The organism is Roseateles sp. 22389, from assembly GCF_052044995.1.
Lineage (GTDB): Bacteria > Pseudomonadota > Gammaproteobacteria > Burkholderiales > Burkholderiaceae_C > Roseateles.
This window is the reverse complement of the sequence record NZ_JBQEOF010000001.1, coordinates 319,720-536,323: the sequence shown is the minus strand read 5'-3', so window position 1 is coordinate 536,323 and position 216,604 is coordinate 319,720. Positions and strand designations below refer to the sequence as shown.

The following is a 216,604-nucleotide window of genomic DNA, read 5'->3' as shown; positions in this document are numbered from 1 at the left end:
CTTATCCACAGCCCGCGCTAGCCTGATTAGCGCTTGACTTGGAACACAGTTGCTCTCCCCGCGCAGCGGGGAGAGGGAGTTCATCGGGGCGGGGAGGGCTGGGCTTGTGGGCGACGCTGGCGGGCGGGTCAGAAGTCCGTCGGTCCGGACTGACCGGCGCTCAGGCGGAAGGTGCCGACCACGTCGGCCAGCTTCTGGGCCTGGTCCTTGAGGCTCTCGGCGGCGGCGGCCGATTCCTCGACCAGCGACGCGTTCTGCTGCGTGACCTGGTCGAGCTGCGCGACCGCCACGTTGACCTGCCCGATGCCGTGGCTCTGCTCCTGCGCGGTGTGGCTGATCTCGCCGATCATCTGCGCCACGCGCTGCACGCTGCCCACCACCTCGTTCATCGTCTCGCCGGCGGTCGAGACCTGCCGCGTGCCGGTCTCGACACGCTCGACGCTGGCGGTGATCAGTGACTTGATCTCCTTGGCCGCGCCGGCCGAGCGCTGCGCCAGCGCCCGCACCTCGCCCGCCACCACCGCGAAGCCGCGGCCCTGCTCGCCGGCGCGCGCCGCCTCCACCGCCGCGTTCAGCGCCAGGATGTTGGTCTGGAACGCGATGCCGTCGATGACGCCGATGATGTCGCCGATCTGGCGCGAGCTCGTGCTGATCTCCTGCATCGTCGAGACCACCTGCCCCATCGCCTCGCCGCCCTGGCGCGCGACGCGGCTGGCGGTGTCGGCCAACTGGCGCGCCTGGTCGGCATTGGCGGCGCTGTTGGCGACGGTGCTGTTGAGCTCCTCCATGGAGCTGGCCGTCTCCTGCAGGTTGCTGGCCGTCTCCTCGGTGCGCTGGCTCAGGTCGTGGTTGCCGGCGGCGATCTGGCGCGAGGCGACCGCGATCGACTGGCTGGTCTCGCGCACCTGCAGCATCACCTGCTCGATCTTGTGGACGAACTGGTTGAAGCCACGGGAGATGTCGGCGATCTCGTCCTCGCCGCGCACCTGCAGGCGCTGGCTGAGGTCGCCCTCGCCGGCGCCGATGTCGTTCATCGCGCGCTTGATGCCGGCCAGGCCGCTCAGCAGCGCGCCGACGGCCGCGGCCGCCACCAGCGCCGCCACCGCCGTCACCACCAGCATCGTCAGGCCCGCGTTGCGCAGCACGTCCGACAGCGCCGCCAGCGCCTCGTTGCGCTCGGCCGCGGCCACCAGCACCCAGTCGGTGCCCGGCACATCCACGGCCTTCAGGAAGAAGCGATGCGCCCCCACCTCGGCCAGCGTCGGTTCGTCGCCGTGCGCGGTCGTCAGCAGCGCGCCGTCGATCGCCGCCGACAGGTCCTTCACCGGCTTGAGCGTCAGGGCCGCGTCCGGGTGGGCGATCACGGTGCCCTGCTTGTCCAGCAGCATCGCGAAGCCGCTGGCGGTCGGCTTGATCGACTTCATCGTCGCGACGATGTCGTCCAGCGCCACGTCGGTGCCGGTCACCGCCTTGAGCTCGCCGCCCGCGCGCACCGCGCTGGCGAAGGTCACGACCAGCTTCTTGCTGGAGGCCGCCACGTAGGGCGCGGTGATCACCGGCTGGTCGGTCGCGGACGCCAGCTTGTACCAGCCGCGGCCGGTCGGGTCGTAGTCGGCGGGGCGCTGGCGGTCGGGGATGGAGATCATCCGCTTGTCGGCGCCGCCGACATAGGCCAGGTCCAGCCGCCCGGACTGCAGCGCCTGGGTCAGCACCGGACGGGGGTCCTCGAGCTGCGCGGCCGGCGCCATCGCGGCGACCACGTCCTTCTGCGTCTTCACCCACGCGGCGACGCCGTTGGCGTTGGCGGTGGCGAGATCGGTCAACTGGGCCTGCACCTGGCGACGGGCGTGATCGCGTACGGCCCAGTAGCTGGCGAAGGTGGCGAGCGCGACGGCGGCGACGACGATCAGGATGCTGATCGCGATCAGGCGCGACTTGATGGTCTTCATCACGGCGGGGGTGTCCTGGGGGGATGGGGCGCCCCTCCACGGAGGGAAAGGGCAATTGAGGTTCCGGCCGCGCCGTCCATGACCAAGATCAAACGCGTGATGGCTTCTGGCGCGCGGCGGCCGGGATTGTGCGGTGAGCGCCAGTGATAACCAAGGGTTTCCACCAAGAAGACGGCCGACGCCGTGACGCTCGTCACGACGCCGGCCCAAGCGGGAGACGACGCTCCCACGGCTCAGCCATCGAGGGCGCGGGCCCTCAGTTCGATTCCTTGATGAGGCGGCCGGACTGCGCCTGCAGCGGCCGCGCGTTCATCGGGTACAGGTGCGAGAACACCGAGATCTGCTGGGTCGACAGCTGCACCGGCTGGCGCAGCACCAGCCACAGCACGCCCTCGGTGCAGGGCGGTGTCGTCAGCGAGCCCATGTAGGAGAAGTAGCCCCGCTCCGCGGGCAGCAGCTGGTTGAGGTCGATCGGCACTGGCGCGTTGTAGGTGTCGCCGCGCTCCAGCGGCAGATGGTTCCAGACCGTCTGGATCAGCGCCTGATCCTGGCCGCGCTCCAGCAGCACCGCCAGGATGGCGAGCCGGCCCTCGGCATCCTTGTGGACGAGGTGGGCCACCATGTCGTACTGGCGGCCGTTGATGCGCTCCTCGCTGGGGCGATGGAAATGGAACTGCTGCAGCTCGTAGCGCCGGCCCATGAGCTGCAGCGAGTTGCCCGGCGCCACGTTCACCTGGACCGTGTGGCCGTTGTCCACCACCGAGAAGGCGCTGGACTTGTAGTCGAAGCGGATGCGCTCCTGGTCGACCTTGATGGTGTCGCGCAGGTCGATGGGGCTCTGCCGGGTGCCGATCGCGCATTGGCGGAATTCGGGCTCGAGCTGGCCCCAGCGGTCGGGCGCCCCCTCGCCGGTGTAGGCCCAGGGGGTGGTCGACCGGGCGGCCGAGGCCGCCGCCGCCGGCTTGGCCGCCGCGCGGCGCGCGCGCTGGTCGACCGGGTTGTTCGTGCGGACGTCGGTCGGCGCCTTCTTCGCGTTCAGCTTGAGGGTGGCCGCGTCGTCCTTGAGGCGCTCCGCGAGGCGGTCGCGCAGGGGCTCACCCGCATCGCTGGCGGGGGGCGCCTTGGGCGCGGACGCGGGCGCGTCGGCGGCCAGGGCCGGGCCGCCGGACAGCAGGGACAGACACAGGACGGCCGGCAACCAGGTGCCGAGGCCGGGACGGTGGGACATGGATCGCTCCGCAGGACTTCGGTGTGCCCGCCGTCGGCGGGATGCGCGACGGCGTCCGGACGTGGGTCCGGCGCACCTTCCCTATTTCGGAGGATGGCCGGCCTTCTTGAGGGTGACCGGCGGGTGGACGTCACGCCGCGGGCGTGGACACCTCGCGCTTGACCCAGGTCCAGGCGACCAGGCCGATGCACATCATCCCGGCCGAGGCGAGGGCCAGGGTCAGCATGGAATGCATCACCAGCGGCACCAGCACGCCGGCGACCAGCCCGTTGGCGGCGCTGCCGATGCAGGCCTGCAGGGAAGACGCCATGCCGCGGCGCTCGGGCGCCTGGTCCAGCACCAGCAGCGTCACCACCGGCACCATCAGCGCCCAGCCGAAGGCGAAGCTGCTGATCAGCGGGAAGGCCCAGAACACGCTGTGCGGCAGCGTCAGGTTGCAGACGATGTTGGCGATGGACGTGAAGCCCATGATGAAGAAGCCGCGCCGGATCTGCTTGCGCGGCGCGATCCGGCCGGCCAGGCGGCCGCTGAGCCAGGCGCCACCCATGATCCCGCCGATGCTGAACAGGAAGAACCAGAAGAACTGCGTGGGCGCCAGGCCCAGGTGCTCGCCCAGGAACACCGGCGCGGCCAGCACGTACAGGAACATGCCGTTGAACGGGATGCCGCTGGCCAGCGCCAGCAGCAGGAAGCGGCGGCTGCCCACCAGCGAGCGGTAGCCGCGCAGCAGCGAGCCGACGTGGAAGGGTTGGCGGTGGTCGCGGTGCAGCGTCTCGGGCATCAGGCGCCAGGTGACGGCGAACAGCAGCGCGCCGACGAAGACCAGGAACCAGAAGATCGCGTGCCAGTCGGCGTGGACGTAGAGGAAGCCGCCGATCATCGGCGCGATCGCGGGCGCCAGGCCGAAGAAGATCGTCACCTGGGACATCACCCGCTGGGCCTCGGAGGGCGGGAACATGTCGCGGATGATGGCGCGCGAGACCACCACGCCGGCGCCCGCGGACAGGCCCTGCACGGTGCGCCAGAACACCAGCTGGCCGATGCTGCCCGCGAGCGCGCAGCCCATCGACGACAGCGCGAACACCGCCATGCCCCATAGCACCACCGGGCGCCGGCCGAAGCTGTCGGACAGCGCGCCGTGGAACAGGTTCATCACCGCGAAGCCCAGCAGGTAGCCGGACAGGGTCTGCTGCATCTCGACCGGCGTGGCGTCGAGTGCCTTGGCGATGCCGGCGAAGGCCGGGATGTAGGTGTCGATCGAGAAGGGCCCCACCGTGGCCAGCGCGGCCAGCAGGATGGCGAGGGCCCAGCGTGGCGCGCGCCACAGTTGGCTGGCTTCGGGATTCATGCGTGGGGCGATGCGAGCGTGCGAGAAGCCGCCGACGATACCCCCGCCCGGGCTGTCGCACCGGCCGTCATGCCGCCCGGGCACACCGCTTGCGGGACGGGCGTGCGCGAGTCGCCCGGGTCCGCCGGGCGGCGGCCCGCGCTGTGGCGGCCCCCCTACACTGCGGGGCTTTTGCGGAACTTCGGGCGGAGACGGCGGTGCCAGGCGTGTTGAGCATTGGGGTGGTGGGACTGGGCGTGATGGGCCAGCGGATGCTGGCGCGGCTGGCCGGGCATGCGCGACTGCGCGTCACCCAGGTCTGGGACGAGAACCCGGTGGTGCTGGCGCAGGTGCTGGCGAACGACCCGATGCTGCGCGCCGCCAGCAGCGCCGAGGCGCTGATCCGCGAGCCCGGCCTGCATGGCCTGTACATCGCCACGCCGCCGGGGCCGCACATCGCGCTGTCCGAGCGCGCCTTCGACGCCGGGCTGCCGGTGCTGTGCGAGAAGCCGCTCACCACCGACTTCGCCGCCGCTCGCGCCTGCATCGAGCGCATCGAGCAGGAGCGGCGCCGGGCCGCGGTCAACTATTCGCTCGCGTCGTCGACCGGCCTGGCGCAGCTGCAGCTGGCCTTCGGCGCGGCGTCGCGGCGGCCGCTGGGGGCGCTGCGGGATGTGCGCATCGACCTGCGCTTCGCCGCCTGGCCGCGGCCCTGGCAGGCCGGCGCGGGCGCCTGGCTGTCGCAGCGCGCCGAGGGCGGCTTCACGCGCGAGGTGCTGTCGCATTTCATCTTCGTGCTGCAGCGGGTGCTGGGCCCGGCGCGCGTCGTGCGCAGCGAGGTCGTGTATCCCGCGGACGGCATCGGCTCGGAGCTGTCCGTCGAGGCGGAGCTGAGCGCGGCGGGCGTGCCGGTCATGATCAGCGCGGGCATCGGCGGCGAGCGCGCGGACGACAACCGCATGCTGTGGCGCGCCAGCGAAGGCGAGATCGAGTTGCGGGACTGGTTCGGCGTGACGCAGCAGCGCCAGGGCGAGCGTGTGCAGAGCCTGGGCGATGCCGAGACCCTGCGCATGAACGGCATGACCGACCAGCTCGGTCACTGGGCCGCGATGCTGGAAGGCCGCTCGCACAGCCTGCCGGGCTTCGCCGAAGCGCTCGCGGTCCAGCAAACCATCGAAGCGATCCTTGCAGGCAAGCCCTGACACCCAACGCACCGCGTGGCCGAAGCGGTTTCGCTTTGGGATGCCCCGCTAGGCGCGAACCGGAGCCATAGCTCAGCTATGGTGAGGATTCGCAACGACGCGGGGCGCCCAAAGCGAAGCCGAGGCGGCCACGCGGTTAAACTCTCGCCCCGTGAAGCAAGCCAGACCGCCGCTGGTGCGATCGTGGAAACACGGCACTGGAGGAAGGTCCGGACTGCATAGAGCGGCGTAGCAGCTAACGGCTGCCCGGCGAAAGCCGAGGATCAGAGCAACAGAGACGAGTCGGGACCGGTGCAAGCCGGTTTCGGGTGAAACGGGCAATCTCTACGCGCAGCAACACCAAGTAGGCCAGCGTTGATGCGGCTCGCAGAGCTGGCGGGTAGGTGGCACCGAGCCAGGCAGTGATGCCCGGCCCAGATGAATGGCGGTCACGTGGCGAATCGCAAGAGGAGCCGCGCACAGAATCCGGCCTATCGGCTTGCTTCACCTTTATGACGATTTGCAAGCGAACGTTGGCTTGCAAAGGCTTTCAGGGATTTCCCGCGCGCTGGGCACATCGGTTGCTACCGTGCAGGCATGCAGATCGAACCCCTGGACCCCCACAGCCCCGCCGCGATGTCCCTGCTGGCGCAGTCGGACGCGTACATGGCGGCCCTCTACCCCGGCGAAAGCAACCACCTCCTGGATCCCCAGGCGCTGGCCCAGCCGCAGGTGCGCTTCATTGGCGTCTGGCTTGCGGAATGGCTGGCCGGCTGCGCGGCGGTGAAGGTCGTCGACGACGCCGACGGTCCGTACGGCGAGATCAAGCGGGTGTTCGTCCAGCCGCATTTCCGGGGACGCGGCATTTCCAAGGTGCTGATGGAAGAGCTCGAGTCCCATCTCAGGGCACGAGGCATCGGACTGGCGCGCCTGGAAACCGGCGTGCACCAGCCGGAGGCGCTCAAGCTCTACGAGCGCCTGGGTTATGACCGCCGCGCCCCCTTCGGCGACTACACCGACGACCCGCTGTCCGTCTTCATGGAAAAGCGCCTGTCGGCCTGAGGCCGCCCGCCCCCCTAGAACCTAGTCCCCTCGACGAGTTCCCCCGCCCTGGGGGACGGACGACGGCCACGCGGGCCGGCCTCGACATACCGTGCGGTCTGCCCTGGTTTTCCCGCAGCAGCGCCGCCCGATGGCCCCGACCGACCGCCACGCCCCCAAGCTCGCCTCCATCGAGGCCGCCCGCGCGATCGCCGCACTGGCGGTGGTGCTGATGCACGCGACCCATCTGATGCGGGTGCCGCAGTTCTCGGGCCACGTCGGGCTCGGAGGCCTGTTCGACTTCGGGTATGCCGGCGTCGACTTCTTCTTCGTCCTGAGCGGCTTCATCATCACCTTCGTCCACCACGCGGAGCTCGGCGGCGGCGCGGCGCGCTGCGCGGGCTACCTGTGGAAGCGCTTCGTGCGCGTGTTCCCGATCTACTGGATGGTGCTGGCGATGACCGCCGGCCCGTCGATCCTGGCCCGCCTGGCGACCGGACGCACGCCGGTCTCGGAACTGGGCGCCGAGGACCTCCCCGGCACGCTGCTGCTGTGGATCGGCGGCGGCACGCCGGAATACGTCGGTGTGGCCTGGTCGCTGCAGTACGAGGTGCTCTTCTACCTGAGCTTCTGCGTGCTGCTGCTGCACCTGCGCGGCGGCCTGGCGCTGTACGCGCTGTGGGCCACGCTGGTGATCGCGCAGGCCTTCGGCCAGTTGCCGGCCGCCCTGCCCTGGAAGCTCGGCGATCCGCACTGCCTGCAGTTCCTGATGGGCGTCGCCACCGGGCTGATGGCGCGCCGCGCGACGCTGCCGCTGGTGCGCGGGCAATGGCTGCTGGCGGCCGCGGCCTTCGTCGCCGCGGTGCTGTATGAACGGCTCGGGCCGCAGGGGCCGCACGCCTTCGGTGGTCGCGTGGCGCTGGGGCTGGCCTCGGCGCTGGTGCTCGCGACGCTGGTCGCGATGGAGCGCCGCCGGTCGGTGCGCGTGCCGGCGCTGCTCGTCCAGCTGGGCGCGGCCTCGTACTCGCTGTACCTGGCGCACTGCCTGCTGATCAACATCGTGCTCGCGTCGATGGCCAAGGTCGGCGTCTATCACGCGCTGCCCGAGGCGCTCATCTTCTCGATCGCGGTCCTGGCGGCCGTCACCGGCGGCTGGCTGATCGGGCGCTGCCTCGAATTGCCGGTGGTCGCGTGGCTGCGGCGGCGGCGCTCGCCACCGGCCGCGCCCGCGCCCGCGATCGCGGCCTGAGCGACGCCGCTCGTCACTCCTCGTTGTCGCCGCTGCCGCCCGTCTGGTCGTTGCGCTTCTCCGCCTGCTTCAGCAGCGGGGCCTCGAGGCGCGCCATGCCGTCGATGAAGCTGTCCACCGGCTGCGGCGTGGCGACGCGCAAGGCCGGCGGCGGCAGGGTGGCCATGTAGTTGGGACCGAGCCAGTACTGCTGCTCGGTACGCCGGCCGACGGTCAGCACCAGGCCGACGACGCACATCGCGCCGATGCCCACCGCCAGACGCCGCGACGCCCGCGGCCACACCACCGTCGCATGCCACCACAGCAGCAGCGCGGCGCCGACCGACATCACCAGCGTCTCCAGGGCCAGCAGGCGCGGCAGGTTGAACATGTAGGCCAGCAGCGGCAGCAGCAGGTCGAAGAGCTGCATCGCCACCGTCGCCACCAGCGCCCGCCACAGGTGGGCGCCAAACGCGAACCAGTGCCGGAAGAGCTGCGTCACCAGCGCCCACAGCGCGGCCCAGATCAGCGCCACGCCCACCGGCGCCAGCAGCGCGCTGACGGTGTCGACCCAGGTCGCGCTGCCGTCGTTGGCGGCCCAGTTCGAGCCCCACAGCAGCAGCGCCCAGACCGCCAGCAGCGTCGGCAGCGCCCACGACGGCCGGGCGTCGCGCCGCACCGGCTCGTCGGCGCGGTTCATCGGCTTTTCCGCCGGCAGCGGATCCAGCGAGGTGCGCAGCCGCAGCCGGGTCGTGCCCAGTTGCAGCAGCGCCGACGACGGCCAGGCCGCGCGGCTGCCGGCGGCGATCCGGTGGCCGTCGAGCCAGCCGCCGTTGTGACTGGGCAGCAGCTCCAGCACCGGGCCCGAGGCGGCCGGCGCCGCGTCCGTCCCGGCGTCGTCCCAGTGCAGCAGCGCATGGGCGCCGGCCAGGTGCGGATCGGCCAGCACCAGGTCGCAGTCGGGCGAGCGCCCGATGCGCAGCGGCCAGGCCCGCACCTTGTGGGTTTCCCGGCAATGACCGTCCCGGTCGACGATCTCGATCACCGCGTCCATGCGAATCCTTGCAGGTAATGACGCGTCAGCTGGGTGGCATTCGCGAAGCTGACGCCGCGGGCGTCGAAGCGGCCCAGCGCGCCCTCGGTGGCGGCGTCGACGTTGGTGACCAGCACCGTCAGGTCGAACAGCCCGTCGAGCTTGCGGTAGGCGCGCAGGCAGGCGACCGCGCGCAGCGGCGGGCCGTCCTTCTGCTGGACGAAGTCCTCGCGGCAGTACGGCGCGGTGCGGTCGCGGTCGGGACCGCCCAGGCGCTCGTTGCGGAAGCTGGCCGAATAGATCGTCGAGAAGCGGACAGGGCCCAGCTTGCTGCCGTCGTAGACCTCCTCGGTCACGCCGAAGTAGCCGGTCTGCAGGGACTCGCTGATGAACAGCGCGTGCTCCATCCGGCATTGCGTGCGCTGCATCTGCAGGCCCTGCGCGTCCGCGGAGGTGCCGCTGCCCCAGCAGCGCATGTACTGCTCCTGCGGAATCGGGAAGCGGTAGCGCGGGTGCGTCAGCGTGCGCCAGGGCTGGGCCAGGAAGTTGCGCGACAGCTCCTCCTGGTAGGCCATCAGCTGCTCGCGCAGCTTGGGCCAGGCCGCGCCCTTCATCGGCGCGGCGTCGCGGCTGCGCGCCAGCAGCGCGGCGGCGTGCTGCGCCGGCACCAGGAAGCTCATCTGCTGCGCGAAGATCATCGTCGACACGTTGATGCCGACGATCTCGCCGTCCTCGTCCAGCACCGGGCCGCCACTCATGCCGGGGTTGATGGAGCCGGAGTAGTAGATCAGCGGATCGAAGCTGCGCTCGACCAGGCCGTTGTAGGTGCCCTCGACCACGGCGAACGCGACGTCGTGCGGGTTGCCCATCGAGTAGATGCGCTCGCCCTTGGCCAGCGGCTGGTCGGCCTTGCGGAAGGCCAGCGGCGTGGCCGTCATGCGCGCGACGACGCCCTTGGGATCGGCCTTGGCATCGCCGCCCTTGGCGACGATGCGCAGCAGTGCCAGGTCGCGACGGGCGTCGAAGTCGAGCAGGACGATGTCGCCGCCGTCGCCTTCCGGGGTCTGGTATTGCAGCCGGTAGCGCTCGGGCTCGAGCGCATGCTGGCTGATCACGTGGTAATTCGTGATGACGTGGCCCTGCGCGCTGACGACGAAGCCGGACCCCACCGAGGCCTGGCTGCCGTTGAAGAGCGTGCGGACCTGCAGCAGCTGGGCGCGGCTGCGGTCATAGAGCCGGCGGGCGCTGGCGGAGACCGGGGCCGAGGCCATCGCCTGGCTGGCCGCGGCCGTGCTGGGCAGCGGGGCGCTGGCGGGCGGCGCGACGACGGACGGCGCCACGACGGGCGGTGCGGACAAGGGCGGCCGCTGCGGCGAGGGCGCCGGCTGGGCCTCCGGCGCGGGGCGCGTCTGCGCCGCGGCGGGCAGGCCGAGCGCCACCGCGACCAGCAGCGTGGCCGCCCGGGCGAGGGCCCGCCCAAGGGTGAGAGGATTTCGCGACAACGCAGCAGACTCCAGGAATGAGCGAACGCCGCATGCTAGCGGCTTTGCGTCGCCTCAGGGCTGCTGCGGGCGCTCGCCGGCCGGCGGTTCCTCCGGTGTGGCGGACTGCCGCGGGCGCCGGTCGCCGGGCCAGGGGCCGAACAGCGGTTGCGGCATGCGCACCGGCGTGACGTCCAGGTACAGGTTGACCACGGTGTAGTCCTCGGGGCCGAGCTCGTCGGTGCTCCAGCCGATGCTGCCGGGGCCCTTGTAGAGGCGGAAGAGGAAACCGAGGTCGGCCAGCGCATCCCCCGCCTTCGGCGCCGCCTCGAAGCTCAGGCCGCGGAACTCGGGCTGCACGCTGTCGATGAGGATGGACATCGCGGTCGAGATGGTCGAGTCGCCCAGCATGTCCGTGTAGAACTGCGGCAGCGTGTAGTAGGGCTTGTAGTCCGGCGCGCCGGGCTCCAGCTTCTGGCCGCGCAGCTTCAGCGCCGACGGCGTCACGCCGCGCGTGCGCAGGTTCATGCGGTCGCCGTGATCGAGGTAGGTGAGCCTGGCGTTCTTCAGGTTGAAGACGCCGAGCGCGCGGTCCGAGCTCGCCTCGCTGAGGTCGACCAGCAAGGCCCCCTTGTGGCCGAGGATCTCGACCTCGTCGCCGCGGATCACGGCGGCGGAGTTCTCGTCCACGCCCAGGCCCAGTTGGTAGCCCTTGGCCAGCATCAGCGGCACCATGCGGCCGAAGCGGCCACGCTTGAGGAAGTGCTGGTCGACGAACAGCCCCGGCCCGACGAAGCCCAGTCCGCGGTCGATCTGCTTGCCCTCCTCCCACTGGCCCTTGAGGATGCTGATCACGCTGGGCGCGTCCCGGAACATCACCGTGCTCATGATCGCGGCGCCCGCCGAGGTGCCGGCCACGACGCCGCCCTTGCGGTAGACGTCCCAGATGGCATCGAGCATCGGCGTCGAGTGGCCGCCCGGGAAGAGCACGTCGACGATGCGCTCCTGCGAGCCGCCGGTGAAGAAGATGCCCTTGGCGTTGCGCACCTTGGCGATCAGCGCGGCGTCGCGCACCACCTTGTTCAGGTCGACCCACGAGAACTTCGGCGCGACCGGCAGCGCCTCGGCCACCGCGCCGCGGCGCTGCAGTTGCTCGACCACCTGCTTGGCGCTGGCCTCCGGGTCCTCGGCGGCCGTGCCGAAGACGACGAACCGCGCGCCGCGCCCGCCCGCCAGCGCGATCAGCCGGTTCCAGACCTCGTCGTTGTCCGCCTTCAGGGCGCCGCCGATCGCCATCGCGTGGCCTTTAATGGGGACATCGGCGCCGGGGCCAGGCGTTGCCTGGGGAACGGACGCCGCGGGCACCGCGGACGCTGCAAGCGCGGGGGCGACGACGGCGGGCTTGGTCCCCGCCGGTCTGGTGGGCGTCGGCGCGCCGGGGGCGGTGGGAGCGGCCGCCCGGGCCGGCATTGCGGCCAGGACCAGCACCAGGCCGAAGGCGCCGGCAACGCGGCGCAGGGAACAGCGATCGAACATCGTCAAGGCCTCACACCGCGCACCGGCGGCATCACGTAACCGGAGGAAGCCGCCCCAATGACGGGGCGGATCGGACGAAGGGGGAGCGCAGGAGGGGACGATAGCGTCGCGTCCCCACCGGCGGGTGACTGTTGGTCACACCGCAGTTGCTTCGTCGCGACTGTCGCGGGAGATCACCCTTGCCGGTGCCGGGCCGGTCCCTAGACTGGTCCGTCAGAGCCATCCTCCAACGGCCTCAGGGAGCCCGCCATGACCGTCCCTTCCCCCCGTGTCGCGAAACGTCCGCCGTGCCCGCCGTACCTGCCGCGATCCTGCGCGGTCGCCGCGCTGGGCGCGCTCTGCGGCCTCGCGCAGGCGCAGGTCGCCGCGCCCGAGACGGCCGCCTCCGCCCCGCCGCAACAGCTGCAGCGGGTGCAGATCACCGGTTCCGCGATCAAGCGCATCGCCGACGAGGGGGCGCTGCCGGTGCAGGTGCTGACCCGCAACGACATCGTCAAGGCCGGCGTCACCACCGCGGCCGAGCTGATGGCGACGGTCTCCTCGCTCAGCAACAACCTCACCGACGGCGTCAGCATCAGCACCGGCGGCTTCCGCGACCAGATGGGCTTCAATTCGGCCAACCTGCGCGGCCTGGGCACCTCGTCGACGCTGGTGCTGCTGAATGGCCGGCGCATGGCCAACTTCGCCTCGCCGGGCGACGACAACGGCGTCGACCTCAACAACATCCCGGCCGCGGCGATCGAGCGCGTGGAGGTGCTGCTCGATGGCGCGTCCGCGATCTACGGCACCGATGCGATCGGCGGCGTCATCAACTTCATCACCCGCAAGGACTACCAGGGCGTGCAGCTGGACGTCTACGCGGGAAAGTCCGGCGAGGGCGGCGCGGGCAAGCGCACCGCGTCGATCGCCGCCGGCCATGGCGACCTGGCGCGCGACGGCTTCAACCTGATGGGGGTGCTGGACCTGCAGAAGACCAGCGCGCTGCGCACCTCGCAGCGCGACTTCATCTCCGACCTCCGCATCCCGGAGCGACTGCCGCATCTGCTGTCCTCGGCCAGCTTCCCCGGCAACATCCGCCTGGGCGGCGACCAGCTCGACTACCTCGAGTCGCAGGGCTTCGCGATCAATGGCAGGCCCATCACCACGCGCACGATCAACCTGAGCGCGCCGACCTGCCAGCCGCCGCACTCGCTCTACCTGCCCGACGGCATTGGCGGCGTCGACGGCTGCACTTACGACTACATGCGCGACCTGGAGCTCTATCCGAAGACGGACAAGGGCAGCTTCCTGGGCCGCGGCGTGCTCAAGCTGGGCGACCGGCACGAGGCCTTCATCGAGGCGGCCTACACCCGCAGCAAGAGCTGGTACGTCGGCACCAGCAACCGGATCGACGCGGACCTGGATGTCTCGATGATCCCGGCGCTGGCGGCGACCGGCCTGGGCGACGCGCTGCCGGACGACCGGCTCATCACCGTGCGCACCCGCATGCTGGAGGCCGGCCCGCGCGCGAGCGAACTGACCAGTACCGGCAGCCGGGTCGTCGTCGGCATGACGGGCACGCTCGGCGCCTGGGACTACGACTGGGGCTACAACCACAGCGTCAACCGCGTGTCCGACCGCGACGTGCGCGGCTACCTGCCCTACACCGAGACGATGCAGGCCTTCGCGGACGGCCTGCTCAATCCCTTCGGTCCGTCGAGCGAGGCCGGGCTGGCCTTCCTGCGGGACAACAACATCAACCAGGAAGTGCGCCGCGCCCGCGGCTCGATGGACAGCCTCGATGCCAAGTTCACCCGCAGCCTGGCCAAGCTGGGCGGCGGCGACCTCGCGATCGCGCTGGGCGGCGAGCTGCGGCGCGAGAAGTCCTCGTCGGCGGCGAGCGACCTGCTGATCTCGGATGAGATCGTCGGCGACCCGACGCCGGGCGACGCGCAATTCACCAGCAATTCCCGCAAGGTGTGGGCGGCGTATGGCGAGCTGCTCGCACCGATCACCAAGGCGTGGGAGTTGCAATTCGCGCTGCGCCACGACCATTACCAGAAGGTCGGCGCCACCACCAATCCGAAGGTCAGCCTGCGTTATGCACCGCTGGACAACCTGACCTTCCGCGCCTCGGCCGGGACCGGTTTCCGTGCGCCGTCGATGAACGACCTCTACCGCTCGGTGAAGACCGGCGAGACGGCGACGCTGCCCGATCCGGTGTGCATGCGCGAGAACGACAACGACCTGGGCTTCTGCGCCAACAACTGGGAGACGCGGACCTATTCGAATGCCAACCTGAAGCCGGAGAAGTCGCGGCAGTTCTCGATCGGCATGCTCGCGGATCCGACGCCGGAATGGAGCTTCGGCCTGGACTACTGGCGCATCGAGAAACGCGACCTGATCAGCACGCTGGGCGACGACGTGATCCTCGCCAACCTCGACAAGTACGAGCCGCTGGTGCACCGCTACAACGAGGACGAAGGCATTGCGGGCTGCGACTACGACCCCGACGACTCCGAGATCTGCTTCATCGAGTTGCGCAAGGAGAACCGCGGCAAGCAGAAGGCGTCCGGCCTGGACATCACGCTGCAGTACCGCTCGCCGGCGACCGCGATGGGGCGCTTCGGCGTCAAGCTGGTGGGGACGTTGACGCTGAGCTCGAAGAAGCAGACCGGCGACGGCGATCCCTACATCAGCAACCTCGGGCGCTTCGTCACCGATGGCGTGGTGCAGCGGTGGCGGCATCGGGTCAACTTCGACTGGTCGCGCGGTCCGTGGAGCGTCAACCTCGCGAACTCGTTCTACAGCGGCTACGACGACCAGAACTCGGCGATCGATACCAACACGGGGCTGGTGGTGGGGAAGAACAAGGTCAAGGCGTACTCGCTGTGGGACCTGTCGGGCGGCTGGGAAGCGACCGCCGCCCTCACGCTCAGGGCGGGGGTGAAGAACCTGTTCAACACGGCACCGCCGTTCTCGAACCAGGCTTACTTCTTCATTTCGGGCTATGACCCGAGCTATACGGATCCGCGGGGGAGGTTCTTTTACCTGGCGGCGTCGTATCAGTTCAGGTGAGCGTTGAACGCCTATGCTCGCTCCGTTGCCAATTCCCGTGCTGATTGATGAATGGCTCGCAGGGGCCGCATGGAAACTCTTCATCGATCGAGTCGAAGTAGAAGCGAGTTCGGATCATGCTGCCCACCTTATCCACCGCTAAGCCCGCGATCATCGCGGTGCTCATCTGGACGGCCGCCCCGGGGTGGGCGGAGACGTGCAGCCCGTCCCGACCGGAGGAATTCAACGCGTTCTTCGCTCGGTTCTCAACCGATCAAGCGTTCTCGGTGGAGCGGACCCAATTTCCACTTCCAACCGCTCACTGGGAGTACGGACGCGACGATGCGGGTGTTGATGGCAGTGCGCCTGTTTGGAAGCGGATCTCCAAGGACGACTTCCTTCAGTGGAAAACGATAGCAACGTATCAACGTCAGGAAGGTCTGAACGTCCGCACGACGATGCCCTCCACCGACACCATGCAGGTGACTGTGTTTCGGGAAGGCTCCGACATGGAGATGAGGTACAAGTTCTCCGGGCGCGCGGGCTGCTGGCGCTTTGTTGAATTCGTGGATAGGTCGTTGTGAGCGGCGCATGTCCGCATCTGGCCGGGGGCCACGGCGACATGTCCAAGCAGCTAGAGTCGCTGCTCGCCAGAGAATGGCAACACAAGGCCGCACGACGAAAGCCGCCTAAGGGCGGTGACTGCAGAGGCGTCGTCAAGCCGCATCGCGGAGCAGTTTGGCCTCGGGGTGGGTCGCCATGTAATGGGCCGCCTGCTCAGGCGTAATGCCCACCAGAATGGTTGCAGCGCTGTCCCAGCAGACCAACTCGAACAGTGCGCCTTCCAGTTGCGGCGTCAAGGCATCGGCATCCCGCCAGAATCGCGTATTTCCGTCCGCAGCCGGAGGCCGTAGCACCTCAACACGCTTGCCGCGCGGGAAAGCGTTGAAGACGCCCCAAATGAACTGCAGGTTGGAATACATGAGGCATCGAGCCAGCTCTGGGCCTGTCACCCAGCCGTCGGTCTGGGGAAGGCCATCAAAGAGGACATTCGTTTCGGTGTCACTCACGTACCAGTCAAACTCGGATGCGTCGACGCCGAGGGCGCGCAAAGTGCCACCGACGTCCGTGAAGTACGGGACTGCATTCGTTGATTCGAGCAGGAGGTTCATGACCGTCTGAAATGAAATGCTGGAGCGAGGAGCGACCTTACCGCGGATAGGCTTGCAACGGACATAAGGCAGCAGATTGAAGCCCATCGAGCTAATGATCGTTCTCGCGTGGCTGATCGCGCCGTTCCTGATCGTCGCTGCGGCGATCTTCGTCGTCTGCCAGCGCACGGAACTTCGTGCCTCGTAAATGTTGTCGAGACCCCGAAAACGGACCGTTGGAGGAGTTCTCACACAGCCCTCAGCTTGAAGCGGCTTCGCGACGCGCTCAGAAGTCGCGGTCGTCGCCGCCCGCGATAGCATCCGCCACCATGGATACAAAGCTCCGTCATCAGGTCTTGGAACTCAAGGTCGAGAATCGATACGCTGAGGCCATAGAGCTGGTTCGCCCATGGGCGGCTTCGGGTGTGGTGGCGGCTCGCGCGATGCTGGCTCGCATGGCCGACGAAGCAGGGATCGACGACGACGAGGCGGCCGCAATCGTCGACGCGGCGCATATCGAGGTCGAGCCGCTCGACATCCTCGGTCACCTGGAACTCCACAGCGCCTACGAGATGCGACTCGGAAACGCGGACTACGAGGTGCAGGCAGCCAGAAGCTTCGAGCACCTGTCAGCTGCGGCAGTCGCGGGAGCGGACGATGTGTATTCGTTTCAGGTGGCCATCCGCTATCACTACGGCGCCATTGCGGTGCCGGTCGATTTGGCGCAGGCGCGCAAGTGGTATCGGACCTCGATCCAACAAGGGTATTCGGATGCGCAGTTAATGCTGGACTCGCTCGAGAGCCGGGACGGTGTCCACTGAGCGGCGCTGAAGACTACTGGTCATTGACGTTGATGACGTCATGATCTCGGCGCATGTCGTTCCAGCCGTGCGATAGGCTGCTTTCAGCCTGGAGCTTCGGACCGTTCTGCAGCGATTTCGGCCCTTTAACCCGTAGTGGTAGGGTGGCAGAACTCGGCTACGAGCAGCCGTTGACCAACGACCGTTTCCTAGAAGTATGCTTGGCCCTATGAACCGGCCAATGTCGGTTATCAGCATGGCCATACCAACTCGGAAGTAGTCAGTGACGTCCAACCATCCATTGCAATCGACCTGCGCCAGCTTCGCTGGCCGACCGACTGAACTCAAGCGTCATGCGGCGTGAATAGCCAGCAGTCCTCACCATTGAAGTTCCGCAGGAGTGGGATCGCATTCGTCGTGGGTGCCATGGCGCTCCTTCTTATCTTCGTTCTGTCGGTGATAGCGGAGCCATATCTCATTGCTTTTGCCGACGGCGCGCCTTACGCAGATCCCCGGTCGAGCGCACGTGCGTGGGCCGATAGCAACCTTTGGCTTGCAGCCACAAGCGCCTGCTGCTTGTCCGTGTTTTCGGTCGGATACGTCGCAACGCGCATAAGCCCCGCCCACTCACACTTTGCGGCGACAGCCCTATTCGTGCTTGTGGTCCTGTATGTCTTCCTTGCGCAATTCCCAGCCACCGCGTCACTGACCCGCATTGCACTCTGGTCCATTGCGTTGCCAGCCAGTTTTGCCCTTGGTGCGTGGCTGCCGTCACGGGCTCGGAATGCCGCATAGCTCCCTGGTCGGGAGGACTTGCGCCAACTGCGCTGTCTCGGCCGCCTACCTTGAACGTTGAGCGACAGGTGTCGGGCAAGCCACCCAAGATTGGCGACCGGGATGAGTGGCTTCAGGAAAAGCTGAATCGGTCGACCGACTAGCAGTTCCTAGCCGACGTGATGCCGGAAGGTCCAAGCCAATGGCAGGGAACCCGGCCCCGCTCTGGCGTAGCGAAAGCGACGGCGGTCAGTGACTCCAAGGCGTCCCAACTCGCCCACGCTTCGAGCAGAATGACTGTCAGCGTCGCAGCGAAACTTCTATGCCTGATCTTGCTTGGAACCCCGTTGATTTTCTGGACGTGCTGGAAGTTGCACCACTGGAAGGCGAGTACGGCACGTCCTACATCTACCAACTTGAGCGAAATGGGGCAACCATCGAACTCGGTATTTATCCGCTTGATGGAGATGTCTCGCTCAAGCTCTTCCACCGTCAGCAGTCTGAGCCTGTGCTCGATCTCCAACTGCTGGGCTGCCCGGCCGCGCGCGTTGTCCGGGACAAGCGGGGAGTCTGCATCGAGTTCGCGGCAGCCAATGCGTTCATGGGGCGCTTCGACGAAACGACAGCCGCCGCTTACGGATTTCGTCTCCAAATCAAGCCGTTTGTGCAGGTCAAACCCTACTCCTACCCCTGCTGACCGCTACCAAATCCGAAGCAGCAGCGGATACGCAGCGAGAGTGGACATTCGATGAGTAGGGTCCTTCCTGAGCCGCCATCGTTATGTACCCCTCTAGCCTGCTTGGGCTGACTGGATCAACCGCGACATTTCAACCTATGCCCAAGACGATCTATTGTTGGCGCTGCCGCATGGACATTCCCATGCTCACGGAGGAGGAGTGGGATTTGGTGGCGCCTCACCTCGCCAACGGGGTCGCCCAAATCAAAGCGTATCGGGAGGCCCATGGGTGCTCTCTTGCCGAAGCGACGCGAGAGGGCTTTGGGCGGGAGGCGCTGGTGCAGTACGAGCGCATCACTGGGTTCAAGGAAGGCAACCCGAACGCGCTGTTCCATCATCGACTGAGCCTGTACGGCCCCGCTTGCTCACATTGCGGTAAGCCGCTTAGGACCCCGCAGGCGCGCTTCTGCGCGATGTGCAGCACGCCGAGCGGCTCCATTGCTGGTGATGGTCAACATTCAAACTGAAGCGCCTAACACACTTCGGCGAAGTGCCATGCATCGTGCCGCGAACTCGAGACCGGTTTCGCCACTACGGTCGTCGCTTATCACTTGATCGCGGTGCGCCAACGGACTTGGCAAGCGCGAAAAGCCACCAGCCCAGTGGCACGATCCACAGCAAGTTGGCGAGAGCAACGACGTGCCCAGACACTCCAACCACCATTGCAATCCAAGCTCCCACTAGCGAAGAGATGTAGGCGCCAATGTATGAACTTCGGCGCCACACATAGAGCACCATGAACAGTGTCGCGACCTGAATGACGAAAAACAGAAAGAACATAGAAACGGAACTGGCGCCATGCGTCTTTAATTCATGAGCATGGCACTCCCAGTCTATCTTTGCAATCGACTAATCGGGGCACCGCGTAGGCGAGTCGACGCGGATGCGATGGACTGAAATACCAACGGGACAGACCGCATGTCCGAATCGAGCTCCGCGATGAAGCGCCTGCCCCTTCGCAGCCGAGGCTAGTCGACGCTCCATGGCGGCAGTGGCCCTGTCCACTCCCCGCGCCGATGCCATTCGGAAGATTCCGCCTAAGGACCGCATCGATACGGGAATATCTGGAAGTCCGATGCGAGCCTGATCACGCATCATTCCGCGCCCGGCGCTCGTTTCCTGAATGGGTTCCACGCGTCGCGAGAAACCGACTCCACGATCTCTTCCCCATGACCATCCGATTTCTGGCTGAGGCTCCTCGCTCCGCCATCGCCTTCGCCGCTATACGCCTGCTGGTGCCCGTTGCCTGTTGGACGGCCTTCGCCGTGTGGAGCAACTACTCAGCGGTGCTCATCGCCGGCGTTGCCGTCTCGTTCTCCGCCCTGTCTCTCTGGGCAATCGCATCGCGTGGCCGGTGGCGGGAGGTCGAGCTTGGCGCCGATGAGATAGCCCTCACGGACAGCAAGTCGACGGTGCGGGTTCAGCGCAGGGACATCGTCGCGCTTACCGTGCGTGACGCTGGCATTGCCATCAAGTGGACCTCGCCGCTGAAGCCTCGCGTCGCCATACTCGCCAAAGAGCGCTTCAGTCCCGACGCCTGGGCCCAATTGAAGACGGCGCTTCAACCATGGGCCACCCGGCCCTGATCGCCATCCAACCACCCATGAGCGCGAACCCGTACGCATCTCCAGACTTCCAAGTCGCAGACCTTCCTTCCCGACAGGCGTCCTCGGAGCCCCCGTTCTTTGCCGTCTCGCTGTCCAAGCTCGTCGTCATGAGCGTCTGCACGCTCGGCCTGTATGAGATCTACTGGTTCTATCGCAACTGGAGATGCATCAGGCACCGGGAGCAAAGCAACATCGCACCGGCGCTGAGAGCGCTGGTCGCGCTCTTCTATTGCTACCAGTGCTTTGCCCGGATTCGCGCTTACGACATCGAGAAAAATGGCAGCTCGCCCCTCGCCGCCGGGAGCTTGGCCGTCGGTTGGATCGTCGCCACCTTGCTCTGGAAGCTTCCAGATCCGTACTGGTGGCTCTCGCTGCTCGCTTTCGCATTCCTCCTTCCCGTGCAGGCGTGCGCGAACAGGTTGAATGCGCAGGTGAGCCCACTCCACAAGCGCAATGCGTCCGTACGCGGCTGGGACTGGCTGGCCGTGATTCCCGGGGGCGCACTTCTGCTGCTCGCGTTCCTTGGAACACTACTGGCCCCTTGACCGGAGTGAGCGTACCGAGGACTCGGTCCAGGCCTTTCATCGAGTGGAAGCCCCGCCGCTTCGCGCCGGTCAAGCCGCCGGTCGTCCACGTGGCCCGCTCGCGGCGGCGCCCTACCCCCTCAACCTCTCCACCGCCAGGTCAATGAACGCCCTCACCTTGCGCGACGCTCGCTTCCCCTGATGCTGCAGCGCCTGCACCGGCACGGCGGGTGGCGCGCACTTCGGGAGCACCTCCACGAGCGCGCCTGAAGCGATCTGCTCCTCGACCATGTACGACAGCACTCGCGTGACGCCAAACCCATCGCACGCCGCCGCAATGGCGTGGTCATTGCTGTTGGTGGCGAGTCGAGCGCGGATCGGCACCGAGACGATCGGCGCGTCCACGCCCGCGCCCTCACGGAACTTCCACTCCGATCCCGGCTCCAGCCCAAGCGCCGCGATCACCGAGTGCTTCGCGAGATCCTTCAGCTGCTTCGGCGTCCCGTGCTGCTTCAGGTACGCGGGCGACGCGCACAGGATGCGCCGCACCGAGGCCAGTGGCGTCGCGTGGAAGGAAGCATCCGGCAGGTCGCCGATGCGGATCGCCACGTCCACGTCCTCGCTCAGCAGGTTGACATTGCGATCCAGGAAACGGCACTCGACCTCGGTCTCCGGATAACGCGCCAGGTAGGCCAGCACCACCTCGTTCAACTTGAGCCGCCCGTACATCACCGAGGCGCTGACGACGAGCTTGCCACGCACCGCGCCGTGCGAGCCAGTCGCCGCCTGCTCGATCTCCTCCAGTTCGCCGAGCACGCGCCGGCAGTCCTGCGCATAGCGCTCGCCGACCTCGGTGACCTTGACCACGCGCGTGGTGCGCAGCAGCAGGCGCACGTTCATCGCCGCCTCGAGCTCGCTCACCGCGCGCGTGACCACCGGCGCGGACACGCCGAGCCGCCGCGCCGCCGCGGAGAACCCGCCCTCCTGAACGACGGCCACGAAGATGGCCATGGCATCGAGCTTGTCCATATCTTTTCTGATCCAGAAAGAGTCATTTCCCAGCCGCGCCGATTCTCTCCGCGGAGCGCGAGGGCCACCATCCGCTCACCCTCAACCCACCGGAGAACCGCCATGAGCCGCATCCACGTCGTCGAACCCGCCACCGCCACGCCCGAGCAGAAAGCCCTGCTCGACGCGATCCAGGGCCAGCTCGGCATGGTCCCCAACTTCCTGAAGGTCTTCGCCAACTCGACCACCGCACTGCAGGCCTTCCTCGGCCTGTACGGCATCGCCAACGGCGGCAGCCTGGACCCGCTGGACCGCGAACGCATCGCCCTGGCGCTGGCGCAGCAGAACGGCTGCCAGTACTGCGTCTCCGCGCACACGGCGATCGGGCGCAAGACCGGCCTGTCGGCCGAGGAGATCGCCGCGGCCCGTGCCGGCACCAGCGACGACGACAGCTCCGCCGCGATCCTGAAATTCGCGCGCAGCCTGATGGACAAGCGCGGCGAGGTGTCCGCGCTGGAGCTGACCGAGCTGCGCGCCGCCGGCGTCGACGAGGCGCAGATCGTCGAAATCATCACCCACGTCGGCATGAACTTCCTGACCAACATCCTGGGCAAGGCCAGCCTGGTCGAGATCGATTTCCCGAGCGTCAAGCTCGAACTGCCGACCGCGGCCTGAAGGTCCGCATCCTCACCGGGAGCTCATCATGGGACGCGCCTATTCGGACATCACCTTCACCCCGACGGTCCGCGAGGTCCAGGCGGAGAAAGGCAGCCGCGAGCAGTACGCCTTCCTCGACACGATGAGCGACCGCGGCGAGGCGCTGACGCCCCGCGAGGCGCAGTTCCTCGCCGAGGCCGACCACTTCTTCCAGGCCACGGTCAGCGAAACCGGCTGGCCCTACGTGCAGCACCGCGGCGGGCCGAAGGGTTTCCTCAAGGTGCTGGATTCGCGGACCATCGGCTTCGCGGACTTCCGCGGCAATGTGCAGTACCTGAGCGTCGGCAACCTGCGCAAGGACGACCGCCTCTCGATGATCGTCGTGGACTATCCGAATCGGCGCCGGCTGAAGCTGCTCGGACGCGTGGAGCTGGTCGAGGCCGGCGTCAGCGCGCAGGGCGACGCGGCCATCGCCGCGGTGAGCGATCCGTCCTACGGCGCGACGGTCGAGCGCGCCTTCCTGATCCGCATCGAGGGTTGGGACTGGAACTGTCCGCAGCACATCACGCCGCGTTTCACCGAGGCCGAGGTCGCGTCGCTCACCGCCCCGCTGCGCGCGCAGGTGCAGAAGCTGAAGGCGCAACTGAGCGACGCCAAGGCGGCGCTGGCCGCTTCGCAGGCGCCGTCGGCGTCAATGCCGCCGCCATCACTGGGCGACGGGCCGCTCGCGCTGACGATCTCCGGCGTGCGCCAGCTCACGCCATCGGTGCGGGCCTTCGAGTTGAGGACCGCCGACGGATCGCCGCTGCCGGCGGTGGTCGCCGGCGCCCACCTCGACCTGCCCGTGCGCCTGGCTGATGGCACCGACTCGACCCGGAGCTACTCGATCGCCTCGAGCCCGCATCGCACCGATGCCTACGAGATCGCCGTGCAGCGCGAGTCCGAGGGACGCGGCGGCTCCCTGGCCGTGCACGAGGACTTCCGGCTCGGGCTGCGGCTCAACGCCTCGATGCCGCGGGCGCTCTTCTCGCTCGCCGAGACAGCGCATCGAGCGGTGCTGGTCGCCGGCGGCATCGGCATCACGCCGATCAAGGCGATGGCGCATGCGCTCGTCGCGCGGGGAGCGGCCTTCGAGCTGCACTACGCGGTGCGCTCTCGGGCGCAGGCGCCGTTCCTGGGTGAGCTGGTCGACGCCTTCGGCGACCGCTTGAAGGTCCACGCGAAGGACGAAGGGCAGCGCCTCGACGTCGAGGCGCTGATGCTCGGCCTGGGCGAGGCCGATCATGTCTACGTCTGCGGGCCCTCGCGCCTGATCGACGCGGTGTCGGCGGCCGCGCGGGGGGCTGCCGTGAGCGCCGCGCGCGTTCACGCCGAGAAGTTCAGCGCCGATCGCGCCAAGCCCGGCGACCGCGAGTTCGTCGTCCACCTGGTCCGCAGCGGCAAGGACCTGCTCGTGCCGAAGGACCGCTCCATCCTCGAGGTCGCCGAAGCGCAGGGCGTGCGGGTGCCGGCCTCATGCCGCATCGGCAACTGCGGCACCTGCGCCACGCGCGTGGTCGCCGGCACGCCCGCGCATCGCGACGACGTGCTCACCGACGCGCAGAAGTCAGATCAGCAGTTGATGTGCGTCTGCGTCTCGAGAGCGGACGGCGATGAACTGACGCTCGAGCTCTGAGCGATGTTCACGGCTACAGTGCGCTCGTCCCATGACCTCGCCGGCCGCCGCGCGCGCAGGAGCACCCCGATGAACGCATCCCGATGGGCGGTCCCCGCCTCCTACTTCAGCATGGTGCTGGGCCTGACCGGCCTGGGCAACGGCTGGCGCGTGGCCTCGCGTCTGTGGGGCTTCCCCGCCTGGATCGGCGAGTCGGTCATGACGGTCGCGGTGACGGTGTGGGCGGTGCTGCTGGTCCGATTCGCGATCAAGTGGATCGCCGCGCGCGAGGAGGCCCTGGCCGAGGCCGCCCATCCCATCCTCTGCTGCTTCATCGCGCTCGTGCCGGTGGCGACCATGCTCGCCGGCATCGGCGTGCTGCCGCATGCGCACGGCGTGGGGACGGCGCTGATCCTGCTCGGCGCGGCGGCCTCGCTGCTCTTCGGCCTGTGGCGCCACGGCGGCCAGTGGCGCGGCGGACGCGACCCGAAGACGACGACGCCCGTGCTCTACCTGCCCACGGTCGGCGCCAACCTGGTGTCCGCGATCGCGCTGTCGGCGCTCGGCTGGCCGAGTTGGGGGCAGCTGTTCTTCGGCGCCGGCGTGCTGGCCTGGATCGTCCAGGAGTCCATCATCCTGGGCCGCCTGCTGACCGTCGATCCCTTGCCGCCGGCGCTGCGCCCGACGGTGGGCATCCAGATGGCGCCGCCGGCGGTCGCGCTGCTGGCCTACGCGGCCGTCACCGTCGGCTCGCCGGACCTCATCGCCCGCATGCTGCTGGGCTACGCGATCGTGCAGGCGCTGATGGTGCTGCGGCTGATGCCGTGGATCCGCCAGCCGTTCACGCTGTCCTACTGGGGGTTCACCTTCGGCGCGACCGCGATCTCCACCGGCACCATGCGCTTCGCCGAGCGCGGCTACGACCCGGTCTTCACCACGCTCGCGCCGGTGCTCTTCACCATGAGCAACCTGGTCATCGCCGGGCTGTCGATCGCTTCGGTGCTGTGGGTGCTGCGCCCGAAGCCGGCGGCCGCGCCCGCGCCGGTGGCGCCGGCGGCCAGTTGATTCGGGGTGAGCCAGCAACGCGCCGCNCACGACGCCGCGGTGGACCGCGGCGCCGCGCTCAGTCGAGCTTCCAGTGCAGCGCCTCGCCGCCACGCAGCGGCTTGAGCTGCGCGGCTTCGCCGAAGGGGACGGACTCGGGCAGCGTCCATTCGATCTTGCGCAGCGTGACCTGCGTCGTGTTGCGCGGCAGGCCGTAGAAGTCGGCGCCGTGGAAGCTGGCGAAGGCCTCGAGCTTGTCGAGCGCGCCCGCGGCCTCGAAGGCCTCGGCGTAGAGCTCGAGCGCGGACAGCGCGGTGAAGCAGCCGGCGCCGCACACCGAGTTCTCCTTCATCACCGACGCATGCGGGGCGCTGTCGGTGCCGAGGAAGAACTTCGGGCTGCCGGAAGTCGCGGCCTGGATCAGCGCCAGGCGATGCTCCTCGCGCTTGAGCACCGGCAGGCAGTAGTAATGCGGCCGCAGCCCGCCCATGAAGATCGCGTTGCGGTTGTAGAGCAGGTGCTGCGGCGTCACCGTCGCGCCGGTGAAGCGGTCCGCCGCGGTCACGTACTGCGCGGCTTCCTTGGTCGTGATGTGCTCGAAGACCACCTTCAGCTCGGGGAAGTCCTTGCGCAGCGGCGTCATCACGCGGTCGATGAAGAAGGCCTCGCGGTCGAAGACATCGACGTCGCCATCGGTGACCTCGCCATGCACCAGCAGCAGCAGGCCCGCCTTCTGCATCGCCTCGAGCGTGGCGTAGGTCTTGCGGATGTCGGTGACGCCGGCATCGCTGTTGGTCGTGGCGCCAGCCGGATAGAGCTTGAGCGCGACCACGCCGGCCGCCTTCGCGGCGGCGATCTCCTCGGGGCGCGTGCGGTCGGTCAGGTAGAGCGTCATCAGCGGCTCGAAGTCCACGCCGGCCGGCACGGCGGCGAGAATGCGCTCGCGGTAGGCCTGCGCCTGCTCGGCCGTCGTGATCGGCGGCTTCAGGTTGGGCATCGCGATCGCGCGCGCGAACTGGCGCGCGGTGTACGGAACGACGCTCTGCAGCGCGGCACCGTCGCGCAGGTGCACGTGCCAGTCGTCGGGGCGGGTCAGGACAAGGGTTTCGCTCATGGGGCGGGATTGTCGCACCCCACCTCACGGCGCACTGGCCGGCGTCATCGGCGCAGGCACGGTGTACATCGCGAGAGCCTTCTGCGCCGGGGCTGCGGCGGACATGGCCCGGATCACGGGATGGAGCTGCAGGGCCCCCATGCCCGCCAGCAAGGCAAGGACGCCCATGATGACGTTGATCGAGGTCTTGATCCCTCCGATCTCTCCCTTCAGCCCCTTGATCTCGCCTTTCAGCTCACCGACCTCCGCCCGCATTTCGCTGCGCACGGCGCAGATCTCCACCGTCAGCGCCGAGAAGCGGCTTTCCATCTGCACGCGCATCGCGGAAAGCTCCGTGCGCATCTCGCTGCGCATGCCGGCGATGTCGGCACGGATCGTCTGAAGCAATGCATCGTTCTTCGCGTCGTACTCCACGCGCCGGACGTACTCCTCCTTCGGCCAGCGCTGAGCCCTCTTCGCCTGCGAGCCCGGCGATGAATGGCTGAAATGGCTGCGATGCTGTGCGCCCATCCGGTGACCTCCTGGCGACTCGTGGATCGATGCACGGCCTGACCCCACGGGCGGATTCCCGCACGGATCACCTCGCGCCTCGTGCGACTCGCCACACACGGGCCGAATCGCGATGGGACCGATTGTTCGCAGCCCCTCGCCGGCCGTCACTGACCTCGACCAGGAGTCTTTTGGACATCCATGCCGTGGACGAGTGAGCACCGCGCGGGCGTCGTGGGCAGCCGGAATGAAGAAGGCCCGCACCTTGCGGAGCGGGCCTTCGAGCCGATGCGGGGGACGCCCTCGGGCGCCCGCGATCAGTGCTGCAGGATCTTCGCCAGGAAGTCCTTGGCGCGCGGCGAGCGCTGGTCCGGGTTGCCGAAGAACTCGTCGCGGGTGCAGTCCTCGACGATCTTGCCGGCATCCATGAAGATCACCCGGTGGCTGACCTTCTTGGCGAAGCCCATCTCGTGCGTCACGCACATCATGGTCATGCCCTCGTTGGCCAGCTGGACCATCACGTCCAGCACCTCGCCCACCATCTCGGGGTCCAGCGCCGAGGTCGGCTCGTCGAACAGCATCACGATCGGGTCCATCGACAGCGCCCGGGCGATCGCCACGCGCTGCTGCTGGCCGCCCGAGAGCTGGCCCGGGAACTTGTCCTTGTGCGCCATCAGGCCCACGCGCTCCAGCATCTTCAGGCCGCGGGTCTTGGCGTCGGCCATGTTGCGGCCCAGCACCTTCACCTGCGCCAGCGTCAGGTTCTCCGTCACCGACAGGTGGGGGAACAGCTCGAAGTGCTGGAACACCATGCCCACGCGCGAACGCAGCTTGGGCAGGTTGGTCTTGGGCGCCGTCAGGCTGGTGCCGTCGACGACGATGTCGCCCGCCTGGATCGGCTCCAGCGCGTTGACCGTCTTGATCAGCGTGGACTTGCCCGACCCCGACGGGCCGCACACCACCACCACTTCCCCCTTCTGGATGGTCGTGGAGCAATCGGTCAGCACCTGGAACGGGCCGTACCACTTGGAGACGTTCTTGATTTCAATCATGGGGCGGACCTCAGCGGATGATGGCGATCTTCTTCTGCAGCCGGCGGACCAGCATGGACAGGCTGAAGCAGATCACGAAGTAGACGACGGCCGCGACCAGGTAGGTCTCCATCGGCCGGTTGAAGTTCTTGCCGGCGACCTCGAAGCCCTTGAGCAGATCGTAGGCACCGATCGCGTAGACCAGCGACGTGTCCTGGAACAGCACGATGGTCTGCGTCAGCAGCACCGGGAGCATGTTGCGGAAGGCCTGCGGCAGCACCACCAGGCCCATGGTCTGCTTGTAGTTCATGCCCAGCGCGTAACCCGCGAAGACCTGGCCCTTGGGCACCGACTGGATGCCCGCGCGCATGATCTCGGAGTAGTAGGTCGCCTCGAACAGCGTGAAGGTGATCAGCGCCGTCTTCTCCGCGCCCAGCGGCCCCGCGATGTAGGGGATCAGCAGGAAGAACCACAGGATCACCATCACCAGCGGGATCGAGCGCAGCGTGTCGACGTAGATCGCCGCCGGACGCTCCAGCCACCATTTGCCCGAGAGCCGCATCAGCGCCAGGATCGTGCCCAGCACGATGCCGCCGATCATGGCCGAGAAGGTCAGCTGGATCGAGAACCACAGCCCCTTGGCGACGAAGGAGGACAGGACCTCCCAGGTCAGGAACGAAAAGTCGAGTTGCGTCATGTCACTTCGCCCCCAGGATGCCGGGCACGCGCACGTACCACTCGATCACCTTGGCCAGGCGGTTGATCGCATAGGCCGAGATGAAGTACAGCAGCGTCACGGGCAGGAAGATCTGCACGAAGCTCGACTGCTCGGAGGCCTGCAGCGCGAACTGCGCCAGGTCGGGGATGCTCACCGCGAAGGCCACCGCCGAATTCTTGACGATGTTCATGCTCTCGCTGGTCAGCGGCGGAATGACGATGCGGAAGGCCATCGGCAGCAGCACATGGCGATAGGTCTGCGGCAGCGTCAGGCCCAGCGCCTGGCCGGCGTAGCGCTGGCCCTTGGGCAGCGTCAGGATGCCGGCCTTGACCTGCTCCGAGATCCGCGCCGAGGTGAACAGGCCGATCGCGACCACGACGAGCACGCTGGGCGGCAGGTCCAGGATCGGGAACAGGCGCGGGATCACGTGATACCAGATGAAGAGCTGGACGATCAGCGGGATGTTCCGGAACAGCTCCGTCCATGCCTCGCCGAACATCGCCAGCTTCCTGTTGGGCACCGTGCGCAGGATGCCGATCAGCGATCCGGCCACCAGCGCGACCAGCAGGCCCAGGACCGAGACGAACATCGTCCAGCCCCAGCCGTGGATCATCGCGTCCAGGTAAGTCTCATAACCGGGGGCGCCGAAACACTTCGGCGCGACCTCCTCGGTCACCATGTCTGTGCAGTACAACTGCCAATCCCAGCTCGCCATGGCGTGCTCCATCCATCAATGCGAAGGGCCGCCCGCATGCGCTGCCGCGGCCCTTCCAGTCTCCGGCCGCCCCCCTTGCGACAAGGCGCCCCGCGGGGCGCCTTGCGCTCAGGGAACCGTGCTTACTTCTTGGCGTATTCCTCGACCGGCTTGTCGTTCGGGTTCGCCCAGGCGTCCTTGGTCGCCGCCGTCGCCGGCAGGCCCACCTTGGTGTTGGTCGGGGGAATCGGCTGCATGAACCACTTGTCGTACAGCTTGGCGATCTCGCCGGACTTCATCAGGCCCTTGATGCTGTCGTCCACCGCCTTCTTGAAGGCCGGATCGTCCTTGCGGATCATGATCGCGATCGGCTCGACCGACAGCACTTCGCCGACGATCTTGAAGGCCGCCGGATTGCGCGACTTGGCGATGTTGCCGGCCAGGATCTGGCCGTCCATCACGAAGGCGTCGGCGCGGCCCGACTCCAGCAGCAGGAAGCTGTCGGCGTGGTCCTTGCCCAGCACTTCCTTGAAGTCCACGCCGTTGGCGCGCTCATGCTTGCGCAGCAGCTGGACGGAGGTGGTGCCGGTGGTGGTCGCCACGGTCTTGCCGTTGAGCTGCGCGATCGAGGTGATGCCCGAATCGGCCTTCACTGCGATGCGCACTTCCTCGACGTAGGTCGTGACGGCGAAGGCCACGTCCTTGGCGCGGGTCATGTTGTTGGTGGTGGAGCCGCACTCGATGTCCACGGTGCCGTTCTGCACCAGCGGCACGCGGTTCTGCGAGGTCACCGGCAGGTACTTGATGTCCAGCTTGGACAGGCCCAGGTGCTTCTGCACGTCGGCCAGCACGCGCTGGCAGACCTCGACGTGGTAGCCCACGTACTTGCCGTCGCCGAGCGTGTACGACAGCGCGCCCGAGGACTCGCGCACGCCCATGGTCACGCTGCCTGTGTCCTTGATCTTCTTCAGCGTGTCGGCTTGCGCCACGCCGACCAACGCCGCGCCAAGGGCCAGGACTAGCAATGCCTTCTTCATAGTTGCTCCTGCTTGTTCGGATTCAAAAGCGGATTCGAGGGAGGCTCGACCGGTGAGCCGCCCAACCGGCAGAGCAGACCATGAGCGGCTGCTTTGCTGGGTAGGGAGTATCACGCATCTCGAGGTGTTGCACGGCTTACATATGCAGGTTTCATGCCTGCCCGGCGGCGGCGTGCGTCAGGAAATTCCAGAGCGCCTGCGCGACCGGTTTCACGCGGCGCGCCGAGCCCTGGCGCTCGCGGTACATCCGCAGTTCCATGTTCAGTTCGTACTGGCCCGGCTCGGCCGCGCGCACCAGGCGGCGCGCCTTCACTTCCTTCTTCACCGAGCTCGCCGGGAGGAAGGCCAGGCCGTGGCCCTCCAGCGCCATGGCCTTGAGGCTCTCGGCCATGTCGGTCTCGAAGACCGATTCCAGGTTGAGCGGCTGCGCGGCGTCCTTGACGATCAGCTCCACCAATCGCCCGAGGTAGGCGCCGGACGCGTAGCTGAGGAAGGGGATCTTCTGGCCCGGGTGTCCGGAAATCCGGAACATCGGCGCGCCGCCTGTGTCAGCTTTCGCATAGGCGGCCAGGGTCTCGTGGCCGAGCGAGACCGATTCGTAGCGCTCGGGATCGAGCTGCAGCGGCTGGCTGGGGTGGTGGTAGACGACCAGCAGGTCGCAGTTGCCTTCGCTCAGCTGCAGCGTCGCGTCGTGGACGTTGAGCGCGTTGAGCCGGCATTTCACCTCGCCGAAGCGCTGGCGCAGCTCCATCAGCCAGTGCGGGAAGAAGCTGAAGGACAGCGAGTGCGGCACGGCGAACTCGATCATGTCCTGCCCCGCCGACTGGTGGCTGCGCAGCATGTTGCGCGTGGCCTGCAGGTTGCCGAGCAGGTCCACGGCCTGGCCCAGCAGGGTTTCGCCGGCCGCGGTCAGTCGGGTCGGATAGGACGAACGGTCGACCAGATCGACGCCCGCCCACGCCTCCAGCGCCTGGATGCGGCGCGAGAACGCCGGCTGCGTGACATGCCGCAGCTGGGCCGAGCGGGAGAAGCTGCGCGTCTCCGCCAGGCTCACGAAGTCTTCAAGCCATTTGGTTTCCACGGCGCGGGAGTTTAGCCGTGAGGGGCCGCCGACGCCGACACCGCGTCCTGCCCATCCTGCTGCAGGGCCCACATCTGCGCGTAGCGGCCGCGCCGCGCCAGCAGCGCCGCATGGGTGCCGCGCTCGACGATGGCGCCCTGCTCCATCACCAGGATCTCGTGGGCATCGACCACCGTCGAGAGCCGGTGCGCGATGACCAGCACCGTCTTGTCGCGCGCGGCGGCCTCGAGCTCGGCCTGGATGGCGCGCTCGTTGCGCGAGTCCAGCGCCGAGGTCGCCTCGTCGAAGATCAGGATCGGCGGATCCTTGAGCAGCGTGCGCGCGATGGCCACGCGCTGCTTCTCGCCGCCGGACAGCTTGAGCCCGCGCTCGCCCACCATGGTCTGGTAGCCCTGCGGCAGCGCCTGGATGAACGCGTGGATGTGCGCGGCCTTGGCCGCGGCCTCGATCTCTTCGGTCGTCGCCTCGGGGCGGCCGTAGGCGATGTTGTAGGCGATGGTGTCGTTGAACAGCACCGTGTCCTGCGGCACGATGCCGATCGCCCGGCGCAGGCTGTGCTGCGTGACCTCGGCGATCGACTGGCCGTCGATCGCGATGCGGCCGGACTGCGCGTCGTAGAAGCGGTAGAGCAGCCGCGCCAGGGTGCTCTTGCCCGAGCCGCTCGGGCCGACCACGGCGACCTTCTTCCCCGCCGGGATCTCCAGGCTGACGCCCTTGAGGATGGGCCGCTGCGGCTCGTAGGCGAAGTGCACGTCGTCGAAGCGCACCGACGCGCCGGCCACCCGCAGCGGCTGGGCGCCGGGGGCGTCCGCGACCTCGCGCTCCCGGGCCAGCAGGCCGAACATCTTGTCCAGGTCGGTCAGGCTCTGCTTGATCTCGCGGTAGATCACGCCCAGGAAGTTCAGCGGGATGTAGAGCTGGATCATGAACGCGTTGATCATGACCAGGTCGCCCAGGCTCATCTGCCCGGCGACAACGCCCTGCGTCGCGCGCCACAGCATCGCCACCAGCGCCACCGCGATGATCACCTGCTGGCCGCTGTTGAGCAGCGACAGCGTCGTCTGCGACTTCAGTTGCGCGCGGCGCAGCCGCTCCAGGCTTTGGTCGTAGCGGGCGGCCTCGAAGTCCTCGTTGTTGAAGTACTTCACCGTCTCGTAGTTCAGCAGCGAGTCGATCGCCTTGCTGTGCGCGTGCGAGTCGAGTTCGTTGAGCTGGCGGCGGAACTTGGTGCGCCACTCGGTGACCACGATGGTGAAGCCGATGTAGAACACCAGCGCCGCGCCGGTGATCCAGGCGAAGAGCACGTCGAACTTCAGCGCCAGCAGGCTGAGCACCAGCACCACCTCGACCAGCGTCGGGAAGATGCTGTAGAGCGAATACGAGATCAGCGCATGCACGGCGCGCGTGCCGCGCTCGATGTCGCGGGTCATGCCGCCGGTCTGGCGCTCGAGGTGGAAGCGCAGGCTCAGGTCGTGCAGATGGCGGAAGACCTGCAGCGAGATGCTGCGCGAGGCGCCCTCGGTCGCCTTGGCGAAGATCAGCTCGCGCGCCTCGGTGAACAGCGAGGTGCACAGGCGCAGCATCCCGTAGGCCAGCAGCAGTCCCACCGGCACGACCATCAGCGCCTGCGCGCTGCCGGGCCGCAGGTCGAGGCTGTCCACCAGTTGCTTGAGCAGCACCGGCACGCCGACATTGGCCAGCTTGGCGCCGATCATGAAGGCCAGCGCGAGGCCGACGCGCCAGCGGTAGCGCCAGAAATACGGCAGCAGGCGGCCGATGGTGTGCCAGTCGCCCCGGGACTCGGGCGCGGTGGAGGACGAAGGGACGGGGGTCGGCGCGGAGGTGCCGGCGAGCGTGGAGCGGCGCATGGACGAAGGGGCTGGACTGTCGTGGGGTCGGGCCTCGGGTCCGGCGCCTGCGCTGGCGGGGCCGGACATGCTGGACGACAATGCCGGCCATTGTCACCGTTTGCCGATCATGAGCGACTCCACCGCCCCCAATGCCCCCGCGGCGCCGACCGCGCCCGCCTCGACCTCCAGCCTGCTCTCCCCGGAGACGATCGGCCCCCGCGAACTGGTGATGCGCGTGATGCCGATGCCTGCCGATGCCAATGGCAACGGCGACATCTTCGGCGGCTGGATCATGGCGCAGGTCGACCTGGCCGGGTCGGTGCTGCCGGCGCGCATCTCTCGCGGCCGGATCGCGACGGTGGCGGTCAACGAGTTCATCTTCAAGCAGCCGGTGTCGGTGGGCGATCTGCTGAGCTTCTATGCGCAGGTCACCCGCATCGGCCGTACCTCGATCACGGTGCATGTCGAGGTCTTCGCCGAGCGCAACCCCGCCAATCCGCATGTGGTCAAGGTGACCGAGGCCAACCTGACCTACGTCGCGATCGATCGCGAAGGCAAGTCGCGGGTCATCGGCGAGGCCTAGGCGGCCGCGGCGAGCCTGCCCGCGAGGGCCTGTGCGGCCTGTGCGAATGGGCGTCCAGCCACCAGGGTTTGTACGTAGATTCCGCAGCCGGCTCCGGGATGCGGGTGGGATACTGCGCCGCCTGGGTGCCGAGCCACGCCGGTGACGGCGCCAGCGGCGCCTTCAACCGGAGCCGTCCCCATGCTGTCCCCTTCCGCCTCCGCCACGCCGGTCGTCTCCGTGCCGTGGTACCGCCATCTCTACCTGCAGGTCGTCGTGGCGATCGTGATCGGCATCCTGCTCGGTCATTTCGAGCCGAAGTTCGCCGTCACCCTGCAGCCGCTGGGCGATGCCTTCATCAAGCTGGTGAAGATGATCATCGCGCCGGTGATCTTCCTGACCATCGTGACCGGCATCGCGGGCATGACGCAGCTCAGCCGCGTCGGCCGGGTGTTCGGCAAGGCGATGGCCTACTTCCTGTTCTTCTCGACGCTGGCGCTGATCGTCGGCCTGGTGGTGGCGAACGTGGTGCAGCCGGGCCACGGCATGAACGTCAACGTCGCGGACCTGGACCAGAAGGAAGTGCATCGCTACGTCGAGAAGACGCATGACCTGACGCTGGTCAGCTTCCTGATGGACGTGATCCCGAAGTCGCTGGTGGGCGCGCTGGCGGACGGCAACATCCTGCAAACGCTGTTCGTGGCGGTGCTGTTCGGCATCGCGCTGGCGCTGGTGGGCGATCGCGGCAAGCCGGTGCTGAATTTCTTCGAGGCGCTGACCGCGCCGGTGTTCCGCATGGTGCACATCCTGATGAAGGCGGCGCCGATCGGCGCGCTGGGCGCGATGGCGTTCACCATCGGCAAGTACGGGCTGGCCTCGCTGCTCAACCTGGGCATGCTGGTGGGCAGCTTCTACGTGACGGCGCTGCTGTTCGTGCTGGTGATCCTGGGCATCGTCGCGCGGCTGTGCGGTTTCTCGATCATCAAGCTGATCCGCTACCTGAAGGCGGAGCTGCTGCTGGTGCTGGGCACCTCGTCGTCGGAGTCGGCACTGCCCTCGCTGATGGAGAAGATGGAGAAGGCCGGCTGCGAGAAGACGGTGGTGGGCCTGGTCGTCCCGACGGGCTACTCGTTCAACCTGGACGGCACCAACATCTACATGACGCTGGCGGCGCTGTTCATCGCGCAGGCGACCAACACCGAGCTGACGCTGGGTCACCAGATCACGCTGCTGTTGGTGGCGATGCTGAGCTCCAAGGGCGCGGCGGGCGTGACCGGCGCGGGCTTCATCACGCTGGCGGCGACGCTGTCGGTGGTGCCGGAGGTGCCGGTGGCGGGCATGGCGCTGATCCTGGGCGTGGACCGCTTCATGTCGGAATGCCGCTCGCTGACCAACTTCATCGGCAATGCGGTGGCGACGATCGTGGTCTCGAAGTGGGAACGCGCGCTGGACCACGACGCGCTGGACCTGGCGCTGTCGGGCAAGACCATCGACCCGGACGACCTGCCGATCCGCGTGGCCGGACCGGCCGAGACGGCGTGAGCGGACTCGGTGCATGAACGACAACGGGCGCCGCGGCGCCCGTTGTGTCGTCTGGAGCGGCCTGGCGGCCGCTCTCGATCAGAACTTCGAGAAGTCCGGCTGGCGCTTCTGGAAGAAGGCCTGGAAGGCTTCCATCGCCTCGGGGCTGCGCAGGCGGGCACCGAAGATCTCGGCCTCGGCCTGGATGGTTTCCAGCAGCTGCTCCTTGGTCGCGCGGCGCATCAGCTGCTTGCTCTCGCGCACGGCGCTCGGCGGCAGCTTGTTGAAGCGCTCGGCCACGCGGCGCGCCTGCGCGACCACTTCGCCGGCCGGCAGCACCGCGTTCGCGATGCCGCATTCCACCGCCTGCTCGCCGGTGAACGGGTCGCCCAGCAGGATCTTCTCGGCCGCGCGGCGCGGGCCCATCAGCTTGGGCACGAGCAGGCTGGAACCGAATTCGGGCACCAGGCCCAGGCTCACAAAGGGCATCGCCAGGCGCGCGTCGTCGGCCACGTAGACGAAGTCGCAATGCAGCAGCAGCGTCGTGCCGATGCCGATCGCCGCGCCGTTCACCGCGGCCACGATGGGCTTGTCACAGCCGATCATCGCGCGCATGAACTGGAACACCGGCGCGTCCTCGTCCCGCGGCGGGCTGCCCATGAAGTCCTCGATGTCGTTGCCCGACGTGAAGATCTGCGGCTGGCCCTGGATCAGCACCGCGCGCACGCTGTTCTCGGCGTTGGCCGCGACCAGCGCGTCGGCCATCTCCTGGTACATCGCGCGGGTCAGCGCGTTCTTCTTCTCGGGACGTGCGATCTCGATGGTCTGCACGCCGTTGACGATGGCGGTCTTGATGCTCATGGAGCACTCTCCTCGTTCAATGAATGGCCGCGATCATGCCAGCCAGCCGCTGACCTGCGGCCACAGGCTGCGCTCGAATCGATCGCGGAAGAAACCGAAATGGCCGATGCGGCGCTCGCCGATGTCCTTGGGCGCGATGCGGCGCAGCTCGGGATGCGCGCCGGCGTAGAAGCCGTGCAGCGACTCGGTGTTGCGGCGGGACATGAATTCGTCGTCGGTGAACGCGAGCGAGAGCATCGGCACCGACAGCGAGGCGTACTGCGCGCGCAGCGCGTCGCCGCCCTCGCCCATCATGTACTCGCGGTCCAGGCACCAGCGGCGCCACTGCGCCATCACGCCGCGAGGGAGGTCACCGACCTTGCGCAGCTTGCGGCCGGGGAAGTAGCCGAAGAGGGGCAGCGCGAGCGGGACGATGACGTACCAGAGCCACCAGACGTAGCGGCGCAGGCCGATCGAGTTCTCGCGCCAGTAGCCGCTGCCGCAGCCCACGGTCACCGCGCGGGAAACGCGCGAGCGGTTGGGGAGCAGGCCCAGGATCTGGCCGCCCAGGCTGTGGCCGAGCCAGTGGATCTCGCGGTCGTCGCCCAGCAGCTTGTTGAGATGCGAGAGCGCCGCGGCGGCGTCATGCTCGGCCCAGGTGCGGATGTCGGCGTCGAGCCCGCGCAGCGAGCGCTTCATCGACTCGGGACGCGAGGCGCCCATGCCGCGGTAATCGAAGCTCAGCACCAGCCAGCCCTGCGACGCCATCCAGCGCGCGAAGGCGGCGTAGTAGCGCTGTTCGACGCCCATGGCGGGGGCGATCAGCAAGCCCGCCTTGGCCGTCGCAGGGTCACCGTAGAGATGGCCTTGGAGCTCGAATCCGTCGTCCGCTTGGAAACTGATCATCACGATCTCCCCAGCCCGAAGACCCTCACCCCTGCCCTCTCCCGCAAGCGGGAGAGGGAGTAGGAAGGGCTCGGCACTTCATCGGCTGCTGGCCCTCACCGCTGCCCTCTCCCGCAAGCGGGAGAGGGGGTAAGAAGAGCGAGCGCTGCCACCGGTATTACTCCCTCTCCCGCTTGCGGGAGAGGGTGGGGGTGAGGGCCAGCGCCCGTCGCAGTAGCGCTTACAGACGCTCGATGATGCCCGCCGCGCCTTGGCCGGCGCCAACGCACATGGTCACCATGCCGTACTTCGCACCGGTGCGCCGCAGGCCGTGGATCACCGACGCCGCGCGGATCGCGCCGGTCGCGCCCAGCGGGTGGCCCAGGGCGATCGCGCCGCCGTTGGGGTTCACCTTGGTGCGGTCCAGCACGATGCCCTTGGCGTCCAAGTCATTCAGCACCGCCAGCGACTGCGCCGCGAAAGCCTCGTTCAGCTCGACCCAGCCCAGGTCCTCGGCCTTGATGCCGGCCAGCTTCAGCGCGGCCGGGATCGCCTCGATCGGGCCGATGCCCATGATCTCCGGCGGCACGCCGCGCACCGCGAAGGACACGAAGCGCGCCAGCGGCGTCAGGCCGAAGCGCTTGACCGCCGCCTCCGACGCCACGATCAGCGCGCCCGCGCCGTCCGAGGTCTGCGAGCTGTTGCCCGCCGTGACGCTGCCCTTGGCGGCGAACACCGGCTTGAGCTTGGCCAGGCCCTCCATCGACGTGTCCTTGCGCGGACCTTCATCGATGTCGACCGTGCGCGACTTGACGATCACGCCATCGCCATTCAGGTCGGGCTGGCGGTCCTTGATCTCGAATGGGGTGATCTCGTCCTTGAAGAAGCCCCCTTCGATCGCGGCCAGCGCGCGGCGATGCGATTCGAGCGCGAACTCGTCCTGCGCCTGGCGGCTCACCTTCCACTTGTCGGCGACCTTCTCGGCCGTCAGGCCCATGCCGTAGGCCAGGCCGATGTTCTCGTCGCGCTCGAAGATCGCGGGCGGGAACGAGGGCTTGTTGCCGCCCATCGGCACCATCGACATCGACTCCACGCCGCCGGCGATCATCACTTCGCTCTCGCCGACGCGGATGCGGTCCGCCGCCATCGCCAGCGCGGTGATGCCCGACGCGCAGTAGCGGTTCACCGTCACGCCGCCGACCGTGTTCGGCAGGCCCGACAGCACCGCCGCCACGCGGGCGATGTTCATGCCCTGCTCCCCTTCCGGGAAGGAGCAGCCGATGATCGCGTCCTCGATGACCGACGGGTCCAGGCCCGGGACCTGGGCCATCGCGGCCTGGATCACGCGGGACAGCATCTCGTCCGGACGGGTGTTCTTGAAGTAGCCCCGGCCCGACTTGCCGATCGGCAGGCGGGTGGCGGCGCAGATGTAGGCGTCTTGAACTTGCTTGCTCATGATGTGTTCCTTGTGGGCTGCGCTGCTCAGTTACGGACCGGCTTGCCGGTCTGGAGCATGCCCATGATGCGTTCCTGCGTCTTGGGGTGCTCGAGCAGGCTGCAGAAGTGCTTGCGCTCCAGCGACATCAGGTATTCCTCGGTCACCAGCGAGCCGGCTTCGACTTCACCGCCGCAGACCACGTCCGCGATCAGCGAGGCCAGGTGGAAGTCGTGCGCGCTGATGAAGCCGCCGTCACGCATGTTGGCCAGCGAAGACTTCACGGTGGCGATGCCGGAACGGCCCGCGACCGGGAACTTGGCCTTGAGCGGCGCGCGGTAGCCGGAGTCCGCCATCGCCTTGGCCTGCGCCGTGGCGACGAACAGCAGCTCGTCCTTGTTGGGGACGATCACGTCGCTGTCCAGCAGGTAACCCAGCTTCTGCGCTTCCAGCGCGGAGGTCGCCACCTTGGCCATCGCGGCGTTGGTGAAGCCATCCTTCAGGAAGGCGAAGATGTCCGCGTTGGCATTGCCGGCCGAGGCCATTTCCGCCGCACGGCGCGCGATGTAGGTCAGGCCGCCGCCGCCCGGGATCAGGCCGACGCCCACTTCCACCAGGCCGACATACGACTCCATGTGCGCGACGCGGCGGGCGCAGTGGACCGCCAGCTCGCAGCCGCCGCCCAGCGCCAGGCCGCGCATCGCGGCCACGACCGGCACGTTGGCGTAGCGCACGCGCAGCATCATGTCCTGCAGCTTCTTCTCTTCCGGCGCGATGCCCTTGGCGCCCTTGGCCATGAAGACCGGCATCAGCGCTTCCAGGTTGGCACCGGCGGAGAACACGTCGTCCGGCGACCAAATGACCAGGCCCTTGTACTTGGCCTCGGCGATCTCGACCGCCTTGAGCAGGCCCTCGGTGACGGTCGGGCTGATCAGGTGCAGCTTGCAGTTGATCGAGGCGATCAGCACTTCGCCGTCCAGCGACCAGACGCGGACCTCGTCGTTCTTGAACTCCTCGGTGCCCGCCTTCAGCGGCTCCACCGCGCCCTCGCCGACCAGCGATTCGGGGAAGGCCTGGCGCTCATAGACCGGCAGCTTGGCGCGCGGCTTGAACTTGCCTTCCTTGGCGCTCCACGAGCCGTCCTTCGAATGCACGCCGCCGTTCTCGGCGACCGGGCCTTCGAAGACCCACTTGGGCAGCGGCGCGCTCGACAGCGTCTTGCCGGCGTCGATGTCGGCCTGCACCCACTCGGCCACCTGCTTCCAGCCGGCGGCCTGCCAGAGCTCGAACGGGCCCTGCTGCGAGCCGAAGCCCCAGCGCATCGCGAAGTCGATCTCGCGCGCGGTGTCGGCGACGGTGTCCAGGTGCACGGCCACGTACTGGAACGAGTCGCGCAGGATGGACCACAGGAACTGCGCCTGCGGGTTGCTCGATTCCTTCAGCAGCTTGATGCGGTCGGCGGGCTGCTTCTTCAGCATGCGCGCGACGATCTCGTCGGCCTTGCCGCCGCCGGCGACGTATTCCCCCGTGGCGAAGTCCAGGCGCTGGATGTCCTTGCCGACCTTCTTGTAGAAGCCCGCGCCGGCCTTCTGGCCCAGCGCGCCCTTCTCGATCAGGCCCGCCAGCACCTTCGGCGTGGCGTAGGTCGAGTAGAAGGGGTCGTCCTTCAGGTTGTCCTGCATCGTCTTGACGACGTGCGCCATCGTGTCCAGGCCGACCACGTCCGCGGTGCGGAAAGTGCCCGACGAGGCGCGACCCAGCTTCTTGCCGGTCAGGTCGTCGACCACGTCCACGGACAGGCCGAACTTCTCGGCCTCGATCATCGTGGCCATCATGCCGGCGATGCCGACGCGGTTGGCGACGAAGTTGGGCGTATCGTTGGCGCGCACGACGCCCTTGCCCACGGCCGTGGTGACGAAGCTCTCGAGCTGGTCGATGACTTCAGGGTTCGTCGTCGGCGTATTGATCAGCTCGACCAGGTACATGTACCGGGGCGGGTTGAAGAAGTGGATGCCGCAGAAGCGCGGCTTGATCGATTCCGGCAGGACTTCCGACAGCTTGGTGATCGACAGGCCCGAGGTGTTGGACGCGACGATCGCGTGCGGCGCGACGAACGGAGCGATCTTCGTGTAGAGATCCAGCTTCCAGTCCATGCGCTCGGCGATGGCCTCGATGATCAGGTCGCAGTCCTTGAGCAGCTCCAGGTGCTCCTCGTAGTTGGCCTGCTGGATCAGCGCGGCGTTCTCGGGCACGCCCAGCGGCGCCGGCTTGAGCTTCTTCAGGCCCTCGACGGCCTTGGTGACGATGCCGTTCTTCGGGCCTTCCTTGGCAGGCAGGTCGAACAGCACGACCGGCACCTTCACGTTGACCAGATGGGCGGCGATCTGCGCGCCCATCACGCCGGCGCCGAGCACGGCGACCTTGCGAACTTGGAATCGACTCATGGTTTCTCCAATGGACATCACTGGGATGTAGGGATGGGGTTCTGGCGTCGCTTACTCGACGCGGATCCAGGTCTGGGTGCGGCCCAGCAGCGGCATGCCGACGAAGCCGCGGACCTCGAGCTTCTTGCCGCCGTCGATCGGACGCAGGCGGACGCGATAGACCTTGCCGTTGCCCGGATCGAGGATGTCGCCGCCGTCCCAGAGCTCGGCGTCGTTGCCGTTCTTCTTGACGTTGCGCAGGATGGTCAGGCCCAGGATGGGCTGGCCCTTGCGCTCGTCGGCGCATTCGTCGCACTTGGCGGTCTGCTTGGTGGGATCGGTGATCTTCTCGATCTTGCCGGTGAGCACGCCGCCGACCTCGCTGATGCGCACGGTGGAGCGCTCCTGCTTGGTCTCGTCGTCGATCGTCTTCCACACGCCCACCGGCGTGGTCGCGGCCTGGGCCAGCGCCAGGTTGGCGGACAGTCCGAGGCCCAGGGCGACGGCAGTGGCGAACAGCGGTTTCATCGTGTCTCTCTCCGTTTCTTCTGTACAGCCGCGCCCTGTGCCGGACGCGTCGATGCGCGATGTTGCGGGCCCGGGTCGCGGCGCGTCAATCGCGCCGGGCGGAACCCGGTCCGCCGTAGNCCGCTCGAGGAGGCGCCCGCGACGCTGTCGTTCAGAACAGCGCCTCGTCCATTTCCATCAGCGGGTTCAGGCCGGCGCGGGCGGTGCGGATCAGGCTCGCGGTTTCCGGCAGCAGCTTGGCGAAGTAGAAGCGCGCCGTCGCCAGCTTGGCGGTGTAGAACGGATCGCCCGAGTCCTTCTTCTCCAGCGCCAGCTTGGCCATGCGCGCCCACATGTAGGCGAAGCACAGGTGGCCGACGACACGCAGGTAGTCCACCGCGGCGGCACCGACTTCATCGGGGTTCTGGAAGGCCTTCATGCCGATCTCGGTGGTCAGCTTGGTGACCTTGTCGCCGATGTCGGCCAGCGGGTTGATGAACTCCTGCATCGCCTCGCTGGTGCCCTCTTCCTCGACGAACTCGGCGATCTTCTTGCCGAACTTCTTCAGCGTCGCGCCGTTGTTGCCCAGGATCTTGCGACCCAGCAGGTCCAGCGACTGCACCGTGTTCGTGCCCTCGTAGATCATGTTGATGCGGGCGTCGCGGACGAACTGTTCCATGCCCCACTCGTGGATGTAGCCGTGGCCGCCGAAGACCTGCATGCAGTGCGAGGTGGCGATCCAGCCGTTGTCCGTGATGAAGGCCTTGATGATCGGCGTCAGCAGCGCGACCTCGTCCTCGCAGGCCTTGGCCTCGTCGGCGTCGTCGCTGGACAGCGCCTTGTCCAGCTGCAGCGCCACGTAGGCCGACAGCGCGCGGCCGCCTTCGGCGTAGGCGCGGGCGGTCAGCAGCATCTTGCGCACGTCGGGGTGGACGATGATCGGATCGGCCGGCTTGTCCGGCGCCTTCGGGCCCGACAGCGCGCGCATCTGGATGCGGTCCTTGGCATAGGCGACGGCGTTCTGGTACGCGACCTCGGTCAGGCCCAGCGACTGGTTGCCCACGCCCAGGCGGGCGGCGTTCATCATCACGAACATCGCCTGCAGGCCCTTGTTGGGCTGGCCCACCAGCGTGCCGACGGCGCCGTCCAGCACGATCTGCGCGGTGGCGTTGCCGTGGATGCCCATCTTGTGCTCCAGGCCGCCGCAGTACACCGGGTTGCGCTCGCCCAGCGAGCCGTCGGCGTTCACCTTGAACTTGGGCACGATGAACAGCGAGATGCCCTTGGAGCCGGCCGGCGCGTCCGGCAGGCGCGCCAGCACCAGGTGGACGATGTTCTCGGCCAGGTCGTGCTCGCCGGCGGAGATGAAGATCTTCTGGCCGGTGATCTTGTAGGTGCCGTCGCCCTGCGGCTCGGCCTTGGAGCGCAGCAGGCCCAGGTCGGTGCCGCAGTGCGGCTCGGTCAGGCACATCGTGCCGGTCCACACGCCCGAGGTCAGCTTGGGCAGGTAGGTGGACTTCTGCTCGTCGGTGCCGTGCGCATGCAGCGCCTCGTAGGCGCCGTGGCTCAGGCCCGGGTACATCGTCCAGGCCTGGTTGGCCGAGTTCATCATCTCGTACATGCACTGGTTCAGCAGCACCGGCAGGCCCTGGCCGCCGTAGGCCGGGTCGCACGACAGCGCGGGCCAGCCGCCCTCCACATACTGTGCGTAGGCTTCCTTGAAGCCCTTGGGCGCCTTCACCTCATGGGTGGACTTGTCCAGCGTGCAGCCTTCCTGGTCGCCCGACAGGTTGATCGGGGTCAGGACTTCCGCGGCGAACTTGCCGCCCTCTTCCAGCACCGCGTTGATCGTGTCCTCGTCGACCTCGGCATGCGCGGGCAGCAGCTTCAGCTCGTCGACCGCGTGCAGCAGCTCGTGCAGCACGAACTTCATGTCGCGCAGGGGCGGGTTGTACTGAGGCATGAGGGCTCTCCTGAATGGTTCTGTGAAGGGATCGAAAGGGACTCGCCCCGCTCAGGCGCGCTTGCGGCTCGGGGCCGGGCTCGCGGAGGCGGAGTGAGGAGGCGTCTGCCGCGTCTGGGCATCGGCCTTGCGGCCGGCCGGCGTGGCGAAGCTGTCGAGGATGCGCTCCAGGCCCGTGCGGGCGCGGGCGAGCGCGCCGGGGCTGCGCAGGAAACGCGCGTCGTGATGCAGCGACAGGATCAGGCCGTGCATCTCGAAAAGCACCTGGTCCGGATCGGCCTCCGGCACCAGGTGGCCGACCTCCTGCGCCAGCAGGATGGCCTTGCGGATCGCGGCGTGCCAGTCGCGCACCATGCCGACCAGCGCGTCGCGCACCGGGCCGGGCCGGTCGTCGAATTCCACCGCGCCGCTGATGTAGATGCAGCCCGAGTCGACTTCCACCGAGGTGCGATGCACCCAGCGCTCGAACAGTGCGCGCAGGCGCGGCAGGCCGCGCGGCTGGCGGATCGCGGTGTAGAAGACTTCTTCCTCGAACTTGGCGTGGTACTCGCGCACCACCGCGATCTGCAGTTCCTCGCGCGAGCCGAAATGCGCGAAGACGCCGGACTTGCTCATCTTCGTCACATCGGCCAGCGCGCCGATGGACAGGCCTTCCAGCCCCATGTGCGAGGCCAGCCCGAGCGCCGCGTCCAGGATCGCGGCGCGCGTCTGCTGGCCTTTCTGGAGCGAACGGGCGCCACGGCGCGCGACGGCGGCGGCGGGCTTGGCGGCGGTGACGGGGGAGGTGGACACGATGCCCGGAATAATAAAACGAACGATCGTTCTATTTTGAGCAGTTCCGGGTCGGAAAGGCAATCCTTGCCCACCCCTTTTTAGTGGTGCAGACCTAAAAAAGCCAGGCTGCTGACCCGAGTCGGCAGGCTGAGGTCGGGCGACGCTCGAGGGTTTACCCGAACTCGAGGCGTGGACTTCTCTGCGACGCTGGGTGACTCGCGGGCGCGCCGGCCAGTGACCTTCGGCAACGCCTGTCCGCCCGACGCCGGCATAGACTGGCGCAAACAGGGAGCCAGAAGAATGCACAAGCCATTGAATGGCATGTTCCGGGTTCTGGTGTGCCGGGTGCAATCCCGGCTGTGTGGCCTGCCGCTGGATGCCGTCGAGGAGACCCTGCGGCCGCAGCCACTGCGGCCGCTGAAGTCGCCGGCCGTTCACGTCCAGGGGCTCGCGCGCATCCGCGGCGACTGGCTGCCGGTCGTCGACCTGGCCGGCCTGCTGGGCCTGACCGAGGCCGGCGCGGCGCCCGCCACGGCGGTGACGCCCCCGGCGTCCTCGGCGCTCCCGGCGCCATTGCCGGCCGCGCCGGCCGACGCCGCGGCGGTGCGCCGCTATGTCGTCGTCCGCGCCGGCGACCGCCGGGTGGCGCTGGCGGTCGCCGAGGTGCTGGGCCTGCAGACCTTCGCGGCGGAGCAACTCCGCGCCCTGCCCCCGCTGCTGCGCGACCGCGACCATGGTGCCGTCAGCGCGCTGGCCGAGCGCGACGATGAACTGATCGCCGTGCTCGACCAGGCCCGGCTGCTTCCGGATGAGCTGCCGCCGACCGCGGCCCTCTCGCCAGCGGACAGCGGCGACGCCATCGGCCACCAGGAGGCGGCCTCATGACGCGGCCGTCGCCGTCCGATGCCGCCCTGATCTCGCTGCTGCCGCGCCTGCGGACGCTGCTCTCCGCCCGCCTGGGCCTGCAGTTCGACGACCGCCAGGACGACCGGCTCGCCGCCGCGCTGGCGCGGGTGGCCGGGCCGGGCGGTCCGGCGCGCTTCCTGGACCAGATGGAGCAGGCGCCGACGCGCGCCCGGCTCGATGCGCTCGCCGCCGAGCTGACGGTCGGCGAAACCTTCTTCTTCCGCCACCCGGAGCAGTTCGACGCGCTGCGCGTGGACTTGCTGCCGTCGATGGTGCGCCGCGCGACGTCCACCGGCCTGCGGGCGCTCTCGGCCGGCTGCGCGAGCGGCGAGGAGGCCTACACCCTGGCCATCACGCTGCATCGCGCCGGCCTGACGGCGCTGGGGGTCGACTGGCAGGTGCTGGCCGTCGACGTGAACCCGGCGGCGCTGGCGCGCGCGGCCGCCGCCCGCTACGGCGAATGGAGCCTGCGCGCGACGCCGCCGGAGCTGCGCGACCTGTGGTTCCGCGCCGTCGAGCCCGGCGTCTGGACGCCGCTGCCCGCGATCCGCGAGCGGGTCCGCTTCGAGCCCCGCCAGCTGGGGCAGCCCGACGCCGCCTTCTGGACACCGGACCGCTTCGACATCATCTTCTGTCGCAACGTGCTGATGTACCTGGCGCCCACGGCGCTGCGCCAGGCGATCCAGCACCTGGTCGGCGCGCTGGCACCGGGGGGCGTGCTGTTCCTGGGCCATGCGGAGACGCTGCGCGGCCAGTCCGAGGCGCAGGCCGCGGGGCTGACGCTGCGCCAGGCGCATGGCTGCTTCTTCTATCGCCGCGAAGGCGCGGACGTGGCGCCCGCCTGGCCCTTTCCCTGGCCGGCCCCCGTGCCGGAGCCGGCGACGGCCCCGCTGGCGCACGCGCCGGCATTCGAGGCCAGGCCCGCCGACCACGCCGACCAGGCCCTGCTCGACGAGGCGCTGCTGCTGGTCGAGGCCGGCCAGATCGAGGACGGCCTGCGCGCCTGCGCCCGGCTGATCGCGCCGCAGACACCGGCCGCGCTGCAGGCCGAGGTGCTGTTCCTGCAAGGGCTGGCGATGGAGGAGCGCGGCCAGCTCCCCGCGGCGGAATGGCATCACCAGCGCGCCGCCGCCAAGGACGCCGCCTTCGCCCTGCCCCACCTGCGCCTGGGCCTGCTGGCCCGGCGTCGCGGCGAGATCGTCGCCGCGCGGCGCGAACTGGGCCGGGCGCTGGCGCTGCTGGACGACGAATCGCCCGAGCGGCTGCGGCGTTTCGGCGGCGGCTTCGAACGCGACGACCTGCGGCGCCTGTGCCGCGACGAGATCCAGGAGGCCCGCGCATGACGCCCGACCGCTCCGACCGCTCCGACCCGCTGGAGGGCCAGCTCGACGAATGGCGGGCGGCCTTCGACCGCTCCTTCGCCGAGCCGCGACGGCTGGGCGATGACGACGCCGTCCTGGACGTGCTGGGCATCCGGATTGCCGGCGACCCGTTTGCCCTGAACTTGGCCGACCTGGCCGGACTGCAGCCCGCCATGCCCGCCGCGCCCTACCCCGCCACCGCACCCGGGCTGCTCGGGCTCGCCGGGCACCAGGGGCAGGTCTTGCCGCTCTACGACCTGCGCGCGCTGATCGGCCGCGGGGCCGCGACGGCGGTGCGCTGGTGGGCCATCGCGCGCGCCGCGCCGCTGGCGCTCGCCTTCGAGGGCTTCGACGGCCAATGGCGCCTGACGCCTGGCGATCGCCTGCAGCAGAGCGACGCGGCCGGCACCGGCTGGGCGGTCCGCTGCGGCGGCGCGCTGCGCCCGCTGATCGAGCTGGAAGGCCTGATCGCCGCCGTCGCCGGCAGCCAGCTCGGCGAGCCGTCGGCGGGATCCTTCACCACAACGACAAGCGCCGGCGCCGCCGGCCGATGACAGGGAGCACCGTGCCATGTGGACCTTCGGAAGAAAGCTGTCGATGGGTTTCGCGCTGTCCTTCGCGCTGCTGCTGCTCATCGGGACCCTGGCCTATCGCGGCGTCGACCTGCTGACGCAGACCAGCTACCAGGTCACCCGCACCCATGCGGCGCTGACCCACGTCGAATCGCTGATGAGCCTGATGAAGGACGCCGAGACCAGCCAGCGCGGCTACCTGCTCAGCGGCGAGGATCCCTACCTGGACCCCTATCGCCACGCCGTCGCCAACCTGCCGCGCCAGCTGGCCGAGCTCAGGCCGCTGATCCGCGACAACCCCGGGCAGCAGGCCCGGCTGAACCAGGCCACGGCCATGATCGAGGGCCTGATGCAGCTGCACAAGGAGCGCATCGAGTCGCGCCGCACGTCCACCATCGAGGCGGCCATGCGCGTCCAGGGCCTGGGCGAGGGCAAGCGCCGCATGGATGAACTGCGCGCGGTGATCTCCCAGATGGAGGAGGAGGAGAACGACCTGCTGCGCCAGCGCGCGCAGGAGGTCGAGTCCGCCGCCACCGGCGTGCGCATGGCCATCGTCTGGGGCACCGTCGCCGGCGCGCTGCTGGTGCTGGCGGCGGCGCTGACGCTCAACCGCGCGCTCAGCGGCCAGGTGGGCACGGCGGTCAAGCATGTGCAGCGTTCCTCGGCGGAGCTGCAGGCGGCCGCGAACCAGCAGGCCGCCGGCGCCCGCGAGACGGCCACCTCGATGACGGAGATCTCCACCACCATCTCCGAGCTGCTGGCCACCTCGCGCCAGATCGCCGACAGCGCGCAGCGCGTCGTGGTCATCGCCGAGCAGACGGCCGGACTGGCCCGCGGCGGCGACGGCACCCTGCAGGCGGCGCGCGAGACCATCGCCGCGATGCGCCGGCAGATCGACCTGGTGGTCGACCACATGCTGGACCTGGGCCGCAAGTCGCAGCAGATCGGGGTGGTGATGGACCTGGTCGGCGAGCTGGCCGAGCAGACCAACATCCTGGCGATCAACGCCACCATCGAGGCCACCGTGGCCGGCGACGCGGGCCGGCGCTTCAGCGTCGTCGCGGACGAGATCCGCAAGCTGGCCGACCGCATGACCGCGTCGACCAAGGAGATCCGCCTGCAGATCGACGACGTGCGCGGCGCGGTCAACACCACGGTGATGGCGACGGAGACCGGCTCCAAGGCGGTCGATGCCGGCGCGCGCCAGTTCGACGACGTGGCCGCCACCTTCGCCAAGATCGCCGGCCAGGTCGTGACCACGACCGACGCGGCGCGCGAGATCGAGCTGTCCACCAAGCAGCAGGCCACCGCGGTCGAGCAGCTCAATGTCGCGCTGTCCAACACCGCGCAGGCCTCGCGGGAGACCGAGGCCAGCTCCGGGCAGACCTCGCAGACGGCCACCGAGCTGGCGGAGATGTCCCGCGACCTGCTGCGCCTGGTGCAGGCCCAGCCGACCTGAGCCCGACCCCTTCAAGAACCGGACACCCCGCGCGCCGTGGCCAAGGACCCCTACCGCTTCTTCCGCATCGAAGCCCGCGATCTGCTGCGGCAGATGAGCGAGGCCGTGCTCGCCGCCGAGCAGGCGCCGGCGCCCGACCTGCCGCCGCGTTTGCTGCGCCTGGCCCACACGCTCAAGGGCGCCGCCAGCGTGGTGCGACAGCCCGGCATCGCGGCGCAGGCGCACGCGATCGAGGACCTGCTGACGCCGCTGCGTGACCGTGCCGAGGCCCCTGGCCGCGCCGACCTCGACGCGCTGCTGGCGCTGATCGACGTCGCCGGCGACGCGATCACCGCGCTGGACGCCCCGGCGGCGGCCGGGGCGCCGACGCCGCCCCGGGCCGAGAGCACTGGCACCAGCACGGGTTCGGGTTCGGGTTCGGCGGCCGCGGCGTATGAGCGCGTCCCCGACCCCGCCGGCGCGAGCGCCGTCAACGCCGGCCTCACGGGCCTCACGGGCCTCGTGGGCCTTCCCGCCGACGCGGGCACCGCCGAGCCGGACGACGCCGGGGACCCGGATCCGATCGGCGCCATCCTGACCATTCCCCAGTTGATGCCGGAGGAGCTGGACGGCCTGCTCGCCGACATCGCGCGCACGCAGGGGCACCTCGCGCCGATCGAGCGCGCCGCAGCGCTGCTGCGCGAGCTGCGCGCCGGCCTGCAGGGCCAGCAGGAGGCCCTGGCCGGCCCGCTGGCGCGGATCGAGGACCAGATCGAGCGCGGCGCGCGCCAGCTCGCGCGCGAGCTGGTCGCGCTGCGCGATGGCGCCGAGCAGCTGCGGCTGCTGCCCGCCGCGCAGCTCTTCGCGCCGCTGCAGCGGACCGCGCGCGACGCCGCGCGCTCCCAGGACAAGCAGGCCCGGCTCACCGGCCACGGCGGCGACGTCAAGCTGGAAGCGGCGCTGCTGAACGCCGTCTCCGGCGCGCTGGTGCAGATGGTGCGCAACGCCGTCGCGCACGGCATCGAGCTGCCGCCCGAGCGCATCGCCGCCGGCAAGCCGCCGCAGGGCCGGATCGAGTTGCGGATCGAGCGCCGCGGCCGCGAGGTGCTGTTCTGCTGCGCCGACGACGGGGCCGGGCTCGACCTCGAGGCGGTGCGGCGCACCGCCATCGACAAGGGCATCCCCGGCGCGGCGCGGCTCGATGACGACGCGCTGATCGAGCGCCTGCTGCGCGGCGGGCTCAGCACCGCGCGACGCGTGGACGCGCTGGCCGGCCGCGGCGTCGGCATGGACCTGGTGCGCGACACGGCCGACCGCCTCGGCGGACGCCTGACCCTGAGCAGCCGGCGCGGCGAAGGCACGACCGTCGAGCTCTGCGTGCCGCTGCAACTGGCCGCGCTGCGCGCGATCCGCGTCAGCGCCGGCGCGGTCGCCGCCTGGGTGCCGCTGGACGCGGTCGAGTGCGTGCTGCAGCGGCCGGTGCTCAATGGCGCGCACCTGATCGTCGGCGACGAACTGCTGCCCCACCTCCCGCTGGCCGACGCCCTGCAGCCGGGCCAGACCACCGCGGCGGCGCCGCGCTCGGCGCTGGTGCTGCGCGCCGGTGGACAGCGCGCGGCGCTGGGCGTGGACGCGCTGGACGGCGTCACCAGCGTCGTGCTGCGGCCGCCACCAGCGCTGCTGCCGCCGTCGCCCCTGATCGCGGGCCTGGCGCTGGACGCGGCACAGCAGCCGGTGCCGGTGCTGGCCGCCGAGGGCCTGATCGCCGCGGCGCGCCAGGCGCGGCCACGGCCGGTGCCGGCGCCGCCGCGCACCGGCACCATCCTGGTCATCGACGACTCGCTGACCACCCGCATGCTCGAGCAGAGCATCCTCGAGGCCGCCGGCTACCGCGTGCACATGGCCGCGTCCGCCGAGGACGGCCTGGAGGCGGCGCAGCGCGAGCGCTACGCGCTCATCCTGGTGGACGTGGAGATGCCGGGCATGGACGGCTTCGAGTTCGTCGCCCGCATCCGCGGCGACGCGGCGCTGCGCCACATCCCGGCGGTGCTGGTGACCTCGCGCAACGCGCCCGAGGACCTGGCCCGCGGCAAGGCGGTCGGCGCCGACGGCTACATCGTCAAGGGCGAGTTCGCGCAGAACGAGTTCCTGGCGCAGGTCGCGCAGCTGATGGCGCGCTCGGCCGGCACGGTCGACGACGACGCGGCCGTCGAGGAGCCCGCCGCATGAGCGCGTCCTCAGGCATGGGTGGCGGCATCGGTGGCATCGGTGGACTGGGCGGCGCGGTGCCCCCGGCCGGTGCCGGACCGGCCCGGCCGCTGCGGGTGCTGGTCGTGGAGGACTCGATCACGGTGCTGGCGCACATCCGCGAGGTGCTCGCCGCGCACGGCGACATCGAGGTCGTCGGCGAGGCCCACGACGGCGCGCAGGCCGTGGCGCTGTGCCAGCGGCTGCGACCGGACGTCGTGTCGATGGACATGATGCTGCCCGGCATGGACGGCCAGGCGGCGACCGAGGCCATCATGGCCCACTGCCCGACGCCCATCCTCATCGTCTCGTCGTCGACCAATCGCGGCGAGCTGCTGCGCACCTACGAGGCGCTGGCCGCCGGCGCCGTCGAAGTGCTGGAGAAGCCGGACGCGAACGCGCCCGCGGGCGAGTGGGAGCGCCGCTACGTGACGCTGCTGCGGCTGGTGGCGCGGATCCGCGTCATTACCCATGTGCGGGCCCGCCTGGGCGGGCGCCCCGTCGCCGGGCCGGCGGCCCCCGCGCCGGCGCCCGCGCGCGCCCTGCTCGCGCTGGGGGCGTCGACCGGCGGCCCGGGCGCGCTGATGAAGGTGCTGCAGTCGATGCCGGCGCCGGCGCCGCTGCCGGTGCTGATCGTGATGCACATCAACGCGGTGTTCAGCCGCGGCTTCGCCGAATGGCTGGACGCGCAGACGCCGCATCGCGTGCGCTACGCCCAGGGCGGCGAGCGCCTGCGCGACCTGGCCGGCCAGGTGGTGCTGGCGCCGCCCGACGTCCACCTGGTGCTGCGCGCCGGCGTGCTCGAACTCAGCCACGCGCCGCCGCGCCACTCGTGCCGGCCGTCGGTGGACGTGCTGTTCGAATCGCTGGCCGCCGAGAACGGCCCGGGCACCGCCGCCGCGCTGCTGACCGGCATGGGCCGCGACGGCGCGCAAGGCCTGCTCGAGATCCGCCGCGCGGGGGGCGCGACGCTGGCGCAGGACGAAGCCAGTTCCATGGTCTACGGCATGCCGCGCGAAGCCGCCCAGTTGGGCGCCGCCGAGCGCATCCTGCCGCTGTCCGACATCGGCCCCGCCCTGATGGGATTGAGCGGCATGGCCTGGGGAGGAGCCCACAAATGAACAAGAGAACCTTCATCGTCGAGGACAGCCTCACGGTGCGGATGGACCTGCGCGAGGCGCTCGAGGACGCCGGCTTCGACTGCGTCGAGTGCGCCACGCTGGCCCAGGCCCGCGCCGCGCTGGCCCAGGGCGTGCCCGCGCTGGTGCTGCTGGACAACCTGCTGCCCGACGGCGACGGCGCCGCCTGGCTGCCCGAGCTGCGCGCCGCGCCGCAGGGCGGCGACTGCGTCGTGCTGATCCTGTCCAACGCCTCGCAGGCCAGCGACCGGCTGCGCGGCCTGGCCCATGGCGCCGACGAATACGTCGGCAAGCCCTATGACCGCCTCTACGTCATCGACCGGGCGCGCGAGCTGGTCCGCCAGCGCCAGGCCCGCCAGGCGACGCCCATGCCGCAACCGGCCTCGGTGCTGCTGATCGACGACAGCGAGACCTTCCGCGAGGCGCTGCGCGACGCGCTGGAGCCGCACGGCTACGACATCCACACCGCCGCCCACGGCGAGGAAGGCCTGCGCCAGGCCGCCGCGCTGCGGCCCAACGCGGTGATCGTCGACCAGCACATGCCCGGCATCGACGGCGCGGCCGTGATCCGCCGGCTGCGCCTGGATCCGGCGCTGCGCCACACGCCCTGCCTGCTGCTGACCGCCGACGAGGGGCCCGAGGCCGAGCTGCGCGCGCTGGAGGCCGGCGCCGACGCCTTCGCCCGCAAGCAGGACGACGTCGACCTCATCCTGGCGCGCGTGGCCGCGATGCTGCGCAGCGCCAAGGCCAGCCTGCCCGAGCAGGGCGCCAGCCTGCTGGGCCCCAAGCGCCTGCTGCTGGTGGACGACAGCGCCAACGTGCTGGCCGAGCTCGGCGCGCTGCTGCGCGACGACGGCTACGACGTCATCGCCGCGGCCAGCGGCGAGCAGGCGCTGGAGCTGCTCGCCGTGCAGGCGGTGGACGCGGTGCTGCTGGACGTGCAGATGCCGGGCATCGGCGGGCTGGAGACCTGCCGGCGCATCAAGTCGGCGCCGTCGCTGCGCGACATCCCGGTGCTGCTGCTCACCGCCTTCGAGGGCCGCGCGTCGATGCTGGCCGGCCTGGAGGCCGGCGCCGACGATTACGTCGTCAAGGCCAACGGCGAGGTCGAGCTGCTCAAGGCCCGGCTGCGCGCGCAGCTGCGCCGCAAGCAGTTCGAGGACGAGGCCCGGCGCGTCCATGCCGAGCTGCACAACAGCGCGATGGAAGCGGCCGAGGCGCGCGCCGCGCGCGAGCTGGCCGACAGCCGCGCCGAGCTGCTGGCCGCACTGCAGCAGCGCAACGACGCGCTGGAGCAGCTCAATGCCGAGCTCAGCCGCGCCAGCAGCGCCAAGACCGCCTTCCTGTCGACGATGTCGCACGAGCTGCGCACGCCACTGAACGCGGTGATCGGTTTCGCCCAGCTGATGCGCGACGGCGCGGCCGGCCCGGTCAGCGATCGCCAGGCCGAGTTCTGCGGCCACATCCACAACGCCGGGCAGCACCTGCTCTCGCTGGTCAACGACCTGCTGGACATGGCCAAGATCGAGGCCGGCCGCGTCGACCTGGACATCGAGCCGGTCGAGCTCGACGAGCTGCTGCGCGACGCGCTCGCGATCGTCCAGGAACGGGCCCGGCTCAACCGCATCGAGATGAGCTTCTTCGGCGTCGGCGGCCACCAGCGGCTGTGCGTGGACCGCCGCCGGCTGCGGCAGATCATCTACAACCTGCTGTCCAACGCGGCCAAGTTCACGCCCAAGGGCGGCAGCATCCGGCTCGAGGCGCGGCGGGTTTCCCGGGCGCGGGCGCGCGAGGCACTGCCGGGCTTCCCCAACGGCCGGCGCTCGGAGCTGCCCGACAGCGAGCACGCCGAGTTCGTCCAGATCAGCGTCACCGACAACGGCATCGGCATCCCGCCGGACGGCCTGGACAAGCTGTTCCAGCCCTTCAACCAGATCCGCAACGTGCTGACCCACAAGGTGGAGGGCACCGGCCTGGGCCTGGCGACGGTGGCGCGCCTGGTGCAGCTGCACGACGGCGCGGTGGCGGTGAGCAGCCAGCCCGACAAGGGCAGCTGCTTCACCTGCTGGCTGCCGTGGCGCGAGCCGGTGATCCCCGACGTCATCCTGCCCGACGAGACCGGCGAGCGTCCGCTGGCGCTGGTGATCGAGCACAACGAGCAGGCCGCGGCGCTGATGCAGACGCAGCTCAAGGCGGCGGGCTTCCGGGTGCGGCACGTCGCCTCGGCCGAGGCGGCGCTGGAGCTCGCCCCGCACCTGCGGCCCGAGCTGATCACGCTGGAGGTGAACCTGCCGGGGCTGGACGGCTGGGAGCTGCTGTCGCGGCTGAAGAACCTGCCGGGGTGGGCACACATCCCGGTGGTCGTCGTGTCGGTGGACGCGGGGCAGGAGGTGGCGCTGTCGCTGGGCGCCTCCGCGGTGCTGCACAAGCCGGTGTCGCGCAAGGCGCTGAGCAAGGAGCTGGAGATGCTCGGCTTCAAGCCGACCGCGACGCGCAAGTTCCTGGTGCTGGCGATCAGCGACGCGCCCGGCGACCTGCAGTCGCTGAGCGCCCACCTGTCGCAGCCCGGCTTCTCGGTGCTGCGCGCCACCGGCGGCAAGGAAGGCATCGAGCTGGCCCGGCGCCACGTGCCCGACCTGATCGTGCTGGACCTGCTGATGGCGGAGGTCGACGGCATCGGCGTCGTCGAGGCGCTGCAGCGCGATCCGCTGACCGCGGCGATCCCGGTGATCGTGGTGGCGGCGTCGCAGCTCACGCCGCGCGACCGCGAGCTGCTCAACCGCCATGTGCAGCGCGCCACCGTCAACCGCGAGACGGCCGCCGCAGCCGCCGCCAACGGCGCGCCGGTGCCGGCGCCGCCGGGCGCGCGCACGCCGGCCGGGCCGCGAGGCCATTTCATGGACGAGGTGAAACGCGCGATCAGCCGCACCAGCTGGGGCGACCTCGACCCCCTGGACGATTGACACCATCCTGACGAGGAAGACTCGACAGCACGATGCAAGCGAATGCGACACCATTGACCGTGGTCCTCGTCGAGGACTCCTTCACCATCCGCCGGCAGTTGCTGCAGCGGCTCGACACGGTGCCCGGGCTGCGCGTCGTCGGCGAGGCGGCCGACGAGGCGACCGCGCTGACGCTGATCGGCTACCTGCAGCCGGACGCGGTGCTGCTGGACCTGTCGCTCGCGCAGGGCGGCTCGGGCATCGCGGTGCTCAAGGCGCTGCGCAAGCAGGGCTACCGCGGCCAGGTGCATGTGCTGTCCCACCAGACCGAGGCCTATCGCGCCGCGGTGCTGGCCGCCGGCGCCGACGGCTTCTTCGACAAGGCGGAGGAACTCGAGCTCATGCTGCGGCAGCTGACCGGACAGCCGGAGGTGCCGCCGCCGCGCCCCGTCGACGCGGCGGCCCTGCACGAGCGCCTCGACCAGATGGTGCGGCTGGCGGTGCGGGATGGCTCCGACCTCGTCGTGCATGTGCTCGCCGGCAGCGCCGAGGCGCTGCAACCGCTGGCGGCGCGCTTGATCACCGGCCTGGACGGCGGCGACCTGGTGGGCTGGCTCGGCACCTCGGACGGCGGCCGGCTCTGCATCGCCCAGATCGACGGCGAGGACGCCCCACCGCTGGCCGACCGCGCCGAGCTCCAGGGATCGGCGCTGCGCCTGGGCCGCGCGCAGCTGCCCGACGACGCGCTGTCGGCGGGGGGACTGGTCACGCTCGCGGAGCTGCGCGCGCTCGGCCGCCTGCCGTGAGGACGCTGCGCACCGTTTGACCACGGTGCGACGTGGCGCCTGGCCCGGACGAGCCCCTCGATCGAGGTCGGTCGGCGCCTTGAACCTCGGCAATCGGGCGCCTATGTTGGGCGAACAGCCTGAATATCGTTCCTGGCGGCGCTTCCCTGCGCGTCCGGCACTTGAGTTGCCCCCTGCGACTGGATTACCCTTTGTCGCTGGAGGTCAACGACCGTGGACGTTCTGCAGCTGGACATCTCGGGCCGCCCGCAGGCCTGGATCTCGACGAAGGAAGCAGCGGTGCTTTATGCCAGCGACGCGATCGCGTGGACGCTGGGCGAGCCCTTCCACGTGCTGCGCGGCGGCTACCAGCGGCTGTCCGGCCTGCAATCCCGCATCGAACTGCACCCGATCGTGGCCGTGCGCGGCGCCATTCCCAGCCGCGCCTGGCGCCAGGCGCCGGCGCTGTCCAATTTCAAGCTGTTCGCGCGTGACCGGCATGTCTGCGCCTACTGCGGCCACCGCTTCCACGCCGACCTGCTGACGCGCGAGCACATCCAGCCGGTCTCGCGCAACGGGCGGGATTCGTGGATGAACTGCATCACCGCCTGCCGCGCCTGCAATGGCCGCAAGGGCAACCGCACGCCCGAGGAGGCGCGCATGGCGCTGCTCTACCTGCCCTACGTGCCCAGCCTGCACGAGGACATGATCCTGCGCGGCCGGCGCATCCTGGCGGACCAGATGGAGTTCCTGCTGGCGAGCGTGCCCAGGTCGTCGCGGCTGTACGCGTCGTGACGGGGGCAGGGGCGGTGATCGATGGCGATCGACAGTGTTCAGCGGTCTTCGGCAAAGACCAGTTGTGAGCGGCGGCGTGGCTTTCCCGCGCTGACGATGCTGGTGTTATGCCGCGCTTAAGAGCCTTCAAAGGCGGCACCGGTAGAGTGGACTCACGCGCCATTGCTGCGCGGGAAGCCCGAGGGCGCCGAGGTAAAGACTTGTTGCGCGGTCAACGGAATGTCACCGGTCGTCGTTGGCCGGCACATCGATTTGGAGAGACGAGATGAAGAAGCTGCTGATTGCCACCCTGGTGGCCGCCCTGGCCGCCTGTTCGACGACGAACCCGGACGTGATCCAGCGCGGTGACGCGCAGCGCCTGTCGCAGGTGCAGGATGCGACGGTGCTGTCGGTGCGGCCGGTGACGGTGGACGGCTCGCAGAGCGGGGCCGGCGCGGTGACGGGCGCGGTCGTCGGCGGTGTGGCCGGCGGCAGCGTCGGCGGTAGCCGCGAGGGCGTGATCGTCGGCGTGCTCGGCGCGGTGGCCGGCGCGGCGCTCGGCAACGCGGTCGAGCGCGGCGTGACCAAGGAACAGGCGGTCGAGATCCTGCTGCAGCTGCGCAACGGCGAGCGCCGCGCGATCGTCCAGGCGCAGGGCAACGAGAACTGGGTCTCCGGCGAGCCGGTGATCATCGTCACCACCGGCGGCAAGGCCCGCGTGGTGCGCGCGCCGGCGGCGACCCGCACGTACTGAGCGCGCTGCGCTCGTCAGCGACCAGGGGCCCTCGTGGCCCCTTTCTCATGGCGAATCCGCCCTGTCCGCCGCTGCAACTGCGGCCGCCCGCACGGCAGGCAGCTTCGCCAGGAGTTCAGGGACCCAGATCTTCACCGTCCGCCGCACGACATCATGATTGATGTCGAAACTCACATTCATACCGGACGCGCTTCAGCAAGCACCTCACGACGGAACTTCGATGAGAGGTCCCCCGGTGTGAGCAGATGCACGGGAACTCCAAGCAAGTCCTCCAGCTCCAGATGAAGACCGCTGAGGTCGATCAAGGTGGCGCTCGGCAAGGCGTCGACGAGCAGGTCCAGGTCGCTGCCCTCGCGATCCCGCCCATGCAGCGCGGATCCGAAGACACGCAAGTTCGTTGTGGGATAACGCGCCACGATCGAGCCGATCAGGTCACGTTTCAGGGCGAGCGCCAGCGAGGGTTTCATCGATCTTCCTTTCGTGTCGGTGTGCCGCGACACGATCAGGATAAGGCCGCTGCGCAGCGCTCGAAACGAGCGGCGGTCGCCTCACTTCACCCGCTGCTTCTCCAGCTTTCTCGCCAGCGTGCGCCGGTGCATGCCCAGCCGTCGCGCGGTCTCCGAGATGTTGAAGTCCGTCGCCGCCAGCGTCTCGTGGATGTGCTCCCACTCCAGCGTCTTGATGGAGGTGGTCGCGCGCTCGGTGACCTCGACCTCGGCATCGCCCTGGGCGCGCGCGAAGGCGGCCTCGATGTCATCGGTGTTCGCCGGCTTGGCCAGGTAGTGCCGCGCGCCCAGCTTGATCGCCTCCACCGCCGTGGCGATGCTCGCGTAGCCGGTCAGCACCACGATCACCATCTCGGCATCGTGCTCGTGCAGCGTCTGCACGCAGGCCAGCCCGGAGCCGCCCCCGGCGAGCTTCAGGTCGACGACCGCGTACTCCGGCGCCTCCTCGGGACCGCGCTCGGCCAGCAGCTTCTGCACCTGCTCCACCGTCGTCGCCCGCAGCACCTGGTAGCCGCGGCGCTCGAACGAACGCGACAGCGTGCGCGCGAAGGCATCGTCGTCCTCGACGATCAACAGCAGGCGGTCGGTATCGGCGGCAAGGTCATCCGGCGTCATGAGCGGCATTGTCAGGCAGTCCTAGAGGCTCGAGCGCGGACAGGGGCATGCGGATCTCGACCTCCGCGCCGCCGCCCTCCTCCGCCAGCCGGTTGCGCGCCTGCAGGCGACCGCCCAGCGAGCGCACGACGTTCAGCGCCAGGAACAGCCCCAGCCCGCCGCCCGCCCGGCCCTTGCTCGATTGATACGGCTTGCCGAAACGCTCCAGCATCTCCGGCAGGAAACCGGTGCCGCGATCGGTGACGCGCAGCACCAGCTGACCGTCCTCGACCAGCGCGCGCAGCGACACCGGCTGGCCCGGCGCGGCCTCGAGCGCGTTGTCGAGCACGTTGTCGATCATCTGCTTGAGGCCGACGTCCGACACGATGCGCACCTTCGGCAGGCCGGCGTCCGGCAGGTAGTCCAGGCCGTGGTGCGGCCGCGTCGCGCGCCAGTGCGTCACCAGGTCGTCGAGGAAGGCCTGCAGCGTCGTCACCACCGGCGCCTCGCCGCGCAGCTCGCCCGCCGACATCAGGATCCCGCTGACGATCGCCTTGCAGCGCCGCAACTGGACCTGCATCTCCTCGATCTCCTCGCGCAGCTCGGGATCGCCGGCGAAGGGCGCCATCCGCGACCAGTCCCCGAGGATCACCGACAGCGTCGCCAGCGGCGTGCCCAGCTCATGCGCGGCGCCCGAGGCCAGCAGGCCCATGCGCACGATGTGCTCCTCCTCGGCCGCGCGCTGGCGCAGGTCGGCCAGGCGCGCGTCGCGCAGGCGCAGGTTGCGCCCGATGCGCTGGATGAAGATCACCAGCAGCGAGGCGTTGATCGCGAAGCAGATCAGCAGGCCGCCGATGTAGTGCGTCGGCAGCGACAGCCCTTCCATGTCGGGCACCAGCAGCGGCAGGCGCCACTGCGTCAGCGCGACGAAGCAGCCTCCCGTCACCGCGACGGTGAACCAGATGTAGCGCGACGGCAGCAGCACCGCGCCCACCGCGATCTGCAGCAGGAACAGGAAGATGAAGGGGTTGGTGACGCCGCCGCTGTAATAGAGCTGGCCGCTCAGCACCGCGATGTCGACGAGCAGGCCGGCGAAGAGCTCGGCGTTGCGCACGCTGGGCACCCAGCGGGTGCGCAGCCAGCAGGCCAGGTTGAAGAGCACCAGCACCGCCAGCAGCGTCAGCATCTCCGGCATCGGCAGCCGGATGTGCAAGGCGTAGTGGACCGAGAGCACGGTGCCGAACTGCCCCGCCGCCGCCAGCCAGCGCAGCTGCACCAGCTGCTGCAGGTTGTTGCGGCCGGCCTGCAGCGCACGACCCTCGCCGGAGGATTCCTCGATGCCCAGCGCCCCGGCGGCGCCGTCCAGGTAGCGACTGTCGTCGGGGTGGTCGTCGTCCGGATCGGGACGGCTCAGCGGCATGGTCGCGGCCTCAGTCCGCGGCCGCGTCCAGGCCGAGCGCGCGGCGGCGCTCGACCCGCCACAGCCAGACGCCGATGCCGGCGGTCATCGCCGCCATCGCGAACCAGGTCAGCGCGTACTGCAGGTGATGGTTGTTGAAGCGCACCACCGTCAGCCCGCCGCGCGGCCAGCGCGTGCGGTCGTCCGCCGCGGCGGCGTCGACGAAGTACGGCGCCACGGGCCCCTCGACGATCCGGCGCGCCTGGGCGATCGCCTCGACGTCGCGCGAGTACCAGCGCTCCTGCGCCGGGTCGTTCTTGCGCAGCAGGCTGCCGCCGGGCTCGCTCAGCCGCAGCAGCCCGACGACGCGGTCCTCGCCCTGCGTCTCCGACGCGGTGCGCGACGCGCGCGTCTTGAATTCCGGCGGCACGAAGCCGCGGTTGACCAGCACCCAGTCGCCGCGCACGGTGCGCAGCGGCGTCAGCACCCAGTAGCCGGTGCCCAGCTCGGTGCTCGCGCCGACCAGGGTCTCGCGCGAATGGTCGAAGGTGCCGTTGAGCACGACCTTGCGGTACTCGTCCCCGACCTTCGTGATCGTGTCCCAGCGGTCGGCGCCGGGCGCGCGTTCCGGCTCGGCGGCCAGGCGCTTGTCCAGCCGCGCGATCAGGTCCTCCTTCCACGCCAGCCGCTGCAGCTGCCACGCGCCCAGCGCGAGGAAGGCCGCAAACAAAAGGGCCGCGCCCAGCAGCAGCGCCCAGAAGGCGGTGCTGCGGCGCGGCCGCGGCGGTTCCGGATGAACGGCGGTCATCAGGGCATGTTGCGCATGTCGTGGACCGGCATCATGTTGCTGTTCAGGTGGAACATCACCCAGATCGAGCCGGCCAGCATGATCACCACGACGGCAATCGTGAAGATCAGCGACAGCATCGACCAGCCGCCCTCGACCTTCGAGTTCATGTGCAGGAAATAGACCATGTGCACGACGATCTGCACCGCCGCGAAGATCAGCAGCACGATGCCCATCGCCTGCGACGAGGCGATCGACTTGGTCATCACCAGGAAGAAGGGGATGGCCGTCAGGATCACCGACAGCAGGAAGCCGATCAGGTAGCCCTTGACGGTGGCGTGGTAGCCGACGTCGTCGTGGTCATGGTCGTGACCGCCGTGGCCCTGGTCGTGGCCATGCGAATCATGCTTGTGGTTGTGGTCGGCGCTCACGGCAGCACTCCCATCAGGTAAACGAAGGTGAAGACACCGATCCAGATCACGTCCAGGAAGTGCCAGAACATCGACAGGCAGATCAGGCGGCGCTTGTTCTCCTTGGTCAGGCCGAACCTGGACACCTGGACCATCAGCGTCACCAGCCAGATGCAGCCGAAGGTGACGTGCAGGCCGTGGGTGCCCACCAGCGTGAAGAACGAGGACAGGAACGCGCTGCGCTGCGGACCCGCGCCTTCATGGATCAGATGCGCGAACTCATAGAGCTCCACCGCCAGGAAGCACAGGCCCAGCACGCCGGTGATCGCCAGCCAGGCCAGCGTGCCCGACTTCTTGTTGCCCAGCATCTTGATCATGGCGAAGCCATAGGTGATCGAAGAGAGCAGCAGGAAGCCGGTGTTGAGCGCCACCAGCGGCAGGTCGAAGAGGTCGGCGCCCGACGGGCCGGCGGCGTAGCTGCGGCCCAGGACCGCATACGTCGCGAACAGCACCGCGAAGATCAGGCAGTCGCTCATCAGGTAGATCCAGAACCCGAGGAGCGTGCCGTGCTGCGGATGGTGGTCGCCGTTGTCGTAGAACACCGGCGCGCCGGTGTTGTTCGTCATGGTCGTTGCTTGCATGTTGGATATCGCTCGCTGCGGAATCAGGCCTGGGCGGCCAGCACCTTCGTGCGGGCGTCCTCCGTGCTGGCCACTTCATCGGCGGGGATGTAGTAGTCGCGCTTGTAGTTGAAGGTGTGGACGATCGCGGCGATCACGGTCACCGCGAAGGCGACACCCGCCACCAGCCACATGTGCCAGATCAGGGCGAAACCGAACAGCGTCGACAGGCCGGCCAGGATCACGCCCGCGCCGGTGTTCTTCGGCATGTGGATCTCCTTGAAGCCGCCGACCGGGCGCTGGTGGCCGCGGGTCTTCATGTCGTGCCAGGCGTCGTGGTCGTGGACCACCGGCGTGAACGCGAAGTTGTACTGCGGCGGGGGCGACGAGGTCGACCACTCCAGCGTGCGGCCGTTCCACGGGTCGCCATCGACGTCACGCAGCTGCTCGCGCTTGAGGAAGGACACCACCAGCTGGATCAGGAAGCAGCCGATGCCGGCGGCGATCAGCAGCGCGCCGAAGGCGGCGACCTGGAACCAGATCTGCAGCGAGGGATCGTCGAAGTGGCTCATGCGGCGCGTCACGCCCATCAGGCCCAGCGCGTACAGCGGCATGAAGGCGACGAAGAAGCCGATCTGCCAGAACCAGAACGAGGCCTTGCCCCAGAACGGGTCCAGCTTGAAGCCGAAGGCCTTGGGGAACCAGTACGAGATGCCCGCCAGCAGGCCGAACAGCACGCCGCCGATGATCACGTTGTGGAAGTGCGCGATCAGGAACAGCGAGTTGTGCAGTACGAAGTCGGCCGGCGGCACCGCCAGCAGCACGCCCGTCATGCCGCCGATCACGAAGGTGACCATGAAGCCCACGGTCCAGTACATCGGGACCTCGAACTTGATGCGGCCGCGGTACATCGTGAACAGCCAGTTGAAGATCTTCGCGCCCGTCGGGATCGAGATGATCATCGTCGTGATGCCGAAGAACGAGTTGACGCTGGCGCCCGAGCCCATCGTGAAGAAGTGGTGCAGCCACACGAGGTAGGACAGGATCGTGATCACGACCGTCGCGTAGACCATCGAGGCGTAGCCGAACAGCTTCTTCTGGCTGAAGGTCGAGACGACCTCCGAGAAGATGCCGAAGGCCGGCAGCACCAGGATGTAGACCTCGGGGTGGCCCCAGATCCAGATCAGGTTGACGTACATCATGGCGTTGCCGCCCAGGTCCGTCGTGAAGAAGTTGGTGCCGGCGTAACGGTCCAGCGACAGCAGCGCCAGGGCCGCGGTCAGGATCGGGAACGAGGCCACGATCAGGATGTTCGAGCACAGCGAGGTCCAGGTGAAGACCGGCATCTTCATCATGGTCATGCCCGGCGCCCGCATCTTGATGATGGTGGCGATCAGGTTGATGCCCGAGAGCGTCGTCCCCACGCCGGCCACCTGCAGCGACCAGATGTAGTAGTCCACCCCCACGCCCGGACTCGCGAGCAGGCCCGACAGCGGCGGATACGCCAGCCAGCCGGTGCGCGCGAATTCGCCGATGAACAGCGACATCATGACCAGCACGGCGCCGCCGGTGGTCATCCAGAAGCTGAAGTTGTTCAGGAACGGGAAGGCCACGTCACGGGCGCCGATCTGCAGCGGCACCACGTAGTTCATGAAGCCGGTGATCAACGGCATCGCCACGAAGAAGATCATGATCACGCCGTGGGCGGTGAAGACCTGGTCGTAGTGGTGCGGCGGGAGGAAGCCGAGCTGGTCGCCGAAGGCGATCGCCTGCTGGGCGCGCATCATGAGCGCGTCGGCGAAGCCACGCAGCAGCATGACCAGGCCCAGCACGATGTACATGATGCCGATCTTCTTGTGGTCGATGCTGGTCACCCAGTCCCGCCAGAAGGGGCCCCAGAGCTTGTACTTCGTCATCATCGCGAGGACGAAGAGGCCGCCCAGGACGACCATCGCGAAGGTGCCGACCAGGATCGGCTCGTGGAGCGGAAGCGCCTCTAGGCTGAGGCGTCCGAAGATGAGCTTTTGAGCGTCAATCATCTTGGATCTCGGTAGTGCTTGCGGTCCCGGCGCGGCGATTCATCGCCGTTCGCGCCGGGGGACGCCAATCAATTACGGGTGGCCGAGGCCTGCCATTGCGACGCGTACTGCCCCGCGTTGTCAGGCGTGCACAGCGCGGCCACGAAGATCCGCTTCTGCTCGTTGCTCCAGGGCTTGCTGGCCAGGCCGTCGATCGCGCCCTTGCCGCCGCCGCCCGCGGCGTCGATGGCCATCATCTGGCCCATGCACATCTTGGTGCCGTCGACGCAGCGGTTCACGACCGCGTCGAACAGGCCCGGCGCGACGCTGGCGAAGCGGCGCACCGGCTGGCGCTCGGAGGGCTTCTCCAGGTCCAGGTAGAGCTCCTTGGTCAGCGCGACGCCGTCGGCCTTGTTGCGCTCGACCCAGGCGGAGAACTCGTCGTTGGACAGGCCGTGGAACTTGAAGCGCATGTGCGAGAAGCCATCGCCGCTGAAGTTGGCCGAGAAGCCGTCATACACGCCGGGCTTGTTGATCACCGCGTGCAGCTGGCTCTGCATGCCGGGCATCGCGTAGATCATGCCGGCCATGGCGGGCACGTAGAACGCGTTCATCACGGTCGAGGAGCTGATCTTGAAGTGGATCGGGCGATCCACCGGCGCGGCCAGTTCGTTGACGGTGGCGATGCCCTGCTCGGGATAGATGAACAGCCACTTCCAGTCCAGCGCCACGACCTCGACGGTCAGCGGCTGCACGCCGGCGGGGACCGGACGCTGCGCGTCCAAGCGCTCGAGCGGGCGGAAGGGATCGAGCTTGTGGGTGCTGATCCAGGTCATCGCGCCCAGCGCGATGATGATCAGCAGCGGCGCGCCCCAGATGATCAGCTCCAGGCGCGTCGAGTGGTCCCACTCCGGCGAGTAGGTCGCCTGCGTGTTGGACGCCCGGTAGCGGAACGCGAAGACCAGCGTCAGGATGATCACCGGGACGATGATCAACAGCATCAGCAGCGTCGAGGCGACGATGAGCTGCGCCTGCTGGTTCGCGATGTCGCCGGACGGCTTCATCACGACCATGTTGCAGGCGGACAGGGGCAGCGCCAGGGCCAGCAGCCCGAGACGGGCGAGTGGGCGGGCGAGACTTGTTTTTGGAGAGGCTTTGAGGTACATGGGACTTCAGCAGACCAGCAGGCGTAGTTCACGCGGAGCCCCCTTTGACCACCGCACCTGGCAGTGGGTTCCCGCCGTCCGAAACCTGGGGTTTCCTCTGGAGGGAAAGCGATAAAGGGGAAAACGACACTTGTCGACCGTTGCACGCCGGGCGCAGATTTTGCCCGATTGACTCAAACCAACTATTGGACATTTTGTCCCAGGTAGGAGACGTATGAACAGCAGCACCCTTTCGACAGCCGGGCAACACCTCTCGACCGTGGGCCAGCCGCTGCCGCGAGGCAGCGGGGTCGCCACGCAGGAGGAGCAGGACGCGATCGCCCCCGGCGACATCGCCGTCGGCGTGGTGATCGGGCGGGCGTCCGAGTACTTCGACTTCTTCGTCTACGGGATCGCCTCGGTGCTGGTGTTCCCATCCATCTTCTTCCCCCACATGGAGCGGCTGGAGGGCACGCTGTACGCCTTCGCGCTGCTGGCGCTGGCCTTCGTGGTGCGGCCGATCGGCACGCTGGTGGGGATGGACATCCAGCGGCGCTTCGGCCGCAGCGTGAAGCTGACGGTGGCGCTGTTCCTGCTGGGCATCTCCACCTGCACGATCGCGGTGCTGCCCGGCTTCAACACCTGGGGCGGTGCGGCCATCGCCCTGCTGGCCGCCTGCCGGATCGGACAAGGCCTGGCACTGGGCGGGTCCTGGGATGGCCTGCCCTCGCTGCTGGCGCTGAACGCGCCGGAAGGCCGCCGCGGCTGGTACGCGATGCTGGGGCAGCTCGGCGCGCCGATCGGCTTCCTGATCGCGGCCGCGCTGTATGCCTACCTGTGGAGCAGCCTGGATCCGATCGACTTCCTGAGCTGGGGCTGGCGCTACCCCTTCTTCGCGGCCTTCGCGATCAACGTCGTGGCGCTGTTCGCGCGGCTGCGCCTGGTGGTGACGCACGAGTACGAGAAGAACATGGAGGAGCATGAGCTCGACCCCTGCGACACCGACGAGCTCTTCGCCCAGCAGGGCACCACGCTGTTCATCGGCGCGTTCGCGGCGCTGGCCAGCTATGCGCTGTTCCACATCGTCACCGTGTTCCCGCTGTCGTGGGTGCTGCTGTACGGGGACCAGAACGTCACCCAGTTCCTGACCGTGCAGGTCATCGGGGCGCTGCTGGCGGCGGCGGCGATGCCGATCTCCGGGATGATCGCGGACCGCATCGGCCGGCGCAGCACGCTGGGTACCCTGGCCACGACGATCGGCATCTTCAGCCTGTTCACGCCCATCCTCCTGGACAGCGGCGCGATGGGCCAGAACATCTTCATCCTGGTCGGCTTCGTGCTGCTGGGCCTGTCCTACGGCCAGTCCTCGGGGGCGGTGACGTCCAACTTCCTGCCCCATTTCCGCTACACCGGCGCGGCGCTGACCTCCGACCTGGCCTGGATCATCGGCGCGGCCTTCGCGCCGCTGGTGGCGCTGGGGCTGTCGGCGAAGTTCGGCCTGTGGGCGGTGACCGCCTACCTGCTGTCGGGCGCGATCGTCACCCTGGTGGCGCTGCGCACCAACCGCATGCTCCAGATGAAGGACAAGGACTGATCCCGGCGGCCGATGAGCCCCGAACCCGCGACATGGGCTTGACAGCCCGCGACGCGAAATAACAACGGCCGGTCGACAAGACCGGCCGTTCTGCTTTCTGCCGCGAGACGGCGCCTCGTCGTGCCAGCCCCTCCCGGCTTCCGCCATTCGCCCAATAACCCCACCGGAATAGATAGCAAGCTAACTATTTAAACTCGCCGGCATGAACACCTCCAAGGACAAGCCGGCCCGCTCGCTGACGCGCACCGCGCGGGAAGCGGCGCTGATGACGGTCGGGATGATGCTGCCGGTGCTGGAGCGGGCGTACCGCGCCCGCGCCAACCTGGCGATGGCGCACGTGGGCCTGTCGCAGGCGCTGGCCTGGCCGCTGGTGATGATCGGCCGCCAGGGCGACGGCATGCGCCAGGGCGAGCTGGCGACGCTGCTGGGCATCGAGGGGCCGTCGCTGACGCGCTCGGTGGACCAGTTGATCACCGGCGGCTACATCGAGCGCCACGAGGATCCTGACGACCGCCGCGCCAGGACGCTGCACCTGACGGCGCTGGGCGCGGACGCCTGTGAGCAGATCGAGGTCACGCTGCGCGACCTGCGCAACGCGCTCTACGAAGGCATCGCGGACGCCGACGTCGAGGCCGCGCTGCGCGTCTTCTCCACGCTGGCGGAGCGCGTCGGCGCGCCGACGCCGGCCGTGCCGCCGCGGCGCAAGTGAGGGTGCCCGTCGCGCCTCACCGACCATGAAGTTCCCCGCCCTCTCCTTTCCCGCGATCCGGCTGCCCGCGATCCGGCTGCCCGCGCTGCGGCTGCCCACGCTGCGGCTGCCGGCGATCCGGTTGCCCGCGCCGCCGAAGCTGCCGGCCGCGCTGCGGCCCGGCTTCACGCGCGCCGAATGGATCTTCTCGATCAAGGCCTTCGCCGCGGCGATGCTGGCGGTCTTCCTGGCGAGCTGGGCCGGCCAGCCGCGTCCGTTCTGGGCGCTGATGACGGCCTACATCGTGGCCCATCCGATGGCGGGCGCGGTGCGCTCCAAGGGCGTGTTCCGCGTCGCGGGCACGCTGGTCGGCGGCATGGCCGCGGTGCTGCTGGTCCCGAGCCTGGCCAATGCGCCGGAACTGCTGAGCCTGGCCCTGGCGCTGTGGGTGGCGGGCTGCCTGGTGCTGTCGCTGCGCGACCGCACGCCGCGCGCCTATGCCTTCATGCTGGCGGGCTACACCGTGGCGCTGATCGGTTTCCCGGCGGTGGACACGCCGCTGACGATCTTCGACACCGCCGTCGCCCGCCTCGAGGAGATCGGCCTGGGCGTGCTGTCGGCCACGCTGGTGCACAGCCTGGTGCTGCCCAACAGCCTGGCGGGCTCGGTGCTGGGCCTGCTGGATCGCACGCTGGGCGACACCCGCGCCTGGCTCACCGACATCGCCGCGCGCCGCGATGGCGGCGCCGACCGGCGCCGTGTCGCCGGCGACATCTCGCAGCTGCGGGTGCTGTCGACCCACATCCCCTTCGACACCAGCCACCTGCGCTGGACCGCCGACGCGGTCCATGCGATGCAGGACCACGTGGCCGCGCTGACGCCGCTGCTGGCCGGCGTGGAGGATCGTCTGCGGGCGCTCGAAGCGCATGGCGGCCTGCCGGACGACGTGCGCGCGCTGCTGGACCGCCTCAGTCCCTGGCTGACGCTGCCCGCCGATCAGGCCGAGGCGCGCTTGCCCGCGTTGCGAGCGCAGCTTGACGCGCTGACCGGCGCGGACGCGCGCGACCGCCTGGCCGGCGATCCCTGGGCGCGGCTGCTCCGCGTCGCGCTGGCGCAGCGGCTCGGCGAGCTGCTCGACGGCTGGCTGCACTGCGTCCACCTGCGCGCCGACATCGACCGCGGCCTGTCCGGCGCGCCGATGCCCGCGCGGCCCGCGTCCGCGCCGGACGGGCCCAAGCTGCACCTGGACCTGGGCATGGCGCTGTGGTCCGGCGCGGCCGCGCTGATCGCGATCCTCGTGTGCTGCGCCTTCTGGATCCTCACCGGCTGGCCGATGGGCGCGGCGGCCGCGATGATGGCCGCGATCTTCTGCTGCTTCTTCGCGTCCATGGACGATCCGGTGCCGGCCATCAACGGCTTCCTCGCCTGGACGCTCTGGTCGATGCCCTTCGGCGCGCTCTACGTGCTGGTGCTGCTGCCGCTGGTGCAGGACATGTGGACGCTGATGGCGGTGTGCGCGCCGGTCTTCCTCCTCCTGGGCGCCTTCATCGGCCGCCCGGCGACCGTCGGCGCGGCGCTGCCCTTCCTGTTCGGCGTCATGGGCACGCTGGTCATGCACGACACCGCGCAGGCGGATCTCACCAGCTACCTGAACTCGATGTCGGGCCAGCTGGCCGGCATCTTCGTCGCGGCGCGCGTCACGCGGCTGATGCGGTCGGTCGGCGCGGACTGGAGCTCCCGGCGCATCCAGCGCGCGACCTGGCGGGAGCTCGACGACCTCGCCCGCCTGCCGCGCCCGGCGGGCCGCGGGCAGGCCTACCTGCTGCGCATGGTCGACCGCATCGCGCTGCTGGCGCCGCGCGTCGCGCAGTCGGGCGGCTCGGTGCCCGGCGTGCCCACCGACGACACGCTGCGCGACCTGCGCATCGGCGCGGACCTCGTCGCGCTGCAAAGCGTGCGCGGCCAACTGCCCGCCCTGGCGCAGCGTCCGCTGGGGCCGCTGCTGAGCGCGATCGGCGACTGGCTGCGCGCCCGCATCGACGGCCGGCCCGGCGCGCTCGACGGACTCGACGCACCGCCGGCATCGCTGCTGGAGCGCCTGGACGCCGCGCTCGCCGGATTGCTCGAGGCCTACGCCGGCGCCGGCGACCTGCCCCCCGAGGCGCATCCCGCGGCCGGCGCGCTGATGGGCCTGCGTCGCAACCTCTTCCCGGATGCGCCAGTGCCGGCGCTGCCGCCGCGCACCGTGGACAACGACAAGGAGGACCGGCCATGACCGGCGCCGTGAATTTCTTCGGGCTCTACCTGCCGTGGCTGATGCCGCTCGCCGCGCTCGCGCTGATCGCGCTCTCCGCCGTGCGGCGGCTGCTGGCCTGGGTCGGTGCCTACCGCTGGATCTGGCATCCCGCGCTCTTCGACCTGGCGATCTACCTGCTGCTGCTCTGGGGCTTGAGCAACGCCTCGCTGCGCGTGCTGCACGGACCCGGGTGACGCCGCCTGCAGCAAGGAGCCGCAGCGCCCACCGGTCCAGGCTCCGCTGAAACCGCCCCGTCGCGACGTCGCCTTCCCGCGGCGTGGCCTTTCCCAATCAACGATGCCGGCCTGGCCGGCCCCGACGACATGAAGCCTTCCTCCTTTCCCTTGCGACGCGTGATCTCAATGGCCGTCACGCTGGCCGCCGTCGGCGGCGCGCTGTGGGCGGCCCAGCAGCTCTGGGACCGCTACGAGATCCAGCCCTGGACCCGCGACGGCCGCGTGCGCGCCAACGTCGTGCAGATCGCGCCGGACGTCTCCGGCCTCGTCACCGCCGTGCCGGTGCAGGACAACCAGCGCGTCGCCGCTGGCGCGCTGCTGTTCGAGGTCGACCGCGCGCGGTACGAGCTCGCGCTGCGCCAGGCGCAGGCGCAGCTCGCCGCGCAGAAGGTCGCGCTCGCGCAGTCGCTGCGCGAGGCCGAGCGCAACAGCGACCTGGGCAGCCTGGTCTCGCAGGAGTCGCGCGAGCAGACGCGCAGCCGCGCCGAGCAGGCGCGCGCCGCCGTCGCGCAGGCCGAGGTCGCGGTGGACGCGGCGCGGCTCAACCTCGCGCGCGCCGAGGTCCGCGCGCCCTCCTCCGGCACGATCACCAACTTCGACCTGCGCCAGGGCGCCTACGCCAGCGCCGGGCATCCGGTGCTCGCGCTGGTCGACGCGGACTCGCTCTACGTCGAGGGCTACTTCGAAGAGACCAAGCTCGCGCGCATCCACATCGGCGATGCCGTCCAGGTCAAGCCGATGGGCGCGAGCCGCGCGCTCACGGGCCGCGTCGAGAGCCTCTCGGCCGGCATCGCCGACCGCGACCGCAGCACCAGCGCGAATCTGCTGCCCAGCGTCAATCCGACCTTCAACTGGGTGCGCCTGCCGCAGCGCGTGCCGGTGCGGGTCAAGCTCGATCCGCTGCCGCAGGGCGAGCGGCTCGTCGCCGGGCAGACGGTCACGGTGCAGGTGCTTGGGGGAGCGAAATCGTGAGCGGCCCGATGAAGCACGCGCTGACGATCCTGGCCGCGGCGGCGCTCGCGGCGTGCTCGACGGCGCCGAAGGGACCGGACTATCGGGTGCCCGCGGAGGCCGTCGTCATGAAGCCCGCAGCGGCGGCGCCCTTCCTTGAGCAGCAACGCGCCGCACAGGCCGCCGGGGCCGGCGAGGTCGCCGACGCGGGCCAGGGCGGCGGCGGGGCGAGCGCGAAGTCCGCGCCCTTCGACAACGCGCCACTGCCGCCGCATTGGTGGCGGCTCTTTCACGACGAGACGCTCGACGCGCTGGTCGAGCAGGCGCTCGCGCGCAACACCGATCTGCGTCAGGCAGCGGCCAACCTCGAACGCGTCCAGGCCCTCGAGTCCGAGGCGCGCGGTGGCGAGCGGCCCGCGATCAGCGTCAACGGCGGGCCCAGCTTCGGCCATCCGTCGGGCCTCTCGATGCTCAAGAAAGACGACGTGCCGCCGGACACTTTCCGCTACAGCGCGGGCGTCGGGCTGTCGTATCAGCTCGATCTCTTCGGCCAGATCCGGCGCGCCATCGAGTCCTCGCACGCGAGCACCGAAGCGGCCGCCGCGGCGCTGGACCTCGTGAAGGTGAACGTGGCCGCCGGCACGGCGCGCGCGTATGCCGAGGCCTGCGCGACGGGGCAGCGCCTCGAGTCGGCGCGGCACTCGGTGGACCTGCAGCGCGAGGCCGTGTCGGTCACCGAGCGGCTGCAGCGCGCGGGTCGGGTCGGCGACATCGACGCGGCACGTGCGCGCAGCCAGCTCCAGCAGCTGCAGGCGGCGTTGCCGCCGCTGCTGGCGCAGCGACAGTCGGCGCTGTATCGGCTGGCCACCTTGACCGGCGAGCTGCCGGCCGACTTTCCGCGCGGGCTGGCGGAATGCCACCTCGCGCCGCGCGTCGCCGGCACGATCCCGGTCGGGGATGGCGCCGCGCTGCTGCGCCGGCGGCCCGACATCCGCCAGGCCGAGCGGGAGCTGCATGCGGCGACGGCGCGCATCGGCGTGGCGATCGCGGACCGGTATCCGAAGATCACGCTGGGCGTGTCGGCGGGCTCGGCGGGCACGCTGGCCGGGTTCGGCAGGAGCGACACGCTGAGCTGGAGCCTCGGGCCGCTGATCTCGTGGACGCTGCCCAGCAACGGCGTCGCCGACGCGCGCATCGCGCAGGCCGAGGCGGGCACGCGGCAGGCGGCGGCCAGATTCGATGGCGTCGTGTTGAATGCGTTGCGGGAGACCGAGACGGCGCTCAATCAGTACGCCCGGGAGCTGGACCGGCGCGCGGCGCTGCAGGCTTCGCGCGACGAGGCGGCGACCGTGGCGGGACAGGCGCGGCGGCTGTATCAGGGCGGCAAGGTCGGCTATCTGGATGCGTTGGATGCGGAGCGTGCGCTGGCCGCGAGCGATGCGGCGCTGGCGGCGTCGGAGGCCGCGTTGATCGACGAGCAGGTCCAGCTGTTCCTGGCGTTGGGCGGCGGGTGGGAAGTGGAGGAGTCGACCAGCGCGCAGTAGCGGGCCGCGGCTGCACTTCGTCGGCTGCTGGCCCTCACCCCTGCCCTCTCCCGCAAGCGGGAGAGGGGGTCATACCGGCCAGCGCCTCTCTTACACCCTCTCCCGCGAAGTGGGAGAGGGAGGGGTGAGGGCCAGCGGCGGTGGCAGCGCAGGAACGCTGGACACGGTTGCTCTCCCGCAAGCGGGAGAGGGAGAAAGAAAAAGAGAGCAGCGCTGCGTGCGGCTGCTCTCTTCAAGGCGGGAAGGCGGACGGGCGGTGCGCCCGTCGCGGCGTCAGGGATAGCTGATGGTCAGCTTGTACGGGGACGTGGTGCTCGAGCCTGCGTACGACATCACCTTGATGTAGACCGTCTGCGCGCTCGTGCCGTTCTGGTACGTCAGCGACTCGGTGCTGCCCACCGCCTCCGAGCGCGCCAGGCCCGTGCCCGTCGACCTCACCACGTACAGGTCGTAATCGATGCTCGAGGAGGTCGGCCCGGTCATGTCCACGCGCAGCCGCTGGTTCGCGGCCAGCGTGACCTTGAAGAAGTCGACGTCGCTGGCGCTGCCGATGAAGCCGGTCAGCTGGTTGCGGCTGCCGACCGCGTTGGCCGCGGAGATCGTGTTGTTGGGCTCCACCTCGTCCGCCGCGTCGACCACGTTGTTGACGTTGAAGCTCACCGGCGCGGAGGTCGTCGTGTTGCCCGCCGCGTCGTAGGCCTTGGCCACCAGGCTGTGCGTGCCGTTGGTCAGCTGCGTCGAGTTGACCGCGATCGAATACGGCGCCGTGGCGTCGACCTCGCGCAGCGCGCCGTCCAGCCAGAACTCGACCTGCGTCACGCCGACGTTGTCGCTCGCCGTGGCGGAGAAGGTGATCGTGCCGGTGGTGCCGTTCACCGCCGCGGTCACCGAGGGCGGCGTGGTGTCGCCGCCGCTGACGCCCTGGTTGACCCAGATCGGCGCGGACCACAGCACCTTGCCGTCGTCCTGCGTGACCTTGGCGTAGTAGAAGTGCTTGCCGTTGGCCGGCGTGATGGTCGCCGTCGGGTTGCTTCCCAGCAGCGTGACCGTGCCGTTGCGGCCCGGCACGCCTTCCCAGATCTCGGTCGACACCACCGTGCGGCCGCTCGGGTTGTAGAAGCCGACGTTGAGCGCCAGCGCGCCCGCGTTGTCGAAGCGCTCGCCCATGATCCGGCCGTTGGCGCTGAAGATCAGCTGCGACTGCTTGTCCATCGTCGCGAAGACGCGGCGCGCCTTCAGCGCATCGACCAGCGCGGCCTTGCTCAGCGCGGTGCCGGTCGGGATCAGCACGGCGGTCCGGTTGGTGTAGGACTTGCCCCAGTTGGCGCAGTGGTTGTCCTGGTTGGTCGCCGGCGCCACGTGGAAACCGCGCTCCAGCAGCTTCTTCCACGAGCCCTCGTAGGAGCTGCGCGAGGTCTCGCTCTCGGTCGTGTTGGACGAGAAGGCCGAGGTGTTCATCACCTCCGCCATCACCATCACCTCGTCACCGTCGGCGCTGTAGGCCATGTCGGTGCCGTTGATGATGAACTGGCCGCTCGAGTCCGGATGGTTGAACTGCCCCACCAGGCCCTGCGCGCGCATCACCGAGTACAGCGTCGCGTAGTCGTTCTTGGCGATGTAGCGATCGCCGAAGAGCTCGTTCTGCGCGTTGTATTCCCACGAGAACAGCTCGTTGCTGTTGAAGATGTTCAGGTGGCCGCCGTTGCTGATGACGCCCCACTCCATGCCGTACATCGCCAGGAAGCCGGGGTTGGCCGCGGTGACCTCCGCCGCGATCTGCAGGCCGCGCTGGTAGCGCGCCTTGGCCGCGGTGGCGCTGCCGCTGGTGTTGGTGCTGGACGAGCCGTCGTAGTAGTGGTTGTGGTCGGTGTTGGCGAAGATGTCCAGCCCGGCGTCCTTCGCATACGGGAAGGCGACGTCGGGGCCGTAGGCGCCGCTTTGCGCCGGCTGCGACGAGTTGCAGCTGCCGATCGCGCCACCGCCGTCGGAGTCGTTGGTCTGGCCGTGGAAGCTGCCGTAGTAGATGGTGTAGGGCCAGGAGCCCGCGCCCACCGCCGCCGACTGTGCGCGCACGCGCTGGTCGGCCTCGCCGGTGGCGCCCATCGCCAGCGGACGCAGCGTGCCCATCGCGACCTTGGCCGGCTTGCCGACGGCGAAGTTCCAGCTCTGCTCGACCGCATGGCCGTGGCTGTCGCCCGACTGCTGCGCGGCCAGGATCTCGGCGAACTGCGCGTCCGCGCCGCTGGCCTTCAGCGCGGTGCCCGCCTTGGCGCTGAGCGCGGTCAGCGTCGCGGTGTAGACGCCATCGGCCAGGCTCGCGTCGCCGCGGCCGGCCCAGTCCAGCGTGACCGTGCGCACGTCGCCGGCATAGGACTCGACACCGCTCCAGCGCTTGACGAGCGCGCCGCCCGGGGCGCGCAGCTCGACGCGATAGGCCAGCAGCGTGCCCGCGGGCGCGCCGACGTAGTCCAGGTGGACCTTGAAGGCGCGCGCGCCGGTGGCCTCGGCGCCGGTGAAGGGCACGTCGAGGGCGGCGTCGAACTCGTGGTGGTCGGGGTACTTGGCCGCCGGATCGGCGACCTGCGCGGTCGCACGGTCGTCCGGCGCCGCCGCTTGCGGCTGCGCGGACGACTTGTCGCCGCCGTTGAGGCCGCCGCCGCAGGCGGTCAGCACGACGGCCATCGCGCTCAGCGTGGTGACGCGCAGCGCGGCGCGACCGGTCAGGGCAATCAGGGCACGGACTCTCATGGGGAAGGCTCCTTGGTCTTGATCAGGCTTGCTTGCGGCGGCGGACCACGGCGCCCATCGCGCCCAGGGCGGCCAGGGTCAGCGCGATCGAGGCGGGCTCCGGAACTTCCGGCACGACTTCGGGGATCAGCGAGCCGGCGAACTGGACCATGTCGTAGCGGATGGTCCCGGCGGTGCCGTAGTTGTTGCTGGTGCCGGCATAGGCCTGCGTATTGGGCGCGAACATGCTGACCAGCTGCACCGCGAAGTTGGCGTTGTCGTCGACGCCGGCGATGTCGGAGAAGTCGAAACCCAGGCCCTTCACGAAGACGCTGTCGCGCACCATGCGGAAGGTGGTCGCCTCGACCCAGTTCTCGCCGTCGATGGTGTAGCGCAACGCCGTCCAGGCGGACGCGGTGCCGCTGTTGCGCTGGTCGAAGGTCAGCACGATGTCCTGGAAGCCGGAGGTGTCGACCGAGAACTGCACGCCGGTCGTGCGGTCGCCGGTGCCCTGCGCCGCGTAGCCCGAGGTGTTCAGCGCGGAGCTGTTCGCGGTGGTGTCGGACGAGCCCGACTGGCTGGCGAAGGTGGTGGTGACGTTGCCCACCGTGCCGAAGAACGCGCCGCCATGGTCGGTGTAGGTCGGCTTGGTGGTCGGCGTGCCGGTGCGGTCGGGATTGAAGCCCCACAGCGCGACGGTGTCGGCCTGGGCCGCCCCGGCAAGCAACAGCCCGGCGGCGAGCAGGATGGATTTCAGATGCATGGCGACCCTCGACGTCAATAGTTAAAACAAATGTTTGCGCAAACGTTTACGGCAAAACTTTGTCAGCAAATCTGTGAGCTTGTGCGCTTGACTTGGCGCAGCAGTGGAACGGGCGGAGCGTAGGGTCGCTTGGTGACAAGCAGGTTGCGGGGAAGCCCGGAGGAGGGAATGCCGCACCCCGCATTCGAGGGGGGTGCCCGCACGGTCGCGGTGCGGGTCACGCGGCCTTGTCCGGGGCCGGTGCAGCTCGCCCCAAGGTGGGCACCGCGTAGGACGAGGCCCGCCTGACAACCCGCGCTCGTCCGACGACCGGTCGGCGCAGGGCCTCGAATACTGGGCGCATCGTCACTCCAGGACCGTCGATGACCGAGATCCGCAAAGGCCAGCAGCCGGCGGAATTGACCCGCGAGCAATTCCACGAGCGCTTCATGCGGCGGTTCATGGATCCGGCCTACCGCGTCGAGCATGAGGCCATCGCGCGACTGGAGACCATCGCCTGGCAGGCGATGAAGGATGGCCGCAAGGCGCCGATCACCCGGCGCGCCGGCAACGGTTTCCAGGATCCTGACTACGAGGCCTCGGTCGAGTGGCTCGACACCCACCAACGGCTGAAGCAGGCCCAGCAGCGCTGGGCCGATCCGGCCACTCGTTCGCGGGTGCTGCTGGTCTGCGGCAGCGACCGCAACGATGGCTCCTGCCCCGGCGAGATGTCCAAGACCTGGCGCCTGACGCAGCTCGCGAAGGAACAGCTCGGCCGCCGCGACCTCATCGTCAACGTGCTGGACCTCAGCCTGATGACGTCGGAATACGGGCGCGAGATCCATCCCTGCAAGGGCTGCGTCTCCACCGCGATGCCGCTGTGCCACTGGCCCTGCAGCTGTTATCCGAACCATGCGCTGGGCCAGTCCAGCGACTGGATGAACGAGATCTACGAGCGCTGGGTCTCCGCCCATGGGGTGATCCTCTTCACCCCCACCTATTGGTATCAGTCACCCAGCGCGCTGAAGCTGATGATCGACCGCTTGGTCTGCGCCGACGGCGGCAACCCGGACCCGACCTCCACCCACGGCAAGCGTGTCGAGGAGGCCAAGGCGATCGAGGCCCGCGGCTGGCACTACCCGAAGCACCTCGAGGGGCGGGTTTACGGCCTGGTCGTCCACGGCGACGTGGCCGGCGTCGAGGCGCAGCGCCGCAACCTGGGCGACTGGCTCGACTGGATGGGCCTGGTGGACGCCGGCGACCTGTCCCGGCTGGACCGCTACCTCGGCTACTACGCGCCCTACTACGACAGCCACGAGGCGCTGGACCGCGACGAGGCCCTGCAGCGCGAGGTCCGGCTGGTGGCCGACCTCGTCGGCGACGCGGTCAAGCAGTTGCGGGAGGGAAAGCTGCCCCGTTCCAATCGCAAGGCCGTCCGCCCGAAATGACGGCGGCTTGCCATTCCGCACGACCTCCCCTTCCACGACCTCTTGGACTCAAGGAGCACTCCGATGGCCGCTTCCCACTCGCCCTCCCGATCGACGCAGCAACTCCGGCCCGAACTGCCGGCCGACGTGCCGCCCTTTCCCACCACCGATGCCGAAATCGATGCCGACGACCTCGACAGCGTCTACGGCCAGCTCGTGAAGGGCGTCGGTCATGAATACGTCAACGACCGCAACGTCGACGAGCTCGCCCGCCGCGCGGAGGAGGACGGACATCCCATCCTCGCCACCGAATTGAGGGAGTGGAAGTCGCCCTGCTGACGCCCGCGCTGCTCGGCGCCCCCAGGGCGGCAGCCCAAAAGCAAAGGGCCCCTATTGGGGCCCTCTTCATGGCGATGGCGATGGCGATGGCGCCGCAGCGCCGGGCCAGGCCAGGTCAGCACTTGATGCCGGCATGCAGGGCCACGACGCCCCCGGTCAGGTTGTGCACGTCGACATGGCCGAAACCGACGCTCTTCATCAGCGCCTTGAGCTCGGCCTGCGGCGGGTGCATGCGGATGGACTCGGCCAGGTAGCGGTAGCTGTCCGCATCGCCGGCGATCAGCGACCCGATGCGCGGCAGCACCTTGAAGGAGTACCAGTCGTAAGGCTTGCGCAGCGGCTCGGCCACCTGCGAGAACTCCAGCACCAGCAGCCGGCCGCCGGGCCGCAGCACGCGGTTCATCTCGGCCAGCGCCTTGTCCTTGTGGGTCATGTTGCGCAGGCCGAAGGCCACGCAGACCAGGTCGAAGGAGCCCTCCTTGTAGGGCAGCGCCTCGGCGTCGCAGAGGTTGGTGGGCAGCACCAGGCCCTCGTCGATCAGACGCTCGCGGCCGGTGCGCAGCATCGCCTCGTTGATGTCGGTGTGCACGACCATGCCACGCTCGCCGACCTTCTTCGCGAACAGCCGCGCCATGTCGCCGGTGCCGCCGGCGATGTCCAGCACGCGGTCGCCCGGCTTGAGGTTGGCCACGGCCAGCGTGTAGCGCTTCCAGGCGCGGTGCAGGCCCATCGACATCAGGTCGTTCATGACGTCGTAGCGCGAAGCGACCGAGTCGAAGACGCCGCGCACGCGCCGGGCCTTGGCGGTCTCGTCGACGGTCTCGAAGCCGAAATGGGTGGAGCTCATGGGGATGTCCTGCTGAATGGGGGGCGTCGGGGCGATGCCGGCAAGGCGGTCGGCCGGTCGTCGACGCCGGTCAATGGCTGGCGCAAGCGCCGCCGCCATGCGAATGGCCACCGGCCGCCTTCGCCGGCATCGGCGCGTCGCGGTCCAGGCCCGCGGCGGCCAGCTTGTCTTCGTATTCGCGCATCAGGCGGTCCTGGTCGCGACCCAGCTCATAGAGATAGGCCCAGGTGAACAGGCCGCTCTCATGGCCGTCGGAGAACAGCGGCTGCAGCGCGTAATGGCCCACCTGCTGCACCGCGACGATGGACACCTCGCGCTTGCCGGTCTGCAGCGTCTCCTGGCCGGGCCCGTGGCCCTGGACCTCCGCCGACGGGCTGTACACCCGCATCAGCTCGAACGGGATGCGGAAGCGCGCGCCGTCGCTGAAGGCGAGTTCCAGCACCTTGGACTGCTGGTGCACGACGATGTCGGTGGGGAGCGGGGTGGTGGAGTCGAGGCCGGCCATGGGGAAAGCGCGGTGCGGCGCGGCGAGCGCGCGGGAGGTCAAGCCCCGCAGTGTAGCGGCCCCTTCCGGGGGAGCGGCCGCCCCTCCTCCCCGCCGGGGGAATGAAAAAAATCCCGCCGGCTTGCACCGGCGGGATTCAACGGGAGCCCCGTTCGGGCCCGAGGCACCCGGCTTACCAAACGAGGAGAGTGGCAAACCTGGTTGGCGGCTCCTTACCAGCTCAGGCCCAGCGAGTAGGTCCCGCTGGTGCCCGAGTAGTAGAGGACCCGCACGTACACGGTGATCGAGGTCGATCCGCTGTTCGTGTAGGTGAAGCTGTCGACCGCGCCGGCGGCGTTCTCGCTGGCACGGAGCTGCGAGCCGGTGCTGCTTTGCAGGTACAGGTCGAAGTCCTTGCCGCTGGCCGGCGTCAAGGTCGCGCTCAGGGTCTTGCCGGCCGGGAGCGTGATCTTGAAGTAGTCATTGGTGTCGGAGGTCGACAGGCTGCCGGTCACCGTGGCCGGCGCGCTGATCGTCTGCGGCGCGGTGCGGCTGTCGTTGGGCTCGACCTCGGCGACCGTACCGCCGCCACCACCGCCGCCCTTGATCGCGGTGACCGCCGCGTTGGCGTCCAGCAGGCCGCTGCCGCACTGGCTGCAGGTGCCCGGGAAGGCGCGGGCGCTGCTCTTGAGCGCGGCCGTGATCTCGTCCGGCGTGGCCGTGGGCTTGGCGCTGTACATCAGCGCCGCGACGCCGGCCACGTGCGGCGTGGCCATCGAGGTGCCCTGGTAGTACGCGTAGCTGTCCGCGCCCGGCGTGCTGGTGCCGGCGTTCAGCGTCGACAGGATGCCGTTGCTGGCGCTGGAGCGCACGTCGCCGCCGGGGGCCGCCAGCGCCACGATCGAGCCGTAGTTCGAGTAGTACGCGCGGGCGCCGTAGCGGTCGGTGGCAGCCACCGCCACCACGCCGGAGCAGTTCGCCGGATTGGAGTTGGAGGCGTTCTGGTTCTCGTTGCCCGCCGCGACGATCACGCTGGCGCCGCGCGAACGGGCGCCGTTGATGGCCGTCTGGGTCGTGGTACCGCAAGCGCCGCCGCCGCCCAGCGACAGGTTCAGCACCTTGGCCGGCGTCGCGTTGGCCGGCAGGCCGGACACGCTGCCGCCCGAGGCCCAGGTGATGCCGTCGGCGATGTCGGAGGTGTAGCCGCCGCACTTGCCCAGCACACGGACCGGCTGGACCTTGGCGTTGAAGGCGATGCCCGCCACGCCCAGCGCGTTGTTGGTCTTGGCCGCGATCGTGCCGGCCACGTGGGTGCCGTGCCAGCTCGAGGTCGAGGCCGGATCGCCGGCCTGGCACTCGTTGGCGGCGCTGTAGTCGCCGGGGTCGCTGGGGTCGTTGTCGCGGCCGTTGCCGTCCACCGAGACGGCGGTGTCCGAGATCATGTCGTAGCCCGCGACGATCTGGCCGGACAGGTCCGCATGCGGCCGGTAGCCGGTGTCGATGACCGCCACCACGACGCCGGTGCCGGTGGCCTGGTCCCAGGCGGCCGGGGCGCGGATGCCGCCGACGCTGTCGAACAGGTCCCACTGCGAGTTGTAGCTCGTGTCGTTGGGCGTGAACATCGCGTACATCTTGCGGTCGGGCTCGACGTACTCGACGTTGGCGTCCTGCGCCTTGATGCGCTCGCCCAGTTCACGGAGCTGCTCGATGCTCATCCGGCGGTCCAGCCGGAACACGTGGGCGCCGGTGCCCATCTGACGCACCAGCGACAGCCGGGTGCCCAGCGGCGCGGCCAGCTGCTGCAGGCGCTCGGTGCGGGCGCCGATGGCGTCGCTGGCCAGCGGCTGCGCCTGGACGGCGGCGCCCAGGCGCCCTTGCACGACGGTGCTGCCGTCCTTGTATTTCACGATCAGCCGGTCGGTCTGGCTGCTCAGTTCCCGCGGGGCCTTGTCCACATCCACCGACGACACGCCCGCCTGGGCCGCGCCCATCGTGACGAGACCCAGAGCCAGCGCGCAGCTGAGCTTGTTCAATCGCAACATGCTTGTCATCTCCAGAGTTTTCCAACGACGCCAGGTTCCCCGACGTCCGCCAAGCCCGACGCCCTGGCGCGTTGGCACCTCTGGCGGGGCACGCCGATCGGCCCAATCCGAGCGGTGTGCGGCGCAGTGTAGGAAGCTGGTCGGGCGACAACCGCCCCCCCTGCAACAGTTAACAGGAAGGAATACCCCTATAACCGTTTTGTGTCGAAATGCTCACTTTGATCCGTCAATCGCCCCTTTCTTACAGCTAAAGGACTGATTCGTAAGGTTTGCGCGCAGTTTGCGAGGCTGCGCGAACGGCGTGCCCGGGATGCCGAAAGCCATCCGCGGGACGGCGCCGATGGCGGGGCAAAAGGGGCTCGTTTAGCCTGTGCGGCTTGTCGTTTTCGCCACACATTGGTGACAAATAACCATGTTCCCTCTACGCCTGATCGCCGTCGCGGCCGGCGCCGCCCTCGCCTTGAGCGCCCTGCCGGCCCGCGCGCTGGATGTCGCAAGCTTCTCCACCGAGGTCTCGCCCTGCGCCGATTTCTATGACTACGTGAACGGCCCCTGGGTCGACCGCACCGAGCTGCCGGCCAACCGCACCCGCATCGGCAGCTTCGACGCGCTGCGCGTGGCCAACGACCGCCTGCTGAGCCAGGCGCTCGCGGAACTGGTCGCCCAGCCGGCGCTGCAGAAGACGCCGGGCCTGAAGCAGGTCGCCGCCTATTACGCCAGCGGCATGGACCTGGCCGCGATCGAGGCCCAGGGCCTGAAACCGGTGAAGCCGCTGCTGGACCGCATCGCGTCGATGAAGTCGGCGCAGGACCTGCCCTACCTGCTGGCGCAGCTGGGCCGTGTCGGCATCGCCGCGCCGGTGGGCAGCTTCGTCCGGGCGGACGTCAAGAACACCCGGGTCAACGTGCTGACGCTGAGCCAGGCGGGCCTGGGCCTGCCCGACCGCGACGACTACTTCAAGGACACCGACATCGCCAAGAAGCTGCGCGCCGCCTACCGGCTGTATGCGCAGCGGCTGCTGGCCTCGGCCGGCTTCGAGGCCACGCCGGCGGTGCTGGACGCGCTGATGGGCTTCGAGTCCCAGCTGGCCGAGGCCACGGTGCCGCGCGCGCAGCTGCGCGATCCGCTCAAGGTCTACAACCCGATGACGACGCCGGAGCTGGCCGAGAAGGCGCCGGGCCTGGCCTGGGAGGCCTACCTGAAGGCGCTGACCCGCAGCGACACCCGCGCCGGCGGCGTGGAGCGCCTGATCGTGGCGCAGCCGACCTTCATGACCCGCGTTGCGCTGATGGCCGAGCACATCCCGCTGGCGACCTGGCAGACCTACCTCCGCGTGCGGGTGCTCGAGAACAGCGCCGCGCGCCTGCCCCAGGCCTTCGCGGACGCCGATTTCGACTACCGCGGCGTCGCCATCAACGGGCTCGAGCAGCACGCGCCGCGCGACGAGGAGGTCATCCTGATGATCGGCGGCCGCACCGGCGGCAGCCCGCTCGGGCTGGCGCTGGGCGAGCTGTTCGTGTCCAAGGCCTTCTCGCCCGAGGCGCAGCGCCGCGCGACGCTGCTGATCGGCGACGTGAAGGCGGCGATGAAGACGCGGATCCAGAACCTGAGCTGGATGAGCCCGGAAACCAAGCTCAAGGCGCTGGAGAAACTCGAGGCGATGCAGCCCAAGATCGGCGCGCCGCCGACCTGGCCCCGGTTCGAGGGCCTGGCGCTGGATCCGAAGGACTTCGCCGGCAACCAGCTGCGCGCGGCGGCCTGGTTCCACGGCGAGCAGATCAAGGACCTGGACCGCCCGAGCGACCGCACCCGCTGGACGATGTCGCCCCACATCGTCAACGCGCAGGCGGGCGGCCTCAACGAGATCACCTTCCCGGCCGGCATCCTGCAGCCGCCCTTCTTCGACGCGAAGGCCGACGACGCGGTGAACTACGGCGGCATCGGCATGGTGATCGGCCACGAGATCGTCCACCACTTCGACGATCGCGGCCGCCAGTTCGACAGCATCGGCAGCCTGCGGGACTGGTGGACCGCCTCGGACGCGGAGCACTACCAGGCGCTCGCGGACCGGGTGGTGGCGCTCTACGGTCGCTACGAGCCGGTGAAGGGCACGCCGATCAACGGGCGGCTGACGCTGGGCGAGAACATCTCCGACATGGCCGGCATGCCGATCGCCTTCGACGCGCTGCAGAACGCGCTGCGTCGCAGCGGCAAGACCGACAAGATCGACGGCTTCACGCCCGAGCAGCGCTTCTTCCTGTCCAACGCGCTGGTGTGGCGCAACAAGTCGCGCGAAGCCGCGCTGCTGAACCAGCTGCGCACCGATCCGCATTCGCCGGGCAAGTACCGCGTGCTCGCGCCGATGTCCAACATGCCGGAGTTCGCCAAGGCCTTCGACTGCAAGCCGGGCGATGCGATGGTCGCCGCGGATCCGATCAAGGTCTGGTGACCGGCAGGTCCGCCGCGGCCCGCCGGGTCGTGGTCGCGGGGCCCGCGCGCCGTGAGGCGTGGCGGGCCCCGTGCCATTCGGGACCCCTGTCTTCCGGGACGGGTCGGCGGAAGTCATGGATCGCCGGGGCCGGGGCGTGGGGACAGGTCTTGCCACGCGCGTGTCACATCGATCGATATGCCGATCAATATGCCGATCGATGACCGAGGCCAGCATGACTTTTGACACGATGGATACGGGGGAAAGTCGATTCGCGGCTCATCGCGCCGGCCTGCGTTTCGTCGCGGCAAAGCGGCGCTCCAGCCCTCGCCTTCAACGCTTGGTCGCCCGCCGCTTGGTGGCGCTGCCCGCGCTGCCTACGCTGAAAAAAGACCGATCGCATGGACGCCAGGAAGCGCGCCACGACGGTTCCCCCGTCCTCAGGAGCACGACATGCAAGCGACCACCCGCCCCTCCCACACGACCCTCGTCCGCGCCGCGTTCGCCGCGCTCCTCGCCGTGCTGGCCACCGGCGCCGCGCAGGCCGCGCCCGACGACCTGCAGCGCGTCGAGATCTCCGGCCGGCGCCCCGGCGAGATCCCGCGCACCGACGTGCGCGCCACCTGCCCCGGCGTCGACCAGGCGCTGTTCGACCGGCTGGCCCGGCAGCAGTACATCGAAGGCAAGGAAGGCCTGGCCACGGTGAGCTTCCGCCTCAACGGCAGCACCATCTCGGACGTCCACCAGTCCCGCGGCCCCTGGGTCTACGCGGCCGCCGTGCGTCGCGCCGTGCGCAGCCTGGCCTGCCAGGGCGCCGAGCGCGACACGCTCTACGTGATGCAGATCGCGTTCCGCAACCAGGACAGTGGCAGCGACATGAACCAGCGCGTGGCGATGATGGAACTGGCGCCGCCCGCCGCTGGCGCCGCCGACATCGCGGCGAGCGCGGCGGCGGTCGACGGGCGCTGATGGGGTTGTCCCCCAAGGGGGCGCTCGCGGGGCTGGCTAGGATGGCCGCCATCGCCACCCGGAGAGCTCCTTCATGCCCACCCATCAGACCGATGCGGCCACCGATGCGACCACCGATGCGGCCACCGATCCCGTGCGCCGCTCCCTGCTGATCACCGGTGCCCTCGGCGCCAGCGCCGCGGCGCTCGGCTGGCCCGGCGCGGCACGCGCGGACAGCTGGCCGAGCCGGCCCGTGCGCTGGGTCGTGGCCTATCCGGCGGGCGGCGGTTCGGACTTCCTCGCCCGCCAGCTCGCGCCGGTGCTGGGCAAGGCGCTCGGCCAGACGCTGGTCATCGACAACAAGCCCGGCGCGGCCGGCATCATCGGCACCGACAACGCCGCGAAGTCGCCGCCCGACGGCTACACGATCCTGACCGGCGACAACGGCGCGATGGTCTTCAACAGCGCGCTCTACAAGAAGCTGCCCTACGCGCCGTCGGACTTCGCGCCGGTCGGCTTCATGGCGCGCTTCCCGCTGCTGCTGGTGGTGAACCCGGCCGCCGGCTTCACCAGCGCGAAGCAGTGGCTCGAGACCATCAAGGCCAAGCCCGGCAAGTACAGCTACGCGTCGCCCGGCGTCGGCAGCCCGCACCACCTGGCGATGGAGCTGCTGAAGGACCGCACCCACAGCTACATCGTCCACGTGCCCTATCGCGGCACGGCCTTCTCGACCCAGGACCTGATCGCCGGCGTGGTGCCGATGGGCATCCTGGACACCGCCGCCGCACTGCCCCACCTGCGCGCCGGCAAGCTCAAGGCGCTGGCGGTGCTCGCGCCGCGCCGCATCGCCGCGCTGCCCGACGTGCCCAGCTTCGACGAGACGGGCATCAGCGGCGTGGAGGTCAGCGCCTGGCAGGGCCTGTTCGTGCCCAAGGGCACGCCGGAGGCGATCGTCTCGCGCCTGGGCGCGGAGCTGGCGAAGGCGCTGGCCCAGCCCGACCTGAAGGCCCGGCTCGAGGACTTCGGCCTGGAGGTCGCGCCCGGTGACGCAGCCTCCCTCGCGCGCTTCGTCCAGGCCGAGACCCAGAAGTGGCATGCGCTGATCCGCAGCCGCGGCATTTCCGCCGAGTGAGGGCGGCCGCGCATTACTTCACGGGGGGATCGAATAGCTGCGGGTTTTCCCTTGAAGTGCGGGCCTCGAAAGCTGCGCGGCGCGGCTCAAGCGGAATAAAGTTTGACCGGGCGCAAAGACAAAACGACAACGACGCGCCAGGAGACCTCCCCTCACTCCCGCCCGCGGCGACGCGGCCGTCCTGTCATGAACAACAACAACGCCGTTCGCGCGACGGTGGCCCGTCGCGTTTCCATCTGGTCGAGCGTCGCGATCGCGGCGCTGCTGATCGTCATCTGCGGCGCCCTGTCCTGGGTGCTGACCAACCAGGCGCAGCAGCGCACGCTGGACTACATGTCGGCCGAGGCCTCGTCCGTCGCCCGCATCGCCGACGCGCTGGACCGCACCGCGCGCGACTCGGCCAACCGGCTGTACGACGTGCTGGCGGGTGACTTCGCCGGTGGCGCCTTCACGCTGGAAGGCGACGGCGAGCTGGCCTTCAACGGCCAGAAGCTCAACGGCAACTTCGACGCAGTGGACCGCTTCACGCGTCTGACCGGCGGCAACGCGACGATCTTCGCGCGCAAGGGCACGGACGACTTCATCCGCGTCACCACCTCGGTGAAGAAGGAAGACGGCTCGCGCGCGGTCGGCACGACGCTGGACCGCGCCGGCGCAGCCTACGCCAAGCTCGCGGCCGGCGAGACCTATGTCGGGCCGGCGACGCTGTTCAAGGTGCCCTACATGACGCGCTACTCGCCGATCAAGGACGCGGGCGGCAAGGTCGTCGGCATCCTGTACATCGGCTTCGACATGCGCGGGCTGCAGCAGGAGCTCGTCAAGATGACCGACGCGGTCAAGCTCTACGGCAGCGGCGGGATGTACCTGCTCGATCCGGGCAAGACGCCGGCCGACGCGCTGCTGCGCGCGCATCCGCGCGCCCAGGGCAAGAAGCTGTCGGAGCTGATGCCGGCCGACCAGGCCGAGCGCTACGTCAAGACGGTGACCGAGGACGCCGACGGCGTGCTGGAGGAGGTCCAGGCGGTCTACGGCGACAGCTACCAGGACGCGTTCGCGGTGGCGCGCAAGTCGCAGGCCACCGGCTGGTGGGTGATCGCCGAGGCCTCGCGCGCGCAGGCGCTGGCGGCGCACAACACCACGCTGTGGGTGCTGTGGGGCCTGATGCTGGCGACGGTGCTGCTGCTGGGCCTGGGCGTGACCTGGATGCTGGGTCGCTGGGTGGGCCAGCCGCTGGCCGACCTGAACGAGGCCGTCGGCGCGGTCGCCAATGGCGACCTGACGCGGCCGGTCCTCGTGCGCCAGCAGGATGACCTCGGCGCGCTCGCCGCGGGTGTCGAGCGCATGCGGCTGCAGCTGTCGCGCACGATCAACGAGGTGCGCCAGGCCAGCGACTCCATCGGCACGGCTTCCGCCGAAGTCGCCGCCGGCAGCCGCGACCTGTCCTCGCGGACCGAGCAGTCGGCCAGCCACCTGCAGGAAACCGCGTCGGCGCTCGAGGAGCTCGCCAGCTCCATGAGCCAGACGGCGGCGTCGGCCGCGCAGGCGCATCAGCTGGTCGGCGAGTCCGACCGCGCGGCCCAGCGCGGTGGCAATGTGGTCGCGCAGGTGGTGACCACGATGGACGAGATCAGCACGGCCAGCCGCCAGATCGGCGACATCATCGGCACGATCGACTCGATCGCGTTCCAGACCAACATCCTGGCGTTGAATGCGGCCGTCGAGGCGGCGCGGGCCGGCGAGCAGGGCCGCGGTTTCGCGGTCGTGGCCGCGGAGGTGCGTCAGCTGGCGCAGCGCAGCGCGGAGGCCGCCAAGCAGATCAAGGCGCTGATCACGGCCAGCGGCGAGCGGGTCGAGTCCGGCGCCAAGCTGGTGGGCGACACGGGCGAGGCGATGCGGGACATCGTGGCCAGCGTCAAGCGCGTGACCGACATCATTGGCGAGATCTCCACCGCGGCCCGCGAGCAGTCGCAGGGCGTGACGCGCATCAACGGCGCCGTGGCGCAGCTGGACCAGGGCACGCAGCAGAACGCCGCGCTGGTCGAGGAGAGCACGGCCGCCGCCGAGAGCCTGCGGGAGCAGGCCCACCGGCTGGTGGAGCAGGTGGGCCAGTTCCGGGTCTGAGCCGCGGCGCGCCGCGATCAGGATTCGAGCGAGTAGCTCAATTCGCCGACGAACTTCCCGTTGGGGCCCAGCGGGAACATCACGGCGGTTTCGCGCACGACGCGGCGGCCCGCGACCTCGACCACCAGCCGGTACGCCGCGCTGACGTAGAAGGTGGAGACCACCTGGTACAGGCGCTCGAGCTCGATCACCCGACCGCAGGCGCCGGACAGCCAGCCGGCCCGCAGGTCGGCCTTGGTCATGGCGGTGAAGCGGCTCCGGCGGTTGCTGTTCACGCTGGCGATGCGCACGACGCTGCAGGTCGTCTGGTCCTCGATCAGGGCCAGGCGCGCGTCGACGTCGCCCGCGAGCCAGGCGTTCTCGTAGGCCACCAGCGCCCGGAGCAGGGCGCGCGGCCGGGTCACCTCGAAGGCCGGCGTCCATGGCGGCTGCGGCCAGTAGATCTGGCCGATCACGCCGTCGGGCCAGGCGTAGAACAGGAAGGCCGCCCGGGTGGTCGACTCCACGCCCGTGGCCGTGTCGATCTGGAAATACTGCGAGTCGATCAGGTCGAACCACCGGCCCACGTTCTCGGAATTGCGGCGCTCGCCACCGGGGTAGCGCGCGCGGCCCAGATAGTCCGTCCACCGCTGCTGCGCCTCGGGCAGGCTGGCCGTCGTCCGCAGCCTCAGCGTGCCGTCCGGATTCGTGAAGAGGAACACTTCGCTGGTGTCCCACGGGCTGTATCCCGCCATGATGGTCGCCAGGTCGTTCGTCAGCGTGCGCTGCGAAAACTGGACCAGTTGGTCCTCGGCGGTCGTCGGGGTGTGAGGCAGGACCAGGCTCTCGGCATCGAGACACAAGGGCTTGCCGTTCAGGAAGGCGGTGTTGCGGGCCTGTGCCGTCGAGGCCACGCTCAATGCGCCCGCCGCGCCCAGCGCGCCCGCGTACTTCAGGGCCGTTCTGCGGGCCGGTGTCTGGTTGTCAGTCATTTCTTGTTGCCTTTGCGCTTGTCGTCGATGAAATGGCTCCGGCGGCACCTCCTGCCCGCCTGAAGCCGGGAATCGCCAGTGGTCCTCCACCGGCATGGGAAAAGCTCAGCGCGCATGCGTCACCCCACCGTCGACGATGAGGGTCGAGCCCACGACGTAATCGCCGGCGCGCGAAGCGAGGTACACGGCGGCGCCCGCGATGTCCTCGATGCCGCCGATGCGGCCCAGCGGGATGAAGGCCGCGACCTCCTCGCCATGGTCCCGGGCCGACCGGTTGAGGTCGGTGGCGAAGGCGCCCGGCGCGATGGCATTGACGACGATGCCCTCCGGCGCCAGGCGCAGCGCCATCAGGCGGGTCAACTGGATCAGGCCCGCCTTGCTGGCCGCGTAGGAATAGGTCTCGCGCGGGCTGACGGAAATGCCGTCCACCGAAGCGATGTTGATCACCTTGGGATGCCCGTTGGCCGCGGCCTTGCGCAGCAGCGGCGTCATGGCCTGGGTGAGGAAGAACGGCGCCTTGAGGTTCAGGTCCATCACCCGGTCCCAGCCGGTCTCCGGGAACTCGTCATAGGCGGCGCCCCAGGCCGCACCGGCGTTGTTGACGAGGATGTCCAGACCGCGCTCGCGCTGCGCATAGGCCTTGGCCAGCGCGCGCGCGCCATCCACCGTGGATACGTCGGCCGGGAGGGCGAAGACCTCGCCGAACGGCGCCAGCGCCTGGACCGCCCGCTCGCAGGCCGCGGCATCCCGCGATGAGAGGCAGACGCGCGCGCCCTGCATCAGATAGCCCTGCGCGATCATCCGGCCGAGGCCGCGCGAGCCGCCCGTGATCAGCGCGGTCCGGCCCGCCAGCGAGAACAGATCCGTCATCCGCATGAGGACGGCTCCTCCCCGAGCCGCGCGACGGGCCCGATGCGCCGGCTCAGTTGCTCGACGGTGGGACTCTCGAACAGCGTGCGCAGGGGCAGGTCGATGCCGAGCGCGGCGCGAATGCGGCCGACCAGCCGAGCCGCCAGCAGCGAATGGCCGCCGAGGTCGAAGAAGTTGTCGCCGACGCCCACGCGCGGCAGATTCAGGGCTTCCGCGAAGAGCTCGACCAGCGCCGACTCGCGCGGCGTGCGGGGCGGACGAGCCGCGGACACCGTGAACTCCGGCGCCGGCAAGGCCTGAAGGTCGAGCTTGCCGTTGAGCGTGAGGGGCAGCGCCTGCAGCTCGACGATCGCCGCCGGGACCAGCGGCTCGGGCAGTTGCTCCGCCAGCGTCCGGCGCAGCCCCGCGGCATCGAGCTCGCCGACGCCGCGGGGACCGGCATCCCGGGTGCGGGAGCCTGGCGGCGACGCGCGCCACGCGACCACGTAGGCGACCAGCCGGGCTTCCCCGGGGAGGTCCTCGCGCGCCACGACCGCGGCCGCGGCCACGCCCGGCTGGCGCAGCAGCGCCGCCTCGATCTCGCCGGGCTCGACGCGGATGCCGCGGATCTTGACCTGCCGGTCGGCGCGCCCGAGATGGTCCAGCACGCCGTCCGGACGCCAGCGCGCGAGGTCGCCGGTGCGGTACATCCGGCCGCCCGGCGCGCCGAAGGGATTGGCGACGAAGCGCTCGGCGCTCAGGCCCGGCCGGCCGAGGTAGCCGCGGGCCAGCCCCGCGCCCGCGATGTAGACCTCACCGGGCACGCCCGGCGGCACGGGATGCAGGCGCTCGTCCAGCACGTACACCTGGACGTTCCAGATCGGCCGGCCGATGGGCGGCGTCGCCGGCCAGGCCTCGACCGCCGCCGGCAACTCATGCGCGGTCGCCAGATGCGTCTCGGTTGGCCCGTAGTGGTTGTGCAGGCGCCGCCGCGGAAAGCGGGCGAACGACCGGACCACCACCGGGCCCGGGCGCAAGGCCTCTCCGGCCTGGCAGACCTGCAGCGCGGCGTCCAGCGGGACGTCCGCGGCCTCCGCTGCCTCCGTGTCCTCCGCTTCCGCTTCGCAGAGCAGGTTCAGCACGATGTTCGGAATGAACAGCTCGGTCACGCCGTGGCCCTGGCACCAGGCCAGGAAATCGGGCGCATGGCCGCGGATGTCCTGCGGCGGGATCGCCAGCGTCCGGCCCGAGCACAGCGCCGACAGGATCTCCTGCGCCGACACGTCGAACCCCAGTGACGTGAACTGCGCCACCGTGGCGCGCGGAACCTCCTCCTCGCCGTCATGGCGCGCGTGCCAGGACACCAGGTTCACCCACGCGGAGCCAGGCATGACCACGCCCTTCGGCGCGCCCGACGATCCGGAGGTGTAGATCGCATACACCGGGTGATGCGGCGAGAGTGGCCGCCGCCGCTCCGCGTCCGTGGGATCGGTGGACGGCTGCCGGGCCAGCGCCGCGGCGACATCGGCCGCGTCGATCAGCACGGCGGGTGTCTCCTCGGGCAGGCGGGCCCGTGTGGCGCCATCGCTGATCACGCACAGCGCGCCCGCGTCGCGCAGCATCACTGCCAGCCGCTGCGGTGGATGCTCGATGTCGAGCGGCACATAGGCCGCGCCGGCCTTGAGGATGGCCAGCAGAGCGACCACCTGCTCGTGCGAACGCGGCAGCGCCAGGGCGACGAAACGCTCGGGCCCCGCCCCCCGCGCGATGAGGTGATGCGCCAGTCGGTTGGCGCGGGCGTTCAACTCCGCGTACGTGAGCGCCGTGCCCTGGAACACAACCGCCGTGGCGCCCGGCACGCGGGCCGCCTGCCGCTCGAAGAGCGCCGGCAGCGTGCCGCCTGGCAGCCCATGTGCGGTGTCGTTCCAGTGATGCAGGAGGCGCTCGCGCTCGCCGGGCAGCAGGATGTCGATGTCCCCGATGCGCGTGCCGGCGTCCGCCGCGACCGCCTCGAGCACCCGCCGGTATCGCTGCGCCAGCTGCTCGACCGTGGCCGTATCGAACAGGTCCGCGGCGAATCCGATGCGACCGGACAGCCCTCGTGGCGCGCCGCCCGCGGCCAGCTGTTCCGTCATCGTCACCGACAGGTCGAAGCCCGCCGCCATCGACTCCAGCGACTCGACGCCCTCCACCTCGAGCCCGGGGAGCGTGAACCGCGCGCGCACATTGTTCTGCAGCACCAGCGCCACCTGGAAGAGCGGATGCCGGCCGAGCGAGCGCGCCGGATTGATCGCCTCCACCAGGCGTTCGAAGGGCAGGTCCTGGCACGCGTAGGCCGCGAGGTCGGTCTCGCGCACCCGCGCCAGCAGCGTCTCGAACGTCGGGTTGCCCGAGGTGTCCGTGCGCAGCACCAGCGTGTTGACGAAGAAGCCCACGAGCTCGTCCAGCGCCTCGTCGTTGCGTCCACCGACCGGCGTGCCCAGCGGGATGTCGGTGCCGGCCCCCAGCCGCGTCAGCAGCGCGGCCAGCGCCGCCTGCAGCACCATGAACAGGCTGGCCCGGCCGGTCCTGGCCCGCGCCAGCAGCGCCTGGTGCAGCGGCGCGCCGAGCTCGAAGTCGACGCTGCCGCCGCGCTGGCTCGACACCGCCGGCCGCGGCCGGTCCAGGGGCAGCGCCAGCGCCTCGGGCAGGCCGGCGAGCGCGCGCCGCCAGTGTGTGATCTGCGCGGACATGACGCTGCCGGGATCGTCCTCGGTCCCGAGCAGCTCGCGTTGCCAGAGCGTGTAATCGGCGTACTGCACCGCCAGCGCGGGCCAGGCGGGCGCCCGGCCGTGGCAGCGCGCCTCGTAGGCGCGGGACAGGTCGCGCGCCAGCGGCGCCCAGGACGCGCCATCGCAGGCGATGTGATGGCACAGCAGCAGGAGCAGGTGCGACTCCCCGCCGAGGTGGAACAGCCAGGCGCGGAACGGCATCTCCCGGTCCAGCCTGAAGCGGTAGCCGCAGGCCGCCTCGACCTCGCGCGCGAGCGTGGCTTCGCCGACCCGGGCCACCGTCAGCACGGGACGCGCCGCCTCCGGCGCCAGCACGCGCTGCGCGGCGATCGCGCCGGCCTGCGAGAAGACCGTGCGCAGGCTCTCGTGCCGCTGCGCGACATCGGCGAGCGCCTCCGCCAGCGCCGCGTCGTCCATCCGCCCCGTGAGCCGCACCGCGATGGGCACGTTGTAGGTCGGCGAGGGACCGTCGATCTGATGCAGGAACCAGAGCCGCTGCTGCGCGAACGACAAGGGGACCGGGGCTGGAAAGTTCATCGTTGCCGCTTGCGCTCAGAGGCGGTTGTCGTAGTCGACGGACGCCGGCGGCACCTGGTGGCTCCGGCGCACGGAACGCAGGGCCGTGCGCGCCTTCGGCGCCGTCGCGAGCCTGCCGGCCAGTTGGGCCACGGTGGACGCCTCGAACAGCGCATGGACGCCGATCTCCACGCCCATCGCGGTCCGCAGTCGGTTGATCAGCTTCATCCCGAGCAGGGAGTGGCCGCCGAGGTCGAAGAAGCTGTCGTCGACGCCGACCTCGGGCAGTCCGAGCACCTCCGCGAAGAGCCGCGCCAGCTGCTCCTCCGCGGGTGTCGAGGGCGCGCGGCGGACGCGGGCCGTCATGGGAGGTGCCGGCAGCGCCTGCCGATCGAGCTTGCCGTTGGGCGTCAACGGCAGCGCGTCCAGCCAGACGATCTGCGCGGGCACCAGGTGATCCGGCAGCCGCGCCCCCAGCCACGCCCGCAGGGCGGCGTCTTCCGGCGGCGGCGCCTGGCGGGCGCGCCGCATGACGGTCTCCAGATGCACGAGGCCCTCCAGCACCCGGTCCGTCGCCACGCCGAAATCGACGAGACAGGCGAACTCGTCCACCCCGGCCTCCTCCAGGCGGCGCACCAGCGCCAGACAGCGCTCGGGGCCGCCGATCAGCGACGACGCGCCGAAGTAGCGCCCGACCGCCGCCGCGATCAAGGATTCGGCGTCGACTTCGCCGAACGTGCGATTCGGCATCTCCCCCGCGAGCTCTCGCGAGACGCTCTCCCGCAGCGCCGTGTGCGAGCGGAAGTACTCGACCATGGGCTCGTGGGCCCACTGGCGCGCGGTCTCGTCGTCCGGGCCGACCAGCGTGTGCAGCATCACGGTCACCGTGTGCGCCGCCGGGTCATGTCCATGGGCGCGCAGCGCCTCGCGATAGCGGCGGATGTTCTGCGTCAACTCCGGCACCGTCTGGCTCAGCAGCGCGGTGAGGACGTTGGCGCCGATGCGGCCCGCTTCCTCGAAGGTCGCGGGGCTGCGGGTCGCGGTGATCCAGGTGGGCAGTTCGGCCTGGAGGGGCCGGGGCTGCAACCGGACCTGCGTCTCGTGCCCGGCGCCGTTGCGCGCGGGCAGCGCGCCGCCGCGCCAGAGCTCGCGCACCTGCGCCACGCCGTCCAGCATGACCTGGAACCGGTCGGCGTAGCGGTCGGGCGCGAAGATGAAATCCTCCGGCACCCAGCCCGAGGCGAAGGCGATGCCGACCCGCCCGCGCGACAGGTGATCCACCACGGACCACTCCTCCGCCACCCGCACCGGATGGTGCAGGGGCAGCACCACGCTGCCGGCGCGCAGCTGCACTCGCCGGGTGATCATGGCCAGCGCCGCGCTCAGCACCGAGGGATTGGGAAACGCCGCGGCGACCTTCGTGAAGTGCCGCTCCGGCGTCCACACCGCCGAGAAGCCATGCTGGTCCGCGAACCGGGCGCCTTCGAGGTACAGCCGGTAGAGCTCGCCGTCCGGGTCCTGGCTGGCATCGGCGAAGTAGAAGAGGCTGAACGCCGGGCCGCGCTCGCGCTCGGGCAGTCCGGCCGGGTCCGGCACCAGGTAGGCCACCAGGCGGCGGCCCGAGGCGGCATCCTCCCGCGCGAGCACGGCGGCCTGCTTCACCGCCGGGTGCCCCGCGAGCGCCGCCTCGATCTCCCCGGGCTCGATCCTGAAGCCCCGGACCTTCACCTGGTGATCCGCCCGGCCCAGGTAGTCGAGCACGCCCTCGGCATCGAGGCGCCAGCGCGCCAGGTCGCCGGTGCGGTACATCCGCTCGCCCGGCGCGCCGAACGGATTCGCCACGAAACGCTCGGCCGTGAGCCCGGGACGGTGCAGGTAGCCGCGCGCGAGTCCCGCGCCGGCCACGTACAGCTCGCCGACGCCGCCCGCGGGCACCGGCTGCAGCCAGCCGTCCAGCACGTACACCTGGACGCCCGGCAGAGGACGGCCGATCGGGACGCTGGGGCCACCGGTGTCGGCGAGCGCCTCGTTGATCCAGCCCGCGGCGTCCCAGAACTCGGAGGTCCCATAAAGATTCAGCAGCAGCGCATCGGGCAGGGCCTCGCGGAACCGCCGCGCCAACGCGGGCGGCAAGGCCTCGCCACCGCAGGACCAGTACCGCAGCGCGGGCAGACGGCGCGCGAGCGCTTCGCCGCTGTCCAGCAGCGCCTGCAGCAGCGACGGCACGAGGACGATCCGGGTGACCCGCTCCGCGGCCAGCAGGTCGATGAGGCCATCGATGTCGCGACCCACGGCCGGAGGAACGATCACCAGGCGCTGTCCGGCGAAGAGCGGGCTCAGCACTTCCCACAGGAAGTCGATGAAGTTCGGCGTGGTCCGCTGGGCATAGACGGTGTCGCCGCCGGCCTCCCGCACGTCCCACCGCAAGCGGTTGAGCAGCGCCAGGCAGGTGCCGGCCACGCCCTTGGGGCGCCCGGTCGAGCCCGAGGTGTAGAGCACGTAGGCGGGATCCCGCGGCCGCAGCGGTCGCGTCCGATCGGCGTCGACGGGATTCGTCGAGGGCGAGGCGAGGAGCGCCTCGACGAGGCCGGGGTCATCGAGGCAGACGGCCGGCGTGCCGCTCGCCGCGAGCGCCGGACCGCCCGCGGACATCCGCACGATGCAGGCCGGCGCCGCATCCGTCAGCATGAAGCGCAGCCGCTCCGGCGGGTAGTCGAGGTCCAGCGGCAGATACGCGGCCCCGGCCTTCAGGATCGCGAGCAGGCCTTCGATCAAGGCCGGCGATCTCGGCACGGCCAGCGCGACGATGCTGCCGGGCCCGATGCCCATGGCGATCAGGCGATGGGCCAGCCGGTTGGCCCGCTGGTTCAACTCGCCGTAGCGCAGGGACGCGCCCTCGAACGACACGGCCACGGCATCGGGCGTGCGCGCCGCCTGCTGCTCGAAGAGCGCCGGCAGCGTCGCCTCGACCGGCAAGGGCCTCGGGCCGTTCCCGTCCACCAGCAGGCGGCGGCGTTCCGCTTCTTCCAGGATGTCCAGCCGCCCGATCGGCGGCGGCGATGCCGCCGGCGTCCGCGCCTGGCCGGCGATCGAGGCGATGACATGCAGCAGCCGGCGCTGGTGCGTCGCCAGCTCCTGCGCCGAATAGCGTTCCGGATTCGCGGTGCAGTGCAGATCGATGCCCTCCTCGCTGTCGACGAAGAACGCGAAGGACAGGTCCGGCGCCGATCGCGCCGAGGTGTTGAAGGCCCGGGACGGGAACTCCCCGAAGCGCACGCCCTCCTTGAACGGGATCACGTTCACGACCGGGCCGAAGTCGCTGCCGTAGCCGCGCAGGCGCTTCGCGTCCAGGTAGAGGCGGGACGCCGGATAGCGCTGATGCGGCGCGATCGCCTTGATCGCCTCGTCCACGTGCCGGATGAGCTCGGTCATCGTCATGTCCGGCCGCACCGAGAGGTGCATCGGCAGCGTGTTGGACATCGCGCAGGGGATGGTCAAGGTCTTCGAGGTGCGGCCCGACATGGGCAGCGCCATCGACAGCTCGCGGGCTCCCGTGACGCGGAAGAGGCAGAGCGCCACGGCGGCGACGAGCCCGCGCGCCAGCGAGGTGCCCGCGTCGCGCGACAAGGCCGCGAGCGCCTGCGCGACCGGGCGCTCGATGCGGCCGGTGCTGCGGAGGGGCCGTGTCGACGTGCCGGCGGGCCGATCGCCCGGACCGCTTCCGGGAACGTTGCCGGGACCGCCGCCGAATCGCGTCGGCGCGGGCAACTGCGCCAGGTAGCTCTGCCAGAACGCCTGATCCGCGGCGAACGCCTCCGACGCCAGGTAGGCCGCCTCGATCTCGAGCAGCCGGGTGGGCGGCGCGAACCACGGCGCCGACCCCTCGCGGCCCTGCGACAGGTCGGCATAGAGCTCCGCCACACGGCGTGCGATCAGCGAGTAGCCGAACACGTCGACGACGATGTGGTGATAGCGCTGGTGCCAGGCGAATCGATCGCTGGCGAGTTGAATCAGGCAGAAGGAGAACAGCACCGGGTCCAGCGGCGACAGCGGCTGGTCCATGCGCCGGCGGACCAGGTCGCGCATGGCCCCGCGCGGATCGGGGTCGGCGCTGAGGTCGACGAAATCGATCGCGGCGGCGGTGACCGCCGCGCGCGCCGCGGGGGACGACTCGATGCGCTGTCTCGGCTCGGACTCGCCGTCGATGAAGCGGGTGTGCAGCGCGTCGCTTTCCCGCGCGACCCGTTCCAGGCATCGCAGCAAGACCGCGGGGTCGATGGCGCCACGGATCTCGACGACCTCCCCGATGCTGTGCGACGGCTCGTCGGGCTGTAACTGGCGCTCGAACCAGAGGCCCAGTTGCGCGAGTGACAAGGGCCAGTCGGGGGGATGCGACGACGTCATGGCTCGACTCCGGTCCGGGAGGGAAAGGCGGGGCGCCGCGACCAGCGGCGCCCGGGTGTCCATCAATGGACGCGATCGCGATCCGTGTCGCCGCTCAGGCAGACCTCATCGAGGCTGGCGGGCTGCATGTCGAGCCAGTGGTCCTCCACGAACCCCAGGCAGTCCGCCTTCGTCGACGGCCCGTGCACGGTGCGCCATCCCGCCGGCACGGCGAGGAAGTCGGGCCACAGCGAATGCTGGCGTTCGTCGTTCGTCAGCACCAGGAAAGTGGCGTCGACATCGTCGAAAGGGTTGCTCATGCGATCTCCAATGAGGAAGTGGGAAAGGGGTGAGCCACCGAGGACGGGCCGGCCATCGCCAGCGTCCGGCGCAAGCCGGCGGCGACGGCGCCGTCCAGGGCCGACCGGAAGCCCCGCTGCTCGAGGGCCGCGATGCACTCCGCGGTCACTCCGGCCGGGCTGGTGACCTGCGCACGCAGCGCCTGCAGCGATTCGCCTGCGCCCTCGGCCAGTTGCGCGCTGCCGCGCACGGTGGCGATGACCATCCGTTCGGCGTCCCCGCGGGACAGGCCGGCGTGGACCGCGGCGTCGATCAAGGCCTCCATGAACAGGAAGACCAGGGCCGGCCCGGCGCTGCTCACCGGCGTCGCGAGGTCCAGGTCGCGTTCGTCCCCCACGGGGACGGCGGTGCCGAGCGCGCCGAGCAGGCGCTCGATCTCGCGCCGCCAGGCGACGGCCACCGCCTGGCTCGCCACCCACGGCACCACGCCTTGTGAGACGCGGCAGGCCAGGTTGGGGATGCAGCGCACGACCGCCGGATGGCCGAAGGCCTCCTGGAGGGACGCGATCGACACGCCCGCGACGATGCTGACAAGCACCGCGGTGGCGGGCAAGCGGCCCTGGAGCTCCGCCGCCACGTCGCGCCACTGACCCGGCTTGACGCACAGCACGACGATGCGCGCGGAAGCCGCCGCCGCAAGGTTCGTCGCGGCCGCGCGGACGCCCAGCGCCGCCGCCCGCGCCGACACGCGGCCGGGATCACGCGCCGTGAGGGCGATGCGGTCGGCGGGCACGGCGCCGGCACCGATCCAGCCTCGCACCAGGGCGCCGCCCATGGCGCCTGCGCCGCCGATCAGCGCCAGCTCCGGTTCACCAGTCATGTCGAGCCTCCGGCCCCTGCTCCGGCGAGCGGTGCCGGTTCGGAGCGATGACCGCCTTGACGATCCGCGCCTGGGCGACGTCGTCCAGCGCGCGCTCGATGTCGTGGAGGCCGTAGACGGTCCCGACCAGCGCCTCCCACGGAATGTCCCGGCCGGACCGCGGCCGCAGCACGCCGAGCATCGCGTGGAAGTGCCGGAAGTCGATGCCCCAGGTGCCGCGGATCTCCAGGTGCTTGCGGTTGATGTCGCGATGCGGGTTCAGGGTCACCTCGCCCGTGTCGGTGTAGTGGCCGACGATGACGTAGCAGCCGCCGTCGCGGCACATGGCCGTGCCTTCGCTCACGGCCCGCGGCACGCCGGTGGCTTCGATCACCACGTCCGCGCCGCGCCCCCCGATCACATCGAGCGCCGCCTGGACATGCGCGCCGGCGTGCGGTTCGTCCACGAGCACCGTGTCCAGCCCGAAGGTCGCGGCGGTGAGCAGCCGCGCCGGAGACCGGTCGAGGATGACGACCTGGTCCGCGCCCGCTTCGCGCGCCAGGATGGCCGCCGACAGTCCGACGGGCCCCGCCCCCTGCACGACGACCCGGTCGCCGATGCGGAGCTGCGCCCGCTCGATCGCGTGCAGCGCCGTCGGCAGCGCGCAGCCCCCAGCGATGAAGCGCAGCGGCGAGATGTCCGCGGGCAGGCGGATCGCATGCACGTCGGCCTTGAGCAGGATCTTCTGCGACCACCCGCCCAGCAGCCCCTCCGCCGTCGAATGCGACACGCCGTAGACGCGTCGGTCCGGACACTTCGTCGTCGACCGGGCCACCAGGCATTGCCAGCAGCGATGGCAGGAGCCGTGCACGTCCAGGAAGGTCACGGTATCGCCTTCGGCCAGCCGGTGCCCGTTGATGTCGACGATCTCACCATTCACCTGGGCCACCGTGCCGACCGAGAAGTGGCCCGGGATGATGGGATACGGCACGCCGGCCAGGCGTCCGTGCTTCAGGTGGACGTCGGTGCCGCACACCTCCGAATAGATCGTCGACAGCACGATCTCGCCCGGTCCCGCCACCGGCTCGGGAAACTCCTCGATGCGCACGGGCTCGCCGGCGCCGTGCATCACAGCGGCCTGGATCATGCGAGCGCCCCGCTCATGACCACAGGATCAGACCGCCGTCGGGCAGCCGGCCGATCGCGGAGGTGACGGTGACCCGGTCGCCCTCCGACGGTTCGACGAAATGGAAGTTGCGGGTGTTGAACAGGACGAGTTCGCCGGGCCGGGGCTGGAACGACGCGCTGGCGACGCCCTCGACGACCAGCGGGTCGTAGCCGTAGCTGCCGCTCTTGTAGACATTGCAGCTGGGATCCCACTGGCGATGGAAGATGTGCGTCCGGCCCCCCTGGCCGAGCGGCGCGCGCAGGTACAGGTTCCACGACAGCTGATGCGTGACGCGACCCACCTCCCAGCCCGGCTGCTCGCCGGGCGCGAAGTCCACATGGACCTGGGTCCCCGCTTCGATGCGGCGGATCAGGCCGGCGTAGTACGGCTCGCCGCGGTCGTTGCGAGCCAGTTCGGCACGCCGGCCCGCCCGCGACCACAGCAGCGCGAGGAGCCGATGCAAGGGGTTGAAGGAGGCCGCGAAGATCTGGGCCTGCGCCACGATCAGCTCCCGGTTGCGCTCGAAGTATTCGGCCCGGGACAGGTCGTTGAACTCGAACACCGTGTTGCCGATGCGGTCGATGCGCGGCTCGACATTGCGATACGCGCCGAAGCCCCGGCGCGCGGCCGCGGCGAGCAGCAACTCGCACTCGCCGACGTCGCCGAACTCGGGCACGCGGATGAACGGGATCTCGTTGGACAGCAGCGCGTTCAAGGAATCGCCGGTCAACCGGTCATTGCCCCGCGCCACCCAGGCCGGCACCGCTTCGCTTGTGAGAGACATCGACTCGCTCCTCGATCGGGAAGATTCAGGGACGTTCATGCAGGGTCCGCGACAGGCGCGGTGTCAGGCACCGGGGCGCTGTCGGCACCGGTGTCGATCCAGCACGCGAAGATCGGCTGGCCATCGACGATCGCGGGCGGTCCCGCGCGGTGGGCCGGAAACCCGTAACGGCGCAACAGGCGCTCGACGCCCAGCGGAGACACCGTGATCAGCCGTTGCACGCCGTGCCCGGCCGCGAACCGGAGCGCCGCGCGCAGCAGCGCGGCCACCTTCGCGGACGCGAACTGGGACAGTGGGCCGGTGGCGTTCGACGCCTCCCCACTCGCGGCAAACCGGGACAGCTCCCAGACCCGCGGATCGCAGGGGGGCTCGCCGGGAAACAGGTGCGGAAACACCTCGCCCAGCAGATAGGGACGCACGGTCGGCAGCAGCCGGGCCGTGCCCACGACTTCACCGGCGCCTCCGCGCACGAGCAGGTAGATCGTGTCTTCCCGGTCGAACTGGTCGAGTTCCCTGCCCTGCGAAACTGGCAGCTTCCAGCCAAGTTTCTCGACGAAGACCTTATATCGATACTCGGCAAGCTCATCGAGCACGCCTGGAGAAAAGGTATCGAACCGCCCTGCGATAATCTCCAATTTCCCGCTCCCGTGCGCCGTCCACGAAGCGGAGTTTCAGCGCGATTACATGAATTCCAGAACTACCAATTCTGGTAGTCCGGGCAGGAATGGAAATTGAAAATCGCACGACAGACCGCCGACTGCCAATCGATGCGGTCGATCGCCGCGGCGAGCAGCACCAGGTTTCTGGCGCAGTCGAGGTCGATCCCGCCCTCGCTGACCAGGAGGTTGCTGCGCGGTGCGCCGACCCGCACGAAGCGAACGCCCCGGAGACCCGACGGCAGCGTCTCCAGCCGCCAGTCCCAGCCGATGGAGAGCTGCGGATGACACCGCCCGACCCACTCGGTGTATCCGGTCACGGGCACGGACGTGCCGCAGCGGCGGGTGCTTCGCGACGGGTCCGGGTCCGGATCCGGGTCCATGCCCGTCATCAGGTGCCGGATCTCCAGCGCGCGCACCTGCGCCTCCGGCAGACGCAGCCAGCCATCGCCGGAAACGCTGCCACCAGCGGCCTGGTTATCACTTGGTTGCATTTATATAGAGAATTTCAGTGATGATTCCGGTGAGTATTTGAACGTGAACAGGCGTCTAGCACTGTCGCAAGCAAGACGCGCTTGACACAAAAGAAACTGGCCGGAACAAGGGGAGATTGCAGGCAGGTTTACATTCATTACCGAGGCTTGGCAAAAAATAGCCAGCACAGCGGTCAGGGAGTAAACCGTGGACGAATGGTCGCAGATACTGGGGGAGGCCTTGAAACGGGCGTCCAGCGCCGAAGAGGTGTTCGAACTCGTGCTGGCGTCCGCGCGGGAGCTGGGCTTCGACCATTGCGCCTATGGGCTGAGCTACCCGCTGCCGCTGACCAGTCCCAAGGTCTTCCTGATCAGCAACTATCCCGACGAATGGCGCGAGCTCTATGTGCGGCGCGGTTACCTGGGCGTCGATCCGACGGTGGCCCACGGCCGCCGCAGCCAGTCCTCGCTGGTCTGGAGCGACGCGGTCTTCGCGCAGGCCCCGGATTTCTGGGACGAGGCCCAGTCGCATGGGCTGCGGGTCGGCTGGGCGCAGTCCTGCTTCGACCTGCACGGGCGCGCCGGCATGCTGTCGCTGTCGCGCCAGCGCATCGCGCTCAGCCAGGCCGAGCTCAACGCCAACGAACCGCGCATGCGCTGGCTGGCCCATGCCGCCGATCAGGCCTTCTCGAAGCTGGTGGCCCCGCAGCTGAACATGGGGCCGGACACGCCGCTGACCCCACGCGAGACCGAGATCCTGCGCTGGCTGGCCGATGGCAAGACCTCGAGCGAGGCGGCGGAGATCCTGCACCTCTCGGTGAACACAGTGAACTTCCACTTGAAGCGCGCGATGGTCAAGCTGCGGGCGGCCACCCGCACCGGCGCCGTCGCGCGCGCCGCGCTGCTCGGCTTGCTGAGCTGAAAGGATGCCGCATGCCCTCGTCCGAGAGACCGCTGTGCCTGTTGCCCGCCCGCAGGCTCGCCACCCTGATCCGGCACCGCGAGTTGTCGTCCCGGGAGGTGGTGCGGGCCTTCCTCGACCGCATCGACGCGCTGAACCCGCGCTTCAACGCCATCGTGTCGCGGGTCGAGACCGATGCGGCGCTGGCCCAGGCCGATGCCGCCGATGCGGCCGTGGCGCGCGGCGACACGCTGGGTGCCCTGCATGGGCTGCCGCTGGCGATCAAGGACACCGTGCCGGTGCGCGGCCTGCGCTCGACCTTCGGTTCCCCGCTGTTCGCGCAGAACGTGCCGCGTGAGGACGCGCTCGTCGCGGCGCGGTTGCGCGCGGCGGGCGGGATCTTCATCGGCAAGACCAACGTGCCGGAGTTCGGACTGGGCTCGCACACCTACAACCCGGTCTTCGGACCGACCCGCAACGCCTGGGACCCCGAGCGCAGCGCCGGCGGTTCCAGCGGCGGCGCCGCCGTCGCGGTCGCCCTGCGCCTGCTGCCGCTGGCCGACGGCAGCGACCTGGCGGGATCGTTGCGCAATCCCGCGGCGTTCAACCACGTGCTGGGCTTGCGGCCCTCCCAGGGGCGCGTGCCCCATGTGCCGGGCGAGGACCTCTTCTTCAAGCAACTGGTGACGGCCGGGCCGATGGCGCGCAGCGCGGACGACCTCGCCCTGCTGCTCTCGGTCCTGGGCGGCCATGACGCCCGGGCGCCGCTGTCGCTGGAGGGCGCGGTGCCGGACTGGGGTGATCGGCTGGCGCGCGACTTCCGCGGCGCGCGCATCGGCTGGCTCGGCGACTGGGGAGGCCACCTGCCGTTCGAGGACGGCATCCTCGCGTTGTGCCGCGGCGCCCTCGAGCGGCTGGGAGCCGCCGGCCTGACGATGGAGGACGTCGACGGCGGGATCGATGGGGAGCGGCTCTGGCGGGCCTTCGTGGTGTTGCGGCAGTTCAGCATCGGCGGCGATCCGGTCAGCCAGCGCTATGACGACGCCTCGTCGCGCCGACAGATGAAGCCCGAGCTGCAATGGGAAATCGAGCAGGGCCGCGCGCTGACGGTAGCGCAGGTCCAGCGCGCGGCGCGCGATCGCTCGGCGTGGTACGAGCGGATCCTCGGGCTGTTCGGCGAGTACGACTTCCTCGCGCTGCCGGCCGCGCAGGTGTTTCCGTTCCCGGCCGAGTGGCCCTGGCCGCGCCGGATCGCGGACCGCGCGATGGACAGCTATCACCGCTGGATGGAGGTCGCGGTCCCCGGCACGCTGTCGGGTTGCCCGGTGGTCAGCCTGCCGGTGGGGTTCGGACCCGGGGGCCTGCCCATGGGGGTGCAGGTCATCGGCCGGCCGCGCGACGACCTGTCGGTGCTTCAGTTGGCCCATGCCTACGAGCAGCTCGCCCCCTGGATGACGGACCTGCCGCCGGCGATCCGCGACATCGGGGCACCGCCTCCCCGCCCCGAGGGCGAGCCGCGATGAACGCGCCCTTCCCCGCCCCGCCATCCTCGCCGTCCCCGTCGCGGATGCGCCTGTTCTGCCTTCCTTATGCAGGCGGCAGCGCCGCGATGTTCCGTCGTTGGCCGGAGCACCTGCACCCGGACATCGAGCTGGTCTGCATCGATCCGCCCGGACGCGGCAGACGTTTCGCGGAAGCCCCGCTCAGCGATGCCGCTGCACTGGCCGGGCAACTGGCGGAGGAACTGGCGCCGTGGCTGGACCGACCGTTCGCGCTCTTCGGGCACAGCAACGGCGCGCTGGTGGCCTTCGAGCTGGCGCGCCGCTTGCACGATCGCCAGCGGACGCCGCTCGCGTTCATCGCCTCCGCGAAGAACGCGCCCTCGTTGCTGGCCGAATCCTCGCTGCACACGCTGCCGGCGACGGCGTTGCTGGAGGCGATCCGCGGCCTCGGCGGCGCATCGGCCGGGTTCTTCGACTCACCGGAACTCGTCGAGCTGATGCTGCCCGTGCTGCGCGCCGACATCGCGCTGGGCGAGACCTATCGCCATCGCGCCGCGCCGCCGCTGCCCGCGCTGCTGATCACGCTGGGCGGCACCCGCGACGCCTGCCTGCGCGGACCCGCGATCGACGCCTGGCGGCGGGAGTTCGACGGCCCCTCGATCCATCGCGAGATCGAGGGCGATCACTTCTTCATCGACCAACGGCCCGAAGCCGTGATCGCTGTGCTGAACGAGCAACTCCCGAAGCTGCTGCCACCATGACGCCGCCGCTGGCCCTCACCCCTCCCTCTCCCACGAGGTGGGAGAGGGGGCAAGAGGAGCGCCGCCGGTGTGACCCCCTCTCCCGCTTGCGGGAGAGGGAGGGGTGAGGGCCGGCAGACTCACTGAGTCAGCAGACCCTCAAACGAGCACGCGCTCGATCCCGCCGTTGTTGGCCTTGGCCACGTACTCCGGCATCCAGTTCTCGCCGAGGATCTTGCGGGCCATCTCGACCACGATGTAGTCCGCCTCGAGCAGCCCGTTCTGCAGGTCCCCGCCGTAGCGGCTCAGGCCTTGCAGGCACGACGGACAGCTGGTGAGGATCTTCAGGTTCTCCTGCGCCCCCACCTTCCCCGCCGAGCGCAGCTGCGCCTCGGCCTTGCGCAGTTCCTCTTCCTTGCGGAAGCGCACCTGCGTCGACACATCCGGCCGGGTGACGCCCAGCGTGCCGCTCTCGCCGCAGCAGCGCTCGCTCTTCATCACCTCCGGCCCGACCAGCGCCTTCACCGTCTTCATCGGCTCCTGCAACTTCATCGGCGAGTGGCAGGGGTCGTGATAGAGATACGCCTGCTTCGAATCGAGCTGGATGCCCTTCTCCAGCAGGTATTCATGGATGTCGACGATGCGGCAGCCCGGGAAGATCTCTTCGAACTTGTAGCCCTGCAGCTGGTCATAGCAGGTGCCGCAGCTGACCACCACCGTCTTGATGTCGAGGTAGTTCAGCGTGTTGGCCACGCGATGGAACAGCACCCGGTTGTCGGTGATGATCTTCTCGGCCTTGTCGAACTGCCCGGACCCGCGCTGCGGATAACCGCAGCACAGGTAGCCCGGCGGCAGCACCGTCTGCACGCCCGCATGCCAGAGCATCGCCTGCGTCGCCAGGCCCACCTGGCTGAACAGCCGCTCCGACCCGCAGCCCGGGAAGTAGAAGACCGCCTCCGCGTCCGCCGAGGCCTTCTGCGGGTTGCGGATGATCGGGACGTAGTTCTTGTCCTCGATGTCGAGCAGCGCGCGCGCCGTCTTCTTCGGCAATCCGCCCGGCAGCTTCTTGTTGATGAAGTGGATCACCTGCTCCTTGACGGGCGCGGTGCCGACCGTCGCCGGCGGCGCGCCGGTCTGCTTGCGCGCGACGCGCTTGAGCAGGCTGTTGGCCAGGCGCTGCGCCTTGAAGCCGACACCGACCATCGCCGCGCGCGCGACCTTGATCGTCTCCGGATTGGTCGCGTTGAGCATCAGCATCGCGGCCGCGTTGCCGGGCCGGAAGCTCTTCTTGCCCATCTTGCGCAGCAGGTTGCGCATGTTCATCGTGACGTCGCCGAAGTCGATCTTCACCGGGCAGGGATTCACGCACTTGTGGCACACCGTGCAGTGGTCCGCGACGTCCTCGAATTCCTCCCAATGCTTGATCGACACGCCGCGGCGCGTCTGCTCCTCGTAGAGGAAGGCCTCCACCAGCAGCGAGGTCGCCAGGATCTTGTTGCGCGGGCTGTAGAGCAGGTTGGCGCGCGGCACATGCGTCGCGCAGACCGGCTTGCACTTGCCGCAGCGCAGGCAGTCCTTGATGGACTCGCTGATCGCGCCGATGTCGCTCTGCTGCATGATCAGCGACTCGTGCCCCATCAGCCCGAAGCTAGGCGTGTAGGCATTGGTCAGGTCGGCAAAGGTGTGCTGGCTGCCGTGGCCGCCGGTGCCGGGCCGCAGCAGCTTGCCCTTGTTGAAGCGCCCTTCCGGGTCGACCTTGGCCTTGTAGCCGGCGAAGCCCGCCAGCTCCTCGTCGTTGAGGAACTCCAGCTTGGTGATGCCGATGCCGTGCTCGCCCGAGATCACGCCGTCCAGCGAGCGCGCCAGCGTCATGATCCGCGCCACCGCCTCGTGCGCGGTCTGCAGCATCTCGTAGTTGTCCGAGTTCACCGGGATGTTGGTGTGCACGTTGCCGTCGCCGGCATGCATGTGCAGCGCCACCCACACCCGGCCGCGCAGCACCTCCTTGTGGATGCGCTTGCACTCGGCCAGGATCGGCGCGAACGAGGCACCCGCGAACACATCCTGCAGCGGCTTGAGGATCTGCCGCTTCCAGCTCGCGCGCAGCGTGTAGTCCTGCAATTGCTCGAAGTAGGTGCGCTCGCCGTCGCGTTCGACGTCGAGCTCCTGCATCCAGGTACGCCACTGCGCACCGACCTCGTCCAGCAGCGCCAGCGCCTGCTGCACGCGGTCCTCGAGCAACTCGGCGCTGGGGATCTCGCCGGCGTCGTCGCTCTTGCCCAGCGGCAGGTTGCCGGCGGCGAAGAAGGCGCGCAGCGCCTCCACCAGCGCCAGCTTGTTGCGCAGCGACAGCTCGATGTTGATGCGCTCGATGCCCAGCGTGTACTCGCCCATGCGGGGCAGCGGGATCACCACGTCCTCGTTCACCTTGAACGCGTTGGTGTGCTTGGAGATCGCCGCCGTGCGCTTGCGGTCCAGCCAGAACTTCTTGCGCGCGTCGGCGCTGACCGCGACGAAGCCTTCGCCAGAGCGGCCATTGGCCAGCCGCACCACCTCGCTGGTGGCGCGCGCGACCTCATCGGCGTCGTCGCCGACGATGTCGCCGATCAGCACCATCTTCGGCAGCCCGCCGCGCTTGCTCTTGGTCGCGTAGCCGACCGCCTTCAGGTAGCGGTCGTCCAGATGCTCCAGGCCCGCGAGGATCGCGCCGTTCGGCTTCTTCATCTCGCCGAACATGAAGTCCTTGATGTCGACGATCGAGGGCACGCAGTCCTTCGGGTTGCCGAAGAACTCCAGGCACACCGTGCGCACGTGCGCCGGCATGCGGTGCACGATCCAGCGCGCGCTGGTGATCAGGCCGTCGCAGCCTTCCTTCTGGATGCCGGGCAGGCCGGCCAGGAACTTGTCGGTGACGTCCTTGCCCAGGCCTTCCTTGCGGAAGGTGCGGCCGGGAATGTCCAGGCGCTCGGTGCGCTCCAGCGTCTTGCCGGTCGCGTCGTAGTAGTGGAGGTCGAAGCTCGCGACCTCGACGTCATGGATCTTGCCCAGGTTGTGGTTGACCCGCACCACCTCCAGCCACTTCGCGTCCGGCGTGACCATGCGCCACGACGCGAGGTTGTCCAGCGCCGTGCCCCACAGGACGGCCTTCTTGCCGCCGGCGTTCATCGCGATATTGCCGCCGATGCACGAGGCCTCCGCCGAGGTCGGGTCGACCGCGAACACGAAGCCGTGCAGCTCGGCCAGGTCGGACACGCGCTGCGTGACGACGCCGGCCTCGGTCCAGATGGTCGGGACCTCGCGGTCCAGGCCCGGCAGCGTCTTCATCTCGACGCCGCGCATGGCCTCGAGCTTTTCGGTGTTGATCACCGCGCTGTTCCAGACCAGCGGCACCGCGCCGCCGGTGTAGCCGGTGCCGCCGCCGCGCGGGATCACCGTCAGGCCGAGCTCGAAGCAGCCCGCCACCAGCGCGGCCATCTCGGCCTCGGTGTCGGGCGTCAGCACGACGAAGGGGTACTCGACGCGCCAGTCGGTCGCGTCGGTCACGTGCGAGACGCGCGACAGGCCGTCGAACTTGATGTTGTCCTTCGCCGTCGTCTTCGCGAAGACCTTGACCGCGCGCTTGCGCAGCTCCGCGACCTGCTCGAACTGGTGCGAGAACGCGCCCACCGCCGCTTCGGCCGCGGTCAGCAGCTCGCCCACCCAGGCGTCGCGCTTGGCGTCGTCCTCGGGATGGCGGCGGCGCTGCACCTCGCCCAGGCGATGGCGCAGCGCGCCGATCAGCGCCTCGCGCCGCTTGGGGTTGTCCAGCAGGTCGTCCTGCAGGTAGGGGTTGCGCTGCACCACCCAGATGTCGCCCAGCACCTCGTACAGCATGCGCGCGGAGCGGCCGGTCTGGCGCTCGCCGCGCAACTGGTCCAGCAGCTCCCAGGCGCGGGCGCCGAGCAGGCGAAGGACGATTTCGCGATCGGAGAAGGACGTGTAGTTGTACGGAATCTCGCGCAGCCGGGCGGCGGGCGTGGGCGTCGGGGTCACGTCGCCGGCCATCGCGGGGTCGGCGGGCATCAGCAGATGCGGTGCGTTCATGGCGGCCAGGTGCTCGCGCACCGGGGTTGCGGCAGGCCGGCGCCCTGGGACAGGGGCCGATGCCAGGCTGGGGGAAAGCATGACGCCCGGTGCCGGACGCCGCCCCGGACTTGTGGTCCCCGCGCCCGCTGGACACGGGGTTGGAAGGGGCGTTCGCGATGGCCGCGATCGGCGGCCGGCCCGGTTCGGGCAATGGGCGGAATCCTACCGCAGCGCCAGAGGGCCATCCCCGGCGAGGGACTCTAGGGAAGCCTGGCTTCGCACCCTGCGATGGATGGTTCGCCAGTGTCACAATGCGCCGATAAGCTCGCCGGCCCCCGGTGGCTCGTCCACCCGACGATGTCCGCCCCGGGACCGCAGAACCACCCTCCCCGAGCATCGGAGACCCATGAAGCCCGTCAAGACTTCCCTGCTGGCCGCATCCGTCGCGGCCATCGCGCTGATGACCCCCTTCACCGCCTCGGCCCAGACCGAGATCCAGTGGTGGCACTCGATGGGCGGCGCCCTCGGCGACTGGGTCAACGACCTGGCCAAGGACTTCAACGCCAGCCAGAAGGATTACAGGATCGTCCCGACCTACAAGGGCAGCTACGACGAATCGATGGCCGGCGCCATCGCCGCCTTCCGCGCCGGCAACGCGCCGCACATCCTGCAGGTCTTCGAGGTCGGCACCGCCACGATGATGGCCAGCAAGGGTGCCATCGTGCCGGTGGGCCAGGTCATGCAGCAGGCGGGCGTCAAGTTCGACAACGCCGCCTACGTCCCCGCCGTCGCCGGTTACTACACCGCGCCCAACGGCCAGATGCTGAGCTTCCCCTTCAACAGCTCGACCACGGTCTTCCACTACAACAAGGACGCGTTCAAGGCCGCCGGCCTGGACCCCAACAAGCCGCCGAGCTCCTGGCCCGAGGTCGCCATTGCCGCGGCCAAGCTCAAGGCCGCCGGCCACAAGTGCCCGTTCACCACCAGCTGGGTGAGCTGGACGCAGCTGGAGAGCTTCTCCGCCTGGCACAACGTCGAGTACGCGACGAAGAACAACGGCTTCGGCGGCCTGGACGCGCGGCTGGCGTTCAACTCGCCGCTGCACGTGCGTCACATCGAGAACCTGGCCAACATGGCCAAGCAGGGCCTGTTCGTCTACAAGGGCCGCGGCAACACGGCCGACGCGACCTTCTATTCGGGCGAGTGCGCGATGATGACCGGCTCCTCGGGCCTGTACGCCAACATCAAGAAGAACGCCAAGTTCGCCTCCGGCATCGCGCCGCTGCCCTACTACCCCGACGTGCCGGGCGCGCCGCAGAACACGGTGATCGGCGGCGCCAGCCTGTGGGTGATGGCGGGCAAGAAGCCGGCCGAGTACAAGGGCGTGGCCGCGTTCTTCCAGTACCTCTCCAAGGCCGAGGTCGCGTCCGAGAGCCACAAGCGCACCGGCTACCTGCCGGTGACCAAGGCCGCCTACGAGCTCACCGAGCAGAGCGGCTTCTACAAGCAGAACCCGGGCACCGACGTGGCCGTGCAGCAGATGATCCGCAAGACGACCGACAAGTCGCGCGGGGTGCGGCTGGGCAACTTCGCGCAGATCCGCACCATCATCGACGAGGAGATGGAGCAGGTCTGGGCCGGCAGGAAGCAGCCCAAGGAAGGCCTGGACGCCGCCGTCAAGCGCGGCAACGAACTGCTGGAGCGCTTCCAGAAGTCGGCCAAGCTCTGAATCCCCTGACGACCTGAAAGAGACCTGATGTCCCAGCAGAAGCGCGTGGTCTTCCGATCACGCTGGCTGCCCTGGCTGCTGCTCGCGCCGCAGGCCGTGGTGATCGGCGTGTTCTTCTTCTGGCCCGCCAGCCAGGCGCTGCTGCAGAGCCTGCAGCAGCAGGACGCCTTCGGCCTGTCCACCGAATGGGTCGGCCTGGACAACTTCCGCCAGCTGTTCAACGACGCCAGCTACCTCGCCTCGTTCAAGACGACGGCGATGTTCTCGCTGCTGGTGGCGGTGCTGGGGCTGGCCGTCTCGCTGCTGCTGGCCACCATGGCCAACCGCGTGGTGCGCGCCGCGCCGGTCTACAAGACGCTGCTGATCTGGCCCTACGCGGTCGCCCCGGCGATCGCCGGCGTGCTGTGGCTGTTCATGTTCGCGCCGTCCATCGGCGTCGTGGCCTACGGCCTGCAGCGAATGGGCATCCAGTGGAATCACCTGCTCGACGCCGACCACGCGATGGCGCTGGTGGTGATGGCCGCGGTCTGGAAGCAGGTCTCCTACAACTTCCTGTTCTTCCTGGCGGGGCTGCAGTCGATTCCCAAGTCGCTGATCGAGGCCGCCGCGATCGACGGCGCCGGCCCGTGGCGCCGCTTCTGGACCATCACCTTCCCGCTGCTGTCGCCGACCTCGTTCTTCCTGCTGGTGATCAACGTCGTCTACGCGTTCTTCGACACCTTCGGCATCATCGACGCGGCCACCCAGGGCGGCCCCGGCAAGGACACCGCCATCCTGGTCTACAAGGTCTACTACGACGGCTTCAAGGCGCTGGATCTGGGCGGCTCGGCCGCGCAGAGCGTGGTGCTGATGGCCATCGTCATCGCGCTGACCGTCATCCAGTTCCGTTTCGTCGAAAAGAAGGTGCAGTACTGACATGGTCGAGCGCCGCCCCGCCCTCACGCTGCTGTCCCACCTGATCCTGGTGCTCGGCGTCCTGATCGTCGCCTTCCCGCTGTACATCGCCTTCGTCGCCTCGACGCAGACCGCCGCGGAGATCGTCCAGTCCCCGATGTCGCTCACCCCCGGCGCGCACCTGGTGGACAACTACTCGGCCGCGCTGTTCGGCAGCAGCGGCGCCGGCTCCAAGGCGCCGGTCGGGCAGATGATGTGGATCAGCTTCGTCTCCGCGATGGTCATCGCGGTGGGCAAGATCGCGATCTCGCTGCTGTCCGCGTTCGCGATCGTCTACTTCCGCTTCCCCGCGCGCAATTTCTTCTTCTGGGCCATCTTCGTCACGCTGATGCTGCCGGTGGAGGTGCGCATCGGGCCGACCTACCAGGTCGTCTCCGACCTGAAGATGCTCAACACCTACGCCGGCCTGACGGTGCCGCTGATCGCCTCGGCGACGGCGACCTTCCTGTTCCGGCAGTTCTTCCTGACCGTGCCCGACGAACTGGTCGAGGCCTCCCGCATCGACGGCGCCGGGCCGATGAAGTTCTTCCGCGACGTGCTGCTGCCGCTGTCGCGCACCAGCATCGCGGCGCTCTTCGTCATCCAGTTCATCTACGGCTGGAACCAGTACCTGTGGCCGCTGCTGGTGACGACGGACGAGCAGATGTACCCGGTGGTCATCGGCATCAAGCGGATGATCAGCGGCGGCGATGCCGCCAACGACTGGAACGTGATCATGGCCACCGCCATGCTGGCGATGATCCCGCCCGCGCTGGTGGTGGTGCTGATGCAGCGCTGGTTCGTCAAGGGCCTGGTCGACGCCGAGAAGTAAAGAACACGAGAAGAGACTCCGATGGCAAGCATTTCCCTGCGCAAGGTCGTCAAGCAATACGGCTCCGGCGCCAAGGCCAACCCGGTGATCCACGGCGTCAACGCCGAGATCGCGGATGGCGAGTTCGTCGTCATCGTCGGGCCGTCGGGCTGCGGCAAGTCCACGCTGCTGCGCATGGTCGCCGGGCTGGAGGAGATCAGCGGCGGCGAGATCGCCATCGGCGACCGCGTCGTCAACGAGATCGAGCCAGCCGATCGCGACATCGCGATGGTGTTCCAGAACTACGCGCTCTATCCGCACATGAGCGTCTTCGAGAACATGGCCTACGGCCTGAAGATCCGCAAGCTGCCGCCCGAGCAGATCCGCGCCCGCGTGGACAAGGCGGCCGGCATCCTGGAGCTGTCGCACCTGCTGCAGCGCCGGCCGCGCGAGCTGTCCGGCGGCCAGCGCCAGCGCGTGGCGATGGGCCGCGCGATCGTGCGCGACCCGCAGGTCTTCCTCTTCGACGAGCCGCTGTCCAACCTCGATGCCAAGCTGCGCGTGCAGACCCGGCTGGAGATCCAGAAGCTGCACCGCGAGCTGGGCGTGACCTCGCTCTTCGTCACCCACGACCAGGTCGAGGCGATGACGCTGGCGCAGCGCATCGTCGTCATGAACGGCGGGCGCATGGAGCAGTTCGGCACGCCGGAGGAGGTCTACGGCCGCCCGGCGACGACCTTCGTCGCGAGCTTCATCGGCTCGCCGGCGATGAACCTGCTCAAGGGCCGCGTCGAGGGCCGGCGCTTCCATGTGGGCGGCACCTCGCTGCACCTGCCGCTGGCGGCGCCGCGCGAGGGCGAGCTGACCCTGGGCCTGCGGCCGGAGCATGCGCTGCCGCACGACGGCCAGGCCGTCGCCGCCGACGCGACCGCCTGGCCGCTGAAGGTGGAGATGGTCGAGATGCTGGGCGCCGAGCGCCTGGTCTACGGCCGCCTCGGCGAGGCTGCCTTCACGCTGCGCATCGATGGCACCGACACGCCGCCGCGCCCCGGCGACGAGGTGCTGCTGCAGGCGCCCGGCGAGCGGCTGCACTGGTTCGACCCGGCGACCGGGCAGCGCGTCGACTGACGCGCGGCGCCATCGACGCGCCATCCACCGCGGCCGGCGGCCACAGACGAACGATCCGCGACAGCGATCAGGGAGAACGACATGACGGTCTCGACGCATGCCCTCGACGAACCCAGCTGGCCCTGGTCGCTGCCCTTCTGGGTGGCCCACCGGGGGGCCGGCAAGCTGGCGCCCGAGAACACGCTGGCCGCGTTCCGGGAAGGCGCGCGGCATGGTTATCGCGCCTTCGAGTGCGACGTGAAGCTGAGCGCCGACGACGTGCCCTTCCTGCTGCACGACGCGACGCTGGACCGCACGACGACCGCGCGCGGCCGCGCCGCCGACCGGAACTGGAGCGAGCTGTCGCGACTGGACGCCGGACGCTGGCACAGCCGCGCCTTCGCCGGCGAGCCGCCCGCCAGCCTGGAGAGCATCGCGGCCTTCGTGCGCCGCAACCAGCATGCGCTGAACATCGAGATCAAGCCCACGCCCGGCGACGAGTTCCGCACCGGCGAGATCGTCGGCCGGGAGGTTCTGCGGCTGTGGGAGGAGACGGCGCCGGTGTCGGTGCTGTTCAGCAGCTTCCAGCCGGAAGCGCTGCGCGGCGCCCGCGAATCGGCGCCGCAGGTGCCGCGCGGGCTGCTGCTCGACAAGCTCGACGGCGACGGCTGGCTGCAGCTGGCGCAATCGCTGGGTTGCCGCGCGGTGATCACGCATTACGCGCTGATGGATCAGGCGCTGGTCACGCGGCTGCGCGAGGCCGAAATGAAGGCGCTGGTCTACACCGTCAACGACGCCGCGGCCGCGCAATGGCTGATCGCCAATGGCGTGGACGGCATCATCACCGATGCGGTGGACCGCTTCAGCCCGACCGCCTGACTGCCCGCGACGCCGCTGAGTCGTCTGGCCACCCCGCGATTCAGCCGATCAGCGCGGCGGCTGGCGCAGGTCGGCGAGCTCCGTCATGCCGTAGACGCAGCTGTCGCAGGGCTGGCCCTCGACGTCGAGCGCGTCGCGCCGCAGCACGCCTTCGAGCGTGAAGCCGCAGCGCTCGGCCACCGCGCGGCTGGCCGCGTTGCGCGAGTCGGTGCGGATCTCCAGGCGCCGCGCCCGCAGTTGCTCGAAGCCCAGGCGCACCAGCGCGGCCACGACCTCGACCACCAGTCCCCGCCCCGTGTGCGAGGGCACGATCCAGTAGCCCAGCTCGAAGCGGCGCACCTGCCAGTGCGGCGAATGCAGCCCCGCCCCGCCGATCAGGCGCCCGGGCCGCCCGTCGACGCCGCGCTCGTGCAGGTAGTAGCCCAGGTGCTCGCGTTGCAGGAACTGCGCCTGCATGCGCCGCGCGACGCCCTCCGACTGCTCGACGGTGGGCGTCTCGTGCGCCCACGGCATCCAGGGCTTCAGATGCTCCTGGGCCTCGAGCACCGCGCGGTTCAGCGCGGGGCCGAGCCCGGCGCGCGGCGACAGCAGCACGAGCCGGGCGGTGTCGATCCGCTCGGGAACCTCGACCAGGAGCGGATCGGGGGCGGTTTGAACGCGCATGGAGACCTCAGTTGCCGTTGGCGGGTTGCAGCTGCGCGGTGCCCGTGGTCGGGGCCGGCGTCACGCCGGGCATCGCCTCGGCGCCCAGCGGCGGATCCTCGCCCTCGACCTTGGGCAGCACCTTCACCTGGCGGATCGCCTGAACCTGCCAGGCCAGCACCGCCAGCAGCAAGGCACCGACGCCCGCGAAGGCCAGCGCGGCGCGCAGGCTGACATGCTCGCCGAGCCAGCCGCCGATCAACGCGCCGGGGCCGGCGGGGATCAGGATCAGCCAGCGCATGGTGCTGGTCATCCGGCCGAGCAGCGGGGCGGGCGTCACCGCCTGTCTCAGCGACAGGAAGTTGATGAAGATGAGCACCGCGCCGACGCCGAACATGAACAGCGTGAAGGCGAAGGCCGCGACGCCGACCGCGTTGGCCGGCGCGACGCACAGCGCCGCCCAGCCGATGCCGCACATCGCAAAGCCGCCGATCAGGCTGGGACCGGGGCCGAAGCGCGCGCTGATGCGATGGCCCAGCGCGCTCGCCAGCACCGTGCCCGCGCCCAGCGCGATGTAGGACAGGCCCACGCTCTGCGCCGACAGCCCCAGCACCCGCGTCGCGAAGAGGATCTGCACCACCTGCGCGGCCTGGTTGAACATCTGCCAGCCGCCCACCGCGCAGGCCAGCGCGACCAGCATGGGCTTGCCGCGCACGAACGCGACGCCGGCCTTCAGGTCGCGCCAGAAGTCGGCGCCGTCCAGGCGGTGCAGCGTCTCGGTGACCTTCACCCCGCGCAGGATGAGCGCGGACGCCACCAGCAGCAGCGCGTCCACCGCCAGCGCCAGCGGCGCACCGACGAGCTTGATCAGCGCCCCCGCGACGCCGGGGCCCGCGACCTCGGCGCCGGACGAGGCCAGCGCGTTCTTCGCATGCGCCTCGACGAGGCGGTCACGGCTCACCACCTGCGTCAGCACGATCTGCGAGGCGCTGCCCGCGATCGTGTAGACGGTGCCGAGCAGGAAGCCGACGAAGTACAGCCAGGGCATGCCCAGCCAGCCCATCCAGTGGGCCACCGGCACGCTGCCCACGGCGACGGCCAGCGTGAGCTCGCCCACGATGTAGACCGGCAGCTTGCGCACCCGGTCCAGCCAGACGCCCGCCGGCAGCGAGAACAGCACGAAGGGCACCAGCTCCATCGCGGTCAGCACGCCCATCTGCGTGGGCGAGGCATGCAGCAGCACCGCCGCGGTCAGCGGCAGCGCCAGCAGCGTGATCTGCCCGCCCAGCGAGCTGATCAGGATCGACGTCCACAGACGCCGGTAGACGAGGTTGCGCAGCAGATCCCCGGCGGGCAGGCGCAGGAGATCGAGGAAGCGGTCGAGCAGACGGTCGACCCACGTGGATGCCTTGATCGGCAGCATGTTGACACTCCGGATGCGGTCCGCGCGGGGCGTCGTGCGCCGGGCGCGGATCGGGCGAGCGGGACGCGGTGGGCGTCGCCGTCGCAAAAAGCCAGGGACCTGGGAACCGGCCGTGGAAGGCCGGCGGGCGTCGTCCAGACGCCTACGGTCGTCGCGCCCAGCCGGATGGCCCAAGCGCGCGCACCGACGCCCGGGCGTCGTGTTTGGTGCGGTCCAGCAGCTTGGTCATGGGGTCGGCTCCGATCGGGGATCGTGGCGTGAGAGCTTCCGGGGAGGAAGAAGGCGCCGATGCTATCAGCGCCCTTCCGGCCGCCACAAGTGAGGAAAGACAGGGGAACCCGGGCGCCGGCGGCCAGCCCGGGAGTCGCCGTTCACCAGCCCGCGGCGGCGCCGTCGCGACGCGGGTCGCTCGCGGCGACGTAACCCTCCACCGCCGGATCGCCCAGGCGCCAGATGAACTGCCCGGCGCCGAAGTCCTGGTAGCTGTCGTGGATGTCGCCGATCTGGTGGCCGAGCGCGCGCAGGCCGTCGATGGTCTGCGGCGCCATCGAGGGCTCGACGTTGATCGACAGGCCCTCGTTGAAGCGCCAGCGCGGCGCGTCGCAGGCGGCCTGCGGATGCTGGCGGTAGTCGAGCATCCGCACCAGCGTCTGCAGGTGGCCCTGCGGCTGCATGTTGCCGCCCATCACGCCGTAGCTCATCTGCGGCTGGCCGTCCTTCATCAGGAAGGCCGGGATGATGGTGTGGAACGGCCGCTTGCCCGGCGCGACGACGTTGGCATGCCCGGCCTCGCGGGTGAAGCCGTGGCCGCGGTTCTGCAGCGACAGCCCGTAGCCCGGCACCACGACGCCTGAGCCGAATCCCATGTAGTTGCTCTGGATGAAGCTGACCATCATGCCGCTCTCGTCCGCGGCGGTCAGGTAGATGGTGCCGCCCTTGACCGGATTGCCGGCCTGGAAGTCCTGCGCGCGTTTCATGTCGATGAGCTTGGCGCGGCTGGCCAGGTAGCCGGGATCCAGCAGCTCCGCCACCTGGACCTTCATCGTGCGCGGATCGCCGACATGGCGGTAGACATCGGCGAAGGCCAGCTTCATCGCCTCGATCTGCAGGTGCTGCGACGCGGTCGAGTCCACCGGCAAGGCGCCGATGTCGAACTGCTTCAGGATGCCCAGCGCGATCAGCGCCGCGATGCCCTGCCCGTTGGGCGGGATCTCATGCAGCGTGTGGCCGGCGTAGTCCATCGAGATCGTGTCGACCCACTGCGGCGCGTAGGCCGCGAAGTCCGCGGCGGTGATCGCCCCGCCGGTCTCGCGCGCGAAGGCGGCGGTGGCCTCGGCGACCTCGCCCCGGTAGAAGGCCTCGCCCTTGGTCGCGGCGATCAGGCGCAGCGTGCGCGCCGCGCCGGGGAAGCGGAACAGCTCGCCCACCTCGGGCGCCCGTCCGCGCGGCAGGAAGGCCTCGGCGAAGCCCGGCTGCGCGACCAGGTCCGCCACTTCGGACGCCATGCGCCACTTGCTTTGCACGATCACCGGCACGGCATAGCCGCGCTCGGCGATCTCGATGGCCGGCGCCATCAGGTCGGCGAAGGGCAGCTTGCCGTAGCGCTCGCTCAGCGCGACCCAGCCGGCCACCGCGCCGGGCACGGTCACCGCATCCCAGCCGCGGCGCGGCATCGCGCTGCCGGCGCCGTGCTTGCGGTCGAAGTAGTCGGGGGTCCAGGCCTGCGGCGCGATGCCGGAGGCGTTCAGTCCCTGCAGCGACCGGCCGTCCCACACGATGGCGAAGGCGTCGGACCCGAGCCCGTTGCTGCAAGGCTCGACGAGCGTCATGCAGGCGGCCGTGGCGATCGCCGCGTCGACCGCGTTGCCGCCCTGGCCCAGGATGCGCAGTCCCGCCTGCGCGGCCAGCGGGTGGGAGGTCGACACGACGTTGCGCGCGAAGACCGGGCTGCGCTGGCTCGGGTAGCCGCGGGTCCAGTCGAAGGCATGGGCGGGGGCGGTCATGGGACGTCTCCTGTAGGGGTGCGGGGCATCTTGCCCGATGGCTGTCGCCGCCGACAGCGCGCAAGACCTGACGCGTGAAGGACCCGTGCGGATTGCGTAACCCATTGCAAAGCTGCGAACCCATGTCAACACACACACATGCGGCGTCGTTGTTCGCTCACCTTGTTCAACCTGCTGGAGTAAACCAGATGCAAGCCTTCAAGACCGTCAAGACCCTGGCCCTGATTCCCGCCCTGCTGATCGCCGGCGCCGCGATGGCCCAAGGCACCACCGCCCCGGCCGCGCCCGCGACGCAGGCCGCTCCGGCCGCGACGACCGCCCCGGCCTCCGATGCCAAGGCCGAACACAAGACCGCCAAGCACCACAAGGCCGCTGGCGAGAAGGCCACCGGCGAGAAGACGACGCACAAGACCCACAAGAAGGCCGAGAAGCCCGCTGAAGGCGCTTCCGCCGCCAAGTAAGCGGGATGCGTGAGGACGTCGCTGGCGACGTCCTCGGCGATTCCCAAAAAAGAAACCGCAGCACCGGGTGACCGGTCTGCGGTTTTGCCTTGTCCGGCGCCTGGCCGGAAGCGGCCTGGAGGCCGCGTACCGATGCTGGATCAGGCCGCGGCCATCTGGGCGATCGGGATGACGCGGGCGCTGCTCGCGCAGGTCACGCCGTGCGCGGCGGCGCAGGCGCGCCGGGCTTCATCGAAGATCTCGCGGGCGCAGTCGTGGCAGCTGCCGCAGGCCGACGCCACCTGGGTCTCGTCCTGGAGCACCTCGAAGTTGTGCACGCCATCGGCCACGGTGCGGCGGATGTCGCGGTCGGAAACTCGGTGGCAGAGGCAGACGATCATGGCGGCGAAACAGGAATGAACCTGGAATGGCCGCGATACTAACGCAAACGCGAATTCCTCTCAATTAGGTCGCAGAGCCCCTGCGCGGCGTCCGGCCAATGTCCGTGAACCGCGACACGGCGCCCCCCATCACCCCGCCTCGCGCCGGCGCGCGGACGCAAAAAAACCCCGGCAAGCGGGGCTTCGGGGTCCTGGCGACGGCTGGGGCCCCAGGATGGGCGTGGCTGGCGTTCAGCTGGCGTCGCCCATCTGGCTTTGCAGCCAGTTCTGCTCGCCGACCTGGGCGATGAGCTCGATCTGGGTTTCCAGATGATCGATGTGCTCCTCCGTGTCGGACAGGATCTCCTCGAGGACCTCGCGCGACACGTAGTCGCGCACGGACTCGCAATAGGCGATGGCTTCCTTCAGCAGCGGATGGCTGCCCATCTCGATCTTCAGGTCGCAATGCTGGACCTCGACGGCGTTCTCGCCGATGTACAGCTTGCCCAGGTCCTGCAGGTTCGGCAGGCCTTCCAGCATCAGGATGCGATCCATCAGCTTGTCGGCGTGCTTCATCTCCTCGATGGACTCGGCGTACTCGTGCTTGGCCAGCTTCTCGAAGCCCCAGCTCTTGAGCATCCGGTAATGCAGGAAGTACTGGTTGATCGCGGTGAGCTCGTTCTTCAGCTGCGCGTTCAAGTACTCGATGACCTTGGCATCGCCCTTCATGTTCTTCTCCTGGAAATCATGCGGAATGGCGCGCATTGTCCTCATCCCTACGACGAATGGGGACAAGACCCGCCCCGCCCGCTCTGCATGCGAAGTATTCGCAGCACGTTCCTCGCTCTGGCGAGTCGCGATCCATCAAGAAAAAAGCGATCGCCGCGATTCTCGGTTGCTATTGCGAATAGTTCTCATTAAGATGCTTCGCATGAACGCCCATCACCACTCCCACATCGAAGCCCTGCAAGCCGTTGCGCTGGATGGCGCCCGGGTCGCCGCAGGTTCGCCGCGTGAAGCGGCTCCGCTGGTCCAGCGCCGGCGCATCAGCAGCCAGGCGCTGATGGGCAATGACCGCGAGGTCGAGATCGAGCACGCCGGCCAGCTCTATCGCCTGCGCGTCACGTCGCTGGGCAAGCTGATCCTGACCAAGTGACCCGCTGAGCGGCGGCCGGCCGAGGACCGCCCCGCCGCTCGCGTTCCCGTTCCGCTGTCCCGAACCGGCCGTCCGAGAGGACCGCCCGCACCAGCCCGCGTCGCGCCAGCCCGTGCGAGATCCAAGAACTACAAGGATTTCGACACCATGCACCTGCGCCCGACGCCCGTCGCGCTCGCCCTGTCGTTGGCATTTCCGCTGGCCTTCCCGCCGGCTTTCGCCCAGACGCCGGCTTCCACGAACCCGCCGACCGCCGAGTCCCCCCAGCCGCTCGGCGAGCTGACCGTCTCCGCGACCCGCACCGAACGCTCGATCGACGCGGTGCCCAACACGGTCACGGTGAAGAACCGCAAGCAGCTCGATCGCCGCGATGCGCGCGACCTCAAGGACCTGCTGTCCGACGAAGTCGATCTCGACGTCAAGGCGACGGCGCCGCGCTTCACCGCCGCCGGCGCATCCACCGGCCGGCCGGGCAACGAGGGCCTCAACATCCGCGGCCTGGAGGGCAACCGGGTGCTGATGATGGTCGACGGCATCCGGCTGCCGCAGGGCTACGCGTTCGGCGCGTTCGCGAGCGGCCGGGCCGACTTCGTCGACCTGAACAGCCTGTCGAGCGTCGAGGTCCTGCGCGGCCCGACCTCGACTTCCTACGGCAGCGACGGCCTGGCCGGCGCGCTGAGCCTGCGCACCCTGTCGCCGGAGGACCTGCTGGTGAACGGCAAGACCTTCGCCGGCTTCGCGCGCCTGGGCGCGGCGAGCGTCGACAACTCCCGGCAGGCGAGCGCCGCGGTCGCCTTCGGCAGCGGCGACTGGAGCAGCCTGGTGCAGGCCACAGTCCGTCGCGGCCACGAGACGAAGAACGAAGGCGACAACGACGCGCGCAACGCCAACCGGACCCGGCCCAACCCGGCCGACGTCGACAGCAACAGCGTGATGGCCAAGGTCGGTTATCGCGTCAACGCGAACCACCGGCTGAGCGGCACGCTGGAGCATCGCGAGCGCAAGATCGACACCGACGTGCTCAGCGCCATCACCGCGCCGCCGGCCAGCGGCACGCTGCCGGCCACGGCGGTGCTGGGCCTCACCGCACGCGACCGGTCGGAGCGCACCCGCGCCTCTATCGAACATCGCTACGAGGACCTCAACGCGACCTGGCTGCAGCAGGCGACCACCCACCTGTACGTGCAGGACAGCGAGACGCGGCAGTTCTCCTTCGAGGACCGCAACGGCGCCGCCGACCGCACCCGGCTGGGCACCTACAAGGAGCGCCTGGTCGGCCTGAGCGCGCAGGCGCAGACGCAGCTCGCCAGCCAGCGGCTGAGCTACGGCGTCGACGTGAGCCACAACACGATCGAGGGCGTGCGCGACGGCACCGTGCCGCCCGCGGGCGAGACCTTCCCCAGCAAGCCCTTCCCCGACACGACCTACACGCTGGCCGGCGCCTTCGTGCAGGACGAGATCGAGGTGGGCGACTTCAGCGTCATTCCGGCGCTGCGCCTGGAGCATTACAAGCTCAAGCCGAAGTCGGCCGGCTACAGCGGCAACGCGGCCCCGCTCAGCGACCACGCGGTGACGCCGCGCGTCGGCGTGATCTGGCGCGCGCTGCCGGCGTTGCAGCCGTACGTGCAGTGGGCGCAGGGCTTCCGCGCGCCGGCGCCGGACCAGGTCAACAGCGGATTCGAAAACCCGCTGCAGGGCTACCGCTCCATCGCCAATCCCGGCCTGAAGGCCGAGCACTCGACCAGTTGGGAACTCGGCCTGCGCGGGCGCTTCGAGCAGGTCCTGCGCTGGCAGCTGAGCGCCTACGACAACCGCTACCGCGACTTCATCTCGCAGGAGCAGGTCAGCGGCTCGCTGACGCCGGCGGACCCGGCGATCTTCCAGTACGTCAACCTCGCGCGGGCGCGCATCAAGGGCGTCGAGGCGCGCGCGGTCTGGGACCTGCGCCCGGGCCTGAGCCTCAACGCCGCCGTGGCGAAGTCGCGTGGCCACAGCGACTTCAATGGCGAGCGACGTCCGCTCAACAGCGTCCAGCCGCTGCGCGGCCAGCTCGGCGTGCGCTACGAATCGGGCCCGTGGACGGCCAATGCGAGCTGGGTCCACAGCTCGGGCAAGAAGCCGTCCGACATCTACGTGGCGCCGCGCACCACCCAGTACGCGCCGTCGAAGTACGACGTCGTCGACGCGGGCGGCAGCTATCGCCTCTCGCCGACCTGGACGCTGGCCGCCTACGTGACCAACCTTTTCGACAAGAAGTACTGGCGCTGGAGCGACGTCCAGGGCGCGGCCGGCAACGCGGCCGGCCTGGCCGTCGTCGACGCCTTCACCGCCCCGGGCCGCGCCGTGCAGGTGTCGCTGCGCGCCGATTTCTGATCAGGAGTTCCTCCCATGCATGCCAGCTTCACCGCCCTGCGCCAGGCCTTCGCCACGGCGCGCCATGAGCGCAAGGCCCGCCACCGCGACATCGCCAGCGCCTTGAGCATCTCCGAAGGCGAGCTGCTCGCGGCCCACGCCGGCTCGTTCGCCGAGGACGAGTCCCCGCTGCGCGCGCGCCGGCTGCGCGCCGACTGGCAGGACCTCGTCGCCGCGCTCGAGCCGCTGGGCCCCGTCATGGCGCTCACCCGCAACGAGTCCTGCGTGCACGAGAAGGTCGGCGTCTATCGCGAGGTCAGCGCGCAGGGGCCGCAGCGCCTGGTCGGCCTGGTGCTGGGCGGCGCGATCGACCTGCGCGTGTTCTACAGCCACTGGCGCCACGGCTTCGCGGTGGCGGAGCGCCTGTCCGACGGCGCGGTGCAACGCAGCCTGCAGTTCTTCGACGCGGCGGGGCAGGCGATCCACAAGGTCTTCATGAAGCCCGAGAGCGACCTGGCCGCCTACGAGGCGCTCGTCGCGCGCTTCCTGGCCGAGGATCAACAGCCCGGCTTCGAGCCCGGCGAGGCCTGGCGGGAACCGACGCCGACGCCCGATGCCCGCGTCGACGTCGCCGCCTTCCGCGCGGAATGGGCCTCGCTGCGCGACACCCACGATTTCTTCGGCCTGCTCCGGCGCCACGGCCTGAGCCGCACGCAGGCGCTGCGCCTGGCGGAGCCGCGCTTCGCCCAGCCGGTGGCGCCTTCCAGCGCCCAGGAGCTGCTCAGCCGCGCGGCGCAGGAAGGCGTCTCGCTCATGGTCTTCGTCGGCAATCCCGGGATGATCCAGATCCACAGCGGCCCGGTGAACAAGGTCGCGATGATGGGACCGTGGATCAACGTGCTGGACCCGGGCTTCAACCTGCACCTGCGCGAGGACCACATCGCCGCGGCCTGGCTGGTGCGCAAGCCGACGGTGGACGGCCTGGTGTGCTCGCTGGAGCTGTTCGATGCCGAGGGCCGCACCATCGCGATGCTGTTCGGCGAACGCAAGCCGGGACAGGCCGAGCGCTGCGACTGGCGCAACCTCCTGGAGAGCCTGGTCGAAGGCGCGCCGGAGGCGGTGCCATGCTGAGCCGCCGCGATCTGCTCTCGCTGGCGCCGGCCGCGGCGCTGCTGACGATCGGCGGTCCGGCGCTGGCCGCGCCGCGGCGCGTCATCAGCATCGGCGGCGCGCTGACCGAGCTGATCTACGCGCTGGGCGCGCAGGCCGAGCTCGTCGGCGTCGACAGCACCTCGCTGTATCCGGCGGCGGCGACGAAGCTGCCCAATGTCGGCTATGCGCGCACGCTCGCGGCCGAGGGGCTGCTGTCGCTGGCCCCGACGATGATCGTCGCGACCGAGGAGGCCGGGCCGCCCGCGGTGCTGCGCCAGTTGGAGGCGGCCCAGGTGCCACTGCACCTGCTGCGCGCGGAGCACCGCTTCGACGGCGTGCTCGAGCGCACCCGGCGCCTGGGCGAACTGCTGGGCCGCCCGCAACAGGCGGCGGCGCTGTCCCAGCAGCTGCAGACCGAGTGGACGGCCAGCCGCGCGCAGGTCACCCAGCTCGCCGCCGGACACCGCGCGCCGCGCGTGCTCTTCGTGCTGTCGAACGCGGCGAACCAGGCGCGCATCGCCGGCGCCGCGACGGCCGCGGACGCCATGATCGGCTACGCCGGCGCGGTCAACGCGCTGGGCGACACGCAGGGCTACAAGATGCTCTCGCCCGAGGCGGCCATCGCGGCAGCGCCGGACGTGATCCTGGCGACCACGCAAGGCGTGGAGGCCAGTGGTGGTGTCGACGGGCTGCTGAAGCTGCCTGGACTGGCACAGACCCCGGCGGGCCAGCATCGACGCGTCCTCGTCCTCGAGACGATGGCGCTGCTCGGCTTCGGACCGCGCGCACCTCAGGCGCTGGCGGCCTTGGCGCGGGGCCTGCATGCGCCGACGGGCACGGGCCAGCCGGCGTGAGCACCGCTCGACGGACGACGCGATGAGCACCGTCGGATCCGCCCTGCCGTCGCCGGTCGCCGTGGCGCCGGCCCGCCGCGCCTGGTCGCGACCGGTGCTGCTCGCGCTCACGCTGGTGCTGGCGGTCCTCGCAGCGGTGCAGTTCGGCGCGGTGCCGATCTCGGCCGCCGACTGGCTGAACGGTCCCTGGAGCGACGCGCCCAAGACCGGCGGCGCGCATGTGCTGTGGCAGCTGCGACTGCCGCGCCTGGGCCTCACGCTGGCGGTCGGCGCGGCGCTCGGCCTGTCCGGCGCGCTGAGCCAGGCGCTGTTCCGCAATCCGATGGCCGAGCCCAGCCTGCTCGGCGTCACGAGCGGCGCGGCGGCGGCCGTCGCCCTGACGCTCACCGTCTTCGCCGGCCTGCACGCCGCGCTGCCGGCCGAGGTGCGCCTGTGGTTGCTGCCGCTGGTGGGCTTCTGCGGCGCGCTGGCGGTGTGCTTCGCGCTGGACCGGCTGTCGCGTTGGCTAGCGCCGGGGTCGATCGCGGCGCTGCTGCTGTGCGGGCTGGCGCTGCAGGCGATGACCTTTGCAATCGTCGGCCTGTGCAGCTTCATCGCCAACGACGAACAGCTGCGCGCGATCAACTTCTGGACGCTGGGATCGCTGGCCGGCGCGAACTGGATCATGGCCGCCGTGATGGGCGGCGCGCTGCTGGTGCTGGGCGCGCTCGCGCTGCGCGTCGCCCCGCGGCTGAATGCCCTCGCGCTCGGCGAGGCCGCGGCCGCGCATGTCGGCATCGACGTCGAGCGGCTGCGCTGGCAATGCATCGGCATGGTCGCGCTGCTGTCGGCGCTCGCGGTGGCCTGGTGCGGGAGCATCGGCTTCATCGGCCTGATGGCGCCTCATCTGGCGCGTCAGCTCGTCGGCGCGGACCAGCGCCGGGTGCTGCCCAACGCCATGCTGGCCGGCGCCTTGCTGCTGGTGGTCGCGGACAGCTTCGCGCGCACGCTCGCGGTGCCGGCGGAGATCCCGGTGGGCGTGTTCAGCGCGCTCATCGGCGCACCGTGGTTCCTGGTCCTGCTGCGCGGCGCGGTGCGTCGCATGGGGAGCGCGTGATGGCTTCGCTGCTGACCTTGCAGGACGTCCGCGTGACGCTCGGCGGCACGGCGATCGGGCCGGTGACGGTGCGCGTCGAGCCCGGCGAACGCATCGCGATCCTCGGTCCGAGCGGCGCCGGCAAGTCGACGCTGCTGCGCCTGATCGCGCGGGAACTGCGTCCCTCGGCCGGCCTGCTGCATTTCGACGGACGGCCGCTGGCCACGTGGTCCCCGACCGACCTTGCGCGACGCCGCGCGGTGCTGCCGCAGCAGCATGGCGTCGCGTTCGGGCTGCCGGTGGAGCTGGTCGTCGCGCTGGGTCGCGTGGCGCGCCAGGGCGATGGCCACCAGGACCGGATCGTGCGCGAGGCCCTGGCGCACGCCCAGGCCGAGCACCTGCACGGCCGCCGCTTCGACACCTTGTCCGGCGGCGAGCAGGCGCGCGTGCAGCTGGCGCGCGTCTTCGCGCAGGCCTGGGATGCGCGCGACGGGCTGCTGCTCGTCGACGAGCCGGTCGCCGCGCTCGACCCCGGCCTGAGCGTCTCGCTGATGGCCGCGATGTCCGACTTCGCCGCGGCGCGCGGCCATGCGCTGGTCGCGGTGCTGCACGACCTCAACCTGGCGCTGAACCATTTCGACCGGCTCTGGCTGCTGAAGGCCGGCCGCATGCTGGCCGACTGCGACGCGCTGCCGTCGACGCTGCCGCTGCTGGAGCAGCTCTACGACACGCGGCTGCGCCTGCTGGCCGACGACCATGGGCTCGCGATCCTGCCGCTGCTGGGCCATCCGACGGGAGCGCGCGCGTGACCGCGCCCGCCCTGCGCCTGCACGGATTCGCGCCGCGCTGGACCGGCTGGGCGATGACCGCCGCGGTCCACGCGGCGATGCTGCTCGCACTCGCCAGCGCCTTCGCACCGCAGCGATCCGCGCCGGCCGCGATGGCGCCGATGGGCATCAGCGCGCGGCTGCTTCCATTCACCACGACGGCCGCCGCCACCTCGATGGCGCCATCGGCGACCACGATGGCGCCGATCGCCTTGCCGCGCTCCGCGCTCGATGCACCGCCGGTTCCCGATCTGCCGCCGCCCCTCGTCGAGATCGCTGCGACTCCCCTGCCCGCTCCGCAAACCTCATCGCGCTTGGATACCCCTGTGGCCAGCGGCGTGGCCACCACCGGCATCACCAGCGCCACCAGCACCGCAACCAACCCTGCCGCCGGCGCCGCGGTCGCTCTCGAGACGAACGCCATGCCCGCGCGACAAGCCTTGACGGTGTCGACGGCCACGACGGTGGCGTCGCTGCCCGCCGTGGTGCAGCCACCCGCACCCGTTGCCACCGAGCTCCCCGCCACGCTGCCGGCCGATCACCGCTTGTGCAGCGAGCGCCAGACGGCCCGCCACTACCCGGCGCTGCTGCGCGATCGCGGCATCCAGGGCCTGGTCCGGCTGCGCGTGAAGGTCGATCCCGAGGGGCGCGCGGCCGAGGTCGTCATCGCTGGCGGCAGCGGCTGGCGCCTGCTCGACGAAGCGGCGCGTCGCGTCGCCGAGTCCTGCCCGTACACCCCGGCCCGTCGCGGCGATCAACGCCTGGCGAGCTGGATCGAATACCCGGTGCGCTTCGCGCTCCAGGCCGCCCCCTTGCAGTAAGGAGTCCTCGCCATGTGCGACAAGCCCTCTTCCCCTTCGTTGTTGAGCCTGCTGGCCCGCGCCGACGCCGGCCTTGGCGGGGCGCCGGGCGACGCCCCGTTGCCGACGGCGACCCGCGGCCCGGTGACTGGCGCCGGCGTCTTCATGCAGGAAGGCGAGGCCGTGCCCGCCGCGGTGGCGGGGCTTCCGCTCGCGCAGGCGCTGGCACGCGGCGAGGCTCCCGCGTCGACCGCGGCGCCGAATGCCGAGGACACGCCGGTGCCGCGCGGCTCCCGCCGTCGACGCCTGTGGGAACTGCCGTCGCAGGCCCTGTGCCCGGTCATCGGCGTCTGCCTGCCGATGCCGGTGCTGCGCCGCAAGCTGGGCAAACTGCTCGGCGGCCAGGCCCTGAGCAACGACTACGAGATGCACTGCGGCGCGATCAACGAGTGCGCGCGGCGCGGGCCGGTGTCGGAGATGCTTCAGAAGGAACTGGACCAGCGCTTCGCGATCGCGCTGCGGCAGTCGTCGCAGCACAAGACCGCGGAGGCGCTGACGCGCTGGTGGCATGCCGCGCAGCAGGGCAACGACGTCGGCGGCGCACTGTGGGGTGCGCTCACGCATGCGCGCTGCGACGCCGCGCTGCAGGAGCAGATCCTGCGCGACATCCACATGCTCCAGCACCAGGTCGGCGCCGCGAATCGCGCGGACCTGCAGCGACTCGACGACCTGCAGGACGAGCACGCGGTCCTCACGCGCGAGCTGGCGCAGGCCCAGTCCCGCAGCACGCGCCTGCTGGCGGAGCGGGCACGCGAGCTCGAAGCCTCGCAGGCCGAATGCCTGCGCCTGCGCGGCGAGCTGATGGCGCGCGACACCCTGGCGGCGGGGCTGCGCGACGAGCTGCAGCAGCTCGAGGACAGCATCCCGGGACTGCGGCATCGGCACGAACAGGCCAAGCACCTGCAGACGCAGCAGGAGCGCATCCATCAGCTGGAGCGCGCGCTGCTGACCGCGCGCCAGCAGGCCGAGCGCGAGCAACGGCGCGCGGACGAGCTGCAGCAGGCGCTCGCGCTGGCGGAGCGGCAGTTCCAGCAACCGATCCAGGAAGCGCACGACGTCACGACGTCGACGCTGCCGTCGCTGGATGAGCGCTCGGTGCTGTGCGTCGGCGGCCGGCCGGCAGTGGTGCCGATCTACCGCCAGTTGATCGAGCGCACCGGCGGCCGTTTCCTGCATCACGACGGCGGGGAGGAGGACGCGGTGTCCAAGCTCGACGCGAGCCTCGCGGCCGCGGACCTGGTGATCTGCCAGACCGGCTGCATCAGCCACGACGCGTACTGGCGCGTGAAGGACCATTGCAAGCGGCACAACAAGCGTTGCTTGTACCTTGAGTCACCGAGCGCGACCACGTTGCGACGAGCCCTCGGAACACTGGAAGATTGCGGGCCTCACCCTGAGGCGGCGCCCGAGGCTTCGCCTGGGCGCTGATGGAAGCCGCAGCGTGGCTGCCGCTGACTAGAACGGCGTCCGGTCGAAGTTCGCAACACCTGGGCCAAAAACCTCGATCGCCTTGGCCTTGACAGCTTCGAGCGTCATACGAAGCTCGATCAGGTCGTTGCCGTAGTCGGCGACCTCATCCTCATCGTCGGAGGTCTGACAGATGTTCGCCCACTTCGCGTCCAACTCTGTGAGCGCCTCAAGAATCCGCTGCGCCTGCCAATGCGTCAGCTCCAGCCCTAAAGTCTTCATGCTTGCTTGCCTTGCTTGAAGAAAACACGGAACGCCTTCACGCCCACCTCTTCCAGAAGTCCCTTGAATTTGTCCATGGGCATGTTAGCCGCGGGGCAGATCATGTAATGCCCTTCGTAGTCGCTGACCAGCTTCAGTCCAGAAGGCATCGGCGTCGTCGCATTGAATTGCCAGACCCACCCGCTCATGTCTCGCTTCTTCAGCTCGTTCTCGCTGAACACGCTGACACCTCGTCCATTGGCGATCACCACGATGATGTCGTTGATCTTGGTCCAATCGACATCGCTGGGACGGACGTTCGCAATCCTGGGACTGGTGGCGTTGCCGAGCCGAAAGACGTCCTCCGGGCAGATGTAGAACGATTTGGGAAACATGGGCACCTCCTTTGGAAGCCACCAGTGGACCCCTGCACCCGCCTCTTGGAAAGTGACGTTGGTAAGCGGCTGGCCGACCGTGCAGATGCGTTCACGCCCAACAGGAAGTGCGTCTTCGTGGACCGGCCGCCAGCGCTCCACGGCAGGATGAATCAGCCCACTTCGCAATAGGCACCTCGCCTTCGCTGCCGCCCGACGTCAAGCAGGCAAGCCGCCTACTGTTGCTCCGTCAAGGAGCACCCATGCCTGAATGGCTCAACGCGCGCCCGCTGAGCGCCACCCTCGTCGTACCGGGCACCGAGCGCACGCGGGAACACCCCGAGCAGCCCGCGGCCCCGAAGCTGCTGGGCGATGCCGACCATCCCCTGCGCTCACGCGCGCAGCGTGAGCCCGATCAGGCCGAGGTGCTGAAGGTGTCAGGACGGGCCATGGCCGATGCACCGTCGAACATGGACCGGCCAGGCAGCTCGAAGTTGCGTCGTCGCGTGGCCGCTCATTCGCCGGCGGGGCTGATCCCTTCGGCCTTTCCGGCGCCGATGCCCAGCTTCCTCACCGGCGAGAAGAACGGCACCCCGGTGCCGCTGGGGGCGCATCAGTCGAGTGGTGGCATGCCCCCGGTCCACCACAGCCGCGCGGCGGAGGTGAGGCGCACGCCGGTCGATCCGGGTTTCAGCGAACGCCTGGATGCCGCCAAGGACGCCTTCGATGCCGCGGCCCACGAGCATCAGGCCGCGCCGGGAGGAGACACGCACGACGCACTGCGCGCAGCGGCCGCCGATCTCGATGCGGTGCTGTCCTCGGCGCAGCTGCGCAATCTCGGAGCGGCAGCCCGCATGCACACGGCGACGCGAGTGCGGCTCGATTTCGCCGTCGGCGAGCTCGATCGCATCGACCAACAGCTCGGTGCGGCCGGGCCCGGGCACCGACCGGCGCTCGAGGAGGTGGAACGTCAGCGACCGGCGATGCAGGCGGCGGCCGAAGGCGCGCAGCAGATCCAGGAGTATCACGACGCGGCACTGAATGCGGCCGAACATCGCTTGGTGGCGTTGATGCAGGCGCATCCGCCTGGTTTCATGGCCACCGAGCCCACCCCCGCGCTCACCGCCCAGCTGAGGGCGCTGGCGCATCGGTTGCCCAATCAGCCGCTGAAGGAGGCGATGTCGCGGTCGTCGATGGTCGAGGCCACGTCCCGCATGCTGGCGCATGTCACGGGCGGCGACGCCGCGCGCGGTGCCGACGCGCTGCGGGCGTTGATGGACGCGCCCACCTTGAGCTGGATGTCGACCGCCGGGAATGATGGGGCTGCGCAAGCCGAGGCCGACGTGCAGGCGCTGTTCCGCCTGATGAGCGGCGTGCATCGCGGCACCGAAGTCCTGATGCTCGCCGCGCGCGACCAGGCCACGATCGCGGAGGTGACGCCGCAGTCGCTCGATGTGCGGGCCTTCTGGCGCGCCGATCTGGCACAGCGCCAGGAATCCTCGGAACCCGTGCGAGCCTGGCTCGAAGGCGCCAAACGCGCGGCCATGGCCAGCGCCGAATCGGGCGCGGACGCGTTGATCAGCCAGCGCGACCTGGCGGCGCTGCGCGCAGTGCGCATGGGTTTCGTCTCCAATGCATCGGACTCGCACTACGGCCGCGTCAACAAGCGCTTGACCAAGATGGTCACGCAATGGATCGACCGGGCGCAGGCGCCCGAGGCCGGCATGGCGAGCCGGGTCCAGCAGATGCTCGGCCTGGGCGGCGCGTCCGCGGCGGACCTCGAGCGGGGTACCACGCGCCAGCGACAGGAGCTGGACCCGCCCACCCTGAATCCGCTGGGCAAGAAGACGCCGCTGCGTGCCGGCGTGCTGGAGCGGCTCGACACAGTGGGGGCATCCGTCGGCGTGCGCACGCCGTCGGTGCAGGTGCGCGAGCACCTGGTCGCCGCCGCCCATGCGCTGGAGCAGGCCGGTGGCCAGCTCATCGACCAGGCCTTCGCACGGCGCGAGGCCCCATCGCCCGAGATCGCTATCGGCCGCGCGCTCGGTGCCTTCATGCAGGCGCACCCCGATCTGTCTCCGACTCACACGCCGACCGGCGACGAGATGGCGTCGATCCGGGCGCAGGCTCGCGAGGCCCTGCAGGGCGCGCCGGTGCCCATGCCGCCCGCCGGATCGCTGCTGACCATGGCGATGCGCGCTGCCTCCATGCTGCAGGCCGTCTCGGCCCGATCCCCGCAGCCCGCGACGCAGGACGAGGCGCAGACGGCCGCGTTGGTGGCCCGGGCGAATGAAGGCCTGTCGGCGGCCCATCGCTTGCTGTCTCCGGCGGCCGATGCTCGACAGCGCTTCGTCGACGATCTGTGCGCCAAGCTCGACGGCTGGGACCTGCGCACCCGGCTGCGCGCCAGCGACGGTGGCGTCGTCGGCGCGGGCTTGCTGTCGAACATGTCGATCTCCACGCCGGCGGCGGGCCATCCGCTGATCACGCCCGTGGCGAGCGCCCAGGTCAAGCGCGAAGCCTTCATCGACATCTTCCATCCCATGCAGGGCCTGCAGATCACCGCCGGTTCGATCCGGCAGGCCGGGGGCGAGTTGGGGCTGAGCGCGGGGCCGACCTTCAAGCTCGCCGAGGACGTGCTGGGCTTGCGCCTCTCCGGCGGCCTGAAGGGCGGCTACAACAGCACGCAGGTCGACGGCGCCATCATGCGCATCCGCCGTGAGCCGGGGCGCCTGCCCGAGATGATCGAGCACCTGAAGAACGTGGTGCGCGACCTCGCACAATGGGACACGCTGCGGGACGAACGCGGACAGCCCTTCGACGATGCGGTCGCCGCCCTGCTGGCGCGCAACGGGAAGCTGATCATTTCCGACATGACGCAGGACACCTCGAGCAGCGTGCTGGAGCTGTCGGCGTCGGCCGGCCTCAGCGTGGGTGACCCGCGCCCGGGCCGGCGCAATGCCACTTTCGGCCCGAATGCTTCGGTGCAGCTGTCGACCGAGCGGCAGCAGCAGCTCTATGCGGACCATTCGGGCAACGTGCGCGTGCTCAATGAACAGGTGTCGATCGCGCATCACAAGTTCCGCGCCACGGCCAGCCTCACGGCCAACGTAGGCGACCCGAACAACTACCCGCGTGCCCCGCATCCCGCGCATTCAGCACCAGCGCCGGCCTCAACGCCGGCGCCAGCGCCGTCTCCCTCGGCCGCGCCGCCGGATTCCACCGGGGTCACCGGCGTGAAAGGGCCGATGCTCCTTTCCGGCACCCGCGAATTCGGCCAGTCCTACGAGAAGGTGTCGGTGACGGTGCTCGACTTCGCCGGCACCATCGATGCGGACCACGACCGCTTCTACAACTCACCGCAGCCCTTGATGGCCGAAGTCGAACTCAACCGCGAGCAGTGGATCCAGCGCTACCTGGAAACGCTGAGCGGCTGGACCGAGGAGCAGAAGCAGACCCAGGGCCGGGACCTGGCCCACCGCGACCTCGACCGCTTCCTCGAGCAGGCGCAGGGGCTGCAGGGCAGCAACTTCGCGCACTACAACATCCACGACACGATGATGCCGCAGGCCTCGGGCCACTTCGAGACGCTGTACATGCTCAAGGACGTCGCCAGCGTGACCGGCAACGACGCGATGGCCCAGTCGGTGAAGGCCGACCGCGATCAGCTGTTGAACGAGCCCTCCACATGGCGGCGTTCGACAATGAACCTCTTCGAGCGCGGCAGGTCTTCGGCCATCGACGGGATCAACGTCGTCATCAAGGCGGGGCGCACACAGGGAGCGGACGCGCAATTGCAGATCGCCGAATACCCGTCGCGCAATCCCGCGCCGCCACCGCCGGCTTGAGCCGGAGCGAATCCCTCGCTACCGGATCTGCGCCGTGCCGCCGGGACTGGCGGCCGCATCGCGCTTGCGCTGCCGCGCGCGCTTGATGGCCATCACGGCGGCACTCGCGGCAAAGCACAAGCTCCAGAGGATGAAGGTCAGCCCCAGCGACATCGCTGCCTGGCGCACGCCTTGAATGACCGAAAGGCTTGCCCACCTCAGCGCCTGGGCCTCGTGCGCGAAGCCGTACCAGCCTGCGACGCCGCACACCAAGCCGACGAACGCCAGCCCGCCAGCAAGACGCAGCATCGGAGCCGACCGCACATAGAGCCGCTGGTTGAGCTGTTCGTTGCCGATCTTCTCGCCCAGCGCGCTCCGTCTCAGGAGTTCGAGCGTGTCGGGCTCAATGATGTGCACGAGCGTGTGGCTCAAGATCAAGGCCGACAGCTGCGGCATGTTGGTCATCCCCGGTTCCACCCGGATCACGTGCTCGCTGGCCGTGTGCAGCCGGAACCATCCGCGTGGCTGGGAGGTGTGATCCACCTTGACGATCTGCGTCCAGGCGGCGGATCGCCACCAGCCGAGGATGCCGCGTTGACGCACACCCAGTTCGTTGGCAGTGACCTTGCCGACGAGGTACAGCCAGATGAGCAGCACCGACAGCGCCATCAGCGCGCCCAACACCGGCGCCACCTTGCCGAAAGCCGCGGGCGACGACCGATGCAAGGTCCACAGGATGCCGCCGAAGAACATGCTCCACGCGCCACCGAGGAATCCATAAAGGGGGCTGACGCGGCACGTCAACGTCGTGCCACCCGCTTGAACCGGTGCGCGGAGTTCCTGCCGCAACAGCCACGCTTGATGCGCGATGGTCAAAACGGCCGGCACCAGCAGACAGGCGATCAGGAAGAGGAGGACTTTCATGGCTGGCGCGGATCGTATCGCTCGCGGAGGCGATCAGGCGATGGGGTGGCCGCCGTGGATCTCACGGCAATCCCGAGCCGGCCGGACGCTGGGCTACACGGGATGCGCTCTGCCGCTTGATCCAAACGTGTCAGACGCGAAGTCCAGGAACGAGCGAAGCTTTGGCGTCATTCGGCGGTCGGGCGCGTAAAGGACGTGCAGCGGCCGTGGGGTCGGTTGGTACTTCTTGAGGATCCTGGTCAGCAGACCGGATTGGATGTCCTCGGCCAGCAATTCAGTAGGTTGCAGGATGATGCCGACGCCTGCCACCGCCGCGGCGCGAAGGGCCTCACCGCTGTCCGTCAGGAACTTGCCCGTGATGGGAACCCTGACCACGCCTTCAGGGCCTTCGAAGGACCACTGGGTTCGCAAGGAGGTGTGCGCGAACACCAGGCACTCGTGCCTGCGGAGGTCCTCCGGCGTCCGGGGATGGCCCCGCTTCTTCAGATAGGCGGGCGAAACACACAAGACCAGTTGGTGAGGCGCCAGGCGCTTGGCCATCAATCCACTGTCGGGCAGATCGCCGGTCCGGAAGGCAACGTCGAAGCCCTCATCCACGAGGTCCACGGTTCGATTCGTGAGGCTGAGTTCCACCGACACGTCCGGAAACCGGTTCATGAACTCCGCCAGTCGAGGCGCCAGCGCCCTGCTTCCGAAGGTGATGGGCGCACTGATGCGCAGACGTCCACTGGGAAGCGCTCTCGACTCGTCGATCTGCGCTTGTGCCGCTTCCATTTCGGCCAGGATGTTCTTTGCCCGCTCATAGAAGAGTCGCCCGCCATCGGTCAGGCTTTGTCGCCGGGTGGTGCGGTTCAGCAGCTTGATGCCCAAGCTGCTCTCCAGCGCCCGCACCTGCCGACCAGCCAACTGAGATGACAGGTCGAGCTCGGCCGCCGCTGCGGACATGGAGCCAAGCTCCACGGTCCTGACGAAGACCTGCATGGCACCCAGTCGATCCATTTGAAACACTCCGGACTATGTGATGAGTCACGGGCGCCATTTAATCATTGACGGCTCATATCTAGAGTTGCGTCTATCGATCGATGCCAGCCCCCGATTTCATCCAGTTCACCGAAGGAAAACTCATGTCCGTGGTCAAGACCGCCATCCTCGCAACCGCCCTTGGCGCGTCCGCGCTCGCATCCACTGCCGCTACGACGGCACAGGCCGGGGCGGTCAAGCCTACCGTCGTGCTCGTTCATGGCGCGTTCTCGGATGGCTCCACCTGGAGCCAGGTCATCCCGCTCCTCCAGGCAAAGGGCCTGAAAGTGGTAACCGCCCAGAATCCCCTGACTTCGCTGGCGGACGATGTGGCCGCCACGCGCCGCGTCCTCAGCAGGGAAACGGGTCCGGTGGTCCTGGTCGGTTGGTCCTACGGAGGCGTCGTCATCACCGAGGCGGGACAACAGGAGAACGTGAAGGCGCTGGTCTATGTCGCGGCCTACGCCCCGTCCGAGAACCAGTCGATTGCCGACCTGAACAAGGACTACCCCACGCCCCCTGGCCTCACCACGCTCGTCGCGGACAAGGATGGCTTCCTTGCCCTCACGCCGGAGGGCGTCTCCAAGTACCTGGCCCAGGACCTCCCCGAGGAACGCACCAAGGTCATCGCGGCCACGCAGCATCTCACCCAAGGGAAGAACTTCGAAACCAAGGTGTCCGTCGCGGCCTGGAAGACGAAGCCCTCCTGGTACGTCATCAGCGAGCAGGACCACATGCTCCAGCCCGATCTTCAGCGCGCCCTGGCCAAGAAGATTCAAGCGACCGTGGTGACGCTGCCGACCAGTCATGCGCCACACCTGTCGCGTCCGGCTGACGTGGCGGCGGCGATCCTCGCCGCGACGGCCGCCGTTTCGCCTTGACGAGTCGGGCTGCGCGGCGGCTCGGTGGGTAGCGATGCGGCACAAGGCCGAAGAGGCGCTTGATGCGCAAAGGCCAGGATGGCCGCCATCAGCAGACAGGCGATCAGGAAGAGGGTGACCTTTCTTGTACAGAGTGGACGTTCAACGTGTGAGTTCACCAGCCCGCTGTGGCAGGTCGGGTGGAGCGAAGGGCTAGACGGCCCTGCAGGCCTACTCGTCGATGAATTTCCAGGTGTCCGCTCCGTCGAAGCGACGAACGCGCACAGAGGCGATGAGTTTGGGATCGAAGTTCCCTAGGTTCACTCCATGCCTGGCTCCCGCAGTGGGCTCCAGCGGCTCCCAGTGCGTGACGCAGCCACATGTCTTGCAGTGAATCCTGCGAAGCGTTCTGTCGCCCCAGATGTACTCGGCGGTGGCTTCTGGATGCGCTTCGATCCTCACGGTACCGAACTCGAAGTACACCCATGGCCCGCCAATGCGACGGCACGCTGAGCAATTGCAGTCCGTAGCGACCGTGGGAGTTGACGGCAGCGTCAGTCGGACCGCGCCACAGTGACATGAGCCTTCGTGCATAGCGATCTCCAGAAACACCGGCTGGTTGGCCTCGGCGGTTGGGGGCAGGCCGCATAACGAACAAGAGCGGCGGCCGCCATGCGGCGAAGCCGGCTGGTGGACGTTCGATCGAGATGCGGTCTGATGACAGTTTGATCTTCCACGCTGCATTGTGGTGAAAACCGACGCATCGGCACTGCGTGCTGTCCCGGAAGTCAGAGGGCTTCACCGCTCCGCGCAGCGTAGCCCACGGAGCACCTGGTAAAACGTCTCCGAACGGTATGCTCGAGGGCCGCAGCGCTGACATCCAGGCAATGTCGAATCTTCCGACTCATTCAAATCCAAGCCCTTCCCTCCGAGAACTACTGCGCGCCGGCACGCTTGCCGAGATCCAAGCTGCGATCGGTGCGGGCGCCGACGTGGCGAGCTTTCGTGACGAGCATGGCTACGATGCGATGCAGACGGTGACATTCGGATGCGGCGCGACTCGCGACGACGAGATGCCAGACCTACTTCGGTTGCTGGCCGCGCACGGCGCGCGTCTCGATGGTCAGTCGTCGCATGGCGAATCAGCTCTGAGCGTTCTGTCGCGGCAATGCCGTTTCGACGCCATTCGAGCCTTGCTGGAGATCGGAGCACCCGAAGACCTGCTGGCTTGGACGCCGCTGTGCCGCGAAGTAGCGTTTGGCACGCTTGAGGATGTTCGACTCCGTGCGGCGCATTTTCCGAATGAGCTGGAGGAAAAGGATCGTTGGTCGCGAACGCCATTTGTGCTCGCACTTGCACTGGGGCGACTCGATGTAGCCGAGATGCTCCTCCAGGCTGGAGCAGGGCGCGAGCCAACCGATCACGTCGGTCGACCTCCGATCTTTCATGCGGTGATGTCCGGGCGGACGGACGTCGTCCGTTGGTTGCTTGAGCGAGGTGCGGTAGTGGATGCGACCGACCATGGCGGGAGCACCTCGCTCCTCGACGCGGTAGAAGCAGACGACCATGCGATGGTGGACTTTTTGCTATCCGTCGGTGCCGATCCGAACCACGAGCAAGTCGGCTTTCCTGCGCTCGGCTGCGTCGAATCTCGCGCGATGGCGATCCGCTTGATGGAGGCCGGAGCCGATCCCTCCGCCTTGCGTTACGAGCAGCAGCGCCTATTCCTGGAGGCAACGGTCGCAGCTGCAAGCGATCCGTTCGAAGGGCTTGGCTTGGCCGAATTTGAGCGCGATCGCACGCGTCGTTTCGGTCAGCGTAATGCGCAGACCATGCAGGTTCCTTTCTGGGTCGCGATGGTGCGTTCGGGGCTGACCGGCTACCAAGCCGCCAATCGCTTTGGCGCGGACACATTCGACCGCGCCCGGCCAATTTGGTGCGCGAACCGCATAGGTCAGTCACTCACACTGCTGCCGGACGGACGCGTCGTGCAAGTCGCTGGCGAGCATGAGGATGGCTACGACCCCGACTTCTGCATTTACAACGACGTTTTCGTCCACCATCCCGATGGCCGCCTTGAGATCATTGGCTATCCCGAATCTCTGTTCCCACCGACTGACTTCCATACGGCGACTCTCGTGCGCGACCGCATCATCGTGATCGGCTCACTGGGCTACCAAGACGGCCGCGTCTATGGGACGACGCCGGTTTTCGCGCTGAGCATCGACGACTGGCGCATTGAACACATCTCAGTCTCCGGCGAAGGTCCAGGATGGATTCACAAGCACCGTGCCATTCTGGTTGGAAATGGCGAAATCGCCGTGATCGGAGGTAAGGTGCTGTCGCAGGTGGGCGATGAAGAGATCTCGACAATCAACACACGATCCTTCACGCTGGATCTGGCCGCGCGCCGATGGCGCTAAGCGGCCATCAGCTGCCGCTCGACTTGGCCAAGCGAATACCAGCAGTGCAGCGGTTGCCGTCGTTCGCGTCCGGGAAGTGAGTTCACGGTACGTGGCACGAAGCAGCCATCGACGCATCCGAACCGCCGCCTGATTCAACGAACGCTCTCTGGCGTGCTGCTGTTCAGCAGCGCAGGCACCTGTTCGCACCGTCACCCGTCATCGACTCCCAGCGTGCAGCCATCGACGTACTGATTGCGGCGTCGCGCTCAGCGTCATGCTGCGGCGCCTCTGTGACGTTGCTGACCATATGGCCCCGCCCCAGCAGGCTTTACGCGTTGATGCAGTCTGACCTAGAAGAGGTCGCCGGTGTCAGGGCGAAGCCAGCTCTGTACTCTGAATTTCCTTGAGCCAACTCGGCGTTCATGATGCGGAAGCTGGGCCATCCGAGACTTCGAACTATGACGCCCTCGGGCGAAAGCTCCCCGCTTGTCCTCCCTAAGCTGGCTTCATCTTTGATGACAGCGAAGAAGGTTGAGGCCCCGGCTGTTGCCGGGGCTTTTTTCATCTGTTGAGTCGAGGGCTTCGACAGTCGGCTAGACCTCAACGCGGCGACAGCGCACTTGCATCAGGGTGCTCCTGCCATCGTTGATGGTGGAGGACGCAGTTGCTCGGGGCGCCCTGAAGCGGGTCTTGCCTAGCTTGGAGGCAACCCCCTTGGATCCCCACCTGGCCTACCCCTCAAGAGAGCAGCAGCACGTTAGGGTCCGAAAGTTCATCGAGCACCTGACGGAGGCCCGTAGCCGCCTGAAAAGTAGTGGCTTGGTGGACGTGCTTAGGTCATTCCAGCTGCGACATCGCGCTGAGCAAGGCGAGCGGCTGGGTTGATATGTGGAGCGTGACGTAGCCCAGGCTGGGTATCGCGTCTCATAGACTATGGCGACAACAACAGCGACAGGGAGAAATGATGTCTGAAGAGAAAGTTGGTCTTGAAGGTTTTGATCCGTCCAAGGTTTTCAACGAGGAATATGGTCCCTTTCCCGGGAGCGCAATCCTCATCCTTCATCCAGACCAGCAACAGGTCGTAGGACGCTGTGCTGCGGTCCCTTTCATCTTTCGGAAGGCGGAAGATGAAAAGAGGTTTTATCGCGGATTGACTGTCATCGTTCCACCAACGATGGTCTGGGCCCTGGACGAGGAGGCAACCATCGAGCTACTGGTCGATGGCATCGCAGACATGCACCGTCAGCTGAGCGAAGAGGATCGGGCGGCAATACGACGAAATGTGGTGTTCAAGCGAAGCGCTACGCTCAGCTCCAGCGCTCTGCTCGGCGAGATTGATTCAACAGCTCCGCAACAGTTTGTGATCGTGCCGTGGGTCACGCTGTATAGGGCCGAGCAACTCCCTCAAGCCAGGCAACCTGCGGGTCGCATCCGCCTCGAAGAGGACAACTGGGTGCCCGACACCGCTGAGTTGGCCGAAGCAGCCCTCAAGGTCGCCCTCACAAATGAGTCGTACCTGCTATTGACTAGCCCCGTTGATCGCCCAGCAAAGGATGAGAGCATGGACCGTCTGGAAGCGATTGATGGCTTAGCGATGGTGACTTTTGGCGGTGATGCACAAATGCCTCCGATGACGCAGCTCACGCGTTGGGTGGCGATGGCGAAGAGTGGCCAAGCAGCCGATGCTGTTGCTCAGTTGGAAGCAATGCAGCTTCCAGGGCTGGTCGCTGAACAGATGCGTATGCAGATTGCGAACGCTTCAGGGGACCGAACAACGGCAGCGAAAATCATCCGCTCGCTGGTGGCTCAGACCTCGGTCCAGGGGAGCGTGGCGGTCCAATGGGCGAACATCTGCCTCTTGGCCGGCGATGAGAAGACCGCAGGTGAGCTTCTGTCCGCAGCCTTGGCGAACTTGGCGAACTTGGCGGATGAGCGGCAGCTGGAGCAGTGTCTCGCGATGGCCACTGAGCTTCAACGGTCCGACTTGGTCGAGCTGGCGCGCGATCGGTTGTCGGAGCTTTTCCCTAAGAACGTCAAGCTGAGCTTGGATAGCGAAGTGCGCTTGCTGCAGCTTTGCCACCAGAACGGGCCCGATGCCTCATCGAGTCCGATATCGCGATCCGGCTTTGAGGAGCATCACAACCTCATCGCCACAAACCTGACGGACTGCGAAGCACCTGCCTACGAGCAGACGGTCGAGGATGTCGGAGCGCGATGGCCTGAGCACAAAGAACTCGCCTCGTTGTGCGCCGCGTTGCGTGCCGAGGCGTTGGGAAGCGGTCTGCAGGCAATGCTTCTGGCGTTCCCACTCATCGGTGAGAGCCGATTTTCTCGAGGAGCCACCCGTGTTGTCTTGCGCGTGATGCGTCAGATGCTGCTTGCAGGTGTGTTGAGCAAGGAGGACGTTGAGCTGTACAAGGCGCCACTGACGGCCGTCATTACGCATCTTGGACAACACCCACAGGATGCAGACCTTCGAGCTCACCTGTTGAAGACCCTTTCGGTTGAGCGCGCTGGCAGCATAGGACTGCCGCTGCTGGCCTCGGTCACTCTGGACTTCACGCTGTCGGCTCCTTCGCCAGCGGCTGAGCCAGAGGAGATCGAGGAGGCCTCTGAGGAGGAAATCAAAGAGTTCTTTCAAAGGATGAGGGCTTGGGTAGCCGGTGGCATGGGGCTAGTTGACCCACGCGTGCCATTTCCTTCGAGCGTGGCCGGTCCGAACGCAGCTCAATTGGCTCGGTACATGCTGGGACATATCGAGCGTGGCGCGCCAAGGGCGAGCACGGAGGAGGCGCTGCAGGAGTGCGAGTTCCTGCTCCACTGCATTCCTCCAATGGTTTCGAACGTACCTGAGGGTGTTGACGACATCCATGCGATCCGGACTGTTGCGTGCAAGTACGCGTTGCTAGGCGCCCATCAGCTGGCCCGTGACAGGGCCGAGCTCGTGATGGAAATCGGCAACGGATCGCCACAGCGCCGGCGGCTCGCTTGGGCGGCTTACGCGGACATCTATCTGCGCACGCGCAGCATCCCCGATGCTCTTATAGGGCTGGCATGCGCTGCCTCCACACAGGCTCAGTTGCCCGGAAGTGATCTCTACCAGGAGGTCTATGCGCTGGTCAGAGTGACCAGAGACATTGGTCTCATCGAGATCGCCGAAGGAGTCATGAATGCGTGCCGTGAGCTCTACGCCGGCCTTGGCATGAGCGAGATCATGAAGCACCGCCTGGATGCCACCGCCCTGTCGCTGCGACTTCGGAAGGTCGCAGCGAACGATGTTGTCGGGCTGGGCCAGCTCCTGGACGACTGCCAAGTCGCGCTCATTGATGCAATCCGGCTGGAGGACGAACTCTCTGTGACGGGCTTCATGTTCGCTCAAGTTGCGACCACCTATGAGTCCGCCGGCGGCCAAGTTTCGACGGAAACGAGTGCTTTGAAGAACAAGGTTCTGGAGCTGCTTGGTCAGGACGCGAGCACGATGCTGCGGGCGGTCTCCACAACCAAGCCTACAGCGAGCGATTTGCTGGAGCTGCATAAGCTCACGACGGGAGCGCGCTATGCGGACGACGCGCCAGGTGACGCGTTCTCTGTTCACATCGCTGCTCAACGGCTACTGAGGGCTGAAAACGCCCAGGTCACCCCACAGGAGGCCTTTCTCGCCGCGGAGCTTCTGACAGACAAAGGACTTACCCAGGCGTCGGCCCCGCCCGTGTTGACCGCGAACTCGCCGCTTCAGTACGCGCAGGACCTGGCGCAACGGGGCTATGCCGTCTTGATGGTTGCCTTCGACGACAAGCGCGAGCTGGTCGCAGCCATTGCCGACTCAACGGGCGCCTACGTTGCAAGACCGGCTGTCCTGGCCGAGCCTGCCGAGCTTCGGCTAGCCACCTGGTCGGAGACGTACCCCTACCGGTACGGGCTCATCGAGCCAAGAAAAATGCAGGAAGACGAGCGCACGAAGCGTAAGCGAGAGGTCGGAGACGGCGAGTTCTACTCCTCAATGACGCAGTTCGAAGTCCCTGTTCCTCAGGGCGACAAGATTCTTGTGGTTACGGAGCCAGAGGCGGCTCAGCTGGCCTTCAACCTTGTGCTCAAGGATGGAGAGTTCCTGGGCTACAGCCGAGCCTTGGGTATGGTGCCGTCGCTGGCTTGGTTGGCAGAGGTCCGTCAGAGACCCCGTGACCCTGGCGTCGACCGTCGCATCGCCTGGATTTCGGAAGGACGCAGCAGCGAGGAGCTGCAGACGATGGAGGTGGTGCGGGCCACGATCGAAGTCCCATTGGAGGCACATGGTGTTGCTCTGGACACGTCCACCTCATTGCCGCGGGCGGCCCAAGGCGCGCAGATGGGGATCGTGGTCGCTCACGGGCAGTTGAACTCGGACCAGCGCTTCTTCCAACGTGTAGTCGATGAGGGGCAATTAAAAGAAGCTCCAGATGACCTGGCAGATGCCCTTGCGGACACCGAGCTTGTCATCTTGTTCGTGTGCAGCGGTGGACGTGTGGACGTGCACCCACTCGTCAGCACGACGCTGGGATTGCCCAAGACGCTGCTGAATAGCGGTTGCCGAACGGTCATTGCATCGCCTTGGCCGCTCGAGGCCCTCGCGCCGGGTATTTGGCTTCCCAAGTTCCTGGAGAAGTGGGAGGAGGGCGCGACCGCGATGGATGCATGCCATGCAGCGAACCTTCACGTTGCAAGCCGGCGCGAGCGGGAGCCCCAGGTATCGCTGGCGATGACGGTGTATGGGGACCCTCTGTTGACTAAGCCGGCCAAAGGGCCGAAGGCAGTGCCGGACCTGTCCTGACGGCAAATGCTCGCCTGCCGGTCTTAGCCCGCAGGCGAGAGCCATGCACAAAGGCCGGCTCGAGCCACTTCTGGCCGCTCGCGCTGGCCCTTCATCAGTTGGCGCTCAGCAGAACAGCGTAGACCTGTCTGCGCGCGCGGCAGCCAGGACTGGACATCGAGTACGACGTCAAGCCGATTCAGGCCGGCTGGATGGGCCTGACCCAGGCAGTGCTGCACTGACTCGAGGTCAACAGCAAGCTGAGTCGGCCGGACGGATTCGGCAAAGCTCCGTGCCTCCTACGTGTAGAGGTTCTGGCGGACAACGTCTAGGAGCCAGCTCGCTTGTCCGAATCGGTCGGCTCCAGATGACGCTGTCAGTGCTGCTGCAGACATCTGGCGCGGGAGCGCCCAACGACTGAAACCAGCCTTCCGCCGTAGCTCACGGTCGTGAGCTGAGCGGCAGCATCAGGTCGAGAGCGCCCTTTCACCAAGAGCAGTAGCAGTCACTCCTGACCAGCGCTAAGCCGAAATCACCAGTCCCACCTCATATCGCTCCGTCACCGACCCCTCTCCTTCCCATTCCCGCCAGTGCTTGAGCCTCAGCGTCGTCGTGCCTGGTGCCATGGCCTTGATCGACCATTGCGACTCGCCGCCGCTGCCGACCGTATCCGCCGAATGGACGTGGCGCTTTTCGCCAATCTCCACCAGACGGGGATCGGCATCGAGGGTCCAGCCGTATCCCGTGCTCGGGTTCTCAGGCAGGCGCAGCAGGGCCGAATGACCGACTCGCAGGTCAATCGTCTTGCCGTTGTCAGCCACGCTCAGCACTGGAGCCCTCCTGGCGCCAATCCGATGTCAACGCCGGCCGGCGAATCGGCGCGACGACAACGGCCTCCGCGCCTGGATGGAGTCAGGCGCGGAGGCCGTCACGTGACCCGCTATTGGAGCCATGCGCTCCGTGCGCTCAGCTCGCCCAGCCGAACTGCCAGTAGTACTTCTTGAAGGTGCCCGCGGGAATCGCAAACACACCGCCGGCATTCAAGGGCACCGAGCGCCAGAAGCTCGTGTCATACGCCGACCAGTTGCCCGGGAGGCTGTTGATGACCGGGCTGTTGTGTCCCCACGGATTGCGAAGCACGATGTACTTCGTGTTGTTGACGTAGGCCCAGCCCAGGATCGTGTAGGCGTGATAACCGACGATGCCCGTGCCGCTGTATTCCACCGGCGACGGCGTCTGGCAGAAGGTCCAGGCAGTCATCGGATTGAAGGTGCGATACGACAGGCAGTTGGACCGCACTGCCGTCCAGATGTCGTCCTCGCTGAGCGCCGAGCAGGTCTTGGTGACGCCCGTCAGATTGGTCAACTCCGTCGTCGCCTGCACCGGCCAGCCGCCGGCAATCGGCCCGTAGTTCGGCTCGTCGGTCGCGTCATTGGTCTTCCACTTCGCGAAGGCCTTCTCGTAGACCGCCGGCCAGATCTCGCCGGCTTCGGAAGAGCGCGCATAGATCCAGGCATTCGTGCTCGTCACGAGCGGCACGCGCTCCGACACCTCCATCGTCTTCAAGCCGCCGGAATAGAAGTCGATGCGATCGACGAAGCTCGCCGCCGCGGCGCCGGTGGCGCGCGAGCGCTGCATGATCACGTAGGGACGCGACCACGCCACCGCGGACAGCGCGGCGATGAAGTAGCAATCGCCCAGCGCGCCCTGGACAGGGTCGAAGTACTCGGCGGCCTCTTCGAAGAAGTCACCGGGATCGGCCCAGACCGCCCCTGGCGGCGTGTATCCGGGCGCCGTGACGCCCTTGGCCGCGGTGGCCGACGGCGCGCTGCCCTTGTCCCCGCCGGCCAATGCGCCGACGACACGCTGCAGGGCGTCCGGCGGCAGCTTCGACAGCACCGCCCCCATCGGGCTGCCCTTGGCCATCGACCCCAGGGCCTTGGCCCGTTGGTCGGGCTTCATCTCCTGCAGGCCGGCGAGCGATCCCTGAGAGTCGGCCAGGCCGCTCACGAGGAGGTTGCCGGGGACCGGCGCGGTCAGGTCCTCGACCGACGCACCGAGCGTCTTCTTCACGAAGGCATCTCGATCCGTGACCGCACTCCAGCGCACGTTCCTGCCCAACGCGAGTTCAGCAACCGCGTAGGGATTCGCCAGGCCAACTTTCGGCTCATTCATTGAAGTCTCCCTGTTCATTGACGCACCAGAAGCGGCGTCGAAAGCGGCGGACGTCGTGACCGGAGGATCCGGCCACGACTCGCCACTCGACTGCCAATCTAGGCGTCACCGGGAGGCCCCTCAACTTGACATCTAGGGGGCGGCGCCGCGCTCAGGGGCGCGCCATCCTCAACCTTGCTGATGCGAGGTCGGACAGACGGCACCGAGGGAGATCACACTGGCTCGTCGCCGATCGAGCGCACTTCGATCGTCAACGGGCGGCAGCGCTGGCGGCAGACGTCGATGCCGCCGATGCGGCCGATGCGGCCGACGCTCCCGGCGACGATTCGCAAAGGGGCCGCGCGCCCGCAGGCGGTGTGGAGCTGATGTGGTAGTCCATCTCGCCTTCCGCGCGAGCGCGCACCATCTCGGCAACCACCGCCTCGCGGGTCAGCGGCGCGCCCGAGCGGATCTCCGCGCTGACGTTGCGGCAGCTCTTGGCGACCTTGGGAGGCGCTGGCTCCGTCTTGGGTTGAGACATCGCCAGCAGGGGCACAAGTGAGAGCAGCACGGCGGCTGAAGCAGTGACCAGGCGCATGGGAACCTCCTCATCAAGGAACGAAAAGACCGGACGCGCACGGCGTCCGGGGCATCAGGACAGTCCGAAGTTCTTGCGCAGTCCCGCATCGACGGGACCCGCCGGCATGAAGCGGCGCAGCCGCTTGAGCAACGTGGCCTCGCCCTTGGGCGTGGTCCGCATCCGCCACGGACCGAGCGCCGCGTCGACGATGGTCCGCGCCACGCCGTCGGGCTCCGGCGCCTTCTTGACATTCTTCTCCATCGCGGCGACCACGGTCCGACGCTCCGCGTCATAGGCGGCGATGGGCGAGGCCGCCTGCGGCGCATTCAGGTCCAGATTGGTCCGCGTGAACGACGGCTCGACCAGCGCGACGCGGATGCCGAAGGCGCGCAGCTCGTGGTCGAGCGTCTCCGACAGGCCCTCGACCGCGTGCTTCGACGCCGAGTACACGCCCATGTACGGCGCCGGCAGGAAGCCCAGCACGGAACTGACATTCACGATCCTGCCCGCGCGGCGCTTGCGCATCGACGGCAGCACCGCCTGCGTGGTGCGAAGCACGCCGAACAGGTTGGTGTCGAAGAGCGTCTTCGCTTCTTCCACCGACGTCTCCTCGGTCGCGCCGAGCAGCGTCACGCCCGCGCTGTTGACCAGCACGTCGATGCGCCCGGTCTGGTTCAGGACCGCCAGGATCCCCTCCTCCACCGACGCGCTGTCGCGGATGTCCATTTCCACCAGGGTGACGCCCGCGATGGGCGAGGCCTTGGCGACATTGCGCACGGTGCCGAACACCTTGCAACCGCGCTTGGCGAAGAGCTCAGCGCTTGCTCGACCAATGCCGGACGACACGCCGGTGATCACGACAACTTGGGAATCAGACATGGGCGTCCTTTGCAGCGGGAAAGAGAGGAGAGGTGGGCTCGACCGTGGCATCGCCCGGCTTGAGCTTGAACCAGATGGCGTACATGGCGGGCAGGAAGACCAGCGTCATCGCGGTGCCCGCCAGGGTCCCGCCGATCAGCGTGTAGGCCAGCGTTCCCCAGAACACCGAATGGGTGAGCGGAATGAAGGCCAGGATGGCGGCCAGCGCGGTCAGGATCACCGGGCGGGCGCGCTGCACCGTGGCCTCGACCACCGCGTGGAAGGGCGTCAGGCCGGCCTGCTCGTTGTGATGGATCTGTCCGATCAGGATCAGCGTGTTGCGCATCAGGATCCCCGACAGCGCGATCAAGCCCACCAGCGCATTGATGCCGAACGGCTTCTGGAACAGCAGCAGCGTGGGCACGACGCCGATGAGGCCCAGCGGACTGGTGAGGAAGACCATCACCATCGCGGACAGCGACCGCACCTGCAGCACGATGATGAGCAGCGTGAGCGCCACCATGATCGGGAACAGCGGCAGCATCGCCGTCGTCGCCTTCCCGGACTCTTCGATCGAGCCGGCCTGCTCGATGCGATAGCCGCTGGGCAGCTTCGCGATCAACGGCTGCAACTGATGCGAAATGGCCGTCGACACATCCGGGGGCTGCAAGCCTTCAGCGATGTCGCCCCGGACCGTGATGGTCGGCACGCGGTCGCGCCGGCGCATGACGGCCTCTTCGGGACGGACTTCGATGGTCCCCACCTGCGACAGCGGGATGCGCTGCCCGTTGGCGCCGGTCAGCGTGAAGTCGCCGAGCTTGGCCGGGTCGAGCCGGAAATCGCCAGCGGCGCGAGCGATGACCTGCACGCTGCGGATGTCCTGCCGCACCACCGTGACCGGCACGCCGTTGAGCAGGAACTGCAGCTGCTGCGCCACCGCGCTGGAGCTCAGGCCGACGGCCTGCAGGCGGTCCTGCTGCAAGCTGAAATGCAGCGCCGGGACGCGCGAGTTCCAGTCCGTATTCACCGTGCGCATCAGCGGACTGGCATCCATCACCTGCTTCACTTCGGCGGCGATCCCGCGCAGCACCTCGGGGTCGGGACCGCTGACGCGGTAGGCCACCGGATACGGCGAGTAGGGACCGAAGACGAGTTGCGTCACGCGCAGCTGAGCCTCGGGCGCGAGACCATCGGCGATGGCCCGGCGCAGGCGCAGCTTCAGGGCCTCGCGCTCGTCCTGGCTGTCCGTCCGGATGACGATCTTCGCGAACGAGGGATCGGGGAGCTCCGCGCCCATCGAGAAGTAGAAGCGCGGCGCACCCTGGCCGATGTAGGACGTGACGATCTTGGCCTCGCCCTGCTTGGCCAGCCAGGCCTCGACCTTCGCCGCGGCGCCGCTGGTCTGGGCGATCGACGAGCCATAGGGCATCTGCACCTCGACCAGGACCTCCGGGCGGTCCGAGACCGGGAAGAACTGCTTCTTCACCGCGCCCATGCCCAGCACCGACAGCACGAACAATCCGACGACCGATCCGGCGACCAGCCACTTGCGCGCGATGACCCAGCCCAGCATGCGGCGGAAGCGCTGGTAGTTCGGCGTGCCGTAGAGCGCGTCATGCCCGCCCTCGACGCGCTTGAGCTCCGGCAGCATCTTCACGCCGAGGTAGGGCGTGAAGACCACCGCCACCACCCATGACGCGATCAGCGCGATGCCGACGATCCAGAACATGTTGCCGGTGTATTCGCCGGCCGAGGATCGCGCGAAGCCGTTGGGCATGAAGCCCACGGCGGTGACCAGCGTGCCCGAGAGCATCGGCGCCGCGGTGTGGCTCCAGGCATAGGCGGAGGCCGCGACGCGGCTGTAGCCCTCCTCCATCTTCACCACCATGGTCTCGATGGCGATGATGGCGTCGTCCACCAGCAGGCCCAGCGCCAGGATCAGCGAGCCCAGCGTGATGCGGTCGAAGTTCTTGCCCGTGGCCAGCATCACGACGAAGACCACCGCGAGCGTCAGCGGCACCGCCGCGGCGACCACCAGGCCCACCCGCCAGCCCATGCTGACGAAGCACACCAGCATCACCACCATCAGCGCGGCGAAGAACTTGACCATGAACTCGTCGACCGAGGCGTCGATGTTGACGGCCTGGTCGGTCACCTTGGTCAGGGCCTGGCCCAGGGGCAGGCCGGCGTTGATCGCGCCGACCTCGTGGTCCAGCGCCTTGCCCAGGTCCAGCCCGTTCCATCCCTCGCGCATCACGACGCCCAGCAGCAGCGCGGGCTCGCCGCCGTTGCGGATCAGGAAGGTCGCGGGGTCCTCGTAGCTGCGCTTGACCGTGGCGATGTCGGACAGCTTCAGCGTGCGTCCCTGCGCCACCAGCGGCGTGTCGCGGATCTTCTGCAGCTCGTCGAAAGCGCCGTCCAGGCGGATGGACACCTGCGGCCCGTGCGTCTCCACCGAGCCGGACGGCGTCAGCGCGTTCTGGTTGTTGAGCGCGGCGAAGACCTCCTGCGGCGAAAGGCCCAGGGTCGCGAGGCGCTCCTGCGAGAACTGCACCTCGATGCGTTCGGACTGCTCGCCGACGATGTTGACCTTCTTGACGCCCGGGACGTGCAGCAGCCGCTGGCGCAGCGTCTCGGCGTCGCGCACCAGCAGGCGCGGCTCCTCGCCCTTGGCCTTGAGCGCGTACAGCGCGAAGGTGACGTCCGAGTACTCGTCGTTGATGAAGGGGCCCATCACGCCGGGCGGCAGGTTGCGCGCCTCATCGCCGATCTTCTTGCGGGCCTGGTAGAACTCCTCCTGCACCGCGGAGGGCGGCGTGCTGTCCTGCAGCGTGAGCGTCGTGAAGGCCAGTCCCGGGCGGGTGTAGGTCTCGCTGCGGTCGTACCAGCGCAGCTCCTGCAGGCGCTTCTCGATCTTCTCGGTCACCTGGTCCTGCATCTCCTGCGCGGTCGCGCCGGGCCAGGCCGTGATGATGGTCATCACCTTGATGGTGAAGGAGGGATCCTCGGCGCGACCCAGCTTGAAGAACGAGACCACGCCCGCCAGCGAGATCAACAGGATCAGGAACAGCGTGATGGCCCGTTCGCGCACGGCGAGGGCCGACAGGTTGAATCGGCCTTCGCTCACGGACGGGCTCCCGCTGTGGACGCCACCGCCGCGCCGGAGCCGACGCGGACCTGCTCGCCCTCGCGCAGCAGATGCGCGCCGAGCGTGACGATCCGGTCACCCTGTTTGATCTGGCCGCCGATGTGCGCGCCTTCCTCGTCCAGGCGCTGGACTGCGACCGGCCGCCAGGACACCTTGGCCGGCTCCCCTTGGACGACCCACACGCCCGGGCCCTTGCCGGCGTCGAACAATGCGCCCAGCGGCACGTAGGCGCCGGCGGCCGGCGACGCCGGCCCTTCCGGGATCTGCACGGTGACCGTGGCGCCGAGCGGCGCGCTGGCGAGCTCACCGTCCAGCACGTAGCGGGCCTCGAAGGTGCGGGTCAGCCGATCCGCCGCGTTCGAGAGCTGCCGCAGCTTGGCGGGCGATGCGTCGCCGCCGCGGCCGAAAAGCGTCGCCTGGGCGCTGGAGCCCAGGGCCGGGCGCAGCGTTTCAGGCAATTGCACGATCGCCTCGCGCCGTCCCGCGTGTGCCAGGCGCAGCACGGGCTGTCCCGCCGCGACGACCTGGCCCGGTTCCGCCAGCGTCTCCATGACGATGCCGTCGCCATCGGCCAGCAGCACCGCATAGCGGCTGGCGTTGCGGGCGACATCGGCCTGGGCCTCGGCCGCGCTGAGCTGGGCCTGCGCGGCGTCGGCCGCCGCCTTGACCTGGTCATACGCGGACACGGAGATGGCGCCGGTGCCGCGCAGATCGCGATAGCGCGCCTCGTCCTCGGAGGCCTGCCGGGCCCGCGCCCGCGCCGCCGCCACCGCCTCCTGCTGCGCGTGGGCCGCCAGCTTCAGGTCCTCGGGATCGATGCGCATCAGCGCCTGGCCGCGCTTGACGGTCTGCCCGGCGTCCACCAGCCGCTCCAGCACCTTGCCGGGAACGCGGAAACCCAGATCGCTCTGGACCCGGGCGCCGATGGTGCCGGTGAACGACCGGGTGGTGGGCGCCGCGGTCTGCACCGTGGCCACGCGCACCAGCGGCGCCTCGGTCCGGGGATCTGCGACGGGCTTCTCGCCACAGGCCGCGAGCAGGACCGGCAGGCTGAGAAGAAGCGTGGAAACGGGAAGGCGACGCCGGCGCATGAAAGCCCCAATGACGAGTGATCAGGCTTTCATTTTGGAACTAGTGACCAATTTAGTCAACGGTCACTCGGCGAAAAAACGCGAATTCAGGGTGACAGGCTTCTCAGAACGAGGCTCGAGAGATGCGCCGGCGCTTCCTCGGCAAGGTGCAGGCTGTGCTGGAGCATGAGCGGGTTGAAACAGGGACGCAGGGCCAGATAGATGGCCATGACCGTCTCGTCGAGCGGGGTCTTGCGCTCGAAGTCGCCGCTGGCGCGGCCTTCCTGGAGCACGTCGCGGAGCAGCTGCTGCACGCGCTGGTCATAGGCGGCGACCACGGCCCATTGCTCCGTGGCGGCCGAGGCTGCGATCTCATAGAGCTTGCGATCCTGGAAGAGCAGCCGCAGGCTGGCCTCGGTGAAGGCCTTGAACAGGCGGCGGATCTTGTCCGGCGGGGAGGCCGCGTCCGCCAGCGAGGCCGCGACCGAGGCCTCGATCTCCGCGATGCACTGGGCGCAGATCATTTCTCCGATGGCCTGCTTGGACTCGAAGAACTTGTAGATGTAGGCCTTGGAGAAGCCGATGGCTTTCGCAAGGTCGGACACCGTCGTCTTCTCGTAGCCATAGCGGCTGAAGTGCTCGGTGGCCGCGGCGACGACCTGGTCGCGGACCTCGTGGTCGACGGGGCCGCGCGAGGGGGTTGGGGAACTGCTAGTCGGTTTCATCACGGAAAGCTTACGCGAGCCGACCCGAATGGACAACGAGTGACCATTTGGTAATATAGTCACTCGAAGCATTCAGATCACATCCAGCTCTTGAGAGGTCCCCCATGTCGCGCAGCCTCGCCGCCGCATCCCTTGTTGCATCGCTGATGGCGGCCGGCCTGGCCGGATGTGCCGTCGGTCCCGATTACGTCCAGCCCCGGCCCGTCCTGCCGGAGCGCTTCCATGGGCAATCCCAGTTGGACCAGCGACAGGCGGCGGCGGACGCCGATCTTGTCCGCTGGTGGGAAGGCTTCGGCGATCCGCAGCTGACGCGGGTCGTCACGCTGGCACTGGCGCAGAACCTGGACCTCGCCCGCGCGGCAGCGCGTGTCGCCCAGGCGCAAGCGGGCGTGGGCGCCGCCAACGCCGCGCTGCTGCCCATCGGCAGCGTCAGCGGCCAGGCGGCGCGCGCCTACCAGTCCGTCGAAACCCCGCTTGGCCGCATCCTCGATTCGCGGCCGGGATTCGATCGGCACGGCAGCGCCTACGAGTTGAATGGCAACGCGAGCTGGGAGCTGGACATCTTCGGCGGCCTGCGCCGCGAGCGAGAAGCCGCGATCGCCGAGTACCAGGCCTCGCAAGCCGGCGCCGTGGCAGCCCGGCTGGCCGTGGCCGCCCAGACGGCCGATCTCTACATCGCCCTGCGCGGACTGCAGGCGCGCCTGGTGATCGCCCGGGACCAGGTCCGCACGCGCCAGGATCTGCTGTCCACCGTCCGTCTGCTGAATGGCAAGGGACTGGCGGCCGACTTGCAGGTGAGCCAGGCCGAGGGCGCGCTGGCGCAGGCGCAGGCCACCATTCCGGAACTCGAGCAGGGCTTGGACGCGGCCAGGAATGCGCTGGACGTGATGCTCGGGAGCCCGGCGGGCACCGATGCGGCCAGGCTCGAGGACGCGGAGGTGCCCATCGCGCCGGGCATCGCCGGCATCGGCGCCCCGGCCGACCTGCTGCAGCGGCGCCCCGACCTGATCGTCGCCGAGCGGCATCTGGCCGCCTCGAACGCGCGCATCGGCGCGGCCATGGCCGAGTACTACCCCAAGCTCTCGCTGAGCGGCTTGATCGGCAATGCGACGTCGGTGTCGGCGGGCCAGCTCTTCAGCGGCGGCGCGAGCCAGGCGGCCGGCGTCGTCGGCCTGCGCTGGCGGCTGTTCGACTTCGGCCGCATCGACGCGCAGATCCGCCTGGCGCGGGGCCAGGAGGCCGAGAGGCTCGCCGCGTACCGCCTGGCCGTGCTGCAGGCGGGCGAGGACGTCGAGAACGCCCTCACCGCCCTGGTCAAGCGCGAAGCGCAGGCAGCGGTGCTCGCCCAGGGCGTGGACGCCCTTCGGCGAGCGCGCGGGGCCTCCTTCGCCGCCTATCAGAAGGGCGTCGTCAGCCTGATCGAAGTGCTGCAGGCGGACGAGAACCTGCTCCGCGCCTCCGATGCGCAAGTCCAGGCGCGCACCGGCTCGGCGCGCGCGGCCGTCGGCGCCTTCAAGGCGCTCGGTGGCGGGTGGAGTCCGGACGCGGAGACGATCCCCCGCGACCAGCAAAGCGCTTCAATGTGGAAGCCCAGCCGCGAATGAAGACGTGACATCGGCACCGGGCGGCCTCGCCCGCGCGGCCCTACTCCTTGTTTTTCGCGAGACGTGCCGCGAGCTTCATGAGCGTCGGCACCCGCTTCCTGCCATGCATTGACCGCAGCCGCACCTTCGCCGCGCCAATGTCGATCCCCGCGCAGGTGACTACCAAGGGCGGCGCTTCGTCTTCCCGCAGGACCTCCGACTGCGCCGACAAGCCCGGCAGGCTCTTCTTCGACACCCCGACGACCGGGATCGAGCCGCCGAGCGCCTCATGCAGATGCCGGCCCACGCCCGGCGTTTCATCGGTATCCAGATGGACGAAGCCGTCGATCAGGAGGAGCTCGGGGGTGAGGCCGTGCTCGCGCAGCAGCTGCATCACGCAGGCGACTTCCCTCAGGTCGACGGCACCCCGGACGGCCTTCTCGACCGGCGCGATGGGCGAGACATAGGTCTTGAGCGGCTCCGCCGCGTCCCAGGCGTCGAAAGCCACCGCCGCGGCATTCGCCTGGGCACCGTCGAAATGAACTGCGACAACGAGTTTCATGCGCGGAATTATCAACGTGCACTGCGCGCCGTCCTGCATGGCAACGCCCGCGGGCATCCGCCCATTTCGAGCGAGTTCCCCTCTCTCCAAGTGGGCTGGCGCGCGCGTGCCCGGCGCGGCAGCATGGCCTCTTCATCCCCGAATCCAGATGGAGTCAACGTCATGTCCGACAAAGCAGGCACCGCAGTGAAGGAAGTCGCCAACCTCGGCGTGCCCTGGGAACAGGCCTATGGCTACGCGCAGGCGGTGAAGGTCGGCAACATCATCCATGTGTCCGGGCAGCTCAGCCACGATGCCGCCGGCGCCCTGGTCGGGCCCGCGCCCCTGGACGAGCACGGCCGACCCAACGACTTCTCCAACATGGCGCTGCAGATGCAGACGACCTACGAAAACGCCCGCCGGCTGCTGTCCCACTTCGGCGCCACCTTCGACCAGGTCGTCGAGGAGACGCTCTTCGTGCTGGACGTGGATGCGGCCTTCGCGGTCGCGGGCGAGGTTCGGCGCCGGGTCTACGGACCGACGCCAGCCGTCGCGAGCAACCTCATCGGCGTGTCCCGCCTCGCCTTCCGCGAGCAACTCATCGAGATCGCCTTCCGCGTGGACCTGTCCCTCGCTTGAGGATCCGCGACGACGGCCGGGCACCGAGGCCCGGCACCGGGATTGCCGCATGCCTGCCATTGCCGCCGCGAACTGCGCTGAAGGTGAGGAATGGCGATGGAGGCGCGACACTCTTCCAAGACTGACCTGGTGGGGAAGGTCCTCTACATCGAGGACAACCCCGTCAACATCCTGGTGATGCAGCAGTGGGCGACCCGGTTCCCCGGCCTGCACTTCGAGGTGGCGGAAACGGGATCCGATGGCGTCGAGCGATTCCAGCGCTTCCGCCCGGACGTTGTGCTGCTGGACATGCAGTTGCCCGACTGCGATGGCCTCGAGGTCCTGCGCCGGCTGCGTTCCCTGCCCTCGGACAGCCGGGTGCCGGTGGCCATGGTGACGGCTTTCTCCGCGGAGACCGACCGGCGCCGCGCGCTGGATGCGGGCGCCGCCGCCTATTGGCTCAAGCCGGTGGACTTCAGCCACCTCGAGCGGGAGCTGAGCACCTTGCTGTCGCGGGATGCCGAGCGGAGGCCGTGATGCTGCGCCGGGGCTCCGCAGCTGACGCCGACCCGTCCGCCCGGACGGGCGGCCGGATCGCCTCGCCAAGGCCCCGGACGACGCCGCGAGCGCCGAGCGGCTGGGGAGCCCATTCCACCGTTGGGCTGCTCCTCGCCGCGCTGTTGATGCCGGCGATGGCGATCGCCCAGGAGCCGGGCACGGGCTACGTCGTCCTGAACAGCTACTCCCAGCCGCCCTTCGTCCAGGCGGGCGAGGCCGCCGAGAGCGGCCTGGCGCCGACCTTCGTCCGGCTGCTGCGAGACGCGTCCAAGCTGCCGGTGCCATTGACGCTGGAGACCGTGCCGCGCAAGCGCCTGGAGTTGAGGCTCGAAGGCCCGCGGTTTCAGGGCCTCGCCGTGTTCCTCGCGCCCGAGTTCCTGTCGGAGGAAGCCAGGGCCGGCAAATGGTCGGTGCCGCTGCTGGTGGACGAGAACGTGCTGGTGAGCCTGCGCCCGCTGCCGATGTCCTCGCCGGAGGACCTCGTCGGCATGCGCTTCGGCGCGATTGCCGGGCACATCTATCGCGTGCTCGGGCCGTATGTCGAGGCACGGAAGATCAAGCGGGAGGATGCGCCCGACCACGTGTCCAACCTCAAGAAGCTCTGCCTGGGACGGGTGGACTTCGTGGTGATGAGCCGCTCCGAGCTGGCCGGCAGCGGCGAGCTCGCGGGATGTCTTCAGCCCTTCAAGTGGCGGTCGTTCCCGGAACCGCAGGTCATCGTGCGGCGCGTGGTCATCCGGGTGCCCGATGCGCGGGTGACGGACCGGCTGCTCGCCGCGACGGAAGCGGTCGCCTGCAGCCCGGCGTGGCACGCAGCCCTGCAGCGACACCAGCTCTCGACGGTGGGATGCAATTCGCCACGGAGCGCGCAGGATCCCACGCCGCGGCGCTGACTACGCGATGCGGCAGCCCCCGAGTTCAGCGCTCGCCTTCGGCGCGACCGCGGCGGCCGCCGGCCGTCGCTCGCGCGCCGTCAGTTCGTGCCGGCGCTGGACGTCCTGTCCGCATTCGTGGTCGCGCGAGTGCCCTTGAGGTACTCCTCGACGTTGGCGGCCGAGGTCCCGACGGCGGCGACGGCCTCCCGGATCTGCTGCGGCGACACATCGAGCTTCCTGGCCCACGCGTCCACCTGCCCAGGGTCGCCGACATCGACGAGTGGCCCGAGCTCACCGGAGGGCGCGGCGAAACTTGCTTCTTCGGACATGGCCTGCTCCCGGGCCACGACGCAGGCCCGCTCGCAGGCTGAGCGGCATGCTGCGTTCCCGCGGTGGTGCGGGTGTCGTTCAGCGGCAGATCGTCAGGGCTGCCCCTCGCTGGAGGCATTCATTGGACGGAAGGGTGAGGGAGAAAGGTCCGCTCCGGCATACAAGACATCGGACCGCAGCACGTATTTGTGCCCTTCAATGACCGCTTGCCCCTCGTGCCATGTGTCGTGAACAAACAGCAGCGCCATCCCAGCTTCGGGGCTCACGACAAAATCCCTGAAATCCGTAGCGCCACCCGCGAAGTTGTCGTTGAGATAGACGAGCAGGGTCAACTTGCTCACCAGCCCATCCTCCCGCCACGGCCCGTCCTTGTGCATCTTGAAACGCTGCCCCGGCGAATATCTGTAGAAGCGCAAGGCCCTCGGCAATCCGACGGCGCGTTCTCCGCCAATATCCGGCAAAGGCAACGCGTCGAGGCTTCTCCACAATCGCCCCACCCATTGCGGATGCTCGACAAGCGTCTTGTCGTTGTTGCGGACCGATTGCATGAATCGCTCGCCGTGATCGGTACGAACAGCTGCTGGAACGAAGCTGTTCGCTTCCGCGAGCGCAACGAGTTCCGAGCACTCCGATCTGGAGAGAAAGTCCTTTACGCTGAATGCACGATCGCTGTGGGAATGGATCTTCATGTCTGAGGGAACCTTCTTCCGGGAATCAACGCGATCGGTTGTTCCATCATTCCTTCGGCTTGACCTTGGGCTTGAAGATATGAACCGTCTCGCCCCGCGCCAGCATGTCGACCAGCTGAGCGATGCGCTTGGCACGGGTCTCGGGCTTCACGGCGGTCTGGATGCGCCACAGCACGGCATAACGATTCGCGGCATTGATCGTCGCGTAGAACGCCTTGGCTTTCGGCTCGGCGTTCAACGCGGCCAGCAGGTCCTCGGGCTCCGTCGCCACGCGCGGGCTGTCGTAGGCCTGTGCCCAGCGGCCGTTGGCCTTGGCCGCCTCGACCTGGGCAAGTCCGGGCGCCTGCATGCGGCCGGCCTCGATGAGCTTGGCGACCTTGTCGACATTGACCTTGGACCAGACGCTGCGGTCTCGCCGGGGCGTGAAGCGCTGGAGGAAGTGCTGATCGTCGAGTCCGCGCTTCTGCCCGTCGATCCAGCCCCAGCACAGGGCGATCTCCACCGCCTCGGCATAGGTGACGCTGGGTTCGTCGGCGCCGCGCTTGGCGATCATCAGCCAGAGGCCGTCGGAGCTGGCGTGGTGCTTCTTCAGCCAGGTCTCGAAGGCCTTGGCCGTCTTGAAGAGGACCGGCGCTGGAGCGGAGGGATTGGTGGGCATCGCGCGACAGGGTGCTAGGGCGCCGCTCTCGTCACTTCTTCCGGTTCTTCTTCTCTTTGTCGTAATGCCATTTGATGGCGAAGAACATGCCGGTGCCGAACACGAGCAGCTTGAACGTCACCAGGACGATCGGGATCCATTCCATCATTCTGAATACTTCCGGACTTTGACTGGGCGCCGTCATTCGCGAGGATCGCGACAGGTTGGCGCTCGGGTGCCGTCGATGCGGCCGGCGAATTCTCGCTTGTCGGCGAAGCCCTTGTCCCGCGCCGTCTAACCGGCCAGCACCAACTGGCCATCGGGATAGCGCGATGACATGAAGTCCACGAAGGCCTTGACCTTCGGGCTGGCCAGTCGTCGCGAGGTGTGGAGCACCCACAGATCCACCTCCTTGCCGCCCGTCGCGCCCCATTGCACCAGCGCGCCCTTCGCGAGCTGGTCCCACACGATCGACTGCGGCACCTGCGCGACGCCGGCCCCGGCGATCGCGGCGTCGCGCAGCATCAGCATGGATGACAGGCGCAACACCGGCACCGGCTCCAGCGTCAGGCCGGTGCCGTCCAGGGGCCAGGTCTCGCCGTCGCGAAAGGCATTGACCACGGCAGGCACCCGCACCGGCGTTCTGCTTCGCCGCGGCTTCGCGATCGACGGCGCCGCCACCACGACGAGCCGGTCCTTGGCGAAGCTCCTGCCCACGAGCGTCGTGTCCGGCCGGGGGTTCGGACGGATCGCCACGTCGAACTGCTCTTCGACCAGGTCCACCACCCGATCCTCCGCCACCACCTCGACCGTGACGCCCGGGTAGCGCTGGCGGAACTCGGCGCAGTGACGCCCCATCGCGAGCTGCGAGAAGAGCACCGGGGCGGCCACGCGCAGCCGGCCGGCCACCTGGCCGTCGCCCTCGCGGGTCGCGGTGATCGCGTCCAGCACCTCCCCCATCGGACCCGCGGTCCGGCTGAGCAACTGCCGGCCAGCGTCGGTCAGCTCCAGTCCCTTGGCGCTGCGCTCGATCAGCCGCACGCCGAGCTGCTCTTCCAGATCCGCCACGCGGCGCGACAGCGTGGCCTTCGAGCGGCGGCTGGCGCGACTGGCGCGCCCGAAGCCGCCGTGGGTGGCCACCAGGTTGAAGTCCACCAGGGCATTGAGGTCCATGTGTTCCGGATCCGAGACGGGATGTCTCGATTCTGGCGGCTGTGTTCATCGCCTGCAACGACCTATCTTTCGTCCGTCACCCCGACACACCCCTTCTTCAAACGGAGTTTCAAATGAGCATCCTCGTCATCGGTTCCACCGGAACCATCGGTTCCCTCGTCGTTCGCGGTCTGGCCGAGCAAGGCGCCCAGGTCCGCGCCCTGGTCCGTCAACCCGGCAAGGCGTCGCTGCCTGAAGGCGTCCAGGCCGTCGTCGGCGACCTCACCGACGTCGCCTCCCTGCGGGCGGCGATGACCGGCGCGCGCACCCTGTTCCTGCTCAACGCACTGGTGGCCGACGAGCTCACCCAGTCGCTGCAGGCGCTGAACGTGGCACGCGAGGCCGGCATCCAGCGCATCGTCTATCTGTCGGTCATCAACGCCGACAAATATCCGGAGGTGCCGCACTTCACCAGCAAGCACACGGTGGAGCGGATGATCGACCGGCTCAACCTGCCCGCGACGGTCCTGCGTCCCGCGTACTTCATGCAGAACGACATCGGCATCCAGCCTGTCATCGAGGGCTACGGCGTGTTCCCGATGCCCATCGGCGCCACCGGCGTCGCGATGGTCGACGCGCGCGACATCGCCGACATCGCCGTGGCGGAACTGCTGCGTCGCGACCGCGCGGAAGGACCGCTGCCCGCGGTCACCCTCGACGTCGCCGGCCGCGAACTGTTCACCGGGGAATCAGCGACAGCCGTCTGGAGCCAGGCGCTGGGCCGCCAGATCCACTACGGCGGCGATGACGTCGCCGCCTTCGAGGCACAGCTGGTCCAGAACCATGTCCCGCCCTGGATGGCCTATGACCTGCGGCTCATGATGGAGCGCATCCAGCAGGTCGGCCAGATCCCGGCCGACGGCGCCGTGCAGCAGCTGGAAGCGATCCTCGGCCGACCGATGCGCACATACCAGGCCTTCGTCGCCGAGCAGTTGAAGAAGGCCTGACGAGGCAGGCCGTGCCGCCGCGCGCGCACCGTCACGCGGGCGGCATGACGATGAACTCGTGCAGGTCGGGATCCTCCGACGGCGACTCCTCGTGGACCGATGCGAACGGCAGGCGTTCGAACGCGCGACGCCAGAAGCGCAGCGCCTGCTCGTCCGCCCGGAACACGCAGATCAGCCACGGGTGGTCCGAGGCCAGCACCACCTGGCGCACCACCTCCGAGGCGATGCCGCGACCGCGGAACCTGGGCAGCACGTACAGATCGCAGAATTCCATGATCGACTGGCCGCGCAGGTTCTGGTGGCCGACCAGCAGCAGGCCGGCGAGCTGGCCTTCATGGCGGATCAGGTAGGCCCAGTCGAACGGGTCGGGCGTGCCCAGGCGCTCGAGGAAGTCGTCCAGCGAGGTGAATCGACCCGTCTCGTCGATGTCCTCGCCGGACCAGAACGACGACTCGAGTTCGTAGAACTGCCAGAGCCTGTCGAGGAGCGCGGCGTCAGCGGGCGTCACGCGGATGAGCGTGAGGATGGGATTCATGATGGGTGGGAGCCCGCGCCGTGCGCTACTTCGCGTCGAGCGACGACGACCCGTCGCAGGTCGTCTCCTGGATGCCGCAGATCTGATCCAGCCAGGCACGGAAGCGGCCCTTGGGTTGGCCGGCACGGGCGGCGGGCGAAACCTGCAGGTAGGGCCGCATCTCGGCGGAGAAGCGGGATTCGTCGTAATCCACCTGCACCCAGCGGCCGCGGCAATCGACGAGGCGACCCGCCGTCATCGTGCTGCTGCCGTCGAAGACCAGGCCGTCCTTGAGCCGGACGGCGACGGGCGCCTTGGGATCGGGGCGGGTGCGGCCGGCGTTGGCCTGCGACTTCACGATGAGCTTGCGTCCGCTGACCCAGCCCTCGCCTTCGTAGACCGGCCGCGCCGGCTGGCCCGTCAAGGCTTCATCGTCGAAGGCCTCGCGGATGCGGAACCAGCCGTTCGAGCTTGCGGTGACCTTCACCAGCACGCGCGCGCGCATGCCGGAGCCATCGGTCCAGACGGGCGGCAACTTGCCCAGCACCGGCGCGGCGCTCGACGGCTCCGCGCGCACGTTGAGCCCGGCGGGATCGGTCTCCTCGACGAAGGCGGCGAAGTCGCAACTGGCCGGTTCCGGCGGGCCGCCGGAAGCCAGGGCCGCTCCACCGATCCCGAGGCCGATCGCCAGGATCAGCGTTCGGCTCGGCAGCAAGGACAGGGTCCGGTCATTGGCCATCGATCAGCACGTAGAAGAAGGAAGGGTTGCGGCCGACGGCCGAAAGGAAGCTGCCGTAATGGTTCCGGGGAATCGTCTGGCAACCGGCGGACCAGGTATTCACGACGGGGACATTGTCAGCGCCGCCCCAATGGATGTACATCGTCCGACCCACGAGCTTCGAATCGATGCGGGCCGCGTCGTTGAGCAGGAAGCGGCCGTCGCCGTCGGTGTCGCGCTCCACGGTCTGGTTTTCCGTCGATCTGAAGGCGCGGGCGTCCAGGAAGCCGTCGGGCTTCTCCTTGAAGAAGTAGGTGCCGGCACGCAGCCGCCCCGCATCCTTGAGACCGTCGGCATTGACGTCTTCGCCTGCCACCAGGGAGGCCTTCTTGAACGCGACGCCCTTGTAGCGATCGTCGATCGGCTTGCCGGCCTTGAGCTGGGCGCGATGCGCGTATTGGGCCGAGGGTTCGGTATTGCCAGGGAAGAAGGCGACGCTGCCACGCCGTTGCCAGCCATTGAGCACGACGATGTGATCGTCATAACTGCCGCGGCCCTTGTTGGCCAGCGTGCTGGTGTCGCGGCGCAGGCCGAGAACGAGCAGTCGCCCCTGGCGCAGCGCATTGGCGGCGTGGCGGGAGCCGCGTTGCTGCACGAGGCTGGCGCAGTACTGGTAGGCCGCGCGTTGAGACAGGAAGGGCAGCCGGGGCAGCGCCGGCCGCTGTTGGCGATCAGCGGCCCACTGGCGCAGCACGACAGAGCCTTCCGGGGTTGCATTGAGCGCGAGGCGCGCGGGCCAGGCCAGACGAGCCTCGGCGAGGCGGTGAGCGGCCTGGCGCATCGGGGCGTCCAGCTGCGCGAGGCCGTCCTCCCAGACTCGCAAGGCGGCGGAAGCGTCCTGGGCGGCACTGGCGGCGAAGGTGGCGGCCAGTTGGTCCAGGTCGGGGTCGATGAGGGTCTGGGCGAGGCTCATGGCGGCAGTACCGAAACGGTCCGGATGACCAGTGGCGGGAATTCTGCGAATGCGGCCGCACCGACGCATTAGACAAAGGTCATGTGCGATGTCGCGCGAAGGCTCGGAAAGCGCCGGTGTCGGCGAGCGAGGTCAGGGAAGATGCGCTGCCCGCGTCCGGCCAGTTGCGACATCGACCCGGTCGGCGGCAGGCCGGTGACGGGTTCGGTATCGAGCGAACCGGTGGTGGCGCGCAGCTGCGTCATCGGGGAGATCCAGCACTTCGTCCAGGGATTTCGGTGGTGCCGTCGGGGACGACCCGTTACGGTGCCGGGTCCAGCAGCAAGACAGGAGTTCCCCATGGACACACGCGTGCGACACCGTCGCATCCAGGTTGGCGACGTGGACACCTTCTATCGCGAGGCCGGACCGGCGCAAGCGCCGGTCCTGCTGCTGCCGCATGGCTACCCCTGCTCGTCCTACGAGTTCCGCAACCTCATGCCGCGGCTGGCGGATCGCTGGCGGCTCATCGCGCCCGATTACCCGGGAGCCGGCTACAGCGCCACGCCGGAGTCCTTCGACTACAGCTTCGACGGCTACGCCGCATTCCTCGACGAATTCGCGCGGACGCTGCGGCTCGAGCGCTACGTGCTCTACCTCCACGACTTCGGCTCGCCGATCGGCACCCGGCTGGCGATCCGCGCGCCGGGGCGCGTCGTCGCGCTGGTCATCCAGAACGGCGACATCCCTTACGAAGATGCGCTCGGCCCGAAGTACGCGGAGATCGAATCGACCTGGACGCTCCCCGCCGACGAGATGCGCGCCAAGCTGGCGGAAGCGATCCAGTAGCCGGTCTTCAAGGAGGAATTCCTGAACGCGGTCGACGCACCGCTGGCCGAGCGCATTCCCCCGGACCTGTGGCAGCTGCACTGGTCGCTGATGACGCCCAAGCGCCGCGAGATCGCCATCGACCTGATCGCGGACCTCAAGGACAACCGCGCCTGGTTCCCGAAGCACCGCCAGTACCTGCGCGAGCACCGTCCGCCCACGCTGATCATCTGGGGCCCGCACGACCATTACATGCCAGAGCAGTCCGCGAAGGCCTACCTGCGCGACCTGCCGGACGCCGAGCTGCATCTGCTCGACGGCGGCCACTGGCTGCTGGAAACCCATCTCGACGAGGTCGTGCCGCTGCTGCGCGACTTCCTCGGGCGGGTCGATCCGGGCGGTGCCTAGCCACGGCGCTTGCCCGTGATCCCCCACCCCGAGGGATCGGGAGCATTGCTCGTCGCCTTAATTTCTACTATTCTCGAAAGATGGAACAAGACGACGTCGTCCGCGCGCTGGGCGCCCTGGCCCAACCGCTGCGCTTGCAGATCTATCGTGCGCTGGTCGTTGTCGGCGACAGCGGCCTGACGCCCGGTGCGATCCAGGAGGGGCTGGGCGTGCCGGCCGCGACGCTGTCGTTCCACCTCAAGGAGCTGGTGGGGTCGGGGCTGGTGACGCAGGAGCGCTCCAGCCGCAACCTCATCTACCGCGCCGCCTACGCCCGCATGAACGAGCTGCTGGGCTACCTCACCGAGAACTGCTGCCAGGGCGCGTCCTGCGCCCTGCCGTCGACCACGCCCGGCTGCGGCTGCTGAATGCCCGCGCCATTGCTGCCCTCACCTCCCGGAAGCCGCTGAACCATGACTGTCCACGTGCTGATCCTCTGCACCCATAACTCCGCACGCAGCGTGCTCGGCGAGGGCATGCTCAATCACTGGGCGAAACAACTCGGCAAGGACGTCCGGGCCTTCAGCGCCGGCAGCGCGCCCAGTGGCCGCGTCAACCCACTCGCCCTCGATGTGCTGCAAGCCGCCGGCATCGACACCGCGGGCTGCCGCAGCAAGAGCTGGGACGAGTTCACCTCAACGGACGCGCCGCCGCTGTCCATCGTCATCACCGTGTGCGACAGCGCCGCGGCCGAGCAGTGCCCGGTCTTCTTCGGCGGCACCGGTCAACCGGTCAAGGTGCACTGGGGATACCCGGATCCGTCCGATGCCGAGGGGGGCGAGCCAGGCAAGCGCCGCGCGTTCGAGCTGACACGGCAGGCCATCGGCTACCGCATGCTGCAGCTGCTGCAACTGCCGCTGGCGACGATGGGTCGGGCCGAACTGCAGCAGGCGCTGGCCGCCATCTCGCGGAGCTGACGCGATGGACCTGCGTCGCCAACTGCTCGCGGAGGGCCTGGGCACGGCCTTGCTGCTGGCCATCGTGATCGGCTCCGGCGTCATGGCCGAGCGGCTCGCCGGCGGCAACGCCGCCATCGCGCTGCTGGCCAACACCCTGGCCACGGTCGGCGGCCTGGTCGTGCTGATCGAAGTCTTCGGCCCCATCAGCGGCGCTCACTTCAACCCGGCCGTCAGCCTGGTCATGGCCTGGCGTGGCGCGCTGCCTGGATCCGCGCTGCTGCCCTACGTCGCCGCCCAGCTGGCGGGTGCGGTGTTCGGCGCCTGGCTGTCGCACGCGATGTTCGACATGACCTTGCTGCAGTTCTCCTCCAAGCCGCGCGCCGGCACCGGCCAATGGATCGCCGAGGGCGTCGCCACCTTCGGCCTGCTGCTGGTGATCCTGCGCGCGCCGGCGTCGCGCGTGCCGGCCCTGGTGGCGGCCTACATCGGCGCGGCCTACTGTTCACCGCCTCGACCTCCTTCGCCAACCCGGCCGCCGTGGTCGGCCGCATGTTCAGCGACAGCTTCGCCGGCATCGCGCCGGCCAGCGCGCCCGGCTTCATCGTCGCCGAGCTGATCGGCGCGGCCCTCGCCGTGGCCGTGAACCGCTGCCTGTCCCCGCCTCCCGGCGAGCTCCGCGACACCCCGTCCCCCACCTCGACACCCGCGCCCCATGTCTGACACCCTCTTCCCCGATGCCGACTTCCCCGCGCTGGATGGCGCGCTGTTCGACGTGCCCAGCCAGGATCGCCTGGCCGTGCCCGCGCCGTCGCGGCATCGGCCGCGCATCCTGATGCTGTACGGCTCGCTGCGCGAGCGTTCCTACAGCCGGCTGCTGACCTTCGAGGCCGCCCGCCTGCTCGAGGCGATGGGCGCGGAGGTGCGGATCTTCAATCCGACCGGCCTGCCGCTGCCGGACGACGCCCCCGAATCGCATCCGAAGGTGCAGGAGCTGCGCGCGCTCGCCGCCTGGTCCGAGGGCATGGTCTGGTGCTCGCCGGAACGCCACGGGGCGATGACCGGGATCATGAAGTCGCAGATCGACTGGATCCCGTTGTCGACGGGCTCGGTGCGTCCGACGCAGGGCAAGACGCTGGCGGTGATGCAGGTGTCGGGCGGATCGCAGTCCTTCAACGCGGTGAACCAGATGCGGGTGCTGGGCCGCTGGATGCGCATGCTCACCATCCCGAACCAGTCGTCGGTCGCCAAGGCCTTCGCCGAGTTCACCGAGGCGGGCCGCATGAAGCCCTCCGCGTTCTACGACCGGGTGGTCGACGTGATGGAGGAGCTCTTCAAGTTCACGCTCCTGACCCGCGACCTGGGCCCCTACCTGCTGGACCGCTACAGCGAGCGCAAGGAGAGCGCCGCGGCCCTGGCCAAGCGCGTCGATCTCGCGGCGGCGACCGGCTGCTCACCGGGAGCGGGAGCTGGCCGCTGCGGCTGCGCTTGACCGGGCGACGGCCAGCTGCGACCGGGCCGCGACCTGGCCTTGAGCCCCGCCCGTCCTCCCCTCGCCCGGCCGTGATGACTGCCGCGGCCGCATTGAGGACAATGCGGGGTCCCGCATGTCCGCCGCCACGACCATGACCCTCGCCCTCCCCCGCGCCGCCCGCCGCCTGCTGGCCCTCCTCTGCCTGGCCGCCGCGCCGGCGGTCCATGCCGACATCGTCGTGGGCCAGGTCGCCCCGTTCAGCGGGCCGCAGGCCGTCACCGGCAAGGCCATCCGCGCCGGCGCCAAGCTCTGGATCGACGAGGTCAACGCCCGCGGCGGCGTCCGCGGCCAGCGCATCAAGTTCGTCACCCGCGACGACGCGCAGAAGCCCGAGGAGACGGTGCGGCTGGTCAAGGAAATGATCGCCCAGGACGCCCCGACGGCGCTGATCGGCACCGTCGGCACCTCCAACCTGGAGGCCCTCAAGCAGGACGGCGTGCTCGAGAAGACCCACGTCTCCATGGTCGGCGCGATCTCCGGCGCGACCAGCATCCTCACGGCGCGCGGCATGTATCCGGTCAAAGCGAGCTACCGCGAGGAAGTCGAACGCCTGTTCCGCCAGCTCGGCGAGATGGGCCGCACCCGCGTCGCGGTCGTCTACCAGGACGACGGCCTCGGGCGCGACGCGCTGGCCGGCGCGCAGGCCTCGGCCAAGACCCACGGCCTCACGCTGGTCGCCCAGTCGGGTTACGCGCGCAACACCACCGAGGTCGGCAAGGCGGTGGACGAGATGGTCAAGCAGACGCCGGACGTGATCTTCCTCGCCGCCACGACCGCCGCCGCGATCGAGTTCACCAGCCGCTACCAGGCCGCCGGCGGACGCGCCGGGCTGTACGGCATGTCCATCATCGACGTGCAGGCGCTGCTCAAGAAGCTCGGACCCGAGCGCGCGCGCGGCTTCGCCTTCTCGCTGGTGCTGCCGACCGACGACCGCCTGGACCGCGAGGTGGTGCGCGACTACCTGCGCCTGAGCCAGAACGCCAAGGATCCGGAACTGTCCTCGCGCTCGCTGGAGGGCTTCATCGCCGCCAAGGCGCTGGTGCGCGCCCTGGAGCGCAGCACCCCCGGCGCGGCGGGCCTGACCGAGACTCTGGAACGCGGCTTCGAGACCGACGTCGGCGGCCACCGCCTGACCTTCGGCAAGGGCCAGGCGCCGTCGCGCTACGTGGACTTCGCCGTGCTCGGCGTCGGCGGCCGGCTGGTGCGTTGAGCACCGCGGAGCCCGCGCCACGCCGTGGGCCTTCGCGGCGAGCGGCGGCGCCGGACCTCGGGTCCGGCTTCCGAACAGTGCAACCGTCCCCGCCGTTCATGTCGCTTCCGTGAAGTCTGACAGCGCGCTTTGCGCCCTCCGTCGCTAAGCTTCGCGACCTCCCCACCACCACCACCGCCGTTGCCGCCGCACGGCGTTGCCTCGTGAAGTACCTGATCGCATCGGCCGCATGCGGCCTGCTGGGCCTGCTCACGCACGCGGGCGCCCACGCGGCGCCGGGCGCGGAAGACGAGGACCAGCTCGAGGCGCTGCTCCGGCGCGAGGTGCAAGGCCCGTCGCGTTACGCCCAGAGCCTGATGGACGCGCCCGCCGCAGTCAGCGTGATCACCCGCCAGGAGTCCGCCGCGCTGGGCCACCAGACCATCGGCGACATGCTCGGCCGCCTGCCCGGCGTCTACCTCGGCAACACGCGCAGCTACAGCAACCTCGGCGTGCGCGGGTTCAACCGGCCCGGCGACTACAACTCCCGCGTGCTCATGGCCATCGACGGCCAGCGCGTCAACGACGCCATCTACGACCAGGGCCTGCCGCAGCTGGAATTCCCCGTCGTCGCGGAATGGGCCAAGCGGGTGGAACTGGTCCAGGGCCCGGGGTCCTCGATCTACGGCAGCAACGCGCTGCTGGGCGTCGTGAACGTCGTCACGCTGGACGGCGCCGACGCGCCGGGCCTGTCGGTGCTCGGCAGCGCCGGCTCGCGCGGGCAGCGCCGGGTCGAAATGCATTACGGCGCCACCGACGCCGCGGGCGGCGACCTCTTCATCGGACTGAACCTGCAGCGCACCGCCGGCGAGACGCTCTTCCTCCCGGAGCTCGGCACCGCCGACGGCTGGATCCGCGGCCTGGACGGCGAGCGCCAGGCCGCGGTGCTGGCCAAGTACCGGCTCGGCCGTTGGAAGCTGTCGATGGCCGCGGTGCAGCGCGACAAGGACGCGCCGACCGCCCCCTACGGCACCCTGCCCGGCGTGTCCGGCACCCGCTACACCGACCGCCAGCTGATGGTCGAGGCCGCCTACGACGAGGGCTGGCAGGACGACCTGCGGCGCAGCCTGCGCCTGGGGCTGTCGCAGTACGACTTCCGCGGCCGCTACGTCTTCGGCCAGTCGCCGGACGTCGTCGACCGCGACGAGGCCTATGCCCAGTGGATCACGCTCGACGCGCGCGTGCTCTGGCGCGGCCTGCTCAACCATGAGCTGATGGCCGGCGCGGAAATCCGTACCTCGCCCTACGGCATCCAGCGCAACTACCAAGTGGCGCCCTACGAGTCGCGGCTCGACAGCGACGTCTCGCAGGATTCCGCCGCGCTGTCCGTGCAGGACCAGTGGCGTTTGTCGCAGCACTGGCAGCTGACGACCGGCCTGCGGCTGGACCACGCCCGCGGCTTCTCACCGGCGCTGTCGCCGCGCACCGTGCTGGTCTTCCGGCCGGACGAGCGCCAGACCCTGAAGCTGATGTGGGCGCGCTCGTTCCGCTCGCCCAACCTCTACGAGCGCTATTACGACGACGGCGGCCAGACGCAGCTGGCCAATCCGGGGCTCAAGCCCGAGCGGCTCGGCTCCGCCGAACTCGCCTGGGAATACCTGCTCGCCTCCGGCCAGGCGCTCAGCGCCAACCTCTACGACACCCGCCTGAACCGCCTGATCGAACAGGTGCCGCTCAGCGACGATCCCGACGCCGTGGTGCAGTACGTCAACCGCGGCCGCGTGCGGCTGCGCGGCCTGGACCTGGGCGTGGAGCAGCGCGTCGAGGGCGGCTGGCTGTGGCGCGCCAGCGCCTCCTGGATGGACGCCCGCGACGAGCAGGGCCGGCGCCTGAGCAACGCGCCCACCTGGATGGTCAAGGGCCATGCGATCACGCCGCAATGGCGAGCCTGGCAGCTCGGCGTCGAGTGGACCGCGCTGGGCACGCGGCTGGGACGCGTGAAGGTGCCGCCGGCCTGTTTCGTCAACGCCCAGCTGAGCTACCGCATCGACGCGCGCCAGAGCCTGGCGTTGCAGGTGGACAACCTGCTGGACCGCGACAACCTCGACCCCTCATCCCCCGACGCCGCGCTGAGCGCGATCCCGCAATCGCGCCGCGCCTGGCGCCTGGCGTGGCGCACCGCCTTCTGAGCCGCCGACGATGCCGATGCGCGCTCGCCTGCTTCGACGACCGACCGACCTGCGCCCCTGGCGCATGGCGGCGCTGCTGCTGCTCGCGCTCGCAGGGGCGGCACCGCTGCGCCCGGTCGCGGCGCAGGCCGCCGGACCGGACGGCCTGAAGGCCGAGGTGGTCTACCGCGCGCTGATGTTCGTCAACTGGCCCGCGGAGCGGGAACACGGCCGCGCGCTGCAGCTGTGCACCGCTGGCGACAGCGGCCTCGAGACGGCCCTGCAGGGGCTGACCGGGCGCTCGATCCGGCACCTGGCGATCGAGGTGCGCCGCCTCGCCCGCCCGGACCAGCTCGCCGGCTGCCACCTGCTCTACCTGTCCGAGCCCAAACCCGCCTGGCGCGCCCTGCTCGACCGCCAGCCCGTGCTGGTGCTGTCCGACCAGGCCGGCATGCTGGACCAGGGCGCCATGCTCAACCTCCAGATCGAGGACGGGCGTATCGTCTTCGACGTCGACCTCGACGCCGTCCGGCGCGCCGGCCTGGCCATCAGCGCGAAGCTGCTGCGCCTGGCGCGCTACGTGCGTCACCCCGCCACTTCGCCATGAACGCCAAGATCCTCGACGCGCTGGAACGCTGGCGCGAGCTGGCCGTGTCGCTGGCCGCGCTGCTCACCTTCGCCCTGCTGCTCAGCGTGATGCAGTACTGGCGGCTGCAGCAGCGCCAGCTCGAGGACCTGCGCACCCAGGCCGGCATCGTGGCGCAGACGGCCTCCGCCGCGCTGGTCTTCGACAGCCGCGACGAGGCCGGCGAGATCCTGCAGGCGCTGCGCCAGAATCCCGCCACGCTGCGGGCGCGGCTGCTCAAGCGCGACGGCCAGCCCTCCGCGGTCTACACCCGGCCGGCCGCGCAGCGCTCGCGCCTGGAGGCCTGGGCCGGACAGGTGGCGCTGGAGGTGCCGGTGATGGCCGACGGCCAGGCGGTGGGCACGCTGTCCGTCGAGGCCAGCCGGCTGCCGATGTGGTGGGACCTGGCGCAGTTCATCGGCGCGACGCTGGGCACGCTGGCGGCGACCGCCGGCCTGGCCTGGCTGCTGTCCAAGCGGCTGCGCGCGCAGATGCAGGAGGCGGAACGCCGCACCCGCTACCTCGCCCGCTTCGACGCGCTCACCGACCTGCCCAACCGAGAGCACCTTCGCCGGCTGCTGGAGAAGGCGCTGCGCCAGGACGGCGGCGCGGCGCTGCTGCTGCTGGACCTGGACAACTTCACCCAGATCAACGACCAGTTCGGCCACGCCGCCGGCGACGCGGCGCTGCAGGCGACCGGCCAGCGCCTGCGCCAGCTCTGCCGGCCCGGCGATGCGGCCGCGCGGCTGTCGGCCGACGAATTCGCGGTGCTGCTCTCCCCGCGGCCCGACGCGGCCGCGTTGCAGGCCTACGCGCAGCGTCTGCAGGCGGGCCTGGCCCAGCCGCTGTTCTTCGACGGCCACTGGCTGCACCTGCATGCCAGCACCGGCGCCGTGCTGCTGCCCGACCAGGCCGACGACGCCAGCGATGCGATGCGCTGCGCCGACGCGGCGATGCGCCAGGCCAAGCAGATGGGCAAGGACACCTTCCAGCTGTTCACGCCGCAGCTGGGCGAAGCGCTGCAGTCGCGCCTCGCGCTCGAGAACGACCTGCGCGAGGGCCTGATGCAGGGCGAGTTCCAGCTCGCCTACCAGCCGCAGTACGACACCACGCGCCGCATCCGCGGCTTCGAGGCGCTGGCGCGCTGGCGCCATCCGGAGCGCGGCTGGGTCTCGCCGGCGGACTTCATCCCGGTGGCGGAATCCTCCGGCCTGATCGTGGAGCTGGGCCTGGCGATGCTCGGCCAGCTGCGCCGCGACCTCGACGGCTGGAAGGCCAAGGGCCTGGGCTGCCCGCCGGTGGCCATCAACCTGTCCTGGGAGCAGTGCCGCAAGCCGCAGCACCGCGACCGCTTCCTGCAGCAGCTCAAGGCGCTGCAGCTCGGCCCGGGCGAGGTGGAGTTCGAGCTCACCGAGAGCCTCAACTTCGAGGACATCGACAAGCCCGATTCCTTCGTCTTCACCCTGCAGGGACTGGGCTACGGCCTGGCGATCGACGACTTCGGCACCGGCTACAGCTCGCTGGCCTACCTGCGCCGGCTGCGCTGTCGCAAGATCAAGATCGACCGGCTCTTCGTGCACGGGCTGGCGGCCAACGACGACTCGCGCATGCTGGTGGAGTCGATGGTGCGGGTGGCCCATGCGATGCGCATGTCGGTGGTCGCGGAAGGGGTCGAGCTCGACGCCGACGAGGCGGCGCTGATCGCCATGGGCTGCGACCTGATGCAGGGCTTCGGTTTCTGCAAGCCGGTCCCGCCGGCGCAGGTCGAGGCCTTGCTCGCCGGGAGCCTGGTGCGGCCGGTGTCGCCCGCGGAACCCGCGGCGGATTGAAACCGTCGTGAATTTGTCCACGGTCAATCTGGAAAATCCGGAGTTGTGACAAGTACGCACATCTTCTGTCGGCGGCATCACGGAAGATCCTGCCCTTTTCAGAAGTGCCAGGAAGTGCCACGCCCATGAACCGCCGTCACCTGCTCCAGAACTTCGCCGCGCTCGCAGGCGCCGGCAGCCTGCCGGCCTTCGCCGACAGCACCCGCATCCTGCTGGGCCAGTCGGCGCCCTTCAGCGGCCCGGCCCGCGAGCTGGGCGAGCAGTTCAAGGAAGGCGCGATGCTGGTGTTCGACCAGGTCAACCAGCGGGGCGGGGTGAACGGCCGGCGCATCGAGCTGCGCAGCCTGGACGACGGCTACGAGCCCGAGCGCTGCGCGGCCAACACCCGGCGCCTGATCGAGGACGGCGTCACCGCGCTGTTCGGCTACGTCGGCACGCCCACCACGCTGGCCGCGGTGCCGCTGCTGACGGCCGCCAAGGTGCCGCTGGTGGCGCCCTTCACCGGTGCCGAGGCGCTGCGCACGCCCTTCAACCGCCACCTCTTCCACATCCGCGCGTCCTACAACGACGAGGCGGCCGAGATCGTCAAGCAGCTGATGGCGGTGGGCATCAAGCGCGTCGCGGTCTTCCTGCAGAACGACAGCTACGGCCAGTCGGGCCTGGCCGGCGTCACGGCGGCGCTCAAGCAGCACAACCTGGCCCCGGTGTCGCAGGGCACGGTGGAACGCAACTCGGTGGACGTCAGCGGCGCGCTGGGCTCGATCATGGCCGGCCAGCCGGAGTGCGTGGTCCAGATCGCCGCCTACAAGTCCTGCGCCGCCTTCATCCGCGCCTCGCGCAAGGCCGGTTTCCTGGGCAACTTCTACAACCTCTCCTTCGTCGGCGCGCAGGCGCTGGCGGCCGAGCTGGGCAAGGATGCGCGCGGGGTGGTGGTGTCGCAGGTGGTGCCCTTCCCGTTCTCCGGCCTCACGCCGGTGGCCGGTGAATACATCCAGCGCTGCAAGGCCGCCAACAAGGAACTGGGCTACACCGGCATGGAAGGCTTCATCGCGGCCAAGACCATGGTGGAAGGCCTGCGCCGCGCCGGCAACAACCCGACGCCCGACAGCGTCATCAGCGGCCTGGAAGCCCAGAACGAGCTCAACCTCGGCGGCTTCTACATCAACTTCTCCAGCCAGCGCCACGCCGGCTCGCGCTACGTGGACATGACCATCCTGACCGAGGACGGCAAGGTCCGGCGCTGATCGTCCAGGCCGCGGGCGGGTTGTCGCGGCAACCGCTTGTCACCAACGCGCGCAGCGCCTGCGGGTTTTCCCGCGAGACATTCTGAAAGCGCTTTCAGATAGTTGGGACCCAGAGGCCACGGCGCGCCATCACGCGCCAGCGGCCCTTCAGGCTTACCGCTGCATTCGGGCGTCGACGCCCGGTCCGCCGGACCGGGACCCGGAGACGCCGTGACCTCGCGCGCGTCTCCTCCACTGGTTCCGAGGAGATCCCCATGACACGCTGGATTCGATCGCTGGCCGCGGCCGCGCTTGCCTTGACGGGCCTGGCGGCGCAGGCCCAGAACTGGCAACTCGTCTGGCAGGACGAGTTCACGAACGGCATCGGCCCCCACTGGCGCTTCGAGACCGGCACCGGCTCGGGCGGCTGGGGCAACAACGAGCTCCAGTACTACCGCCGCGAGAACGCGAGCGTCGAGAACGGCCAGCTCGTCATCACCGCCCGGCGCGAGGACTTCGGCGGCATGCGCTACACCTCCGCGCGCATGACGACGCAGGGCCTGGCCACCTTCAAGTACGGGCGCGTCGAAGCGCGCATCAAGTCGCCGTCGAGCTCGGGCATGTGGCCGGCCTTCTGGATGCTGGGCAGCAACATCACCTCGGTGGGCTGGCCGGCCTCCGGCGAGATCGACATCATGGAACACGTCAACGCCGATCCCGACATCCACGGCACCATCCACTGGCAGGGGCCGGACGGCGGCCATGCGTCCTACGGCGGACACACCGCCACCAACGTCGCGGACTATCACGTGTACGCGGTGGAGTGGGACGAGCGCTTCATCCGCTGGTTCGTCGATGGGCGCGAGTACCACGTCGTCGACATCACCAACAGCGTCAACAGCACCGAGGAATTCCATCGCGACTTCTTCCTGCTGCTGAACCTGGCGGTCGGCGGCAACTGGCCGCAATGGAACATCGACGAGAGCCGGCTGCCCGCGCGGATGTACGTCGACTACGTGCGCGTCTACCGCAAGGACGGCGGCACGCCGGCCTTCACGACGACGCTGCAGGCCTCGGACTTCGCGCTGCAGTCGGGCATGCAGCTGGAGGCCTCGAGCGAGGGCGGCCAGAACCTGGGCTGGATCGAAGCCGGCGACTGGGCGGTGTGGAACCTCAACCTGCCGCAGGGCGGCACCTACACCGTCGAGTACCGCGTCGCCAGCCTGAACGGCGGCGGCAGTCTGCAGCTGGAGATGGCCGGCGGCGCGCCGGTGTACGGCGCGGTGGGCGTACCCTCGACCGGCGGCTGGCAGAACTGGACGACGGTCTCGCACCGCGTGACCTTGCCCGCCGGGCAGCAGCAGATCGCGGTGAAGGCCAATGGGCCAGGGTGGAATCTGCGCTACGTGAAGATCACGACATCGTGATCGCTGAAGTCGCGAGGTGAAGTCGTGATGGAATGCGGCGGATGTCCTCCCCCGTCCGCCGCGTGCCCCCACCGCTCGACAGCCGGCTCGCGCCGACCTATGGCGACGCGAACCTGGCCGACGCCTTCGCCATCACGCTGTCGGAGGACGCGCCCGACGACGCGATGGCGCTCGCCCGCGCGGCGCTGGCCGACCCGCCGTCCTGGTTCCGCGCGCTGCTGGCGATCCGCGACGCCGCGGTCCGGCCCTTCGGCCTGAAGACCTCGGCGGCGATGCGCCGGCACCTCGACGAGATCGGCGTCGCCCATGTCGACATCTTCCGGGTGCTCGAGGCCTCGCCTCGGGAAGCGATCTTCGGCGAGCAGGACCGGCATCTGGACTTCAAGCTGTCGGTCCTGATCCGCCAAGTCGACGGATCGACGCGCCGGGAGGCCGTCGTCACCACGGTCGTGCACTGCCACAACCGGCTCGGACGGTGTTACCTCGCGCTGATCCTGCCGGGGCATGTGCTGGTGGTGCGCTCGCACCTGGCGGCGGCGGCGCGGCGGTTCGGAGCGAGGGACGGCACGCGGGACGGAGGCGGCTGAGCCCCACCCGGCCCTGGGGTCTCTCCCCGTCAGTCGCGCCGGCGAACCGGTCAGAATCCGCCTCCATCGGCGCAGCCAGCACAGGGGCAGCGGATGGACTGGCGATTCAAGGTAGGTCGGCAAGCGGTCCTGGCGCGATTGCCGTTCGGGCAGGGCCTTCGACGCGCGAAGCGCCAGCTGTTCGGCTACCAGCCCGACGAGGACAACCTGCGCAGCACCATCCAGGCCTGGACGCAGATGCGTCGGGGCCTGGAGCGCTCCGGCGGCGCGATCGAAGGCGCCACCGTGCTGGAGATCGGCACCGGCTGGTTCCCCACCATCCCCGTCCTGCAATGCCTGCAGGGCGCCCAGCGCGTCTACATGTCCGACCTCAACGTCCATCTGGACGAGGTCAGCTTCGCCGCGACGCTGGCGTTCCTGCGCCAGGCCTGTCCCGACGAGGCGCGGTTGCGCGCGATCCAGACGCGCGCCGACCTGCCGCTGACCTACCTCGCCCCGTTCGACGTGAACGAGCTCGCCGACGGCTCGATCGACCTCGTGACCTCGCGCACGGTGCTCGAGCACATCCCGCCGGGCGACCTGGTCCAGCTCTTCAAGGCGCTGCGGCCCAAGCTCTCGGCCCGCGGCCGGATGGTGCACCTGGTGGACCACTCCGACCATCTGGAGCACTCGGACAAGTCGATCACCAAGATCAATTTCCTCACGTGGCCCGAGCGCAAGCATGCGTGGGTCAACCGCCTGACGCGCGAAGGCGAGAACCGCCTGCGCCACCACGAGTACCCGGCGCTCTTCGCCGAGGCCGGTTATCGGGTGACGCTGGAGGAACACATGGTCCACGAGCCGACGCGCCAGCTCGCGAAGTCGCTGCCGCTGCAGCCGCACTACGCGGCGATGACGCCGGAGCAGCTGGCGACGATGGCGTCGCTGTACGTGCTCGAACCCTGATCAGCGCCGGCGCTCGTCGGCTCGTCGGCTCCACGGACCGCGACGGCGCTCCACGCGGCTCGCGCCGGCTCAACCGGCCGTCGCCACCTGCTCCTGCGAGCGACGGCCGGCGGTGAGCCACAGGACCAGCGCGAAGATCGCGCCGCCGACGCTGGCCAGTCCGAAGAACAGCATCATCGATTCATAACCGGCGGGGTTCTGCGCGCTGGCGCCGGCGCGGTCGTTGAGCCAGCCGGCCACCAGGTTGGCCCCGGCGATGCCCGCGTTCTGCGCCACCCACATCAGCCCGATCGCCGTGCCGAAGTGCGACGGCGACACCAGTCGGCTGGCCAGCGGCCACATCACCGCCGGCACCAGCGAGAAGCTGACCCCGATGAGCGCGGTCGACACCCACAGGCTGGTGGTGGTCAGCGCCATCAGCGCCATCGCGACCGGCAGCAGCACCGCGCCGAAGGCCAGGAAGGGCGCGTAGCGGCCGACCCGGTCGCACAGCCAGCCGAAGGCCGGCGTCGCGAAGACGGCGGCGAGGAACACGTAGCTGTTCATCGCGCCGGCGGCCGCGAGATCCAGGCCATGCGCGTGCTGGAAGTACTTGATCGCGAAGGTGCTGCGGAAGGCCAGGATCACCGAATACCAGAGCACGCACAGCGCGAGCAGGAACCAGTAGGCCTTGCCGAAGTGCAGCAGGTCGCGCCAGGCGAAGGGTTGGGCCTGCTGCTGCGCGGCGCCCTTGTCGGCGGCGGCGACGCGCCGGTCGAGCCACCAGTACAGCAGCGCGCCGCCGAAGGAGGCGGCCGCCATCGCCGCCGCGATCAGCAGCGGCGGCTGCCAGCCCTGGGCGTAGGCGTGGGGGAACCAGGTCGGCGACATGTCGGACGAGAAGGAGCCGAGCCGGCCGATGGACAGCGCCAGCCCCATCGAGAACGCCACCTTGCCGCCGACGAAGTACTGCGCCAGCGCCGCCAGCGTGGCGATGCCGAAGGTCTCGGCGCCGATGCCGAACAGCAGCCGGCCGGCGGCCATGCCGGCGAAGCCGGGGCTCAGCGCGGTGAGCAGCGCGCCGAGCAGGCAGACGGCGGCGGTCCACAGGGTCATGCGCGCGGCGCCGAAGCGGTCCACCAGCACGCCGCCGACGAGGATCAGCACGACGTTGGGCAGGCTGTAGATCGCGTTGAGCAGGCCGATCTGCTGGTCGCTGAAGCCGCGCTGGCTTTGCAGCGCGTCGGCGACGGGGCCGATCGAGTCGTAGACGTAGTAGTTGCCGTACAGCGACGCGGCCACCAGGGCGCACACCAGCCACGCGATGGCGCGGCTCGGGGACTTGTCGTTCATGGTCGGGTTCTTGGGCGGTCGCTCGGACCGAAGGGGCGGATTCTCGCCGCGGCGCGGTAACCAGCCGTAAAGACGCCGTCAGGACACGACATTCAGCGACGCGACCACCCATCGGTGGGGGCCGCATCCCCCATCAAGTGCGCTATGGTCCCGCCCGTTTCTGGCAATCGCAGCCCTTGCATTCAGGAGATCGGCATGGCAATCGCGCGCTCCCTCGTTTCCTTCGGCCCTTCCCTGCCCCGGGTGGGCGGCCTTGTCGCCGCCGGCGTGGCGCTGGTCCTGCTCGCCGCCTGCGGCAAGCAGGGCGCGACGCTGGGGGACGGCAGCTCGGAGATCACCGGCTCGGCCGGTCCGGCGGGCGCGAACAAGGCCAACCGCGAACTGATGAAGTGCGAAGCGCCGGTGGCGACGCTGTCGCTGATGGAGAACCCCAACGGCTACACCATCAGCGCGCCCAACGGGCTGCCGAATTCGCCGCTGCCGCTGGTGCGGCTGCTGGCGCAGCAGAGTGGCTGCTTCCGCGTCGTCGACCGCAACTCCGGGCTGAAGGCGACGATCCGGGAGCAGGAGCTCAAGGACAGCGGCATCCTGCGCCAGCAGGGCAGCACGGTCCACAAGGGCAAGGGCTACGAGGCGCAGTACACGCTGATCCCCAGCCTCACCTTCAGCGAGCAGGATGCGGGCCGGCAGGTGGGCGGCATCCTCGGGATGATTCCGGTGCTCAACAAGTTCGTCGGCGCGGCCGAGCACATCAAGCTCAAGGAAGCGCAGGTGGCGCTGCTGCTCACCGACAACGAGACCACCGAGCAGGTCGCGGCCGCGACCGGCTCGGTCCGCGTCACCGACCTGGGCATGGGCGGCCTGGTGCTGGGCAAGCTCGGCGGGGCGGCCGGTGCGGGCTGGGCCAACAGCAACGAGGGCAAGGTCATCGCCGCGGCCTTCCTGGACGCGCACAACCAGCTCGTCGTCCAGGCCCGCATGCTGCAGGCCAAGGAGCTGCCCGATCCGGTGCCGATGAAGAAGGCGGGGGAGTCCGGCAAGAAGGTGGCGGCGGGCGCTTGAGTCGACGCCCGCGAGGGCCGCTGCAGCGAGCCACACGCTGGCTGCCGGGCCGGGCGGCGGCCCTTGCCGCCGGTTTTCCCGCGCCAGATGACCTTCGGCCATTCCGCCACGGGCTCTCATGCCCAGAATGACTTCTTCGCCCATACCGTCTCCCCGAGCCAACGGGAAATCCATGACCACGAGCCTCAATCCCTTCGATCCGGACATCGAATCCGTCGCGCGCGCATTCGCCGAGCGCGCCGCGGCCGCCCCCGACGAAGCGCTCAGCCGATGGCGTGCCGATACCGTCTCGCTCTCTCCGGTGCAGCGCGCCACCGGCGCCCGCCTGGCCGCCTCGCAGCTCAACTGGCAGGCCAAGGCCGCCCTCGGCGGCTCGTCCTCCGGCAGCGCGTTGCTGGCTGACTGGGAGAGCGACCGCCTGCGCGCCCCCTACGTCCCCCAACTCCCGCTGCTCACCACCCGACAGACTTATGCCTACTGCGCGGGCATCGTCCTGCAACGCGGCACCCCGGGCGCGATCAACGCGCTGAAGCAGGGACGCATGATCCTTCTCGGCCTGCGTCGCGAGACCTCCACCCTCGCCAACCGCGGCCGCGGCGTCTACGACGACCACATCGTCGTGCTCAACGGCGGCGACGGCCTGCGCACCGCGCGGGTCTTCCCCGCCTGCACGGAACCCGGCGCCCAGTACTCGCAACGCGCCGCCCCCAAGGGCACCGGCCGTGTGGACGCGCGATACAACGACGTGATCTACAAACACGCCGAAGGCTTCGACATGAACGGCGACGGCATCAAGGAAGTCGGCCGGTTGCGCGCTGGCACCTACTTCTTCGGCGAGAAGCCGAAGGGCCATCTGAAAGCCCGCGCCTTCCAGGCCACGCGCACGCAGACCGCCGAGCGCGACACCGATGGCGACGGGCGCTTCAACGCCCTCGACCCCAGCCGCATCGATCCGACCACCGTCGGCACGACGATGTACATCCACCGCGGCGGCACGCAGGCGTCGGGCAACACCTGGTCCGCTGGCTGCCAGACCATTCCCAACGATGTCTATCCGCGCTTCCTGGCGTCGATGGGCCAGATGTCGTCGTTCCACTATGTCCTCGTCGATGGCTATTGATCACCGCCTGCGCAACGCCGCGCTGCTGCTCGCGACCGCCGGCTTCGCCACGCTGGCGAGCTGCGCAGGCACGGGCGACCCAGCCCTGCCCGCGACGACGACCGCCGAGCCGCCTGCCAGCACCTGCAGCTTCGGCGCCTTCGTCGCCGAGACCGATCCCGCCGGACTCAACGTCCGCAGCGCGCCGAATGCCACCGCCAAGGTCCTCGGCAAGCTGCCGCCCACCTTTGTCGAACCCTCGATGAACTACGGCGTGCGGGTCGAGGTCGACGTCGTCGGTGCGCGCAGCGGCTGGTTCCTGATTCGCAACGCCCGCGACAACGAGGCCTTGACCGACCGCCCCGCGCGTCCGATGTTCTCGGGCGAAGGCTGGGTCAGCGGCAGCAAGCTGACCGTGAAGTCACAGGCCGACGTCGGCCGCGCGCGGCCGAGCCCGAAGGCGCCCGTCGTCCTGCGCATCGGCGACAACGAGACCTTCGACAACGACGTCGTCATCGAGGCCGGACGACTCGCCGACTGCAATGGCAAGTGGGCCCAGGTGGAGTTCGCGGACCAACGCTTCGCCGCCAAGGATCGAAGCTCGCTGAAGATCGACGCCGCGGCGCGCGCCGGCTTGCCACCGGGCCGCTTCCGGGCCTGGGTCGACCGCCTCTGCGGGACACAGGAAACCAGCTGCGACGGTCTGGCGGGTGGGGACCCCGCGCCCTGAGGCCGCCCCCGCTGAGTCGGGGGCGCCGTCCCGCTAAGCCTCGAGCCGCAGCTGTCCAAACGCCGCCGGCACGTGGAAATTGGGCTTTTCGCTGCCCGTCGGATTCCACGCGCTGAACTGCCGCGTCTCCTTGTTCCCCTCGATGCGGAACAGGTTGATGCGCCACCCGTCGAGCGGCTGCGGCCCGCGCGGCATCGGCACCACCAGTTCCGCCGTCCACAGGCGATGGACCGTATCGACCGCCGTGCGCGCCCGGCTCTCGCCGACGAAGCGCCGGCGCCCGGCGCCGCGCACCTCCAGGTCCATCACCAGCCCATTGGGCGACACCTCCACCTCGCGGTAGCGGTCCGACCCGGCGTCCTGCGGCGCCTGCAGGAAGACCTCCACCACGTCGCGCTGCCACAGCGGCCAGATCTCCGTCGAGGACTGCTCGCGATCGAAGGTGCTGAGCGCGTTGTAGCGGCTGCTGAAGCGCAGGTGCAGCGCGCCGTCCGCATGCAGCAGCTGCACCCGCGTCGACTGCGTCCCGGTCAGCGGCCGGCCGCGCCAGTCGTGGGCGAAGAACATCGCCGGCGCGTCCTCCCAGGCCGAGGCCAGCGCGAAGCCGTCCCGCCCGATCAGCCGCGACGGCAGGCGCGCCGCGCGTGCCAGCGGGCGCTCGACCGCCGTCTCCAGCACCGCCTCGATCAGCAGGTGCTCGCGGAACGCCGCCTTCAGCGTCGGCCTCGCGGCGTCGACGCGGCCAAGGTCCACGCCATTCACGTAATCGCGCACGCGCCACGTCCCCGGCCCCAGGCCGCGCAGCGTCACCGTGCCGTCGAAGCTCGGCGCATAGAACGCGTAATGCATCACCCCGTTCTTCTCGACCACATGGGTCTCCGGCTTGTCGAAGGCGATGTCGTAGAGCTCGCCGCGATACATGCCATCCGACAGGCCCTTCGAGTTGTGCGCCGCGATCCACTTGCGCCAATGCGACTCGCGCTCCGGCGTCAGCAGGAAGGAGTCCTTGGGCTTGGGATCCTCCGGCCAGGTGAACTTGGTCGACACCACTGCGCCGACGCCAACGGCCGACGCGAAGTCCATGCCGCCGGTCGACAGCTCGACGTGGTCGCCCGCGTAGGCCGACCAGCGTCCCATCTGCGCCTTCAGCGCCTTGCCCTTGTGCCGCACCTGCCAGCTCGACAGCGGGTCCGACGCCGGCGCCTGGTCGATCCACGGCATGTTGTGGAAGGCGTAGCTCGTGCCGCAGGGGCAGACCTCGACCACCGTTTCCGGATTCACCGCATGCGCGGCCTCGAACATCGCGCGGTAGAAATCGGCCATCTGCTCGACGGACTCCTCCGGCTTCGCATGCCGGTGCTTCGGGTTGAAGCACGGCGCCACGCCGTTGAGATGCTGGCCGTCGACCTTCACCCCGTCGAACCCCCAGTCCTGGATGATCTTGCGGAACATCGCCGCCGTGCGCTCGCGTGTCTCCTTCGCGCCCGGGCACAGGTAGAGACAGTTCCACCACGTGATCATCTGCGGCGCGCCGTTCTGGTCGAGCAGCAGCAGGTCCGCGTGTTCGTGCAGCTCGTCGCTGCCCGGCGCCACCGCCAGCGGCGCGATCCACAGCCGCGCCTTCATGCCGCGCGCGTGGATGTCGGCCACCAGCGCCTTCATGTCCTCCTCGCCGCGCGGGAATTTCTTGAGGTCGATGTCGAACCAGTCGCCGGTCTGACGCTGCCAGCCGTCGTCCAGCACCGCCCACTTCAAACCGAGTTCCTGCGCCTTGGGCAACGTCGCGCGCACGCGGTCGAGCGAGAAGTCGCGCTCGTAGCCCCAGGCGCACCAGACCGAATCATGCGCGCTGCGCGGCGGCTCCGGGGCGGCCAGCCCCTGCGCGTTCATCAGCCGCCGGTAGCGGTCCAGCGGCACGAAGCAGTCGCCCTCATGCACGGCGATGAAGGCCAGCGGCAGCGCGAGCGTCTCACCCGGCGCCAGCGTGCGCGGCTCGTCGCCGCGCATCGCGATGTCCACCTGCTCGCCCACCGCCTTCACCGGCAGCGAGACCAGCCGCGGCAGCTTGTCCAGGTGGCCGACCGCCACGCCCAGGTCGCGCCGCCACACGTCCACCAGCGGCGTGCCGCCGCCGTAGTCGGACGAATCCATGCCGAGGAAGTTGCGCTGCTCGAAGCCGCGCTTGACCGGCTGCATCCAGTCGCGCCGGTCGGTGTGCGTCGCGCCCGAATAGGTCCACCACCCGCCCGCGTGCCGCGGCGCGGCCAGCAGCCGGTGCGCGGCCACCGTCCAGCCCTGCACCGTCAGCGGCTTGTCCGAGCGGTTGACGAAGGCGACCGCCATCAGCGCGACGCCGGGGTGCTCGTCCAGCAGCGTCACCGTGACTGTCTTCTCGACGGCCGCTCCCTCGGCACGGCCAGTCAGCACGAGCCGCTGGCCCGCGCCGAACGGCGTCGCGCCGCTGCTCGGAACGGCGCTCGCAACGGCGAAGCGGTCGAGCGTCCTCGTCTTCACGACACCGGCGCCCGCACCGCCCGCCGGCGCCGCTCCGCCTGGCGTGGCCGGATCTCCTGCCAGCCCCTGGCCATCGACGATCACGATCGACTCGCCCGCATCGAAGCCGGTGAGCGCCAGCGGCCGTGGGCCGCCCAGGCGCACGAGACGGCTGCGCATCCGGTCGTCGAAGTGCAGCGACAGCCGCTCATCCTGCAGACGCACGTGTCCGCGTCCGAGGTCTGCCGCGCGGGCCGACGCGGCGGCGCCCGCCGTCGCGGCGAACGCCACACGCGGCGCGACGGTGGCGACGGGCGCGGCGCCCAGCCACTGGAGGAAGGCGCGGCGGCCGGTCATCGGGCGGCCTTCCACGCGGTCGGGAAGCTGCGCGCCGCGTTGAGGTGGTACAGCTTGTCCACAACGGCCTTGGGCAGGCCCAGGCCCTGCACCGGTTGCTCGAGATCCGACACCTTGAACGTCTCCTCCGTGTTGAAGTAGCGCCAGTGCATGCGCCACACCGGCTCGACTTCCTTCAGCAGCTCGGCGCCCGATTGTTGCGGCGGCTGCGAGACATCGGTGCCGTACATCAGGCGGTCCTGGTACTGGATCATGAAGCGGCGCACCTTCTCCCGGTCGCGCTGGCTCTGGTACTGCAGCTGGCCGATGCGCGCGGCCAGGTCCACCTTGGCCAGCGGGAAGCGGTCCAGGAAGGCCGCCAGTTCGTCGACGTTGCGCTCCAGCGAGGCCATGTGCATGCCGATGAACTTCAGCTTCGGATGCGCCGCCACCATGCGGTCGCGCGCGGCCATCTGGTCCTCCCAGCTGGGCATCTCCGGGTGCAGCGCCATGTGGTACTGCGGGTGATGGGCGAAGTAGTCGCGGTCGTTGAGCACGGTCATCTGGTCCAGCGGCAGCCAGCAGTTGTGCGGCTCGCCCTGGTGGCCGAGCATGGGGATGCCGCGCGCCTCGAACCAGCTGAACAGCGGCTGGAAGCGAGCGTCGTCGATCATCACCAGCTGGCCCTGCGGGTCGCGCAGGCTCATGCCGATGTTCTTCCACACCTTCACGCCGACCGCGCCGGCGCGCAGGCCGGCATCGATGCGCTGCTTCGTCGCATCGAGCCAGCCCGGCCGGTCGGACGTGTCCGACGAGAAGCTCACCGCCCAGGCCACCGCCGCCGGCCGCGCCTGACGCAGCGCGACCGCCACCCGCTGCTGCTCGTCCAGCGGCGGGAAGTCGGGGTAATCGACGTTGATCGTCAGCACCTGGAAGCCGAGCCGCCGCGCGGCATCGACGAACGCCGGATCGGCGTTGTGCAGGTGGACGTGCGCGTCGATCTTGGGCACCTTGGCGAAGTCCGCCATCGTGTAGCGGTCCTCGCCCGCCGCGGTCGCCGCCTGGGCACCAGGGATGGCGCCCATCGCGGCGACCATCGCCGTCGCCATCAGGCTGGCGGCCAGCCAGGCCGGCAGTGCGGCGCGGGAGGGAGTTCTCGTCGTGTCGGTCATCGTGGGAAATGCAGGTTCAGGCGATCAATCGCAGCTGTAGCGATAGGCGTCGTTCAGGTCCAGCGGCAGCACCAGCGTGCGGATCTTCGCGGCCCGCATCTTGGTGCAGAGCTTGTCGCGCGCGCCGTTCGTGTTCTTGCGGTACTTGGACGCGTACTCGGCGTTGAACACGGGCTTGTTCTTGCTGGTGAAGACCGTGTAGCCGCCGCACTCGTCGTACTGGTTGCACTGCTCGTTGACCGCCATGTCGAAGTAGGGCTCGAGCTGCGCCAGCTGGTCGACATCGTTCTTCAACGCGATCGCCAGGCCGCGGCCATGCGCGGCGTTGGCGAGGTACTTGTTGTAGTCGAGCTGCGTGGCCGCCGTCAGCGGGAAGCCGGTGCCGTTGGTGTAGCCGTCCACGTTGTCCGGCTCGACGCCGTCGCAGCCCTTGGACACGGCCAGGTCCAGCCGGCTCAGCATCACCGCGCGCACGTTGGCCGAGCGCGTGTCCAGCCACTTCTCGCCTTCCCATCCGTCCAGCGCGTTGCCCATGTCGGCGGCGTTGAAGCGGTTGAAGTCGGCGCGCCAGTTCTCCGAGCTGCCGGCCGAGAAGTAGCACAACACCTTGCGGCCCTGCGCCTTCAACTGCGCGATCGTCTGCGCGGAGGTGTCGAACAGGTCGATGTCGTACACGGCCACGTTGTAGCCGGTGTTGAGCGTGCCGCTCAGCTGCCACTGCCAGGTCGTCGCGACGCCAGGCTTCCACCACGACTGCGCCTGGGCACCAGTGGTGGCGGCGAGCGCGGCGGCGGCGGCGACGAGGCCGGTGGCCATCGAACGGATCAGCGATCGTTTCATGAGTTCTCCTGTGGGTCGGGCCGTGTGCCGGCCCGGGTGTTGTGGAACCCCCAACGTCCTCTCCGGGAAGCCGGCGTCAGAACTTGATGCTCGCGCCGATCGTGAACGCCCGGCCCCAGCGGTTGTAGCCCTGCGGCAGCGTGATGGAGCCGTTGCCCAGCGTGTACTCCTGCTTGGCGTCGCTCAGGTTGCGGCCCTCGATCGAGAGCTTCAGCCACTTGTTGAACTCGTAGGACGCCTGCGCGGTCACCCAGGTGATCGCCTTGGCGCGCTCGTTGAAGCCGGGGCCGATCACGTTGATCGCCGAGACGAAGTCGTCGGTGTGGTCGGCCGTCGCGCTCAGGCTCCACGGGCCCTTCTCGTACAGCAGGCTCAGCGAGGAGGTCGCCGGCGCGATGCCCTCCAGCGGCCGCTTCTCGCCGCCGACCCAGCTGTCCGAGCGGTTGCGCGTGTACTGCGCCCGCACGCCCAGGCCGTTGTCCCACAGGTGCTGGAAGCCGATCTCCATGCCGCGCACCTTGGCCTTGTCGCCGTTGATCGGCTTCATCACATTGAAGAGATGGCCCGGCACGCCGATGTCCACGCCGGTCTGCCAACTGGTGGTGATCTGGTTCTTGATGTCCTTCTGGAACACCGCGAAGGTCAGCGCCGAGTTGCGGGCGTAGTACCACTCCAGCGAGGCGTCGTACTGCTTGGCGCTGTAGGGCTTGAGGTCGGCGTTGCCGCCGAAGACCTGGGTGAAGTCGCCCCAGGCCACGCTGGCCGTGGTGCTGGTGGGCGCGAGCTGCTCGACCGAGGGCCGCGCCATCGTCTTGGCCGCGCCCAGGCGCAGCTGCAGCTGGTCGGTGAAGTGCCAGACGAAGTTGGCCGACGGCAGGCCGAAGGTGTACGAGGCGTCCTGCCCGATCTGCGTCGGCGCGGCATAGACCGCGGTGTAGTTGAAGGGGCCGTTCTCGGTCAGGCTCTCGATCTTGGCGTCCCAGGCCCTGGCCGAGGTCTTGGTCTTGACCAGGCGCACGCCGATGTCCGCGTTCCAGCGCTCGCCGGAGAGGTCGGCCTCGATGAAGAAGGAGGTGGTCTTCTCGCGCACGCGGTAGCTCTGCAGCGGGTTCCACACCGGCGCGGCCAGGCTGAAGTCGTAGGTGCCGCCGTCCGGACGCGGCTTGCCGTTGTAGGCCTGCAGCGCCGCGAGGTAGTTGGGCACGTCGAAGCCCAGGAAGCTGCGCGGGAAGCTGCCGCTGACGCCGTTCATGAAGTTGGGCGGGCTCAGGTGCTGGTCCAGGACGTTGCCGCCGAGCTGGCCGACGTTGATCGCGTTGGCGCCGGAGTAGTAGTTCTCGCCGCCGTTGATCGCGTTGTCGACCAGGTCGCGGTGCTTGTCGCGCCGGGTGCTCTGCACGCCGAACTGGATCTGGTCGACGTTGAAGCGGTCCACCGTCCACGCGCCGTTCAGCGCCAGGCCGCGGATCTTGTCGTCGATGTTGTCGCCGCTCAGGCCCAGGTAGTGGGTGTTGAAGTCGCTGGCGCCGAACTGGCCGCCGGCCAGGCCGTTGATCAGGTCGCGGCCGTCGGCGAAGGTCGTGCTGATGCTGGGCACCTGCGAGCCGGTCAGCTGCACCGTCGTCACGTTGGGCTGGTTCATGCGCAGCACCGTGTAGGTGTCCTGCCCGCCCGAATGGCGCTTGGAGGTCGACTGGTAGAGGTCGCCGCTGAACTTCAGCGTCTCGCTCGCCTTCCACTCGGCGTTGACGCCGTACAGGGCGCTGTCGACCACGCGATGGGTGGTCAGGTTCAGCAGCTCCGGATTGAGCCGCTGCTCCGGGTCCGGGTTGTCCATCGTGAAGCCGGTGACGACGCCGTTGCGGATCTGCATGTTGGACCAGCGGCCCGGCGCGAACAGCGTGTAGAAGGACTGCTGGTAGCCGACCTGCGGCGAGTCCAGCCGCGTCCTGATGCCGTCGACGGTGACCTTCAACTGCTCGCTGGGCCGCCACTCGACCTTGCCGGACAGCGCGGTGCGCTTCTTCTGCTCCTGGATGGTGCCGACGCGGAACTGGCCGGGGCCGATCAGGCCTTCCTCGTCGGGATCGAGCACGCCGTTGCCGTTCGGATCGATGTTGCCGCCCCAGGCATTGCCGGTCCAGTTGGCGGCCGGGTCGGCGATCGGGTTGCGGGTCCAGCCGCCGTCGTTGCCGGCGGTGTCGGTGCGAACCTTGCGGTCGGCGTAGACCAGGCCGACCAGCACGCCCAGTTCCTTGCCGAAGGTGTTGCTGTAGGTGGCCGAGAGCTTGCCGCCGTTGAGCCTGGACATCAGGTTGCGGTCGCCCTCCACGCGCAGCAGGCCGTGCTGGCCGGGCTGGTCGAAGGGGCTGGCGGAGCGCAGGTTGACCAGGCCGCCGATCGCGCCTTCCATCACCGAGGCCTGTGCCGACTTCACCACGTCGGCGCCGCTGATGATGTCCGACGGCAGCACGTCGAAGGCGAAATCGCGGCCCTCGCCGTCGGTGGCCAGGATGCGGTTGTTGAAGGTCGTCAGCGTGTATTCCGGCCCCAGGCCGCGCACGCTGACCTTCTGCCCCTCGCCGCCGGCGGTGCGCGAGATCGACACGCCGGTGATATGGCTCAGCGAGTCGGCCACGTTGTCGTCCGGGAAGCGGCCCAGCTCGGTCGCGCTGATGCTGTCCTGCACGCCCGAGGCGCTGCGCTTGAGGTTGAGCGAGCGCTGCAGGCTGGCGCGGGTGCCGGTGACCTCGACGCGCTCCAGCGTCTGGTCGGCGTCCCTGGCCTTGGCGTCGGCCTTGGCTTCCGACGCCGCCGGCGCCGGTGGCTGCACCTGCGCCTGGGCCGCGCTCATGGCGGCCAGCGCGGCGATCGCCGCGGCGGCGGCAACGGGCCGCGGCGCGAATCGGGCGATCAGGAGGGTGGACTGGGGAGCTCGCATCTCAGGGTTCCTTGTGTTGGCTGGCGGCTTGCGGCAAGTCTACGCAGTCTTTCGAATGATTTCGTATATCGTTTTTACCGACGTTTTGTCTTTCGCTTATCACTTTGACGAAAGAATTTAGCCAGCGTAGTAGCGCTATGCCGCCCCGCTGCCACCTCTATATCCACGGGTTTTCCCTCGAAATCGCGCCTTTCAGGCCGCGCCGGCCTTTCTTCCGTTGTGTTTTCAATTTCGCTGCACTATTCTTTCGTTCGAAAGCCCAATCCTTCGAACGAGACGAAAGCGATTCATGCAACGACCCTGGCTGACCTACGCGCTGATCACCACCCTGTTCTGGGGCGCCTGGGGTGCGCTGACCGGCCTGTCCTCGGCGCGCGGCTTTCCGGACACGCTGGTCTACGTCGTGTGGGCGCTGACCATGGTCCCGCCGGCGCTGATCGTGCTGGCGCGCGCCGGCTGGCGGCTGCAGCGCGACCGGCGCGCGGTGGTGCAGGGTCTCACGGTGGGCTTGCTCGGCGCTGGCGGGCAGATGCTGCTGTTCCGCGCGGTGGAAAGCGGCCCGGCCTACCTGATCTTCCCGATCGTGTCGCTGTCGCCGGCGGTGACGATCGCGCTGTCCTTCGGACTGCTGCGCGAGCGCACCGGCAAGCTCGGCGTGGCCGGCATCGTGCTGGCGCTGTGCGCGCTGCCGCTGTTCGACTTCCAGCCCGGCCAGCAGGGCCAGCCGCTGGGCGCGTGGTTCGCGCTGGCGCTGGTGGTGATGGCGGCCTGGGGCCTGCAGGCCTATTTCCTGAAGACCGCCAACAACGCCGCCAGCGCCGAGAGCGTCTTCTTCTACATGACCGTCAGCGCGCTGCTGTGCATCCCGGCCGCGCTGTGGATGACCGACTTCTCGCGTCCCATCCCCTGGGGCTGGGACGGCCCCGGCCTGGCGGCCGCCATCCAGGTGCTGAACGCGATCGGCGCGCTGACGCTGGTCTACGCCTTCCGCCACGGCCAGGCGCTGGTGGTCTCGCCGCTGGTCAACGCCGGCGCGCCGCTGCTGACGGCGCTGGCCTCGATGGCGATGAGCGGCAGCGCGCCCGGCGGCACCAAGCTCGCCGGCGTGGCGCTGGCGCTGCTCGCCGCGCTGCTGCTGGCGCTCCAACCCGAAGGCGAGGCCAAGGCCTGACCACCGGGTCCCGGCCCCGCCACGCCCAGCCACACCACGTCCCCACGCATTGCCCCCGGACAGGAAGGACCTCCCTTGAAGCTCATGCTCGATCTCGTGCGGCGCCATCGGCAGTCGGCGTCCGCCAGCGCGATCTCCGCCACCCTCCCCGCCGCGATCTCCGCCGCCACCGACGGCCCCGCCGTCGGCATCCCGTCGATGTGCTCGGCGCATCCGGTCGTGCTGGCGGCGACGCTGCGCGAGTGCGCCGCGCTCGGCCGGCCGGCGCTGATCGAGGCGACCTCCAACCAGGTCAACCAGGACGGCGGCTACACCGGCATGACGCCGATCGACTTCCGCCGCTTCGTCGAATCGCTGGCCCGCATCGAGGGCCTGGCGCCGGAGCTGCTCGTGCTGGGCGGCGACCACCTCGGGCCCAATGCCTGGCGCCGCTTGCCCGCGGCGCAGGCGATGGCCAAGGCCGAGGTGATGGTGGCGCAGTACGTCGCGGCGGGCTTCCGCAAGATCCACCTGGACTGCTCCATGTCCTGCGCCGACGACCCGGTGCCGCTGCCCGAGCCCGAGATCGCGGCCCGCGCGGTGCGGCTGTGCCTGGCGGCCGAGCAGGCCTGGCGCGAGGCGCCCGACCGCGGCGAGCAGCCGGTCTACGTGATCGGCACCGAGGTGCCGGTGCCGGGCGGCGCGCACGAGGACCTGGACGAGCTGGCGGTGACCTCGCCCGAGGCGGCCGGCGCGACGCTGGCGCTGCACCGCGAGGCCTTCACCGCGGCCGGCCTGGACGCGGCCTGGGCGCGGGTGATCGCGATGGTGGTGCAGCCGGGGGTCGAGTTCGACCACCACAAGGTCATCGACTACCGGCCGGAGAAGGCCCGCGCGCTGAGCGCCTTCATCGAATCGCAGCCGGGCCTGGTCTTCGAGGCGCACTCGACCGACTACCAGACGCCGCAGCGGCTGGCGCAACTGGCGCGCGACCACTTCGCGATCCTCAAGGTCGGGCCCGGCGCCACCTTCGCGCTGCGCGAGACGCTGTGGGCGCTGGCCGCCGTGGAGCACGAGTGGCTGGGCCGCGGCGGTCGCGACGCCAATGAGGACGGCCTCATCGGCACGGTGCTCGGCGTGATGCGCGCCGAGCCCGAGCACTGGCGCCCCTACTACCAGGACCCCGCGCGCCTGCACGTGGACCTGGCCTACAGCCTGAGCGACCGCATCCGCTACTACTGGGCGCATCCCAAGGTCCAGGCCGCCTGCGCGGCGCTGCTGGACCGGTTGGAGCACTCCCCGCCGCCGCTGACGCTGCTGAGCCAGTTCCTGCCACGCCAGTACGACGCGATCCGCGACGGCCGCCTGCGCAACCGTCCGGCGGAGCTGCTGCGCGATGGCGCGGCGCAGTCGCTGCGTCCCTACCTCGCCGCCTGCGCCGCCTGAGCGACGGGCGCCCTCCTCCAGAACCCGACCTGCCACGATGAGCCTGCTCCACTTCGCCCCCGCCGACCTCGACCGCCGCGGCGCGGCCCACACCGCCCGAGAGATCGCCCAGCAACCCGAGGTGTGGCGCGCCGTGCATGCGCTGGTGGCGTCCCGGCGCGAGGCGCTCGACGCCTTCCTGCAGCCGCTGCTGGCGCGGCCCGACCTGCGCATCGTGCTCACCGGCGCCGGCAGCTCGGCCTTCATCGGGCAATGCCTGGCCCCGGCGCTGCTGCAGCAGCTGGGCGCGCGGCCCGGCATCCGCGTCGAGGCGATCGCCACCACCGACATCGTCTCGAGCCCCGCCCAATGCCTGCAGCCCGGCGTGCCGACGCTGCTGGTGTCGTTCGCGCGCTCGGGCAACAGCCCCGAGAGCCTGGCCGCGGTCGACCTGGCCGATGCCACGGTCGATGAATGCCACCACCTGGCCGTCACCTGCGCGGCCGAGGGCACGCTGGCGCGGCGGCTCGGCGCGCATGCGCGCGCCCAGGTGCTGCTGCTGCCGGACGAGACCCACGACCGCGCCTTCGCGATGACGTCCAGCTTCACCGGCATGCTGCTCGCCGCCGCCTGGGCCTTCGGGCTGCCGCTGCCCACACCGCAGGCGCTGGGCGACGCGGCCACGCGGCTGCTGGCCAGCGAGGCGGATCGCCTGGTGGCGCTCAGCGAGCAGCCCTTCGAGCGCGTCGTCGTGCTGGGCAGCAACGGCCTCAAGGGCCTGGCCCACGAGGCGGCGCTGAAGATCCTGGAGCTGACCGACGGCCGGCTGGTGGCGCTGGCGGATTCGCCGCTGGGCTTCCGGCATGGGCCCAAGACGGTGCTGAACGAGCGCACGCTGGTGCTGATCCTGATGTCCAACGACAGCTACACCTGCCGCTACGACCAGGACCTGCTGCGCGAGCTGCGCCGCCAGGGCCGCGGCCGCGTCGTCGCGCTGAGCACGGCGGCGCTCAACGGCACCGACGCGCTGTCCGAGGACGACGTGCTGCTGGACCTGCCGGCCAACGTGCCCGACCTGGCGCTGGCGCCGGTGGCGCTGGTCTTCGGGCAGTGCCTGGCGCTGCTGGCCTCGCTCAAGCTGGGCATCACGCCGGACAATCCGAGCGCATCCGGCACCGTGACCCGCGTGGTCAGCGGCGTCACCATCCACCCGCATCCGCAGGGCTGACTCCCGATGAGCGCGATGACATCGACGATCGCCGACGACCACCAGCGCGCGGCTGACCGCGACGCGGTCTACCTCGGCATCGACGGCGGCGGCACGAAGACCAGCTTCCTGCTGCTGGCCGGCGATGGCCGCCTGCTGGCGCGGCATGTGTCGACGACCAGCTACTACCTGGAGATCGGATTCGACGCGCTGCGCGCGCTGCTGCACGAGGGCATCGCCCAGACGCTGCGGCAGGCGGGCCTCGGGCACGCGTCGGTGCGCTCGGCCTTCGCCGGGCTGCCGGCGCATGGCGAGGACAGCGCGCTGCTGCCGGCCTTCGACGCGCTGCTCGCGGACCTGCCGCTCGCGCGCGTCGGCAACGACATGGTGTGCAGTTGGGCGGGCTCGCTCGGCGGACGCGACGGCATCAGCCTGGTCGCGGGCACCGGCTCCATCGCCTATGGCGAGTGGCGGGGCCGGGGCGCACGCAGCGGCGGCTGGGGCGAGGTCTTCGGCGACGAGGGCTCGGCCTACTGGCTGGCGCGCGAGGGCCTGGCGCTGTTCTCGCGCATGGCCGATGGGCGCGCGGCGCCCGGGCCCTTGCTCGCGCTGGTGCGACGGCATTTCGGACTGGCGCACGACCTCGATGTCTGCGCGGCGGTCAACGGCGCCGCGGCGCGCAGCCGGCTCGCGCAGCTGGCGCGGCTGGTCTCGGCCGCGGCGGCCGAGGGCGATGCGCAGGCCGCGGCCCTGCTGGCACGCGCCGGGGAGGAGCTGGCGCTGCTCGCGGCGGGCGTGGCGCGGCAGCTGGACCTCCCGGCCGATGCGGCGGTCGAGGTGTCGTACACCGGCGGGGTCTTCGAGGCCGGCGATGCCGTCACCGGTGCGCTGCGCGCGGCGATGGCGAAGTCGCTGCCGAATGCGGCGCTCGTGGCACCGAGGTTCGGGCCGGAGCTGGGCGCGGCGATGTATGCGGCGCGGTTGGCCGGAGCGCGGCTGGAGCCGGACACGCACGCCGCTGCCGCGCTGGCGCGCTGAGCGAGCGCCATCCGGCCGCCGCGTCGGCGCCTTCTCGGTGCCTTCTCGGTGGCTTCCGAACGCAGCGACCTCGATATCATTCGAAAGTTCACGTCTTCCGGATCCTCATGTCCACCACCCGCGCCCCGAGTCCCACGTCCGCCGACAAGCGCGACGCCTCGCTGCTGATCGACGAGCGGCGCCAGCTGATCCGCGACCAGGTGCAGGCGCAGGGGCGGGTCACGGTGGAGGAACTGGCCGAGCGTTTCGGCATCTCGGTGGTCACCATCCGCAGCGACCTCAACGCGCTTGCCGCCAGCGGCGCGCTGCTGCGCACGCACGGCGGCGCGCTGGCGCATCGCGACACCGAGGAAGTGCCCATCAGCGTCAAGCAGAAGCTGCATCACGAGCAGAAGGTGCGCATCGCCATCGAGGCGGCGAAGCTGATCCACGACGGCGAGACGGTGATGCTGGACTCGGGCTCGACCACCGAGGAGATCGCCAAGCAGATCCGCGGCCTGCGGCTGCAGTCGCTGAACGTGATCACGAATGCGCTGAACATCGCGATGCTGCTGGCGACGGTGCCCGGCGTGAACGTGATCATGCCGGGCGGGCTGCTGCGGCCGAATTCCTATTCGCTGTCGGGCCCGCAGGCGGTGACCGCGCTGCAGAGCCTCTACGCGGATCGTCTCTTCCTCGGCGTGGACAGCCTGGATCCGGAGATCGGCGTCATGACGCCGCACCTGCTGGAGGCGCAGCTGAACGCGCAGATGATGAAGATCGCGCGCCAGGTGGTCGCGGTCGCGGATGCGTCCAAGCTGATGAAGCGCAACCTGTCGGTGATCGCGCCCGTCGAGCAGCTCGACCTGCTGATCACCGACAAGGACGCCGACGAAGCGATCGTCGGCGAGCTGCGGCGCCGCGGCGTCGAGGTCGTGCTGGCCTGAACGGCTCGGCCGTGCGGCCCGCGGGCTCTATCAGCGCTTGAACTGCGCGCAGGGATCCTCGCGCGACGGCGCGGGCGCGCGCTCGACACGGTCGAAGCCGCCAGCGGGCGCGGCGCTGCCCGGCTCGAGGTAGGCGACGGCGTCGATGTCCGTCGACGGCACGCCGGCCGCCTGCAGGTAGACGGGCACCGCGAGATCGCGCCGCACATGGCCGTTGCCGGCGATCAGCACCACCCGCTTCGCGCCCGCCTCTCGGGCGTCGAGCATCGCCCGCGCCATTGCCGCATCGCGGGCCCGCTGGGCCTGCACCATGCCGGGCAGCATCGCCTCGGGCATCGCGCCGCAGTGGCCGTCCTGGATGTCCTGGCGCAGCGCGTCCTGCTGCGCGCCGTTCCACGCGGTGCGCTCGCGCAGCGCGAGCAGCTCGGCGGGCCAGGCCGCGTCGCCTTCACGGACGATCCGGCGGACCTGGTCGCGGTCGATGTTGCCGCCGCGGATGTCGGCGCCCGATTGCAGGGCAGCCTCGAACAGCGGCTGGTGCAGCGGCCAGCGCCAACTCTTGCGGTCGAGCTTCGCGGCGTCGATGACGGCATTCAAGTCGCCGGGCGCCGCCTGGCGCGCGCGCGCGACCGCCGCATCCTCGCTGCGCGAGAACTGCTCGAAGACGACGACCGTGCGCGACTCGTGCGCGATCAGGCGGCGCAGCTGCTCGGCGCGGGCGCGGTGGTGGTCGGGGTTGTCGTGGAGCTCGCCGAGCAGGATGAATGGTGGTTCGGAACGGGCGGCCGGCGCCGAGACGGTCGGCGCCGCGCGCGAGTCCACCGAGGCGGCGGAGGCGGAGGCGGAGGCGGAGGCCGCCGAGCGTGCCGTGGCCGTGGCTGTCGTCGAAGACGCGCAGGCTGCGAGCAGCAGCGGGACCAGCGCCAGCGCGGCGCCACGGAAGGCGATGTTCATGGTCGATCCTGGAAGACAGGGAAACGGGAACAGGCCTGCCGAGCGATGGCTGGGTCGGGCGGAGGGTCAGCGGCGGATTGTCGCCGCCGCGCGGGGCCGGATCGGCTCCGCGTTCAGCGCATGGGCGCGTCGGTCGTCAACCCGACGACCGTTCAACGGATCGTCATCACCGACCGCATCGCCTTCACCGCGCCCTCGCCCATCGCGGCGCCGAAGCGCTTGGCGATGCGTTCGGCGACGTTGTCGCGCGGCGTGTAGTCGACGACCTCCTCGGCCTTCACCACCTCGCGGGCGACGTAATCCAGGTTGCCGGTGCCGTCGGCCAGACCCAGCTTGATCGCCTGCTCGCCGTTCCAGAACAGGCCCGAGAACATCTCCGGCGTTTCCTTCAGGCGCGCGCCTCGGCCCTCGCGCACGACGGCGATGAACTGCTGGTGGATCTGGTCCAGCATCGCCTGCGCATAGGCCTGCTGCTTGGGCGTGACCGGCGAGAACGGATCCAGCATCCCCTTGTTCTCGCCCGCGGTCATCAGGCGGCGCTCGACGCCGACCTTCTTCATCACCTCGGTGAAGCCGAAGCCGTCCATCAGCACGCCGATCGAGCCCACCACCGAGGCCTTGTCGACATAGATCTCATCGGCGCCCGCCGCGATGTAGTACGCACCCGAGGCGCAGATCTCCTCGACCACCGCGTAGACCTTCTTGTTGTGCAGCGCCTTCAGGCGCTTGAGCTCGTCGTTGACGATGCCCGCCTGCACCGGGCTGCCGCCGGGCGAGTTGATGCGCAGCACCACCGCCTCCGAGCCCTGGTCCTCGAACGCGGCCTTCAGCGCGGCGTTGATCAGCTCGGCGCTGGCCTCGGTGTCCGGCGCGATCTCGCCGCGCACCTCGACCAGCGCGGTGTGCGGACCGGTGGTCGCGCCGCCGTGGTGCCGGGTCGAGAACATGGACCAGACCAGCAGCAGGAACAGCGTCACCCAGATCAGGCGGAAGAAGGTCTTCCAGCGCCGGTCGCTGCGGCGGTCGCGCAGGTAGTCATGGGCGAACTGCTCGAACACGTGTTCATAGCGCCCGGGCAGGCCGGTCGCGGGCGCCGCCGAGGCCGGCGCGGCCGATGCGGTCGCGGGGGCAGGAGCGGACGCCGGGGTCGGCGCCGGCTTCAGCATGTCCTCGGGCCGCGGCGTCGCGTCGGGGATGGGACGCGGCAGGTCGGAGTCGTTGTCTTGGCTCATTCAATCCTCGAAGGCTGGCCGCGTGTCGCGGGAGGGGTACCAGAAGACCTGGCCGTCGCGCTCGCGCACGTCGAGCTTGGTCAGGCCGATGCGGCCGCACATGCCGGTGACGCAGCGCCCATCTCGCGGGTGGTACACGGCGCCATGGATGCTGCAGATGATGTATTCCTTCCGGCTGTCCAGGAACTCGCCTTCCTGCCAGTCCATCTCGGTGGGGACGTGGGCACAGCGGTTGAGGTAGCCGACCACCTCGCCGTCGAAGCGCAGCGTGAAGGCCGATGCCGGCTGGCGGAAGTGCAGCACGTCGAAGGTGTGCGCGCGGCCGCGCTCCTCCAGCTCGGAGGAGGCGCACAGCGGCACGGAGGACGGGTCTTGCTCGGGGGGCATGAGGAGGGAACGGTCGGGGAAATCAGGCAGGGGCCATCAGGCATGGGCCAGCAGCCAGTCGCGCAGCGTCGGCACGTCGTGCGCGACCAGCAGCGGCTCGAAGTCCCGCAGCGACTCGTGCGCATGGGCGCCGTAGGTCACCGCGATCGCCGGGCAGCCCGCGTTGCGCGCCAGCTGCAGGTCGTGGGTCGTGTCGCCGATCATCAGCGTGCGCTCGGGATCGGCGCCGAACTCGCGCATCAGCTCCAGCAGCATCTGCGGATTGGGTTTGCCGGCGGTCTCGTCGGCGGTGCGGGTGCCGTCGAACAGCGTCGTCATCTCGACCGCGGCCAGCGCCTCGTCCAGGCCCCGGCGGCTCTTGCCCGTCGCCACCGCCAGCCAGTGGTGGCGCGCCTTGAGGTCCCGCAGCAGCCCGGGCACGCCGTCGAAGAGCGTCACCTCGTGGGCGGACGCGAAGTAATGATGGCGATAACGCTGGCCGAGCTCCGGATAACGCGTCCGGTCCAGCCCCGGCAGCGCATATTCCAGCGCCTCGATCAGACCCATGCCGATGACGTAGGCGGCGCGCTCGCGCGAGGGCGGCTCCAGGCCCAGGTCGGCGGCGGCCGCCTGCATGCAGCGCACGATCAGCGCGGTGGAGTCGAACAGGGTGCCGTCCCAGTCGAAGACGATCAGGTCGAAGCGTTGAGGCATGGCGTCAAGGGGCGGGTCGTCAGGGGCGGGTCGTCAGGGCACCGGGCGGCGCAGCGCGGCCAGGAGTGTCTCGCACTCGGGCGGCAGCGGCGCGTTCAAGGTCAAGGTCTCGCCGGTGGCGGGATGCGTGACGCGCAGTTGGCGCGCGTGCAGGAACATCCGGTCGAAGCGCAGCGCGCCCCGCGCGAGCGCGCGGTTGGCCTCGAAGTCGCCGTATTTCGGATCGCCGACGATCGGATGGCCCTCGTGGGCCAGGTGCACCCGGATCTGGTGCGTGCGCCCGGTCTTGATGGTCACGTCCAGCAGGCTGTAGCCGGCGGCGTCCGGCGTCCGGCCCGGGAGGGCCTCCATCACCTTCACCAGGCTGATCGAGCGCTTGGCCTGGTCCGCCTGCGGATCGCCCGGGTTGGGGACCGCCCGCACCCAGCGCTCGCCGTCGCTGCCGACGAACTTGAGCAGCGGGACGTCCACCACCTTCCTGGACTTCGCCCACGCGCCGCCCACCAGCGCCGCGTAGGTCTTGCCGGTTTCGCGGTCGCGCAGCTGGTCCTGAAGGTGCGTCAGCGCGCTGCGCTTCTTGGCGATCATCAGCAGGCCGGAGGTCTCCTTGTCGAGCCGGTGCACCAGCTCCAGGAACTTCGCCTGCGGCCGCGCGCGACGCAGCTGCTCGATCACGCCGAAGCTGACGCCCGAGCCACCATGCACCGCGACGCCGGCGGGCTTGTCCACGACGATCAGGTGCTCGTCCTCGAAGACGATCGGGAATTCGCGGGCGGGGATGGCGGGCTCGGCGGGTTTCTCCGCCAGCCGCACCGGCGGCACGCGGACGACGTCGCCCACTTCCAGCCGCGAATCGGCCGAGCAGCGGCCCTTGTTGATGCGCACCTCGCCGGACCGGATGATCCGGTAGACCAGCGTCTTGGGCGCGCCCTTGAGCTCGCGGATCAGGAAGTTGTCCAGCCGCTGACCGGCGGAGCCGTCGTCCACCGTCAGCTGCCGCACCTGCGCCGGGGGCGGCTCCGACGCGGCCGGCGCCGGCGGCACCGGGGCCGTGGTGGCCCGCGCCGCGGGACGGGTGACCGGGGGCGGAGCGCCCTTGGCGCGTCCCGGTTTGACGGGGCTCGCCCCCCTCGTGGCACTGCGGGCAGTCCCTGGGGCGGCCTTGCGGGCTTTAGCCCCTATAATGCTGCTTGCCACGTTTGCGTTGTAAGTATTTGATTTTTCTCATTTTACTCGGACGTGAGCGTTCGAGTCCGACGAGAACGTGGCATTGAGCGGCCATTGTGAGTAGGCTGCTCATTACTTTTGGTGATGCAACATCAGGTCATCGCGTCGAGTCCGCTTCCCAAAGCGAGCGGGCAGTCACGAGGGCCGGATGGCAGAGCAACGTCGTCAGAACCATTGCTCACGCGGTCGACCGCATCCTCGGATGTCGGCAGGCGGCGCGGGCAGCACAACAAGGTTTCACGACGTCAGCGAGGGGGCGCAAGTCCCGGCGCTGACGTCAGCACCCAGGCCCCGTTTCCGGATGTTTTCCTCGGTCTTTCCCACCCCCCGCCGCTTGCGAGCGCGTGTTGGCTTCGTCCACACGCCGGGCTCCGGCCGTGGTCGGGTCGCGCCTGAAGCGGCGCGCAGGCGGACCGGAACAGACGACCCGGGGCCCGCGGTGCACGCGCCAACGCTGCAGCGCTGAACGGTCAACGCGCCGTTCAATTGCAGTCCAGGGCGATCCTTTCATTGGTTCTTTCGCGTTTCTCGTGCATCGGTCGAATCGCCCGCCGGTGAATAGCCGGCAGCGGTTCACTTGAAGATGCGCGCCAGCGGCTTGGCCCTGGCGTGGAGGAGAACTGATGAAACGCATGCTGATCAACGCGACGCAGCAGGAAGAGCGTCGCCTGGCCATCGTCGATGGCCAGAAGCTGCTGGACTTCGAGACTGAAATCGAAGGCCGCGAGCAGCGCAAGGGCAACATCTACAAGGCAGTGGTGACGCGCGTCGAGCCGTCGCTGGAAGCCTGCTTCGTGGATTACGGCGAGGACCGCCACGGCTTCCTGCCCTTCAAGGAAATCTCGCGCCAGTACTTCCGGGACGGCGCCGACGTGCGCTCGGCCAAGATCCAGGACGTGATCAAGGAAGGCCAGGAACTGCTGGTCCAGGTCGAGAAGGAAGAGCGCGGCAACAAGGGCGCGGCGCTGACGACCTTCGTGTCGCTGGCCGGCCGCTACCTGGTGCTGATGCCCAACAACCCGCGCGGTGGCGGCGTCTCGCGCCGCATCGAGGGCGAGGACCGCGAGGAACTCAAGGAAGCGCTGGACCAGCTCGAATATCCCAAGGGCATGTCGCTGATCGCGCGCACCGCGGGCATCGGCCGTTCCGCCGCCGAGCTGCAGTGGGACCTGAACTACATGCTCAAGCTGTGGACCGCCATCGACGAGGCGGCCCAGGGCGGCAAGGGCGCGTTCCTGATCTATCAGGAGTCGTCGCTGGTGATCCGCGCGATCCGCGACTACTTCACCGCCGACATCGGCGAGATCCTGATCGACACCGACGACATCTTCGAGCAGGCCCATCAGTTCATGACCCACGTGATGCCGGAGACGGCGCACAAGGTCAAGCGCTACCGTGACGACGCACCGCTGTTCAGCCGCTTCCAGATCGAGCACCAGATCGAGACGGCCTTCAGCCGCACGGTGAACCTGCCCTCGGGCGGCGCCATCGTGATCGACCACACCGAAGCGCTGGTCTCGGTGGACGTGAACTCGGCGCGCGCCACCCGCGGCGGCGACATCGAGGAAACCGCCACCCGCACCAACCTGGAAGCCGCCGACGAGATCGCGCGCCAGATGCGCCTGCGGGACCTGGGCGGCCTGATCGTCGTGGACTTCATCGACATGGAGGAGTCCAAGAACCGCCGCGAGGTCGAACAGCGCCTGCGCGACGCGCTGCGCCAGGACCGCGCCCGCGTGCAGTTCAGCTCGATCAGCAAGTTCGGCCTGCTGGAGCTGAGCCGCCAGCGCCTGCGTCCGGCGCTGAGCGAAGGCAGCCACATCACCTGCCCGCGCTGCAACGGCACCGGCCACATCCGCGACACCGAATCGTCGGCGCTGCAGATCCTGCGCATGGTCCAGGAGGAGTCCATGAAGGACAACACCGCGGCCGTGCACGTGCAGGTCCCGGTGGAAGTGACCAGCTTCCTGCTCAACGAGAAGCGCACCGAGATCACCAAGATCGAGCTCAAGCAGCGCGTGACCGTGCTGCTGGTGCCCAACAAGCATCTGGAGACGCCGAACTACAAGCTCGAGCGCCTGCGCCACGACGATCCGCGCCTGGAGAACCTGCAGGCGAGCTACACGATGATCGAGGAGCCGCAGGAAGAGGTGGGCATCACCCGCCGCGGCGCCGAGAAGAAGAACAAGCAGGAGCCGGTGATCAAGGGCCTGATGCCGGAGCAGCCGGCACCGATGCCCGCGCCGGCACCCGCGCCCAAGGCGGCGGAACCGGTGGTCGCGGCGCCCGCGCCGGCGGCTCCCGCGGCGCCGGTCGCGGCGGGCGGTGGTTTCTTCGGCTGGATCAAGAACCTGTTCGGCGGCGCGCCCGCGCCGGCCCCGGCGCCCGCTGCCGAAGCGAAGGCCGCCGAGCCGGCCAAGAAGGAACGCGGCGAGCGCGGCGATCGTGATCGCAACGCCCGTGGCGAGCGCGGCGACCGCAACCGCCGTGGTGAACGCGGCGATCGTGGCGAGCGCGGTGAACGTGCCGAACGCGGTGACCGTGGTGACCGCAACGAGCAGAAGGCCCGTGACGGCAAGCCGCGCGGCGAAGGCAAGCCGCAGCAGGAAGGCCGCGGCGAGCGTCCGGAGCGTGGCGAGCGCGGCGACCGTGCCGAACGCGGTGAGCGCGGTGAACGCGGTGAACGCGGTGAGCGCAACCGTCGCAACGAGCGCGCCGACAAGCCGGAGCAGGCCGTCGAAGGCGCACCGCGCCAGGAACGCGCGGAGCGTGGCGATCGTCCGGAACGGGGCGAGCGCGGTGATCGTGGCGAGCGTGGCGAAGGCCGCCGCCGCCGCGAGGAACGCGCCGCCGAGGTGACGCAGGAGCAACTCGCGCCGCTGGCCGGTACCGAGGCCGCCAACACCGAGTCGCCGATCGCTTTCGCCGACACCCAGCCGCTGGAGACGCCGCTGGAAACGCCGCTGGGCGAGGCCGGCGAAGAGCGTCAGGGCCGTCGCCGTCGCCGTCGCGGCAACCGCGGTGAGCGTGGCGCCGAAGGCATCGAGGGCGCGGAGCAGGTCGAAGGCACGCTGGTCGAAGGTCAGGCGCCGGAAGCGGGCGAGGCCTCGTTCGCCGAGGGCGCCGAGTCCGCCGCCGCGCCGGTGGTCGAGGGCGAGGCCCCCGCCGAAGCCGTTGAAGGCGCCGAAGGCGAAGGCCGTGGTGAGGGCCGCCGCCGTGGCCGGGGTCGCGACCGCTATCGTCGCGACCGCCGCGAAGGCGAAGGCGCGCTCGCCGAAGGCGGCGAGGGTGCGAACGGCCTGATCGCTGAAGGCGAGGTCGCTTCGCCGGCCGTGGCCGCGCTGGACGGCATCGTCCTGGACGCGGGTGCCGCGCCGAAGCAGCTGGAACTGGGCGAATCGCCGAAGCAGGCGCCGGCGCAAGCCGTCGCGCCCGCGCCGGTGGCTGCCGCGCCGGCTCCGGCCGCCGCCCCGGTCGTGCCGCGCTTCGAGCTGCCGATGACTGAGCTCAGCGCCGTCGCCGATGGCGCCGGCCTGGTCTGGGTCAACAGCGATGCCGACAAGATCGCCGCCGCCCAGGCCGCGATCGCCGCCGAGCCCGCCCCGGCACCGCTGGGCCGCGAGCCGGCACCGGTCGTGGTGGTCGACGACGGCCCGCTGGTGCTGGTCGAGACCCGCAAGGACCTCAGCCAGTTCAAGCTGCCCTTCGAGGCCTGATCGCCCGCATGAACTCCCTCTCCCGCTTGCGGGAGAGGGATGGGGTGAGGGCCGGCCTCCGCAGGTGCGCCTGATGGAGACCCCTCACCCCTCCCTCTCCCCGCCCGCGGGGAGAGGGTGTCATCGAGGCACGAGTTGATTTCGCAAGAGCCGCCGAGTTACCCCCGGCGGCTTTCCTTTTGGGGCGTCACAAGCGCCCGACGACACGACGGAGACTTCCCTTGAACACCTCCACCATCGCTGCCCCGGGCGGCGCCGCCGGCAGCGCCGCGCAGGCCGCGCCCAAGATGCCGCCGCAGATCCCCTACATCATCGCCAACGAGGGCTGCGAGCGTTTCAGCTTCTACGGGATGCGCAACATCCTGACCGTGTTCCTGATGACCAGCCTGCTGCTGGCCATTCCTGAACCGCTGCGCAAGGGCGAGGCCAAGGAGGTGTTCCACACCTTCGTGATCGGCGTCTACTTCTTCCCGCTGCTGGGCGGCTGGCTGTCCGACCGCTTCTTCGGCAAGTACAACACCATCTTCTGGCTGAGCCTGGTGTACTGCGCCGGCCACGCCTGCCTGGCGATCTTCGAGAACAACCTGCGCGGCTTCTACTTCGGCCTGTTCCTGATCGCGCTGGGCTCGGGCGGCATCAAGCCGCTGGTCAGCTCCTTCATCGGCGACCAGTTCGACAAGAGCAACCGCACGCTGGCGCAGAAGGTCTTCGACGCCTTCTACTGGATCATCAACTTCGGCTCGTTCTTCGCCTCGCTGCTGATGCCGGTCTTCCTGGACAGGTTCGGCGCCAGCGTCGCGTTCGGCATCCCGGGCGCGCTGATGTTCCTGGCCACCCTGATCTTCTGGAGCGGCCGCCGCAAGTACACGCATGTGCCGGCGGGCCAGTCGCACCGCGATCCCCATGGCTTCCTGAAGGTGGTGCGCACGGCGCTGCTGGCGCAGGCCCCGGGCCAGGGCCGCGGCGGCCTGATCGTGGCCGGCCTGGGCGTGGTGCTGGCGATCGGGGCGCTGGCCCTGACGCCCAACCTGGGCTTCGTGATCGCCTTCTGCTCGGCGCTGGTGCTGGTCATGGGCTTCGGCGGCATCGGCGCCTGGATGCAGCTGGAACGCGCCCGGGCGGTGCATCCGGCCGAGGCCGTCGAAGGCGTGCGCCAGGTGCTGCGCCTGCTGGTGCTGTTCGCGCTGGTCACGCCGTTCTGGTCCCTGTTCGACCAGAAGGCGTCGACCTGGGTGCTGCAGGCCGACCAGATGGCCAAGCCGGAGTGGTTCAAGTCCTCGATGATGCAGGCGCTCAATCCCGCCCTGGTCATGATCCTGATCCCGTTCAACAACCTGGTGCTCTACCCGCTGCTGGCCCGCCTGGGCCTGAAGGTGACGGCGCTGCGCCGCATGGGCGCGGGCATCGCGTTCGCCGGCCTGGCCTGGATCGTGGTGGGCGGGCTGCAGCTGTGGCTCGACGACGGCCACGCGGTCGATATCACCTGGCAGGTGCTGCCCTACGCGCTGCTGACGCTGGGCGAGGTGCTGGTGTCGGCGACCGGCCTGGAGTTCGCCTACAGCCAGGCGCCATTGGCGATGAAGGGCGTGATCACCAGCTTCTGGAACCTGTCGGTGACCATCGGCAACTTGTGGGTGCTGCTGGCGAATTCGAGTGTCAAGGGTTCGGCGGTGACGACCTACATCCAGTCGACCGGCACCAGCGTGACGGCCTTCCAGATGTTCTTCTTCGCCGGCTTCGCGCTGCTGGCGGCACTGCTGTTCGCGCTCTACGCGCGTGGCTACCGCATGCAGGACAACTACCGGGGCTGAAGCTCCACTCCTCAAGGAAGCGACAACGATGAATCGACTCCTCTCTCTGGCCACCGCGCTGGCCCTCCATGCCGCGATCGCGACGCCGGCGGCGCTGGCACAGACCAGCGTCAAGCTCAACCTGGTGCCGCTGCCGTCGACGCGGCAACAGGTCGACCTGACCATGGACACCCGCATGAACATGTCCATGCGGCTGCCGGCGGACGCGCCCGAGCAGGCGCGCGCCGAGGCCGAGCAGCTGAAGGCCGCCATGCCGTTGACGATGACCATGGCGATGCGCCAGACGCTGTCGACCTCGGCCAAGGCGGCCGATGGCGGCTACACCCTGGATGCGGAGATGGCGACGCTCAAGACCGAGATGCGCAATGCATCCGGTCAGCTTCAGCCGCTGCCGCCGCCGATGACCTTCCGCTTCAACGCGCGGCTGAAGGACGACCAGTTCGAGCAGATCGACATGCAGCTGCCTGCCACGGCCGCGTCCCAGGCGCTGAGCAAGGAGCTGCAGGAGCAGCTCTTCAACCAGAGCTTCGACTGGATGCGCAAGTTCAACGGCGTGACGCTGAAGGTCGGCGAATCGGTCGAGGTGCCGGTCGAGATGAACCTGCCGATGGGCGCGTCCAAGCAGCTGGGCAAGGTGGTGGGCCGCTACACCCTGACCGGCGTGCGCCAGGGCGTGGCGTCGTTCGATGTCGCGGTGACGATGGCCATGGACGTCGCGCTGCCGGTGTCCGCGCCGGCGTCGGCGGCCTCCACCTCTGCCGCCGCCTCCAGCGCGACGGAGGCGACCGCCCCGGCGCCGGCCGCGTCCGCGCCGGCCGAGGTGAAGGGATCGATGACCGCGACCGGCAGCGGCAAGATGGACGTGCGCCTGGCCGACCGTCTGATGCTCCGCAGCACGATGTCGATGACGATGGGCATGGACATGGCGGGACCGCAGGGCAAGCTGCTGCGCATGGACACGCAGATGAACATGGCCAGCACCGGCAAGGCCTTGCCCGCTGTGAAGAAGAAGGTCGCGCCGGCCAAGCCCGCCAGCAAGAGCTGAGCGCCTGATGCGCGCCGGGGACCCGGCGGCGCCGTGACCAGGACCGCCCGAGGGCGGTCCTTTTTCTTGAGCGCGTCAGCGATCGAGAGCGGCAGCCCAGAACAGCGACAACAGGAAGGTCGCCATCAGCGCCAAGCAAAGCCATCGCTCGCTCTCGAAGAGCTTCACCGACATGTCGGCTTTCGCGTTCGCAACCTCCACATGGATCGCCTGAGAAATCGCGAGCGCTTCTTGCGCGTTCACGCCGGCGTTGATCAAGGTCCTCGTCGTCTCAACGTTCATTGCATGGCTCCTGGCAAGGGGAACGGAAGGGATCCCACGAGCGAGGCAATCTAGGCGGAAGTGGATCCGGTTTCACTGGCCCATCCATGCGTCGTTGAGCGCGCGCCCTGAGCGGGGACGCTGCTGCCTCACCGCCGGCGCAGCTCGCGCATGCCGGGCAAGGTCGGGATGACCTCGCGCATCACTTGCTGGAACGCGCGCAGCCGGGCCGGCTGCAGGCGGCGCGATGGATACACGAGCGAGATCGGCAGCGGCGTCGCGCACCAGTCCGGCAGCAGGCGCACCAGGCGTCCTTGCGCGAGGTCGTCGATGACCGCCCATTGCGAGACCAGCGCCAAGCCCAGGCCGCGCCGCGCGGACTCGATCAGGGCGAACAGGCTGTCCGTGCCCAGCCGGGGCCGGAAGCCGATGTGCAGGTTCGCGTCGCCCGTCGCCGCGCGCAGGTCGATGCCGTCCCGGTAGAAGGCCAGCAGCGCCAGCCAGGGCTGCGCACCGAGCAGCGCCGCGATCTCCTCCGGTGTCTTCCGGTCCAGGCCCTTGGGCAGCTTCTTCGCGAGCGACGGCGCGGCCACCAGCACCCGCGGGACTTCCGCCAGCTGCGTGGCGATCAGGTTGGGCTGGCTGATCTCGCCCACGAGCAGGGAGCAGTCGACGTTCTCCCGGCTGAAGTCCGGCAACTGGTCCTGCAGCATCCATTCGACCGACACCCGCGGATGGCGCTTCAGGAAGGCGGCCAGCGGCTCGATCAGCTGGCTCTGCCCGAAGGCATGCGGCACCCGCAGCCGCAGCGTGCCGGAGAGCTCCTCGCCACCATCGAGCTCCTCGGCCAGCGTCTGCCAGCCGTCGATCAGTTCCTGCGCCTGCGCGGCGCAGCGCTCGCCCTCCTCGGTCAGGCGCAGGCCGCGCGTCGAGCGCTCCACCAGCCGCGCGCCGAGCAGCGATTCCAGCATCTGCACCCGGCGGCTGACCGTCGGCTGCGTGGTCGCGAGTTGCAGCGCCGCCGCGGAGAAACTGCCCGCCTCCGCGACACGGAGGAAGGTCTGCAGCAGCGCGAGGCGGTCCTGGCCGCCGTCCCGGACAAGGTCTTTCATGGGACGCTTTATACGCCGGGCGTATGGCCGCTGTGCGTGCGGGGCCGGTTCCGCGGGCGGGCGCCCATCCGAAGAATGCGAGGCATCCCGGTGCCGGAGCGCCGCCGCCCACCGATTCCCGCATCCTCGTTACCCTTCCGGAGTTGCCATGTCCGCCCTGCCGCTGACTTCGCCCTCGACACCCACCGTGACATCGACCTCGACCGCCTCGCCGCCGGATGCCGGCGCAACGCCTTCGGCGCCGCTGATCGTCCTGCTGGCCGCATCGGCCGGCCTGGGCGCCGCGTCGCTCTACTACAGCCAGCCGATCCTGGCCCCGCTGGCCGAGGATCTGCACGCCTCCACCGGCGGCATCGGCGCGGTGCCGATGCTCACCCAGCTCGGCTACGCCGCCGGCATCCTGCTGCTGACGCCGCTGGGCGACCGCTTCGACCGCCGCCGCGTGATCCTCACCAAGTTCGTGCTGCTGATCGCGACCCTGCTGATGAGCGGCTTCGCACCGGGCTTCGCGCCCTTCCTGGTCGCCAGCGCGCTGCTGGGACTGACGGCGACGCTGGCGCAGGACGTCGTGCCGATGGCCGCGGCGCTGAGCCCGGCCGAGCACCGGGGGCGCATCGTCGGCCAGGTGATGACCGGGCTGCTGCTGGGCATCCTGCTGTCGCGCGTGATGAGCGGCGTCATCGCGGACCTGCTGGGCTGGCGCTGGGTCTACGGCCTGGCGGCGCTGGCCCTGACCGTCGCGGGCCTGGCGAGCTGGCGCTGGCTGCCGTCCTCGCCGCCGGCGATGCGCACGACGTATGGCGGCCTGCTGCGCTCGCTGGGCGGCCTGTGGCGCGCCTGGCCGACGCTGCGCCGCGCCGCGATCGCGCAGGGCTTGCTGGCCGTCGCCTTCAGCGCGTTCTGGTCGACGCTGGCGGTGATGCTGCATGCGCGCTTCGGCCTGGGCAGCGCGGTGTCGGGCGCTTTCGGACTGGCCGGCGCGGCGGGCGCGCTGGCCGCGCCGCTGGCCGGCCGCATCGCCGACCGGCGCGGTCCCGGCGTGGTGACGCGGCTCGGCGCCCTGCTGGTGGTGCTGTCATTCGCGGCGATGTCGGTCACCGCCTGGCTGGACCGTGGTGCGGCGATCGCCGTGCTGGTGGTGCTGGCCGTCGTCTTCGACTTCGGCGTGCAGGCGGCGCTGGTCGCGCACCAGACCATCGTCTACAGCCTGGACCCTGCCGCGCGCAGCCGCCTGAACGCGTTGCTCTTCACCGGCATGTTCATCGGCATGGCGACCGGCGCCGCGCTCGGCAGCCTGCTGCTGGCGCACTGGGGCTGGCTGGGCGTGACCGGCCTGGCGACGGTCGCGAGCGCCGCGGCGCTGGTCGTGCGGCTCACGGCTGACGAGTGAGGCGCCTGGCGGGGCAAGCGCCCCGCGTCTCTCGTCAGAGGAAGGCGGCGCGGATCTCGTCGAGGGCCAGCGGCACGATGCCTTCGTCGACGCTGAAGATCGTGCGGGCCTGTTCGCGCTGCTGCACCCGTTCTCCGCGAGCCCGGACGTGCAGGTCGAACAGCGTGTACAGATCCGGCCGGATGGTCTCGTGCATCGCGCGCAGCATCTGCGAGATGCGGCCGTGGTTGCCCGGCACCGCGTTGTGCCAATGGGGATGCTCGGTCAGCGCCAGATCCGCCCAGAGCATCTCGTGGCGTTCGAGATCCAGGATCAGTGGCAGGCAGATCTTCGTGTTGGCGCTGATGTCGATCTTGTCGACCACCGTCCGGGCATCGAAGGCCTCGCCCGAGCCGGGATGACGCCGCGACATCCAGCCGGCAAAGCATTCCGGCAGGTCGCAATAGGCCTGGGCCGTGTAGCTGTTGATGCACATCACGACGAAGCGCGCGCCCCGCTGATGCACCTTCGGGAGATCCAGGTCGATGAACTCCGCCGCGCCCTGTGGCGCGTCGACGATGTCGCCGCTGTGCACGCCGTAGCCCCCCGTCCCGCGCAGGTTGTAGAAGCCCAGGGCCTCGACGAGCCGGTATTCGCTGTCGAACATGGCCGCGGACAGGTCGATGTCGGTGCGGCCCCGGCCGTTCTTCCACCACAGGAAGAAGCGCAAGGTTTCCCCCATGGGCAAGGGCACGCGGCTCCCGCGCGCGAGCGTGCGCAGCGACTTGGAGGCGCTGCGCTGCGCCAACGGGATCATGTAGGTGCGCAGCGCCGGATCGATGTAGCTCGGGCCGAGTGGCGCGAGCTCGGCGAACCGCGCCAGCAGGGCTTGCTCGCACGCGTCGACGATGGTGGCGGCCAGCGCCTGCGGCACGGCGGGCCTCTGGTCCGCGATCGAGAAGATCTTCGACATCTCGCCTTTGGGCGTGAACGCGCGGATCGCCGGCGGTGCCGCGCGATGCCGGAAATGCGTCATGACCTGAAGCAGCACGGGCGTCGACACGCGCGGCGCGAGCGCCGCGAAGCGCGCCGCCAGTTCCGGCGTGGCGGCAGGCGAGCGCAGCAGGACGTCGAGCTTGCGCGCGTACTCGCCGGGGCGCTCCGCCAACCGGGCCGCGGCGGTGGCGACATCGCCCGTCGCGAGCGCGCGTTCGACGCCGCTGGCCCAGTTCGGAGGCGCCGTGTCGTTGCGCAATTGCTGGAAGGCCTCGTGCGCCTGCGGGAAGCGCTCGGCGAACTCGCCGGGATGCAGCCGCTCGCCCAATCGCTTCCAGGGCTCACGCCAGCGCATCATGTCCTCGACCGGACGGTGCATGCCCTCCAGGGCCTGGAGGATCAGCTTGCGCCAGGCGCGCCCCATGCGGCCGAAGCGCGTTGACGCCGCCAGCGACGCATCGCCTTCGAAGAGCGAGACCGCGACGCGCAACAGGTCGGTGGCAGTCCCGCACTGCGTCAGCAGGAAGGCATTGGCGCGCTCACCCGGCACCTCCCGCAGCAGCATGGCGGCCACCAGCGCGAGGTTCTCCTTGAAGGGGAACTTCGCGGGCAAGAGGCGGAAGATGCCCTCGCGGTACTGGCGGATGAACCAGGTCACATCCTCGCGATCCTGCTGCGACAGCGACGTGGGTGCGCCCGCCAGCTGGGTGAAGATCCGTTCGAACTCCTCCGGACTGCCCAGATCGAGCACGCGCGGCCGCTTGCCTTCGAGCGCCGCTTCACGGCGCGGCTCGTCATCCGGCAAGCGGCTGTGCGTGAGGTAGTGATGGATCGCGTTGAGGAACAGCTCCGCGTCCGACGCCGCCATCACCTGGTCAGGAAAGCCGGGATAGAACGGCCGGTGCGCCTGATGCGCGCCGGTGAGCTGGTGAAGCTCGCGAAGGAGATCGCGCGACACCGACGCAAGCCGAGCCGCGTCGAGCGTCGCAAGGCGCGCGGACAGTGCTTCGGACATGACGTAGCCCAGCCCCGTCAACTCCTTCTGAAGCGTGGCGAGCTGCGTGGACGTCGCCGCCCCTTCGCCGGCGGCCACATGCAGCTTCGATCGACGGCGGACAAAGATGGCGTGCAAGGTCGTCCCCTCCCCGGGCGCTCCGGAAAAAACAACGCCTGCCGGGCGGCAGGCGAAGGGCGGAAAGCGGAGGCTCTAGATCAGTGGAAGAGAAGGAAGAACCCCCATAGCCGCGCCGCGACCTTATCACGGGTGCCCGCCCCTTCGCCAACACCGCCTCTCGCGGGCCCGATCAGTCTCCGCGACCGAGGTAGGCCCGGATCGCGCTGATGCGGCCTTCGTCGTCAAAGTCCAGTACGTCGACCACGAACAGCTCGATGTGCCCGTCGACGACGATGCGCAGCTCGCCAGCGACGGAGCGGTCGCCTTCGAGCACGCGAAGCACGTCAATGCGGATCGACGCCGCGGATTCGAAGTTCTTGCGCGTCTCGGCGATCGCGGCATCGCGGCCCTTCACCGAAAGGTTCCAGTCGCGCAGCGTCACCTCGGGCGCGAGCATCGCGGCGATGCCGTCCAGGTCCTTCGCTTCGTAGCGGCGCAGGTAGTCGATAAAGATGGCTTGCAGGCTCATGAGGGGGTGTCGGACGGAAGGCAAGGAAGGCTGCCGCCAGGGCCGGCCCGGATCGCGGCGTATTGTGGCGCGAAGCGGCTGGCTCACACGCGGCGGAACAGTCCCGGGTAATCCACCACCAGGCCGTGCTCGTCGACCTCCAGGTCAGCGGTGAAGCCGGACCCATCCAGCGACTCGAAGCGATAGCGCCGCTCATCGAGCCGCGTATAGGCCTGAGCCTGTGGGCGGACGGTCAACGCGGTGCCATCGACCCACGCCATGCGGAACTCGCGCCGCTCGCCGACCGCCAGGGACACACGCCGGATCGGAAAGCTGTTGGTGAACGGCGTAGGCCAGATGTCGATGTCGAGGCAGCCCTCCAGCGCGGGGAGCGCCGCGCCGCGGTCATCGGTCCAGTGCCCCTGCCCATCGGTGGCCAGGCGCATCGTGCGCGCCGCGACACCCTCCCCGCCGATCAGCAACAGCGCCGCATCGCGCAGGCACCACTGCGCGTCCCAGTTCAAGCGGTAATGGAGGCGGAACGGTCCGCGTTCGTCGTCGATTGCAACGACCAGCCCGTCGGCCTGCCCTTCCGAGAGGCGCAGATGTTCGATGCCGACGTCCGGATGCGAAGCGCTCCAGCTCGGAATCCAGCAAACGGTGCAGGGGATGGGCGACATGTCGGCTCCTGTCCCTGGCTGGGCAATCGACGTGCGAGAGCCGCTCGGGTCAATCCTGCGAGGGCGCCGGCGGCGAATGGCAGGCCACGCACAGCTTGTTCCCGTCGGGGTCGCGGAAGTAGGCGCCGTAGTAGTGCTCGTGATACTCGGGGCGCAGGCCTGGCGGACCTTCGCAGCGGCCGCCGTGCGCGAGCGCCGCCGCATGGGCGGCATCGACCATCGCGCGCGAGTCGGCCATGAAGGCCGTCATCTGGCCGTTGCCCGCGGCGTGCGCCATGCCGTCGAAAGGACGCCCGATGAGGAAGAGCGGCCGCGGCCCCGGCACCGACTGCCAGCCGGCCCAGGGCCGCGAGGGATCACAGAAGCGCTGCGGCAGCTCGAGCGCCGCCATCAGCGGTGCATAGAACGCGAGCGACCGGTCGAAATCGCCGACGCCGATGAACACGTGCGAGAACATGGCGGTGCCGCGCTTACTGCGTCCGCCCGCGCCAGCCGAGGAGGCTCACGCCCAGCGCCACGAAGCAAGCGCCGAAGCTGCGGTTCATGATCCTCACGCGGCGCGGCGATGCCAGGCCGCGGCGCAGCGCGCGGGCCAGCACGACGTAGAAGCCATGCGCCAGCACGGCGCACAACGAAAAGGTCACCGTCAGCACGACGAAGTCGCGCATCGCCGTCTCGGGGTGATTCATGAACTGCGGAAACAGCGCGGTGAAGAACAGGATCGCCTTGGGATTCGTGAGCGCGACCAGGATGCCGCGCAGGAACAGCGCCCGGCGTGACAGCCCTGCCGTTTCGGCGGCGGCCGCGTCGCCATCCGCGATCGAGGCCATGCGCTCGCCCTGGCGCCATTGCTTGACGCCGAGCCAGATCAGGTAGCAGGCGCCCAGCAGCTTGACGACCAGGAAGGCCTTGGCCGAGGTGCTCAGCAGCACGCCCAGCCCGGCCGTCGTCGCGGCCGACACCGCCAGCAGCCCGATCGCATTGCCCAGCGAGCCGACCATCGCGCGCCGCGGCCCGACGCTGAGCGAGTTCGAGATCGCCATCAGCACGGCCGGTCCCGGCGTGAAGGTGACGAACAGCGCCACGCTGACAAAGCCCAACCAAGCGGTCACATCCACGACGAACTCCCAGCGCACGACACAGCGGCGATGTTAACGGCGGCGTTCTCGCAGCTAGGATCGCCCGATCGATTGACCCTCGAGCGGGAGTGCCCCATGCGATCGCTGTTCCACCTGGCCTATCACGTGCGCGACCTCGACGATGCCCGCGCCTTCTATGGCGGCGTGCTCGGCTGCGAGGAAGGCCGCAGCACCGACACCTGGGTCGATTTCGACTTCTTCGGCCATCAGATCTCGCTGCACCTGGGCGAGCCGTTCAAGACCGGCAACACCGGCAAGGTCGGCGATCACCTGGTCCCGATGCCGCACCTGGGCGTGATCCTGCGGATGCCCGAATGGCGCGCGCTCGCGGACCGGCTGGAGGCGCGCGGCATCGAGTTCGTGCTCAAGCCCAGCGTCCGCTTCGCCGGCCAGCCGGGCGAGCAGGCGACGATGTTCTTCCTCGACCCCTCGGGCAATCCGATCGAGATCAAGGGCTTCGCGTCGACGGACGGCATCTTCGCCACCTGATCGATGGACGGCCCGCAATGTCCCGGAGGGACGCGATGAGCGACGCCGTCGCGATCGGCCCCTTGGTCCTGCCGTGGACCTTCGTCCATCTGTGCATCGCGGTCGCAGTCTCGAGCGCCGTAGCCACGGTGCTTGCCCGCCGGCGCCAGCTGGATGTCGGGCCGCTGCTCTGGCGATGCCTGCTCGTCGCATTGCTGTTCGCGCGGCTGGGCTTCCTCTATCAATACAAAGAGCTCTACGTCGAGCATCCGCTCAGCGTCCTCAACCTCCGTGATGGCGGCTGGTCGCCCGAGATCGGGATCATCGCGATGTGGATGTACGCGACCTACCGGTTGAGGAACGCGCCGGCCTTGCGCGTACCGGCGACGGTGCCGCTGTCGATCGGGGCGGCGCTGATCGTCGCGGGGCAGATCCAGCTCGCGCTGCAGCCCGCTTCCGCGCCGCTGCCGGCGCTCCAGTTCACGCAGTTGAACGGGGAGCGCCTGGATCTCGCCGCGCACGGCGGCAAGCCGGTGCTGGTCAACCTGTGGGCGACCTGGTGCGGGCCCTGCGTGCGCGAGATGCCGATGCTCGCGCAGGCGCAGCGCGATCGCCCCGACGTGCGCTTCGTGTTCATCAACCAGGGCGAGGACGCGCCCCATGTCGCGAAGTGGCTGGGCGCTCAGCGCCTCACGATGGACAACGTCGCCATCGATGAACGGCGTCAGGCAAGCGCGACATTCAAGCAGGCGGGTTATCCGACGACGCTGCTCTTCGATGCGTCCGGCCGCTTGGTGGCCAAGCGCACCGGCGAGTTGTCGGAGCCCGCCCTTCAGGCGATGCTGACGCGGCTGCGCTGAGAGAGTCGGCATCGTGCCTCCCTCTGCATCCCACACCATGCAACTCCGCACCATCACGCTCGACGACACCGCCGCCATCGACCTGATCGCGCAGCGCATGCGGGCGACGCTCGTCGAGGTCGAAGGCGAGGAGGCTGGCGGTGGCATGTACTCGATGGACTGGCTGCGCGATCGCGTGCGATGGCATCTGGACGGGCGCGCCGCTGAAGTCGTCGTCGCCGAGGATCCCGCCGGCGCGATCGTCGGGCACACGATCTATCGGATTGAAGCGGACGCGGACGACGCACCCTTCGGCCTCGTCTCCACGACCTACGTCGTGCCGCAGGCGCGGCGGCTCGGCGTCGCGCAGCAACTGCTCGCGCGCGCCGAGTCGTGGTTCCGAGGACATGGCCTGCCCCAGTGCTGCACCTGGACCTCGTCGACGAACGCGCCGCTGATCGCGCTCTACGCGCGCAACGGCTTCATGCAAGTGGAGCGCGCCCTCAACGAGCTGACGCACACGCCCATGGTCCGCCTCGCCAAGCAACTCGCTGCACGGTGAAGAAACTCGCGGGTTGATCTCCCCTGAAGACAGGGCCGCGGGCACGCACCTTGCCGCCTCTGCGGCATGAACGCTCCATCCCGCACCGTCCATCTCTACCTCTTCGAGGGCTTCGCCGACTGGGAGGCCGCTTATGCGGTCGCCGGCATCAACACGCCGGAATTCCAGAAATCGCCAGGCACCTGGCAGGTGAAGACCGTCGCCGCCGCGGGCGCCAACCTGGCGCGATCGATGGGCGGTCTCTCGGTAATGCCGGACATCCGGCTCTCGACGCTGTTCCCCGACGACAGCGAGCTGCTGATCCTTCCCGGCGGTGCCGGCTGGGACAAGGGCGAGCACCTGGAGGCAGCGAAGAAGGCCAAGGAGTTCCTCGATGCCGGCAAGCGCGTGGCCGCGATCTGCGGCGCCACGGCGGGCCTGGCACGGCTCGGCGTGCTCGACGACCGCCAGCACACCAGCAACGCGCTGGCCTACCTGAAGGGCGTGCCGGAATACGCCGGCAGCGACCGCTACGTCGACGAACCCGTCGTCATCGACCGCGGGCTGATCACCGCCGGCGGCATGTCGGCGCTGGACTTCGCGCGCGCCATCTTCGAGACGCTCGACGTCTACGAGCACCAGACGCTCGAGGCCTGGTACCAGTTGAACAAGACCGGCCAGTCGGCCTGGTTCGCGAAGATGGCACAGGGCGAAGGACGCTGAGCGTCGCGGCCCGGTTGCTTCAACCGCGTTTCAACCGCCCTTCGCCGCCGTCACGATCCCCTGCCCGGCCGCCCAGGCGCCGATGTCGTCCCGGCGGATCGCCGCGGCCATCAGGCCCGGGAACGCATCCGGCGTGCACGCGAACGACGGCACGCCCAGCGCCGCCAGCTTGGCCGCGAGCGCGCGGTCATAGGCCGGCGCGCCTTCGTCGCTGAGCGCCAGCAGCGCCACGCACTGCACGCCGCTCTCGACCAGCGACGCCGCGCGGCGCAGCAACTGCGGCTCCACGCCGCCTTCGTAGAGATCGGAAATCAGCACGAAGATCGTGTTGCGCGGCTCGCGGATCAGCGACTGGCAATACGCCACCGCGCCGTTGATGTCCGTGCCGCCGCCGAGCTGGACACCGAACAGCAGATCCACCGGATCGTCCAGCTGCTCGGTCATGTCGACGACCGCCGTGTCGAAGACCACCAGCTTCGTGCTCACCGCCGGCAGCGAGGCCAGCACCGCGCCGAAGATGCTCGAGTACACCACCGAGTTCGCCATCGACCCGCTCTGGTCGATGCACAGCACCACCTCGCGCTGCGGCCGCCGCGCCTTGCGGCCGAAGCCATGCAGCGTCTCCGGGATCACCGTGCGATGCGTCGGCTGCCAATGCCGCAGGTTGGCGCGGATGGTGCGGTGCCAGTCGATCTCCGCCAGCCGCGGCCGGCGGTTGCGCTGGCTGCGGTCCAAGGCGCCCGTCACCGCCGCGCGCATCGGCTCCTCGAGGCGCTTCATCAACTCGTCGACGACCTGACGCACCACGCGGCGCGCCGTCTCCTTCGTGCCCGCCGGAATCACCCGCGACAGCGCCATCAGGTTGGCCACCAGGTGCACGTCCGGCTGCACGCCCTGCAGCATCTCCGGCTGCAGCAGCATGTCGCGCAGGTTCAGACGCTCCAGCGCGTCCTTCTGCATCACCTGCACCACCGTGCTCGGGAAGTACTTGCGGATGTCGCCCAGCCAGCGCGCCACGCGCGGCGCGGAGTTGCCCCGGCCCCCGCGCCGGTCATCGCCCAGCCCGCCGTGGTCGTCGTAGAGCGCGCTCAGCGCCTGGTCCATCTCCGCCGCGTCGCCGTTCAGCGCGCCGCAGCTGTCCTGCGCCTCGCCGCCGAGCACCAGCCGCCAGCGGCGCAGGCGATCCGCGTCGTTCCTCTCGTCCGAGCCGCTCATGCGTCCACTCCCAACATCGCGCGCAGCAGCGGCAGAGGCAATGCCGCGCGCGCCTCGTCCCATTCCGCCCGCGCCGGGACCATCGCCGTGCCGCCGCCCTTGCGCGCCGCGCGCTGACCCAGGTCGCGGCGCTCGGCCGCGTCGAAATGCGCGAAGGTCCGCCGCACCAGCGGCAGCACGCGGATGAAGTGCTCCTCGTCGAGCCCGCTCAGCCACGCATCGACCAAAGGCCAGACGCCATCGTGATGCAGCAGCACCACCGCGTTGCGGTTGAGGAAGCCATCCAGCCACGCCGCCGCCTTGCCCGGCTCGGCCGCGCGCGACAGATGCAGCGAGATCGCCGTCCCCGCGTCCTCCGCCGTGATCAGGCCGTCGTCCAGCAGCAGCCGCGTACACAGTCCCCGCAGCAAGGCATGCGCGCCTTCACGCGCCGCGAGTTGCGCGATCGCGGCTCGCCATTGCGTGGAGGGCTCGGTCTGCCGCCCTGGATCGCGCAGGCGGATCGCCGATTGCGCGCCCAGCACGCGATCGCGGCACTGCGCGGCCGCCGCGTCGTCGAGCGAATCGCCCGCCAGCGGCAGGCTGATCGCCGCCCGCGTGACCAGACCGTCGAAGACATGACCCACCATCGCCGCGTCGGTCTGCCGCACGTTGCCGTAGCGGAAGACATTGGCGAGCGGCGGCAGTGCCGCCAGCAGCTGATCGGCATCCCCGGTCACCGCGGCGTGATCCTGCAACGCGCGCGACGCGACGATCACCGCCTGCGGCAGATCGGCCAGCAGCACGCGGTCCACCAGCTCGGCCAGCGCGCCCAGCGTGCGTTCGCCGCCGCAGCGCTCGGCCACCGCCGCGGTCGCCGCCTGCGCGACCGACTGGCCCCAGCGGCTGGCCTCGATCAGGCGCAGCGCGAATTCCGGCTGCCATTGCAGCGACCACAGCTCGTGGAAGGTGCCGCGCGAGGACTTGCCCGTGCGCGCGATCTCGCCCCACGGCAGATCGATCAGCCGCAGCCGGTGCAGCAGATGGCTGCGCGCCAGGTCGTTGGGCTGACGCAGGTCCAGGTCCAGCGTCTTCTGCGTCGCCTCGGGCTTCATCCGCAGCGACTTCTGCATCTGCTCGAGATCCCGCTGCAGCGGCACCGTCGGCACGCCGGCCGGCACCTGGCCGAGTCGGTCGCCGATGACCAGTTCGTCGCGGATGAAGCCGAGCACGGCCTCGTCGCCCAGCGTCATCACGGCGCGCGTGGCCTCGTGCAACTCGTCCAGGCCCGGCGCCGGACGCTGACGCAGCGCGGCCAGCGTGTCGGCCAGCCGGCTGGCCTCGATCAGGTGGGCGGAAGAGCAGTCCAGGTCGCGCTCGCGCATCAGCCGCGCGACGCGCGCCAGCCAGCCGATCGCGCGCGGCCGCCGCTCGCCATCGAGGCCGCTCTGCCACAGATGCTCGTACCAGCCCGGCGAGTGGATGCCGGCGCCGTAGCCGCTCTCACGCGCCAGGTGGCGATAGGTCCATGGCACCCAGGTGCTGCTGACCTTCAGCTTGGGCAGGCCCTTGAGCAGCGCCTGGTCCGCCTTCATCGTGATGTCCGCCTGCAGGCCGCCGAGGTGCCACGCGCCGCAGACCACCGCGATGCGCTCGAAGCCCTCCTTGCGCGCGGCGCGGATGCACTGCCGCATGTGCGCCTCGCGCAGCACCTCGCGGCGTGCGCGCGGCGTCTTCGGATCGAGCGTCTCGTCATCGCCGGATTCGGCGCGCAGCGTGGCCATCGCCTCGCCGATCGCGGCGAAGAGATCCTCGCCGTCGCCGCGCTCCTCGACCATGTGGTTCCACCACGCCTCGCCATCGGCGTAGCCCGCCGCGCGCGCGAACCAGTCCAGCGGATCGCCACGGCGCGAGGGCACGGGATCGGGCGCATCGGCGGAGACGGGCTGCGCCTGCTGATCCCCCGCTTGTTGTGCTCCGACTTGCTGTGCCCCCGCTTGCTCGGCATCCGGCTCGTTCCCGTCCGGCTTGTCGTCTTCCGAATTCAGCTGACCCGCCTGCTCGAGCGCCAGCGACACGCCCACCGGCAGGTCGATGAACCGCGCCGGCACGCCGGCCCCGGCTGCCCAGCGCAGGGCCTGCCATTCGGG

185 protein-coding genes, 1 other RNA gene and 1 pseudogene (1 of these 187 cut by a window edge) are annotated in these 216,604 nt (G+C 69.4%); 95 read left to right on the top strand and 92 right to left on the bottom strand.

Translation table 11 applies throughout. The features are described from left to right. Positions 1-128: 128 nt before the first annotated feature. The 3 genes from ACTJKJ_RS02350 to ACTJKJ_RS02340 form a co-directional block, all read right to left on the bottom strand. Positions 129-1,949 (bottom strand): methyl-accepting chemotaxis protein, encoded by a 1,821-nt coding sequence (locus ACTJKJ_RS02350; protein ID WP_440819465.1) that lies wholly within the window; start codon positions 1,947-1,949, stop codon positions 129-131. Positions 1,950-2,205: 256 nt separating this feature from the next. Further along, a complete protein-coding gene (locus tag ACTJKJ_RS02345; protein WP_440819464.1) occupies positions 2,206-3,177 on the bottom strand; it encodes a carbonic anhydrase in 972 nt (323 codons plus the stop codon). Positions 3,178-3,307: 130 nt separating this feature from the next. Then, the gene (locus tag ACTJKJ_RS02340; RefSeq protein ID WP_440819463.1) at positions 3,308-4,525 is read right to left on the bottom strand and encodes a multidrug effflux MFS transporter; all 1,218 of its coding nucleotides are present in this window, start codon (positions 4,523-4,525) and stop codon (positions 3,308-3,310) included. A 197-nt stretch (positions 4,526-4,722) separates the two neighbouring features. Between ACTJKJ_RS02340 and ACTJKJ_RS02335 the strand changes: the two genes are divergently transcribed. The 4 genes from ACTJKJ_RS02335 (at position 4,723) to ACTJKJ_RS02320 (ending at position 7,975) form a co-directional block, all read left to right on the top strand. Further along, complete coding sequence (locus ACTJKJ_RS02335) at positions 4,723-5,706, top strand: Gfo/Idh/MocA family protein (RefSeq protein WP_440819462.1); 984 nt, start codon at positions 4,723-4,725, stop codon at positions 5,704-5,706. 153 nt (positions 5,707-5,859) lie between these two features. Beyond that, an RNA gene (rnpB, locus tag ACTJKJ_RS02330) (RNase P RNA component class A) lies at positions 5,860-6,195 on the top strand. 87 nt (positions 6,196-6,282) lie between these two features. Continuing rightward, positions 6,283-6,747: a GNAT family N-acetyltransferase gene (locus ACTJKJ_RS02325; protein ID WP_297386048.1), complete on the top strand. Its 465-nt coding sequence runs from the start codon at positions 6,283-6,285 to the stop codon at positions 6,745-6,747. Positions 6,748-6,877: 130 nt separating this feature from the next. Continuing rightward, positions 6,878-7,975, top strand: a complete 1,098-nt coding sequence (locus ACTJKJ_RS02320; protein WP_297386050.1) for an acyltransferase family protein — start codon at positions 6,878-6,880, stop codon at positions 7,973-7,975. Between the two features lie 13 nt (positions 7,976-7,988). Here ACTJKJ_RS02320 and ACTJKJ_RS02315 read toward each other — a convergent pair whose 3' ends face one another. From ACTJKJ_RS02315 to ACTJKJ_RS02305, 3 genes are read right to left on the bottom strand one after another with little or no spacing between them, the layout of a single operon-like run. Further along, complete coding sequence (locus ACTJKJ_RS02315; protein WP_440819461.1) at positions 7,989-9,008, bottom strand: FHA domain-containing protein; 1,020 nt, start codon at positions 9,006-9,008, stop codon at positions 7,989-7,991. Next, positions 8,996-10,489, bottom strand: coding sequence for a trypsin-like peptidase domain-containing protein (locus ACTJKJ_RS02310; protein WP_440819460.1), 1,494 nt, complete (start codon positions 10,487-10,489; stop codon positions 8,996-8,998). Before ACTJKJ_RS02310 ends, ACTJKJ_RS02315 begins: the two co-directional genes overlap by 13 nt. 54 nt (positions 10,490-10,543) lie before the next feature. Further along, a complete protein-coding gene (locus ACTJKJ_RS02305; protein ID WP_440819459.1) occupies positions 10,544-12,004 on the bottom strand; it encodes a cyanophycinase in 1,461 nt (486 codons plus the stop codon). 249 nt (positions 12,005-12,253) lie between these two features. Between ACTJKJ_RS02305 and ACTJKJ_RS02300 the strand changes: the two genes are divergently transcribed. After that, on the top strand, positions 12,254-15,061 hold the full coding sequence (locus ACTJKJ_RS02300; protein WP_440819458.1) for a TonB-dependent receptor: 2,808 nt from the start codon (positions 12,254-12,256) through the stop codon (positions 15,059-15,061). Positions 15,062-15,177: 116 nt separating this feature from the next. Continuing rightward, on the top strand, positions 15,178-15,624 hold the full coding sequence (locus ACTJKJ_RS02295; RefSeq protein ID WP_297386058.1) for a hypothetical protein: 447 nt from the start codon (positions 15,178-15,180) through the stop codon (positions 15,622-15,624). A gap of 132 nt (positions 15,625-15,756) precedes the next feature. On the opposite strand, the gene ACTJKJ_RS02290 is transcribed toward ACTJKJ_RS02295, so the two are convergent. Continuing rightward, positions 15,757-16,380 (bottom strand): hypothetical protein, encoded by a 624-nt coding sequence (locus ACTJKJ_RS02290; protein WP_297386060.1) that lies wholly within the window; start codon positions 16,378-16,380, stop codon positions 15,757-15,759. A gap of 140 nt (positions 16,381-16,520) precedes the next feature. Here ACTJKJ_RS02290 and ACTJKJ_RS02285 point away from each other — a divergent pair, with 140 nt between their 5' ends. The 5 genes from ACTJKJ_RS02285 to ACTJKJ_RS02265 all read left to right on the top strand — a co-directional run bounded on the left by ACTJKJ_RS02285 (position 16,521) and on the right by ACTJKJ_RS02265 (position 20,653). Next, on the top strand, positions 16,521-17,012 hold the full coding sequence (locus tag ACTJKJ_RS02285; RefSeq protein ID WP_297386062.1) for a hypothetical protein: 492 nt from the start codon (positions 16,521-16,523) through the stop codon (positions 17,010-17,012). A 1,075-nt stretch (positions 17,013-18,087) separates the two neighbouring features. Then, entirely contained in the window at positions 18,088-18,462 is a 375-nt protein-coding gene (locus ACTJKJ_RS02280; RefSeq protein ID WP_297386063.1) for a hypothetical protein, read from the top strand. Between the two features lie 170 nt (positions 18,463-18,632). Next, entirely contained in the window at positions 18,633-18,968 is a 336-nt protein-coding gene (locus ACTJKJ_RS02275) for a hypothetical protein (RefSeq protein ID WP_440819457.1), read from the top strand. Positions 18,969-19,670: 702 nt separating this feature from the next. Further along, positions 19,671-20,087, top strand: coding sequence for a hypothetical protein (locus ACTJKJ_RS02270; protein WP_297386067.1), 417 nt, complete (start codon positions 19,671-19,673; stop codon positions 20,085-20,087). Positions 20,088-20,104: 17 nt separating this feature from the next. After that, a complete protein-coding gene (locus ACTJKJ_RS02265; RefSeq protein ID WP_297386069.1) occupies positions 20,105-20,653 on the top strand; it encodes a hypothetical protein in 549 nt (182 codons plus the stop codon). A 111-nt stretch (positions 20,654-20,764) separates the two neighbouring features. On the opposite strand, the gene ACTJKJ_RS02260 is transcribed toward ACTJKJ_RS02265, so the two are convergent. Beyond that, positions 20,765-21,661 (bottom strand): LysR family transcriptional regulator, encoded by an 897-nt coding sequence (locus ACTJKJ_RS02260; protein WP_297386071.1) that lies wholly within the window; start codon positions 21,659-21,661, stop codon positions 20,765-20,767. A gap of 102 nt (positions 21,662-21,763) precedes the next feature. Here ACTJKJ_RS02260 and ACTJKJ_RS02255 point away from each other — a divergent pair, with 102 nt between their 5' ends. The 3 genes from ACTJKJ_RS02255 to tehA all read left to right on the top strand — a co-directional run bounded on the left by ACTJKJ_RS02255 (position 21,764) and on the right by tehA (position 25,016). Further along, positions 21,764-22,315, top strand: a complete 552-nt coding sequence (locus tag ACTJKJ_RS02255; RefSeq protein WP_440819456.1) for a carboxymuconolactone decarboxylase family protein — start codon at positions 21,764-21,766, stop codon at positions 22,313-22,315. Positions 22,316-22,343: 28 nt separating this feature from the next. Then, positions 22,344-23,972, top strand: coding sequence for a 2Fe-2S iron-sulfur cluster-binding protein (locus ACTJKJ_RS02250; RefSeq protein WP_297386075.1), 1,629 nt, complete (start codon positions 22,344-22,346; stop codon positions 23,970-23,972). A 69-nt stretch (positions 23,973-24,041) separates the two neighbouring features. Then, positions 24,042-25,016, top strand: coding sequence for a dicarboxylate transporter/tellurite-resistance protein TehA (gene tehA / locus ACTJKJ_RS02245; RefSeq protein ID WP_440819455.1), 975 nt, complete (start codon positions 24,042-24,044; stop codon positions 25,014-25,016). 58 nt (positions 25,017-25,074) lie between these two features. Here the strand turns inward: tehA and pyrC are convergent, their stop codons facing one another. The 8 genes from pyrC to ACTJKJ_RS02205 form a co-directional block, all read right to left on the bottom strand. Beyond that, positions 25,075-26,109 (bottom strand): dihydroorotase, encoded by a 1,035-nt coding sequence (gene pyrC, locus ACTJKJ_RS02240; protein WP_297386079.1) that lies wholly within the window; start codon positions 26,107-26,109, stop codon positions 25,075-25,077. Positions 26,110-26,133: 24 nt separating this feature from the next. After that, positions 26,134-26,619, bottom strand: coding sequence for a hypothetical protein (locus tag ACTJKJ_RS02235; protein WP_147240382.1), 486 nt, complete (start codon positions 26,617-26,619; stop codon positions 26,134-26,136). A 296-nt stretch (positions 26,620-26,915) separates the two neighbouring features. Continuing rightward, positions 26,916-27,650: an amino acid ABC transporter ATP-binding protein gene (locus ACTJKJ_RS02230; protein WP_091726117.1), complete on the bottom strand. Its 735-nt coding sequence runs from the start codon at positions 27,648-27,650 to the stop codon at positions 26,916-26,918. A 10-nt stretch (positions 27,651-27,660) separates the two neighbouring features. After that, a complete protein-coding gene (locus ACTJKJ_RS02225; protein ID WP_091726120.1) occupies positions 27,661-28,326 on the bottom strand; it encodes an amino acid ABC transporter permease in 666 nt (221 codons plus the stop codon). Between the two features lies 1 nt (position 28,327). Further along, complete coding sequence (locus ACTJKJ_RS02220; RefSeq protein WP_440819454.1) at positions 28,328-29,062, bottom strand: amino acid ABC transporter permease; 735 nt, start codon at positions 29,060-29,062, stop codon at positions 28,328-28,330. Positions 29,063-29,184: 122 nt separating this feature from the next. Continuing rightward, positions 29,185-30,078, bottom strand: a complete 894-nt coding sequence (locus ACTJKJ_RS02215; RefSeq protein WP_147240381.1) for an amino acid ABC transporter substrate-binding protein — start codon at positions 30,076-30,078, stop codon at positions 29,185-29,187. A 151-nt stretch (positions 30,079-30,229) separates the two neighbouring features. After that, positions 30,230-31,159, bottom strand: a complete 930-nt coding sequence (locus ACTJKJ_RS02210; RefSeq protein ID WP_091726131.1) for a LysR substrate-binding domain-containing protein — start codon at positions 31,157-31,159, stop codon at positions 30,230-30,232. Between the two features lie 11 nt (positions 31,160-31,170). Next, a complete protein-coding gene (locus ACTJKJ_RS02205) occupies positions 31,171-33,027 on the bottom strand; it encodes an ABCB family ABC transporter ATP-binding protein/permease (RefSeq protein ID WP_440819453.1) in 1,857 nt (618 codons plus the stop codon). Between the two features lie 109 nt (positions 33,028-33,136). Here ACTJKJ_RS02205 and ACTJKJ_RS02200 point away from each other — a divergent pair, with 109 nt between their 5' ends. Further along, positions 33,137-33,592: an acyl-CoA thioesterase gene (locus tag ACTJKJ_RS02200; protein ID WP_091731404.1), complete on the top strand. Its 456-nt coding sequence runs from the start codon at positions 33,137-33,139 to the stop codon at positions 33,590-33,592. A 180-nt stretch (positions 33,593-33,772) separates the two neighbouring features. Next, a complete protein-coding gene (locus ACTJKJ_RS02195) occupies positions 33,773-35,113 on the top strand; it encodes a dicarboxylate/amino acid:cation symporter (RefSeq protein ID WP_297389749.1) in 1,341 nt (446 codons plus the stop codon). Between the two features lie 78 nt (positions 35,114-35,191). Here the strand turns inward: ACTJKJ_RS02195 and ACTJKJ_RS02190 are convergent, their stop codons facing one another. The 7 genes from ACTJKJ_RS02190 to ACTJKJ_RS02160 all read right to left on the bottom strand — a co-directional run bounded on the left by ACTJKJ_RS02190 (position 35,192) and on the right by ACTJKJ_RS02160 (position 43,937). Continuing rightward, positions 35,192-35,953 (bottom strand): enoyl-CoA hydratase, encoded by a 762-nt coding sequence (locus ACTJKJ_RS02190; RefSeq protein ID WP_091726146.1) that lies wholly within the window; start codon positions 35,951-35,953, stop codon positions 35,192-35,194. 33 nt (positions 35,954-35,986) lie between these two features. Next, positions 35,987-36,838 carry an alpha/beta hydrolase family protein gene (locus tag ACTJKJ_RS02185; protein ID WP_343604824.1) on the bottom strand — a complete coding sequence of 284 codons (852 nt, stop codon included), beginning with the start codon at positions 36,836-36,838 and terminating at the stop codon, positions 35,987-35,989. Between the two features lie 220 nt (positions 36,839-37,058). Next, positions 37,059-38,273: an acetyl-CoA C-acyltransferase gene (locus ACTJKJ_RS02180; protein WP_091726153.1), complete on the bottom strand. Its 1,215-nt coding sequence runs from the start codon at positions 38,271-38,273 to the stop codon at positions 37,059-37,061. A 26-nt stretch (positions 38,274-38,299) separates the two neighbouring features. Then, positions 38,300-40,696 (bottom strand): 3-hydroxyacyl-CoA dehydrogenase/enoyl-CoA hydratase family protein, encoded by a 2,397-nt coding sequence (locus ACTJKJ_RS02175; protein WP_440819452.1) that lies wholly within the window; start codon positions 40,694-40,696, stop codon positions 38,300-38,302. A gap of 51 nt (positions 40,697-40,747) precedes the next feature. Further along, a complete protein-coding gene (locus ACTJKJ_RS02170) occupies positions 40,748-41,203 on the bottom strand; it encodes a DUF2147 domain-containing protein (protein ID WP_091726161.1) in 456 nt (151 codons plus the stop codon). 151 nt (positions 41,204-41,354) lie between these two features. Next, complete coding sequence (locus ACTJKJ_RS02165) at positions 41,355-43,145, bottom strand: acyl-CoA dehydrogenase C-terminal domain-containing protein (protein WP_440819451.1); 1,791 nt, start codon at positions 43,143-43,145, stop codon at positions 41,355-41,357. Positions 43,146-43,196: 51 nt separating this feature from the next. Beyond that, the gene (locus ACTJKJ_RS02160) at positions 43,197-43,937 is read right to left on the bottom strand and encodes a TetR/AcrR family transcriptional regulator (protein WP_254783436.1); all 741 of its coding nucleotides are present in this window, start codon (positions 43,935-43,937) and stop codon (positions 43,197-43,199) included. 282 nt (positions 43,938-44,219) lie between these two features. Between ACTJKJ_RS02160 and ACTJKJ_RS02155 the strand changes: the two genes are divergently transcribed. The 10 genes from ACTJKJ_RS02155 to ACTJKJ_RS02110 all read left to right on the top strand — a co-directional run bounded on the left by ACTJKJ_RS02155 (position 44,220) and on the right by ACTJKJ_RS02110 (position 56,837). Further along, entirely contained in the window at positions 44,220-44,804 is a 585-nt protein-coding gene (locus ACTJKJ_RS02155) for a chemotaxis protein CheW (protein ID WP_440819450.1), read from the top strand. Continuing rightward, positions 44,801-46,168, top strand: a complete 1,368-nt coding sequence (locus tag ACTJKJ_RS02150) for a CheR family methyltransferase (RefSeq protein ID WP_440819449.1) — start codon at positions 44,801-44,803, stop codon at positions 46,166-46,168. Before ACTJKJ_RS02155 ends, ACTJKJ_RS02150 begins: the two co-directional genes overlap by 4 nt. After that, positions 46,165-46,740 (top strand): chemotaxis protein CheW, encoded by a 576-nt coding sequence (locus tag ACTJKJ_RS02145; protein ID WP_440819448.1) that lies wholly within the window; start codon positions 46,165-46,167, stop codon positions 46,738-46,740. The genes ACTJKJ_RS02150 and ACTJKJ_RS02145 overlap by 4 nt, the downstream gene beginning before the upstream one ends. Positions 46,741-46,756: 16 nt before the next feature. Further along, positions 46,757-48,217: a CHASE3 domain-containing protein gene (locus ACTJKJ_RS02140; protein WP_297382998.1), complete on the top strand. Its 1,461-nt coding sequence runs from the start codon at positions 46,757-46,759 to the stop codon at positions 48,215-48,217. 36 nt (positions 48,218-48,253) lie between these two features. Continuing rightward, positions 48,254-50,425, top strand: a complete 2,172-nt coding sequence (locus ACTJKJ_RS02135; RefSeq protein ID WP_440819447.1) for a hybrid sensor histidine kinase/response regulator — start codon at positions 48,254-48,256, stop codon at positions 50,423-50,425. Then, positions 50,422-51,564: a chemotaxis-specific protein-glutamate methyltransferase CheB gene (gene cheB, locus ACTJKJ_RS02130; RefSeq protein WP_440819446.1), complete on the top strand. Its 1,143-nt coding sequence runs from the start codon at positions 50,422-50,424 to the stop codon at positions 51,562-51,564. Before ACTJKJ_RS02135 ends, cheB begins: the two co-directional genes overlap by 4 nt. After that, positions 51,561-54,545, top strand: a complete 2,985-nt coding sequence (locus ACTJKJ_RS02125) for a response regulator (RefSeq protein ID WP_440819445.1) — start codon at positions 51,561-51,563, stop codon at positions 54,543-54,545. Before cheB ends, ACTJKJ_RS02125 begins: the two co-directional genes overlap by 4 nt. 32 nt (positions 54,546-54,577) lie before the next feature. Beyond that, a complete protein-coding gene (locus tag ACTJKJ_RS02120) occupies positions 54,578-55,330 on the top strand; it encodes a response regulator (protein ID WP_440819444.1) in 753 nt (250 codons plus the stop codon). Between the two features lie 213 nt (positions 55,331-55,543). Further along, on the top strand, positions 55,544-56,104 hold the full coding sequence (locus ACTJKJ_RS02115) for an HNH endonuclease (protein ID WP_091726197.1): 561 nt from the start codon (positions 55,544-55,546) through the stop codon (positions 56,102-56,104). 265 nt (positions 56,105-56,369) lie between these two features. Next, entirely contained in the window at positions 56,370-56,837 is a 468-nt protein-coding gene (locus ACTJKJ_RS02110; RefSeq protein ID WP_091726202.1) for a glycine zipper 2TM domain-containing protein, read from the top strand. A 176-nt stretch (positions 56,838-57,013) separates the two neighbouring features. Here the strand turns inward: ACTJKJ_RS02110 and ACTJKJ_RS02105 are convergent, their stop codons facing one another. The 8 genes from ACTJKJ_RS02105 to cyoA form a co-directional block, all read right to left on the bottom strand. Continuing rightward, the gene (locus ACTJKJ_RS02105) at positions 57,014-57,304 is read right to left on the bottom strand and encodes a nucleotidyltransferase family protein (RefSeq protein ID WP_440819443.1); all 291 of its coding nucleotides are present in this window, start codon (positions 57,302-57,304) and stop codon (positions 57,014-57,016) included. Between the two features lie 81 nt (positions 57,305-57,385). After that, positions 57,386-57,958, bottom strand: coding sequence for a response regulator transcription factor (locus ACTJKJ_RS02100; protein ID WP_091731416.1), 573 nt, complete (start codon positions 57,956-57,958; stop codon positions 57,386-57,388). Next, positions 57,945-59,357, bottom strand: coding sequence for an ATP-binding protein (locus ACTJKJ_RS02095; protein ID WP_440819442.1), 1,413 nt, complete (start codon positions 59,355-59,357; stop codon positions 57,945-57,947). The genes ACTJKJ_RS02100 and ACTJKJ_RS02095 overlap by 14 nt, the downstream gene beginning before the upstream one ends. 10 nt (positions 59,358-59,367) lie before the next feature. Next, entirely contained in the window at positions 59,368-60,144 is a 777-nt protein-coding gene (locus ACTJKJ_RS02090; protein WP_440819441.1) for an SURF1 family protein, read from the bottom strand. Continuing rightward, on the bottom strand, positions 60,144-60,554 hold the full coding sequence (gene cyoD, locus ACTJKJ_RS02085) for a cytochrome o ubiquinol oxidase subunit IV (protein ID WP_091726214.1): 411 nt from the start codon (positions 60,552-60,554) through the stop codon (positions 60,144-60,146). The genes ACTJKJ_RS02090 and cyoD overlap by 1 nt, the downstream gene beginning before the upstream one ends. Continuing rightward, positions 60,551-61,159, bottom strand: a complete 609-nt coding sequence (cyoC, locus tag ACTJKJ_RS02080; RefSeq protein WP_147241099.1) for a cytochrome o ubiquinol oxidase subunit III — start codon at positions 61,157-61,159, stop codon at positions 60,551-60,553. Before cyoC ends, cyoD begins: the two co-directional genes overlap by 4 nt. Before the next feature lie 38 nt (positions 61,160-61,197). Further along, the gene (gene cyoB, locus ACTJKJ_RS02075; protein ID WP_440819440.1) at positions 61,198-63,192 is read right to left on the bottom strand and encodes a cytochrome o ubiquinol oxidase subunit I; all 1,995 of its coding nucleotides are present in this window, start codon (positions 63,190-63,192) and stop codon (positions 61,198-61,200) included. A gap of 68 nt (positions 63,193-63,260) precedes the next feature. Further along, positions 63,261-64,337 (bottom strand): ubiquinol oxidase subunit II, encoded by a 1,077-nt coding sequence (gene cyoA / locus ACTJKJ_RS02070; RefSeq protein ID WP_183482017.1) that lies wholly within the window; start codon positions 64,335-64,337, stop codon positions 63,261-63,263. Positions 64,338-64,551: 214 nt separating this feature from the next. Here cyoA and ACTJKJ_RS02065 point away from each other — a divergent pair, with 214 nt between their 5' ends. The 6 genes from ACTJKJ_RS02065 to ACTJKJ_RS02040 all read left to right on the top strand — a co-directional run bounded on the left by ACTJKJ_RS02065 (position 64,552) and on the right by ACTJKJ_RS02040 (position 71,625). Next, on the top strand, positions 64,552-65,910 hold the full coding sequence (locus tag ACTJKJ_RS02065; protein ID WP_091726230.1) for an MFS transporter: 1,359 nt from the start codon (positions 64,552-64,554) through the stop codon (positions 65,908-65,910). 202 nt (positions 65,911-66,112) lie between these two features. Next, positions 66,113-66,619, top strand: a complete 507-nt coding sequence (locus ACTJKJ_RS02060; RefSeq protein WP_440819439.1) for a MarR family winged helix-turn-helix transcriptional regulator — start codon at positions 66,113-66,115, stop codon at positions 66,617-66,619. A gap of 25 nt (positions 66,620-66,644) precedes the next feature. Continuing rightward, entirely contained in the window at positions 66,645-68,873 is a 2,229-nt protein-coding gene (locus ACTJKJ_RS02055) for an FUSC family protein (RefSeq protein ID WP_440819438.1), read from the top strand. Next, positions 68,870-69,088, top strand: coding sequence for a DUF1656 domain-containing protein (locus ACTJKJ_RS02050; RefSeq protein WP_183482023.1), 219 nt, complete (start codon positions 68,870-68,872; stop codon positions 69,086-69,088). Before ACTJKJ_RS02055 ends, ACTJKJ_RS02050 begins: the two co-directional genes overlap by 4 nt. 129 nt (positions 69,089-69,217) lie before the next feature. Continuing rightward, on the top strand, positions 69,218-70,102 hold the full coding sequence (locus ACTJKJ_RS02045) for an efflux RND transporter periplasmic adaptor subunit (protein ID WP_440819437.1): 885 nt from the start codon (positions 69,218-69,220) through the stop codon (positions 70,100-70,102). Between the two features lie 8 nt (positions 70,103-70,110). Further along, positions 70,111-71,625 carry a TolC family protein gene (locus ACTJKJ_RS02040; RefSeq protein ID WP_440819561.1) on the top strand — a complete coding sequence of 505 codons (1,515 nt, stop codon included), beginning with the start codon at positions 70,111-70,113 and terminating at the stop codon, positions 71,623-71,625. Positions 71,626-71,898: 273 nt separating this feature from the next. Here ACTJKJ_RS02040 and ACTJKJ_RS02035 read toward each other — a convergent pair whose 3' ends face one another. Both ACTJKJ_RS02035 and ACTJKJ_RS02030 read right to left on the bottom strand, forming a co-directional pair. After that, the gene (locus ACTJKJ_RS02035; protein WP_440819436.1) at positions 71,899-74,373 is read right to left on the bottom strand and encodes a CehA/McbA family metallohydrolase; all 2,475 of its coding nucleotides are present in this window, start codon (positions 74,371-74,373) and stop codon (positions 71,899-71,901) included. A 22-nt stretch (positions 74,374-74,395) separates the two neighbouring features. Further along, a complete protein-coding gene (locus tag ACTJKJ_RS02030; protein WP_183492674.1) occupies positions 74,396-75,115 on the bottom strand; it encodes a PEP-CTERM sorting domain-containing protein in 720 nt (239 codons plus the stop codon). Between the two features lie 362 nt (positions 75,116-75,477). On the opposite strand from ACTJKJ_RS02030, the gene ACTJKJ_RS02025 reads away from it, so the two are divergent. Together ACTJKJ_RS02025 and ACTJKJ_RS02020 are read left to right on the top strand one after the other, a co-directional pair. Next, positions 75,478-76,542 (top strand): flavodoxin family protein, encoded by a 1,065-nt coding sequence (locus ACTJKJ_RS02025; RefSeq protein WP_440819435.1) that lies wholly within the window; start codon positions 75,478-75,480, stop codon positions 76,540-76,542. A gap of 63 nt (positions 76,543-76,605) precedes the next feature. Then, entirely contained in the window at positions 76,606-76,860 is a 255-nt protein-coding gene (locus ACTJKJ_RS02020) for a hypothetical protein (RefSeq protein WP_091726258.1), read from the top strand. 115 nt (positions 76,861-76,975) lie between these two features. On the opposite strand, the gene ubiE is transcribed toward ACTJKJ_RS02020, so the two are convergent. The 3 genes from ubiE to ACTJKJ_RS02005 form a co-directional block, all read right to left on the bottom strand. Next, on the bottom strand, positions 76,976-77,707 hold the full coding sequence (gene ubiE, locus ACTJKJ_RS02015) for a bifunctional demethylmenaquinone methyltransferase/2-methoxy-6-polyprenyl-1,4-benzoquinol methylase UbiE (RefSeq protein WP_297383010.1): 732 nt from the start codon (positions 77,705-77,707) through the stop codon (positions 76,976-76,978). Between the two features lie 70 nt (positions 77,708-77,777). Beyond that, on the bottom strand, positions 77,778-78,212 hold the full coding sequence (locus tag ACTJKJ_RS02010) for a gamma-butyrobetaine hydroxylase-like domain-containing protein (RefSeq protein WP_091726263.1): 435 nt from the start codon (positions 78,210-78,212) through the stop codon (positions 77,778-77,780). A 212-nt stretch (positions 78,213-78,424) separates the two neighbouring features. Beyond that, positions 78,425-80,233 carry a S8 family peptidase gene (locus ACTJKJ_RS02005; RefSeq protein ID WP_440819434.1) on the bottom strand — a complete coding sequence of 603 codons (1,809 nt, stop codon included), beginning with the start codon at positions 80,231-80,233 and terminating at the stop codon, positions 78,425-78,427. A 412-nt stretch (positions 80,234-80,645) separates the two neighbouring features. Here ACTJKJ_RS02005 and ACTJKJ_RS02000 point away from each other — a divergent pair, with 412 nt between their 5' ends. The 4 genes from ACTJKJ_RS02000 to ACTJKJ_RS01985 all read left to right on the top strand — a co-directional run bounded on the left by ACTJKJ_RS02000 (position 80,646) and on the right by ACTJKJ_RS01985 (position 86,862). Continuing rightward, on the top strand, positions 80,646-82,682 hold the full coding sequence (locus ACTJKJ_RS02000; protein WP_147240660.1) for a M13 family metallopeptidase: 2,037 nt from the start codon (positions 80,646-80,648) through the stop codon (positions 82,680-82,682). Positions 82,683-83,114: 432 nt separating this feature from the next. Beyond that, positions 83,115-83,630, top strand: coding sequence for a hypothetical protein (locus tag ACTJKJ_RS01995; RefSeq protein WP_440819433.1), 516 nt, complete (start codon positions 83,115-83,117; stop codon positions 83,628-83,630). Between the two features lie 73 nt (positions 83,631-83,703). Next, positions 83,704-84,741, top strand: coding sequence for a Bug family tripartite tricarboxylate transporter substrate binding protein (locus ACTJKJ_RS01990; protein WP_440819432.1), 1,038 nt, complete (start codon positions 83,704-83,706; stop codon positions 84,739-84,741). 186 nt (positions 84,742-84,927) lie between these two features. Beyond that, a complete protein-coding gene (locus tag ACTJKJ_RS01985; protein WP_440819431.1) occupies positions 84,928-86,862 on the top strand; it encodes a Cache 3/Cache 2 fusion domain-containing protein in 1,935 nt (644 codons plus the stop codon). A gap of 17 nt (positions 86,863-86,879) precedes the next feature. On the opposite strand, the gene ACTJKJ_RS01980 is transcribed toward ACTJKJ_RS01985, so the two are convergent. From ACTJKJ_RS01980 to ACTJKJ_RS01935, 10 genes are all read right to left on the bottom strand, one after another. Next, on the bottom strand, positions 86,880-87,833 hold the full coding sequence (locus tag ACTJKJ_RS01980) for a hypothetical protein (protein WP_297383016.1): 954 nt from the start codon (positions 87,831-87,833) through the stop codon (positions 86,880-86,882). Positions 87,834-87,938: 105 nt separating this feature from the next. Next, entirely contained in the window at positions 87,939-88,709 is a 771-nt protein-coding gene (locus ACTJKJ_RS01975) for an SDR family oxidoreductase (RefSeq protein ID WP_440819430.1), read from the bottom strand. Beyond that, positions 88,700-91,990: a non-ribosomal peptide synthetase gene (locus tag ACTJKJ_RS01970; protein WP_440819429.1), complete on the bottom strand. Its 3,291-nt coding sequence runs from the start codon at positions 91,988-91,990 to the stop codon at positions 88,700-88,702. The genes ACTJKJ_RS01975 and ACTJKJ_RS01970 overlap by 10 nt, the downstream gene beginning before the upstream one ends. Positions 91,991-92,005: 15 nt before the next feature. Next, positions 92,006-96,373 carry a MupA/Atu3671 family FMN-dependent luciferase-like monooxygenase gene (locus tag ACTJKJ_RS01965; RefSeq protein WP_440819428.1) on the bottom strand — a complete coding sequence of 1,456 codons (4,368 nt, stop codon included), beginning with the start codon at positions 96,371-96,373 and terminating at the stop codon, positions 92,006-92,008. 62 nt (positions 96,374-96,435) lie between these two features. Then, complete coding sequence (locus ACTJKJ_RS01960) at positions 96,436-96,672, bottom strand: MbtH family protein (protein WP_297383020.1); 237 nt, start codon at positions 96,670-96,672, stop codon at positions 96,436-96,438. After that, complete coding sequence (proC, locus tag ACTJKJ_RS01955) at positions 96,669-97,532, bottom strand: pyrroline-5-carboxylate reductase (RefSeq protein ID WP_440819427.1); 864 nt, start codon at positions 97,530-97,532, stop codon at positions 96,669-96,671. The genes ACTJKJ_RS01960 and proC overlap by 4 nt, the downstream gene beginning before the upstream one ends. Continuing rightward, on the bottom strand, positions 97,522-98,658 hold the full coding sequence (locus ACTJKJ_RS01950) for a zinc-binding dehydrogenase (protein WP_440819426.1): 1,137 nt from the start codon (positions 98,656-98,658) through the stop codon (positions 97,522-97,524). The genes proC and ACTJKJ_RS01950 overlap by 11 nt, the downstream gene beginning before the upstream one ends. A 13-nt stretch (positions 98,659-98,671) precedes the next feature. After that, a complete protein-coding gene (locus ACTJKJ_RS01945; protein ID WP_440819425.1) occupies positions 98,672-99,463 on the bottom strand; it encodes a 2OG-Fe(II)-dependent halogenase WelO5 family protein in 792 nt (263 codons plus the stop codon). Positions 99,464-99,498: 35 nt separating this feature from the next. Beyond that, complete coding sequence (locus tag ACTJKJ_RS01940) at positions 99,499-100,098, bottom strand: acyl-homoserine-lactone synthase (protein WP_297383024.1); 600 nt, start codon at positions 100,096-100,098, stop codon at positions 99,499-99,501. A gap of 62 nt (positions 100,099-100,160) precedes the next feature. Continuing rightward, positions 100,161-100,613 (bottom strand): DUF4902 domain-containing protein, encoded by a 453-nt coding sequence (locus ACTJKJ_RS01935; protein WP_297383025.1) that lies wholly within the window; start codon positions 100,611-100,613, stop codon positions 100,161-100,163. Between the two features lie 187 nt (positions 100,614-100,800). Between ACTJKJ_RS01935 and ACTJKJ_RS01930 the strand changes: the two genes are divergently transcribed. From ACTJKJ_RS01930 to ACTJKJ_RS01920, 3 genes are read left to right on the top strand one after another with little or no spacing between them, the layout of a single operon-like run. Next, on the top strand, positions 100,801-101,514 hold the full coding sequence (locus tag ACTJKJ_RS01930) for an autoinducer binding domain-containing protein (protein WP_297383026.1): 714 nt from the start codon (positions 100,801-100,803) through the stop codon (positions 101,512-101,514). A gap of 11 nt (positions 101,515-101,525) precedes the next feature. Beyond that, positions 101,526-103,016: an amidase gene (locus ACTJKJ_RS01925; protein ID WP_440819424.1), complete on the top strand. Its 1,491-nt coding sequence runs from the start codon at positions 101,526-101,528 to the stop codon at positions 103,014-103,016. Next, entirely contained in the window at positions 103,013-103,756 is a 744-nt protein-coding gene (locus tag ACTJKJ_RS01920; RefSeq protein ID WP_440819423.1) for a thioesterase II family protein, read from the top strand. Before ACTJKJ_RS01925 ends, ACTJKJ_RS01920 begins: the two co-directional genes overlap by 4 nt. 138 nt (positions 103,757-103,894) lie before the next feature. On the opposite strand, the gene ACTJKJ_RS01915 is transcribed toward ACTJKJ_RS01920, so the two are convergent. Continuing rightward, a complete protein-coding gene (locus tag ACTJKJ_RS01915) occupies positions 103,895-107,797 on the bottom strand; it encodes a DUF3683 domain-containing protein (RefSeq protein WP_440819560.1) in 3,903 nt (1,300 codons plus the stop codon). Positions 107,798-108,206: 409 nt separating this feature from the next. On the opposite strand from ACTJKJ_RS01915, the gene ugpB reads away from it, so the two are divergent. The 5 genes from ugpB (at position 108,207) to ugpQ (ending at position 113,259) form a co-directional block, all read left to right on the top strand. Beyond that, on the top strand, positions 108,207-109,529 hold the full coding sequence (gene ugpB, locus ACTJKJ_RS01910; RefSeq protein ID WP_440819422.1) for a sn-glycerol-3-phosphate ABC transporter substrate-binding protein UgpB: 1,323 nt from the start codon (positions 108,207-108,209) through the stop codon (positions 109,527-109,529). Positions 109,530-109,556: 27 nt separating this feature from the next. Beyond that, the gene (gene ugpA, locus ACTJKJ_RS01905; RefSeq protein ID WP_440819421.1) at positions 109,557-110,444 is read left to right on the top strand and encodes a sn-glycerol-3-phosphate ABC transporter permease UgpA; all 888 of its coding nucleotides are present in this window, start codon (positions 109,557-109,559) and stop codon (positions 110,442-110,444) included. Position 110,445: 1 nt separating this feature from the next. Further along, the gene (gene ugpE, locus ACTJKJ_RS01900; protein ID WP_091726300.1) at positions 110,446-111,294 is read left to right on the top strand and encodes a sn-glycerol-3-phosphate ABC transporter permease UgpE; all 849 of its coding nucleotides are present in this window, start codon (positions 110,446-110,448) and stop codon (positions 111,292-111,294) included. 21 nt (positions 111,295-111,315) lie between these two features. Beyond that, positions 111,316-112,401: a sn-glycerol-3-phosphate import ATP-binding protein UgpC gene (locus tag ACTJKJ_RS01895; RefSeq protein WP_091726304.1), complete on the top strand. Its 1,086-nt coding sequence runs from the start codon at positions 111,316-111,318 to the stop codon at positions 112,399-112,401. Between the two features lie 81 nt (positions 112,402-112,482). Further along, entirely contained in the window at positions 112,483-113,259 is a 777-nt protein-coding gene (gene ugpQ, locus ACTJKJ_RS01890) for a glycerophosphodiester phosphodiesterase (protein ID WP_091726308.1), read from the top strand. Between the two features lie 48 nt (positions 113,260-113,307). On the opposite strand, the gene ACTJKJ_RS01885 is transcribed toward ugpQ, so the two are convergent. From ACTJKJ_RS01885 to ACTJKJ_RS01875, 3 genes are all read right to left on the bottom strand, one after another. Continuing rightward, complete coding sequence (locus ACTJKJ_RS01885) at positions 113,308-113,922, bottom strand: GNAT family N-acetyltransferase (protein ID WP_440819420.1); 615 nt, start codon at positions 113,920-113,922, stop codon at positions 113,308-113,310. A 7-nt stretch (positions 113,923-113,929) separates the two neighbouring features. Beyond that, positions 113,930-115,324 carry an MFS transporter gene (locus ACTJKJ_RS01880; RefSeq protein WP_440819419.1) on the bottom strand — a complete coding sequence of 465 codons (1,395 nt, stop codon included), beginning with the start codon at positions 115,322-115,324 and terminating at the stop codon, positions 113,930-113,932. A 371-nt stretch (positions 115,325-115,695) separates the two neighbouring features. Then, positions 115,696-117,327 (bottom strand): gamma-glutamyltransferase family protein, encoded by a 1,632-nt coding sequence (locus tag ACTJKJ_RS01875; protein ID WP_440819418.1) that lies wholly within the window; start codon positions 117,325-117,327, stop codon positions 115,696-115,698. A 188-nt stretch (positions 117,328-117,515) separates the two neighbouring features. Here ACTJKJ_RS01875 and ACTJKJ_RS01870 point away from each other — a divergent pair, with 188 nt between their 5' ends. Beyond that, a complete protein-coding gene (locus ACTJKJ_RS01870; protein WP_297383035.1) occupies positions 117,516-117,788 on the top strand; it encodes a hypothetical protein in 273 nt (90 codons plus the stop codon). 140 nt (positions 117,789-117,928) lie between these two features. Here ACTJKJ_RS01870 and ACTJKJ_RS01865 read toward each other — a convergent pair whose 3' ends face one another. Further along, positions 117,929-118,168, bottom strand: a complete 240-nt coding sequence (locus tag ACTJKJ_RS01865; protein ID WP_091726330.1) for a (2Fe-2S)-binding protein — start codon at positions 118,166-118,168, stop codon at positions 117,929-117,931. A gap of 231 nt (positions 118,169-118,399) precedes the next feature. Then, positions 118,400-118,876 carry a bacterioferritin gene (bfr, locus tag ACTJKJ_RS01860; protein ID WP_067068504.1) on the bottom strand — a complete coding sequence of 159 codons (477 nt, stop codon included), beginning with the start codon at positions 118,874-118,876 and terminating at the stop codon, positions 118,400-118,402. A gap of 202 nt (positions 118,877-119,078) precedes the next feature. Here bfr and hemP point away from each other — a divergent pair, with 202 nt between their 5' ends. The 8 genes from hemP to ACTJKJ_RS01820 all read left to right on the top strand — a co-directional run bounded on the left by hemP (position 119,079) and on the right by ACTJKJ_RS01820 (position 127,851). Further along, complete coding sequence (gene hemP / locus ACTJKJ_RS01855) at positions 119,079-119,303, top strand: hemin uptake protein HemP (RefSeq protein WP_091726334.1); 225 nt, start codon at positions 119,079-119,081, stop codon at positions 119,301-119,303. Between the two features lie 147 nt (positions 119,304-119,450). Then, a complete protein-coding gene (locus ACTJKJ_RS01850) occupies positions 119,451-121,676 on the top strand; it encodes a TonB-dependent hemoglobin/transferrin/lactoferrin family receptor (RefSeq protein ID WP_440819417.1) in 2,226 nt (741 codons plus the stop codon). A 15-nt stretch (positions 121,677-121,691) separates the two neighbouring features. Beyond that, on the top strand, positions 121,692-122,786 hold the full coding sequence (locus ACTJKJ_RS01845; protein WP_091726343.1) for a hemin-degrading factor: 1,095 nt from the start codon (positions 121,692-121,694) through the stop codon (positions 122,784-122,786). Further along, entirely contained in the window at positions 122,780-123,661 is an 882-nt protein-coding gene (locus ACTJKJ_RS01840) for a heme/hemin ABC transporter substrate-binding protein (protein WP_440819416.1), read from the top strand. The genes ACTJKJ_RS01845 and ACTJKJ_RS01840 overlap by 7 nt, the downstream gene beginning before the upstream one ends. Before the next feature lie 22 nt (positions 123,662-123,683). Beyond that, positions 123,684-124,757 (top strand): FecCD family ABC transporter permease, encoded by a 1,074-nt coding sequence (locus tag ACTJKJ_RS01835; protein ID WP_440819415.1) that lies wholly within the window; start codon positions 123,684-123,686, stop codon positions 124,755-124,757. Beyond that, entirely contained in the window at positions 124,757-125,545 is a 789-nt protein-coding gene (locus ACTJKJ_RS01830) for an ATP-binding cassette domain-containing protein (RefSeq protein ID WP_183482082.1), read from the top strand. Before ACTJKJ_RS01835 ends, ACTJKJ_RS01830 begins: the two co-directional genes overlap by 1 nt. After that, the gene (locus ACTJKJ_RS01825) at positions 125,542-126,384 is read left to right on the top strand and encodes a TonB family protein (protein ID WP_440819414.1); all 843 of its coding nucleotides are present in this window, start codon (positions 125,542-125,544) and stop codon (positions 126,382-126,384) included. Before ACTJKJ_RS01830 ends, ACTJKJ_RS01825 begins: the two co-directional genes overlap by 4 nt. Positions 126,385-126,396: 12 nt before the next feature. Continuing rightward, positions 126,397-127,851: a DUF2325 domain-containing protein gene (locus ACTJKJ_RS01820; protein ID WP_440819413.1), complete on the top strand. Its 1,455-nt coding sequence runs from the start codon at positions 126,397-126,399 to the stop codon at positions 127,849-127,851. 27 nt (positions 127,852-127,878) lie between these two features. Here ACTJKJ_RS01820 and ACTJKJ_RS01815 read toward each other — a convergent pair whose 3' ends face one another. Together ACTJKJ_RS01815 and ACTJKJ_RS01810 are read right to left on the bottom strand one after the other, a co-directional pair. Continuing rightward, entirely contained in the window at positions 127,879-128,112 is a 234-nt protein-coding gene (locus tag ACTJKJ_RS01815) for a hypothetical protein (protein ID WP_297383041.1), read from the bottom strand. Beyond that, on the bottom strand, positions 128,109-128,486 hold the full coding sequence (locus ACTJKJ_RS01810) for a hypothetical protein (RefSeq protein ID WP_297383042.1): 378 nt from the start codon (positions 128,484-128,486) through the stop codon (positions 128,109-128,111). The genes ACTJKJ_RS01815 and ACTJKJ_RS01810 overlap by 4 nt, the downstream gene beginning before the upstream one ends. Positions 128,487-128,728: 242 nt before the next feature. Between ACTJKJ_RS01810 and ACTJKJ_RS01805 the strand changes: the two genes are divergently transcribed. Then, the gene (locus ACTJKJ_RS01805) at positions 128,729-132,313 is read left to right on the top strand and encodes a hypothetical protein (protein ID WP_440819412.1); all 3,585 of its coding nucleotides are present in this window, start codon (positions 128,729-128,731) and stop codon (positions 132,311-132,313) included. 18 nt (positions 132,314-132,331) lie between these two features. On the opposite strand, the gene ACTJKJ_RS01800 is transcribed toward ACTJKJ_RS01805, so the two are convergent. Together ACTJKJ_RS01800 and ACTJKJ_RS01795 are read right to left on the bottom strand one after the other, a co-directional pair. Beyond that, positions 132,332-133,216, bottom strand: coding sequence for a hypothetical protein (locus ACTJKJ_RS01800; protein ID WP_297383044.1), 885 nt, complete (start codon positions 133,214-133,216; stop codon positions 132,332-132,334). 93 nt (positions 133,217-133,309) lie between these two features. Further along, positions 133,310-134,215, bottom strand: coding sequence for a LysR family transcriptional regulator (locus ACTJKJ_RS01795; protein ID WP_440819411.1), 906 nt, complete (start codon positions 134,213-134,215; stop codon positions 133,310-133,312). A gap of 125 nt (positions 134,216-134,340) precedes the next feature. Between ACTJKJ_RS01795 and ACTJKJ_RS01790 the strand changes: the two genes are divergently transcribed. Then, positions 134,341-135,117: an alpha/beta fold hydrolase gene (locus ACTJKJ_RS01790; protein ID WP_440819410.1), complete on the top strand. Its 777-nt coding sequence runs from the start codon at positions 134,341-134,343 to the stop codon at positions 135,115-135,117. A 210-nt stretch (positions 135,118-135,327) separates the two neighbouring features. On the opposite strand, the gene ACTJKJ_RS01785 is transcribed toward ACTJKJ_RS01790, so the two are convergent. After that, entirely contained in the window at positions 135,328-135,690 is a 363-nt protein-coding gene (locus ACTJKJ_RS01785) for a GFA family protein (protein ID WP_440819559.1), read from the bottom strand. Between the two features lie 260 nt (positions 135,691-135,950). Between ACTJKJ_RS01785 and ACTJKJ_RS01780 the strand changes: the two genes are divergently transcribed. The 3 genes from ACTJKJ_RS01780 to ACTJKJ_RS01770 all read left to right on the top strand — a co-directional run bounded on the left by ACTJKJ_RS01780 (position 135,951) and on the right by ACTJKJ_RS01770 (position 142,308). Further along, positions 135,951-137,519: an ankyrin repeat domain-containing protein gene (locus tag ACTJKJ_RS01780; RefSeq protein WP_440819409.1), complete on the top strand. Its 1,569-nt coding sequence runs from the start codon at positions 135,951-135,953 to the stop codon at positions 137,517-137,519. A gap of 612 nt (positions 137,520-138,131) precedes the next feature. After that, positions 138,132-138,386 (top strand): LysR substrate-binding domain-containing protein, encoded by a 255-nt coding sequence (locus ACTJKJ_RS01775; protein ID WP_440819408.1) that lies wholly within the window; start codon positions 138,132-138,134, stop codon positions 138,384-138,386. Between the two features lie 79 nt (positions 138,387-138,465). Then, entirely contained in the window at positions 138,466-142,308 is a 3,843-nt protein-coding gene (locus ACTJKJ_RS01770) for a CHAT domain-containing protein (RefSeq protein WP_440819407.1), read from the top strand. 500 nt (positions 142,309-142,808) lie between these two features. Here ACTJKJ_RS01770 and ACTJKJ_RS01765 read toward each other — a convergent pair whose 3' ends face one another. The 7 genes from ACTJKJ_RS01765 to ACTJKJ_RS01735 all read right to left on the bottom strand — a co-directional run bounded on the left by ACTJKJ_RS01765 (position 142,809) and on the right by ACTJKJ_RS01735 (position 150,822). After that, entirely contained in the window at positions 142,809-143,117 is a 309-nt protein-coding gene (locus tag ACTJKJ_RS01765) for a protease inhibitor I42 family protein (RefSeq protein WP_440819406.1), read from the bottom strand. Between the two features lie 136 nt (positions 143,118-143,253). Beyond that, positions 143,254-144,462 carry a C2 family cysteine protease gene (locus tag ACTJKJ_RS01760; RefSeq protein ID WP_440819405.1) on the bottom strand — a complete coding sequence of 403 codons (1,209 nt, stop codon included), beginning with the start codon at positions 144,460-144,462 and terminating at the stop codon, positions 143,254-143,256. A gap of 250 nt (positions 144,463-144,712) precedes the next feature. Beyond that, a complete protein-coding gene (locus tag ACTJKJ_RS01755) occupies positions 144,713-145,039 on the bottom strand; it encodes a hypothetical protein (protein ID WP_440819404.1) in 327 nt (108 codons plus the stop codon). A gap of 54 nt (positions 145,040-145,093) precedes the next feature. Further along, entirely contained in the window at positions 145,094-145,900 is an 807-nt protein-coding gene (locus ACTJKJ_RS01750) for an oxidoreductase (RefSeq protein WP_440819403.1), read from the bottom strand. Then, positions 145,893-149,006 carry an efflux RND transporter permease subunit gene (locus tag ACTJKJ_RS01745; protein WP_440819402.1) on the bottom strand — a complete coding sequence of 1,038 codons (3,114 nt, stop codon included), beginning with the start codon at positions 149,004-149,006 and terminating at the stop codon, positions 145,893-145,895. The genes ACTJKJ_RS01750 and ACTJKJ_RS01745 overlap by 8 nt, the downstream gene beginning before the upstream one ends. After that, on the bottom strand, positions 149,003-150,118 hold the full coding sequence (locus ACTJKJ_RS01740) for an efflux RND transporter periplasmic adaptor subunit (RefSeq protein ID WP_440819401.1): 1,116 nt from the start codon (positions 150,116-150,118) through the stop codon (positions 149,003-149,005). The genes ACTJKJ_RS01745 and ACTJKJ_RS01740 overlap by 4 nt, the downstream gene beginning before the upstream one ends. An 86-nt stretch (positions 150,119-150,204) precedes the next feature. Continuing rightward, a complete protein-coding gene (locus ACTJKJ_RS01735) occupies positions 150,205-150,822 on the bottom strand; it encodes a TetR/AcrR family transcriptional regulator (RefSeq protein ID WP_091726409.1) in 618 nt (205 codons plus the stop codon). Between the two features lie 104 nt (positions 150,823-150,926). Between ACTJKJ_RS01735 and ACTJKJ_RS01730 the strand changes: the two genes are divergently transcribed. Further along, positions 150,927-152,426 carry an efflux transporter outer membrane subunit gene (locus ACTJKJ_RS01730; RefSeq protein WP_440819400.1) on the top strand — a complete coding sequence of 500 codons (1,500 nt, stop codon included), beginning with the start codon at positions 150,927-150,929 and terminating at the stop codon, positions 152,424-152,426. A 40-nt stretch (positions 152,427-152,466) separates the two neighbouring features. Here ACTJKJ_RS01730 and ACTJKJ_RS01725 read toward each other — a convergent pair whose 3' ends face one another. Beyond that, positions 152,467-152,967, bottom strand: coding sequence for an endonuclease V (locus ACTJKJ_RS01725; RefSeq protein ID WP_297383058.1), 501 nt, complete (start codon positions 152,965-152,967; stop codon positions 152,467-152,469). 162 nt (positions 152,968-153,129) lie between these two features. Here ACTJKJ_RS01725 and ACTJKJ_RS01720 point away from each other — a divergent pair, with 162 nt between their 5' ends. The 3 genes from ACTJKJ_RS01720 (at position 153,130) to ACTJKJ_RS01710 (ending at position 155,015) form a co-directional block, all read left to right on the top strand. After that, on the top strand, positions 153,130-153,585 hold the full coding sequence (locus ACTJKJ_RS01720; RefSeq protein WP_440819399.1) for a RidA family protein: 456 nt from the start codon (positions 153,130-153,132) through the stop codon (positions 153,583-153,585). Positions 153,586-153,675: 90 nt separating this feature from the next. Beyond that, positions 153,676-154,101, top strand: a complete 426-nt coding sequence (locus ACTJKJ_RS01715; RefSeq protein WP_297383059.1) for a response regulator — start codon at positions 153,676-153,678, stop codon at positions 154,099-154,101. A 155-nt stretch (positions 154,102-154,256) separates the two neighbouring features. After that, the gene (locus ACTJKJ_RS01710; protein WP_297383060.1) at positions 154,257-155,015 is read left to right on the top strand and encodes a hypothetical protein; all 759 of its coding nucleotides are present in this window, start codon (positions 154,257-154,259) and stop codon (positions 155,013-155,015) included. Between the two features lie 80 nt (positions 155,016-155,095). On the opposite strand, the gene ACTJKJ_RS01705 is transcribed toward ACTJKJ_RS01710, so the two are convergent. The 4 genes from ACTJKJ_RS01705 to ACTJKJ_RS01690 all read right to left on the bottom strand — a co-directional run bounded on the left by ACTJKJ_RS01705 (position 155,096) and on the right by ACTJKJ_RS01690 (position 157,826). Further along, positions 155,096-155,326, bottom strand: coding sequence for a DUF3606 domain-containing protein (locus ACTJKJ_RS01705; RefSeq protein ID WP_297383061.1), 231 nt, complete (start codon positions 155,324-155,326; stop codon positions 155,096-155,098). 93 nt (positions 155,327-155,419) lie between these two features. Further along, on the bottom strand, positions 155,420-156,016 hold the full coding sequence (locus tag ACTJKJ_RS01700; RefSeq protein ID WP_440819398.1) for a prolyl hydroxylase family protein: 597 nt from the start codon (positions 156,014-156,016) through the stop codon (positions 155,420-155,422). Positions 156,017-156,062: 46 nt separating this feature from the next. Further along, positions 156,063-156,674 (bottom strand): YdeI/OmpD-associated family protein, encoded by a 612-nt coding sequence (locus ACTJKJ_RS01695; RefSeq protein WP_440819397.1) that lies wholly within the window; start codon positions 156,672-156,674, stop codon positions 156,063-156,065. A 273-nt stretch (positions 156,675-156,947) separates the two neighbouring features. Next, complete coding sequence (locus tag ACTJKJ_RS01690) at positions 156,948-157,826, bottom strand: LysR family transcriptional regulator (protein ID WP_297383063.1); 879 nt, start codon at positions 157,824-157,826, stop codon at positions 156,948-156,950. Between the two features lie 113 nt (positions 157,827-157,939). On the opposite strand from ACTJKJ_RS01690, the gene ACTJKJ_RS01685 reads away from it, so the two are divergent. Then, a complete protein-coding gene (locus ACTJKJ_RS01685; protein WP_297383064.1) occupies positions 157,940-158,812 on the top strand; it encodes an NmrA/HSCARG family protein in 873 nt (290 codons plus the stop codon). A gap of 31 nt (positions 158,813-158,843) precedes the next feature. On the opposite strand, the gene ACTJKJ_RS01680 is transcribed toward ACTJKJ_RS01685, so the two are convergent. The 4 genes from ACTJKJ_RS01680 to ACTJKJ_RS01665 form a co-directional block, all read right to left on the bottom strand. Further along, positions 158,844-159,347: a GNAT family N-acetyltransferase gene (locus ACTJKJ_RS01680; RefSeq protein ID WP_440819396.1), complete on the bottom strand. Its 504-nt coding sequence runs from the start codon at positions 159,345-159,347 to the stop codon at positions 158,844-158,846. Positions 159,348-159,372: 25 nt separating this feature from the next. After that, a complete protein-coding gene (locus ACTJKJ_RS01675) occupies positions 159,373-160,041 on the bottom strand; it encodes an SH3 domain-containing protein (RefSeq protein ID WP_440819395.1) in 669 nt (222 codons plus the stop codon). 13 nt (positions 160,042-160,054) lie between these two features. Further along, entirely contained in the window at positions 160,055-161,017 is a 963-nt protein-coding gene (locus ACTJKJ_RS01670) for a hypothetical protein (protein ID WP_440819394.1), read from the bottom strand. Positions 161,018-161,085: 68 nt separating this feature from the next. Then, positions 161,086-161,262 carry a hypothetical protein gene (locus ACTJKJ_RS01665; protein WP_440819393.1) on the bottom strand — a complete coding sequence of 59 codons (177 nt, stop codon included), beginning with the start codon at positions 161,260-161,262 and terminating at the stop codon, positions 161,086-161,088. Between the two features lie 94 nt (positions 161,263-161,356). On the opposite strand from ACTJKJ_RS01665, the gene ACTJKJ_RS01660 reads away from it, so the two are divergent. The 14 genes and pseudogenes from ACTJKJ_RS01660 to ACTJKJ_RS01595 all read left to right on the top strand — a co-directional run bounded on the left by ACTJKJ_RS01660 (position 161,357) and on the right by ACTJKJ_RS01595 (position 174,694). Next, the gene (locus tag ACTJKJ_RS01660) at positions 161,357-161,845 is read left to right on the top strand and encodes an alpha/beta fold hydrolase (RefSeq protein WP_440819392.1); all 489 of its coding nucleotides are present in this window, start codon (positions 161,357-161,359) and stop codon (positions 161,843-161,845) included. Positions 161,846-161,935: 90 nt separating this feature from the next. Then, complete coding sequence (locus tag ACTJKJ_RS01655) at positions 161,936-162,232, top strand: alpha/beta fold hydrolase (RefSeq protein WP_440819391.1); 297 nt, start codon at positions 161,936-161,938, stop codon at positions 162,230-162,232. An 80-nt stretch (positions 162,233-162,312) separates the two neighbouring features. Further along, positions 162,313-162,639 carry an ArsR/SmtB family transcription factor gene (locus ACTJKJ_RS01650; RefSeq protein ID WP_147239988.1) on the top strand — a complete coding sequence of 109 codons (327 nt, stop codon included), beginning with the start codon at positions 162,313-162,315 and terminating at the stop codon, positions 162,637-162,639. Between the two features lie 45 nt (positions 162,640-162,684). Then, entirely contained in the window at positions 162,685-163,188 is a 504-nt protein-coding gene (locus ACTJKJ_RS01645) for an arsenate reductase ArsC (protein ID WP_440819390.1), read from the top strand. 4 nt (positions 163,189-163,192) lie between these two features. Next, a pseudogene (locus ACTJKJ_RS01640) lies at positions 163,193-163,890 on the top strand (aquaporin). Then, positions 163,883-164,659 carry an arsenical resistance protein ArsH gene (gene arsH, locus ACTJKJ_RS01635; RefSeq protein WP_440819389.1) on the top strand — a complete coding sequence of 259 codons (777 nt, stop codon included), beginning with the start codon at positions 163,883-163,885 and terminating at the stop codon, positions 164,657-164,659. The pseudogene ACTJKJ_RS01640 and the gene arsH overlap by 8 nt, the downstream one beginning before the upstream one ends. A 133-nt stretch (positions 164,660-164,792) precedes the next feature. Continuing rightward, a complete protein-coding gene (locus ACTJKJ_RS01630; RefSeq protein ID WP_440819388.1) occupies positions 164,793-165,911 on the top strand; it encodes an ABC transporter substrate-binding protein in 1,119 nt (372 codons plus the stop codon). A gap of 203 nt (positions 165,912-166,114) precedes the next feature. After that, positions 166,115-168,079 (top strand): TonB-dependent receptor plug domain-containing protein, encoded by a 1,965-nt coding sequence (locus tag ACTJKJ_RS01625; protein ID WP_440819387.1) that lies wholly within the window; start codon positions 166,115-166,117, stop codon positions 168,077-168,079. Positions 168,080-168,095: 16 nt separating this feature from the next. After that, positions 168,096-168,665 carry a YfiR family protein gene (locus ACTJKJ_RS01620; protein WP_183492719.1) on the top strand — a complete coding sequence of 190 codons (570 nt, stop codon included), beginning with the start codon at positions 168,096-168,098 and terminating at the stop codon, positions 168,663-168,665. After that, positions 168,662-170,512, top strand: coding sequence for a putative bifunctional diguanylate cyclase/phosphodiesterase (locus ACTJKJ_RS01615; RefSeq protein WP_440819386.1), 1,851 nt, complete (start codon positions 168,662-168,664; stop codon positions 170,510-170,512). Before ACTJKJ_RS01620 ends, ACTJKJ_RS01615 begins: the two co-directional genes overlap by 4 nt. 125 nt (positions 170,513-170,637) lie before the next feature. Then, positions 170,638-171,756, top strand: coding sequence for an ABC transporter substrate-binding protein (locus tag ACTJKJ_RS01610; RefSeq protein ID WP_091726485.1), 1,119 nt, complete (start codon positions 170,638-170,640; stop codon positions 171,754-171,756). Positions 171,757-172,010: 254 nt separating this feature from the next. Further along, complete coding sequence (locus tag ACTJKJ_RS01605; RefSeq protein WP_440819385.1) at positions 172,011-173,162, top strand: carbohydrate-binding protein; 1,152 nt, start codon at positions 172,011-172,013, stop codon at positions 173,160-173,162. A 41-nt stretch (positions 173,163-173,203) separates the two neighbouring features. Continuing rightward, positions 173,204-173,749 (top strand): DUF2867 domain-containing protein, encoded by a 546-nt coding sequence (locus ACTJKJ_RS01600; RefSeq protein ID WP_440819384.1) that lies wholly within the window; start codon positions 173,204-173,206, stop codon positions 173,747-173,749. A gap of 93 nt (positions 173,750-173,842) precedes the next feature. Next, a complete protein-coding gene (locus ACTJKJ_RS01595) occupies positions 173,843-174,694 on the top strand; it encodes a class I SAM-dependent methyltransferase (RefSeq protein ID WP_091726494.1) in 852 nt (283 codons plus the stop codon). Positions 174,695-174,763: 69 nt separating this feature from the next. On the opposite strand, the gene ACTJKJ_RS01590 is transcribed toward ACTJKJ_RS01595, so the two are convergent. Beyond that, complete coding sequence (locus tag ACTJKJ_RS01590) at positions 174,764-176,026, bottom strand: MFS transporter (RefSeq protein ID WP_440819383.1); 1,263 nt, start codon at positions 176,024-176,026, stop codon at positions 174,764-174,766. Between the two features lie 195 nt (positions 176,027-176,221). Here ACTJKJ_RS01590 and ACTJKJ_RS01585 point away from each other — a divergent pair, with 195 nt between their 5' ends. From ACTJKJ_RS01585 to ACTJKJ_RS01575, 3 genes are all read left to right on the top strand, one after another. Next, on the top strand, positions 176,222-177,088 hold the full coding sequence (locus ACTJKJ_RS01585) for a CsgG/HfaB family protein (RefSeq protein ID WP_091726501.1): 867 nt from the start codon (positions 176,222-176,224) through the stop codon (positions 177,086-177,088). Between the two features lie 172 nt (positions 177,089-177,260). Next, complete coding sequence (locus ACTJKJ_RS01580) at positions 177,261-178,208, top strand: hypothetical protein (RefSeq protein ID WP_440819382.1); 948 nt, start codon at positions 177,261-177,263, stop codon at positions 178,206-178,208. Then, on the top strand, positions 178,198-178,917 hold the full coding sequence (locus ACTJKJ_RS01575) for an SH3 domain-containing protein (RefSeq protein WP_440819381.1): 720 nt from the start codon (positions 178,198-178,200) through the stop codon (positions 178,915-178,917). Before ACTJKJ_RS01580 ends, ACTJKJ_RS01575 begins: the two co-directional genes overlap by 11 nt. Positions 178,918-178,950: 33 nt before the next feature. On the opposite strand, the gene ACTJKJ_RS01570 is transcribed toward ACTJKJ_RS01575, so the two are convergent. From ACTJKJ_RS01570 to ACTJKJ_RS01555, 4 genes are all read right to left on the bottom strand, one after another. Then, a complete protein-coding gene (locus tag ACTJKJ_RS01570) occupies positions 178,951-181,767 on the bottom strand; it encodes an alpha-galactosidase (RefSeq protein ID WP_440819380.1) in 2,817 nt (938 codons plus the stop codon). Further along, positions 181,764-182,918: an amidohydrolase family protein gene (locus tag ACTJKJ_RS01565; RefSeq protein WP_440819379.1), complete on the bottom strand. Its 1,155-nt coding sequence runs from the start codon at positions 182,916-182,918 to the stop codon at positions 181,764-181,766. The genes ACTJKJ_RS01570 and ACTJKJ_RS01565 overlap by 4 nt, the downstream gene beginning before the upstream one ends. A 24-nt stretch (positions 182,919-182,942) precedes the next feature. Next, the gene (locus ACTJKJ_RS01560; RefSeq protein WP_440819378.1) at positions 182,943-183,758 is read right to left on the bottom strand and encodes an endo alpha-1,4 polygalactosaminidase; all 816 of its coding nucleotides are present in this window, start codon (positions 183,756-183,758) and stop codon (positions 182,943-182,945) included. Between the two features lie 76 nt (positions 183,759-183,834). After that, positions 183,835-186,699: a TonB-dependent receptor gene (locus ACTJKJ_RS01555; protein ID WP_440819377.1), complete on the bottom strand. Its 2,865-nt coding sequence runs from the start codon at positions 186,697-186,699 to the stop codon at positions 183,835-183,837. A 289-nt stretch (positions 186,700-186,988) separates the two neighbouring features. Between ACTJKJ_RS01555 and ACTJKJ_RS01550 the strand changes: the two genes are divergently transcribed. From ACTJKJ_RS01550 to ACTJKJ_RS01530, 5 genes are all read left to right on the top strand, one after another. Further along, positions 186,989-187,870, top strand: coding sequence for a DMT family transporter (locus ACTJKJ_RS01550; RefSeq protein ID WP_091726514.1), 882 nt, complete (start codon positions 186,989-186,991; stop codon positions 187,868-187,870). An 84-nt stretch (positions 187,871-187,954) separates the two neighbouring features. After that, complete coding sequence (locus ACTJKJ_RS01545; RefSeq protein ID WP_440819558.1) at positions 187,955-189,295, top strand: D-tagatose-bisphosphate aldolase, class II, non-catalytic subunit; 1,341 nt, start codon at positions 187,955-187,957, stop codon at positions 189,293-189,295. 37 nt (positions 189,296-189,332) lie between these two features. Continuing rightward, on the top strand, positions 189,333-190,502 hold the full coding sequence (locus ACTJKJ_RS01540) for an SIS domain-containing protein (RefSeq protein WP_440819376.1): 1,170 nt from the start codon (positions 189,333-189,335) through the stop codon (positions 190,500-190,502). A 6-nt stretch (positions 190,503-190,508) separates the two neighbouring features. Continuing rightward, the gene (locus ACTJKJ_RS01535) at positions 190,509-191,519 is read left to right on the top strand and encodes a BadF/BadG/BcrA/BcrD ATPase family protein (protein ID WP_440819375.1); all 1,011 of its coding nucleotides are present in this window, start codon (positions 190,509-190,511) and stop codon (positions 191,517-191,519) included. Positions 191,520-191,626: 107 nt separating this feature from the next. Then, entirely contained in the window at positions 191,627-192,445 is an 819-nt protein-coding gene (locus ACTJKJ_RS01530) for a DeoR/GlpR family DNA-binding transcription regulator (RefSeq protein WP_440819374.1), read from the top strand. A gap of 30 nt (positions 192,446-192,475) precedes the next feature. On the opposite strand, the gene ACTJKJ_RS01525 is transcribed toward ACTJKJ_RS01530, so the two are convergent. The 5 genes from ACTJKJ_RS01525 to ACTJKJ_RS01505 form a co-directional block, all read right to left on the bottom strand. Continuing rightward, entirely contained in the window at positions 192,476-193,399 is a 924-nt protein-coding gene (locus ACTJKJ_RS01525; protein WP_440819373.1) for a ChaN family lipoprotein, read from the bottom strand. A gap of 152 nt (positions 193,400-193,551) precedes the next feature. Further along, positions 193,552-194,631 carry a S49 family peptidase gene (locus ACTJKJ_RS01520; protein ID WP_440819372.1) on the bottom strand — a complete coding sequence of 360 codons (1,080 nt, stop codon included), beginning with the start codon at positions 194,629-194,631 and terminating at the stop codon, positions 193,552-193,554. After that, positions 194,632-195,018 carry a Rieske (2Fe-2S) protein gene (locus ACTJKJ_RS01515; protein WP_440819371.1) on the bottom strand — a complete coding sequence of 129 codons (387 nt, stop codon included), beginning with the start codon at positions 195,016-195,018 and terminating at the stop codon, positions 194,632-194,634. A 36-nt stretch (positions 195,019-195,054) separates the two neighbouring features. Then, on the bottom strand, positions 195,055-195,711 hold the full coding sequence (locus tag ACTJKJ_RS01510) for an HAD family hydrolase (protein WP_091726530.1): 657 nt from the start codon (positions 195,709-195,711) through the stop codon (positions 195,055-195,057). Between the two features lie 33 nt (positions 195,712-195,744). Next, positions 195,745-196,755 carry an RluA family pseudouridine synthase gene (locus tag ACTJKJ_RS01505; RefSeq protein WP_440819370.1) on the bottom strand — a complete coding sequence of 337 codons (1,011 nt, stop codon included), beginning with the start codon at positions 196,753-196,755 and terminating at the stop codon, positions 195,745-195,747. Positions 196,756-197,561: 806 nt separating this feature from the next. Here ACTJKJ_RS01505 and ACTJKJ_RS01500 point away from each other — a divergent pair. The 3 genes from ACTJKJ_RS01500 to ACTJKJ_RS01490 all read left to right on the top strand — a co-directional run bounded on the left by ACTJKJ_RS01500 (position 197,562) and on the right by ACTJKJ_RS01490 (position 203,510). Then, positions 197,562-200,654, top strand: a complete 3,093-nt coding sequence (locus tag ACTJKJ_RS01500) for an Rne/Rng family ribonuclease (protein WP_440819369.1) — start codon at positions 197,562-197,564, stop codon at positions 200,652-200,654. Positions 200,655-200,941: 287 nt separating this feature from the next. After that, positions 200,942-202,465: a POT-type proton-dependent oligopeptide transporter gene (locus tag ACTJKJ_RS01495; RefSeq protein ID WP_440819557.1), complete on the top strand. Its 1,524-nt coding sequence runs from the start codon at positions 200,942-200,944 to the stop codon at positions 202,463-202,465. Between the two features lie 28 nt (positions 202,466-202,493). Next, a complete protein-coding gene (locus ACTJKJ_RS01490; protein ID WP_440819368.1) occupies positions 202,494-203,510 on the top strand; it encodes a hypothetical protein in 1,017 nt (338 codons plus the stop codon). A gap of 75 nt (positions 203,511-203,585) precedes the next feature. Here ACTJKJ_RS01490 and ACTJKJ_RS01485 read toward each other — a convergent pair whose 3' ends face one another. Continuing rightward, positions 203,586-203,792, bottom strand: coding sequence for a hypothetical protein (locus tag ACTJKJ_RS01485; RefSeq protein ID WP_440819367.1), 207 nt, complete (start codon positions 203,790-203,792; stop codon positions 203,586-203,588). A 128-nt stretch (positions 203,793-203,920) separates the two neighbouring features. After that, the gene (locus ACTJKJ_RS01480) at positions 203,921-204,883 is read right to left on the bottom strand and encodes a LysR family transcriptional regulator (RefSeq protein ID WP_297383093.1); all 963 of its coding nucleotides are present in this window, start codon (positions 204,881-204,883) and stop codon (positions 203,921-203,923) included. Between the two features lie 148 nt (positions 204,884-205,031). Here ACTJKJ_RS01480 and ACTJKJ_RS01475 point away from each other — a divergent pair, with 148 nt between their 5' ends. After that, positions 205,032-206,273: an MFS transporter gene (locus ACTJKJ_RS01475; RefSeq protein WP_183492735.1), complete on the top strand. Its 1,242-nt coding sequence runs from the start codon at positions 205,032-205,034 to the stop codon at positions 206,271-206,273. Positions 206,274-206,307: 34 nt separating this feature from the next. Here the strand turns inward: ACTJKJ_RS01475 and ACTJKJ_RS01470 are convergent, their stop codons facing one another. The 5 genes from ACTJKJ_RS01470 to ACTJKJ_RS01450 form a co-directional block, all read right to left on the bottom strand. Continuing rightward, positions 206,308-208,380 (bottom strand): TerD family protein, encoded by a 2,073-nt coding sequence (locus tag ACTJKJ_RS01470; protein ID WP_440819366.1) that lies wholly within the window; start codon positions 208,378-208,380, stop codon positions 206,308-206,310. 172 nt (positions 208,381-208,552) lie between these two features. Next, positions 208,553-208,891: a nuclear transport factor 2 family protein gene (locus ACTJKJ_RS01465; protein ID WP_091726555.1), complete on the bottom strand. Its 339-nt coding sequence runs from the start codon at positions 208,889-208,891 to the stop codon at positions 208,553-208,555. An 83-nt stretch (positions 208,892-208,974) separates the two neighbouring features. Continuing rightward, complete coding sequence (locus ACTJKJ_RS01460; protein ID WP_440819365.1) at positions 208,975-209,550, bottom strand: putative glycolipid-binding domain-containing protein; 576 nt, start codon at positions 209,548-209,550, stop codon at positions 208,975-208,977. 49 nt (positions 209,551-209,599) lie between these two features. Continuing rightward, positions 209,600-210,007 carry a VOC family protein gene (locus tag ACTJKJ_RS01455; protein ID WP_440819364.1) on the bottom strand — a complete coding sequence of 136 codons (408 nt, stop codon included), beginning with the start codon at positions 210,005-210,007 and terminating at the stop codon, positions 209,600-209,602. Positions 210,008-210,020: 13 nt separating this feature from the next. Further along, positions 210,021-210,668: a LysE family translocator gene (locus ACTJKJ_RS01450; RefSeq protein WP_343603684.1), complete on the bottom strand. Its 648-nt coding sequence runs from the start codon at positions 210,666-210,668 to the stop codon at positions 210,021-210,023. 96 nt (positions 210,669-210,764) lie between these two features. Here ACTJKJ_RS01450 and ACTJKJ_RS01445 point away from each other — a divergent pair, with 96 nt between their 5' ends. The 4 genes from ACTJKJ_RS01445 to ACTJKJ_RS01430 all read left to right on the top strand — a co-directional run bounded on the left by ACTJKJ_RS01445 (position 210,765) and on the right by ACTJKJ_RS01430 (position 213,260). Continuing rightward, a complete protein-coding gene (locus ACTJKJ_RS01445; RefSeq protein WP_343603685.1) occupies positions 210,765-211,178 on the top strand; it encodes a VOC family protein in 414 nt (137 codons plus the stop codon). Between the two features lie 35 nt (positions 211,179-211,213). Further along, a complete protein-coding gene (locus tag ACTJKJ_RS01440) occupies positions 211,214-212,017 on the top strand; it encodes a redoxin family protein (RefSeq protein ID WP_440819363.1) in 804 nt (267 codons plus the stop codon). A gap of 37 nt (positions 212,018-212,054) precedes the next feature. Beyond that, positions 212,055-212,558 carry a GNAT family N-acetyltransferase gene (locus ACTJKJ_RS01435; RefSeq protein WP_343603687.1) on the top strand — a complete coding sequence of 168 codons (504 nt, stop codon included), beginning with the start codon at positions 212,055-212,057 and terminating at the stop codon, positions 212,556-212,558. 66 nt (positions 212,559-212,624) lie between these two features. Continuing rightward, a complete protein-coding gene (locus ACTJKJ_RS01430) occupies positions 212,625-213,260 on the top strand; it encodes a DJ-1/PfpI family protein (RefSeq protein ID WP_147241042.1) in 636 nt (211 codons plus the stop codon). A 30-nt stretch (positions 213,261-213,290) separates the two neighbouring features. Here ACTJKJ_RS01430 and ACTJKJ_RS01425 read toward each other — a convergent pair whose 3' ends face one another. Together ACTJKJ_RS01425 and ACTJKJ_RS01420 are read right to left on the bottom strand one after the other, a co-directional pair. Continuing rightward, on the bottom strand, positions 213,291-214,475 hold the full coding sequence (locus tag ACTJKJ_RS01425; RefSeq protein ID WP_147241043.1) for a VWA domain-containing protein: 1,185 nt from the start codon (positions 214,473-214,475) through the stop codon (positions 213,291-213,293). After that, on the bottom strand, positions 214,472-216,604 hold the 3' portion of the coding sequence (locus ACTJKJ_RS01420) for a DUF5682 family protein (RefSeq protein WP_440819362.1). 237 nt of this gene lie beyond the right edge of the window; the window shows 2,133 of its 2,370 coding nt (coding positions 238-2,370); its start codon lies off the right edge, out of view; the stop codon is at positions 214,472-214,474. Before ACTJKJ_RS01420 ends, ACTJKJ_RS01425 begins: the two co-directional genes overlap by 4 nt.

Excerpts from the sequence above, each read along its gene's own strand:
- ACTJKJ_RS02230 (WP_091726117.1), bottom strand. The coding sequence starts at position 27,650 with ATGATTGAAATCAAGAACGTCTCCAAGTGGTACGGCCCGTTCCAGGTG.
- ACTJKJ_RS01760 (WP_440819405.1), bottom strand. The coding sequence starts at position 144,462 with ATGAATGAGCCGAAAGTTGGCCTGGCGAATCCCTACGCGGTTGCTGAA.
- ACTJKJ_RS01655 (WP_440819391.1), top strand. The coding sequence starts at position 161,936 with ATGACGCCCAAGCGCCGCGAGATCGCCATCGACCTGATCGCGGACCTC.
- ACTJKJ_RS01790 (WP_440819410.1), top strand. The coding sequence starts at position 134,341 with ATGTCCGTGGTCAAGACCGCCATCCTCGCAACCGCCCTTGGCGCGTCC.
- ACTJKJ_RS01965 (WP_440819428.1), bottom strand. The coding sequence starts at position 96,373 with ATGACGTCGTCGCATCCCCCCGACTGGCCCTTGTCACTCGCGCAACTG.
- ACTJKJ_RS01550 (WP_091726514.1), top strand. The coding sequence starts at position 186,989 with ATGCAACGACCCTGGCTGACCTACGCGCTGATCACCACCCTGTTCTGG.
- ACTJKJ_RS01730 (WP_440819400.1), top strand. The coding sequence starts at position 150,927 with ATGTCGCGCAGCCTCGCCGCCGCATCCCTTGTTGCATCGCTGATGGCG.
- ACTJKJ_RS02260 (WP_297386071.1), bottom strand. The coding sequence starts at position 21,661 with ATGGACAAGCTCGATGCCATGGCCATCTTCGTGGCCGTCGTTCAGGAG.
- ACTJKJ_RS01870 (WP_297383035.1), top strand. The coding sequence starts at position 117,516 with ATGCAAGCCTTCAAGACCGTCAAGACCCTGGCCCTGATTCCCGCCCTG.
- ACTJKJ_RS01500 (WP_440819369.1), top strand. The coding sequence starts at position 197,562 with ATGAAACGCATGCTGATCAACGCGACGCAGCAGGAAGAGCGTCGCCTG.
- ACTJKJ_RS01530 (WP_440819374.1), top strand. The coding sequence starts at position 191,627 with ATGTCCACCACCCGCGCCCCGAGTCCCACGTCCGCCGACAAGCGCGAC.
- ACTJKJ_RS02170 (WP_091726161.1), bottom strand. The coding sequence starts at position 41,203 with ATGAAACCGCTGTTCGCCACTGCCGTCGCCCTGGGCCTCGGACTGTCC.
- ACTJKJ_RS01770 (WP_440819407.1), top strand. The coding sequence starts at position 138,466 with ATGTCTGAAGAGAAAGTTGGTCTTGAAGGTTTTGATCCGTCCAAGGTT.
- ACTJKJ_RS01565 (WP_440819379.1), bottom strand. The coding sequence starts at position 182,918 with ATGACCGACACGACGAGAACTCCCTCCCGCGCCGCACTGCCGGCCTGG.
- ACTJKJ_RS01705 (WP_297383061.1), bottom strand. The coding sequence starts at position 155,326 with ATGTCCGAAGAAGCAAGTTTCGCCGCGCCCTCCGGTGAGCTCGGGCCA.
- hemP (WP_091726334.1), top strand. The coding sequence starts at position 119,079 with ATGAACGCCCATCACCACTCCCACATCGAAGCCCTGCAAGCCGTTGCG.
- ACTJKJ_RS01820 (WP_440819413.1), top strand. The coding sequence starts at position 126,397 with ATGTGCGACAAGCCCTCTTCCCCTTCGTTGTTGAGCCTGCTGGCCCGC.
- ACTJKJ_RS02035 (WP_440819436.1), bottom strand. The coding sequence starts at position 74,373 with ATGAGAGTCCGTGCCCTGATTGCCCTGACCGGTCGCGCCGCGCTGCGC.
- tehA (WP_440819455.1), top strand. The coding sequence starts at position 24,042 with ATGAACGCATCCCGATGGGCGGTCCCCGCCTCCTACTTCAGCATGGTG.
- ACTJKJ_RS02045 (WP_440819437.1), top strand. The coding sequence starts at position 69,218 with ATGAAGCCTTCCTCCTTTCCCTTGCGACGCGTGATCTCAATGGCCGTC.
- ACTJKJ_RS02105 (WP_440819443.1), bottom strand. The coding sequence starts at position 57,304 with ATGAAACCCTCGCTGGCGCTCGCCCTGAAACGTGACCTGATCGGCTCG.
- cheB (WP_440819446.1), top strand. The coding sequence starts at position 50,422 with ATGAGCGCGTCCTCAGGCATGGGTGGCGGCATCGGTGGCATCGGTGGA.
- ACTJKJ_RS01435 (WP_343603687.1), top strand. The coding sequence starts at position 212,055 with ATGCAACTCCGCACCATCACGCTCGACGACACCGCCGCCATCGACCTG.
- ACTJKJ_RS02340 (WP_440819463.1), bottom strand. The coding sequence starts at position 4,525 with ATGAATCCCGAAGCCAGCCAACTGTGGCGCGCGCCACGCTGGGCCCTC.
- ACTJKJ_RS02060 (WP_440819439.1), top strand. The coding sequence starts at position 66,113 with ATGAACACCTCCAAGGACAAGCCGGCCCGCTCGCTGACGCGCACCGCG.
- ACTJKJ_RS01710 (WP_297383060.1), top strand. The coding sequence starts at position 154,257 with ATGGCGATCGCCCAGGAGCCGGGCACGGGCTACGTCGTCCTGAACAGC.
- ugpB (WP_440819422.1), top strand. The coding sequence starts at position 108,207 with ATGAAGCCCGTCAAGACTTCCCTGCTGGCCGCATCCGTCGCGGCCATC.
- ACTJKJ_RS01915 (WP_440819560.1), bottom strand. The coding sequence starts at position 107,797 with ATGCCCGCCGACCCCGCGATGGCCGGCGACGTGACCCCGACGCCCACG.
- ACTJKJ_RS02155 (WP_440819450.1), top strand. The coding sequence starts at position 44,220 with ATGCACAAGCCATTGAATGGCATGTTCCGGGTTCTGGTGTGCCGGGTG.
- ACTJKJ_RS01630 (WP_440819388.1), top strand. The coding sequence starts at position 164,793 with ATGACCCTCGCCCTCCCCCGCGCCGCCCGCCGCCTGCTGGCCCTCCTC.
- ACTJKJ_RS01585 (WP_091726501.1), top strand. The coding sequence starts at position 176,222 with ATGGCAATCGCGCGCTCCCTCGTTTCCTTCGGCCCTTCCCTGCCCCGG.
- ACTJKJ_RS02005 (WP_440819434.1), bottom strand. The coding sequence starts at position 80,233 with ATGTTGCGATTGAACAAGCTCAGCTGCGCGCTGGCTCTGGGTCTCGTC.
- ACTJKJ_RS01660 (WP_440819392.1), top strand. The coding sequence starts at position 161,357 with ATGGACACACGCGTGCGACACCGTCGCATCCAGGTTGGCGACGTGGAC.
- ACTJKJ_RS01700 (WP_440819398.1), bottom strand. The coding sequence starts at position 156,016 with ATGAAGATCCATTCCCACAGCGATCGTGCATTCAGCGTAAAGGACTTT.
- ACTJKJ_RS01755 (WP_440819404.1), bottom strand. The coding sequence starts at position 145,039 with ATGCGCCTGGTCACTGCTTCAGCCGCCGTGCTGCTCTCACTTGTGCCC.
- bfr (WP_067068504.1), bottom strand. The coding sequence starts at position 118,876 with ATGAAGGGCGATGCCAAGGTCATCGAGTACTTGAACGCGCAGCTGAAG.
- ACTJKJ_RS01970 (WP_440819429.1), bottom strand. The coding sequence starts at position 91,990 with ATGAACTTTCCAGCCCCGGTCCCCTTGTCGTTCGCGCAGCAGCGGCTC.
- ACTJKJ_RS01600 (WP_440819384.1), top strand. The coding sequence starts at position 173,204 with ATGTCCTCCCCCGTCCGCCGCGTGCCCCCACCGCTCGACAGCCGGCTC.
- ACTJKJ_RS02095 (WP_440819442.1), bottom strand. The coding sequence starts at position 59,357 with ATGCCGCTGAGCCGTCCCGATCCGGACGACGACCACCCCGACGACAGT.
- ACTJKJ_RS01665 (WP_440819393.1), bottom strand. The coding sequence starts at position 161,262 with ATGACGCAGCTGCGCGCCACCACCGGTTCGCTCGATACCGAACCCGTC.
- ACTJKJ_RS02220 (WP_440819454.1), bottom strand. The coding sequence starts at position 29,062 with ATGGCGAGCTGGGATTGGCAGTTGTACTGCACAGACATGGTGACCGAG.
- ACTJKJ_RS01495 (WP_440819557.1), top strand. The coding sequence starts at position 200,942 with ATGCCGCCGCAGATCCCCTACATCATCGCCAACGAGGGCTGCGAGCGT.
- arsH (WP_440819389.1), top strand. The coding sequence starts at position 163,883 with ATGTCTGACACCCTCTTCCCCGATGCCGACTTCCCCGCGCTGGATGGC.
- ACTJKJ_RS02325 (WP_297386048.1), top strand. The coding sequence starts at position 6,283 with ATGCAGATCGAACCCCTGGACCCCCACAGCCCCGCCGCGATGTCCCTG.
- ACTJKJ_RS02040 (WP_440819561.1), top strand. The coding sequence starts at position 70,111 with ATGAAGCACGCGCTGACGATCCTGGCCGCGGCGGCGCTCGCGGCGTGC.
- ACTJKJ_RS01960 (WP_297383020.1), bottom strand. The coding sequence starts at position 96,672 with ATGAGCAACCCTTTCGACGATGTCGACGCCACTTTCCTGGTGCTGACG.
- ACTJKJ_RS01945 (WP_440819425.1), bottom strand. The coding sequence starts at position 99,463 with ATGTCTCTCACAAGCGAAGCGGTGCCGGCCTGGGTGGCGCGGGGCAAT.
- cyoA (WP_183482017.1), bottom strand. The coding sequence starts at position 64,337 with ATGTACCTCAAAGCCTCTCCAAAAACAAGTCTCGCCCGCCCACTCGCC.
- ACTJKJ_RS01620 (WP_183492719.1), top strand. The coding sequence starts at position 168,096 with ATGCGCGCTCGCCTGCTTCGACGACCGACCGACCTGCGCCCCTGGCGC.
- ubiE (WP_297383010.1), bottom strand. The coding sequence starts at position 77,707 with ATGAGCTCCACCCATTTCGGCTTCGAGACCGTCGACGAGACCGCCAAG.
- ACTJKJ_RS01950 (WP_440819426.1), bottom strand. The coding sequence starts at position 98,658 with ATGATCCAGGCCGCTGTGATGCACGGCGCCGGCGAGCCCGTGCGCATC.
- ugpA (WP_440819421.1), top strand. The coding sequence starts at position 109,557 with ATGTCCCAGCAGAAGCGCGTGGTCTTCCGATCACGCTGGCTGCCCTGG.
- ACTJKJ_RS01480 (WP_297383093.1), bottom strand. The coding sequence starts at position 204,883 with ATGAAAGACCTTGTCCGGGACGGCGGCCAGGACCGCCTCGCGCTGCTG.
- ACTJKJ_RS02190 (WP_091726146.1), bottom strand. The coding sequence starts at position 35,953 with ATGAGCATCAAGACCGCCATCGTCAACGGCGTGCAGACCATCGAGATC.
- ACTJKJ_RS01875 (WP_440819418.1), bottom strand. The coding sequence starts at position 117,327 with ATGACCGCCCCCGCCCATGCCTTCGACTGGACCCGCGGCTACCCGAGC.
- ACTJKJ_RS01610 (WP_091726485.1), top strand. The coding sequence starts at position 170,638 with ATGAACCGCCGTCACCTGCTCCAGAACTTCGCCGCGCTCGCAGGCGCC.
- ACTJKJ_RS01995 (WP_440819433.1), top strand. The coding sequence starts at position 83,115 with ATGCAAGCGACCACCCGCCCCTCCCACACGACCCTCGTCCGCGCCGCG.
- ACTJKJ_RS01685 (WP_297383064.1), top strand. The coding sequence starts at position 157,940 with ATGAGCATCCTCGTCATCGGTTCCACCGGAACCATCGGTTCCCTCGTC.
- ACTJKJ_RS01720 (WP_440819399.1), top strand. The coding sequence starts at position 153,130 with ATGTCCGACAAAGCAGGCACCGCAGTGAAGGAAGTCGCCAACCTCGGC.
- ACTJKJ_RS01880 (WP_440819419.1), bottom strand. The coding sequence starts at position 115,324 with ATGCTGCCGATCAAGGCATCCACGTGGGTCGACCGTCTGCTCGACCGC.
- ACTJKJ_RS01735 (WP_091726409.1), bottom strand. The coding sequence starts at position 150,822 with ATGAAACCGACTAGCAGTTCCCCAACCCCCTCGCGCGGCCCCGTCGAC.
- ACTJKJ_RS01920 (WP_440819423.1), top strand. The coding sequence starts at position 103,013 with ATGAACGCGCCCTTCCCCGCCCCGCCATCCTCGCCGTCCCCGTCGCGG.
- ACTJKJ_RS01750 (WP_440819403.1), bottom strand. The coding sequence starts at position 145,900 with ATGTCTGATTCCCAAGTTGTCGTGATCACCGGCGTGTCGTCCGGCATT.
- ACTJKJ_RS02110 (WP_091726202.1), top strand. The coding sequence starts at position 56,370 with ATGAAGAAGCTGCTGATTGCCACCCTGGTGGCCGCCCTGGCCGCCTGT.
- ACTJKJ_RS01460 (WP_440819365.1), bottom strand. The coding sequence starts at position 209,550 with ATGTCGCCCATCCCCTGCACCGTTTGCTGGATTCCGAGCTGGAGCGCT.
- ACTJKJ_RS02165 (WP_440819451.1), bottom strand. The coding sequence starts at position 43,145 with ATGCCTCAGTACAACCCGCCCCTGCGCGACATGAAGTTCGTGCTGCAC.
- ACTJKJ_RS02280 (WP_297386063.1), top strand. The coding sequence starts at position 18,088 with ATGCCTGATCTTGCTTGGAACCCCGTTGATTTTCTGGACGTGCTGGAA.
- ACTJKJ_RS02100 (WP_091731416.1), bottom strand. The coding sequence starts at position 57,958 with ATGACGCCGGATGACCTTGCCGCCGATACCGACCGCCTGCTGTTGATC.
- ACTJKJ_RS01485 (WP_440819367.1), bottom strand. The coding sequence starts at position 203,792 with ATGAACGTTGAGACGACGAGGACCTTGATCAACGCCGGCGTGAACGCG.
- ACTJKJ_RS02140 (WP_297382998.1), top strand. The coding sequence starts at position 46,757 with ATGTGGACCTTCGGAAGAAAGCTGTCGATGGGTTTCGCGCTGTCCTTC.
- ACTJKJ_RS02150 (WP_440819449.1), top strand. The coding sequence starts at position 44,801 with ATGACGCGGCCGTCGCCGTCCGATGCCGCCCTGATCTCGCTGCTGCCG.
- ACTJKJ_RS02250 (WP_297386075.1), top strand. The coding sequence starts at position 22,344 with ATGGGACGCGCCTATTCGGACATCACCTTCACCCCGACGGTCCGCGAG.
- ugpQ (WP_091726308.1), top strand. The coding sequence starts at position 112,483 with ATGACGGTCTCGACGCATGCCCTCGACGAACCCAGCTGGCCCTGGTCG.
- ACTJKJ_RS02315 (WP_440819461.1), bottom strand. The coding sequence starts at position 9,008 with ATGGACGCGGTGATCGAGATCGTCGACCGGGACGGTCATTGCCGGGAA.
- ACTJKJ_RS01680 (WP_440819396.1), bottom strand. The coding sequence starts at position 159,347 with ATGAATCCCATCCTCACGCTCATCCGCGTGACGCCCGCTGACGCCGCG.
- ACTJKJ_RS01535 (WP_440819375.1), top strand. The coding sequence starts at position 190,509 with ATGAGCGCGATGACATCGACGATCGCCGACGACCACCAGCGCGCGGCT.
- ACTJKJ_RS01455 (WP_440819364.1), bottom strand. The coding sequence starts at position 210,007 with ATGTTCTCGCACGTGTTCATCGGCGTCGGCGATTTCGACCGGTCGCTC.
- ACTJKJ_RS01830 (WP_183482082.1), top strand. The coding sequence starts at position 124,757 with ATGGCTTCGCTGCTGACCTTGCAGGACGTCCGCGTGACGCTCGGCGGC.
- ACTJKJ_RS01690 (WP_297383063.1), bottom strand. The coding sequence starts at position 157,826 with ATGGACCTCAATGCCCTGGTGGACTTCAACCTGGTGGCCACCCACGGC.
- ACTJKJ_RS01795 (WP_440819411.1), bottom strand. The coding sequence starts at position 134,215 with ATGGATCGACTGGGTGCCATGCAGGTCTTCGTCAGGACCGTGGAGCTT.
- ACTJKJ_RS01580 (WP_440819382.1), top strand. The coding sequence starts at position 177,261 with ATGACCACGAGCCTCAATCCCTTCGATCCGGACATCGAATCCGTCGCG.
- ACTJKJ_RS02175 (WP_440819452.1), bottom strand. The coding sequence starts at position 40,696 with ATGAGTCGATTCCAAGTTCGCAAGGTCGCCGTGCTCGGCGCCGGCGTG.
- ugpE (WP_091726300.1), top strand. The coding sequence starts at position 110,446 with ATGGTCGAGCGCCGCCCCGCCCTCACGCTGCTGTCCCACCTGATCCTG.
- ACTJKJ_RS02195 (WP_297389749.1), top strand. The coding sequence starts at position 33,773 with ATGCTGTCCCCTTCCGCCTCCGCCACGCCGGTCGTCTCCGTGCCGTGG.
- ACTJKJ_RS02125 (WP_440819445.1), top strand. The coding sequence starts at position 51,561 with ATGAACAAGAGAACCTTCATCGTCGAGGACAGCCTCACGGTGCGGATG.
- ACTJKJ_RS01695 (WP_440819397.1), bottom strand. The coding sequence starts at position 156,674 with ATGCCCACCAATCCCTCCGCTCCAGCGCCGGTCCTCTTCAAGACGGCC.
- cyoC (WP_147241099.1), bottom strand. The coding sequence starts at position 61,159 with ATGACGAACAACACCGGCGCGCCGGTGTTCTACGACAACGGCGACCAC.
- ACTJKJ_RS02120 (WP_440819444.1), top strand. The coding sequence starts at position 54,578 with ATGCAAGCGAATGCGACACCATTGACCGTGGTCCTCGTCGAGGACTCC.
- ACTJKJ_RS01845 (WP_091726343.1), top strand. The coding sequence starts at position 121,692 with ATGCATGCCAGCTTCACCGCCCTGCGCCAGGCCTTCGCCACGGCGCGC.
- ACTJKJ_RS01540 (WP_440819376.1), top strand. The coding sequence starts at position 189,333 with ATGAGCCTGCTCCACTTCGCCCCCGCCGACCTCGACCGCCGCGGCGCG.
- ACTJKJ_RS01590 (WP_440819383.1), bottom strand. The coding sequence starts at position 176,026 with ATGAACGACAAGTCCCCGAGCCGCGCCATCGCGTGGCTGGTGTGCGCC.
- ACTJKJ_RS01895 (WP_091726304.1), top strand. The coding sequence starts at position 111,316 with ATGGCAAGCATTTCCCTGCGCAAGGTCGTCAAGCAATACGGCTCCGGC.
- ACTJKJ_RS01840 (WP_440819416.1), top strand. The coding sequence starts at position 122,780 with ATGCTGAGCCGCCGCGATCTGCTCTCGCTGGCGCCGGCCGCGGCGCTG.
- ACTJKJ_RS02235 (WP_147240382.1), bottom strand. The coding sequence starts at position 26,619 with ATGGGCGCACAGCATCGCAGCCATTTCAGCCATTCATCGCCGGGCTCG.
- ACTJKJ_RS02270 (WP_297386067.1), top strand. The coding sequence starts at position 19,671 with ATGACCATCCGATTTCTGGCTGAGGCTCCTCGCTCCGCCATCGCCTTC.
- ACTJKJ_RS02205 (WP_440819453.1), bottom strand. The coding sequence starts at position 33,027 with ATGCGCCGCTCCACGCTCGCCGGCACCTCCGCGCCGACCCCCGTCCCT.
- ACTJKJ_RS01510 (WP_091726530.1), bottom strand. The coding sequence starts at position 195,711 with ATGCCTCAACGCTTCGACCTGATCGTCTTCGACTGGGACGGCACCCTG.
- ACTJKJ_RS02145 (WP_440819448.1), top strand. The coding sequence starts at position 46,165 with ATGACGCCCGACCGCTCCGACCGCTCCGACCCGCTGGAGGGCCAGCTC.
- pyrC (WP_297386079.1), bottom strand. The coding sequence starts at position 26,109 with ATGAGCGAAACCCTTGTCCTGACCCGCCCCGACGACTGGCACGTGCAC.
- ACTJKJ_RS02255 (WP_440819456.1), top strand. The coding sequence starts at position 21,764 with ATGAGCCGCATCCACGTCGTCGAACCCGCCACCGCCACGCCCGAGCAG.
- ACTJKJ_RS02055 (WP_440819438.1), top strand. The coding sequence starts at position 66,645 with ATGAAGTTCCCCGCCCTCTCCTTTCCCGCGATCCGGCTGCCCGCGATC.
- ACTJKJ_RS01430 (WP_147241042.1), top strand. The coding sequence starts at position 212,625 with ATGAACGCTCCATCCCGCACCGTCCATCTCTACCTCTTCGAGGGCTTC.
- ACTJKJ_RS01545 (WP_440819558.1), top strand. The coding sequence starts at position 187,955 with ATGCTCGATCTCGTGCGGCGCCATCGGCAGTCGGCGTCCGCCAGCGCG.
- ACTJKJ_RS02305 (WP_440819459.1), bottom strand. The coding sequence starts at position 12,004 with ATGTTCGATCGCTGTTCCCTGCGCCGCGTTGCCGGCGCCTTCGGCCTG.
- ACTJKJ_RS01645 (WP_440819390.1), top strand. The coding sequence starts at position 162,685 with ATGACTGTCCACGTGCTGATCCTCTGCACCCATAACTCCGCACGCAGC.
- ACTJKJ_RS02225 (WP_091726120.1), bottom strand. The coding sequence starts at position 28,326 with ATGACGCAACTCGACTTTTCGTTCCTGACCTGGGAGGTCCTGTCCTCC.
- ACTJKJ_RS02000 (WP_147240660.1), top strand. The coding sequence starts at position 80,646 with ATGTTCCCTCTACGCCTGATCGCCGTCGCGGCCGGCGCCGCCCTCGCC.
- ACTJKJ_RS01490 (WP_440819368.1), top strand. The coding sequence starts at position 202,494 with ATGAATCGACTCCTCTCTCTGGCCACCGCGCTGGCCCTCCATGCCGCG.
- ACTJKJ_RS01515 (WP_440819371.1), bottom strand. The coding sequence starts at position 195,018 with ATGCCCCCCGAGCAAGACCCGTCCTCCGTGCCGCTGTGCGCCTCCTCC.
- ACTJKJ_RS01975 (WP_440819430.1), bottom strand. The coding sequence starts at position 88,709 with ATGCGGATGACGGATCTGTTCTCGCTGGCGGGCCGGACCGCGCTGATC.
- ACTJKJ_RS02050 (WP_183482023.1), top strand. The coding sequence starts at position 68,870 with ATGACCGGCGCCGTGAATTTCTTCGGGCTCTACCTGCCGTGGCTGATG.
- ACTJKJ_RS01885 (WP_440819420.1), bottom strand. The coding sequence starts at position 113,922 with ATGCGCGTTCAAACCGCCCCCGATCCGCTCCTGGTCGAGGTTCCCGAG.
- ACTJKJ_RS02200 (WP_091731404.1), top strand. The coding sequence starts at position 33,137 with ATGAGCGACTCCACCGCCCCCAATGCCCCCGCGGCGCCGACCGCGCCC.
- ACTJKJ_RS01805 (WP_440819412.1), top strand. The coding sequence starts at position 128,729 with ATGCCTGAATGGCTCAACGCGCGCCCGCTGAGCGCCACCCTCGTCGTA.
- ACTJKJ_RS01935 (WP_297383025.1), bottom strand. The coding sequence starts at position 100,613 with ATGCAACCAAGTGATAACCAGGCCGCTGGTGGCAGCGTTTCCGGCGAT.
- ACTJKJ_RS01725 (WP_297383058.1), bottom strand. The coding sequence starts at position 152,967 with ATGAAACTCGTTGTCGCAGTTCATTTCGACGGTGCCCAGGCGAATGCC.
- ACTJKJ_RS01815 (WP_297383041.1), bottom strand. The coding sequence starts at position 128,112 with ATGAAGACTTTAGGGCTGGAGCTGACGCATTGGCAGGCGCAGCGGATT.
- ACTJKJ_RS01865 (WP_091726330.1), bottom strand. The coding sequence starts at position 118,168 with ATGATCGTCTGCCTCTGCCACCGAGTTTCCGACCGCGACATCCGCCGC.
- ACTJKJ_RS01615 (WP_440819386.1), top strand. The coding sequence starts at position 168,662 with ATGAACGCCAAGATCCTCGACGCGCTGGAACGCTGGCGCGAGCTGGCC.
- ACTJKJ_RS02345 (WP_440819464.1), bottom strand. The coding sequence starts at position 3,177 with ATGTCCCACCGTCCCGGCCTCGGCACCTGGTTGCCGGCCGTCCTGTGT.
- ACTJKJ_RS01520 (WP_440819372.1), bottom strand. The coding sequence starts at position 194,631 with ATGAGCCAAGACAACGACTCCGACCTGCCGCGTCCCATCCCCGACGCG.
- ACTJKJ_RS01780 (WP_440819409.1), top strand. The coding sequence starts at position 135,951 with ATGCTCGAGGGCCGCAGCGCTGACATCCAGGCAATGTCGAATCTTCCG.
- ACTJKJ_RS01785 (WP_440819559.1), bottom strand. The coding sequence starts at position 135,690 with ATGCACGAAGGCTCATGTCACTGTGGCGCGGTCCGACTGACGCTGCCG.
- ACTJKJ_RS01575 (WP_440819381.1), top strand. The coding sequence starts at position 178,198 with ATGGCTATTGATCACCGCCTGCGCAACGCCGCGCTGCTGCTCGCGACC.
- ACTJKJ_RS01985 (WP_440819431.1), top strand. The coding sequence starts at position 84,928 with ATGAACAACAACAACGCCGTTCGCGCGACGGTGGCCCGTCGCGTTTCC.
- ACTJKJ_RS01570 (WP_440819380.1), bottom strand. The coding sequence starts at position 181,767 with ATGACCGGCCGCCGCGCCTTCCTCCAGTGGCTGGGCGCCGCGCCCGTC.
- ACTJKJ_RS01525 (WP_440819373.1), bottom strand. The coding sequence starts at position 193,399 with ATGAACATCGCCTTCCGTGGCGCCGCGCTGGCGCTGGTCCCGCTGCTG.
- ACTJKJ_RS02020 (WP_091726258.1), top strand. The coding sequence starts at position 76,606 with ATGGCCGCTTCCCACTCGCCCTCCCGATCGACGCAGCAACTCCGGCCC.
- ACTJKJ_RS02025 (WP_440819435.1), top strand. The coding sequence starts at position 75,478 with ATGACCGAGATCCGCAAAGGCCAGCAGCCGGCGGAATTGACCCGCGAG.
- ACTJKJ_RS02065 (WP_091726230.1), top strand. The coding sequence starts at position 64,552 with ATGAACAGCAGCACCCTTTCGACAGCCGGGCAACACCTCTCGACCGTG.
- ACTJKJ_RS01990 (WP_440819432.1), top strand. The coding sequence starts at position 83,704 with ATGCCCACCCATCAGACCGATGCGGCCACCGATGCGACCACCGATGCG.
- ACTJKJ_RS02295 (WP_297386058.1), top strand. The coding sequence starts at position 15,178 with ATGCTGCCCACCTTATCCACCGCTAAGCCCGCGATCATCGCGGTGCTC.
- ACTJKJ_RS01740 (WP_440819401.1), bottom strand. The coding sequence starts at position 150,118 with ATGCGCCGGCGTCGCCTTCCCGTTTCCACGCTTCTTCTCAGCCTGCCG.
- proC (WP_440819427.1), bottom strand. The coding sequence starts at position 97,532 with ATGACTGGTGAACCGGAGCTGGCGCTGATCGGCGGCGCAGGCGCCATG.
- ACTJKJ_RS01835 (WP_440819415.1), top strand. The coding sequence starts at position 123,684 with ATGAGCACCGTCGGATCCGCCCTGCCGTCGCCGGTCGCCGTGGCGCCG.
- ACTJKJ_RS02275 (WP_440819457.1), top strand. The coding sequence starts at position 18,633 with ATGGACATTCCCATGCTCACGGAGGAGGAGTGGGATTTGGTGGCGCCT.
- ACTJKJ_RS01670 (WP_440819394.1), bottom strand. The coding sequence starts at position 161,017 with ATGAGCCTCGCCCAGACCCTCATCGACCCCGACCTGGACCAACTGGCC.
- ACTJKJ_RS01595 (WP_091726494.1), top strand. The coding sequence starts at position 173,843 with ATGGACTGGCGATTCAAGGTAGGTCGGCAAGCGGTCCTGGCGCGATTG.
- ACTJKJ_RS01980 (WP_297383016.1), bottom strand. The coding sequence starts at position 87,833 with ATGACTGACAACCAGACACCGGCCCGCAGAACGGCCCTGAAGTACGCG.
- cyoB (WP_440819440.1), bottom strand. The coding sequence starts at position 63,192 with ATGATTGACGCTCAAAAGCTCATCTTCGGACGCCTCAGCCTAGAGGCG.
- ACTJKJ_RS01810 (WP_297383042.1), bottom strand. The coding sequence starts at position 128,486 with ATGTTTCCCAAATCGTTCTACATCTGCCCGGAGGACGTCTTTCGGCTC.
- ACTJKJ_RS01715 (WP_297383059.1), top strand. The coding sequence starts at position 153,676 with ATGGCGATGGAGGCGCGACACTCTTCCAAGACTGACCTGGTGGGGAAG.
- ACTJKJ_RS02300 (WP_440819458.1), top strand. The coding sequence starts at position 12,254 with ATGACCGTCCCTTCCCCCCGTGTCGCGAAACGTCCGCCGTGCCCGCCG.
- ACTJKJ_RS02030 (WP_183492674.1), bottom strand. The coding sequence starts at position 75,115 with ATGCATCTGAAATCCATCCTGCTCGCCGCCGGGCTGTTGCTTGCCGGG.
- ACTJKJ_RS01445 (WP_343603685.1), top strand. The coding sequence starts at position 210,765 with ATGCGATCGCTGTTCCACCTGGCCTATCACGTGCGCGACCTCGACGAT.
- ACTJKJ_RS01440 (WP_440819363.1), top strand. The coding sequence starts at position 211,214 with ATGAGCGACGCCGTCGCGATCGGCCCCTTGGTCCTGCCGTGGACCTTC.
- ACTJKJ_RS01925 (WP_440819424.1), top strand. The coding sequence starts at position 101,526 with ATGCCCTCGTCCGAGAGACCGCTGTGCCTGTTGCCCGCCCGCAGGCTC.
- ACTJKJ_RS02010 (WP_091726263.1), bottom strand. The coding sequence starts at position 78,212 with ATGGCCGGCCTCGACTCCACCACCCCGCTCCCCACCGACATCGTCGTG.
- ACTJKJ_RS02185 (WP_343604824.1), bottom strand. The coding sequence starts at position 36,838 with ATGATCAGTTTCCAAGCGGACGACGGATTCGAGCTCCAAGGCCATCTC.
- ACTJKJ_RS01850 (WP_440819417.1), top strand. The coding sequence starts at position 119,451 with ATGCACCTGCGCCCGACGCCCGTCGCGCTCGCCCTGTCGTTGGCATTT.
- ACTJKJ_RS02180 (WP_091726153.1), bottom strand. The coding sequence starts at position 38,273 with ATGAGCAAGCAAGTTCAAGACGCCTACATCTGCGCCGCCACCCGCCTG.
- ACTJKJ_RS01465 (WP_091726555.1), bottom strand. The coding sequence starts at position 208,891 with ATGAGCCTGCAAGCCATCTTTATCGACTACCTGCGCCGCTACGAAGCG.
- ACTJKJ_RS01605 (WP_440819385.1), top strand. The coding sequence starts at position 172,011 with ATGACACGCTGGATTCGATCGCTGGCCGCGGCCGCGCTTGCCTTGACG.
- ACTJKJ_RS01560 (WP_440819378.1), bottom strand. The coding sequence starts at position 183,758 with ATGAAACGATCGCTGATCCGTTCGATGGCCACCGGCCTCGTCGCCGCC.
- ACTJKJ_RS02320 (WP_297386050.1), top strand. The coding sequence starts at position 6,878 with ATGGCCCCGACCGACCGCCACGCCCCCAAGCTCGCCTCCATCGAGGCC.
- ACTJKJ_RS02265 (WP_297386069.1), top strand. The coding sequence starts at position 20,105 with ATGAGCGCGAACCCGTACGCATCTCCAGACTTCCAAGTCGCAGACCTT.
- ACTJKJ_RS01800 (WP_297383044.1), bottom strand. The coding sequence starts at position 133,216 with ATGAAAGTCCTCCTCTTCCTGATCGCCTGTCTGCTGGTGCCGGCCGTT.
- ACTJKJ_RS01650 (WP_147239988.1), top strand. The coding sequence starts at position 162,313 with ATGGAACAAGACGACGTCGTCCGCGCGCTGGGCGCCCTGGCCCAACCG.
- ACTJKJ_RS01475 (WP_183492735.1), top strand. The coding sequence starts at position 205,032 with ATGTCCGCCCTGCCGCTGACTTCGCCCTCGACACCCACCGTGACATCG.
- ACTJKJ_RS01555 (WP_440819377.1), bottom strand. The coding sequence starts at position 186,699 with ATGCGAGCTCCCCAGTCCACCCTCCTGATCGCCCGATTCGCGCCGCGG.
- ACTJKJ_RS02090 (WP_440819441.1), bottom strand. The coding sequence starts at position 60,144 with ATGACCGCCGTTCATCCGGAACCGCCGCGGCCGCGCCGCAGCACCGCC.
- ACTJKJ_RS01425 (WP_147241043.1), bottom strand. The coding sequence starts at position 214,475 with ATGAGCGGCTCGGACGAGAGGAACGACGCGGATCGCCTGCGCCGCTGG.
- ACTJKJ_RS02350 (WP_440819465.1), bottom strand. The coding sequence starts at position 1,949 with ATGAAGACCATCAAGTCGCGCCTGATCGCGATCAGCATCCTGATCGTC.
- ACTJKJ_RS02215 (WP_147240381.1), bottom strand. The coding sequence starts at position 30,078 with ATGAAGAAGGCATTGCTAGTCCTGGCCCTTGGCGCGGCGTTGGTCGGC.
- ACTJKJ_RS02285 (WP_297386062.1), top strand. The coding sequence starts at position 16,521 with ATGGATACAAAGCTCCGTCATCAGGTCTTGGAACTCAAGGTCGAGAAT.